The organism is Leisingera sp. S132 (assembly GCF_025144465.1).
Classification (GTDB): Bacteria; Pseudomonadota; Alphaproteobacteria; order Rhodobacterales; family Rhodobacteraceae; genus Leisingera.
In genome coordinates this window covers 1,722,111-1,946,805 of the sequence record NZ_CP083553.1, presented here as the reverse complement: position 1 = coordinate 1,946,805, position 224,695 = coordinate 1,722,111, and the positions used below count along the sequence as shown (strand labels likewise).

The window sequence follows — 224,695 nt, the reverse complement described above, 5'->3', positions numbered from 1 at the left end:
CACCATGACGCTGCGGGAATGGAAGGCTGCCGGGTTCTGGGAGCGGTTGGGCTACCGTCTTTACCGCAACCCGTTTGTGCTGGTGCCGCTGGGCTCGGCCTTCACCTATTTCATCCGCTACCGCTGGCCCAAGAACACGACGCGGTTCGGCGTTGCCGGGGTTGTCCTGCATAATCTGGTGATCGTTGCCTTGCTGGGCCTGCTGTACTGGGCAGCGGGGATGACCGGCATCTGGATCTGGCTGGCGTTCTCCTTCCTCGGCGGCATGATCGGGGTGTTCCTGGTTTATTTACAGCACAATTTCGAAGACACCTACTGGGACCGCCGCCCTGATCTGAACCCGCAGGTGGCGGCGCTGCAGGGATCGTCCTGTTTGGACTTCGGCTGGTTTTTCGACATGGCGGTGGCCAACATCACCCTGCATGACATCCACCATTACAACGCCCGCATTCCATCCTACAGGCTGCGTCAGTGCCACTATGCCCTGCCGCCGGAACTGGGACTGCGGCGGATCAAATTTCCGGAGGCGGTGCGGGCCCTGGCATTAAAGCTATGGGATGAGGAGAAAAAATGCCTGGTACCCTTTCCGGCCTAGGCGTTTCTTGTAAAGAATGACGGGCAAACAGCTTTTAGGGCTAAGGGGGAGGCTCACCGCAGAATGACCGAAATATCAGAACTCAAGGGGGTCGGGCCGGCACTGTCCCGCATCCTCAATGAAAACGGCGTGCAATCCGTCGAAGCCTTGGCCGGAATGGAAGAACCGCAGCTGCGCAGCATTCCCGGGATCGGCTCCAGCCGCGCCGGGCTGCTGCTGGATGCCGCACGTGCGCATAATGGTTCGGCTGAGGCGGCCAGCGAGGATTTGAGCGCCCGGCTTGCTGCTGCGGAAGCTGCGCTTCAGGCGGCGGAGGAGACAGCCGCCAAGGCACAGGCCAAGGCAAAGAAGGCCAAACGCCAAGCCGCTCAGTTAATGGAAGAATTTGCCGAGGCCAAGGTGAAGGCCAAGAAGAAGGCCAAGAAAGTCAAGGCCAAGGCCAAGAAAGCCATCGAGAAGGAAAAGGCCAAGGCCAAGGCTATTCTGGAAGGCAACGGCTCCGAGAAGAAAAAGAAGAAGCCGAAGAAATAGCTTCAACCCATTGCTTAAAAAGAAAACCGGCGCCAGTGGCGCCGGTCTCTGTTTGGGGGTGAGGTATTGGATCAGACCAGTTTACCCTCTGCTGTCAGGGTCAGCTTGCCGCCCAGATAGGGCGCCAGCACCTCAGGGAGCTTGACAGAGCCATCCGCCTGCTGGCCGTTCTCCAGCACCGCGATCAGGCAGCGCCCGACAGCCAGGCCGGAGCCGTTCAGCGTGTGCACGAACTGCGGCTTGCCGCCGTCGGCAGGCTTGAACCGCGCGTTCATCCGGCGGGCCTGGAAATCGCCGCAGACCGAGACCGAGGAAATCTCGCGGTAGGTTTTCTGACCGGGCACCCAGACCTCGATGTCGTGGGTCTTGCGGGCGCCGAACCCCATGTCGCCGGTGCAGAGCACGATGGTGCGGTAGGGCAGGCCCAGACGCTCCAGAATGTCCTCGGCGCAGCGGGTCATGCGCTCGTGCTCCTCGATGCTCTTGTCCGGATGGGTGACAGAGACCATCTCGACCTTTTCGAACTGGTGCTGGCGCAGCATGCCTGCCGTGTCCTTGCCCGCGCTGCCGGCCTCAGACCGGAAGCACTGGGTGTGCGCAACATAGCGGCGCGGCAGGTAGCCTTCCTCGACCGTCAGGCCGTTCACGATGTTGGTCAGCGTCACTTCCGCCGTCGGCACCAGCCACCAGCCGTTGGTGGTCTTGTAGCTGTCCTCGCCGAATTTGGGCAGCTGGCCGGTGCCATACATCATCTCTTCGCGCACCAGCACTGGGGTCCAGGTTTCCGTCAGGCCGTTCTCATCCACATGGGTGTTGATCATGAACTGGGCCAGGGCACGGTGGATGCGGGCAACCGCGCCGGACAGCACCACGAAACGGCTGCCCGAGAGTTTGGCCGCAACCTCGAAATCCATGCCGGGCTTCACGCCTTCGATCTCGAAATGCTCCTTGGCCTCGAAGTTCAACTCTATCGGCTCGCCCCAGCGGCGGATCTCGACGTTGTCGTCCTCATCCGCGCCATCCGGCACATCGTCAAATGCCAGGTTCGGGATGGTCATCAGCATATCGGTCAACTGCTGGTCCAGTTCCTTGGCCTCGGTATTCATCGCAGCCACTTCGGCCTTCTTTTCGGCCACCAGTGCGCGCAGGCGCTCAAACTCGGCCTCATCGCCGCGGCCCTTGGCAGCGCCGACTTCCTTGGAGGCCTTGTTCTGCTCGGCCTGCGCGGTCTCCGCGGCCAGGATCTTGGCCCGGCGCGCCTCATCCAGCGCCAGGATCTCGGATGACACGCCCGCATCCCCGCGCCGCGCCACAGCGGCGTCGAATGCGGCAGGATTTTCGCGGATAGCGCGGATGTCATGCATGAGAGTCTCTCCTAGCGTTGAATGGTGTTTGAATCAGTAGGCCCATCCTATGACGCAAGGGTGAACAAAGGGGAAGAGGGGCAGAGGGTCTATGTGCAGGCTGGGTTGCCGGGCGCAGCCCGCAGGGTGCGGGAAAAGAAAGGGCCGGGTGCTGGACCCGGCCTGAAGTTTCTTATTCCGCGGCCATCGGCAGCATGTGCACGTGATGCCGGGGCGGCTGCATCCGGATCTCTCCGGTCAGGAAGTCCGCATAGTCGAAGGTGAGTTCCGTGCCGGCCGGAATACTGGCCAGCGCACGGCCCCAAACCCCGTCGGAAAAATCGAGGTTCGGGTACATGGAGTGGTTCAGGAACCGCCCTTCGTCGCATTGCAGGATCATGTAGCCCGGGCGGCAGGGATCCGGGAAGCAGTAGCGTTCCAGAAACTCCTTCATATGGGGTTCGACATTGTCCAGTTTGCTCTCCGGGAAGGTGGTGTCGAGCATCCTGTCATAGCGCCAGACAATGTCGCCCTTGGTGATGTTGTCATGGCAAAAAACGCCCAGCCCTTCGATGGCGGAGGGGGCGAGATAGCAGCGCACCATCATCATGCGCCTGTTCCTTCTTTCAGGAATGGCCGGGCCGCCATCCGGACCGGAAAGAGGGGGCAAAGCCCCGCGCCTGGCGGCTTGCGCAAGGTAAAGCAAAGCGCCGAATCGCACTGTTTTGCAATCAGTTTCCGCACGCCTGCAGGTCGTGTTTGAACTTTCCTTGGCCTCTGGCTGCCAGGCAACTGGCTGCGGCCTCAAATCCGCCCCTCCGGGACGGCAGGGTTCCCTTGCAAACCCCCTGTCCAGCGCATAGGTTCCGCTGCAAATTTCCGGCATGAAAACCATGCCGCTTTGACAGAAGGAATATCCCATGGACGCTGGCGCAATCGGCCAATTTCTCCCGCTTATCCTGATCTTCGCGATCATGTACTTCCTGCTGATCCGCCCGCAGCAGAAGAAGATGAAACAGCATCAGGCGATGGTGGACGGCCTGCGCCGCGGTGACCAGGTGGTCACACAGGGCGGTGTGATCGGCAAGGTGGCCAAGGTCAAGGAAGACGGCGAGATCGAGGTCGAGATCGCGGATGGCGTCAAGGTGCGCGTGGTCAAGGCGACCATTGCCCAGGTTCTGAGCAAGACCGAGCCGGCAGCCTGAGCGCCCTTAACAACCATCTGAAAAGGCAGGGCAATGCTGCAAATTGATCTCTGGAAGAGGGTGCTGATCTGGCTGGTATGCGCAGCTGGTATCATGCTTGCCCTGCCAAACGGGTTTTATACCCGCGTCGAACAGGCCAACGACGCGGCCGCCGATATTATCGCCAAGGGTGAAACACCGGAACGGCTGGAAATTGCTGGCCAGTGGCCGTCTTTCCTGCCGTCGGGCCTGGTGAACCTCGGCCTTGACCTGCGCGGCGGCGCGCATCTGCTGGCCGAAGTTCAGGTCGAAGATGTCTATGAAGCGCGGATGGACGCGCTGTGGCCGGAGGTGCGCGATGCACTGCGGCCAGAGCGTGATACCGTCGGCACCTTCCGCCGTCAGCCGGGCCCTGCGGACCAGATTCGCCTGAAAATCTCCAAACCCGACGGTATGGCCCGCGCGCTGGAAGTGGTGCGCGGCCTGGCCAATCCGATTACTACGTTGACCGGAGTAGGCGCCAATGACATCGAAGTTTCGGCTGAGGGCGACATTCTGGTTGTTCAGCTCAGTGAGGCAGAAAAACTTGCCTCCGACGACCGGACCGTGCGTCAGTCGCTGGAGATCATCCGCCGCCGGATCGACGAGGTCGGAACACGCGAGCCGACCATCCAGCGCCAGGGCGCCGACCGCATCCTGATCCAGGTTCCGGGCATCGGTTCCGCTTCTGAACTGAAGGCGATTATCGGCACGACCGCACAACTGACCTTCAACCCGGTTGTGGGCCGCGGTAGTGACGCGGACGCAGTGCCGGGTATCGGCAACAAGGTTGTTCCTTCGCTGGACGAAGAGGGATTCTACTACACTATCGAGGCCGCCGCAGTTGTCACCGGCGAGGACCTTGTGGATGCGCAGCCGTCGTTTGATCAGAATGGCCGCCCTGCGGTGACCTTCCGCTTCAACACCTCCGGTGCGCGCCGGTTCGGCGACTACACCGCCGAGAACATCGGCTTTCCCTTCGCCATCGTGCTGGATGACGAGGTGGTCTCCGCTCCGGTGATCCAGTCGCACATTCCGGGCGGTTCCGGCATCATCACTGGCAACTTCACCGTTGAGGAAAGCACCAACCTGGCAATCCTGCTGCGTGCTGGCGCGCTGCCTGCAGGTCTGGACTTCCTGGAAGAGCGGACCATCGGCCCGGAACTGGGCCAGGACAGCATCGACGCGGGCAAGATCGCGACCATCGTGGCCTTTGTTGCGGTGCTGGTGTTCATGGGCCTCAGCTATGGCCTGTTCGGTCTCTTCGCCAACGTGGCGCTGATCCTGAACATCGCGCTGATCTTTGGCATGCTCAGCCTGATTGGCGGCACCCTGACGCTGCCGGGCATTGCAGGTATCGTTCTGACCGTCGGCATGGCGGTGGACGCCAACGTGCTGATCTTTGAACGCATCCGCGAGGAGCTGAAGGCGGGCCGCGGCCCGGCCAAGGCCATCGACGAAGGCTACTCCAAGGCGCTCAGCGCCATTCTCGACGCCAACATCACCACCTTCATCACCGCGGTGATCCTGTTCGCCATGGGCTCCGGCCCGGTGCGCGGCTTTGCGATCACCCTGGGCTTGGGCATTCTGACCTCGGTGTTCACCGCGATCTTTGTGACCCGCCTGATGATCGTCATGTGGTTTGAACGGCGCCGTCCGAAAACGATTGAGGTGTGATATGCGGCTGAGACTTGTTCCCGAGGAAACCTCCTTCGATTTCTTCAAACGCGCCAAGCTGTGGCTGGGCATTTCTGCTCTGATGATGGTGGTGGGCTTTGCCTCCTTCCTGCTGCAGGGGTTGAACTTCGGCATCGACTTCCGGGGCGGCACGACCATCCGGACCGAGGCGGTTGAGGCCGTGGATGTGGGCGCCTACCGTGATGCGCTGGCGACGCACGGGCTGGGTGATGTGTCGATCACAGAGGTGTTCGATCCGGCCTTCGAGGAGGATCAGCATGTTGCCATGATCCGTATCCAGGCGCAGGACGAAGGCGAGGCCATCTCCGGCGAGCTAATTGAAAACGTGGCACATTCTCTAGGCAATGCAACTGGAAGCGATCTAGTGGCAGTCTTTGAAGGCGATGTTGAGAGTGCCGGCATCCTTGCTGATGCTCTAAGTCCCATTGGAGGTAAAAATTCTTTGGATGCGGAGATGGTCTTTGAGTTCCCAGCAGGAAGTGCCTTTGACCTGCGGGAGAAAATCAAGAGTATCGCAACTCAAAACGCAGCAATTTCAAAAGTTGGCTTCGAATATTCGAACTTTAAAATCGTCTCGGTCGAATCCGTTGGCCCCAAGGTCTCGGGTGAGCTGATCCAGACTGCGGTGATTGCGGTTGTGCTCGCGATTGCGGCGGTGCTGGTCTACATCTGGCTGCGGTTTGAATGGCAGTTCGCGCTCGGCGCGGTGGCTGCGCTGGTGCATGACGTGGTGCTGACCATCGGGGTGTTCTCGGAGCTGCAGATCAAGTTTGACCTGGCCATCATTGCGGCGCTGCTGACCATCGTCGGCTATTCGTTGAACGATACCGTGGTTGTGTTCGACCGGGTGCGCGAGAACCTGCGCCGCTACAAGAAAAAGGATCTGGCCGAGGTTCTGAACATCTCGATCAACGAAACGCTTAGCCGGACCATGATGACCTCCGTCACCACGCTGCTGGCGCTGATCTCGCTTTATGTGCTGGGCGGCGACGTGATCCGCGGTTTCGTCTTTGCGATGATCTGGGGCGTTATTGTCGGGACCTACTCGTCGGTCTTCGTCGCTTCCACCATCCTCTTGAAGCTGGGGGTGAAGCGCGACTGGTCGAAACAGGCAAACACCACCGGCAACCAGTTCGGCAACATCGATGCCTGAGGCCTTTCAGGCAGCCCTGCAGACGCCGGGGCTGTTCTGGCTGCTGACAACCATTGGAGCCGCGGGTCTTGTCCGCGGCTTCACTGGTTTTGGCACCGCGATGATCTTTGTGCCCGTTGGCGCCCAGTTCCTGCCCTCGGCGGATGTGGTGTTCCTGATGGTGCTGATGGGGGTGTTTTCCACCATTACCCTGTTCCCGCAGGCCTGGAGCAAAGCGGACAGGGCGGAGGTTGGCGCCTTGTCGATGGCCGCTGCGGTCACCGTGCCTGCGGGTTTGTGGATCATGTCGAAGATGGATCCGCTGACCTTGCGGTGGGTTGCCGCCGGGGTGATCGGTATCACCTTGGCCGCGGTGGTCTCCGGCTGGCGCTGGCAGGGCAAGCTTGGCTGGCACGGGCGGTTCGCCATCGGTGGAGCAGCAGGCGTTGTTGGCGGCATGACAGGCCTTACCGGTCCGGTGATCATCGTTTTCTACCTCGCCAACGTGCGCGACGTGGCGCGGGTGCGGGCCAACACGATCGTGTTCCTGGCGGCGCTGGACGTGGTGATCGCGGCCAATCTGATCTTCGGCGGCATGGCCAGCCTCAAGGCAGTATTACTGGCCTGTCTTTTGGGCATCCCCTACATAATTACCACGCTCACCGGCAAGGCGCTGTTTGATCCCAAGCTCGAGAAGATCTACCGCTTTGCCTCCTATTTCGTGATTGCGCTGGCCGTGTTATCCAGCCTCCCGGTATTTGACTGAAAGGACCGCCCATGCGCCTGAACGAAGTGATCTATTCCGATGCGCAGCCCATAGACGGCTATGGCGAGGGGTTCTTCCGCATCGGCGGTCAGGTGCATCAGGGCGGCGTGCTGACGTCAGCTGCGGGCACGGCGGCCTGGGACGGCATGGCCGACGCCGCGCCGCTGCTGGCGCTGGCCGGAGAGGTGGACGTGCTGTTCATCGGCACCGGGCCTGAGATCGCCCATATTCCTGCGGAGTTGCGTATAGCGCTGGAGGACGCGGGGCTGGGCGTCGAGGCAATGAATTCACCTGCTGCCTGCCGCACTTACAATGTGTTGTTGTCCGAAGGACGCAGGATTGCTTTGGCCGCCTTGCCGGTCTGAAGATGAATTTCTGATGTATTTGACCTGCCGCAAAGCGGGCATCTGCTGAATGGTCTTTTCATGCGCCGGAGCAATGGGATAAGCGAACCTCATGACATTGACTGTGACGGATTTGGGCGTGGCCCGCGGCGGCATCCCGGTGCTGGAGGGCCTGAGCTTTGCGCTGGAGCCCGGCACGGCGCTGATCCTGCGCGGCCCCAATGGCATCGGTAAGACCACGCTCTTGCGCACCGTTGCAGGCCTGCAGCCGCCGCTGAAGGGCCGGGTTGAGGGCGCAGAGGACCAGATTGCCTACGCCGCGCATTCCGACGGGCTGAAGCCGACGCTGACAGTGGCAGAAAACCTGACCTTTTGGGCCAGCGTCTTTGGCCGGGGCGGTATTGAACAGGCGCTGGACGGGTTCGATCTGCAAAGCTTGCGCGACCGGCAGGCGGGCGCATTGTCCGCCGGCCAGAAACGCCGTCTTGGCCTTAGCCGGATGCTGGTGACAGGCCGCCCCATCTGGATCATGGATGAGCCGACAGTGAGCCTTGATGTGAACTCCGTTGCCATGTTCGCGGATGCCGTGCGGGCGCATCTGGGGCAGGGCGGCTCTGCCCTGATTGCCACCCATATTGATCTGGGGCTGGAGGCTGAGGTTCTGGATGCCGGCCCCTACAAGGCCAAGCCGCCGGAGATCGACGATTTTGACGGAGGCTTCCTGTGATTGCGCTTCTTCTGCGGGATCTGAAACTGGCTTTCCGCGCGGGCGGCGGATTTGGCCTCGGTCTTGCGTTCTTTCTGATCGTGACCGTGATGGTGCCGTTCTCCGTCGGCCCGCAGTCCGAACTGCTGGCCCGCATCGCCCCGGGCGTGCTGTGGCTGGGGGCGCTGCTTGCGTGCCTGCTGTCGCTTGACCGTCTGCTGGCGCTGGACTGGGAGGACGGCTCGCTCGACCTCCTGGCCACTGCGCCGCTGCCGCTGGAAAGCACCGTCACGATCAAGGCGCTGGCGCATTGGATCACCACCGGCCTGCCGCTGGTTCTTGCAGCACCTGTGCTGGGGGTGCTGCTGAACCTGCCGCTGCAGGGCTTTCTATGGCTGGTGATCTCCCTGCTGCTGGGCACGCCTGCGCTGTCCGTCATCGGCACCTTCGGCGCGGCCCTCACCGTAGGCCTGAAACGCGGCGGCCTCTTGATGTCGCTCTTGGTGATGCCGCTCTATGTGCCGACGCTGATCTTCGGCTCCGAGGTCGCCCGCCGTGGTGCCGAAGGCATGGCGGTGCAGACTCCGTTGTTGCTGCTGGCTGGCATCTCTGCCGCCTCCATCGCTTTGCTGCCCTTTGCCAGCGCCGCCGTCCTGCGCGTCAATTTGCGCTAGGAAAATTGCCGGACCCGTGAATTGAGAAACCCGAGAACAAGAGCTAAATAGCCACCATGTCGATCTGGGAATACGCCAACCCGAAGAAGTTTCTGGCCACCTCCGAAAAGGTGATGCCGGCCCTCTGGATCAGCTCTGCGGTGCTGATCACCGTTGGCCTTGTCTGGGGGTTCTTCTTTACGCCGGATGACTACCGGCAGGGCTCCACCGTCAAGATCATCTTCCTGCATGTGCCCTCGGCGCTGATGGCGATCAATGCGTGGTTCATGATGCTGGTCGCCTCGCTGGTCTGGGTGATCCGCCGCCATCATGTCAGCGCGCTGGCGGCCCGCGCCGCTGCACCAGTCGGCGTGATCATGACCGTGATTGCCCTGATTACCGGCGCGATCTGGGGCCAGCCGATGTGGGGCACCTGGTGGGCCTGGGATCCGCGGCTGACGTCCTTTCTGGTGCTGTTCCTGTTCTACCTTGGCTATATCGCCCTGTGGGAAGCAATCGACAACCCGGATACCGCGGCCGACCTCACGTCGATCCTCTGCCTGGTGGGATCGGTCTTTGCCGTCCTCAGCCGCTATGCAGTGAACTTCTGGAACCAGGGGCTGCATCAGGGGGCGTCGCTGTCACTGGATGAGAAGGAGAACGTGCACGATGCTTTCTCTTCGCCGCTCTACGTCTGCATGGCAGGGTTTGTGCTGTTGTTCCTTGCCTTGGTGCTTTACCGCACCGGAACTGAAATCCGCGCCCGCCGCATCAAGGCTTTGATGGCGCGCGAACGGCTGGAGGCCTGATGCCCGATCTAGGAAAATACGCCGATACGGTGCTGTCGGCCTATGGAGCCTCGCTGCTGCTGCTGGCGGCACTGGTGGTGCTGACGATCCTGCGCGGCCGCAAGGTGCGCCGGGAGATGGAAACCCTTGAAACCCGGATGAAGCGCAATGGCTAAGATTTCTCCGCTGATGGCGGTTCCTGGCGTCGTGTTTGCAGGATTTGTCGGTCTGGCGCTGGTGGGTATGTTCCGTGAGGATCCCAACAGCCTGCCGTCTGCCCGCGAAGGCCAGCCAGCGCCGCCGGTGGTTCTGGATGAATTTCCGGGCAAGGAGATGTTCAGCGATGCCACGCTGCGCGACGGCACGGTAAAGCTGGTGAATTACTGGGCCAGCTGGTGCGCCCCTTGCCGCGCCGAGCATCCGAACCTTGAAGCTCTGTCGCAGGAGGGCATCCCGATCTACGGAGTCAACTACAAGGATCAGCTCGCCAATGCCGAGTCATTCCTGAACGAGCTGGGCGACCCTTATTCCGCGATAGGCCGGGACGAGAAAGGCCGGATGGCTATCGACTGGGGTCTTTACGGCGTTCCCGAAACCTATGTGGTGGACGGCAACGGCAAGATTGTGCTGCGGTTTGCCGGGCCAATCACGCAGCGGGTGATTGACAGCACCTTGCGCCCGGCGATGGAAAAGGCCGCAGCTCAGTAATCGGTGGGCGAAGCCGCCGGCGGGGTAATCAGCGTGAAGCTGCTGAATTCCGGTTCATCGGCCGACAGTTCATAAACCCGTTCCAGGTGGTCCTGCTTGGACCGCCAGATCAGATACTCGCTGAAGGCCTCTGTGGTTTCCCACCGTTGAAACACGGCGATTTCGTTCCGGTCCGGCGCCAGCATGGCTTCTGCCTGCAGGCATCCGGCGTGTTTCCGGACCTCTTCCACCATCTGTTTAATAAGCTTTGCCAGCTCTTCGAACTTCCCGGGCCGGGGGTGCATTCCAATAACTACAGCTTCCGCCATCGAAGCCTCCGGATCTTGTGAGTGCCGGTAGTTTTCCAGCAACCCGGAAATTTCCGGTAAATTTGCGATGGCGTTCATTTGAAAATACTCAGGTCCAGTTCCAGACCGGTGCCCAGCCAGATTCCGTGGTCCCGGTGATCAGCCAGATCCTCTCCGGTTTCGGGATGGGCAAAGACAATCAGACCGTTCCGGTTCAGCGCGAGCCACGGAAGAAGCGCGGTGAACTGTTCCGGCGTTGCGGCGAGCTGGCAAGACCACATGGGGTGCGGGCCGACGTTCTTTTCGTGCACGCGGCCCATCCCGACGCCGAAATGTTCGGCAGCCTGCTGGCAAAGATTGCGGGCCTGTTCCGCTGTCGCGGAGTTGAAATAGATATGGGCGTGATAGCCGCTGATGCTGTCTGTGTATTTCATGGTTGCAGTCTCCCAATACAGAAAGCCGCAGGCAAGGCAGCAGATCCGAACAGGTCCTGTGCAGCCGCCTGTCAGGGGACGGTATAGGTGCGGAAATCCTGTTCTTTGCGCATGGTGGCGCTCCGCGCGTCCAGATCACCGCGATCGGCCCGCCAGTTCAGGTATTGCTCCAAATGTTCCGGTGACTCCCACAAATGAAAGACAGCAATCTCGAAACGGTCGTGGTTCACACCGACGTGCGCTTCCAGGCAGCCGGGGAAGGCCAGGGTGTCCGGAAGCATTTTCAGAACGGCCTCTGCATGATCATCGAAAGTATCAATGTCCGGGTAAACAATTGCAAAAGCAGCCTCTTTCATATGGGCGTCCAGCCTTTCAGCGAACCGCTCGGGTTCTTAACCTGTATTTTGAATAGACATTTGCACAGGTAAACTGAACGGTACAGCCGGTAAAAGGCTCCGGCGATTCACCTAATGGGTGTATACAGGATACACTTCTTTTTACGATATCTTGCTGGCTTGCCCGATGCAGGCCGCGGGCAATTTTTGACAGACAGAAGAAAAACATGCACCCCACGGGGTGCATGCTCAAAAGCTTGGAACTGGCAGGCCTTACGACTTGGCCAGGTTGCGCAGCACGTAGTGCAGCACGCCGCCGTGTTCGATGTATTCGATCTCCGGCGCGGTATCGATGCGGCACTTCAGGGTGATTTCCTTCACGGACCCGTCGGCAAAGGTGATCGAGCAGGGCACTTCCTGCAGCGGCTGGATGGTGTCCAGGCCGCTGATCGAGACGGTTTCATCGCCGGTCAGGCCCAGCGACTTGCGGGTGTCGCCAGCGGTGAATTCGAACGGGATCACGCCCATGCCAACCAGGTTGGAGCGGTGGATACGCTCAAACGACTCGGCGATCACTGCCTTGACGCCCAAGAGTGCGGTGCCTTTGGCCGCCCAGTCGCGCGAGGAGCCGGCGCCGTACTGTTCACCGCCGAACACCACCAGCGGGGTGCCATTGGCCTGATGTGCCATCGAAGCGTCGTAGATCGAGGTCTGCTCGCCGTCGGGGCCTTTAGTGTAGCCGCCCTCGACGCCGTCCAGCATCTCGTTCTTGATGCGGATGTTGGCGAAGGTGCCGCGCATCATGATCTCGTGGTTGCCGCGGCGTGAGCCGTAGGAGTTGAATTCACGCGGCTGCACCTGACGCTCCAGAAGGTACTGGCCAGCAGGCGTGGTGGTGGCAAAGGAGCCCGCGGGCGAGATGTGGTCGGTGGTGACCATGTCGCCCAGAACCGCCAGAACCTTGGCGTTCTCGATGTTCGAGATGGTGCCCGGCTCGGTGCCCATGCCCTGGAAGTAGGGCGGGTTCTGGATGTAGGTCGAGGTCGCGGGCCAGTCATAGGTTTCCGCGTCGGTGGTTTCAACCGCCTGCCACTTCTCGTCGCCTTTGAAGACGTCGGCGTATTTCGACTGGAAGGCTTCGCGGGTGACGGTCTGCTCGACCAGCTCCGCAACTTCCCGGGTCGAGGGCCAGATGTCCTTCAGGTAGACGTCGTTGCCGTCCTTGTCCTGTGCGATCACGTCGGACGCCAGGTCGATGTCCATAGTGCCGGCCAGCGCATAGGCGACAACCAGCGGCGGCGAGGCCAGGTAGTTGGCGCGCACATCGGGGCTGATGCGGCCTTCGAAGTTGCGGTTGCCCGACAGCACGGAGGTTGCCACCAGGTCGCCCTCGGCAATCGCCTCGGAAATCTCCTGCTGGATCGGGCCGGAGTTGCCGATGCAGGTGGTGCAGCCGTAGCCCACGAGGTTGAAGCCGACCTTGTCCAGATCCTCTTGCAGGCCCGCGGCCTCCAGATAGGCGGACACCACCTGCGAACCCGGTGCCAGCGAGGTTTTGACCCAGGGCTTGCGGTCGAGGCCCAGGGCAGCTGCCTTGCGCGCAACCAGGCCCGCGCCGATCATCACATAGGGGTTGGACGTGTTGGTGCAGGAGGTGATCGAGGCAATCACGACCTTGCCCGATTCCATAGTGTAGTCTTCGCCCTTGACGGCGACTTCCTTGCACATCGGACGCTTGAAGGTCTCTTCCATCTCCTGGCGGAAGGCAGCCTTGGCGTTGGTCAGCGGCACATAATCTTGCGGACGTTTCGGGCCGGAGATGGCCGGAACGATGCTGCTCATGTCCAGCGACAGGGTGTCGGTGTAGACCGGTGCGTAATCCGCGCCGCGCCAGAAACCGTTTTCCTTGGCGTAGGCTTCGACCAGTGCGATGCGGTCTTCGTCGCGGCCGGTGTTGCGCAGGTAGCGCAGGGTTTCGTCGTCGATCGGGAAGAAGCCGCAGGTGGCGCCGTATTCCGGGGCCATGTTGGCGATGGTCGCACGGTCTGCCAGCGGCAGGCGGTCCAGGCCGGTCCCGTAGAATTCGACGAACTTGCCGACCACGCCCTTGGCGCGCAGCATTTCCACCACCTTCAGAACCAGGTCGGTGCCGGTGGTGCCTTCGACCATTTCGCCGGTCAGCTCAAAGCCGATGACTTCGGGGATCAGCATGGAGATCGGCTGGCCCAGCATCGCGGCTTCGGCTTCGATGCCGCCAACGCCCCAGCCCAGCACCGCGGCGCCGTTGACCATGGTGGTGTGCGAGTCGGTGCCGACCAGCGTGTCCGGATAGGCGACTTCCTCGCCGTTCTGGTCCACGTCGGTCCAGACGGTCTGGGCCAGGTATTCCAGGTTCACCTGATGGCAGATGCCGGTGCCCGGCGGCACGACGCGGAAGTTGTTGAACGCATTCTGGCCCCACTTCAGGAACTGGTAACGCTCCATGTTGCGCTCGTATTCACGGTCCACGTTCATCTGGAACGCGCGCGGATTGCCGAACTCGTCAATCATCACCGAGTGGTCGATCACCAGGTCAACCGGAACCAGCGGGTTGATCTTGGCGGCAGAGCCTTTCAGGCCGACGATGCCGTCGCGCATGGCGGCCAAGTCGACAACGGCGGGAACGCCGGTGAAGTCCTGCATCAGCACGCGGGCAGGGCGGTAGGCGATCTCACGCGGGTTCTTGCCGCCGTTGGCGCCCCATTCGGCAAAGGCCTTGATGTCATCGGTGGAGACGGAGAAGCCGCCATCCTCGAACCGCAGCATGTTTTCCAGCACCACTTTCAGTGCGGCGGGCAGCTTGGAGAAGTCGCCAAAGCCGGCCTCGGTGGCGGCGGGAATGGAGTAATAGGAGATCGACTTGCCGTTGACGCTGAGCGTTTTGCGCGCCTTGGCATTGTCCTGTCCGACGGTGATAGGCATGGTTGGCCTCCCTCAAGAATTTGAAATCCGGGAATTCGCTGCCTGCTAAATGCATGAGGAAGATGAAGCATTCAATAGCCCAAACGCCGCAGGCGGCACTTTTGTATGCGATTGTACACATTTTTTGCGGAGCAATGCCTCAGGCTGCCCTCAAAAATGATTGATTGGCCAGTTTGCGGGCAAGCCTTTAGACCTGATGCCTGACACACAGAGAAGGCGATTCATGAAATTCCTGCTCCCGATCGCGGCCATGCTGGGCCTTGCCATGCCGGTTTACGGCCAATCCGCAGATGAGCCTGTTGTGGTTGAACTCTATACCTCGCAGGGCTGCTCGTCCTGTCCGCCCGCTGATGCGCTGCTTCATGAGCTTGCGGCGCGGCAGGATGTTCTGCCGCTGGCGCTGCACGTGGATTACTGGGACTACATCGGCTGGAAGGACAAGTTCGCCGACCCGTCCCACACGAAACGTCAAAAGGGGTATGCCCAGGCAGGCGGGCGGCGGATGATCTATACCCCGCAGATGATCATAATGGGGCAGGATGACGTGGTCGGCGCTGATACGCTGGCGGTTGATACGGCGATTGCCCGGCACCAGAGGGCGCCGCGCCCTGTATCGCTCAGTGTCAGCCGGTCTGGCGGGGATCTGGTGATCCGGCTGGAGCCGCGGGCGCAGATGGCGCCCGGTCCCTTTCTGGTGCAGCTGGTACGGTTTACGCCAGAGCGCAAGGTCAGCATCACCCGCGGCGAGCTGGCGGGCAAATCCTTCACTTACGCCAATGTGGTGGAGGACTGGCAGGTCGCCGCAAACTGGGACGGTGCCGGCAGTCTGGAGATCTCTGTTCCCGTCCCCGGCAGCAATCCCGCCGCGGTTCTGGTCCAGGCTGCGCCGTTCGGCAAAATCATCGCAGCGGCACGGGCCGACTGAAGACCTGCTTCAGTCTACCGGGCTATCTGACTGCCGGGCCGCCTTGCCGACCGGCACATAAGGTTTCCAGCGGCGGTGAATCCAGAACCACTGCCCGGTGTGTTCGCGGACAATCGCTTCCAGATCTGCGCTCAGAGCCTTGGTCATGGTCAACGGATCCGACGGCGGAACCTCGGCGTTCATGACGATCTCGAAATCCAGACCGTTTTCCTGCCGCACGGCGTAAACCGGAATCAGCGCAGCGCCGAATTTCAACGCCAGTTCTGCAGGCACGGTGGATGTGACGGCCGGCTTGCCGAAAAAATCCACCAGCTGGCCGCCCTGGGCATGCAGATCCGTGACAATAGCAGCGATGCCGCCTTTCTTCAGGTGGCGCACCAGTTCCACCATGCCGCGCTTGCCCTGTTCGAACATCGGCTCGCCGTTCTTTTTGATGGCGTCAACATAATGTTCGTTGAAATACGGGTTGGCCATCCGGCGGTACAGGGCGCCCATTTCGTGGCCGCGGGCCACAAGCGCGGCGCGGGCCGCATCGTAGTTGCCGAAATGGGCGGTCGCCAGAAGCACGGGCCGGCCGTCAGCCCGGGCGGTTTCCAGCGCTATCAGGCCGGGACCGGTGATCGGCGCGGACTTGGCCCGTTCGTGAAAGGGCTTGCCAGCGTAAATTTCCGCAATCATCCGGCCGGCGTTGTCGCTGACATCGCGGTACAGGTCAGCCGGGTCCAGGTCCGACAGTTCCGGGCTGACAAGGTTCAGGTTGTCGCGCACCCGCTTGTCAAACCGCGCCAGCCGGCCCATGGCAGTGACCAGGCGGCCCATCATAGGCACCCGCAAGCGATAGGGTATCAGTCCGGCGCCCAGCAGTAGGCCGCGCAGGAACAGGTTGCTGCCAAAGTATTTGACATGGCTCCAGGTGGAGAGCTCGGAAGGATCTGCGGGCATGGCGTCTGGATATCTGCGGCGCGGAACTGCGCCCGGAAGCTTGCATCATACGCAGCGGCGGCGGCGGGTACAAGCAGCTCGCAAAGGTGGTGCGGCTCGGCGGCGACTCGAATCCGGCTCCTGGTTCAACGCTTTGCGGCAATCACGCTTGCTGGATGTCAGCCGCTGCCTTGCTCTTCGTCTTCCTCCAGAGACTTGAGTTCAATTTCGCCGGTGGCAACCAGATCGCGCATGGCGCTGATAATCAGGCTGTAGGCTGCCTCGCCATCGCTGCGTTTGACCTTGCCGCGCTCGGCCACTTCCTCGCGGATGTTGTCGGCCATCCGGCTCGACATGTTCTTGAGCAGAAACTCGGAGGTGGCGACATCTTCCTCGTCGGTGGCAAAGGCGATGGCGGTCACCAGATCCGGCTGGGACAGAACCCGGATCAGCTTGGGCACGTCCAGCGGTTTCATCCGTTCGGAGACCAGCGCATACGTGAAGATTGCCTTGCGCACGGAAACGGCGAATTCCTCGTCCTCCTCGTCCAGTGCTGTCAGCACCTCATCGCGCTTGGCTGCGGCAGCCTCGGTCAGGACGGCGCCCAGGCGCTGGCCTGGTGTCTGGTCAAAGGCAAGATCAGGCCGCGCCTCCACCTGGGCAGCGAGAGACAGGCCGATGCGGTCCACCGTGTCCGGCGTCACATTGGCGGTCTGGCTGACAGCATAGGTGATGCGGCGCGCCACCGGCCCAGGCAGATGGATCAGCATCTGGGCCGCCTTTGCGGTATCCAGCTTGGATAACAGCACGGCGGCAACCTCTGTGCTTTCGGCCTGGGCCAGTTCAGCCAGATCCTCAGGCGGCAGCTGCTTCAGCCGCTCCCAGGGGTCGCCGAACTGGCGCACCCCGGCCTCGCGGCGCAGGCGGGTATGGGTGTGGCGGCTGATCTTGCCTTCCATCGCGCTGAGGGCGCCTGCCAGCCCGTTGGGAAAATGCAGGCCGACATTGTCGAGCAAATCAGCAAATTCACCTGCGACGGAATTCAGCGTATCCCGGTCGACAATCCGCATCCGGCCCATCTGCTGGGTCAGTTCCAGCTGCAGGTCGTCGGGCAGTTCCTCCAGCGGGATTTCAGCGCCTTCGTTCAGCAGCAGCCGGACGATGATGGCGGCCTTCGCCTTGCCGCTGAGGCCAGAGGCTGCTGCGGGATTGGCCAGCGCACCGCCGCCCATACCTCCGCCGAAGCCGCCTGCGTCCAAGCCGCCCAGAGGCGCCGGAGCGGCGAAATCGCCCATGTCCATACCGCCCATTCCGCCCATGTCGCCCCCGCCCAGATCCATCGGAAGCGCCAGCATATCGTCTTGAGGCATTCTCGCACCCTAGAAAAGATTCTTCTCAATCATTCAGGGGCAGGATAGGCCGCAAGCCGTAAAGAAAGGCTGAAGCCTAGTAGCTGTAGGAGGTGCCCGTCTCCAGCGCGCTGCGCAACGAGGCCTCGGCCCAGCTGCCGTCGCCGCCACGGGCGCGGATTTCCTTCCATTGAGCAAGCGCTGCGCCGTAATTTCCCTGTTCAACAAAGCCTTGGCCCATGTAGGAGCGCGCCAGGATGTTGTCAGGGTCTTGCGCCAGCGCCTGATCATAATAGGCCTGCGCCAGGTCCTGATTGCCCAGCTTGCGGTGGGTGAAGCCCCAATAGGTCAGCACCATGCTGTCGTTCTGGTCAGCCAATGCGCTCAGCACCGCCTGGGCGTCCTCCTGGCGTCCGGCATAGGCCAGTTCCCGGACCGCATCCAGCAGCCCTTCCTGATTCAGCGAGGATTTCCGCGGCCGCACGCAGCGTTTCTTTTCCTCGTCCCACACCCGCTTGCCTTTGCAAGTCTTGGTGGTCTCGGAGGGTTTCGGCGGGTTCCAGTCGTTGCCGCTGGCAGCAAGGGCAGCAACAGGCAGGATCAAGGCGGCGGCCAGGGCGAAAATGCGCATCTCAAGCACTCCAAATGCAATGTCTTGCTTATACTATCCTCTGAATCACGGCTTGGATCTGTATTTTTGTTCACAAAGGCGTTTGCCCCGGTGGCAGGATCACCCGTCAAGAGGCTGGGAAAAGGCCCGCGAGAGCCGTGTTTCCAGCAGACCGGATTTTTTGCGCAAGAATGAGCTGCGCCCGAAGGCCTCATCTGTTATTTTCACGTAATCAATCAGCAGGCGGCCGCGCATGCAGCAGGTCAGCAACGGCGAGATTATCTCCATATTGTATTTTCTGAAGAACATGTCCCGGGACTGCCGGCGGATACCATCAGGCCCGACATCCTCATGGTTTGCAGGATGGAAGATATCCATCTTCAGCATGTCCACGATGTCGTAAACCGCCAGTTTGGTGCAGGCTTCGGTAAAGTCTAGACCATGGCTTGTGCCTTGCCCCAAAATCAGGTTGCCGCCATGGAAATCTCCATGGCTGAAGACCTCTCTACAGAAAGATTCAGCAAGGGCCTGAATGTCCTGCCTCAGTTTTTCCAGATAGGCAGACACCCTTGCAGGACTCGCCTGTGTGGAACCGGCTTGGGCAAGGGTTTCAATTTCCTCCAGCATCCAGTTGAGGTGCACCTTTCGGCGTTGCGGCGGCTTGCAAGCGTGCAAATGGTTCAGCCACTCGCCGCAGCGGCGATAGACCTGACCGGCCTGAAGGTCATCGCAGCCTGAGTAAATTTTCGCTTTGGCGGTTTTGCCTTCGAGAAATCCGGTGACATGAAAGTGCCCGCGTTCAGAAAGATAGACCGGCTGGACGAGAGAAACCCGCGGTTCCTTCGCAAAGTGTGGGCCAAGCTCCTTGAGAACACGGAATTCCTTGATCAACCGCGTGGCATTTTCAGCAGTATCCAGTTTTAGGACCAACGGAGTGCCTGACGGCCGCACAAGAGTAAAAACCATGCGCTCATTGCCGAAATCCGCAGACCGGTACAGGCAGGAAATGAAGAATTCGTCATTTGTTCCGGTTGCTTCCGCGAATTCATCTACGCAGGAACGAACAAGATTTTCGTCAAAATCAGCAAAAGCAAGCATCGTCCAAGCAATGTCCAATATGCGCCTTGGGTCCTTGGTGCCTTACCACGAGTAGGAAAATTTGGGTTAAAAAAAACGCCCCGTCAGGCTGACGGGGCGCTGAAGATCCAATGCTGCGGGCGGGCTTACTCGCCGAAAACGCGCTTGAAGATCGTGTCGACATGTTTGGTGTGGTAGCCCATGTCGAATTTCTCGTTGATCGCCTCTTCGCCAAGGGCAGCAACCACATCGGCATCCGCCAGCAGCAGCTCGCGAAAATCGACGCGCTCTTCCCAAACTTTCAGGGCGTTGCGCTGCACCATGGAATAAGCGTCCTCGCGGCTGACGCCCGCTTGGGTCAGCGCCAGCAGCACCCGCTGCGACATCACCAAGCCCGGGAATTTGTTCATGTTGTCCAGCATGTTTTCCGGGAACACCAGCATCTTGTCGACAACACCGGCCAGGCGGTGCAGGGCGAAATCCAGGGTGATGGTCGCATCCGGGCCGATGCCGCGCTCGACGGAGGAGTGCGAGATGTCGCGCTCATGCCACAGCGCCACGTTCTCCATCGCGGGGATCACCGCCATGCGCACCAGGCGCGCAAGGCCGGTCAGGTTTTCGGTCAGAACCGGGTTTTTCTTGTGCGGCATCGCCGAGGAGCCCTTCTGGCCCATCGAGAAAAACTCCGCGCCTTCCAGCACCTCGGTGCGCTGCATGTGGCGGATTTCCACCGCAACGTTTTCGATCGAAGACGCGATGACGCCCAGGGTGGCAAAGAACATCGCGTGGCGGTCGCGCGGGATCACCTGGGTGGAGATCGGCTCGGGGCGCAGGCCCAGCTGTTCGCAGACGTGCTCTTCGACCGCCGGGTCGATGTTGGCGAAGGTGCCGACCGCGCCGGAGATCGCGCCGGTGGCGACTTCCCAGCGGGCCTTTTCCAGGCGGTTCTTGTTGCGGTCCATTTCCGCATAGAAACGGGCAAAGGTCAGGCCCATGGTGGTGGGTTCGGCGTGGATGCCGTGGGAGCGGCCGACGCGCACGGTGTTCTTGTGCTCCAGCGCGCGTTTCTTCAGCGCGGCCAGAACCTTGTCCATCCCATCGAGCAGGATGTCGGCGGCGCGCACCAGCTGCACGTTCAGGCAGGTGTCCAGCACGTCCGACGAGGTCATGCCCTGGTGCACGAAGCGCGCTTCCTCAGAGCCGACATGCTCCGCCAGATGGGTGAGGAAGGCGATCACGTCATGCTTGGTGACGGCCTCGATCTCGTCGATGCGGGCGACGTCGAATTCCACGTCCTTGGCTTTCCACACAGCGTCAGCGTTCTCGCGCGGGATCACGCCGAGGTTGGCCATGGCTTCGCAGGCATGCGCCTCGATCTCGTACCAGATCTTGAATTTGGTCTCGGGCGACCAGATTGCGACCATCTCGGGGCGGGAATAGCGGGGGATCATGGGCGAAGGCACCTTTATGTGATTGCGCAGCAGATGCCCGGCCTCTTAGATCAGCAGCGACAGGACAGCAAGGCTGGGAGAGGGCCATGAGGCAGTTTGCCCTGATGATTGCGTTATCATCTGCGGTTTCGCCGGTTTGGGCCGGCGAATGGCGGGTATTGAACGGTGAGGAAGTGCAGGCGGCGCTGGAAGGGCGCAAGCTGGTTTACGGCAGCGGCGCCTGGCAGGAGTTCCGCACCTCAGGCCGGACGCTTTATAACGCAGGCCATGACAGCTGGGGCTACTGGGGCGTGCGGGACGGCAAATACTGTTCCACCTGGCCGCCGTCGGATCTATGGGCCTGTTATGCGCTGGAAAGTGACGGCCTTTCGGTACGGTTTGTCGGCGAAGGCGGTGAGATCACCACCGGCCGGTACGCTGAAACCGCGGAGTGAGGCGGCGCGAAGACCCTTACGCTGAAAACCGGAGTGTTCACAGCAGACGCGAGCAACCGTCCAAGCCGGGTTAGCTGCCGCGTAAGTGCGCCAGGAGCTGCGCGTTGCGGCAGTAGGACGGTGCCTCAGCCAGCTTTGTTGTCTCCCGCTGCAAGTCACTGCAGCCATCCTGATTGCGGCAGGTGCTGCAGCGCAGGACCGCGCGCATGTACTTCTGGCCCTGACCTTGCGGATCGCCTGTAACCATTTCGCCATAATCGATGCCCAGACGGCTGGCCATGCCCTGCACCAGATCGCTGCTGCGCCCGAGTTTTGCAAAAAGTCCCATGTGTCTCCTCCTAAGCCCGGCCGCCGCCGGGGTGGACACAGCATGAACGGGACCGCGGTCCGGCACTTTGATGTGGCGCAAATTCCGCAGCAGTCAGGCTCTCCCGCCTGCGCTGCGGCCTTCTTGCGAAGACCTGCCGCAGTTGGGCCCGGCGCCGCGCATGGCGCGGCGCCGGGCCCAAGGCTGCTGATGGTGCAGGTCTCCTGGACCCTCCAGGCGCGGGAGCACTGCCGGAGGTCCGGTGTGTCAGATCGCGGGCTGCTGCGTGGCCTCCAGCCGGGTCACCACCTTGGCGCCGCTTTCCAGCGTCCGGTGGACCGGGCATTTGTCGGCGATTTCCAGCAGCCGCGCGCGCTGCTCGCCGCTCAGGGGGCCGCAAAGGCGCACCACCCGGGTGAACTGGTCGATCTTGGCAGGCCCCGAGGGCAGCGCGTCCTGGGCATGCACCTTATCGTGGCTGACATCGACGCTGATCCCCTCCAGCGGCCAGCCCTTGCGGCGCGCATACATCCTGAGCGTCATCGAGGTGCAGGCGCCCAGGCCCGCGGCGACGAAGCCATAAGGAGACATGCCTCGGTTGGTGCCGCCATAGGCCAGGGGCTCATCGGCGAAAGCATGGTGGTAGGGGCCGGATTGCACATCCTGCAGGAAACCCTCCGGGTCCGCCTCCGTCACCCGCAGGATGCCTTCAGGCGCACCGGGCGGCGGCGCGGGCGGGGTCATTCTGACATAGCGCCCGGCCCATGCGGCGATGACTTCTGCCGCGTATTCGGCATCCGCCGCGCGGGAAATCAGGTGGTCGGCGTCATCCAGGGTGACAAAGCTCTTTGGGTGTTTGGCGGCGGTGAAGATCGAGGCGGCATTGTCGATGCTTACGGTCTCATCCCGGGGCGCATGCAGCACCAGCAGCGCCGCCTTCAGCTCCGCAATCGCTGGTGCCAGCGCCTCGGCGTGGATATCGTCGACAAACTCCTTGCCGATGACAAAGGGCCGCCCGCCCAGGCAAACCTCGGCCCGGCCCTTGGCTTCGATCTCCGGCAGGGCGGCATCGAAGTGGTGCGAGACATGGCCCGGATCAAACGGCGCCCCGAGCGTAACCACCCCCTTGACCGACGGGATGCCCGCGCGCGCGCGCAGCACCGCAGCACCGCCGAGCGAATGGCCGATCAGCAGCGCCGGCGCCATGTTGCGCGCTGCCAGGTACTGCGCCGCCTTGATCAGGTCCGCCACATTGGAGCTGAAGGTGGTGTTTTCAAACTCGCCTTCCGAATGGCCCAGCCCGGTGAAATCGAACCGCAGGACCGCAATTCCCATTGCCGCCAGCCGCCCGGCAATCCGCCGCGCAGCGGGAATGTCCTTGGAGCAGGTGAAGCAATGGGCAAACAGTGCGGTGGCCAGCACCGGCCCCTCCGGCAGGTCGAGTCGGGCAGCAAGGGTGTTTCCGGCGTGGCCGGTGAAGGTGATCCGTTCCGTGGGCATGGGCGTGGCCTTTGTTGGGTGTTCCGCATAGATTGAGCGCTCATTTGGTCCGGAACAAGGCAGCGGGCCGGAACGTCACGGGAAGGTGAAGCGAGATGAGCAGCAGCGCCATTCAAGGCATCGGATGTTACAGCCCGCAAACCGCGCGGGACCGGGAGATGTGGCAGCGGCTGTCAGAATTTTGCGCCAGCGAGCCGCAGGCGTTTGGCCGCCATCCGGAAACCGGCCACGTGACCGGATCCGCCTTTGTGCTGTCACCGGACATGCAATGCGTGCTGCTGACCCATCACAAGAAGCTGGGGCGCTGGTTTCAGCTGGGCGGCCATTGCGACGGAATTGCCGATGTGCCGTTTGTGGCGCTGAAGGAAGCTTACGAGGAAAGCGGCCTCAACCGGATCAGGCCGCTGTCGGCGCAGATATTCGATGTCGATATCCACGAAATCCCGGCCAATGCCCGTGACTGCGCGCATCTGCACTATGACGTGCGCTACCTGTTTCGGGCTGAGGCAGGGGAGATCATCCCCAGCGATGAATCCCACGCCCTGGCCTGGGTTCCGCTGACACAGCTGGAGGAAGTCACCGACTCGCCCGGCGTTCTGGTGCTGCGCGGCAAGCTGGAACCGTTCCTGACGTCGCATTGCTAAACGGAGGCGCCTGACGGCGCCGCAGGCTGTCCCGGCCCCTCCTTGCGGGAGGGACCGGCTGTTCGGGATCAGGCCTCGCCCAGCAGCGCCTTGTCAAAGGGATAGCTGGTCAGGTTCTCATACCCGTTCTCAGTGATCAGCACCTGATCCTCCAGCTTGATCGAGAAGTCGCCGCCCTCAGGCGAAACCAGCGCCTCGACGCACAGCACCATGCCCGGCTCCAGCTCATAGTCGAAGGCGCCTTCGACCATCTGATCCGGATAGGCCACCAGCGGCCATTCATCACACAGGCCGACGCCGTGCATCATGCAGCCGTATTTCTGCTTCTGAAACTGAGCGTCCAGAGGGTGGCAGCCGCGTGACAATTCCTGAATGTTCACGCCCGGTTTCAGCATCTCCATGTTGTGGCGGATGTGCTCCAGCCCGTGCTGCATGGCATAGATCATGTCAGGCCGCGGCTTCTGATCGCCGATCCACCAGCTGCGGGAAATGTCGATGCAGATCCCGTAGGAGCCGACCAGATCAGTGTCAAAGCTGATCATTTCGTTGTTCTGGATGATGCGGGGGCCGCATTCCTGAAACCACGGGTTGGTGCGCGGACCTGAGGCCAAGAGCCGGGTTTCGATCCATTCGCCGCCGCGGCGGATGTTTTCCGCGTGCAGCACCGCCCAGACGTCATCCTCGGAGATATTGCCGCCTGGGATCTGCTCGCGGGCAAATTTCTCCATCGCTGCCACGGCTGTTTCGCAGGCGTGGTGGGCGCAGCGCATCGCCAGGATCTCATCCGGGCCTTTCACTGCGCGGCATTTCTCGGTCAGCTCCTCGCCGGGGAAAATCTCCAGACCCTGCGCCTCAAGTGCGCGCAGCCCGTGCAGCATGACCTTGTCCACCGCCAGCCGTTTGTTGCTGCCGCTGTGTTCCTCCAGCAGGATGCGCACCTCGTTGGAGAACTTGTCGGCGGCCACATCGATCTTGTCGCCGCGGTCGAAATAGAACAGGTCGGCGCCTGCGCGCTGTTCGCGCACCAGCGGGTTGAACTCGCTGAGGAACGGTGACTGCTTGTAATCCCACAGCACCATATAGCCGTCGGCGCAGATCAGCAGCGCACGGAACGGGTTGTGGGTGTTCCACAGCTGCATGTTTGTGCTGTCGGTGGCATAGCGGATGTTCAGCGGATCGAACACCAGGAGGCCGCCATAGCCGCGGTCGTTTATGAAGCGCGTCAGCCGTTCCCAGCGGAACTTGCGCAGCGCCTGCAGATCGGGCAGCTGCAGCCCGGCCTCGGCCCATTCACCAAAGGCCAGCTGCGTCGGGCCGATTTCGACCCGGTCGTTGTCGTTGGGGGTATTGTCGCCCAGTTTGGCGCCGCGGGTGGGATCAATCTTTCGGATGTCGCGGTAATGCTCGTTCATGCCGGGAGTCCTTGCTGCACAGTCCTGTACAGTCTGCAGCAAGGGTGCCGGCGGATTCGCTGCTGAAAGCGACGGATTTTACCGTCGTTTCTGACCTGCGGCAGCGATGCAGCGGCAGGGGAGCCATGCCCCCCCTGCCATGTGCCTGGCATTACGGCAGAAGCGGACGGGCGGCCTGAACCATGCCTGCGCTTTCGAGGTAAAGGAGCAGCGCGGTCAAAAACAGCAGATGGCTGATGAGCCGCAGCCGCCGCGGGCGCGTCAGCGTCAGCGTCATTGCGGCCAGCGCAGACGACTGCACCTGCCGGCTCCATTTCGCCCGCAGAACCGGGAGAAAGGCGGAGACGCGCAACCCGCTCCAAGACCTGCCGGAGGCCTGCGCGGTCATGCTCTCCGCCTTGCGGATTTCGGTCTCCTGAAAGGCGCGGTCGCAATGCGCGTCCAGAACCAGCGCGGTTTGATCCACCGGCGTAAAACAGTCTTTGCCGCGGGGCCTTGGCCGGACCTTCCCGACCGTTTCGGGCGGGCGGGCTGCGGCAGCCGCAGCGGCAGCAACAGGTTGGCTGCTGGAGCCTGCTTCGGGTTCAAACGCGCTCAGGAACTGTTCGCAGGTCAGCGCGATACCGGTGTCGAGCCATTCAACAAACGTTGCCTCAACCGTGTCCAGCAGGCGGCGCAGAATCTCAGCCAAAAGCAGTTCCGAGATTTCTTGATCGCAATAGCCGGGAAAGGCCGGGGCCAGCGACAGATCCAGCAGGGCCGAAGGCTGCATCACGCTGCCGGGCAGCTTGCTGGCGCGGCGCAGGGGAACCCGGCGCAGGCGCACGGAGACCAGGTAATGATCGCATTGCAATTGGGCGGTGTTTTCCGCACGTGCCGTGATCATCTCCGCCGGATGGCCAAAATCATCCAGCGTGTCCACAACTGCGGTAACCGCAGCCGAAAGAGTATTGCCGTCGCGGCATTCCAGCCCGAGCCGGCCTGTATATTGCACGTTCTCTGCCACTGTCCGGATCCTCCATTCTGGGTGCCGACAGAGAAACTCTAAAATTTGAAGTAGTTGAAAGTGGGGCACTGAGGGCTGAATTCAAGCAGAAGAGGCCGGGTCCGCGGGTTGAATTGAGGCGGCCTGCAAGGCTTTGAATTTAAACAAATTTGCGTAAATTTTTCAGAAGCAGTTGCCAGGAATGCGGCTCAACTGTGACGGTAGCCGGTCACATTGATGCCCCAAGGCCTACAATAGCGCCGGAATCGCGCGCACTGTTCGGTTGGCTCGCCTGCAACGCAAAACGCCCGCCAAACGGCGGGCGCGATTCCCAGTTTTCAGATTTGCGGCCAAACGCCTTCAGCCGTCGATCTGGCGGCCCATGATCGCCAGCGACTGCTGGTATACGGTGGCGGCGTTCCATTCCTTCAGAACGCGGTAATTCGGCTCGCCCTCCTGGTAGCCTTTGCCGGGTTTCCAGCCTTTCTGACGCAGATAATTGGCAGTGGAAGCCAGAGCGTCGCCCATGTTGTAGAAATCGACACGCCCGTTGCCGTCCCAGTCGACGCCGTACTCCAGCGCATTGCCGGGCAGGAACTGTGTATGGCCCAATTCGCCGTGCTTGGCGCCCAGGGTGCCGGGCGTGATGGCGCCCTGATCCACCAGCTTCAGCGCGCCCAAGGCGTGCGGCCGGAAGAAATCTGAACGGCGGCAATCATAGGTCAGCGTCACGATGGCAGAGACCACCTGGCTGTCGCCCATGTAATTGCCAAAGGCGGTTTCCATCCCATGGATCGCAATCAGGATACCCGCGGGCACGCCGTATTTGCGTTCCAGGGCTGTATAGAAATCCGGGTTGCGTGCTTTGCGCTTGCGGCCCTGCGCCACGATGGTGGCAGAGCCGCGGATCTGCATGAACTTCTCCAGTGAGTATTTGAAGCTCTTCTGGTTGCGGTCTGCGGAGATGGTGCGGCGGGCGTATTGCGCATTGGCCAGCGCCTGAAGACCTGCCTTGCGCACACCCGCGCGTTCCGCTTCGCGCTGAAATTCCTGTTTCCAGGCGTCAAACCCGGCAGACGTATTGCCGCAGGTCGCGGCGAGGGCAGGGGAAGCAAGCAGGGCGGAAATCAGGGCAGGGGCAATCAGCCGGCGCATGAAGAAAACTCTCGAAATGTGACTCGTGACTTGCAGCCTAACGCGCCGGCAGCCCTTGTCTAACGGGAAAAGCAGCCATTGCTTCCCATTTCTTCAGGCAAAGGCGCTGCCGGCAGCCAGTGCCAGCCCGTCAGCAACCGCCGTCATGGCATTTCCCGTTTCAAGCCGGGCATTTGGGCACAAGCTGCGCATTTCCGCCTGCACCGCTGCCAGCAGCGAAGAGCCGCCGACCAGAACAACCCGATCCACCTTGCCGGGCGCAATCCCGGCCTGCGCCAGTGTCTCTGCCGCGCAGGCACCGATGGCGGTGGTCTGTTCCGCCAGGGTCTGGGTCATGGCCTCGCCCGCCAGCGGCACCGACAGGCCGCGCTCCAGAAGTTTCAGGTCAATGAGGGCCTGGGCATCACTGCCATTGGCGCGGATCTTGCCGTGCTCCACCGCAAAGGCCAGCTCATGGCCCAGTTCGTCCTCCAGCACTGCGACCAGCCGCGCCAGCCTCTCCGGCTCCTCTGCATTGGCCGCCAGGTCCTTTGCTGCCCGGCGGCTTTCCGGCGCATAGAGGAAGGGGATCATCTGCCAGGTTGCCAGATCGTTGAACAGCCGGTTCGGCGCCGGCAGCGTGCCACCTCCAAATGCATTCCGGATCTGGCTGCCCCGGCCCAGCAATGGCATCACATGGTGGATGCTCAGCTGCCGGTCAAAATCGGTGCCGCCCAGCCGCACGCCATGCGAGGCGAGGATACAGGTGGCGCCATCCCCGTCCTGTTCAAACGCGGTAAAGTCCGAGGTGCCGCCGCCGATGTCGACGATCAGTCCCAGGCCGGGCGCCGGGGCGGCGGCGTGCAGCGCGGCCTCCGGTTCATACATGAACATCACATCCCGAAACCCGGCCTCCAGGTAGCAGGCGCGCAGGTCGGCCTCTGCCTGTGCGTTGCGCGCCTCGTCCTTGGAATGGAACCGCACCGGCCGCCCTGACAGCGCATGGGTGAACTCCATATGCGTCGCCGCCTCGGCCCGCCGCTTCATTTCTGCCAGGAACCGCGCAATGAGGGTGGCAAAACTGATCCGCTCACCGCCCAGCCGCCGCTCTTCCTGCAACAGCGGTGTGCCCAGCAGGCTCTTCAGCGCCCGCATGAACCGTCCTTCGTCGCCATTGATCAGCGCCCGGGTGGCACTGTGGCCGATCCGCATGGCGCGGCTGCCCTCCTCAAAGAACACCGCGGTGGGCAGGGTTTTCTCGCCCGGCTCCATCTCCACCAGCCAGGGGCGGCCCGCAACGGCAATCCCGGCCGCCGAGTTGGAGGTGCCAAAGTCGATGCCAAGGGTGTTCGGAATGGTCACGGCGCGCTCCTGTTCAAACGGGGGAGCGGACCGCACTACCGGGTCCGGCGGCACCATGCAAGCGCAAGCGCGCTGCTGCCTTTCAGGCGCAGAGTTTCAGAACATCCTTGCGCTTCATATAGGGCCGCGCCGGAGTGCCATAGAGACCGGCCGCAGTCTGCTCCTGCAGCGCAACCCGCGCCAGGGACGGGAACAGCATCAGCAGCTCGTTCAGCGCAGGCCGGTCCAGCGCATTCAGCGCCATCGGGCCGGGGTAGAAGGATTCCGTCGGCGCGCCTTCGGCAAAGATCACCTCGTGGCGGTCGAACATGATGTGGATATAGGTCACCTGCTCGCAGCGGCGGTCGACACGCGCGACCTGGCCGCCCATCGCCTCAGCTGCGTGTTTGGCGCGAACCAGATGCTCGCGGCCTTTGCCCAGGACGGCAAAGGCGTGCTGCGGAGACACCCGGATCGTGCGGCGGTTGCCAAAGGCGTTCTTGCGGATCACCACCGGGCGCAGTTCCGGATGCCGGGCCAGATCCAGCTGGGTCAGGCTGCGGCTGCCGGTCCAGCGCACCGGCTGGTATCCGTTGTCCGCAGTCAGCACCATATCGCCGGGTCGGATGTCCTCGACCGCGACCTCACCCCGGTCCGTTGCAATCAGGATGCCAGGGGTGAAGCAGGGAATGCCGATGGCGCGCATTTCCTGCAGGCTGTCGACCTGGTCCGGCGTAACGCCCCGCAGGGTCACGCTTTCGCCGTTGGGGAAGGTCAGGATGGCATCGCCGGTGCCGTCGCCGTTGGTGTCCGTGACCGTGACATCCCAGGCATTGACCGGGTTGCCTTCCGCATCGGTCAGGCTGGTGACATCGAATTGGTCGTAACCGGTAATGGTGCCGTCGCCATTGTCAGTCGGCGCCGCAAAATCATGAACCGTGTCATTGCCGCTGCCGTCTGCCAGCACAATGGTATCTGCATCACCATCGCTATCGCCCAGGTGCAGCTCGTCGTTGCCGGTGCCGCCGGTGATCGTATCCGCACCGTCGCCGCCAAATACGGTATCATTGCCTTCGCCGCCATCAATGACATCGGCTGAGGTGTCGGCATCCACCGGAACCTGATAGTCGGCATCCACACGGTCTGAGGCCAGATTGGTATTGTCGATGGATACGCTGTCGAGGCTGACAGAGACAATCGGCTGGCTGGTCAGCAGCGTGTTGTCAGCATTGTCCGTCATCTCCGGCGCCAGGTAGACCTCGCCGGTGGTGGTTTGAAACACCACTGCAGTGAAGCTGCCGGTGGTTCCGTCGGCAAAGGTCACGGTGGCATTGTAAACCTGATTGCTGTCCGCAAAATAGGTCACACCGTCAATGGTGAAGGCCTCTGGCGTGCCGCCGCTGTCGTTGTCGTTGACGCTGGTGTTGCCATCCGTGTCAGTGGTGACCATGGTCTGCAAGTTGTTGTGCAACTCAGACCCTTCACCGCCGTAAGTACCCAGCAGGCTGCCGGCGTTTTCGCTGATTCCGTTGGTTTCGTCCGGGTCGATATCGGCAAAACTGCCCAGGCTGATAACCGTGAAGGTGTTGCCAACGGTGCTTGAGCCGCCAGTGCCTGCGCTGCTCAGTCCCGGGTCTCCGCCGTAAATCAGATCATCGCCTGCACCGCCGTTGATGGTGTCGCTGCCGCCGCCGCCATAGATCGTATCGTCGTTTGTGCCCGTGGCATTGTCATTGTTGTCGACACGGTCATCCTCCGGGTCGCCGGTATAGCTGCCATCGATCAGGTCGCCGCCGGTGGTGCCTTCGACAATGTAATCCGAATTTGCCGCATCGCGGAAATCCAGGTCATGCACCAGAGGTGTGGCGCCGGACCCGTCCGCGGCGGTGTCGTTGTCGCTGTCGGCCAGGGTAAAGCTGCCGCTGCCGGTAACGTCGGCGTCGTTCACATCGTGACCGGTGACGTCATCCACGGCATCCATGATGCCGTCGCCATCGGAATCGCCTGAGGCATCGATCACCGATTGATCCACACCGTGCCCGGCTTCTTCGGCATCGGTCAGCCCGTCGTTGTCTGAATCGGTATCCAAGTAATCCGCGACGCCGTCGCCGTCGGTGTCTGCCGGCGTCAGCCCGCCGGTCTCATAGGCATCATCCAGACCGTCGCCGTCGCTGTCCGTCCCGGAAGGGGCAACGTAACTGCCGGTGGCCTGGGCCTCGACGTTGTCGGTGATGCCGTCATTGTCACTGTCCAGATCCAGGTGATCGGCAATGCCGTCGCCATCACTGTCCCGGGTTGTGACCGTGGTCTCGACGGTAAATGTCTCGGTGACGCTGGAGCCGAAGTTCGGGTTGGCGCCGGAATCGACCACGGTGACGCCATCCACCTTGATCGTATAGCTGGCTGTGTCGCTGCCGCTGATGCCGTCGCCGAAATTGTCAAAAACGGTAAAGGAGTATTCGCCGGTCTGCGGGATGGCGATGTTGGTGAACTCGACTGAGCTGTTGATGGTGGAGTCGCTGGCAATCAGCGTTCCGTCCGGCGCGCGCAGTTCCCAGCGGGTGTTGTCGCTGTCTGCCCATTCATCACCGTCAAAGGTGATGGTTATGGTGCTGGGGGTGCTCTCGCTGTAGCCTTCCTCAGTGTCCAGAATACCGTCACCGTCTGAGTCCAGGTCATCGCCGTCTGCGACGCCGTCGCCGTCCGTGTCCGGCTCCGGAATGGTGAAGCTCAGATCGCTGATGCCGGAGCCGCCGGTTGTCGACCCGTCCGGACCGGGCTCGAATATCAGCTCAAGCCCGGACACCAGGCCGCTAAGGGTCAGGTCGACGTCATTGGCCGTCGTGCCTGCGGAAATGATCGAGACGGACCCGTCGGGGTTGGTGACCACATTCTCGTCGTCGATACCGCTGAGGCCGGCAATGACATCTGAGGCCGGCAGCAGATCGCCGTTTTCGTCATAGGCGTAGATGGTCCACTGGTCATCATAGGTGGAGCCGCCGTCATCGTTGACATGGTTGAAGGTGAAGGACAGATCCTGCACCGGCTCGGAGAACTGATACTCAGCGGAAATCGGGTCAGCGGTGGCAAAGGCCCCGAATTCAGAGACGTTCTGGCCGTTCTGGCTGTCATCCCAGGCATTGCCGGTGAAGGTTGCGGTCACAGTCGTGCTGTTGCCGTTTTCGGAAATGACTGTGCTGCCGCTTTCCGCGGTGCCGTCGCCGGCGGTCAGCCAGATTGCATTGTCGAGAATAGCCAAAAGCCAACTCCACCCCTAAATTCTCAGGTTCCCCTTGCGGGCCCTCGAATGACTTCACCCTCATCAACTGACCAGCCCCAAACTGGCGGATTTTCTTAAAAGTTGATGTTTCGGCTGCTGTTTCTGAAGGGGATTTCAGGCCTAGCCGGGGCCGGAATGTGGCAACATTTGGGCGGGCAGCAAAAAAGGCGCCTGCTAGGGCGCCTTTTCTTCTGGTCTGAGCAGCAGCTTAGCAGCTGTAGTACATGCCGAATTCCACCGGGTGCGGGGTGTGCTCGTACTTGTGGACCTCTTCCATCTTCAGCTCGATGTAGCCGTCGATCTGGTCCTTGGTGAACACGTCGCCCTGCAGCAGGAAGTCGTGGTCGGCGGCCAGCGCGTCCATGGCTTCGCGCAAGCTGCCGCAGACGGTCGGGATGCCTTCCAGCTCTTCGGCCGGCAGATCGTACAGGTTCTTGTCCATGGCTTCGCCCGGATCGATCTTGTTCTTGATGCCGTCGAGGCCGGCCATCAGCAGCGCGGCAAAGCACAGGTAGGGGTTTGCCGCCGGATCGGGGAAGCGGGCCTCGACGCGCTTGGCTTTCGGGCTTTCGGTCCACGGAATACGCACGCAGCCGGAGCGGTTGCGGGCGGAGTAGGCGCGCAGAACCGGAGCTTCAAAGCCGGGGATCAGGCGCTTGTAGGAATTGGTGGACGGGTTGGTGAAGGCATTCAGGGTTTTGGAATGCTTCAGGATGCCGCCGATGAAATACAGCGCTTCCTGGGACAGGTCGGCGTATTTGTCGCCTGCAAACAGCGGCTTGCCGTCTTTCCAGATCGACATGTTGACGTGCATGCCGGAACCGTTGTCGCCATAGATCGGCTTCGGCATGAAGGTTGCCGACTTGCCATAGGCGTGCGCCACGTTGTGGATCACGTATTTGTACTTCTGCAGCTCGTCCGCCTGTTTGGTCAGGCTGTCGAAGATCAGGCCCAGCTCGTGCTGGCAGGACGCCACTTCGTGGTGGTGCTTGTCGACTTTCATGCCCAGGCGCTTCATGGTCGAGAGCATCTCGGAACGCAGGTCCTGCGCTTCGTCGGTCGGGTTGACCGGGAAGTAGCCGCCCTTCAGGCCCGGGCGGTGGCCCATGTTGCCCATTTCGAACTCGGCGTCGGTGTTCCAGGAGCCGTCGGTTGCGTCAACCTCATAAGACACCTTGTTGATGGTGTTGGAGTAGCGCACGTCGTCGAACAGGAAGAATTCCGCTTCCGGGCCCATGTAGGCCACATCGCCGATGCCGGAGGACTTGAGGTAGGCTTCGGCCTTCTGGGCGGTGCCGCGCGGGTCGCGCTCATAGGCTTCGCCGGTGTCGGGCTCAACGATGGAGCAGTGCAGGCACAGGGTCTTTTCCGCATAGAACGGGTCGATATAGGCAGAGGTGGTGTCCGCCATCAGTTTCATGTCGGAGTTTTCGATCGACTTCCAGCCGGCGATCGAGGAGCCGTCGAACATGAAGCCTTCTTCCAGGAAGTCTTCGTCGACCAGATCCACGTCCACGGTCACATGCTGCAGCTTGCCGCGCACGTCGGTGAAACGGATGTCGACATAGGCGACGTCTTCTTCTTTGAGTGTCTTGAGAACTGCGTCTGCGCTCATTCCCTCGGTCCTTCTGATGTAGATGTCAGGATATTCGTTGAATTCGTTTACAGCGCGTCCGGGCCGGTCTCGCCGGTGCGGATGCGGATGGCTTGCTCGACGGGCGAGACAAAGATCTTGCCGTCGCCGATCTTGTCGGTCTTGGCAGCATCGACAATGGCCTCGATCGCCTGGTCGACCTGATCGTCGTCCAGCACAACCTCGACCTTCACCTTGGGCAGGAAGTCGACCACATATTCGGCGCCGCGGTACAGCTCGGTGTGGCCCTTCTGACGGCCAAAGCCCTTGACCTCGATGACGGAAAGACCCTGGACGCCGACGTCCTGCAACGCTTCCTTCACCTCATCCAGTTTAAAAGGCTTGATGATGGCTTCGATCTTTTTCATCGGCTTTGGCTCCTCGCAAGCTTGTTGGGGGTGTCATTTCACTTCTAAATGAAGGCAGCAATGCAGGAGGCTGCGGCTGCGGCATTTGGGGGCAGGATTTGATCGCGGCTGCCTAAAAATTAAGCACTGCGTCCAAAAATTGCGCAGAATTGAATCGGGGAAGGGCAAAATATGACCGAACTGCTGACCGCAGCCCAGATGCGGGCGATTGAGCAGGCCGCCATCGCGTCCGGCGAGGTGACCGGGCTGGAGCTGATGGAGCGGGCCGGGCAGGGGGTGGTCGAGGCCATCTTTGAGGAATGGCCGGAGTATAATACTGCGCCCCAGAGTGTCGCGGTGTTATGCGGCCCGGGTAACAATGGTGGAGACGGATTTGTTGTGGCTCGGTTGCTTGCTGGCAAAGGTTGGACTGTGAAGGTCTTCTTGTACGGTGATCCAGATAAACTGCCAGCTGATGCGCGCACCAATTATGAGATTTGGCTGGCTGACAACCAGGTCGAGGAGCTCACCGAAAGAGCGTTTCGTAAGGAGCCTTATTGCTTGTATATTGATGCCCTGTTCGGGGCCGGGCTATCTCGCCCCTTAGAGGGTGAAGCCCTTAATGTTGCTTCCCAAATGTCGGGGCGCAATGGTGATGATTACAGTGATAGCGTTGTCGCCATAGATGCCCCGTCCGGCCTCTGCTTGGATAGCGGAACTGTTCTTGAGGAAGCGCCGCTCAGCCTAGGCCATCCGATCTTTGACCAACAGGGGCAGGAACCTCGAGGTCGTAAGCCGTTTCAAGACAGATTTGCAGCCCTGACAGTAACGTTCGACAGCCCAAAATTCGGTCATTTTGTAAATGAAGGCCCGTCTGTGTGCGGCCATGTTGTTGTAAAAGACATTGGGTTGGAACAATGGCGTGTATTGAAAGAAATTACACCCGGCACGCCTCCTCGGTCATTGCGACTGCCTTATTCAGTTCTTCTGGGGGAGTGTCCATTAGTCGAAGATCGTCGGAAGCCGTGGATATCTCGTTTTGATTCCGTCCGATGCAAAAAGGCATCCTCAAAAGGCCACAAATACACCCACGGCCACGCCCTCGTCCTTTCCGGCGGCCATGGTAAAACCGGCGCCGCCCGGCTCGCCGCCCGCGGTGCCCTGCGGATCGGGGCTGGTCTGGTCACCGTCGGGTCGCCGCGCTCAGCGATGTTCGAAAACGCCGCCAACCTCACTGCCATCATGCTGCAGCAGATCGACGGCGCGCATGGGGTCAGCGAGCTTTTGGAGGACGAACGCTTCAACGCGGTCTGCCTTGGTCCGGGCCTGGGCAGAGGCGCGGACACCCAGGCGGTGGTGATGGCGGTGCTGAAGGAAAACCGCGCCTCTGTTCTGGACGCCGATGCGCTCACAAGGTTCGAGCTGAAGCCGGAGGCGCTGTTTGAACTGCTGCACGAAAACTGCGTGCTCACCCCGCATGGCGGCGAGTTTGCCAGGCTGTTCCCGGACCTCGCGGAGAAACTGAACGCCCCCGCCACCACAGGCCCCGCCTATTCCAAAGTCGACGCCACCCGCGAAGCGGCCAAACGCGCGGGCTGCGTGGTATTGTTCAAGGGGCCGGACACGGTGATCGCCGCGCCGGACGGGCGCTGCTCGGTCAACTCCGCCCATTACGAGCGCTCCGCGCCGTGGCTGGCGACCGCCGGTTCTGGCGACGTGCTGGCAGGGTTCATCACAGGGCTGATGGCGCGCGGGTTCTCCCCGATGCAGGCGGCTGAAACCGCCGCCTATATCCACGTCGAATGCGCGCTGGAATTCGGGCCCGGCCTGATTGCCGAGGACCTGCCGGAGCAGATCCCCGCGGTGTTCCGCAAACTGGGACTTTAGGGCTCAGGCCGCCGGGCGCAGGTCCTGTTGCGGCGCGGCCGCGGCCGCCAGTTCCAGTCCGCCTGCATAGATCACATGCGGGCGGGAGAACTCCAGCACCGTCAGATCCATCATCTGCAGGCCCAGGTCGCGGATGAATTCGCCATCCACCAGTTCATAGGCAGGCACCACCGCCTGCGGCTGGCCGAACATCGCCTTGGCACGCCAGTCGCGCACCAGGATGCGCTGGTCCCAGGGCACGACGAGGTCACCGTCCGCGCGTGTGTCACCCAGCGATCCGGCAGTGATGCACACTGCCTGCAGCATCGCGCGGCGGGTGCGGACATCCTCTACCTGGGCCATGCCTTGTGTGCGGGTGATCAGGCTGTCGCCGGATTTGAGTTCTTCTGCCGCACGCTCTCCCTCGCGGGTCAGCACGATGGTGCCGCGCAAAAGGCTGATGTTCTGGCTGCCTTGAAACAGCCGCCGGGGCTGTGCCTGGACGCGCATCGCCAGTTGCGCGCGCAGGGCCGCATTTCCAAACGGTTTCATTTTATTGCTCGCTTTGTCTGCCTCAGACTTTTTTGCCAAACTACCGCACAAGCGGATTCCACGCCCAGCCTTTTTGCGCGAAAACCCGCCGATTGTTGCGATATTCCGCACCGATTGTTGCCGTTTTGCACATTGGCAATTTGGGCACGATTTCCCCTCGCATCCGCTGCCAAGCTTTGCTATTCAGCGCGTCACGCGGCCGGTTTCCTCCGGCGCGCAGTGCGGGTGTGGCGGAATTGGTAGACGCACCAGATTTAGGTTCTGGCGCCTTTGGCGTGGGGGTTCGAGTCCCTTCACCCGCACCATTCACGGATATCAGCCGGGTTCACCCCTGCAGCAACGGCGGCGGCTGATGGCCGGTCCGGCGGCCCGGTTCGATAAGTTTCCCGGCCCTGCCTCGGGTATGCTATACTAGACCCAGGCCGGCCTGCGGCCAGCGGCCGGCCCATGCGTTTACCAGTACATTGTTAATAAGGGGGATGGCCATGAAACGTCTTCTGCAAATCTCCACTGCTGCTGCAGGGCTGTGCGCCATTGCGGCCCCGGCGTCAGCCGAGCTGCGGTATGACAATAAATCCGGCGGCTATGTCGAAATCTACGGCCAGTTCAATCCGGCCATCATCTCCGTCGATGACGGCCAGCAGACCGAAACCAACCTGCTCGACAACGACCTGTCCCGCTCCCGGGTCGGGTTGCGCCTGATGCAGCCGATCGGAGCCGAATACATTCGGGTTCCGGTTCGAAACCGGGCTGGGCTTTCCGAATTCGACCGAAGTGAACCAGTTCGGCTCCGACTACAGCGGATGGACCCGCGCGGACCTGCGCCACGTGGACTTCTGGCTGGAAGGCAGCTGGGGCAGGTTCTCTGCCGGGCAGGGCAGCATGGTGGCGGATGGCGCCGCTGAAACCGACCTCTCCTATGTCGGCACTGCGCTCTATTCCTATACGGCTGATGCCAATGCCGGTTTCCTGTTCCGCGACACCGCGGGCGGGCTGAGCGGGCCTGCCGTTGCCTCTGCCTTCGATAACCTCGACGGCTCCCGCCGGGGCCGGGTCCGCTATGACACGCCGGATCTGAGCGGGTTTACTGCCGGTGTCGCCTGGGGGCAGAACATCCTGTCGTCCGGAGATGATGCAGATTATTATGACATCGGCCTGCGCTACGGGCAGGAATTCGGCTCCACCAATTTCGCGGCGTCTCTGGCTTATCAGGTGCGCGACGATGCCGGGGCGGAACGCTCGGATGTGATCGGCTCGGCCTCGGTGCTGCTGGACAGCGGCATCAGCTTTACCGTTGCGGGCGGCAGCCGGGACAACGATGCGGCCGGCTCCAGCGATCCCAGTTACTACTATGCCAAGATCGGCTATGAGACCGGCAACTGGCTGCCCTGGGGCAAAACCGGGCTTGGGGTGCATTATTACGACGGCGATGATTTCAACGTTACCGGTTCCAGCACCAAGGGCTGGGGCATTGGTGCGGTGCAGAAGGTCGACAGCATCAACACCGATATCTACCTGACCTACCAGGAATATGAGTATGAGGATGCCGCCGCGACCTACCAGGATCTGACAACCTGGGTGCTGGGCGCCCGCTGGCGTTTCTGACGAGCGGCAGATATCTGGACCATAATGAAACGCTCCGGTCAGCCGGAGCGTTTCTTTGTTGAGGCTGGACCGGCCAGGTTTCCGGATCCGCCCGCCCGGCTGATTCCTGCCACAGGGTTGCACGGGCGGCATAGCTGCTTTGCGTGAGGCGGGCGGTAAACGTAATCGTCTTCACATCTCCGGTCCCGTGGCGGCGCTACGGTGCAAGTGATTTTTTGCCACGGGCAGATTTTCACAATTGCCGCAGCGGTCATCTGACCCGGAATTCATGCCACGCGCCCGGAGGCTCCCTCGGCTCCTGCGCTGGCTTGTGCCGGACAGCGGCCGTAAGCGGCGGAACAGGAGACAGGACATGAAAACCAAGTTTGCAGCCCGCGCCGGCGCAGCCACTCTCGCAGCCGCTGTTGCGGCCCCGGCATTTGCAGGCCCCACCTACACCAACGACACCGGCGGCAGCTTCCGCTGGTACGGCCAGTTCAACCCTGCCTACCAGTCGTTTGACGACGGCGAGCAGGACTTCAACCGCCTGACCGACAACGCGGCGTCCAATTCGCGCATCGGCTTTGAGCTGGAGCAGGAATACGGCGAAAATACCCTGCGGTTCCGTTTTGAAACCGCCTTTGGCTTCCGCTCCTCGGACGCGGTCAGCCAGACCTCGACCGGCGATAACCTCAGCTGGGACCGCACCAACATCCGCCACGTCGACTTCCAGTTCGACACCGCGCGCTATGGCCGCTTCTCGGCGGGTCAGGGCTCGATGGCAACTGACGGCATCACCGGCGCTGATTTCTCCGGCACCGGCCTTGGCGCCTCCAACGCGGTTGCCGATTCCGCGGGCGGATATGCCTTCCGCACCACCGGCGGTGCGCTCAGCAGCGTGGATATCGGCGATGTCTTCAACGACTTCGACGGAAGCCGCCTGGGCCGCGTCCGCTACGATTCGCCGGAACTGGCAGGCTTCACCCTGTCCACCTCCTGGGGCACGGATATCCTGAAAGACGCCAACGACCGCGAAAGCTATGACGTTGCGGTCCGCTGGGCCAATGACGACGCGGCTGGCTTTGCCATCGACACCGGCATCGGCGCCTCCTGGACCGAAGAAACCGGCGAGCAGGATTACCGTGATATCTCCGGCTCCTTCGCGGTGCTGCACAAGGCCACCGGCCTGTCGCTGAACATCGCTGCGGGCGAGCGCGACATCGCGGGCACCTATGCCTATGCCAAGCTGGGCTATTCCGCAGACCTGATCGCGGCCGGCTCCACCTCCTTCTCGGTGGACTACTATGACGGCTCCGACATGGTCAGCAACGGCGACAGCGCCGAGTCCTGGGGTGTCGCCGCGGTTCAGAAGATCGACGCCTACAATGTCGAGACCTACCTGGCCTACCGTGACTATTCCTATGCCGATTCCAGTGCCACCACCTATCAGGACGCCAATGTCATCCTGGCCGGTGCCCGCTGGAAGTTCTGAACCGCAACTCCCTCGGTTTCAGATCAGGAAACACGCCCCTTCGCGGGCGTGTTTTTTCGTTATGAGGCTTCGGAAATCCGCGCGATTGCACAGGAAAGGGGCAATCCCCCTTGCGCCGCCGCGCCGGGGGAAATAGAAGACCGCAAATTGTCTGGGGGCACCTCGCACAGGGGCCCCGAATCTCTATGGGGAATAGGATGCAGGTCACCGAGACGCTGAACGAAGGTCTGAAACGCGGCTACGCCATCACCGTCACCGCCGCCGAGCTGGACGAGAAGGTCAACGAAAAGCTGGTCGAAGCGCAGCCGGAAATCGAAATGAAGGGTTTCCGCAAGGGCAAGGTGCCGATGGCGCTGCTGAAAAAGCAGTTCGGCCAGCGCCTGATGGGCGAAGCGATGCAGGAATCCATCGACGGCGCCATGAACAAGCATTTCGAGGACAGCGGCGACCGTCCGGCGCTGCAGCCCGAAGTCAAGATGACCAACGAAGACTGGAAAGAAGGCGACGACGTCAACGTCGAGATGTCCTACGAGGCACTGCCGAAAATCCCCGAAGTCGACTTCTCCGGCGTCGAGCTGGAAAAGCTGGTTGTGAAGGCTGAAGACGAAGCCGTCACCGAGGCGCTGACCAACCTGGCCGAAACCGCCAAGGAATTCGAAGCCCGCGAAGAGGGCGCAGCAGCCGAAGACGGCGACCAGGTCGTGATCGACTTCGTTGGCCGTATCGATGGCGAGGCCTTTGACGGCGGCGCAGGCGACGACTACCCGCTGACGCTCGGCTCCAACTCCTTCATCCCCGGCTTCGAAGAGCAGCTGGTCGGCACCAAAGCCGGTGAAGAAAAAGACGTGACCGTGTCCTTCCCCGAGGAATACGGCGCAGAGCACCTGGCCGGCAAAGAGGCCGTGTTCACCTGCACCGTCAAGGAAGTCAAAGCGCCCAAGGCGGCTGAGATCGACGACGAGCTGGCCAAGAAATTCGGCGCCGACGACCTGGACGCGCTGAAGGGCCAGATCTCTGAGCGCCTGGAAGCCGAATACGCCGGTGCCGCCCGCGCGGTGCTGAAGCGCGGCCTGCTGGACAAGCTGGACGCGCTGGTCTCCTTCGACCTGCCGCCGTCGCTGGTCGACGCCGAAGCCAAGCAGATCGCGCACCAGCTGTGGCACGAGGACAACCCGGACGTGCAGGGCCACGACCACGGTGAGATCGAAACCACCGAAGAGCACACCAAACTGGCTGAGCGCCGTGTCCGTCTGGGCCTGCTGCTGGCCGAGCTGGGCCAGAAAGCCGAGGTCGAAGTGACCGACGCCGAGATGACCCAGGCGATCATGGCGCAAGCCCGCCAGTACCCGGGCCAGGAACGCCAGTTCTTCGAGTTCATCCAGCAGAACGCGCAGATGCAGCAGCAGCTGCGCGCGCCGATCTTCGAGGACAAGGTTGTCGACCACATCGTCGGCCAGGCCAAAGTCACCGAGAAAGAGATCTCCAAGGACGAGCTGCAAAAGGCCGTTGAGGAGCTGGAAGAGGAATAATCCTCCGTCCGCATCGACTTACGGAAAGGCCGCCCCCTGGGTGGCCTTTTTCGTTGCGGCTCAGGTCAGAGAACAACCCGCTCCTGCAACCACAGCAGCGACGGATAGGCAGCGATCCAGATCCAGAAGAACCGGTTCAGCCCGAACAGGCAGGCATTGGCCAGATGGAACAGGGCTGCAATGCACAGCGCCAGAACCAGCGCTTCCTGATTGAACAGCGCCAGCGGAAACAGTGCCTCGAACAGCATCACCGCCCAGCCCATGGCCCACAGCAGGCCGGGCCTGTCCGCAAGCCTGCGCAGGTCTTCGCTGACCGGATAGGCAGAGAACCGGAACACATCCTGCAGGGCCCGGCCTGAGCGCCACTCCGGGTTCACGAGTTTGACCTGGCCGGAGATGAAGTAGCAGATCACCAATTGCCCGGCGAGATAGGCAAAGGCGTATTCCTTCCAATGCTCCTGCGGCAGCCATCGCGCGGCAGTCAGGCAGGACAGGATCAGCAGGCTCATCTTGTCGCTGCCGCCGTTATAGGGGCCTTGGAAACGCTGCAGATGAAGCAGGCTCAGCGCCAGCAACCCTGACAGAACCCAGGGCGTGGCTGCACCTGCCAGCAAAAACCCGCTGAGGATAAGCCGCGGCCCGTGAATGATTTGCTCGTTGCGGAACCCCGACAGGTGCTCAAGGCTTTGCAGAACAAAGGCAATACCCAAGAGGATTTCGGTTGCGCGCAGGGCGGGCTCCAAGCTCATGCTGCGGCCTTTCCTGGGAGCGGGCGCGGCTCTGACTTATAGGTAACGGCTTTCACCAGGCTGCCATCTTCATCCCGATCTATGAAAACAAGGCGGAACTGAAGATAGGGCCGCAATTCGTCTGCGGGGAGGGAGCGGGAAAGCTCCGCTGCGATCCGGTTCTGGATTTCCTGCAGGCTGTGCTCTGTTGGATTGAGGGTCAGGCGTTCGGCGCAGCTGACCAGAAACAGCCCCTCATTCCAGCGCGGGTTCCACAGCATCCGCCGTGCCATGGCGGCCAGAGACAAATGTTTGGGCCGGGGGCGGAATTCCTGCCAGGCAGAGGCGGTGCTCCCAGTGTCTTGCAGCAGGGCCCATTCCACCCTTGGGGAAGGATCCACCGTCTTGAAGAACCGCCAGGACGGCATCAGGGCTGGAAGAAGGAGTTTGATGAGGCTCAGCATGGCGCCAGTTAAGCCGCAGCTGATTACAATTCCCCTAAAATGCAGGCCGCAGGCAGGTCCTCCCGCCCGCCCTTGGCGCCGTCCTGCGGACGCCGCCGCGGCCCGTTGGGCTTGGCAGCGCCCCTGCGGGGCGCTGCAGATGGGGCAGGTTTCAACCGTCAGAAGGGGCAGGGCGCAGGCCGGTTTCCACCAGCATGCCGCGGCGCTTGGCCTCGTAATAATAGCCGCGCGAGTAATGCTTCACCGCCATGTCCTGGCTGCCATCAGCCAGCAGCCAGGCGCCGCGCAGGTATTTCACCGAGAATTGCAGGTTTGTATCTGCATCCAGCAGATCCTGAGGCTCGCCTCTGAAGCCCATCGACCGCGCCGTCGCGGGCAGGATCTGCAGCAGCCCGTAATAGGGGCGGTTCACCGCCTTGGGCCTGTGGGTGCTTTCGCGCACCGCCAGCCGGTGCACCAGGCTGCGCGGCACTTCGTAGTGGTCCGCCCAGTAATTGATCTTCCGGCGCAGTTCCGGGGTCTCATTCGGGTAGAGCGGCGGGGCGGCTCTGGCCACCGCGGGCGGGGAGGCCGTGCTGGCGCAGGCGGACAGCACCGCGGCAGCTATAAACAAGATCAAGGTGGTCCGGCGCGTCATGCGGCCTCCGAAAGCGGTTTCTCTCGCGGGCCAGATTAGCCGCCTGCCAGCGCGCTGCAATCCTGTCTGTGCCGGAGTCCGGACCGGGCGGCGGGGAACCGCCATACCCGCAGGGGGAAACCGCCTGTTCCAGAGCCTGTTCCGGCCTGCCGGAAGGTCGCTCAAACTTTAATCATTAGAGATTTGTTAAATATGGCGTCCCACTACATATTGGGGGTGCGCATTGAGGCAGAAACAACCCTCAGGGCAGTTTGCCCCTCACGCCTGTGGGGCAGCTGATCCCTTCGGGCAGAACAGGGACCGCGGCTGTTTCCCAAAATTTCGCGGTCCCGACAACATCCTGACAGGTCCGGAGCGCCGTGAAACGCGCAATCCGGACACGCAGATTATGCCGCTTGACGGCCGTGCCTGCGGGCGCTCAGACCTGTTTCTGCACGGTGTTCGCGGGCGTCTTGAACAGGTTTTTTTCCGGCGCAAGCAGACCCTCAGGCACCAGTTCCGACACCGCTTCGGTCCTGAAGTCAGGCCGGTCGAACCGGTGGCCGCGCAGCAGACGGAACAACAGCCGCCGGCGCAGCGCCAGCTCTTCACTTTCCAATGCGTCCTGCATGGCGCATCCCCCTTTCTCACTCCACACGGGCAGTATTGTCGCGGATTACGGCAAACAGATGGTTATTCGGGGGCAGGGATTTCCGTGCAATTTGGCGCGTCTTTTCAAACTGCGCACAGGCAAAGAAAAAGGCCGCCCATCAGGCGGCCTTTCCCGTGTCTCACTGTCCCGGTGGGGATCAGTTGGTTTCTTCGCCAGCGGCTTCGGCCGGTGCGTCGTCGTCGTCGGACGCAGCAGAGCCGATGTCGTCGAACAGCTCGGAGATTTCGTATTCCGCAGCGGCTTCCTCTTCGGCGGCCAGCTCCTGGATCGATTTGCCCGATGCCTGCAGCTCGGCTTCCTCGGGGGAGCGGGCCACGTTCAGCTTGATTTCGACTTCCACTTCCGGGTGCAGTTTCACGGCGACGGAATGCAGGCCCAGTTCCTTGATCGGTGCGATCAGGACGACCTGTTTCTTGTCAACCGAGAAGCCGTCTGCGGTTGCAGCTTCAGCTGCGTCGCGCGGGGTGACGGAGCCGTACAGCGCGCCCGCGTCCGATGCGGAGCGAATCACGATGAACTGCTGGCCGTCCAGCTTCTCTGCCAGAGCCTCGGCCTCTTTCTTGGTTTCCAGGTTGCGCGCTTCCAGCTGCGCTTTCTGGGCCTCGAAGGCGGCGATGTTGGACTCGGAGGCGGTTTTTGCCTTGCCCTGCGGCAGCAGGAAGTTGCGGGCGAACCCGGGCTTCACGTCAACGACGTCGCCCATCTGGCCCAGCTTTGCAACGCGCTCAAGAAGGATAACTTGCATCTGCTTATCTCCTTACTTCACGGCGTAGGGCAGCAGGGCGAGGAAGCGGGCGCGCTTGATAGCACGGGCCAGCTCACGCTGCTTCTTTGCCGAAACGGCGGTGATGCGCGAAGGCACGATCTTGCCGCGCTCAGAGATGTAGCGCTGCAGCAGACGGGTGTCTTTGTAGTCGATCTTCGGCGCGTTGTCGCCCGAGAACGGGCAAACCTTGCGGCGGCGGAAAAACGGTTTGGCTGCCATGATTTAGCGTCCTTTTCTCAAGCGTTGATCAGCGGCGCTCACGGCGTTCGCCGCGTTCGTCGCGCTTCTGCATCTGGACCGAGGGGCCCTCGGCGTGCTCGTCGACCTTGATGGTCAGGACGCGCATCACGTCATCATGCAGACGCATCAGGCGCTCCATTTCCTGAACGGCGGCCGACGGGGCGTCGGTCTTCAGGAAGGCATAGTGGCCCTTGCGGTTCTTGTTGATCTTGTAGGCCATCGTCTTGACGCCCCAGTACTCCTGCTCGACCAGCTTGCCGCCGTTGTCGGACAGAACAGCACCGAAATGTTCGATGAGGCCTTCAGCTTGCGAGTTGGACAGGTCCTGACGCGCAATCATGACATGCTCATAGAGTGGCATGCGAACTCCTGTTTGTGTCTAGGCGCATTTCATAGACCGGGCATGTGCTGCTTCCGCTGCCAGGTCACGAGAGGCTGCGCGGATCGAAGAAGTCGCGGAAGCAGGGCCTCCTATACAGGCTGGCGCCGAAAGAGCAAGGCAAAAGGGCGTCTTGCGCCGGTGTCCAAGGCCCGCCGCGGCAAAACCGCAAGCCCGCCCCATTGCTGCCCCAATGCAGGGCTTCACTGCTTAACGAAGCCTTAACGCGGTGAAACACGCGGCGCCAGCTTTCCGGCAGGGGAGCGTCAGCAGGGCAGATGAATACAGACCGCAGCAGAAGGGCAGTCAAATGGCCGTGACAGACCACACCCCGCCGCAGATTTCCGGGATGCCAGGCGCCCGCGCGCTTGGTGCGATTTCAGGTCCGGAGCCGCTGCGCCTGCGGTTTCAGGCAAACTGGAAGGTCCGGGTGATGATGTTCCGCCTGCTGGGGGCGGCGCTGATCCTCAGCTCTGCCGGTCTGTGGCTGGTGCAGGGGGCCGGGGCCGACCCGGAGATGAACCTGATCCGCTTCGGTGTCTCCATCGCCTTCCTGCTGGCGGGCGTGGTGCTGATGACCGCGCATGAGCCCGCGGCCCGGCCTGAGGCCTGCTTTGATCCCGTCCGCCGCGAGTTGCGGGTCCTGAAACATGATGCCCAGGGCGGCCCGCGCACTGTTCTGCGCCGCAGCTATGACTCGCTGGGTGCCGCGCGCCTGACCGGCAATGCCGTGCAGCTGTTTGAGGATGACGGCAGCCTGCTGATCGAACTGCCGCTGGACTCCGCGGCCACCCGCGGCCAGCTGCGCGACCAGCTCAGCGGCGCGGTGAAGATCCTCACCTGAGACCAGATCACGTTTGCGCGAGACTCCGCCCGGCTGCCTGCAGCCGGGTTTTGTGTTCGCGCGCTCACAGATAGTGTTGGTTTTTGCGGTCTTCCTTTCGAGGCCGAAACCATCACATCTGTTGATATGAAAATTCTTCAAACCGGAGCCTTTGAAATGAAAAAGACCCTGCTTGCCGCCGCCCTGGCCGCTGTTGCTGCAACCGGCGCTGCCGCCGCACCGGAAAAATACCTGCTGGACGCAAGCCACAGCCAGATCCTGTTCGATTACAACCACCTCGGTTATTCGACCACCTACGGCCTGTTCTCCGGCTTCGAAGGCGAGATCATGTTCGACCAGGAAGATCCGGCGGCCTCCTCGGTCTCCGTCTCAATGCCCCTCAGCAGCATGTTCACCGGCTGGCAGGCGCGTTTTGACCATTTCATGACCAAGGATTTCTTCGACGCAACCGAGGATGAAACCATCAGCTTCACCTCCACCGGCATCGAAGTCACCGGCGACAACACCGCCAGGATCACCGGCGACCTGACCCTGAACGGCGTGACCAAATCCGTGGTGCTGGACGCCAAGCTGAACCAGGCGGGCGAGCATCCGATGGCCAAGAAGCCCTGGGCAGGCTTTGACGCCTCCACCCAGATCCTGCGCACCGACTACAACCTGGGCCAGTTCGCGCCTTTCGTCAGCGATGAGGTCAACATCAAGATCTCCGTCGAGGCGATGAAAGCCGACGGCTGATTGAGCGGCCCAGTCTTTGAAATCTCCGCCGCCGGCTCCCTTGGGGCCGGCGGTTTTCCTTTGGGCGCCTCTCCGGACCTCTCCAAACCTCCCCAAACCGTGACCCAAGTTCACTGGCTTTTGCACCATGCGCCGCGCAGACTGAAGCTGGCCCCTCCGGCCGCTTCGGAAAGGAGGCACCATGTTCCGCTTCGGCTCTCTCACCACGGCCTGCGCGGCTTTGGCGCTTGCCGCCAATCTGGCCTTAACAACGCCCGCCGCAGCCCATGATTCCGGCAATGACGCCGCCCGTGCCATTGCCGGGCTGATCACGCTTGGCATCATCGTCAAGAGCCTGGACAACGACCGGGACCGCCACCGCGGCCGCGCCTATTACCATCAGCCCCGGCAATACCACGGCTATCACGGCGCCCGCCGGCACCACGCCACCCGCAACCGGCACCACTTCCGCCGCCACAGCGGCGACCGGCATCGCTCACGCCACGGCGGCTATTACTACCACCGGCATTGAAATCAGCGGGCAGTCCGGGCCGCGGAGGCCCGCAAAATACAGGCAAAGCGCCGCGCGTCAGCGCGGCGCCAGGCCCAAGGCTGCCAGGGGTGCCGGCCCTGCCGGCGCATCTGAAGGGCGCGGGAGCGCTGCCCTGCGCCGCCGGCTATTCCGTCCGCTTGGCGGCCAGCTCCACCATCACATCAACGGCAAACGCCAGCGAGCTTTCATCGGGCAGGCTCTTGCCAACCCCGAAATCCAGCCGGTTCAGGGTCAGCCCGCCGGTCATCTTCGCAGTTTCCCCGTCCAGCTCCAGTTCAAAGGGCAGGGTGGCCGGCACTGTCTCTCCCTTGATGGTCAGGGTGCCCGCGGCCTGATAGCCCTCTGCCAGCTTCTCGATCTCCGCGGTGAACAGCGCGGTGGGGAAATTGGCACTGTCAAAATAATCCGCCCCCATCGCCTGGCTTGCGACGGAGCCCAGCTCCAGCGAGGGGATCGCAATGGTCACCTCTACGTCGCCCGCCGGGCCGGGGGCGGCAGGCTCCTCGAAATTGATCACCGCGGTCCACTCGCCAAAACTGCCATTGATGACGCTGCCCATCTGGGTCACCGCAATGCCCAGCGTGCCGGACTGCACCGCCCAGCCGCCGCCCGCCCCGGGCGCTGCGGCAACCACCGGGGCAGCGGTGCCTTCTGCGCCGTAATCGCCGCTAGGGTCATGGCCGCCCAGAATGCCCAGCGCCGCACCGCCGCCCAGCACGCCGCCCCAGACAACCACTGCCGCCAGCAGCGGCGCCAGGCTGTGCGCCTGCGCGGGCGGCTTGGGCAGGGTGCCGCTGCCCGGCAGCATCCGCCGCAGGGTGGCGTCGCGGTCGATCACATGGTGCTTCAGCGCGCCGGCAATATGCAGCCCCAGCGCCGCTGCCAGCGTCCAGACCAGCAGCCAGTGCAAGCCCCCAAAAAATCCCGCCACCGCGTCGGACTTAGGCACAAACGGCAGGTTCTGCCCGAATGGCCACCAGATCGGCGCAAAGCCGTTGGTCGCGGCATGGTGGATCCAGCCCGAGAGCGGCACCGCCACCAGCGAGCCGTACAAAAGCCAATGCACCACCTCCGCCGCCAGCGCCTCTGCCTTGCGGTCCGGGTGCAAGAGGCCAGGCTTCGGCTGGCTCAGCGCCCACAGGATGCGCAGCAGCGCGGTAAAGAACACCGCAACGCCCACGGTCTTGTGCAGCGAAAACAGCAGCGTTGCCCGCTCAATCACCGTCTGGCTGCCGTCAAACCCGGGGCTTTGGATCTCATGCGCCAGTTCGTTGGCAAAATATCCCAGCGGAAAGGCCGAGAAGATCAGGAGGGCGGTCAGCCAGTGAAAACCTTTGGCGACAGATCCATAAGTCGAAAACGTATTGGAGCGGGACATAAAGCGCATTTCCTGGTCAGGGTCCGGTTGACCTTAACCTAACCGCGCGCACCCGGGATGCAACGCATGCGGCTGTCCGCCCGCGCACAGCTTTCGTGCGCAATATGCACCTTTGCTTGTACGTTAGGGAAAGGGCGGGTACATCAGGCAAAACGCTAAAACGGACGAGGTCATCAATGACGATCGCATTTGTGTTCCCCGGGCAGGGCGCCCAGACCATCGGCATGGGCAAGGCGCTGGCCGAGGCCTATCCGGCTGCCAAGGCCATCTTTGACGAGGTGGACGACGCCCTGGGCGAAAGCCTGAGCCAGCTGATCTGGGAGGGTGAGATCGAAACCCTGACCCTGACCCAGAACGCGCAGCCCGCGCTGATGGCCACCTCGATGGCCGCGATGCGCGCGCTGGAGGCCGAAGGCGTCACCATTGATAAGGCCGCCTTTGTGGCTGGCCACTCCTTGGGCGAATACTCCGCACTGGCCGCGGCCGGCGCGATTTCGGTTGCTGACACCGCCCGCCTGCTGCGCACCCGCGGCCTTGCGATGCAAAGCGCGGTGCCGGTAGGCGAGGGCGCCATGGCCGCGATCCTTGGCCTCGACCTCGACGCGGTGCGCGCAGTGGCCGAAGAAGCCGCGCAAGGCGAAGTCTGCCAGGCCGCCAACGACAACGATCCCACCCAGGTGGTGGTCTCCGGCGCCAAGGCCGCGGTGGAACGCGCCGCTGAAATCGCCAAGGAAAAGGGCGCCAAGCGCGCAGTGATGCTGCCGGTCTCCGCCCCCTTCCACTGCGCCCTGATGCAGCCCGCCGCCGACGCCATGGCCGAGGCGCTGGCAGGCGTCGATATCAAATCCCCGGCGGTGCCGCTGATCGCCAACGTCCGCGCCGATGCGGTCACCAGCCCGGACGAAATCCGCGCATTGCTGGTGGAGCAGGTGACCGGCTCCGTGCGCTGGCGCGAAAGCGTGCAGGCGATGGCCGCCAAAGGCGTCACCGAATTCTGGGAAATCGGCGCTGGCAAGGCGCTCTCGGGCATGATCCGCAAGATCGACCGCAGCCTGGCCTGCCGCCAGGTCGGCGCCCCGGACGATGCCAAGGCCGCCGCTGAAGCCTGAAACAGATTTGCCGGCGCCCGCTCCCCGGTGCGCGCCGGCTCCGCATATAAAGGACAAGAACATGTTTGATCTGACTGGCAAGACTGCCCTCATCACCGGCGCCTCCGGCGGCATCGGCGGCGACATCGCCCGCGCCCTGCACGCCGCCGGCGCCACCGTTGCCCTCTCCGGCACCCGTGAAGAGCCGCTGCAGGCGCTGGCCGCCGAACTGGGCGAGCGCGCCCATGTGCTGCCCTGCAACCTGTCTGACGCCGAAGCGGTCGAGGCGCTGCCGAAACAGGCAGCCGAGGCGATGGGCTCCGTCGACATCCTGGTCAACAACGCGGGCATCACCCGCGACAACCTCTTCATGCGCATGAAGGACGAAGAGTGGCAGAGCGTGCTGGACGTGAACCTCACCTCCACCATGCGCCTGTGCCGCGGCGTGCTGCGCGGCATGATGAAGGCTCGCTGGGGCCGCATCATCAACATCTCTTCCGTGGTGGGCGCCACCGGCAATCCCGGCCAGGGCAACTATGCCGCCTCCAAGGCCGGCATGGTCGGCATGTCCAAGTCGCTCGCCTATGAGGTCGCCAACCGCGGCATCACCGTCAATGCCGTTGCGCCGGGCTTCATCGCCACCGCGATGACCGACAAGCTTAACGACAACCAGAAAGACGCGATCCTCACCCAGATCCCGGCCGGCCGGATGGGGGATTCGAAAGAAATCGCCTCTGCCGTGCTGTATCTGGCCAGCCAGGAAGCTGGGTATGTCACCGGCACCACCCTGCATGTGAACGGCGGCATGGCGATGATCTGACCGCCGCTTTGTACCCGGATTTTGAAAACCCCGCAGCCTGCCTGCGGGGTTTTTTCGTCTCTGAAGCCCCGGACCAGAGCGCCGGCGCGGGCGAACCTCAGCCGCCAAATGGTTGAAATCCGGTGAAAAAGCAAAAAAGATACGGTGCAGGCCTTGCAACCTCTTGATTACAAGGCCATCTGCACGCTTCATAGCGGCCACAGGCAAACTGCGCCGCAGGTCCGTGACCGCGCGAAACCGTTTGCCTTGGCTGCGGTCTATGCTATAGGCGGCCCGTATCCGCCGGCATTTCCCTTGGGAAACGCCGCACTGTCCCCGTCCCGCGGGGATCACACCGCCCGCTCCGGGCAATAACCACGCCGCCCGGCTAGGGCAGGGCAGAACCGGGCAGAGCGCCCTGTAAAACGAGGAAGAGACATGAGCGACGTCGCAGATCGCGTAAAAAAGATCGTTGTTGAGCACCTGGGTGTTGAAGAAGACAAGGTCACCGAAAACGCCTCCTTCATCGACGATCTGGGCGCAGACAGCCTGGACACCGTGGAACTGGTGATGGCGTTTGAAGAAGAGTTCGGCATCGAGATCCCGGACGACGCAGCCGAAACCATCCAGACCTTCGGCGACGCGGTCAAGTTCATCTCCGAAGCGTCCTAAGCCACGCTTCCGGATGACCGGATTTCACGGCGCTCTCCTGCACGGAGGGCGCCGTTTTCTTTTGGGGGCTGCAGTTCCGAATCTGCTGCCGCGGCAATCTGGCGCCTTGCGCCGCTGCTCCGTGTTTGCGCTACCGGCCGGGCCGGATTTCCACGCCGCAATTGTTCGATAATTGGTCATGAAACGGCGTACCGCCAGGAAAATTCCATGCTACTCTGACCTCATGAGGCATTACATGAGGAGACTGGCACTATGATCATCTACCCCACAATGCAACTTCAGAACGGCCGCTGCGTGACGCTCGAGAAAGGGCGCCTGGATGAGCCGCAGGTCTGGCATGTGGACCCGGTCGAAACCGCCAAAGGGTTTGCCGCCGCGGGGGCGGAATGGATGCACCTTACCGACTTCAACGCGCTGGAGGGCGACAGCAGCAACGAAGAGCTGGTCCTGAAGATCATCCGCGGCGCCGGCATCCCGGTGCAGCTGGGCGGCGGTATGCGCTCACGCGAGCAGGTCGAGCACTGGATCGACAAGGGCGCCGGCCGTATCGTGATCGGCACACTGGCCGCCCGCGACCCGCATCTGGTGCGCGAACTGGCGGAACATCACCCGGACCAGATCGTGCTGGCGGTGGACATTTGGCAAGGCCAGGTGATGACGGACGGCTGGCGCAAATCGGGTGCCTTTACCCCCGAGGCCTATCTGGAGGCTTTCAAGGACACACCCTTTGCCGGCATCCTCATCACCGACATTGATTCCGATGTCGCCGACACGGAGGCGCAGATGGGGCTGATCTCGCACCTGGCCTCGCAGGTGAAGCTGCCGGTGATCGCCAGCGGCGTGGTGCAGAACGCCGATGACATCTCGCGGCTCAAGTACATCTCCAACATTGCCGGCGCTCAGGTCGGGCGGGCCCTGTTCCGCAAGATCCTCTCGGTCGAGGAGGCGCTGGCTGTTGCCCGTCCCGAGCCGGAACCCGTGGCCGAGTTCCAGTAACCGCCCCGCGGGGCCGAATGCGGCCCTTGCGCAATCCGCACGGACGAAACCCGATCAGCAAAGGGCGCCTGTTATCAGGCGCCTTTTCCTATTGGGCCGGTCTGCACCGCAGCGGGCGGCGGTCTGCTGGCAACCGGCTCAGGCCTGCAGGCCGGCCGGAGTGGAGGCTGCTGCAGCCTCTGTTTCAGCTGCCGGCGCGGCAGCGGCCTTTTTCGAAAGTTTGAGAAGCGCTTGCAGATCTTCCGCGGCCATCGGCTTGCTGAATTTCACGCCGATGTAATCGGCGTTCTGCCAGGTCACCAGGGCCGGGATGTCCTCAAGCCCGGGAAGCACGGCCAGGACCTCATCCTTGGAAGCAAGATCCGGGATGCCGGGCAGCTGCCAGACCCGGAGCTTGGCGCCCAGGCGGCTGATATCTACCAGCTTTGCACGCAGCGTCTGCCGGTTTCTCTTCAGGCTGCAGTTCAGCGAGCAGGGGTGCCGCCTGCGCCTGCGCCGGTGGCGCCGGGCAATCCGTTCTGCCAGAAACAGGCCGCCGCCGGCCAGCAGCAGCACTGACAAGGAACTGGCAATGGCGGTTTCCTGCGAAATGCCCCTGATCCGCCCGATGCCGGCAGGGGTGGCAGCCGTCTGTTTCTGATCCGGCGCGAAATTGCAGGGCAGCGGAATGATCCGGGCCGCAAATTCCTCCAGCAGCGCCGCGGTGCCAAGCCGCTCTGCGCTGATTTCAGCCTTGGCATTGCCGTGCCGGTTGTAAACCTGCAGCAGCCCTTTTTGCTGGGTGACCAGCCGTATGGCCAGCGGCTCGTACACCTCCATCCCGGACCGCCGCATCCGCACCCGCAGCGTCACCACCGGGTGATCCTCCAGCCAATGGCTAAGCTGCCTGGCTTTGGCCGGATCGTTGCCGGTCCTCAGATGCTCAAGGAAACCCCGCGCCTCATGCTGGAACATCACCAGATCGGACTGCAGCAGGCAGGCCGCCCGGGACGCCTCAGCCGGCTGAGCACCCGTCCAGACCCCAGCAGGCGCGGCAAGTGCTGCCAGGATCAAGGGCCAGTGTTTCATCAATGAGACGCGCCTTTCAGCTGGGGCCACAACGGCCCGTGGAAATATCCAGTGCAATCTACCATGGGCTGCATCAGCATTGATTAATGACGCCTATTGGTGGAGTTAATTCGCCATAAAAGCGAAAGCCGCGCATGCGGCGCGGCTTCGCGGGATGTGCAATGGTTGCGGGACGCTGAGAAGACTGCCAGGCAAAAGGGGCCTCAGTCAGAAGCTGCAGGCCAGTTCAATGGCCGGCAGCAGGGTCGCCAAACCACTGCCGGGATAGGGAAGGGGCAGCGGCTTACAGCCCCAGCCGAGCTTCTTCGCGAATGCCGCCGTCCTCCATCGGGAACTCTTCCAGCAGCCGGTGCAGCTGCATGAAGTTGAACTCGCTGACGAACTGCACGCCCACGTAGTCCGCCGTCTTCCAGCGCACCTGGGCTTCCATGATGTGGCCGCCAAAGCGCAGCGTCACCCGGCCGGAGGGGTCGCATTGGGTGTTCGGATGCACCTTCGCGCCGGCCCGGCTCAGGTCGACAAGATATCCCTGCACGGTCCGTTCACCCGCCTGCAGCACGCACGGTACCGCGCAGGGGTACCGTTTGGTGCGGCGGATCTTGCGGATGCCGATCCGGTCCAGGAAATACAGCACGCTGCCGCCCAGCACCAGAAACGAGACCCAGGCGATGCCGGCGTTGATGATCTGCTGGCGCTGGCGGGCATCACTGGCACTCACCGCAACCAGCTTGCTGCCGAACCCTTCTTCTTTGATCTGGTCGCACGGCAGCGCCTCCACCTGGGTGCCGTACTGCGACTGCAGCTCGAAGATCCCCATATGGCGCGCGCCTTCCAGCGCGGCCTGGCGGCCCTGGCTGGACAGGATCTGCAGCAGAACCGTGTTTTGCTGCATCAGCCGGAGCGTTCCGGCCTCGACCTGCTGAATCCCGACAGCCCGCATCCGCTGTTTGAGCGGGGCAGGCGGATTTGCGCCGATCCAGCTTTTCAGCTGCTGCGCGTAGTAGGGGCTCTGCCCGGTCTCAAGATAGCCCAGAAACCCGGCAGAGGCCCGGTTCAGGTCGGAAAGATCCTGATGCACAGGGCAGGCCGCGTCCGCCCGTCCGGGCAGCAGGGACAGGGTCAGCAAGACAGCAGCTGTCGGAAGCCATTTGCGCATGGCAGTGTATTCCTCACGTATTTCCGAAGGAGAGTCTGGCGCAAAGTTGCGAATTTGAGGTTAACGCGGAGGCATCTGATGCGGAAATGTGACTGCAGGCTGTCCCCGCCGCGGCATCATCGCCCCGGCAATGACACACAGCCTCATCCGGCACGCAAAAAAACGGGCTGGAGACATAATGGCCCAGAGCTCCAGCCCGTTACGGCAAACCACGAGGACGGGATGCCAAGTTTCGCGTTTTGATAAAGTCAACCTACGCATGAGTCGTTAATCAACCGTTCCCGTGACGCAAAAATAGCGTCACCGCCTGTTTTCCGTTGCGTCACACCGGCGGCCAGCCCGCTCTTGCACCCGGTTGCCATTCCAAGCTATTTGAACGGACGGATTGCCGAGGCATAGGAGAGCAAGGAATGCGCCGAGTAGTAGTCACCGGACTGGGCCTGGTCACCCCGCTGGCCAGCGGAGTCGAAGAAACCTGGTCCCGGTTGCTGGATGGACAGTCGGGTGCCGGCCCCATCACCCTGTTTGATGCCGAGGCAAGCGGCGTCACCACGACCTATGCCTGCGAGGTTCCGCGCGGCGATGGCTCCGAGGGCACCTTCAACCCCGATGACTGGGTCATCAAGAAAGAACAGAAGAAGATCGATGACTTCATCCTGTATGGCATCGCTGCCGCCGACATGGCCGTGCGCGACGCCGGCTGGACGCCCGAGGATGAGGAAAGCCGCCTGCGCACCGGCGTGATGATCGGCTCCGGCATCGGCGGCCTCAGCTCGATCGCCGACACCGCGGTGATGATCAAGGAGAAAGGCCCCCGCCGGGTGTCGCCGTTCTTCATCCCCGGCGCGCTGATCAACCTGATCTCCGGCCAGGTCTCGATCCGCTTCGGCTTCAAGGGCCCGAACCACTCTGTCGTGACCGCCTGCTCGACCGGCGCCCACGCCATTGGCGACGCGGCCCGTCTGATCAAATCCGGCGACGCCGATGTGATGATCGCAGGCGGTGCAGAGGCGGCGATCTGCGAGATTGGCATTGCCGGCTTCAACGCCTGCAAGGCGCTGTCCACCAAACGCGCTGACGACCCCACCAAGGCCTCGCGCCCCTATGATGCCGACCGCGACGGATTCGTGATGGGCGAGGGCGCCGGCATCGTGGTGCTGGAAGACTACGAGCACGCCAAGGCCCGCGGCGCCAAAATCTATGCCGAGGTTCTAGGCTACGGCCTGTCGGGCGACGCCTACCACATCACCGCCCCCTCCGAGGACGGCGAGGGCGGCGAACGCTCGATGAAGGCGGCCCTGGCCAACGCAGGGCTGGACGCCTCCGCCATCGACTACATCAACGCCCACGGCACCTCGACCATGGCGGACACCATCGAACTGGGCGCGGTCGAACGGCTGCTGGGCGATCACGCGGGCAATGTCACCATGTCCTCGACCAAATCCGCCACCGGCCACCTGCTGGGCGCTGCCGGCGCGATTGAGGCGATCTTCTCGATCCTGGCGATCCGCGACCAGGTGGCGCCGCCGACCATCAACCTCGACAACCCCGCGGTAGAAACCCCGGTCGACCTGGCCCCCAACGCCAAGCGTGAGCGCAAGATCAATGTGGCCCTGTCGAACTCCTTTGGCTTCGGCGGCACCAACGCATCGGTTCTGTTCGGGAAACCTGACTGATGTGGCGCAGCCTCGCCTCCAACATGCTGACGGTCCTGATCGCCGCCCTGTTCCTGCTGGGCGGCCTCATCCTGTGGGGCCAGTCGCAGTACAAGGCCGAGGGTCCGCTGGACACCGCGATCTGCCTGCGCGTGGATCGCGGCTCCAACATGGCCCGCGTCAGCCGCGACCTGGAATCGCAGGGCGCGGTCTCCTCCGGCACCATCTTCCGCCTTGGCGCCAAATACAGCGAGAAGACCGGCCAGCTGAAGGCCGGCAGCTTCCTGGTGGAGCCGGGCAGCTCGATGGAGCGGATCGTTGATGAGATCACCCATTCCGGCGCCTCCACCTGCGGCACCGAGATCGTCTACCGCATTGGCGTGACCCGCACCCAGGCCGAGGTGCGCGAACTGGACCCGGCAACCAGCAAGTTCGTGGAAAAGGCCGAGTTCGTCCTTGGCGAGGGGGAGGTGCCGTCTGAGTACACCGAGACCCGCCGGCAGGCCGACACCCGCTACCGCATCGCGCTGGCCGAGGGCGTGACCAGCTGGCAGGTGGTCGAAGCGCTGAAAGCGATGGACGTGCTGGACGGCGAACCGGGCGACCGCCCGGCAGAGGGCCTGCTGGCACCCGACAGCTATGAGGTCACACCAGGAACCCAGCGCGCCTCCGTGCTGGCCGAGATGCAGGAGCGCCAGCAGCTGCGCATCAACGCCGCCTGGGAAGGCCGCGCCAGCGATGCCGCTGTCTCCAGCCCTGAGGAAATGCTGATCCTTGCCTCGATCATCGAGAAGGAAACCGGCGTCGCCGAGGAACGCGGCATGGTGGCTTCGGTCTTCACCAACCGCCTGAACCGCGGCATGCGCCTGCAGACCGACCCGACGGTGATCTATGGCGTTACCAAGGGCGAGGGCGTCCTGGGCCGCGGCCTGCGCCAAAGCGAGCTGCGCAAGGCCACCCCCTGGAACACCTATGTGATCGAGGGCCTGCCGCCGACGCCGATCGCCAACCCCGGCCTTGCCAGCCTGGAGGCGGCGGTGAACCCGGAGACCACCAATTACGTGTTCTTCGTCGCCGACGGCACCGGCGGCCACGCCTTTGCCGAGACGCTGGACGAGCACAACGCCAACGTCGCCAAATGGCGCGAGATCGAGGCCGAGCAGCAGCAGAACAACTGACCGGACGCCGGAATTCGACGCGAATTCCGGCCCGGAAAACACGTGTTTTCCGAGCCGTTTCCCGCGCCGGGAAACGGTCTGCGGGGCAGGGCAGACACAGGGAAGGGCGCCGGTTGGCGCCCTTTTTTGCATCCGGGTACTTCCTCCGGGGTGTGTGCTGCGGTCAGGTGTAAATACAGATGTAGAAGTTCGATCCGCTCTGATAGCCGCCGCATTTGTCGTAGAACTCAATCGTCGCCTTCACGGTCTTGCCGGACAGCGCACTGAACTGCGATGTCAGATCCTGCGGCTGCATCGGTGTCACCACGCCGGAGCAGCCGTTGCTGTAATCATGCGTGTAAGTTGCAGTGTTGGTTTTGTCATTCTGGTCGGTCAGGGTCAGGTTGACCACATCGTCAACCGAGGTTTCGCCTTCGCCGCTCGGGCCGCCGGACATCACGATTGTCGCTCCCTCGGGAATGGAAACATAGTGCAGCGTGGCATCATAGAAGATCTTGCCGGCGTCGCCCGGAACAGGTGTCGACTCTTGTGCAGTGGCGATCTGGTAGCTTTTCCAACCCATCTGGTGTTCCTCGCAATTGATTGAGACAGTGATGCACAGCTTGGTGCAAGGCTGAACGTACAACTCATAATTGTGGATTCGGAAGGTGGATTCCGCGATAGTTTCACACCATTTGATTCACCTTATGCCTTGGAAGTCGAGGAATAATCCCCGTTCTACAGGTGCATAGGAGGTTGCGGGTTCTTTCCGTACTGAACCGGCGCCGCGTTGCCCCGATGCGAGCCCGCCGTGCGCGCGTCTTACGCAACCTCTTAAGACTGCAGTTTGAACCCGCAAAGGTTGTGTCATGGCGGGGCAAGCCGCCTGATGGCGCTTGAACGAAGCCTGGCAGCAGTCAGCTGGCCAAGCACCGGAAACCTGCGCAGGTTCCGGCTCGGAGAACACGTGTTTTCCGCTTCAGTGCGGAAAGTAACAGGGAAGCGCCAACAGGCGCCTTTCCCGTGTCTAGGCTGCCTTTTCTTGCTTCAGCTCCCGGATCTCTGCGCAGAGATGAGAAATCTTGTCCAGCCGCCGCGAAATCCGCTCCTGGAAGGAGCCCAGCTGGTCAATGATATCGGACAGTGTTGCGCCGTCCCGCGGCAGCCGGGCGCTTTCGATCTTGCACAACACCCGGGTGGAACTGAGGCCCAGGAACTGCCGCCGCATTGTTTCGCAAGCGCGGGTGATCCGCTCGGCTTCCCTGTCAACTTCCTTCAGCTCCATCCGGGCGCTCGCCACCTGCGCCTGGGTCAGCTGGCTGAGGATGTCCTGTTCGGCGCTCAGGTCAATTCCGCCCAGGCTCCGCCGCTCGCGCTGGAGCTGGCCGTCGCACTCGGTCAGGATGCGGGCCATGCCTTCCACAAACAGGCCCTGATTGACCAGGTCCTTTATCTTCGCGAAATTGCTGTCCTCGCCCATCACATGGGTGGAGAACCAGGTCGACATCTCACGCGACATCGACCCGTAGTTCTGCGACAGAACAGTCACCGGCCCGCCAGCAGGTTCAATCCGCGACGCAATCACGCGCAGGTTATGCGGAATGGTCCGCATGGCGGAAAAGTCGTCAATCAGCCCTTTGGTCTCGGTGACAAGCACCTCAGAGTTTTTCAGCTTCTGCCGCAGTCCGCGTATTGTCATATCCGGCGCTGACCCAAGGCCCGCGTCCCGGCTTTCCAATTCTTCGCTTAAGGCGTGCGCGGCAAATTCGCGGTAGGAGGCAAAGCCCATACCCGCCAGCCAGGCCAGCAGGTTGTCCCGGCTTTCCTCAGGACTCAGGCCATCGTCCTGCTCAGCCTTCAAGAGGTCGCAGTAGCCCTGCTTCACGGTGGCAAACAGGCTGCTGCTCGGTTTGATGCGGACGGAAAGATATCCGTCTTCGCAGGGCACAACCACAGCGAACACCCAGTAATACAATCCGTCCTTTGCCTTGTTCTTCACATAGGCGCCGATAAAATCCCCGTTCTGGATGATGTCCCAGAACAGCTGAAACACACCGCGCGGCATGTCCGGATGGCGGATGATCTTATGCGGCGCACCCAAAAGGGAATCCCAATCAAAGCCGGAGACCCGGCGGAAGATGTCATTGCCGGTTTTGATCACACCGCGGTCATCGGTGCGCGAGAAGAAGATCTCATCGAGCGCAAAGGGGGCTTCGCCATTTGCCGGACGCAGCTCAATCCGTCGGTCTGTAAAGGTCATTCCATGTATTCCTTTTCAGTCATCACGCGTCCTGAAGCAGGAAATAGCTGGTAAAGATTTAAATAGGGTTTAGCCTTTTACGGTGCCTTAACGGCAGCCTTCCAGCGTTTGCAGGCCATTGCCCGTTGCGTACCCACCGTACGCACCCCCTCCCGTAAACCTTGACTTTTACACTGAAATCGCGTAAAGGTTGTGGTGCAGCTGGAAGAAACATGGACGGCCCCGGACCCCTCCGCCGGCGGCCGTCCTGTCTTTCTCTCGTGCGGACAAAAAACGCATGAGGCAGAGCATCCCATGACACATCAGACCAATGGCCCGGAACCGGGCCACTCAGAACTGTGCCAGACGCCAGAGCAGGACGGCGGTGCCCTCCTGAAGCGGCAGGTGCATTACACCGCCGATCTCCTGCGGTCCCTGCAGGAGAGCATGCACCGCCTGCGCAACGCGGCGGAGGAGCTACGGGAGCAGCTTGAAACCACCGGCGGTGACGAAGTCACCGGCGCCAAGGCCCAGATCAGCCGTCTCGAAGGCCTGATCCGGGATTGCCAGAAAGTGGAGAAAGTCATTGCAGAACAAAGCACCGAATTCGCCCGCATGCTCAAATCCGAGCACGAACTCGATCCCGTCGCGGCGCGCGCAGCTGTCGAGCGCGGACTTTCTCGCCTGCGTGCCGCCCTCGATCCTGAGCTTGTTCTTGGATGAGCTGGACCGCAAGACCCTTTGCGCGCTGCCGCATCTGTTCGACATCTGGGCGCTGGAGCACCAGCGCCCTCCGGACGGGGATTGGCGCGCCTGGGTGATCCTGGGCGGCCGCGGTGCGGGCAAGACGCGGGCAGGGGCCGAATGGGTCCGCTCCCTGGCCGAAGGGGCCAGCCCCTATGATCCCGGCACTGCGCGGCGCATTGCGCTGGTGGCCGAAACCTATGACCAGGTGCGCGACGTGATGATCCACGGCGACAGCGGCATCCTGGCCTGCTCGCCGCCGGACCGGCGCCCCAAGTGGAAAGCCTCGGAGCGCAAGCTGATCTGGCCCAACGGCGCCGAGGCGCAGGCGTTTTCCGCCCACGACCCCGAGGCGCTGCGCGGCCCCCAGTTCGACGCCGCCTGGGCGGATGAGCTGGCCAAGTGGCGCAAAGGGCAGGAGAGCTGGGACATGCTGCAGTTTGCGCTGCGGCTGGGGCAGGACCCGCGCGTCTGCGTCACCACCACGCCGCGCAACGCGCCCGTGCTGAAACGGCTTCTGGCCTCGCCCAGCACCGTCACCACCCACGCCGCGACCGAGGCCAACCGCGCCAATCTCGCGCCCTCCTTCCTGACGGAGGTGCGGGCACGCTATGCGGGCACCCGGCTGGGCCGGCAGGAGCTCGACGGGGTGATGCTCTCGGATATCCAGGGCGCGCTCTGGACCACCGCAGCCCTGGTGGAGGCCCAAGTGGTCGAGGCACCGCCGTTGGACCGGGTGGTGGTCGCCGTCGACCCGGCCGTCAGCGCGGGCAAAGGCTCTGATGCCTGCGGCATCGTGGTGGCGGGCGCGGTCACCCACGGCCCGCCGCAGGACTGGCAGGCGTATGTGCTGGCGGATTGCACCGTGCACGGCGTAGGGCCGCTCGCCTGGGCACAGGCGGTGATCGCCGCCCGTGACCGGTACAGCGCCGAACGGGTGGTGGCAGAGGTCAACCAGGGCGGCGCATTGGTCGAAACCGTGCTGCGCCAGGCCGACCCGCTGGTGCCGTTCCGTGCCCTGCACGCCCGCAAGGGCAAATCCGCCCGCGCCGAGCCGGTGGCTGCGCTCTATGAGCAGGGCCGGGTGTTTCACCTGCCGGGGATGGGAGAGCTGGAGGACCAGATGTGCCAGATGACCCCGCAGGGCTACCGCGGCAGCGGCTCGCCCGACCGGGTGGATGCGCTGGTCTGGGCCTTGCATGAGCTGATCATCCTGCCCGCCGCCAACCTGCGCAGGCCGCAGGTCAGGGTGCTGTAAGCTACCGCCTGGCCGCACGCCGGGCAGCGCCCGTCCGCCCTCCGTCATGCCGGAGGCGTGCTTCCAGCACGATGGGGCGGGCGCTTCTCGCCCACCCGCGGACCGGCGCTGCCCTTCGTGAACTCCGCAAACCGCCCGCTGCGCAACGGGCGGTTTTCGTTTGAATACAACGCTATAACCCAAGGTGTTGCGCACCCACCGTACGCACCGCTTGCCAAATCTTCAGGCCTTTGGGGCACTAATAATCCTCAGCAAAGGCGCACCAGCCCCACCGGGCCAGCAGCGTCATGATGAACAACCTGAGGAGCGGACCATGGTCTTTGACCTGCTGCGGCGCAAAACGCCAGACCCCCAGAAATCAGGCCCCAATACTCCGGGCCTGGAACAGAAGGCCAGCCAGACCGCCCGCGTGGTCTCCTGGCATGGCGCCGGTCGCATCGCCTGGAGCCCGCGCGACACCGTATCCCTGACCCGCAGCGGCTTTGCCGGCAATCCGGTCGCCCACCGGGTGATCCGCCTCATTGCCGAGGCCGCCGCCGCCGTGCCGCTGGTGCTGCAGGACAACCGCCAGCGCTATGACACCCACCCCTGGCTGGCGCTGCTGGCCCGCCCTAACCCGGCGCAGACCCAGGCCGAGCTGCTGGAGGCGCTCTACGGCCACCTGTTGCTCTCCGGCAATGCCTATATCGAGATGGTCACGGCAGAGGACGCCACCCCCGCCGAACTGCATGTGCTGCGCTCCGACCGGATGAACGTGGTGCCGGGACCGGACGGCTGGCCCGCAGGCTTTGACTATGTGGCGGGCGGGCGCAAGCACCGCTTTGCCAACGAGCCGGGCAATTCCCCGGTCTGCCATATCAAAAGCTTCCACCCGCAGGACGACCACTACGGCCTCTCGGCCCTGCAATCGGCCGCGATGGCGATTGACGTTCACAACGCCGCCTCCCGCTGGTCCAAGGCGCTGCTGGACAACGCAGCCCGCCCCTCCGGCGCGCTGGTATGGACTGGCTCCGACGGCCAGGGGCAGATGTCCGACGAACAATTCCGCCACTTGAGCGAAGAAATTCAAACGAATTTCCAGGGCGCGCAGAACGCGGGCCGCCCGATGGTGCTGGAGGGCGGGCTTGACTGGAAGCCGATGGGCTTCTCCCCCTCCGACATGGAATTCCAGAAAACCAAGGACACCGCCGCCCGCGAGATTGCGCTCGCCTTCGGGGTGCCGCCGATGCTGATCGGCATCCCTGGCGATGCGACCTATGCCAACTACCAGGAGGCCAACCGCGCCTTCTACCGGCTGACCGTTCTGCCCTTGGTGTCCAAGGTCACCGCCGCGCTGTCCGGCTGGCTCACCGCCTGGACCGGCGACGCGCTGACGCTGAAGCCCGACCTCGACCAGCTGCCTGCCTTGGCGGCTGAGCGCGAGGCGCAGTGGCGGCGCATCACCTCCGCGGATTTCCTCACACCCGCGGAGAAGCGGCAGCTGCTGGGGTTGCCCACAGAAGCCCCAGCCGCGCCGCAGACGGAGGGCGGACAGGATGACTGAGCACCCGATGCACGCATTTGATTGTTCACCGGGATTGCGCCTGTCCGCCCATGAGCGGGTCGCCCAGATCCAGAACGACGCGGTGAACCGCCGCCTCGACCGGATCGAACAGATGATGGAGCGGCTGGAAAAACGCCTCTGGCTCACCGTCTACGGCGTCGCCGCAGTGATCCTGGCCCAGGCCTTCCAATCCTTCCTGACGGTTCAATTGCCGTAATTCCAACGACTTGCGAGGTTCAGATGATGCAGGGATCCCCCCAGCTGGAACATAAATTCGCACGCTTCGGCGAGGATCTCTCGCTGAAGGACGCAACTGAAATCAAGGGCTACGCCAGCCTGTTCGGCCAGACCGACCAGGGCGGCGACGTGGTGATGCGCGGCGCCTACGCCGCCTCGCTCAAGACGCTCCGCGATCAGGGCCGGACGGTCAAGATGCTGTGGCAGCACGACCCGCACCAGCCCATCGGCGTCTGGGACGAGGTGCGCGAGGACAAGCGCGGACTGTATGTGAAGGGCCGCATCCTCACCGCCACCCCCAAAGGCGCCGAAGCGGCGGCCTTGATCGAGGGTGGCGCCATCGACGGCCTGTCGATCGGCTACCGCACCCAGAAAGCCACCCGCGCGCCGGACGGCACCCGCCACCTGACCCAGGTGGAGCTGTGGGAGGTGTCGCTGGTCACCTTCCCGATGCTGCCCGCCGCCCGGGTGGCGGCAAAATCCTCCGCTGATGCGGAAGCGCAAGCGCTGCGCGCCCTGGCCGATGGCCTGCGCCAGATCACCCGTGACCTCAGAACAGGACACCCATCATGAGCAATCAAGACCTCCCGGCCCAAACCGGGGACGCAGCGCCCCTGGCGCATGAAGTGAAACAGGCCATTACCGGCTTTCTTCATGAATTCAAGGGGTTTCAGGACGACGTGCAATCAAGGCTGAAACAGGCAGAAGAGCGAGTGACCATGCTGGACCGTAAGACAATCTCTCAGAACCGCCCCCATCTGGCAGCCAGCCAGGACGCGGGCGCCCCGCATCAGAAGGCGTTCAACGCCTACCTGCGCAACGGCGACGACGACGGCCTGCGCGGCCTCGAACTGGAGGGCAAATCCATGTCCACCGCGGTGGGCAGCGACGGCGGCTATCTGGTCGACCCGCAGACCGCCGACACCGTCAAGGCGGTGCTGAACGCCTCCGCCTCGATCCGCGCCGTGGCCTCCGTGGTGCATGTGGAGGCCTCAAGCTATGACGTGCTGATCGACCACAGCGAAATGGGCGCCGGCTGGGCCAATGAAACCGGCCCGTCCACGGAAACCTCCACCGGCAGCATCGACCGCATCTCGATCCCGCTGCATGAACTCAGCGCGCTGCCCAAGGCGTCGCAGCGGCTGCTCGATGACAGCGCCTTTGATATCGAAGGCTGGCTGGCCGGCCGCATCGCCGACAAGTTTTCCCGCTCCGAGGCCGACGCCTTCATCAACGGCGACGGCAATGACAAGCCCACCGGCTTCCTCAACTACAACGTCGAGGAAAACGACAGCTGGACCTGGGGCAACATCGGCTACAAGGCCACCGGCGTCGATGGCGAGATCGGCAACGGCGACGCGATCATCGACCTGGTCTATGCGCTGGGGGCGGAATACCGCGCCAATGCCACTTTCATTCTGAACTCCAAGACCGCGGGAATGCTGCGGAAATTGAAGGACGCCGACGGCCGCTTCCTGTGGTCCGACGGTCTGGCCGCAGGCGAACCTGCGCGCCTGATGGGCTACCCGGTGCTGATCGCCGAGGACATGCCGGATCCGGCCGCCAACAGCTTTCCCATCGCCTTCGGCGACTTCCGCGCCGGCTACACCATTGCCGAACGCCCGGACCTGCGGGTGATGCGCGACCCCTTCAGCGCCAAGCCGCATGTTCTGTTCTACGCGACCAAGCGCGTCGGCGGCGACGTCAGCGACTTTGCCGCGATCAAGCTGATGAAATTCGGCCTGAGCTAACCGCTCAGCGCTGATGGCGGACCGGCAGCCCGGTCCGCCGGCTGGCACGCACCCCATATTTCCTTGCCGTCTAGCTGCTCCCCCTCCGTCCGAGCGGCAGGGAACGGTGCGTGCCGGCCGAACCTTTGAACGGACAGCAGATCAGGGCCGGCTCAGGGGGAGGCCCGCAGGAGTGAGATGATGATGCTGAGCGAAGTGACCCCCGTGCCCGAGGCCGCCCTGCCGCTGGCCCAGTTTAAGGCACACCTCCGCCTGGGCACCGGCTTTGGCGAGGACAGCCTGCAGGATGAGGTGCTGATCGGCTTCCTGCGCGCCGCCCTGGCCGCGGTGGAAGGAAGAACCGGCAAGGCACTGATAACCCGCGAATTTGAGATCGAAATCCGCCACTGGCGCGACCGTGCCCGGATGGTGTTTCCCATCGCCCCGGTGCAGATGGTGACAGAGGTGATGACCCGTGACGCCGCAGGCGCTGAGACGGTGCAGGACCCCGCCGCCTACCGCCTGGAGCGCGACAGCCAGCGCCCGGCGCTGTGTCCCGCGGGCAGCCTGCTGCCCCCGATACCAGCCGGCGGTCTGGCACGGATCACCCTGCAGGCCGGCATGGCCGCGGACTGGGGCGGCTTGCCCGCCGATCTGGGCCAGGCGGTGATGCTGCTGGCGGCGCATTACTACGAATACCGGGCCGACACCGGCCTCCATGGCGGCTGCATGCCCTTTGGCGTCACCAGCCTGATCGAACGCTACCGCACGCTGCGGCTGACATTGGGGGGCCTCGCATGAAACGCCCCCCGAACCTGACCCGCAAACTGGTGCTGGAAGACCCCCAGCGGACCCCCGACGGTGCCGGTGGCTATGCTGAGGCCTGGGTGGCGCTTGGCACCCACTGGGCAGAGGTGAAGCCGCTCAGCGGACGTCTGAACAGCGACAGCCTGTCTTTGCAGAAATACCGCATCACCCTGCGCGCCAGCCCGGATGGCTTTGCGTCCCATCCGCGCCCTGATCAGCGGTTCCGGGATGAAGACCGCCTCTATCGCATTGATGCGGTTGCGGAAAGCAGTTCCGGCGCCCGCTACCTCACCTGTTTCGCGGTTGCGGAGGTGAGCACATGACCTATGCCATCGCAGGCGGGCTGCAATTCGCTGTCTACACCCACCTGACCGGCGACGCGGGCCTCACCGCGCTGGTCGGCAATGCGATCTACGACGCGATCCCCGCAGGCCCCTTGCCGCAGACCTATGTGGCCTTGGGATCAGAGGAGGTGCTGGACCGTTCCGACAAGACCGCAGGCGGGGCCGAACACCGCTTCTTTGTCACCGTCACCACCGACATGGCCGGCTTTGCCACCGCCAAATCCGCCGCCGCCGCCGTCTGCGACGCGCTGGTCGGCGCCGCGGTGCCGCTGCCGCGCGGGCAATTGACCGGCCTCTGGTTCGACCGGGCCAAGGCAGAGCGGCTGAGCACCGGCGGCCGTCAGATCACCCTGCGCTTCCGCGCCCGTGTGGACGATATCTGAACCGCAGAAACTTCGTGAAACCAATTGAAATACATGGAGAACCCCCATGAAAGTTCAAAACGGCAAGGACCTCTTGGTCAAAGTGGACATGAACGGCGCAGGCCTTTTTGAGACCATCGCCGGCTTGCGCGCCACAAGGATCAGCTTCAACGCTGAAAGCGTCGATGTGACCAGCCTCGAAAGCCAGGGCGGCTGGCGCGAATTGCTGGCAGGCGCCGGTGTGCGCTCCGCCAGCATCTCCGGCTCCGGCATCTTTAGGGATGAGGCGACCGACGAACGCGCCCGGCAGCTGTTCTTTGACGGGCTCACGCCGGAGTTCCAGGTGATCATCCCCGACTTCGGCATCGTGCAGGGGCCGTTCCAGGTCACAGCACTTGAATACGCCGGCAGCCACAATGGCGAGGCGACCTATGAACTGTCGCTCGCCAGCGCCGGCCAGCTCAGCTTTGCGGCGGTTTGACCGATGGTGAACCCGCATGCAGGTGAGGCAGAATTGCTTGTGAATGGAAGCCATTACGCGCTGAAGCTGACGCTGGGCGCACTGGCGGGGCTTGAGGCCGCGCTGGAGGAAGGCACGCTGGTGGACCTGGTGCAGAGGTTCGAACAGGGCCGGTTTTCCGCCCGCGACGTGCTGGCGCTGCTGGCCGCAGGATTGCAGGGCGGCGGGTATGATCTCAGCCGCGAGGACCTAGCCGCGGCCGCCATTGGCGGCGGCCCGATGCAGGCGGCGCGGGTGGCAGCGGAACTGCTGGTACGCAGCTTTGCCGTGCCGGACAGCCCATGAGTGCGCTCGACTGGCCCGCGCTGATGCGCGCCGGGATGGCGGGGCTGAAACTGCTGCCGCGCGACTTCTGGCAGCTGACGCCTGCCGAGCTGCGGCTGATGCTGGGCGATCCGGTTTCGCCGCAGCCGCTGGGCCGCGACCGGCTTTCGGCCTTGATGGCGGCCTTCCCGGACACCGCCGGCGCGAAGAACAAGGAGACAACGGATGACTGACTCATCTTCGATGGCAGAACTGGAATTGCAGGGCGAGGCTTTGGGAGAAGCGCTGGACGGTGCCTCTGGAATGGCCGCGGCCTTTGCAGAAGTGCTGGGGCGGGTCAAGGAGGGGTTTTCCGAGACCGGCCGCGATGCCCAGATCCTGGACCGCAGCCTTTCCAAGGGTTTGCGCCGCGCCTTTGACGGGTTGGTGTTCGACGGCGACAGCCTGTCAGAGGCGATGGAGACGCTGAGGAACAGCATGATCCGCACCACCTATAACGCGGCGATGAAACCGGTCACCAATCATGTGGGCGGACTGATATCCGACGGGTTCGGCAGTCTGATCGGCAACCTGCTGCCCTTCGCCAATGGCGCCGCCTTCAGCCAGGGCAAGGTGATGCCCTTTGCCAAGGGCGGCATTGTTACCAGCCCCACAACCTTCCCGCTGCGCGGCGCGACCGGGCTGATGGGGGAAGCGGGGCCGGAGGCGATCCTGCCGCTCACCCGCGGGGCCGATGGCTCGCTGGGGGTGCGCAGCCAGGGCGGCGGGGCTGTGAATGTGGTGATGAATGTCTCCACCCCGGACGTGAAAGGCTTTGAACGCAGCCGCAGCCAGATCGCCGCGCAGCTGTCGCGGGCGCTGTCCCGTGGCGGACGCAACCGTTAAGGATGGAGGGTAACACGATGAATTTCCACGAAGTCCGCTTTCCCGCGTCGCTCAGCTTCGGCTCTGTCGGCGGGCCAGAGCGGCGCACCGATGTGGTGACGCTGGCCAACGGCTTTGAGGAGCGCAACACCCCCTGGGCGCACTCCCGCCGCCGCTATGACGCGGGCCTTGGCCTGCGCGCGCTGGAGGATATCGAGGTGCTGATCGCCTTTTTCGAGGCGCGCCAGGGGCAGCTGTACGGGTTCCGCTGGAAGGATTGGAGCGACTTCAAATCCGGCCGGCCCAGTGCGGAGGCAGCCTTTGACGATCAGGTGATTGCCACCGGCGACGGCAGCAGCGTGACGTTCCAGCTCACCAAGACTTACCGGTCGGGTGAATTCACCTATCAGCGCCCGATTGCCAAGCCGGTTGCGGGCACCGTGCGGGTCGGGATCGAGCAGGACGAGCTGCGCGAAGGCGTCGATTACCAGCTGGATACCGCCACCGGCCTCATCACCCTGGCGCACCCGCCGGAGGTCGGCCTCAGCATCAATGCAGGGTTTGAGTTCGACGTGCCGGTGCGGTTCGACACCGCCAGCATCCAGACCAGCGTGGCGTCGTTTCAGGCCGGGGAGGCACCTGCCGTTCCAGTGGTGGAGGTGCGGGTATGACAAGCCTTTCCAGTGCCTTGCACGACCATCTTCAATCCGGCATCACCACGGTGTGCCGCGCCTGGGCGCTGGCGCGGCGGGACGGCGCGGTGCTGGGATTTACCGATCATGACTGCGTGCTGTCCTTTGACGGCATCACCTTCCAGCCCGGCAGCGGGCTGACCGCGCGGGCGGTGAGCCAAGCCACCGGCCTGTCGGTCGACAACACCGAGGCCTTGGGGGTTCTGAGCGACGCTGCGGTGCGCGAGGAGGACATCGAGGCGGGCCGGTTTGATGGCGCGGAGGTGCGCTGCTGGCTGGTCAATTGGCAGGATGTCTCGATGCGGTGGCTGCAATTCCGCGGCTCCATCGGCGAGATCCGCCGCGCAGGCGGTGCCTTTGAGGCAGAGCTGCGCGGGCTGACCGAAGCGCTGAACCAGCCGCTGGGACGGATCTACCAGAAACCCTGCACCGCGGTGCTGGGCGACGGGGTTTGCAGGTTCGACCTGAACACACCGGGCTATACTGCTGAAATTGCAACTGAAACCGTGAGCCGCAGCGAGGAGTTCCGCTGGGGCGCTTTGCCGGGGTTTGAACCCAGCTGGTTTGAGGATGGCCGGCTGACGGTCCTGAGCGGCGCGGCAGAAGGGCTTTGGGCTGCCATCAAGGCGGACCGCAGCGATGCAGAGGGGCGCAGGATCACCCTGTGGGAGCCGGTGCGGGCTGTGGTGCAGCCGGGTGACATGGTCCGGCTGCAGGCCGGCTGCGACAAGCGCATGGAGACCTGCCGGCTGAAATTCAACAATCTTCTGAACTTCCAGGGGTTTCCCGACATTCCGGGCGAGGACTGGGTTATGGCGGTGCCGCGCCAGTCGGGCACCAATACCGGGGGCAGCCGGCGATGAACCGGGTGGTGGAGGCCGCACGCGGCTGGATCGGCACGCCCTATGTGCATCAGGCGTCCTGCAAGGGCGCGGGCTGTGATTGCCTGGGGCTGATCCGGGGGCTGTGGCGCGAGCTGCTGGGCGCCGAGCCGGAGCTGCCGCCCGCCTACACGATGGACTGGTCCGAACCTCAGGGCGCCGAGGCGCTGTGGCAGGCCGCGGCGCGGCATCTGGCGGCGAAACCGCTGGATGCGGCGGCCCCCGGCGATGTGATCCTGTTCCGGATGCGCGAGGGATCGGTGGCCAAGCATCTGGGGGTGCAGTCCAAGGTTTGTACCAAAGAAATGAGGGCTGCGTCTGCCTGGGCGGGCGCGAATGCGCCTGCCGGGGGGCAGGCAGGCGCAGCCCGGCGGTGCCGCCGGGCGGAACAGGTCTGCAGCGCCCCGTCCTTCATCCACGCCTATGCCGGCCACGGGGTTGTCGAAAGCCCGCTGAGCCCGCCCTGGCAGCGCCGCATCGTGGCGCGGTTTAACTTCCCTGGCACGTCCTGGCAAAGGAGCTGATCTGATGGCAACCATTCTTCTCTCTGCCGCCGGCGCGGCGGTTGGCGGCGCAATCGGCGGCTCGGTCGCGGGGCTGTCCTCAGCCATTATCGGCCGTGCGGTCGGCGCCACATTGGGCCGGCTGATCGACCAGCGCCTGATGGGCTCCGGCGCCGAGCCGGTGGAGACCGGCAAGACCGACCGCTTCCGCCTGACCCAGACCAGCACGGGCGCGCCGGTCTCACAGGTCTATGGCCGGATGCGGCTGGGCGGCCAGGTGATCTGGTCCTCGCGCTTTCTGGAGACCGTCACGGTCACCGGCGGCAGCGGCGGCGGCAAGGGCCGCCCGCGGCCGCCGCAGCCGCAGGTCACCAGCTACAGCTATTCGGTGTCGCTGGCGGTGGCGCTGTGCGAGGGCGAGATCGCCAGCATCTCCCGCGTTTGGGCCGATGGCGAGGAAGTGGCGCCCAAGGATCTGAACATGACCGTCTACCGCGGCACCGCGGACCAGCTGCCGGATCCGGTGATGGAGGCCGTTGAGGGCGCGGGGCAGGTGCCTGCCTACCGCGGCACGGCCTATGTGGTGATGGAGAACGTGCAGCTGGCGCGGTTCGGCAACCGGGTGCCGCAGTTTTCATTCGATGTGCTGCGCCCGGAGCAGCCCGCCAGCAGCACTTATGCGCAGGACCTTGGCCAGCTGGTGCAGGGGGTGGCGCTGATGCCGGGCACGGGCGAGTATTCGCTGGCTGCCGGCACGGTGATGTATTCCGGCGGGCCGGGCGATGTGAAGCCTGCCAACCAGCACACGCCCTCGGGGATGAGCGACCTCAAGACCTCGCTGACTGCCCTGAACGCGGAACTGCCCTCCTGCGGTGCGGCCTCCCTGATCGTGTCCTGGTTCGGCAATGACCTGCGCTGCGGCAGCTGTTCGGTGAAGCCGAAGGTGGAGCACAAGGATGCAGAGGGCAGCATTCCCTGGTCGGCGGGCGGGCTGAACCGGGCCTCGGCCGAGCAGGTGCTGCGGGAGAACGGAACACCGCTCTATGGCGGCACGCCGGCTGATGCCGCCGTGGTGCAGGCGATAGGGGAAATGCGGGCGCGGGGCCTTGGGGTGATGTTTTATCCGTTCCTGCTGATGGATCAGGCCGCAGGCAACACGCTGCCGGACCCCTGGACCGGCGAAGACGGCCAGCCGCACCTTCCCTGGCGCGGGCGGATCACCCTGTCGGTGGCACCCGGCCAGGCCGGGTCCCCTGATGGGACCGCGGCGGCGGATGCGGAAGTGGCGGCGTTCTTCGGCACGGCCACGGCGGCGCATTTCACCGTCGGCAGCGGCACCGTGACATATAGTGGCCCGGATGAATGGAGCCTCAGCCGCTTCATCCTGCACAATGCCGCCCTGTGCGCGGCGGCGGGCGGGGTTGAGGCGTTCTGCATCAGCTCCGAGATGCGCAGCCTGACCCAGATCCGCGGTGCCAACGGCTTTCCGGCGGTGCAGCGGCTGAAGGCGCTGGCGGCAGAAGTGCGCAGCCTGCTGGGGCCGGGCACCAAGATCGGCTATGCCGCCGACTGGTCGGAATACTGGGGCTATCAATCGCCGGAGGGCGACCGCTACTTTCACCTGGACCCGCTGTGGGCGGATGCCAATATCGACTTCATCGGCATCGACAATTACATGCCATTGTCCGACTGGCGCGAGGGCGACGGCCATCTGGACGCGCAGGCGGGCGTGCCGTCGATCTATGACCTCGATTACCTCAGCGGCAATGTGGAAGGCGGCGAAGGGTTTGACTGGTACTACCATTCCGCCCAGGCGCGGGACGCGCAGATCCGCACCCCGATCACCGATGGCGCCCATGATGAGCCCTGGATCTGGCGCTACAAGGATATCCGCAGCTGGTGGACGAATGAGCACCACGAGCGCATCGGCGGGGTGCGGCAGGCGGCGCCGACGGACTGGGTTCCGCAATCAAAGCCCATCTGGTTCACCGAACTGGGCTGCGCCGCGATCGACAAGGGCACCAACCAGCCCAACAAGTTCCTGGATCCGAAAAGCTCAGAATCGAAACTGCCTCGGTATTCCAACGGGTTGCGGGACGATCTGATGCAGATCCAGTACCTGCGCGCCTTTCTGGGCCATTGGGGCGAGGCCGCCAATAACCCGATGTCAGACGAATACGATGGCCGCATGCTGGATATGTCCAATGCCTTTGTCTGGGCCTGGGACGCGCGCCCGTTTCCGGCCTTCCCGAGCCGTATGGAGATCTGGAACGACGGCGAAAACTATCTGCGCGGCCATTGGCTGAACGGGCGTGCCGGGCAGCGCACGCTGGCCTCGGTGGTGGAGGAAATCTGCCATAGTGCAGGCCTTTATGACATTGATACCACGGGGCTTTACGGTGTGGTGCACGGGTTCGTGAACCCGGATGTGGCGGAGGCCCGCGCGGTTCTGCAGCCGCTGATGCTGCGGCACGGGTTTGACGCGGTGGAACGGGACGGGGTGCTGCGGTTCCGGATGCGCAAGGGCACCTTGGCGGCGGCATTGCAACTGGAGCATCTGGCCGACAGCGAAGAGACGGACGGCACGCTGGAGCTGTCCCGCGCCAGCGAAGCGGAGCTGGCGGGCCGGGTGCGGCTGCGGTTCACCGAATGGGGCGGCGACCATGCCGCGGGCTCGGTCGAGGCGGTCTTGCCCGACGAGGCGACGCATAGTGTCAGCCAGAACGAGCTGCCCCTGTCGCTGACCCGGGCCGAGGCGCGCCAGACCGTTGCCCGCTGGCTGGCAGAGGCGCGGATTTCCCGCGACACCGCGCGGTTCACGCTGCCGCCGTCGCTGTTGCATCTGGGGGCGGGCGATGTGGTGTCGCTGCCGGTGGAAGGCAAGGCGCAGCTTTACCGGATCGACCGGGTGGAGCAGGCAGAGGCACAGATGGTGGAAGCGGTGCGGATCGAACCCGGCACCTATGATCTGGCCACGGTGGCAGAGGAGCTGCCGGGGGTCAGCGCCTTTGCCGCGCCCGGCCCGGTGCTGCCGCTGTTCATGGACCTGCCGCTGATGCGGGGCGACGAGGTGCCGCACGCGCCGCATCTGGCACTGACGGCCGCAGCCTGGCCTGGCAGCGTTGCGGTTTATGGTTCTGAGGCGGACGAGAATTACGCGCTGGAACAGGTGGTTGCGGCGCGGCAGGTGGTGGGCGTCACGCAGACGCCGCTGTTTGCCGCAGGCCCCGGGCGCTGGGATCTGGGCGCGGATCTGCAGGTCAGGCTGATCTCCGGCAGCTTGGAAAGCCGCACGGCGGAGGCGGTTCTGAACGGCGCCAATGCGGCGGCCATCGGCGATGGCAGCTCTGGCAACTGGGAGCTGTTCCAGTTCCGCGAGGCAGAGCTGATTGCGCCGCAGACCTACCTGTTGCGCGGGCGTCTGCGGGGGCAGCAGGGCAGCGAGGCGCTGATGCCGGAGGTCTGGGCTGCGGGGTCTTATGTCGTGCTGCTGGATGGCAGCGCGGTCCAGATGAGCCTGTCGCCGGAGCAGCGCCGCCGCCAGCGCCACTACCGCATTGGCCCGGCGCGGCGGGAGCTGGAGGATCCGTCCTATCTGCATCTGCAAGAGGCGTTTGAGGGCATCGGCCTGCGCCCCTATGCGCCGGTGCACCTGCGGCTGAGCGGCGCGCTGGGGCAGGACATGTCAGCGGCCTGGATCCGCCGCACCCGGATCGAGGGCGACAGCTGGGAGCTGGACGAGGTGCCGCTGGGCGAGGAGATCGAATCCTACCGCATCCGGGTGATGCGCGGGGCTGCCGTGCTGCGGGAGGAGACCTCTGCCACGCCCTCCTGGGCCTATCCGGCAGGGGCGCAGGTGCTGGATGGTGTGCAGGCGGGCGATGTGCTGGAAGTGGCGCAGCGCTCCGCCCGGTTCGGAGCCGGGCCAGCGGCAGAGGCCGTGCTGGGATGATCCGCCCGGTGCTGCCCGGCGATGCGTCCGCGGCGGCGCGGGCCTTGCTGGCCGTGCCGGAGAGCGCCCGCCTGGACTTGTGCCGCCGCATCTTCGGCGGCGCGGCGGAGGCCGCGGTTTATACCCGCCTGTATGGCCGTGTGCATCCGCGCTGGGGCGACGGGAGCTTAAGTGCCGCCGCCCGGCGGTATGCGCTGGCCGAGGAACCGTTTCTGGATGATCCGGCATATCTGGACTGCACCCGGCTGGTTCTGCGGGAGCTGGCCTTTGTGCTGGAAACAGACGGGGCGGCACCCGCCGGGCAGGCTGGCGGGGTAAGGAGGGGCGCAGGCCCCCGCGCCTGGGCGCGGCCTGTCCTTGAGGCTGTCAGGCTGGCCTTACACTTGGGAAGGCGTCTTGAGGAAGCAGGATGCGCCCTCAAGCGCTTCTCAGCAAAACACCATTTCCATCATATGCTGCGCATTTTCCGGCTGGCTGGTTGCATGTTCCAGTGGCTGCCAAGCGGCAGCGCCGCGCGCCTGCGGCGCGCGGCGCGGGTCGGTTCGGGCAGAGCCCGAAGCGAAAAACCTCACCTCCGGCCGGCCCCAAGACGCCGGAAGTTCAGTTGAGCGCCCCAGGCCAGCTGCTGCTTGAGCCGCGCCCGGGCGGACTCATTCATTTCGAAAATATGCCACATCACGGGTTTGCGTTTGCGGCAAACCACCTTAGATGGGTAGTCTGAGCGGAGAAAGGACGTTGACCCATGGCAAAAACACAGCAAGCCGTTACTCCGGTGGATCCCGTATGGGACCGCATCACCCGCGAAGCTGAGGAGGCCATTGCCGCCCAGCCGCTGATGGGCGGGCTGATTCACGCCTGTATCCTGCACCACAAGACGCTGGAAAAGGCGCTGTCCTACCGGATTGCCGCCAAGCTCTGCTCGAACGAAATGTCGATGATGGTGCTGCGCGAGATCGTTGACGAGGCCTATGAGACCTGCCCGGAACTTCTGGAAGCCGCGCGCGCCGACCTGATGGCGATCAATGAGCGCGATCCGGCGAGCCACCGGCTGCTGCAGCCGATCCTCTACTTCAAGGGGTTCCAGGCGGTGCAGGCCTACCGGGTCAGCCATTACCTGTGGGACAAGGGGCAGAAGGATCTGGCCTATTTCTTCCAGATGCGCACCTCGGAGATTTTCGGGATCGACATCCACCCCGGCGCCCGCATCGGCAAGGGCATCATGATCGACCACGCCCATTCCATCGTGATCGGTGAGACCGCAGTGGTGGGCGACAATGTGTCGATGCTGCATTCGGTGACCCTGGGCGGCACCGGCAAGGAAGAGCAGGACCGCCATCCGAAGATCGGCGACGGTGTGCTGATCGGGGCCGGCGCTAAGGTTCTGGGCAACATCAAGGTCGGCCATTGCAGCCGCATTGCCGCCGGATCGGTGGTGCTGGCGGAAGTGCCGCCCTGCACGACGGTTGCGGGCGTGCCTGCCAGGATCGTCGGCGAAGCGGGGTGCGACCAGCCGTCGATCAACATGGACCAGGTGGTTCCGGCCGGGTCTCCCTCCGCGGAGTGAGGCATCTGGCTGCGGCCTGGGACTTTGAGTATTTCAGGAAAGATGAAAGGGGCGGTTTCCGCCCCTTTTTTCTGTTTGGATGTGCGGTGAATTTTGTTTCGAAGGAAAGGGTTGCGTGCGTCAGTTTACCTTCTGCGTTCAGGCTCAACGGCTTTCGGTTCCGCAATTTCCGGGTTCCGGCGGAGGCTGGTCTTATTCGCTGTCCGGTGCCGCCGGCTGGCTTGAACCCGGCGGCGGCGGGGCGCATATTCCTGACCAGCAGCTTCTTTTTCGCAGTTTCGATTTGGGGGACAGATCATGATTTACACAACCGAAGGCCGCGGCCGCCTGTTTGGCTCGATCCTGGAGACGGTGGGCAACACGCCGGCGGTCCGGCTGAACAATATCGCGCCGGAGCACGTCACCATGTATGTGAAGTTCGAGGCGTTCAACCCGGCGGGATCTGTGAAGGACCGGCTGGCGCTGAACATCATCGAGGCGGCGGAACGCGAAGGGCGGCTGAAACCTGGGCAGACCGTGGTGGAAGCGACCAGCGGCAACACCGGCATCGGGCTGGCCATGGTCTGCGCCGCCAAGGGCTATCCGCTGGTCATTACCATGCACGACGGGTTTTCGGTCGAGCGGCGGCGGCTGATGCGCATGCTGGGCGCCAAGGTTGTGCTGACCCGCAAGGAGGACAAGGCGGTTGGCATGGTGGTGAAGGCCAAGGAACTGGCGGAAGCCAACGGCTGGTTCCTGGCGCATCAGTTTGAGACCAAGGACAACGCCGATATCCACGCCAGCACCACCGCACAGGAGATCCTGGGCGACTTCGAAGGCGAACGGCTGGATCACGTGGTGCTGGGCTATGGCACCGGCGGCACGGTTTCCGGTCTGGGCCGGGTGCTGAAGGGCGCGCGGCCGGACCTGAAGATCACCCTCAGCGAGCCGGCGAATGCGGCGCTGGTGCAGTCCGGCGCGGCGCAGGCGCGCAACGCTGAGGGCGAGCCTGCCGCGACCCATCCGGCCTTCAACCCGCATCCCATTCAGGGCTGGACCCCGGATTTCATCCCGCTGGTTCTGCAGGAGGCGCTGGACAAGGGGTACTTTGACGCGCTGGAGCCGGTGAGCGGTGACGAGAGCATCAAGTGGTCCCGGCGGCTGGCAGCGGAGGAAGGCATTCTGGCGGGGATTTCCAGCGGCGGCAGCCTGGCGGCGGCGATGAAGGTCGCGGAAACCGCGCCGGAAGGATCGGTGCTGCTGGCAGTGCTGCCGGATACCGGCGAGCGCTACCTGTCGACGCCGCTGTTTGAGGATATTCCTGCGGATATGGATGAGGCCGAGCAGGCGCTGTCGGCCTCGACCCCCGGGTATCAGTACTGAGCGGCGCGCCGCCGCTGGCATGGCGCTGGCGGCGGCGGCGCGCAGGTGAGTATTTGAGGAAAGATGAAGGGGAGCGGATGCGCTCCCTTTTTGGGTTCGGGGCTTTGGGGGCCTGTAAAAAAGGGCATCTGACGGTGTTATCGCGTTGCAGAGCCATGCGCCCCTTGCCCTGGTGCCGGGGCTGATGCACACTTCCCTGTACAGGAGGGATGTCTGTTTCATTGCCTGGCCCGATTGCACGGGGCCGGCGCAGGGTCATGCTTTGGAAGGAGTGTGCCATGACATCCAAGACTGACGGTTCCCCATCACCGGACAAGCTCAAGCCGAGGCCGCGGAACGTGCTTGAGGTCAACACGCTGACTGCAGGTGACATCAGCGCGTCGCTGAAGGCCGGGTTTGCCGATTTTCTGGCACGCCCCGTGATGAGCGGCTTCTTTGGCCTGTTCTATGCGGTTTTCGGCATCCTGTTTGTCTGGTGCCTGGTCTGGCTGGGCAAGATCTGGATGATCATTCCCGCCGCCGTGGGGTTTCCGCTGGTGTCGCCCTTTGCCGCTGCCGGGCTTTATGAGATGTCGCGGCGGATGCAAGCCGGGGAGAGCTTCGGCTGGTCAGACATCCTCAGCGTGATGGTCCGCCAGCGCAACCGGGAGATGGGCTGGATGGCCTTTGTCACCCTGTTCGTTTTCTGGGTGTGGATGTACCAGGTCCGGCTTTGGCTGGCGATCATCCTGCAGAAGGCGTCGTTTTCGGATTTCGAAGGGTTCCTGCACGCGGTCTTTTTCACGCCGCAGGGCTGGGCCTTTTTGGCGGTTGGCACCTGTGCGGGGGCGTTTTTGTCGGCGGTTCTGTTCACGGTGACCGTTATCGCCATGCCGATGCTGCTGGACCGGGACACCAATTTCGTGACGGCCATGCTGACGTCGATCCGCGCGGTTGCGGAGAATGCGGTGGTCATGCTGGGCTGGGCAGCGGTCATCTCCGCCGCCATGCTGCTGTCGATGGTGCCGGCGTTTCTGGGCCTGATCGTCACGCTGCCGGTTCTGGGGCACACCACCTGGCATCTGTACCGGCGGGCCGTGCCGCCGGCGGAGGCGGGGGCTGCCGACGGTGCTGTTTGAGGATTGTCTGGCGGAGATGGATGGGGCGGAGCAGGCGCTGCCAGTATCTGCGCACGGGTAAAGGTGCTGAGCGGCGCACCGCCGCTGACGGGGGGGCTGGCGGTGGTGTTGCGCAGGTGAGTATTTGGGGAAAGATGAAGGGGGCGGGGGTGCTCCCTTATTCTTGTATTCGAGCTTTGACGGGGTCACTGTAGCTCTGCCCTGCAAAGCGTCCAACAAGCGGAAAATGGATAGATTGGAACAAGAAAGCGATAGAGATGCGATGACAAATCCACTTGAGACTCACAAACTGGCCTGTCTCATCGCTTCTGACGCATGGGATATTTATGAAGACCTCTACTCCTTTGTGAATGAACGAATGAGTATTGGTGACAGCGCCGACGAAGCCGTTGCGAAGATCAACGATGCGATTGAGTTCTTAAAAGGTAAGGTTGAAATCGAAATCTTCGTAAGCGATGAGCCATACGGAGATATGCGTCCAACTACGCGAACATGTTTTAAAACCTCTGAACTGATTTCCAGGAACGGTAACTGGGCTGGCCCGCCTTACTATTACGCTCACCTTGAATTGAGCGAAGAAAATGGCCGCTCTCTAAAAGCCCTATGCGATGAAGTGATTGCGTTCGAATAGGGAATTCGGGAGCCACGGCAGCTTCACAAGAAAAAAGCCCCGGTGCAGGACCGGGGCTTTTCACTGTGTCGCAATCGGGCCTCTCAGGCCAGCATCACCATCGGGTTTTCCAGGTTGTCGACGATGGCCTTCAAGAGGTCCGCGCCGAGGGCGCCGTCGATGACGCGGTGGTCGACCGACATGGTGACGCTCATCACGGTGGCGACCTTCAGTTCGCCGTCGGAACCCACAACCGGTTTCTTGACGCCGGAGCCGACCGCCAGGATGCCCGCGTGCGGCGGGTTCACGATGGCGTCGAAGTTGTCGATGCCGAACATGCCGAGGTTGGAGATCGCGAAGCTGCCGCCCTGGTATTCATGCGGGGCTAGCTTGCGCTCGCGGGCACGGGAGGCGAGGTCTTTCATCTCAGCCGAAAGCGCCGACAGGGATTTGGTGTCGCTGTCCTGCAGGACAGGGGTGAACAACCCGCCCTCGATGGCAACGGCAACCGCCACGTCGGAGGCTTTCATTTTCAGCACGCGGTCTCCGGCCCAGACCGCGTTGGCGTCCGGAACTGCCTGCAGCGCCAGCGCCACCGCCTTGATGATGAAGTCGTTGACCGAGAGCTTCACACCGCGGCCCTCGAGCTGCTTGTTCAGCTGGGCGCGGAACGCCAGCAGCGCATCGAGCTGGATGTCGCGGCGCAGGTAGAAATGCGGGATGGTCTGCTTGGCCTCGGTCAGGCGGGCGGCGATGGTCTTGCGCATGCCGTCCAGCTTGACCTCTTCGAAGTCGCGGCCTTCGTACATGCGGGCAACCATGTCGGCGGAGGGGCCGGCAGGGGCAGCAGCAGCAGGCGCGGCAGCGGCGGCCTCTGCCTTGGGTGCGGCGGCTGCAGCAGCCTGCGGCTTGGCGTCGATCACGTCGGCCTTGACGATGCGGCCCTTGGGGCCGGAGCCCTTGATGGCGCTCAGGTCCAGGCCCTTGTCCGCAGCGATGCGGCGTGCCAGCGGCGAGGCGAAGATGCGGCTGCCATCGGCACCCTGCGGCGCGGCGGGGGCAGCCTTGGCCTCTTCCTTGGGAGCGGCTGCAGGGGCTTCCGCTTTGGCCGCGGGGGCCTCGGACGCCGCAGGGGCGTCAGCCTTGGCCGGAGCTGCGTCCGCGCTGGAGCTGCCGGAGGACTGGATGTCGCCGGCGCTTTCGCCGTCTTCCAGCAGAACCGCGATGGGGGTGTTGACCTTCACGCCTTCGGAGCCTTCGGCGATCAGGATCTTGCCGACCACGCCTTCGTCCACGGCTTCAAACTCCATGGTGGCCTTGTCGGTTTCGATCTCGGCGATCAGGTCGCCGGAGGAGACGGTGTCGCCCTCCTTGACCAGCCATTTGGCAAGGGTGCCTTCCTCCATGGTGGGAGAAAGCGCGGGCATCAGGATTTCGGTGGGCATCTTGAGGCTCCTTACCGGTAGGTTACTTGCTTCACGGCTTCGACCACCTCATCCGTGGTGATCAGCGCGTGGCGTTCCAGGTTGGCGGCATAGGGCATCGGAACGTCCTTGCCGGTGCAGGTCACAACCGGCGCGTCCAGATAGTCGAAGGCCTGCTGCATCACTTCCGAGGCGATGTAGCTGCCGACGGAGCCCTGCGGCCAGCCTTCCTCGACCGTCACCAGGCGGTTGGTCTTCTTGACCGAGTCAATCACCGCGGGCAGGTCCATCGGACGCAAAGTGCGCAGGTCGATGACCTCGGCTGAGATGCCGTCCTCAGCCAGCTTGTCGGCGGCTTCCAGCGCGTATTTCATGCCGATGCCGAAGGAGACGATGGTGGCGTCCGAGCCTTCGCGCCAGATGCGGGCCTTGCCGAAGGGCACGGTGAAATCGTCCAGTTTCGGCACTTCAAAGCTTTGGCCGTAGAGGATTTCGTTCTCCAGGAAGATCACCGGGTTATTGTCGCGGATCGCGGTTTTCATCAGGCCCTTGGCGTCGGCGGCGGAGTAGGGCATCGCCACCTTGAGGCCCGGGATCTGCATGTACCAGGCGGCGTAGTCCTGGCTGTGCTGGGCACCGACGCGGGCGGCGGCGCCGTTGGGGCCGCGGAACACCATTGGGGCGCCCATCTGGCCGCCGGACATATAGAGCGTCTTGGCTGCCGAGTTGATGATGTGGTCAATCGCCTGCATGGCGAAGTTGAAGGTCATGAACTCGACAATCGGGCGCAGGCCGCCGAAGGCCGCGCCGGTGGCGATGCCGGCAAAGCCGTGTTCGGTGATCGGGGTGTCGATCACCCGCTTGGCGCCGAATTCGTCCAGGAGCCCCTGGGAGACCTTGTAGGCGCCCTGGTACTCGGCGACTTCCTCGCCCATCAGGAACACGTCCTCGTCGCGGCGCATTTCCTCGGCCATGGCGTCGCGCAGCGCTTCGCGCACGGTGGTCTGCACCATTTCGGTGCCTTCCGGATAATCGGGCTCCAGAACACGGCTTTCGACCGGCGCAGGCGCGGCGGCAGCAGCGGCGGGAGCTGCGGGCGCCTCAGCTGCCGGTGCCGGGGCTTCAGCAGCCGGGGCTTCAGCAGCCGGGGCAGGGGCGGCGGAGGCGTCGTAGCTTTCGCCGTCTTCCAGCAGCACTGCGATGGGCGTGTTCACTTTCACGCCCTCGGTGCCTTCACCGATCAGGATCTTTCCGACGGTGCCTTCGTCGACGGCTTCGAACTCCATCGTCGCCTTGTCGGTTTCGATCTCGGCCAGAATGTCGCCGGAGCTTACGGTATCGCCTTCCTTGACCAGCCATTTGGCCAGGGTGCCTTCCTCCATGGTCGGCGACAGGGCGGGCATCAGAATTTCAGTTGCCATGTCTTGTTCTTCCCTCTCAGGCGTAGATGTCGGTCCAGAGTTCGTCCAGGGCGGGCTCGGGGCTCTCCTTGGCGAATTCTGCGGATTTGCTGACGATCTCCTTGATCTCCTTGTCGATCGCCTTGAGGTCGTCTTCGCTGGCGTGGCCGCCTGTCAGCAGCATCTCGCGGACCTGCTCGATCGGGTCGCGCTCCTCGCGCATTTTCTGGACCTCTTCCCGGGTGCGGTACTTGGCCGGGTCCGACATCGAGTGGCCGCGGTAGCGGTAGGTCTTCACCTCGAGGATATAGGGGCCGTCGCCGCTGCGGCAGTGGGCCACGGCGCGCTCGCCGGCTTCCTTGACCGACAGCACGTTCATGCCGTCCACCGCTTCGCCCGGGATGCCGAACGCCTTGCCGCGTTCCCAGATCTCGGCGCTGGAGGTGGAGCGCTGCTGCGAGGTGCCCATGGCGTACTGGTTGTTCTCGATCACGAAGACCACCGGCAGTTTCCACAGGGCGGCCATGTTGAAGGTCTCGTAGACCTGGCCCTGGTTGGCCGCACCATCGCCGAAATAGGCGAAGGTCACGCGGCCGTTGCCCTTGTACTTGTCGGCGAACGCAAGGCCCGCGCCGATCGGCACCTGGGCGCCGACGATGCCGTGGCCGCCATAGAAATGCTTCTCCTTGGAGAACATATGCATGGAGCCGCCCTTGCCCTTGGAATAGCCGCCCTCGCGCCCGGTCAGTTCGGCCATGACGCCGTCCGGGTCCATGCCGCAGGCCAGCATGTGGCCGTGGTCGCGGTAAGAGGTGACGCGCTTGTCGCCTTCCTCGGCTGCGGCCTCAAGCCCCACGACAACCGCTTCCTGGCCGATGTAGAGGTGGCAGAAGCCGCCGATCAGGCCCATGCCGTAGAGCTGGCCCGACTTCTCCTCGAATCGGCGGATCAGCAGCATCTCGCGGTAGTGTTTGGTCAGTTCTTCGGCAGAAACGTTTGGTTTCTTTGCGCTTTTTCTAGCGGCCATGGTGGTCAGCTCCCCCTGAAGGCTAGATAGTTTAGTGTTAAACAAATTCATAGCGGGTTTTGGCCCGGCTGAATAGTGCTATTCTGCCGCGGGGTGAAGCCGGGGTAAAGATCCGCCGAAGGGCGCGTTTAATTGAAACATCGGGGGCGGGCGCTGGGGCAGGGCCGGCCCGGATCTTGCGGTTACCGTCAAGGCTGCGCGGCAAGCGCAAGAACCGGGTCGCCCTGGCTTGGCCTTCCGCCTTAGCTGAATGGCATGCACAAACAGAAAGGCATGACCATGGAACTGAAGGACAAGACAATCATCATCACCGGAGCCAGCAGCGGGATCGGCGCCGCCGCAGCGCTGCTGTTTGCCGCAGAAGGGGCAAATGTGGTGCTGGGCGCACGGCGGGAGGCGCGGCTGAAATCCATTGCCGGGCAGATTGAGCAAAGCAACGGCCGCGCGGCTTTTCTGGCCGGCGATGTCTGCGACGGATCTTATGCCGAGGCGCTGGTTGATTTGGCTGGGGAGCAGTTCGGCGGCCTGGATGGCGCGTTCAACAATGCGGGCATGATGGGGGATGTGGGTCCCGTTGCGGAGATGGACCCCGGCAACTGGCAAACCGTTCTTGAAACCAACCTCACCAGCGCGTTTCTGTCCGCCAGGGCCCAGATCCCCGCGCTGCAAAGACGGGGCGGAGGTGCCATTGTCTTTACCGGTACCTTTGTCGGCGTCAGCAATGGCGGCATGCCGGGCATGGCGGCCTATGCGGCGTCAAAGGCAGGATTGCTGGGGCTGACGCAGTCGCTGGCCTCGGATCATGCGGCTTTGGGGATCCGGGTGAATACGATCCTGCCAGGGGGTACCAGGACAGACATGGCTGGCGATGATCCGGCGGTGCATGAGCTGATCGCCGGTCTGCACCCGCTCAAGCGGATGGCAGAGCCGAAGGAGATTGCCCAGTCCGCGATGTTCCTGCTGTCGGACAGGGCAAGCTTTATGACCGGTGCGCCGGTGTCCGTGGATGGCGGTATTTCGGCCCGTCTGCTTTGACTGTCCTGCCGCGGGCTGCTGTGCGGCCGGCGGCAAGCACTACGGAACGGATCAGCGGATCACGATCTCGTCCGCGCGGACGAGACCGAGAACCGTACGTGCCTGTTCGTCGAGGAGGTCAAGGTCGAGGTAATCGTCGGACAGGCGCCGGGTCAGGTTTTCCATGTCCCCGATCCGTGCTTGGAGGCGGCTGAGATCCTGCTGAAGTTCTTCTGCTTCAGCCTGGATCTCAACCCGTCTGAACAACCCGAAGTCGCCCTGCACCGCCGCAAAGGTGAAATACGCGCTCAGCGCGAATGCGATGGCAAAAAAGGCAATGGCGCCGAGGGACGGCCGTGTGCTTCGGGTCACTTTGGAGGTGCCTGTATGTTACTGCTTATGTTGTATTTTGCGCCGTTTGCCGGCGTCTGAATTGACTATGCCACAGGCGAATCGTCTTGGGAATCCCAAAACTGTCCACAGGGGTGTTTTTTATCGGTGATACGCAATGCCCCGGCGCGGCGGCCGGGGCATGACATTGTGGCAGGCAGGGTTCTGGGCTTACTGATCCAGCGCCGCGACGCCGGGCAGGGTTTTGCCTTCCATCCATTCCAGGAAGGCGCCGCCGGCGGTGGAGATATAGCTGAAGTCGCCGGCCGCGCCGGAGGCGTTGAGCGCCGCCACGGTGTCGCCGCCGCCCGCAACCGAGATCAGCTGGCCGGAGCGGGTCATCGCGGCGGCCTTCAGCGCTGCGGCGTTGGTGGCGGCGTCAAACGGTTCCAGCTCAAACGCGCCAAGGGGGCCGTTCCAGATCAGGGTCTTGCTGTTGGCAAAGACCTCGATGATGCGAGCGACGCTTTCGGGGCCTGCGTCCAGGATCATGCCGTCTTCGGGGCACTGATCGGCGGGCAGCACCTCATGCGGAGCGTTGGATTCGAACTTTTTGGCGACCACGATGTCGGACGGCAGGATGATCTCGCAGCCCGCGGCCTCTGCCTTGGCGAGGATTTCGGCGGCGGTGTCCTTCATGATGCGTTCGGCCAGCGAGATGCCGACCGGCAGCCCCTTGGCGACCAGGAAAGTGTTGGCCATGCCGCCGCCGATCACCAGGTGGTCGACTTTCTCAATGAGGTTGCCCAGCAGTTCCAGCTTGGTGGAGACCTTGGCGCCGCCGACCACGGCGGTGACCGGGCGCTGCGGCTGGCCCAGAGCGCTTTCCAGCGCTTGCAGTTCGGCCTGCATCAGACGGCCGGCGCAGGCGGGCAGCAGGCGGGCCAGTGCCTCGGTCGAGGAGTGCGCGCGGTGGGCGGCGGAGAAGGCATCGTTGCAGTAGACCTCGCCCAGGCGCGCCATGCCGGCAGCCAGGTCGGGATCGTTCTTGGTTTCCGCCGCGTGGAAGCGGGTGTTTTCCAGCAGCAGAACTTCACCCGGCTGCAGCGCATCGGCTGCGGCCTCAGCCCCTGCGCCGACGCAATCGGCAGCAAACAGCACCCTGGTTTCAAAGGCGCGCTCCAGTGTTGGCACCAGCTGGTTCAGCGACAGGTTCTCGCGGCGCTCGCCGCCGGGGCGGCCGAAGTGGGCCAGCAGGATCGGCTTGCCGCCAGCGGCCAGAATGTCGCGCACGGTGGGGGCGATGCGGCGGATGCGGGTGGAGTCAGTCACCACGCCGTCGACGATCGGCACGTTGATATCCACGCGCACCAGCACGCGCTTGCCGTTCAGATCCATGTCGTCGAGTGTTTTCCAGCCCATCTCAAGAGACCCCTTATGGTGAAAATGCAGTCAAATCCGCGCGCTGTTTCGGGGGTTTTTGCGCATCAGTCAATGCTCCCTTGGCATTTCCGGGCTCTGGGCTTAGGTATCTGTGCAAATTTCGACGACAGGAGGGCCAGATGGCCGAGATTAAAGATCCCGAAAACACCGTCATCATCGAACTGAAAGACGGCAATGTTGTGATTGAGCTGCTGCCCGACGTGGCGCCGAAGCATTCCGAGCGGATGAAGGAACTGGCCCGCGCCGGCGAATATGACAACGTCTGCTTTCACCGCGTGATCGACGGCTTCATGGCGCAGACCGGCGACGTGGCCAACGGCGACATGGAAGACGGGTTCAACATCCGTATGGCGGGCACCGGCGGTTCCAGCCTGCCGAACCTGCCGGCCGAGTTCTCCAAGCTGCCGCATGACCGCGGCACCCTTGGTGCTGCGCGCTCCGCCAACCCGGACAGCGCCAACTCGCAGTTCTTCATCAACTTCAAGGACAACCACTTCCTGAACGGCCAGTACACCGTTTACGGCCGTGTCATTGAAGGCATGGAGCATGTGGACGCGATCACCAAAGGCGAGCCGCCGGCGAACCCGGACCGGATGATCTCGGTCAAGGTTGCTGCGGATGCGTAACGCGCTGGCCGCACTGGCCCTGCTGGCGGCAGGGCCTGCCTTTGCCACCGGCCTGGAGGTCCAGGTCGAGGGCGAAGCCAACGGCACCATCAAGATCGACCTCTTTGAGGACGTGGCGCCCAAGCATGTGGAGCAGATCACCGCGCTGGCCGCGGAAGGCAAATACGATGGCGTGGTGTTCCACCGCGTGATCGAGGGCTTCATGGCGCAGACCGGGGACGTTGAGTTCGGCCGCATCGGCGGCGACATGAGCTATGCCGGGCGCGGCGGCTCTGACCGTCCGGACCTGCCGGCCGAGTTTTCCGACCTGGCGTTTGACCGCGGCGTGGTCGGCATGGCGCGCTCGCAAAGCCCCAACAGCGCAAATTCGCAGTTTTTCATCATGTTCGATGCGGGCCACTTCCTGAACGGCCAGTACACGGTTGTCGGCAAGGTGACCGAGGGCATGGATGTGGTCGACGCGATCAAGCGCGGCGACGGGCCGAACGGTTCGGTGATCGGCCAGCCTGACGCGATGGCCAAGGTGACCGTGACCGAGTAACCGGGTCCGGTTTTCCGCCAGAATGAGGCCCGCGCCCGGCGTTCCGGGGGCGGGCCTTTGTTTTCGCGGCTGCTAACAGATTGTCACAAGCGCGTGCCACCCCCTGTTCCGCGCCGCCTTGCCGCCGTTTACTGGGGCAGGGAGGTTCTGCCTGTGTTCAGAGGTATTCTGTTGTGTCTGGCGCTGCTGCTGCCGTTGGGCGTGCAGGCGGAGCCGCAGGTCTGGCAGCGGGAGTGGCCGCAGACCGATTTCAGCCGCACCAGCGTGCCTGAGTGGGCGCAGATCCGCTCTGGCGGGGTGGCCAAGGATGCCATCCCGGCGTTGGATGCGCCGCAGTTCGTGGCGGCTGCCAGGGTGCGGCGTCTGAAGCCGCGCGAGCCGGTGATCACGCTGGAGATGGAGGGCGCCGCGCCGCGGGCCTATCCGCTGCGCTATCTGACCTGGCATGAGATCGTGAATGACGTGGTGGCCGGCGTGCCGGTGGCGGTGACCTATTGCCCGCTGTGCAACTCGGCAGTGACGTTTGACCGGCGCACCGCGGCGGGGGTTCTGCGTTTCGGCGTCAGCGGCAAGCTGCGCTATTCCGACATGGTGATGTATGACCGCGAGAGCCAGAGCTGGTGGCAGCAGGCAACCGGCACCGGCATCGTCGGGCGGATGACCGGCACCCGGTTGAAGACGCTGCCCAGCTGGGTCGAAAGCTGGCAGGAGTTTACCGCGCGCAATCCTGACGGGCTGGTGATGGCGGAGCCGGGGTGGAGCCGCGATTACGGGCGCAACCCCTACCGCGGCTATGACACGGCGAAATGGCCGTTCCTCTATGACGGCAGCCCGCCGCCGCATGGCTTGGCGCCGATGGCACGGGTGGTGCGGGTTGGCAGCCGGGCCTGGCCGCTGGAACGGCTGGCGCAGGAGGGAGAGATCCGCCAGGCCGGGCTGGTGCTGAGCTGGCGGGCAGGGCAGGCCTCTGCACTGGACACCGGGCGGCTGGCGCAGGGGCGCGATATCGGATCCGTCCGGGTGCGCGATGCGCAGGGGCGGAACATGGCCCACGACGTGATGTTCGCCTTTGCCTTCCACGCTTTCTGGCCGGACGGGCGCTGGATGCTGAAATAGCGAAAGGCGCACCGGGCAGGGCGCGCCTTTGCAAGTCTTCAGCGGAAAATTCCGTCAGAACAAAAAGTTGTTCGCGTCCTGCAACTGGGCCAGGGTTATGTCCTCCACCAGGATGCTGGTGGTCCCGAAATCAATCCGCACGTCATCGCCCACTGTGGTGAAGGTCAGATCGTCCAGCGATCCTGCCCCGCCGGTGATCTGGATGGTGTCAAAATCTGCGGTGAAATCTGTGACGGTGTCATTGCCGTCCGCCTCTGCAAAGACAAACACGTCGCGGTGCGCGCCGCCGGTCAGCCTGTCGTCGCCTGCGCTGCCTGTCAGCGTGTCGGCTCCGGAGCCGCCGGCAAGTGTGTCCGCACCTTCGCCGCCGGTCATGCTGTCGTTGTGGTTGCCTCCGCCCAGCAGGTCGTTGCCGGTGCCACCGTCCATGATGTCATTGCCGGAGCCGCCCCAGAGGGTGTCATTGCCGCTGCTGCCCCGCATCGTGTCGATACCGTCGCTGCCGACCAGATAGTCGTTGTTCTGGCCGCCATCCATCGAGTCGTCGCCAATGCCGCCCCACATGCGGTCATTGTGGCCGCCGCCCATGAGCGTGTCATTGCCGGCACCGCCCAGCAGGCGGTCGGCGCCGAAGTAGCCAGCCAGGAAGTCATCACCGGTGGCGCCGTCCATGCTGTCGCGGCCCCAACCGCCCCACAGCCGGTCGTTTTCGCCGCCGCCGTTCAGCGTGTCATCGCCTGCGCCGCCGATCAGGGTGTCATTTCCGTCGTCGCCGAGCAGGACGTCGTTGCCGTCTTCACCCTTGAGACTGTCTGCACCGTCGCCGCCGCGCAGGATATCGAAGCCCTCGCCGCCCAGGAGCCGGTCATTGTCACGGTCGCCCCAGAGTGTGTCGTTGCCGTCGCCGCCAAGCAGGATGTCCGCACCGGTTTTCCCGGACATGAAGTCGTTCCCGCTGCCGCCTATCAGCATGTCGTTTTCGCTGCCGCCATCCAAGCGGTCGTCACCGAAACCGCCTTCGAGCGTGTCGCTTCCGCTACCCCCCATAAGAGTATCGTCATTAAGGCCGCCCCTCAGAGTGTCAGCACCCTGTCCGCCGAGCAGCAGGTCATTCCCACGGTCGCCTTCGATCTGATCATTGCCCGTACCGCCCAGCAAAGTGTCATTGCCTTGATAGCCAAACACATAATCGTCGCCAGTTGCGCCATCGACCCTTGAACCGAGATAGTAAGACCCGACCCATAAAACATCGTGAATAGTGTTTGGGTTCTGGTCTCCCGTTGCGGACGCCGAGGATACCCAGGTATATGCTAGCAGGCGATCGGTGAATTGAATTTCCTCAACAGCAGAAAGAACGTCCACGCCATCCGCGCTGGTAATCTGAAACTCCCCAAGAAAGCCCGCTTTTTCAATCGTGGCATTTGCAATAACGTCATCAATCAGCGCGCGGTCCTGCCCGCGCCCGCCGTAAATGTCGTCATTCCCGAGGCCGCCAATTAAAGTGTCGTTTCCGTCGTAGCCGTTGAACTCGTCATCGCCGTCGCCGCCGTAGAGCAAGTCATCGCCGTCTTGGGAGGCCAGAGTGTCGTTTCCTTCTCCTCCCCAAAGTGTGTCGTTGCCGGTGCCGCCACCCAGGAAGTCATTCCCGGTCCCGCCTTCGAGACTGTCGTGATTTGCGCCACCGTAGAGCCTGTCGTTGCCTTCATCGCCAAACAGCCAGTCTTCCCCGTCTTCACCGCTGAGCGTATCGTCGCCTTCTCCGCCATACAGGTCGTCGTGTCCCAGTCTCCCATAAATCCAGTCATTGCCGGAACCGCCTAGGAGGTAGTCATTTCCGTTGCCGCCGGTGATGGTGTCATTGCCGCCGCGGCCATGAATAAAGTGACGGTCGCCGCTGTCACCACCCGTCAGAATGTTAGAAAGCGCGTCGCCTTCCGCCACTGAAAGCTGTGTCCAGGAAAACTGAAGCGTTTCAACGTTCGTCACATAATCCATCTGATCGAAGTTGTAGTCTGACTGAGGTGCAGTCTGGACCCAGAAGCCGCGGACGTCATGGAAGGTGAAATGGTAGCTGTTGACTGTATCGTCATAGACGATTGTATCGACGCCTGCGCCGCCGTTGATGGTGTCATCGCCGGTGCCGGACTGGATGGTGTCGTCGCCTCCGTAGGTCTCGATATACTCGCCGCCGTTCCAAGCTGAGGTATAGGTGTCATTCCCGGACAACTGCTGCTGCAGCAGGGTCTCCAGGTCCTGCGTGGCCAGATCCTCGTAGGTAAGGTCCAGGCCCGTCACAGACAGAACGGTTGTCCCGTCATAGCGCATCGTGAAGGCGGATATGGTGCTGCCTGCGGTGACCTCGCCTTGGGAAGTGTAATCGAAGGACCCCTCAAAGGTGATTTCGAAACCGTTGAAACCCACCACCAGCCGGGAGGCCGTGGCGTCAATCACGTCCACATCCGCGGGATCGAAAGCGGAGAGATCATAATCGGGCACGGAATTGGAGGCGTCCGTTACAACGACGTTTACCATAATGCGTCCTGTCTAGCGTCTTTAATCATGCAAGAGTTGTTTCCAGCAGGGGTAAATCCCCTAGGAAAAATGGTAAAGCCGGAACTGGGTGACGTGGCGTTCCCAGGTGCCGAAGCGTAACAAAAAACGCCGCAGGAATGCTCCTGCGGCGCCTGTGCGGTCCCTGTCAGACCCGGCGGTGCTGAGGTTTTGCCGTGACGGCGGCTCAGCTTTCGGTTTTGCGGGCCGCGGTGGCGGCCTGAACGGCAGCAGACGGTGCCGGTGCCGGCGCGGCAACGGGGGCTGCGGCGGCCGGGGCGGACTTGCGGCCGCCCGGGTTCAGCGGGTCGTCCTGACGCTGCACGGAGCCTTCGAAGTGGGCGCCGCTTTCGATTGCGATGGTCTTGTGGATGATGTCGCCCTCGACCCGTGCGGTGGAGGTCAGGCGCACCTTGAGGCCGCGCACACGGCCGACGATGCGGCCGTTGATCACCACGTCATCGGCGGTGATTTCGCCCTTGATGGTGGCGGTTTCGCCAACGGTCAGCAGATGCGCGCGGATGTCGCCTTCGACGGTGCCTTCGACCTGGATGTCGCCGGTGGTCTTGACGTTGCCGGTGATGTGCAGGTCCGAGCTCAGCAGCGATGCGGCGGGCTTGGCCTTGGGCATGCTGGAGGTGTAGTCGCTGGCGGCCGGCGCAGCTGCCGGTGCTGCCGCGGGTGCCGGGGTTGCTTCGGCCTGCTTCGGCCCGGGCTCGTTGATTTTGCTCTTAGAAAACATTTCTCGCAGCCTTGATGTAGATCATGGGGTTAACAGCTTGCCCGTTGACCCTGACCTCGTAGTGGAGGTGGGTCCCGGTGGACCGTCCGGTGTTACCCATATCAGCAATGTGATCCCCGCGCGAGACCCTTTGGCCCTTTGTCACGCGGATCCTGGAGTTATGGGCGTATCTGGTTTCGATGCCGAAAGCGTGGCGGATGGTGATCATCTTGCCGTAGCCGGATTGCCAGCCGGCATGGGTGACGACACCGTCGGCGGTGGCAAAGATATCGGTGCCGGTGCTGCCGGCGAAATCGGAGCCCTTGTGCAGGCGGCGGCCGCCTGTTTTCGGGTCGCGGCGGTAGCCGAAGCCGGAGGTCTGGCGCACGTGGCCGAGGTTCACCGGCGTTGCAAAGGGCGCCTGCTGCGCGGCCAGCCGGTAGAGGTTCAGCTGGTCCAGCTTGGCCAGGATCGCATTGGCGCGCAGCGCCTCGGGGCTGGGTTCCTCGCCGCGGGTGGACATTGCCAGCGGCTCAAGCGGGCCGCCCTGGCCGCTGTAGCCGCGGCGCACCTGTTCAAGGATGCGGTCGGGCGGCATGCCGGCGTTGCGGAACATCTTGTCGAGCGGGGTGACGGAGACCGCAACCGCCTCTTCCAGCTGGCGGAAGATCTGGCTGTTGCGCTCATTCATCAGCTGCAGTTCCAGCTCCAGCTCGTCGCGCTGTTCCAGCGCGCCGCGGGCGTCGGCCAGAACCTCGTCGCGTTCGGTCGCGGTGTCGGCCAGCACATCCGCCAGCAGGCCCATCTGCGCCTCGGCGCTGGCCATCATGGCATGGGGGCTGGCGCCGCCCTCGGCGTCTTGCTTGAGCTGCGCCAGTTCTTTGCGGGCGCCGTCGCGCTGGGTCATGGTGTCGCGCAGGGTCGACTGGATCACTTCGATGCCGGTTTCCAGCTCGCGGCGGCGGGTCTCGGAGGCCAGGAGTTCCGACTGCATGACCGAGATCTGCGCCAGCGCGGCGTTGAAGCGCTCCTGCGCGGCCAGCGCCTCTTCGGCGCGGGCGTCGCGCTCATCGGAAATGGCGTTGAGGCGGGCGCGGTAGGTCTGCTGGTCGCGTTTCGCGAGCTCGCGGAAATTGCCGGAGCCGATGCTGTCCATCAGCACGATGGCGGTGGCAACAATCGACCAGGCGACAAACAGGGTGACCCCGCCGACGGCAACCAGCTGGGTTTCGGAGCGCAGCCGGATGAACCTGGTGTCGGTGTCGGACTTGAGGAACACCCGCCGCTCCGGGAAGCGGCGTTCGAGAAAGCTGTGAATTCGGATCGCGAGCCGTGTGCGCAATGTGACTTCCCTGTCTGTCCCGTCGTCCGGTCCGGGGGGCGCCGCCGCGGGGCGGGTCCGGGACCTTGGCCGAAGTCAATAGACAGGGCTGGCCATTTGGGCAAGCCTGTTGACCCATCGGGGGCGGAAGGGGCCTGTCCGGGCAGGAGATAGGCGGAAATCTGCCGAAGGTTCAGCAGGATGGAGCGTGCCGGGGGGAAGAGCGCGGGCCGCAACGGGCCGGGCTGCGGCGTCAGAATGCCAGGTGCTGGGCAAGGAAGGCGGTTGGCAGCATATGCGGGGCTGGCCGCCTGGTTCGTGCAGGCTTCGCAAGAATGGGCCGGGCGGGGCGTCCGTAGGCTGTGGCGGCCTCTGCACCGGGCCGGAACACGTGCGGGAACAGCGCAGCAAGCCCGGCCCGGCCGGCAGGGCTGAGGGCGGCAAGCGCCATCGGGCCGGGAAAGAAGCTTTCGGCCGGGGTGTCTTCGGCAAAGATGATCTGGTGCTGCTCGAACATCAGGTGGATGTAGGTCACCTGCCGGATACCGTTGCAGACCCGCGCGCCCGGCATTCGTCTGGCCAGGTGTTTGGCTGCGATCAGGCCCTGGCCGCCGTGCCCGGCCAGGATGCGGTGCTGCGGCGACAGCAGCAGATCGCGGCTGGCCTCCAGAACCTCGCGCCTGAACAGCACCGGTCGCCAGTTCGGGTGCTGCAGAAGGTCAGCGTGATTGAGGCGCCGGGTGCCGATCCAGCACACCGGCTGGGGGCCGTTGTCGAGGGTGCAGACCAGATCGCCGGGGCGCAGCCTTTCGATGGGTTTGCTGCCCTGCGGCGTGCGGATGGCGGTGCCTGCGGTGAAGCAGACAACGCCGGTGTTCTCCGTGGTGAAGGAGGACCTGTCCGCGGACGCGCCGGAGAAGGTGAGGCTGTCGCCGGCGCCGAATTGGGTGTTGTTGCTGTAGTCGACCGTATTGCCGAAGGTGTCGGTAGTGTTCGACTGGTTCAGGATGCCGTCATCGGCCTGATCGGCGTAAAGCTCGGACAGGTGGTCATAGTGTCCCGAGAGGTCGATGAAATCATTGTTGCTGCTGTCGCCATCGTCCAGCGCGCCGGTGTTGCCGGTGTTGAAATCGCTGATGGTGTCATGGCCGGTGGAGACGGCAAAGACGTCGTTGCCCGCGCCGCCGGTCAGCGAGTCATTGCCCGCTCCGCCATCGAGCGTGTCATCGCCGCTGCCGCCGGTGAGGTCATCATCGCCGCCCAGGCCGTACATCACGTTCTGGTCGTGCGGGCCGGTCATGGTGTCATTGCCGCTTTCGGTGCCGATGGCGATGCCCAGGGTTTCCGTATAGGTGTTGGTGTCCGGATCCGTCACCTGAACCGTGATGGTGTCGCTGAACAGGGTGTCGGCGGCATGGTCGGCAGCCAGGGAAATGTCGCCGGTGTTCGGATCAATCACGAATTTGCCGCCGGCATCATCGGTCAGCGAAAAGGTATGGCCCGTGGGGTTGTCGGGGTCTGTGACCTCAGACACCGAGGCGATAATCGTGCCCGCGGCAATTGTCGGGGCAGTATCGGTGTGGGTTGCCGTGACTTCGGACTGGGTGAGGGCGCGGTCATAGATCTGCAGCGTGTCCATCTCGCCGCCATAATAGCGGTCGGCGTCGAAGTCGCTGCGGCTGCCGAGGATCACATCGCCGGTGGGGTTGATGGCATCGCCGCCCGCGGTGCTGTTGTTCTGCTCGACCCCGTCGAGGTAGACCGTAGAGCCGGTGGCATCCACCGTCAGCGTGTAGGTGTGCCACTGGCCGTCGCCGATGATGCTGCTGACGTCAAACTCCAGATCAGTGTTGCTGAGCGTGTCGTTCTCGTCCCGGATCACCGTGCGCATCACATTGGGGTCGGTGCCGTGGCTGTCCTCATTGATGAAGATGTTGATGCTGTTGGTGCTGCTGATGTCGCCGTGGCTGTAAAGGTACTGAAACAGCGAGCCGGTGTTATCATCGACCCTGAATTGGAAGGTGATGGTGAATTCATTGTTCATCTCAACGTCGGGAATGGCGACATAGTCATCCGTTTCGTCGAAGCTGAGTGCGTTGCCGTCCCTGCCGGCCACGGTGGTGGCGCCAAAGACGGTGCCATTGTTGCTGCCGGCGCTGTCGCCGGCATCGCCATCCAGATGGAACAGGTTGGTGAGGCCCGAGTGCATGACCGTGCGGTCCTCGGTGTCGAGCATGTCGTTGGGAATGAATTCGAGGTCCGTCGGGTTCATGCCGCCACCTGCAGTGATCTGTCAGCGCGCAGGCCGCCGCGCTGGTGGCGCAGCCAGGCGGCCCTTGCTGCGGCGGTGCGGGGATCCCGTCCCTGGTATGTATGCTTCTTGCGATCGGGCATGACTGATAAACCACTGTTTCAGTGGGACAGTGTCGCGGAAATCCTTGAAAAGACCGTTAAGCGGCCCGTGAGGCGGGCTGGGAGCCCCTTGGCACCGGTTCCGGCGGCACGCCAGGAGTGCCCGCGGCAGCGGTCAGTCCTGATGGTCTCCCTGCGCCTCGCTCCAGCCGCTTTCCCAGGCCTGATGGTCGGCGGTGTCGAACGCATGCGGATTGGCGGTGATCGGCTGGCCCGTCATGCCGGCCCGGAACCCCTCGTCGAAACGGGCGCCGCGCGGGTCCATGCCGCAGGGCTTATGCGCAGTGAGGCGCAAGTTGGTGGCAAATTCCGGGTAGCGGGCAAGATCTGTCTGGTCGAGGCCCTCGGGGTGCTGCTCCAGCGCCCGGCGGCCGCGGCGGGTCAACTGCCAGAGGCCTGGCCCCAGAGGTTCAAGGATGCAGGCCGTCTCCAGGTCCGCCAGATGGCCGGCAAGCCGGCTGCGCCGCTCGGCAGTCGGCAGGCCGGGGGCTTCGCTGGCCTGCTGGAACAGGGTATCCAGAGCGGTTTCACAGCTTTCCAGCGTGACCGGCCCGGAGCCCGCCTTGTGAATGATCAGGGCGGTAAGGCTGGCTGCGCTCAGCAGGGGAAAGTCGTTTTCGAACATGGGGCACCCGCGGGTTCCGGGACGTCCCAGTCTACGCGCCGGCGGGGCTTTGGTAAAGGCCGGGGCAGGCGGCCCGCCGGATCACCTGCCGGGCAGCGGTTTCACCTGATCGGCCAGAGGCCAGTAGAAATCCGGCGGCAGGCCTGCGTCGGCGCGTTTCTCCTCGTTGAAGGGCGGTTTCAGCGCACCGCGGAAGTATTTGCGCACCAGCGCGTGGAATTCCTCCTTGGGGTCCAGATTGTCCCGCCCGCACAGGAAGTTGAACCATTTGGAACCATAGGCGACGTGGCTGACCTCCTCCGCATAGATCACCTCCAGCGCCTCCACCGCCTGAGGGAGGTTTGCCTTGCGGAAGATGCCGATCATGCCGGGGGTCACGTCGAGGCCGCGGGCCTCCAGCACCATCGGCACCACGGCGAGGCGGCCCATCAGGTCGTCCGCGGTGTCTTCGGCGGCGCGCCACATGCCGGCATGCGCGGGCAGGGCGCCGTAGTGGCTGCCCAAGGCTTCAAGGCAGTCGCACATGAGATTGAAATGCTTGGATTCCTCATCCGCGGCCTTGACCCAGTCGTCGAAGAAGCCGAGCGGCATCGGCACATGCGAAAACCGCGCGATGATGTCCCAGTGCAGGTCGACGGCGTTCAGCTCGATATGGGCAACCGCGTGCAGCAGGGCGATGCGGCCCGCCTCCGATCCGGGCTTGCGCTTGGGGACATCGCGCGGGTTCAGGAGTTCGGGGCTGTCCGGGCGGGCCGGGTGCATCGGCGGATTTGCAGTGCCGGTCGGAATTTGCGGCGCGTCGCCCTGGCGCGACGCGAACCACGCGGCCGCATGGCGGCGGGACAGGGCGGTCTTGGCACGGCCGTCGGCGGTGGTCAGCACCTCGGCGGCGCGTTCGGCAAGCGAAAGGGGCTGATCGGTCATGCGGGTCTCCTGGTGCAGCGGGCAGCGGTGCCCGGTTCACCTGATTTAAGCGGCGGAGTCCAGTGCGGAAACGGGGGGCTCCCGCGCCTGCGGGTGATCAGCAGGCTGATGACCCTGGCAGGCTTGGGCATGGCAGCGCGCGTCCCGCGCGCTGCGCGCCGCCCCGCGGGGCGGCGCCGGGCCCAACAGCCGCGGTCCGTGCCCGTCAGGGCACGGGCAGGGCTGGCGGGAGTGCCACGCCTAAAGGGCGCGAACGGCTTCCAGCACTTCCTCCGCGTGGCCGTCCACCTTCACCTTGCGCCAGACGCGGGCGATGGTGCCGTCGGCACCGATCAGGAAGGTGGAGCGCTCGATGCCCCAATGCTTCTTGCCGTACATGCTTTTCTCTTTCCAGACGCCGTAGTCCTCGCAGACGGTGCTGTCCGCATCCGACAGAAGCGGCGTGGTCAGACCGTGTTTGGCGGTAAAATTCTCATGCTTCTTGAGGCTGTCCTTGGAAATCCCGAAAACGTGAGCGCCGGCATCGGCGAAGGACTGCAAAGCCTCTGAAAAGGCGATGGATTCTTTGGTGCAGCCGGGGGTATTATCGCGGGGATAGAAGAACAGCACCACGGGCGCGCCCTTGAGGCTGGACAAAGTGACCTCTCCGCCGCCGCCGCGGGGCAGGGTAAAGGAAGGGGCGGGATCTGAAACGTCGAGCATTGGCCTGTCTCCTGTCTTTTGCGCAACTCACTGCGCGGCGACCATAACCCATGAGCAGCGAAGGGAAAGCTGAGATCAAACCCGCCGGCGAGAATAACGGCGCCGCCGCAGAGGCGGTGCCGGTGTCCGGACCCGAACCGGATGCGGAGGCGGCTGTGCGGAATGTGCCGCGGCGGCGGCGCCGCTGGCGGCTGCTGCGCGGGCTGGTCTGGGTGCTGGCGCTGCTGAGTTTCCTGGGCGCTGGCGCGGTTTACTTCGGGGTCGGCACCCGGCTGGATGCGCCGGATTGGGTGCGCAGCCGGGTTGAGACGCGGATCGAGCGGCACCTGAACGGGCTGCAGGTCGAGTTTGGCGCCATCCATGTCGTGATGGACAAGGGCTGGCGGCCGCGGGTGAGCCTGCGGGATGTGGTGCTGCGGCACCCGGATGGCAGCGTCTTTGCCCAGCTGGCCGATGCCCAGGCAAGTCTGGCGATGCGGCCCCTGCTGCGGGGGCGTATCCAGCCCAAGCGGATCGCGCTGAGCGGGCTGTTTGCGGCGCTCAGGCGCAATGAGGACGGCAGCCTGGCGCTGAGCTTTGCCAGCGGTGCTGCCCCGTCGCGGCGGGCCGCCAGCCTGGTGGAGCTGATCGAGCAATGGGACAGCCAGCTGCAAAAGCCGGTGCTGGCCGCGCTGACCGAGGTTGAGACGAGCGAGCTGACGCTGTCCTATACCGACGACCGGCTGGGCCGCGGCTGGACGCTGGACGGCGGCCGGATCGGATTGCAGCGGGAGGGCGGGTCGGTCTCGCTGTCGGCGGCCTTCTCGGTCCTCAGCGGGCGCGGCGAGGTGGGCACGGTAGAGGCCAGCTATGCCTCGGAAATCGGCAGTCCCGAGGCCGAATTCGGGGTGCTGGTCTCCGAGATCGCCAGTGAGGATATCGCGTTGCAGAGCCCGGCGCTTGGCTGGCTGGGGGTGCTGCGGGCGCCGATCTCCGGGTCGTTGCGCGGCGGCGTGGCGGCGGATGGCGTGGTGCAGCCGGTGCAGGCCAGCCTGCGGATCGGCGAGGGGGTGATCCAGCCGGCGGCGCAGACCCGCCCGGTTCCGATCCAGGGCGCGCGCAGCTATTTCACCTATGATCCGGCGCGCCAGCTGCTGGCGTTCTCGGAACTGAGCATTGAAAGCGGCTGGGGCTCCGGGGTGATGCAGGGGCAGGCAAGCCTGGCCGGGGTGCAGAACGGCCAGCTGGCCGGGCTGGTCGGGCAGCTGCGGTTCTCCGACCTCAAGCTGAACCCGCGCCGGCTGTTTGAAACCCCGGTGGAATTCCCTGAGGTGGACGCGGATTTTGACCTGCGGCTCAAGCCGTTCCGGCTGCGCCTGGGTGAGATGCTGGTGCGTGACGGCGGCAGCCGCATTCATCTTGATGGAACTGTCGGCGCCGGCCCGGAGGGCTGGGATTATGACCTGAACGGCAGCGTCGATCAGGTGCGTGTGAAGCGGGTCAAGGAATTGTGGCCCTCGGTGCTGGCGCCCAAGCCGCGGGAATGGGTGGGCGAGAACCTGCACGCGGGGCTGGTGCGTGACGTGGGCTTTCATATGCGCGGGCGCGGCAGCGGCAAGCCTTTTGTCAGCCTGGATCTGGCGTTTGAGGACGCCGAGGTGGTGTTTCAGAAATTCATGCCGCCGGTGCGGGGCGGCTCGGGCCAGCTGAGCCTGTACGGCAACCGGTTTGTGGTCACGGCCTCTGGCGGCACGGTCACGGCGGATCAGGGCGGCGGCGTGGAGATTGCCGGCACGTCCTTTATCATTCCGGATGTCACCGCCAAGGACGGCACGCCGGGCATTGCCCGGATCAAGGCGCGCGGCTCTGCCACGGCGGCGCTGTCGCTGCTGAACCGGGAGCCGCTCAGGGTGATGGACAAGGCCAGCCTGCCGGTGGATCTGGCGGAGGGGCGGGTTGAGGCGGTGGGCACGCTGTCGCTGCCGCTGCAGAAGAAGATACCGGTGGAGCAGATCCTCTATCATTACCGGGGCACCGTGCGCGGTGTGCAGTCCGGCAAGCTGGTGCCGGGCCATGTTGCGGCTGCACCGCTGCTGCAGATCGAGGGCGATCAGGGGCAGGTGCGGATCAGCGGCAATGGCAGCCTGTCCGGCGTGCCGCTGAGCGCCAGCTGGCGGCAGAAGATCGGCAAGGGTGCCGCGCCGGACAGCCGGGTCGAAGGGATAATCGAACTGTCGCCGGCAGCTGTCGAGGCGTTCAGGATCGGCTTGCCGCGCGGGGCGGTCACCGGCAAGGCGCAGGGGCGCTATGCGGTGGAGCTGAAGCCGGGGGTGCCGCCGCAGCTGACGCTGGAATCGGATCTGCGGGGCGCGGAGCTGCGGATCCCGGAAATCAGCTGGCGCAAGGGGGAAGCTGCAGCCGGCAAACTGTCCTTGGCCGCCACCCTGGGTAAGAGCGCCACGGTGGACAGGCTGGTACTGGAGGCGCCGGGTCTCTCGGCCGCGGGCCGCGTCACGACGCACAGCAACGGCGGGCTGAATCAGGCGGTGTTCACGTCGGCGCGGGCGGGCAACTGGTTTCAGGGTGCGGTGACCTTTACCGGCCGGGGCGCGGCAGCGCCGGCGATTGACGTGACTGGAGGGCGGCTGGACCTCAACCGGTCGCCGTTCTCGGATACGGCGAACGGCGGCGGCAGCGGCAGCCGCGGAGGGGATGTTCCGGTGACACTGCGGCTGCAGAACCTGCAGGTGACCGACAGCATCGGGCTGCAGAATTTCCAGGGCCGGTTCTCCACCCGCGGCGGCATGAACGGGGAGTTCACCGCGCGCCTGAACGGGCAGACGCCGGTGGCGGGCACGGTGGTGCCGCAGAACGGCGGCACCGCCTCGCGCATCCGCGCGAACGATGCGGGCGGGGTGTTCCGCTCTGCCGGTGTGTTCGGGCATGGCCGCGGCGGCAGCTTCGACATGACGCTGGTGCCGGCCGCGGGAGCGCCCGGCGAATATGACGGCAGGGTCACGGTCCGAAATATCCGAGTGAAGAACGCGCCTTCGATGGCGGCGATCCTGAATGCGATCAGCCTGGTGGGCCTGTTGGACGAGATGACCGGGCAGGGCATCCTGTTCACCAGCATGGAGGGGCGGTTCCGGCTGGGGGCCTCGCATCTGATCCTGCACCAGAGCAGCGCGGTGGGCCCGTCGATGGGGCTGTCGGTGGATGGCAATTACGATCTGAACAGCAGCCGGCTGAACATGCGGGGGGTGATCTCGCCTGTTTACCTGCTGAACGCCATTGGCCGGGTGCTGTCGCCGCGGGACGGCGAAGGCCTTTTCGGCTTTACCTTTACCCTGCGGGGCACCGCGGATGACCCGGCGGTCACCGTGAACCCGCTGGCCGGGCTGGCACCGGGCTTCCTGCGCGAGATCTTCCGCGGCCCGGCACCGTCGGTACCGGGGGATAACCGGGCCTTCACAGCCGATGGAGAGGAGCTGGAGGACGGTCAGGAGCAGGTCCGCGAGCCGCGGGCAAGTGACAAGTAAACCTTGCGGCGGATGAAAATCGCCATAGATTTCCCACGCTGCACAGCCTATAGCGCGCGCCATGAAACTCAGCGATTTCGATTTTGACCTGCCCGACGACCTGATTGCCACCCGGCCTGCCAATCCGCGCAGCTCGGCCCGCCTCTTGGTGGCCGAGGGCGGCAGCCTGCACGACGGGCACGTGACGGACCTGATCCGCTGGCTGCAGCCCGGCGACCGGCTGGTGCTGAACGATACCAAGGTGATCCCGGCGCGCCTGAGCGGGCTGCGGCACCGCGACAGCACCCAAGGCGCCGTGGCGGCCAAAATTGAGGCGACCCTGCTGGAGCCGCGCGCCGACGGCACCTGGGCGGCGCTGCTGAAGCCCTTGAAGAAGATCAAGGCGGGCGAGGAGATCGTCTTTTCCGAAGAGCTGAGTGCCAGGCTGGAAGCCATCGAAGACGGCCAGGGGCATTTGCGCTTCAACCTGAGCGGCACCAGCTTCGACGCGGCGCTGGCGGAGGCCGGCGCGATGCCGCTGCCGCCCTATATCGCCGCCAAGCGTGCCGCGGATGAGCAGGACAAGACCGACTATCAGACCGTCTGGGCCAAGAACTCCGGCGCGGTGGCAGCACCGACAGCCTCGCTGCATTTCGACGCGCCGCTGCTGGAGGCGCTGAAGGCGCGCGGAGTTGAGATTTCCTATGTCACCCTGCATGTGGGGGCGGGCACCTTTCTGCCGGTGAAGGTGGAGGATGTGACCACCCACCGGATGCACGCGGAATGGGGCAAGGTGAGCGAAGAGGCCGCAGCAGAGATCGCCGCAACCAAGGCCGCAGGCGGGCGGGTGATCCCGGTCGGCACCACGGCGCTGCGGCTGATCGAAAGCGCGGCCAAGGACGGCCGGATCCACGCTTGGGAAGGCGACACTGACATCTTTATCTACCCGGGGTTCACGTTCCAGGTGGCGGATGCGCTGATGACCAATTTCCACTTGCCGAAATCAACCCTGCTGATGCTGGTCTCGGCGCTGATGGGGCAGGAGGAAATCCGCAAGATCTATGCCCATGCCGTTGAGAACCGCTACCGGTTCTTCTCTTACGGCGACGCGTCGCTTTTGATCCCGGCCAAGGCGAATACATCTCAGAAAAGCGGCGGAAAATCATAGATAAGCGCCGCAGCTATGGAACCCTGCAGGCGCGCAAAGGGTTCATCAAACTGAAATCTGAATCGGCGATACCGGCCCGGCGGGCTTGATCGGCCGGACATAACAAACAAAGGTGTTGGCAGCCCGTCCCCTGGTGGAGGGCTGCTTTGCTTTCAAAGGAGGCATGTAATGCTGCAGGTGCTGTCGAGCGCATGGGCGCTGTTGCTGGGGGTTTGCTTGCTGATGGTGGGCAACGGCCTGCAGGGCACCATGCTGGGTGTTCGCGGCGAGCTTGAGGGCTTTTCGACCTTCCAGATGTCGATCGTGATGGCGGCCTATTTCGTGGGCTTTCTGGGCGGCTCGCGGCTGGCGCCGGAGATGATCCGCCGGGTTGGCCATGTGCGGGTGTTTGCGGCGCTGGCCTCTTTCATCTCCGCGGTGATGATCCTCTATCCGCTGATGCCGAACACCATTGCCTGGGCACTGGGGCGGATGATCATCGGCTTCTGCTTCTCGGGCGTGTATGTGACCGCCGAAAGCTGGCTGAACAACGCCGCAGACAATACCAACCGGGGCAAGGCGCTGTCGCTCTATATGATCGTGCAGACCATCGGCATCATTGCCGCCCAGATGATGATCCAGATCGGCGACCCGGCCGGCTATGAGGCGTTCATCATCGCGTCGATCCTGGTTTCGGTCTCCTTCGGGCCGATCCTCCTGTCGATCTCGCCGACGCCGGCCTTTGACACCACCAAGCCGATGACCCTGCGCAAGCTGTTTGAAACCTCGCCTCTGGGCTGTGTCGGCATGTTCCTCCTCGGCGGCGTGTTTTCGGCCCAGTTCGGGATGAGCGCCGTTTACGGCTCTGCCGCCGGGCTGACGCTGTGGCAGCTGTCGGTCTTTGTCTCCACCTTCTATGTTGGCGCGATGCTGCTGCAGTATCCGCTGGGCTGGCTGTCGGACCGCATGGACCGCCGTTTCCTGATCCTGGGGGCCGCCCTTGCCGGCGGCAGCGGCGCGGTGATCGGGTTCCTGTTCGGGATGGAGTTCAAGATGCTGCTGGTGGCCGCCTTCTTCATCGGCGGGCTGTCGAACCCGCTTTATTCGCTGCTGATCGCCTATACCAACGACTACCTGGAGCATGACGACATGGCGGCGGCTTCCGGCGGGCTGATCTTCATCAACGGGCTGGGTGCCATTGCCGGGCCGCTGATCACCGGCTGGCTGATGGAGGATGCGGTGTTCGGGCCCGCGGGGTTCTTTACCTTCATCGGCGCGCTGATGTTTGCGATGGCCGCCTATGCCGCCTACCGCGCGACGCAGCGAGCGGCCGTGCCTGTCGATGAAACCGGCAGCTTTGCCGCGATGTCGCCGACAGCAACGCCGGTGGCTGTGGAGTTTGCTCAGGAATACGCCATCGAGAGCGAACTGGAGGAGCAGGAAACTGCCCAAGAAACAGTCTGATTGCGCTAACCAGCCGGAATTGTGAGGATTATTTCACACAATAGGGTTGTCTGACGCAATTTGTGACCCAAGGTTACTTGTAAAGGTAATGTAAAATGGCCTGAAGATAGGGTCAGGAGAAACTTGGAGTTACGACCGATGACTGGTCCCGAAGAGATACTTGCATTCTGGCTCGACAAAGTCGGGGAGAAGGGATGGTATCTGCAGGATGACGCGCTGGATCAGGAGATCCGCGACACGTTCCAAAGCACCTGGGAGGCGGCCTGCGAAGGCCGGTTTTCCTTCTGGCTCACCTACCCGAGCGGCACGCTGGCCTATATTGTCCTGATGGACCAGTTCCCGCGCAATATGTTCCGCGGTGAGGGCCGGGCCTTTGCTTCGGACCGGGCGGCTCTGTCGGCGGCCAAGATCGCCATCAACAAGAACTGGGATCTGAAAATCGACGAGCCGGCGCGGCAGTTCTTCTACCTGCCGCTGATGCATTCGGAAAACCTGTGCGACCAGGAACGCTGCATCCGTCTGATGATGGAGCGGATGCCGCAGACCGGCACCAGCAACCTGCTGCATGCCCGCGCCCACCGTGAAGTGATCCGCCAGTTCGGCCGCTTCCCCTACCGCAACGAGGCCCTGAGCCGCGCCAGCACCAGCCCGGAGCGGGCCTATGTGCAGGCCGGCGGCTATGGCGAGACCGTGCGGCAGATGCAAGCGGCCGGCTGACACCGGTCTTGCTGGAAAGTATTAGCGCCGTGCCCTGAGGAGGGGCGCGGCGTTTTCTTTGGCCGTCCCTTGCGTGCGGTGCGGCGCTGCGGCAGGAAGGTGCTCCCGCATTTCAGAAAATTCCTTGAAAGACAGAGCATGACTGAATCCTCCTTTCCCATGACCGGCAGCTGCCGCTGCGGTGCCACCGGTATAGAAGTGTCCGAACCGCCGGTTCTCACAGCCGCCTGCCACTGCCGTGGCTGTCAGAAGATGAGTTCCAGCGCCTTTTCCCTGACCGCGATGTTCCCGGCTGAAGCGTTTCGGGTGACGCAGGGCGCCCCTGTGGTTGGAGGTGCCAAGGGGGAGGAATTGAGCCATTTCTGCTGCCCGGAGTGCCAGACCTGGATGTTCACCCGCATCACCGGCGTTGAGGGGTTTGTGAACGTGCGTCCAACGATGTTCGAGGACTGCAGCTGGTTCATCCCGTTCGTTGAGACCTGGACAGCAGCCAAGCATCCGTTTGTGCAGGTCACCGCAGAACACAGCTTTGAGCATTTCCCCGCGATGGAGGAGTTCGGCGGGCTGCTGGCGGCCTATGCCGCAAAAGCCTGAGCCGGAGTCAGCTTTCGCCTGAACCGCAGGCGCTGCCGTTCTTCAGCAGCGGCGCAGCGCGGATGATCCGGCCGGCCAGTTCTGCGGCGCCTGCGCGGGCGGCTTCTGCAGCAGCCTGACGGGGCAGGGCGCGCATGTCTGCGAGGCTGGTTTGCACCTGGGCCAGGCGCGCCTCCAGCCGGGTGAGGCTTGCGGCAGTGGCGGTGCTGTCCTGCGCCGTGCTGCGCAGAGCGGCAGCTTCCGCTTGCAGCGCTTCGAGATCCGTGCGCAGCGGCAGCACGCGGTCTGCAATTGCGGCGGCATTGGCGGTGGCGCCCTCGGCTGCGGTCATCAGTTTCCATCCCAGGAACAGGCACAGCGCCAGCAGGATCAGAGTGGCGTTCAAGAGCGCCTTGGCGAGGTCAAAAAGAGTTTCTGTCATATGCATGCGGTCCAGGGTTGTGGATTGCAGAAAGCTTCCGTCCTATGCTGGCCCGGAGCTGCCCGCTCTGCCAAGCGGAAACCTGCCGGTAAACGCATGGCCGCTATGCCGCAGCAGTGGGTGATTGCAGTGCAGCGAAAACTAGTTTAACGGTAAACTAGTTTTTGGAACCTGTTCGAGGGCGAGGGAGCAACATGGCCGCACAATCGTATGACGTGATCGTAATCGGCGCCGGGCCGGGGGGCTATGTCGCCGCCATCCGTGCGGCGCAGCTGGGCCTTAAGACCTGTGTGGTCGAGCGGGAGCACCTGGGCGGCATCTGCCTGAACTGGGGCTGCATCCCGACCAAGGCGCTGCTGCGCTCGTCGGAAGTGTTCCACCTGATGGAGCGCGCCAAGGATTTCGGCCTGAAGGCGGACAACATCGGCTATGACCTCGATGCGGTGGTGAAACGCTCGCGCGGAGTGGCGAAACAGCTGTCTTCCGGCATCGGCCACCTGATGAAGAAGAACAAGATCGATGTGGTGACGGGCGAGGCGTCGATTCCGGCCAAGGGCAAGGTTTCGGTCAAGACCGGCAAGGGCACGCAGGATCTGACCGCCAAGAACATCGTGCTGGCCACCGGCGCCCGCGCCCGCGAGCTGCCGGGGCTGGAGGCGGACGGCGATCTGGTCTGGACCTACAAGCACGCGCTGCAGCCCGTCCGCATGCCGAAGAAGCTGCTGGTGATCGGTTCCGGCGCCATCGGCATCGAATTTGCCAGCTTCTACAACACGCTGGGCGCCGAAACCACGGTGGTTGAGGTGATGGACCGGGTGCTGCCGGTCGAGGACGCGGAAATCTCTGCCTTTGCCAAGAAGGCCTTTGTCAAACAGGGCATGAAGATCATGGAGAAAGCCATGGTCAAGCAGCTGGACCGCGGCAAGGGCAAGGTGACAGCCCATATCGAGACCGGCGGCAAGGTGGAGAAACAGGAGTTCGACACCGTGATTTCCGCCGTGGGGATCGTCGGCAACGTCGAGGGCCTGGGGCTGGAAGAGCTGGGCGTCAAGGTCGACCGCACCCATGTGATCACGGATGAGTTCTGCCGCACCGGCGTTGACGGGCTTTATGCCATCGGCGACATCGCCGGCGCGCCGTGGCTGGCGCACAAGGCGTCCCACGAGGGCGTTATGGTGGCCGAGCTGATCGCGGGCAAGCACGCGCATCCGGTGAAGCCCGAAAGCATTGCCGGCTGCACATACTGCCAGCCGCAGGTCGCCTCTGTCGGTTATACCGAAGCCAAGGCCAAGGAGCTGGGCTATGAGATCAAGGTCGGCCGCTTCCCCTTCATCGGCAACGGCAAGGCGATTGCGCTGGGGGAGGCCGAGGGCATGGTCAAGACCATCTTTGACGCCAAGACCGGCGAGCTGCTGGGCGCCCATATGGTCGGCGCCGAGGTGACCGAGATGATCCAGGGCTATGTGGTGGGCCGCCAGCTGGAGACCACCGAGGAAGACCTGATGAACACCGTCTTCCCGCACCCGACGCTGTCCGAGATGATGCATGAGAGCGTGCTGGATGCCTATGGGCGCGTGATCCATATGTAAGCTGTTATCGGCAGCCGAAATTCTGACGGGCGGCCCGCAACGGGCCGCCTTTTGTTTTGAGAAGACGCACTTCGGAGGTATGGCGTCCCTGTTCCGAACTGGCCCGTGCGCGCCACGCTGGTTCTCTGTGTGCTCTGGCCTCCCGGTCCGCTCCGGGGTAACCAGAGGCAAACCAAGAACAAAAGGCAGCGGACATGAGCACAACCGGGAAAACCCGCTGGGGCGCGATCCTGGCGGTCTGGGCCGCGGGTCTGGGTGCGGCGGCGCAATACGGTAAGGTCTCTGTGGTCTTCGGCCAGCTTGGCGCGCTCTATCCGGAGGCCGGCGCGGGCCTGAGTCTCAGCGTGTCGATGACTGGGGTGCTGGGCATCCTGCTGGGTGCGGTGGCCGGGCTGTTTGTTTCTGCCTTCGGCTACCGGCGCACGCTGGTCTGGGCGCTGTGGACCGGGGCTGCAATGTCGGCGCTGCAGGTGCTGCATCTGCCCTACGGGCTGTTCCTGGCAACCCGCGCCGCCGAAGGTCTGTCGCATCTGGGCATTGTGGTGGCGGGTCCGACTCTGATGGCGCTCTTGGCCAGCGACCGCCAGCGGGGCACGGCGCTGACGGTGTGGAGCACGTTTTTCGGGGTCGCCTTTGCGCTCTTGAATTGGCTGGGGCTGCCGCTGGCGGCCTCTTACGGGCTGCTGGCATTGTTTGCCGCCCATGCCGCGCTGATGGCGGCGCTGGCGGTGCTGCTGCAGTGGGCCATGCGCGATCTGCCGGTGCCGGAACGCCAGGTGATGCCGCAGCTGGCGATGCTGCCGTCGCTGCATCTGAACATCTACCGCTCACCGTACAAGCTGGCGCCTGCCGCGGGCTGGCTGTTCTATACCACCTGTTTCGTGGCGCTGCTGACAGTGCTGCCGCCGCATGTGCCAGCGGAGCAGAGGGCCTTTGTGATGGGGGCGTTTCCGCTGATCTCCATCGCCTCGTCAATGGTGATCGGGGTGGCGCTGCTGCGGGTGATTCCGGCGGTACAGCTCATTCAGCTGGGCTTTGGCCTTTGTGCGGCGGGCGGGATTTGGCTCTGGGCGATGCCGGGGGACTGGCTGGCGTGTTTTGCGCTGGCCGCGGCCTTTGGACTGGTCCAAAGCGGAAGCTTTGCCTGCGTTCCGCAGCTGAACACCACCGCGGCGGATCAGGCTGAGGCCAATGGCGCCATGTCGCAGGCGGGCAATGCCGGCAACGTTATCGGCACGCCGCTGCTGCTGGCGTCGCTGGGGGTGGCGGGCTACGGCGGCATGATGCTGGTGGTCTGCGGGCTGTTTCTGGCGGGCATTCTGGTGCACCAGCTGCTGGCCGCGCGGCGGAGGGGCTGGGCCTAGGCGCTGCTCCCGCCCGTCACCGGCCCCAAGGGACCCGTTCCCGTTGGGCCAAGCGCCGCGCATCTGCGCGGCGCGCCGGAATTCGTGCCGAATTCCGGACCGGAAAACGCGGGTTTTCCGGCTGCTGCCAGATGCTGTCAGCAAGTTTCAACCTGTTCGCGCAATGTTCTCTTTTTGGGCTTGGCGTTTTCCACCGCATTCCCTATCTGTAGGGCGGGCGTCCGCCAAGGGTTCGGCGGCGCGGGTACGGGGGCATTATGGCTGAGCTGAAATCCATCGAAGTGCGCGGCGCGCGCGAGCACAATCTGAAAAGCATCGACGTGGATATTCCGCGCGATGAGTTGGTGGTGATCACCGGTCTTTCTGGTTCAGGCAAGTCCTCTCTGGCGTTTGACACGATCTATGCCGAGGGGCAGCGCCGCTATGTGGAAAGCCTGTCGGCCTACGCGCGCCAGTTCCTCGACATGATGGAAAAGCCGGATGTGGACCATATCAGCGGCCTGTCGCCGGCGATCTCCATCGAGCAGAAGACAACCTCCAAGAACCCGCGTTCCACCGTTGGCACGGTGACGGAGATCTATGACTATCTGCGTCTGCTGTTTGCCCGCGCGGGCACGCCCTACAGCCCGGCCACCGGCAAGCCGATTGAGGCGCAGCAGGTGCAGGACATGGTCGACCGGATCATGGAGATGGAGGAGGGCACCCGCGGCTATCTGCTGGCGCCGATCGTCCGCGACCGCAAGGGGGAGTACAAGAAGGAATTCCTGGAGCTGCGCAAGCAGGGCTTCCAGCGGGTGAAGGTGGACGGGGAGTTTTATGAGCTGGACGAGCCGCCGGTGCTGGACAAGAAGTTCCGCCATGACATCGATGTGGTGGTCGACCGTCTGGTGGTGCGCGAGGGCATAGAGACCCGGCTGGCGGATTCTCTGCGCACCGCGCTGGATCTGGCCGATGGCATTGCCATTCTGGAGACCGCGCCCAAAGAGGGCGATCCGGAGCGGATCACCTTCAGCGAAAACTTTGCCTGCCCGGTCAGCGGCTTCACCATCCCGGAGATCGAGCCGCGGCTGTTTTCCTTCAACGCGCCCTTCGGGGCCTGTCCGGAATGCGACGGGTTGGGGGTTGAACTGTTCTTTGACGAGCGGCTGGTGGTGCCGGACCAGAGCCTGAAGGTTTATGACGGCGCGCTGGCGCCCTGGCGCAAGGGCAAGTCGCCCTATTTCCTGCAGACCATCGAGGCCATCGCGCGGCATTACCAGTTCGACAAGAATACCGTCTGGAAGGACCTGCCTGAGAAGGTGCAGAAGGTGTTCCTGTATGGGTCCGGCGAGGAGGAGATCCTGTTCCGCTATGACGAGGGCGGGCGGGTCTACCAGGTGGAGCGCACCTTCGAGGGCGTCATTCCGAACATGGAGCGGCGCTACCGCGAGACCGATTCAAACTGGATCCGCGAGGAGTTCGAACGCTACCAGAACAATCGCCATTGCCACCACTGCGAGGGCTACCGTCTGCGCGACGAGGCGCTGGCGGTCAAGATTGCCGGCGTGCATGTGGGGCAGGTGGTGCAGCTGTCGATCCGCGAGGCGCTGGCCTGGATCGAGGATGTGCCGAACCATCTGACCCAGCAGAAACAGGAGATTGCCCGCGCCATCGTCAAGGAGATCCGCGAGCGTCTTGGCTTCCTGAACAACGTGGGTCTTGAATACCTGACGCTGTCCCGGTCCTCCGGCACCCTGTCCGGCGGCGAAAGCCAGCGGATCCGTTTGGCGTCGCAGATCGGCTCTGGCCTGACGGGCGTTCTCTATGTGCTGGACGAGCCTTCCATCGGCTTGCACCAGCGCGACAATGACCGTCTGATCGGCACCCTGAAAAACCTGCGTGACCAGGGCAACACGGTGATCGTGGTGGAGCATGACGAGGACATGATCCGCCAGGCGGATTATGTGTTCGACATCGGCCCCGGCGCCGGGGTGCATGGCGGCGAAGTGGTGAGCCACGGCACGCCGCAGATGATTGCCTCTGACACCAATTCGATCACCGGTCAGTATCTGGCAGGCACGCGGGAGATCGCGGTGCCGGCCAAGCGGCGCAAGGGCAACAAGAAGAAGATCAAGGTGGTCAAGGCCACCGGCAACAACCTGAAAGAGGTGACGGCCGAATTCCCGCTGGGCAAGTTCGTCTGCGTGACCGGCGTGTCCGGCGGCGGCAAGTCGACGCTGACCATCGAGACGCTGTTCAAGACCGCCTCGATGCGCCTGAACGGCGCGCGGCAGACGCCTGCACCCTGCGAGAGCATCAAGGGGCTGGAGCATCTGGACAAGGTGATCGACATCGACCAGCGCCCGATTGGGCGGACGCCGCGTTCAAACCCTGCCACTTACACTGGCGCCTTTACCCCGATCCGCGACTGGTTTGCCGGCCTGCCGGAGGCCAAGACGCGGGGGTACAAGCCCGGGCGGTTCTCCTTCAACGTCAAGGGCGGACGCTGCGAGGCCTGTCAGGGCGATGGTGTCATCAAGATCGAGATGCACTTTTTGCCCGACGTCTATGTGACCTGCGAAACCTGCAAGGGCGCGCGTTACAACCGGGAGACGCTGGAGATCAAGTTCAAGGGCAAGAGCATTGCCGATGTGCTGGATATGACGGTGGAGGACGCGCAGGAGTTTTTCCAGGCGGTGCCCGCGATCCGCGACAAGATGGACGCGCTGATGCGGGTGGGTCTCGGCTACATCAAGGTGGGCCAGCAGGCGACCACCCTGTCCGGCGGCGAGGCGCAGCGGGTGAAACTGTCGAAAGAGCTGTCGAAACGCTCTACCGGGCGGACGCTGTATATTCTGGATGAGCCGACCACCGGCCTGCATTTCGAGGATGTGAAGAAGCTGCTGGAAGTGCTGCACGAACTGGTGGAGCAGGGCAATTCGGTGGTTGTGATCGAGCACAATCTGGATGTGGTGAAGACCGCCGATTGGATCATCGACATTGGTCCCGAGGGCGGCGATGGCGGCGGCGAGATTGTTGCCGCCGGCACTCCGGAAGCGGTGGCAGATGAACCGCGCAGCCACACCGGGCGGTATCTGAAGGACATTCTGGCAGCGCGGAAGGTAGCTGCTGAATAAGGGTAACGTTTGAGGCGGGAGGGGCGCTGCCCCTCTTGGCCTTTGGCCAATTCACCCCGGAGTATTTCTGCAAAGGTGAATGGGGGGCGGTGAGGCCCCCTTTTCTTACGCGGTTTGCGCGGCGGCGGGGCGGGTCAGCATAAGCGGCATCAGGAACAGGGCCAGGAAGGCGGTGTTCATCACCACGTTGAACCAGGCGCCCGCCGCGAGGGAGCCGAGGCTGTCGGGGATATACCAGGCCAGCAGCGCCGGGATCAGCAGGCGGCGGCCAAGGGCCGGATCGCTGCGGTAGACGTGGTCTGTCAGCAGGCAGATCAGAACACAAAACCCGCACATCAGCCCGCCGCTGATGGCTGTCATCAGCGACGCTGCGCCCGGGGTGAGCGCCTGGGCTCCGTCCACGGGCAGGAAGGCAAGGTCGATGAACAGACTGAGGACCGCGCCAAGCGGTGTGACGAGGGCCAGCACCATGGCAAGGCCGAAGGCGGCGCCGAGGATGGAGACGGTCTTGAGCATGCGGATCGCGGCAGAGTGAGTCATGGGAAGCTCCTGTTGTTTACTCAGGGCAGGGTGCAGCTGCGCAGGAACGCAAAACAATTACCTTGGAGGTAAGTGAAGTGCCGGTTTCCGTCGTCTATGCTGCAGAAAATGGAGGCAGGACATGGCAGAGGCATTTGGCGCAGTTCTGAAAAAATGGCGCGGGCTGCGGCGGTTGAGCCAGATGCAGCTGGCGCTGGAGGCCGGGGTCTCAGCCAGGCACCTGTCGTTTCTGGAGAGCGGCCGCGCCCGCCCCAGCCGGGGCATGGTTCTGCGTCTGAGCGGCGAGCTGCAATTGCCGGGCGGGGTGCAGAACCAGCTGCTGACCGCTGCCGGGCTGGCGCCTGCCTATGTGAGCCGGGATCTGGAGGATGCCGAGCTGGTGCCGCTCAGGCAGGCGGCGGAACAGATGATGGCGGCGCATGCGCCCTTTCCGGCGATGCTGATCGACCGGCACTGGACCCTGCTGGAGCTGAACCGCCCGATGGAAATGATGCTGAGCCGTGCTGGAATTGCCAGGGGCAGCAGCCTGATCGAGGCTCTGCTGGACAATGCGGCGCTGCGGGCGGCACTGGACAATCTGGAGGAAGTCGAGCGGCACAGCCTGGCACGGCTGCGCACGGAACTGGCGCATTTCGGCGCTGACCCTGTTCTGGAGCGGGCAGTGGCGCGGCTGCAGGAGAATGCTGCAGGGCATGCGGCGGCGCAGGAGGGGGTGCTGCCGGCAGTGATCCCGGCGCGGTACCGGATGGGCGCGCAGGTTCTGGCGTTCTTCTCAACCATCACCCAGTTCGGCGGCACCGGTGACCTTGCGATGTCGGAGCTGCGGATCGAGATGCTGTTTCCCGCTGATGAAGCCACGCGGGAGACGATGGAGGCCATGGCCCGGCTCTGACCAGCCTCCACGCGCGGTGTCAGTGAGGCAGATCGCCCGCCGCACCGATCAAACGCAGAACCTTCTGGGTTTCGCGGTTCACCTGATAGACATAGCCGCCGGCCTGCACATAGGTGCCGTAGGGGTCAGGCGCCCATTGCCCCGGTTCGCCGATCCAGATGTAGTCGTCGAGAATATGGTCGCCGCGGCGGTAGAACTTCTTGGCGGCAGAATCAGGCGTGCAGTGAGAGGCTTTCAGCGCCAGCCCCTGCGGGCATTCCAATGCGCTCCGCTCCGGGCCGCCATTGCCGGCAGCCAGCGGAATTGCCAGCGCACAGGCTGCGGCAAGAACGGATATTGGAGCAAGGCGGCGTAACATTTACAGCGGGTCCTCTTTGCGCTGACCCTCACATAAAGGGTCCGGCGGCAAAGCCAAGAGGGCTGAAAACAGGAGGCGGCGGGTTGCCGGTTGCGGGTCACGCGGCGGCAAGAACCCGCGGGCCGCGGACGGCGCTTTTGCCGCCCCGGCCGGTTTCAGCGCAAGGAGGCGCGGGCCGCTCGCGGATTTCCGCCTGTGTGCAGGGATCAAGGCCGGCTGAGGTTTGGAGCCGGACAGCAAAAAAGCCGGCCCCGTCAGAGGCCGGCCTTGCGCAGTGCCGGTTTGGGAGGTGGCCGCGCGTGGCGGCTGGGCATGTCAGCCCTCCCGGCTGCGCTTCTCGAACCGCGGCAGCATGGCAGAGAAGTCCATGCCCTTGCCGTCTTCCTCCTCGACGAACTTCTTGTAGAGCGCCATGGCCAGTTTCCCCATCGGGGTGTCGGCATCGGCGCTTTCCGCAGCCTGCTGGCTGAGGCCCAGGTCCTTGAGCATCAGTTCCGACGCGAAACCGGGGAGGTAGTTGTTGTCGGCGGGCGACTGCGGGCCGACGCCGGGGGCCGGGCAATAGGCGTTCATCGTCCAGCTGTAGCCGGAGGAGGTGGAGACCACGTCGAACATCTTCTGACGGTCCAGTCCCAGCTTGTCGGCCAGGGCAAACGCCTCGCAGGTGGCGATCATGGTGACGCCCAGGATCATGTTGTTGCAGATCTTGGCGGCCTGGCCGGCGCCGGCCTCGCCGCAATGCACGGCCTTTTGGCCCATGATATCAAACAGCGGTTCCGCTGCCGCAAATGCCTCTGACGAGCCGCCAGCCATGAAGGTGAGCGTGCCGCCCGCGGCGCCGCCAATACCGCCGGAGACTGGCGCGTCGACGGAGAGGAGGCCTGCGGCCTCGGCCTGTTCCGCGACTGCGCGGGCGGAGTCAACATCGACGGTGGAGCAGTCGATCAGCGCGGCGCCCTTGGCCATGGCCGGGATCACCTCTGCCGCGACAAGGCGCAGGATGGCGCCATTGGGCAGCATGGTAATGACGGCATCGGCGCCAACCGCGGCTTCGGGGCCGGAAGCGGCCATGGTCACGCCTTCGATGCTGACATCGGCCATGTCGAAGCCGGTGACCTCGTGGCCGGCCTTGGCCAGGTTGGCGGCCATCGGCCCGCCCATGTTGCCCAGCCCGATAAATCCGATCTTCATTGCACGTCCTCCTCAAATGTCAGCGCATCGGCGCCGAGCGGCGCCAGCAAGTCGTCAACCGCCTGTGCCGGCACGGCCCGGCCTGCATATTGCCATTGCGGATTGCGGTCCTTGTCAATGATCTGGGCCCGGATGCCTTCCAGGAAATCGCTCTGTTCCATGGCGCGGAAGGTATAGCGGTATTCAAGGTCCAGCGCGCGGCGGATGGCGGGGCCGTCGGCGCGCAGGCGGCGCAGCATCTCCAGCGTGCAAGCCATCGACAGCGGCGAGTTGCGTTTGAGAGATTTCAGTGCGGCAGCGGCAAACTCGCTATCTCCGGCCTCAAGACCAGCAAGAATGTCCTCCAGGCTGTCCTTGCCGAAGTGTCTGGCGGTGTGCTCGCGGACCGTGCGCAGCTTGCCCTCAGGCGCGGGCTTGGCGGCATCCTCGACCAGCTTGGCGCTGCCGGTCTCCTCCAGCGCGGCGACCAGCGCGGGCCAGCCGTCCTGCGGGATGAAGTAGTCTGCAAAGCCTGCGAGGATGGCATCATCCGCGCCCATCCGCGCGGCTGTCATGCCGAGGTATTCGCCCAGGTGATCCGGCGCCATTGCCAGCATCAGCGAGCCGCCCACATCCGGCACCAGGCCGATGCCGACTTCCGGCATGGCGATCCGGCTGCTTTCACCAACCACCCGGTGGGTGCCGTGGCAGCCGATGCCAACGCCGCCGCCCATGGTGAAGCCCTGCATGAAGCTGATCACCGGCTTCTTGTACTCGAAAATCCGGGCGTTCAGCCGGTATTCATCGCGCCAGAAGGTGCGGCCATAGGAATAGTCGCCCTTGGTGCCGGTGTCATAAAGCTCGGCAATGTCGCCGCCGGCACAAAAGGCCTTGTCGCCCTCGGCATCGATTACCACCAGTTTGACGGCGTCATCCCCGGCCCAGTCGCGCATGGCCGCGTCGATTGCCATGCACATCTCATAGCTCATCGCGTTCAGCGCCTTCGGGCGGGTGAAGGTGATGCGGCCGGCCTGGCCGGATTTGCGGATATGGATATCACTCATCGGGCGTGTTCCGTCAATTTGTGTTGCCGCGGGCAGTGTGCTGATTGCAGGTTACTCTGCAATCAGCTGGCGCGCGACGATCAGGCGCATGATCTCGTTGGTGCCTTCCAGGATCTGGTGCACCCGCAGGTCACGCACGATCTTCTCGACGCCGTAGTCGGCCAGATAGCCGTAGCCGCCGTGCAGCTGCAGGCAGCCGTTGGCCACGTCAAAGGCGGTGTCGGTAACCATCAGCTTGGCCATGGCACAGAACTTGGTGGCGTCATGGGCGCCGGTGTCCAGTTTCCACGCGGCCTGGCGCAGGAAGGTGCGGGCGGCCTGCAGGCGGGTTTCATATTCCGCCAGCCGGAACTGCAGCGCCTGGAACTGGTTAATGGATTTGCCGAAAGCCTTGCGCTCGGACATGTACTGAACGGTCTGATCCAGCGCCGCCTGAGCGCCGCCCAGAGCGCCGGCTGAGATGTTCAGACGGCCGCCGTCGAGGCCCGCCATTGCGTAGGAGAAGCCCTTGCCTTCCTCGCCGATCAGGTTGTCCGCGGGGATCGCGCAATCGTCGAACTGCACCTGCGAGGTCGGCTGCGCCTTCCAGCCCATCTTGTCCTCCAGCGCGCCGAAGGACAGGCCCTGTGCGCCGTCCTCGACCACAACGGTGGAGATGCCCTTGGGGCCATCCTCGCCGGTGCGGCACATCACGACATAGGCGTCGGAGTAGGAGCCGCCGGAGATGAACGCCTTGGTGCCGTTCAGCGTGTAGCCTTCGTTGCTGCGCTCAGCGCGGGTTTTCAGCGCCGCGGCGTCAGAACCGGATCCGGGTTCGGTCAGGCAGTAGGAGAACACTTTCTCCATCGTGCACAAGCTGGGCAGCCATTTCTGCTTGGTTTCCTCGGAGCCGAACTTGTCAATCATGCCGCCGCACATGTTGTGGATCGACAGGAAGGAGCCGACGGCGGGGTCGGCCATGGCCAGCGCTTCGAACACCAGCGTTGCATCCAGGCGCGAAAGGCCGGAGCCGCCGTATTCCTCAGAGACATACAGCCCGCCGAAACCCAGCTCTGCCAGCTGCGGCCACAGGGATTTGGGGATGGTGCCTGCCTTTTCCCACTCGCGGGAATGCGGCGCGATGTTGTCCTGGCCGAATGCGCGGGCCATGTCGAAAATGGCCTGCTGTTCCTCTGTCAGTGCAAAATCCATGCGCCGCTCCTCCCGCCGGTTAGATGAATTGAACAGTTGTTAATTTAATAGCGGCCGGGGGACGCTGAGGCAAGCTGCGCAATTGCAAAGCCGGCGTGCAGCAATGCCGCGGCTTGCCGCCCCGGGGTCAGGAGAAAATTAAGAAACTTCGGCGAAACTCTGTCTCAAACCGGTCATGTGCAGGTGAACCCTGCAATACGCATTCCAAAAGGAGCAGGCGACGTGTCAAATTCAGGGGCGCAGCATTTTCTGGCATCCAACCTCAGCGGGTCCGCAAAGGGGGGTGGAAAAACGCCGGACTTCCCGGCGGCTGTGGCCAGCAATGAACGGGCAAATTTCACGATGGCGATGCGCCACGGCATGCTGAAATCAAACGACGTTCCGGTTCGGGAACAAGTGGTGCGCCTGATGAAACTGTCACGCCGCAAGGCGGTGGAGCGCAGCTTCAAGGATGCGGTCTACCTGATGGAGCAGGCGCTGGAACTGGACCCCAAGAACCGCTCGATCCATACCGCGCTCGGTGAGATTTATGAGCTGATGGAGAAGCGCGACAAGGCGATTCTCTGCCATGTCGAGGCGCTGCGGCTGGAGCCGCAGAACCCGGAATGCCTGGCCTATATCGGCAGCTACCTGATGCGGATCGGGCAGGATGAGGAAGCCATCAACTATTTCCAGGACTGCCTGAAGTTCGCGCCGTCGAATGAAGTGGTCTTTGCCCGCATGATGCACCTGAAGCGGCGCAAATGCGATTGGTCCGAGTTCGGCAAGGCCCGCAAGAAGATCAGGAACTTCTCCAAGGTGATGAAGGCGATTGACCCGTTCTCCTTCCTGAGCGTGGTCGACGACCCGGAAATGCAGAAACAGTATTCTGTGCTGGCCGCGAACGCCAACAAGGTCTGCAAGGAAGAGACCGCCAGTTTCACTGCGCCGCTGGCAAAGAAGGACAAGATCCGGATCGGGTATTTCTCCTGCGACTTCCTGGATCACGCGACCATGTATCTGATCGGCCGGATGTTCGAACTGCATGACCGCGACCGGTTCGAGATCTACATCTACGACTATGGCGCCATGACCCAGCAGGAAGGCCGCCTGCGGGCAGAGAAATCCGCGGACGTCTACCGGCAGGTCGGCGGCGTTGCCACTGAGACCATTGTCGAACAGGCGCGGGCGGACGGGCTGGACATCGCCATCGACCTGAAGGGGCACACCAAGGGCAATCGGATCAACCTGTTCGACCACCGCATGGCGCCGGTTCAGATTTCCTATCTCGGCTATCCCGGCACATCCGGCGTGGACGCCATCGACTACATGGTTGCCGACCCGGTTGTGGTGCCGCCGAAATACCGCAAGCACTATACCGAGAAAGTCCTCTATATGCCGGACTGCTACCAGTCCAACGATGACAGCCGCACGGCATCGGAGAATGTGCCCACGCGGGCCGATGCCGGCCTGCCGGAAGATGCGCTGGTGTTCTGCTCCTTCAACAGCCCCTACAAGGTGTCGCCGGAGGAGTTCGACATCTGGATGAAACTGCTCAAGCTGGTGCCGGACAGCGTGCTGTGGTTCTACGCCGCCCACGACGATATCCGCGCCAACATCCGCGCCGAAGCGAAGCGCCGCGGCATCAGCCCGGAGCGGATCGTGTTTGCCGGTTTTGCCAAGCAGGAGGACCACCTCGCCCGCCTGCCGCTGGCCGATATCTTTCTGGACACGTTCTTTGTGAATGCGCATACCACGGCCAGTGACGCCTTGTGGGCGGGCGTTCCGGTGGTCACCAAGGTCGGCAAGCAGTTTGCCGCACGGGTCGCCGCCAGCCTGCTGCACTCTGTCGGAATGGATGAGCTGACCACGTCCACGCCGCAGCAGTATCAGGCGCTGGCGCTGAAGCTGGCCCGCGACCGGGATTATCTGGCGGATGTGAAGGCGCGGGTCAAACAGGGGATCGAGACCGGCCCGCTCTATGACACCGGGAAATTCACCCGCAACTTTGAAGCGCTGCTGGAAAAAACACTGGAGCGGTTCAATGCCGGGCTGAAGCCGGACCATATCAGCCTGAGCTGAGGCCTCTGACATAAGAGAAAGGGCGCGGTTTTTCCGCGCCCTTTTCTGTTGGGGTTTGCCAGTGAGGGCAGGCAGATCAGAGCAGCCGCACCTGGGTGCCGATCTGCACAAGCTCATACAGCTCTTCCACGTGCTGGTTATAGAGACCGATGCAGCCGGAGGAGCTTTGCCGCCCGATCTTGCGGGTGTCATGGGTGCCGTGGACCAGATAGGCCGGCCAGTCCAGATACATCGCGCGGGTGCCCAGCGGGTTGTTCGCAACGCCGCCTTCGATACGTTCCGGCAGCGTCGGGTCGCGTTCGCGCATCGAGGCGGTCGGGGTCCAGCTGGGGTTTTCCCGTTTGCGCACGACCGTGGTGTAGCCGCGTTTGGTCAGATCCTCGGTCATCGGAACCGAGGAGGGGAACAGCCGGTACGTCTGATTGTCCGGCCCCCAGTAATGCAGCGCGCGGGAGCTGATGTCGGCCAGCAGGCAGCCTGCGCCCAGGGTCTCGAAATGGTCCTGCCAGCTCTGCTGCATGAACGCCGAAGTGTTGCGCTGCACCGGAACTTCCTCGCGGATCGCGGATTCGTTCTGCGGAAAGGCGTCGGTCGACTGGGCGCGCAACAGGACCGGGGTGGCCAGGGTGGCGCCGAGGCCCATCAGGGTTGCGCGGCGGGTGATGCGGAATGTGGTCATGATGCCTCTACCGTGCTGCTCGAAATCTCCGCTGCAAGATAAGCATGCCAACGGGTTTTCCTAGGGGCGGCATAGCGGAAAATCAGCGTCTCACAAGCTTGTGTTTTCCCGGGCGGCGGAAGATTGCCGTCCGGGAAGCTGCAGGATCAGGCCGTCAGGCTGCGGGCCTGGGCAAAGGACAGGAGGCGCTTGCTGTCCTCGTCCCACAGGTGCAGCCGCGCATTGGCCAGGCTTTCCCGGATGGTCATGCGGTTGCCCTCGGCCAGTTCAGCATGGTCGCGCAGCACCTCTGGCAGGCGGTAGAACGGGATGCGGCTGTAAAGATGATGCACATGGTGGATGCCAATATTGGCGCTGAGCCACTGCAGCACCGGCGGCAGCACGTAATGCGAACTGCCGTGCAGCGCGGCGTCATGCAGCTGCCAGTCCTCTTCCTGCTCCCACTGGGTGGTCTCGAACTGGTGCTGCACATAGAACAGCCACAGGCCGGCGGTGGCGGCAATCAGGGTGGCAGGCACGAAGATCAGCACCAGCGGCATCAGTCCGCCAAAGTACCAGATCAGCCCCAGCGCGGCCAGAATCGAGGCATTGGTGCCCATCGCGCTGACCCAGTAGCGCGCCTGGCCGGTCAGGCCGTAGGGGATGCGGTTCTGCAGGAAGAACAGGTAGCCGGGACCAATGGCGAACAGGGTCACCGGGTGGCGGTACAGCCGGTAGACCAGGCGGTCCCAGCGGCTGGCAGCGCGGTATTCTGCGACGGTCATCGTGTGAATATCGCCCATCCCGCGTTTGTCGAGGTTCCCGTGGGTGCTGTGATGGATCGAGTGGGTGCGGCGCCAGACATCATAGGGGGTCAGCGTCAGCACCCCGATGATGCGGCCCACCCAGTCGCTGACATGGCGGTTGTTGAAGAAGGATCCGTGGCCGCAGTCGTGCTGGATGGTGAACAGGCGCAACAGGAAGGCGGCGATGCAAACCGACAGGGCCAGGGTCAGCCAGTAGCTGACCGACAGCGACCACCAGGCCAGCGCCCAGAGCACCAGAAAGGGCACCACGGTCACGGCCAGCTCAAAGCTGCTGCGCAGGGAATTGGGTTCGCGGTAGTGGGCCAGGATCTTGACCCAGTCGCGGGCGGTTCTTGCAGCCGCCTGCGGCTGGTCCGGTTCTTCAGTCTTGCTCATGCGCCTGCCGTTTGTCTGTCTGTTGCAGACCGGATAGACGAGTTACGCTGCGGAACAAGTAAAAACTGGCTGAAAAGCTTATTTTAACTGACTCCGTGCCGGCAAAACCGCCACGATTTACAGCAGTGCATTTGCATCGGAAAACAGGGAATGAAAAAGGCCCCGGAATGTCCGGGGCCTTTTCCTGTTAAAGCGCAGATGGTTAGTCCATGGCCTTGAAGTTGAACTCGCCGCCTTCCTTGATGCCCGAGGGCCAGCGGGAGGTCACGGTCTTGGTGCGGGTGTAGAACTTGAAGCTGTCCGGGCCGTGCTGGTTCAGGTCGCCGAACATCGACTTCTTCCAGCCGCCGAAGGTGTGATAGGCCAGCGGTACCGGGATCGGCACGTTGATGCCCACCATGCCGATGTTCACGCGGGAGGCGAAGTCACGCGCGGTGTCGCCGTCGCGGGTGAAGATCGCGGTGCCGTTGCCGTACTCGTGATCCATCGCCAGCTTCAACGCTTCCTCGTAAGTGCCTGCGCGCACAGTGGAAAGCACCGGTCCAAAGATCTCCTGCTTGTAGATGTCCATGTCGGTGGTGACATGGTCGAACAGGTGGGCGCCGACAAAGAAGCCGTCCTCGTAGCCCTGCAGTTTGAAGTCGCGGTTGTCGACCACCAGCTTGGCGCCCTGATCGACACCGGACTGGATCAGGCCCAGGATGCGTTCCTTGGCGGCCGCGGTCACAACCGGACCCAGATCGACGTCGTCGCCGGCGGTGTAGGGGCCGACTTTCAGCTTCTCGATGCGCGGGATCAGCTTCTCGATCAGCTTGTCGGCGGTTTCCTCGCCGACCGGAACCGCAACCGAGATTGCCATGCAGCGCTCGCCGGCCGCGCCGAAGCCTGCGCCGACCAGCGCGTCAGCGGCCTGGTCCAGATCGGCGTCGGGCATCACGATCATGTGGTTCTTGGCGCCGCCGAAGCACTGCGCACGCTTGCCGTTGGCGGTGGCGCGGGAATAGATGTACTGTGCAATCGGGGTGGAGCCGACGAAGGACACGCCCTGAATGATTTCGCTGTCCAGGATGGTGTCAACCGCCTCGCGGTCGCCGTTCACCACTTGGAACACGCCCTCGGGCAGGCCTGCCTCAACGAACAGCTCAGCCAGCATCAGCGGCACGGAGGGGTCGCGCTCGGACGGTTTCAGCACCACGGCGTTGCCGCAGGCCAAGGCCGGGCCGACGTGCCACAGCGGCATCATGGCGGGGAAGTTGAACGGCATGATGGAGCCGACAACACCCAGCGGCTGGCGCATGGAGTACATGTCGATGCCGGGGCCTGCGCTGTCGGTGAACTCACCCTTCAGCATCTGCGGCGCGCCGATGCAGTATTCGATCACTTCCAGGCCGCGCTGCAGGTCGCCCTTGGCGTCCGGGATGGTCTTGCCGTGCTCGCGCGACAGCGCCTCTGCCAGCTTGTCCATGTCGCGGTTCATCAGGCCAACCATCGCCATCATCACGCGGGCGCGCTTCTGCGGGTTGGTGGCGCCCCATGCGGGCTGCGCCGCGGCGGCCTTTTCGATTGCATCGGTGGTTTCCGCAGCGCTGGCCATCGGGCACTGATACTGCACTTCGCCGGTTGCGGGGTTGAAGACATCGTCAAAGCGGCCCGAGGTGCCGGAGACCAGTTTGCCGTTGATAAAGTGGCCGAGTTCTTTCATCGGATCCTCCTCTGTTCATCTTGACCTCATCGTAGGCTTGCAAAAAACATCGGAAAAGAGGAAACATTTCAAAGAGGCTTTGCAGGAACGCAAAAGGTTAACGCCAGGTTAGCAGCAGAACGGAGGACCCGGGGCCAATGGATCCGCAGTGGGATGATATGAAAGTGTTTTTGGCGGTGGCACGGGAGGCGAGCCTGTCCGGCGCCGGCCGTATCCTCAAGATGGATCCCGCCACCGTTGGACGCCGCATTGCCCGGTTCGAGGCGGCCCTGGAAACCCCGCTGTTCGTGAAATCGCCGCAAGGTTATGCCCTCAGCGCCGCCGGCGACCGGCTGCTGGTTCATGCGGAGGCCGCCGAACAGGCGATGCGGGCAGGGACGGAAGCCCTGAGCGGCCCCAGTGATACGATGTCCGGCCAGATCCGCATCGGCGCGCCGGATGGCAGCGCCAACTACATCCTGCCGCAGGTCTGCGTCCAAATCGCAGAGGAGAACCCGGATCTGGATATCCAGATCGTGGCCCTGCCGCGCGTCATCAATCTCAGCCGCCGGGAGGCCGACATGGCCGTCACCGTCAGCGCCCCGACAGCGGGTAAGCTGCTGGTGCAAAAGATCTGCGACTATAAGCTGCACCTGGTCGCGTCCCGCCATTACCTGAAGGACCATCCGCCGATCGAAAAGCTGGAGGACCTGAAGGGCCACAAGATGATCGGCTATATCCCCGACATGATCTTTGACAAGGAACTGGACTATCTGAACGACATCGGGATCGAACGGGTGGCGCTGGCGTCCAACTCTGTCTCGGTGCAGATCAAGATGGCGGCGCAAGGAACGGCGGTCTGCGTGGCGCATGATTTCAGCCTGCCGGCCCACCGGATGCTGCGCAAGATCCTGACCGACAAGGTGAGCCTGACGCGCAGTTTCCACCTGGTGCGCCATCAGGGCGACCAGCGCAGCGAGCGGCTGAACCGCTTTGCCCAAGCCTTGTCCAAGGGCATCCGCGACGAGGTGGCCCGGCTGGAAGCCTTGACTTAAAGCTGCGTTGCGGCACACTTAATTTACAGAGAAGTTATTTCCGGAGGTCTCCAGCGTGCTCGTTCAAGAGATTTTAAAGTCCAAGGCCGGCTCGGGTGTTGTTACGGTCAGCCTGTTTGCGAGTGTTTCCGAGGCAGCGAAAGTCATGTCAGACAACCGGTTTGGCACCGTCGTTGTTTCCGCCGACGGCGACTACCCGGATGGCATTCTGTCCGAGCGCGATATCGTTCGGGAACTGGCCAAATCCGGGTCTGGCTGCTTGGACGAGCCTGTCAGCAACTATATGACCAAGGAGCTGGTCACCTGCACCAGCCAGTCCAATGTCGGCGAAGTCCTGCAGCAGATGACCGACGGCCGGTTCCGCCACATGCCGGTGGTGGAAGATGACGGCAAGCTCATCGGGATCATCACCCTGGGCGATGCGGTCAAGGCGCAGCTGGCTCAGGTTGCGATGGAGAAGGACGCGCTGCAAGACATGATCATGGGCCACTGAGCCGCAGGCCGTCGCGCGGGGCACTTGGCCGCAGCCGCGGCCTCCGTATTTCTGCCCCCTTGCAATGACGGCCGCAAATATGTTTGCGTGCGCAGAAATTTCTGACAAGGCAGGAGGCCGCCCATGCGCGTTGGTCTGTATCCCGGCACCTTTGACCCGATTACCATCGGTCATATCGACATCATCCGCCGCGCTAGCGCGCTGGTGGACAAGCTGGTGATCGGCGTCGCCATCAACCGCGACAAGGGGCCGCTGTTCCCTCTGGAGGAGCGGGTGGCGATGATCGAAGCGGAATGCGCCAAGCTGAGCGACGAGACCGGCACCGAGATCGTGGCGCATCCGTTCGAGAACCTGCTGATCGACTGCGCCCGCGACGTCGGTGCTCAGATCATCGTGCGCGGGCTGCGGGCGGTTGCCGATTTCGAGTATGAGTTTCAGATGGTCGGCATGAACCGGGCGCTGGACAGCTCGATCGAGACCGTGTTCCTGATGGCCGAGGCACGGCACCAGGCGATTGCGTCGAAACTGGTCAAGGAAATCGCCCGGCTGGATGGCGATGTGTCTAAATTCGTCACGCCACTGGTCAACGAGAAGCTGATGGAACGGCTGGGCAAATCCGGTTGACCCTGCGCGGAGCGTTGGACCGAAGCAAAGCCGGGCTGTTGCCCGGCTTTGTGCCTTCTTCAGCCTGCTGCGCGCGCAGGGCGCCGACAGCTCCAAAGCAACCGCAGGGCAGGGCGGCTCAGCGCCAGAATGCGGCCCAGTCGATCAGCGCAAACAGCTTCTTGCCGAGAAAGATCATGTGCGTGTCGCCGAACAGAGCAATGTCAACGGCGGCGGCGGCGATCAGGAACAGCCCGAGGAAGATGGCAATCCGGTTGGTCATGATAGCTCCGCCGCAAATGAAAACGCCCGCCCAGATAACCTGAGCGGGCGTAAATTCTCAAGAGGCTAGGAGCGTTTAGCCCAGTTTGCCCATGGCAACGGCCACATCGGCCATGCGGACCGAGAAGCCCCATTCGTTGTCGTACCAGGCCAGCACGCGCACCATGCGGTCCTCGACCACGCGGGTCTGGTCCGGCGCAAAGATGGAGCTTTCCGGCGAGTGGTTGAAGTCAACAGAGACCAGCGGCGCCGGCTCATAGCCCAGCACGCCCTTCATCGGGCCTTCAGCGGCTTCCTTGACGGCGGCGTTGACCTGCTCAGCGGTCACGTCGCGGCCGGCGCGGAAGGTCAGGTCAACGGCGGAGACGTTCGGGGTCGGCACGCGGATGGCGGAGCCGTCCAGGCGGCCTTTCAGGTTCGGCAGCACTTCACCCAGGGCCTTGGCGGCGCCGGTCGAGGTCGGGATCATCGACATGGCAGCGGCGCGGGCGCGGTACAGGTCCTTGTGGCGGCGGTCCAGGGTCGGCTGGTCGCCGGTGTAGGCGTGGATCGTGGTCATGATGCCGTGCTCGATGCCGAACGCCTCGTCCAGCACCTTGGCCAGCGGCGCCAGGCAGTTGGTGGTGCAGGAGCCGTTGGAGATCATGGTGTCGGAGGCTTCCAGCTGATCGTCGTTGACGCCGAACACGATGGTCTTGTCGACGTTCTTGCCGGGGGCGGACAGCAGAACTTTCTTCGCACCGCGCTCCAGATGCGCCTTGGCCTTCTCACCGTCGTTGAACTTGCCGGTGCATTCCAGGACCACGTCGCAGCCCGACCAGTCCAGCTCGTTCATGTCGTAGGTGGAGAACATCTGCATGTCGCCGCGGCCCAGGTTCATGGTGCCGTCGCCGATGGTCACTTCACCCGGGAAACGGCCATGCACGCTGTCGTATTTGATCAGATGCGCCGCGGTCTCCAGCGGGCCGGTGGCGTTCACCTTGATCACTTCGATGTCGTCGCGGCCCGAGGCGGCGATGTGCGACAGGGTGCAGCGGCCGATGCGGCCAAAACCGTTGATCCCGACTTTGATGGTCATGAGTACGTCTCCAAGCGAGCAAAACCTTTGGCCGCCATATAGACCGGGGCGGATGTGGTCTAAAGGGGTAAAAGCGTCATTAAATGAAACTGTTAGCGCAAAATGCGCACGGTGGCGCTAACGGTTTCATCCGGTGGCGGTAACGGAATTTTGCCGTCCTCAGGCGGTGGCGCTAACGCTTGTGCTGCGGCGCGGAACCGGGCAGATTGCCCCCAAACGCGAACAGGATTTGAGGGAATTGGCATGAGCGGATTGCTGGCGCTGCTGGATGATGTGGCGGGGATTGCCAAGGTTGCGGCGGCTTCGGTGGACGATGTGGCTGCAGCGGCGGGCAAGGCCGGGGCCAAGACCGCAGGCGTGATCATCGACGATGCGGCAGTGACGCCGAAGTACCTGCAGGGCTTTGCGCCGGCGCGCGAACTGCCGATCATCTGGCGCATCACCCGGGGTTCGCTGTTCAACAAGCTGATCCTTTTGCTGCCGGTGGCGATGCTGCTGGCCAATTTTGCGCCTTGGGCCATCACGCCGCTCTTGATGCTGGGCGGGTCGTACCTGTGTTTCGAGGGCGCGGAGAAGGTCTTTCACGTGCTGTTCCCGCACGCGAGCCACGCCATCGACGAGGACATGAGCATCAAGGACCCCGGCCACCTGGAGGAACAGAAGATCAAGGGCGCGATCAAGACCGACTTCATCCTGTCGGCGGAGATCATGACCATCGCGCTGGCCGCGATTGAGGCGCCGAATGTTTGGATGCAGGCGGCAACGCTGGCGGTGGTGGCCATCGGCGTCACGCTGGCGGTCTACGGCTCTGTCGCGCTGATTGTGAAGATGGACGATGTGGGCCTCTACCTGGCGCAGAGCGCACCGACACCAGTGGGGCGCGGATTGGGGCGCGGGCTGGTCAAGTTCATGCCGGTGCTGATGAAGATCCTGTCGGTGGTCGGCACCGCGGCGATGCTGTGGGTCGGCGGCTCCATCATCATCCACGGGCTGGAAGTGCTGGGCTTTGGCTGGCTGGGCCATCTGATCCACGACTGGGCCTATGCTGTGGGCCACGCGGTGCCTGCTGCCTGGAAGGGCTTTACCGAGTGGACCGCCAAGGCGGCGATGGACGGAGTGTTTGGCGTCGCGCTGGGTCTGCTGCTGATCCCGCTGGCGACCAAGGTGATTGGGCCGGTGATTGCGGCTGTTTCGAGGCGATAAGATATTGAAATAATAATTCTTTCTTATTTTTACAGGCGGAAAGAAGATAGATGGACGAATTTTTAGACCCAAATGGGCAACGGCTTTGCCGGCTGCTTGTCGATCATTTGCTTTTTGACAACTTTGATCTCTACTCTCCGGAAACGTTGCGCGAAGGTGGCTTATACACAGGAACGCTCGTCGCAGGCACAAGGGATGCATGTCATGCGCTGCAAGAGGTTGGGATACTGGAAAGCAGAAAGCCCTACTACTATGCGCCCGCAATCAATGAAGAGGAATTTGAGTCCTGGCTGGACAGAAAAGCATTCAGTGAAGTTGAGAGAGACTGGTTATTGCGGGGAGCGTGCAATCTTTGGAAGTGGTTTAATTCCAAGGATGTAGCGTATGATTCATCCCCTCTTGATTTAAGTGCGGACTTTTACCGTGCGCTCCACGCAAATGGTTTCGTGCAGGGTCGTTGGAAGTCATCTTCCTGGACCGAAAAGGCACTTCCATGGCTGATTGAATCCTGTTTAGCAGACTACAAATCGGTTCCTGGAGAGGATCTGTCGGATGGCTCACCAGTATTGTCAGCCATGCCAGGGACGACTGTGCTGGCATATGCGCAGATGGCGAAAACAAATCCAAGACGTGCGTTTTCACTCATTTGTGCAAATTGGGATGGAGTCGAGTGGACGGATAAGAGGCGTTCTTTCATTCTTCCACGAGAAAGCTGGCTGATGGGAGCGGCCAAGTCTGTGGTTGAAACGCTCCGTACGTCTAAACTGCCAAATTGAGCACAGGTCGCATTGCGTACATGCCCTGTGACATTCGCAAAGAAGAAATCAAGGAAATGAAAAGGGGCGCTCGTTTGGAGCGCCCCTTTATTGAATCGGTACAAATCTGATTCAGCCCAGCAGCTCTTTCACCTTGGCCACGGTGCCGTCAGCGGTGATGCCGAAGCGCTCGAACAGCTCGCCTGCCGGGGCGGAGGCGCCGAAGCGGTCCATGCCGACGAATGCGGCTTTCTTCTCCTGGCCGCGCTCGCCCAAGAGCCAGCGGTCCCAGCCGCCGGCGCGCATGGCTGCCTCGATCCCCACACGCACGGGGCCTGCGGGCAGGACCTTGCGGCGGTACGCTTCGTCCTGGGCTGCGAACAGCTCCATGCAGGGCATGGAGACGACGCGGGTGCCAATGCCCTCAGCCTCCAGCTTGGCCTTGGCTTCCATGGCAACGGACACTTCCGAACCGGTGGCGATCAGGATCACCTGGCGCTTGTTCTCTGCCTCGGCCAAGACGTATGCGCCTTTTTCGACCATGTTGGTCAGCTTGTGCTCAGTCCGCACGGTCGGCAGGTTCTGACGGGTCAGGGTCATCACCGAGGGGGTTTCCTTGGAGGTGAGGGCAATTTCCCAGGCCTCGGCGGTTTCCACGGTGTCGGCGGGGCGGAACACATAGGTGTTCGGGGTCGCGCGGCAGATCGCCAGATGCTCCACCGGCTGGTGGGTCGGGCCGTCTTCGCCAACGCCGATCGAGTCGTGGGTCATCACGAACACCGACGGGATCTTCGACAGGGCGGCCAGGCGCATCGCCGGGCGGGCATAGTCGGTGAAGCAGAAGAAGGTGCCGCCATAGGGGCGCATTCCGCCGTGCAGGGCCATGCCGTTCATCGCTGCGGCCATGCCGTGCTCGCGGATGCCCCAGTAGACATAGCGGCCCTTGCGGTTGTCGGTGTCAAAGACGCCCAGATCGCCGGTCTTGGTGTTGTTGGAACCGGTGAGGTCGGCGGAGCCGCCCACGGTTTCCGGCATCAGCGGGTTGATCACGGCCAGCGCCATCTCGGAGGATTTGCGGGTGGCAACCTTGGGCTGCTCCTCGCTCACCTGCTTTTTCAGTGCCTTGATGGCGGCGGACAGTTTCTTGGGCGCGTCCAGTGCGTAGGCACGGTTGAAACGGTCCTGCTTTTGCTGCGACAGCTCGGCAAAGCGGGCTTCCCAGGCCGCACGCTCGGACTTGCCGCGGGCGCCGATTTCTTCCCACTGGGACTTGATCTCTGCCGGCACCTCAAACGCACCACCTGTCCAGCCATAGGCGTCCTTGGCCGCTTTCAGCTGATCGGGGTCGGTCAGCGCGCCGTGGCCCTTGGAGGTGTCCTGTGCGGCGTGGCCCAGGGCGATGTGGGTCTTGCAGGCGATCATCGAAGGTTTCTTCGATTTCTTCGCCGCCACGATGGCTTCGTCGATGGCAACCGGGTCGTGGCCGTCGATTTCCAGAACCTGCCAGCCCGACGCCTTGAAACGCTGCACCTGGTTGGTGCGGTCGGACAGATCAACGGTGCCGTCGATGGTGATGTTGTTGTTGTCCCAGAAGACGATCAGTTTGCCGAGGCTGTGGCGGCCTGCCAGGCCGATGGCCTCCTGGCTGATGCCTTCCATCAGGCAGCCGTCGCCGGCGATCACATAGGTGTGGTGATCGACGACCTTCTTGCCGTAATGGGCGCGCTGCATTTCCTCGGCCATGGCAAAGCCGACAGCGTTCGAGATGCCCTGGCCCAGCGGGCCGGTGGTGACTTCGACCGCGTCCAGCAGGAAGTTCTCCGGGTGGCCGGCGGTCAGCGCGCCGGACTGGCGGAAATTCTTGATCTGATCCAGAGTGACCTGTTTGTCGCCGGTCAGGTACAGCAGCGCGTAGATCAGCATCGAGCCGTGGCCCGCTGACAGGATGAACCGGTCGCGGTCCGGCCACTGCGGGTTGGAGGCGTCGAACTTCAGGTGCTTTTCAAACAGCACGGTGGCGACATCGGCCATGCCGATCGGCATGCCGGTATGGCCGGAATTGGCGGCGGCAACGGCGTCCAGTGCCAGCGCGCGAATGGCGGCGGCCTTGTTCCAATGGTCGGGATTGGCGGTGCGCAGGGCTGTCAGGTCCACGTGGATTGTCCTTTGGCGTTAACAGGCATTTGCTGCGCTCAATAACAGCGATCAGCCAAAGATCAAGCATGGTTGCGCCTATTGCGGCCAATCTGCGCGAACTAGGCGCGGCAAGTGGTTGAAACGCAAAGGGGGGTGATTTATTCCTGAAAGGGAAGAACTGGCCCGGGCCGGCCGCGCCCGCTCGATTCGGACGGGCAGCGGAACGATAATGGAACGGCAGGGTGCGGGTGAGGGACAGGCATGAACCAGATTGAAGAACTGCAAGGCCGCATTCAGGCCGCGCTGGAGCGCATCAGCGCAGGCTCTGCCGCGCTGCAGGAAGCGCGCGCTGCGGACAGGGTCAAGGCCGAAGAGGCAACAGCCGCGGCTGTTCAGGCCGCTGAGGCCGCCGCTGCCGGAACCGCCAACGCCGAGCTTGAGCAGGCATTGGACGAGGAGAGGACGGCCAACGCCCAGCTGGAAGAGCGGGTAAAGGTTCTCAACTCCCGGCTGAAGGATGCGGAGGGCGGAACATCTGCGGGATCCGCCAGTGATGAAGACGTGGCCGCGATGCAGGCTGAGCTTGAGCTCCTGAGAAACGAAGCCGGCGATCCGGCAGAGAAACAGGCGCTGCGGTCTGAGGTTGCCCGCCTGAAGGGTCAGCTGGAAGCGGCGGCAAATACCGCGGCCAGCGAGAAGGAAGCGCTGGAAGATCAACTGACAGAGGCCAAGGCCGCCAATGATGCGTTGAAGGCGCAGCTGGAGGCGGCCCCTGCGGCGGAGAACACACCTGCAGAGGCCGCTGACGCGCCGGACATGAACGCCGAATTGGAACGCCAGAACGAAGCCCTGGTGCGGCTCGATACCGAACTGCAGCAGCTGCGGCTGGCCAATGAGGAGCTGCGCGCCTCCAATGCCGCCCTGCGGGAGGCCAACGCGCAAAGCCTGGGCGATGCCGGGCTGATCAACACCGCGATGGAAGCTGAAATAGAGGGGCTGCGCGCCGCGCAGGCCAGTGATCAGGCTCAGGTCAATGCGGTTCTGGCCAAGCTTGAGCCGCTCCTGGTCAACGCCCGGAACCTGCCTGAAGGAGAGGAAGTCTGATGCCCGAAGTGACCATTCATATCGGCGGCCGCGGCTTTGAGGTCTCCTGCCAGGAGGGTGAAGAAAGCTATCTGCACGCTGCCGCCAAGATGCTGGATGACGAGGCGCAGGTGCTGTCGGACCAGATCGGTCGCATGCCCGAGGCGCGGATGCTCTTGATGGCCGGGCTGATGCTGGCCGACAAGACCGCCGCGGTCGAGGACCGGATCAAGGAAGTCGAGGCAGAGCTGGCCGAACGCATGCAGGAGCTGGAGGCACTGAAGGCCGCACCGGCACCCGAGCCTGAGCGGATCGAGGTAGCAGTGGTGCCGCCGCAAGTGAACGAGACCCTGGCCGAACTGGCCGCCCGCACCGAGGCGCTGGCGCAGCAGATAGAGGAACAGGCCGCAGGCTGAAGGTATTGCCTAAAGTTCTTGCAGCAAAAGAAAAAGGCGCCGAACAGGCGCCTTTTTTACCGCTACTGACTGAAATCAGGCGTTGGCTTCGCGGATCTTGTCGGCGGCTTCCTTGTTGAAGGCAATGCCGTTGTCGTCAAACAGGGTGTCCAGTTCCGAGGACAGCGCCATCTCGGTGATGATGTCACAGCCGCCGACGAACTCACCCTTGACGTACAGCTGCGGGATGGTCGGCCAGTCGGAATAGTCCTTGATGCCCGAACGGATCTCTTCGTCCGCCAGCACGTTCACGTCGGTGTAGTCGACGCCGATGTAGTTCAGCACCGCCGCCACACGCGAGGAGAAGCCGCACTGCGGCATTTCCTTGGTGCCTTTCATGTAGAGCACCACGTCATTGGCTTTGACGGTTTCTTCGATGCGGGTCTTTGCGTCGGTCATTAGTCTATTTCCTCTTGGCGTTGCAGCCGGTCGCGGTTTGTTTCGATATAGGGCAGAAGTTCAGTGAAAGTAAGCCCCGCCAGAACGGCAATTGCAGCAAGCGCTACCGGAAGGCTGAATGCTAACTCAAAAGCGTTCAAGGTATTTCCTTACAAGGTTCGTACCCATTCCAACCATTCTCTCCTGCTTTTCGAACTCTATTTCAGCCTCCAGTTCAGGGTGTTTTCCGTCCAATGGCACAAACGGCAACTTGGAAGGCCTAGGTTTGTCTTTCCGTTTTAAGAACACCAGCGCTGACAACACCGCTCCGAACCAAAGAAGCAGGCCTGCGCAAACAAACCAAAAGATTGGACTACCGCCCATGTACCCCACCATTGTGATGTTGGCGGGCTGATTGGGCGGTAAGGATGCTACGGATGGAAAGGTTGAACATGCTCCCGGTTACTTCAGTTTGTTCCTGGGAACAAAAAATCGCGCGTACTCCTGCGGGTCTTTCGGCACCTTCCAGGTCCGGGCGGATCCGCCGCCCATGCCGGATTGGTAATCGGAGCGCAGGGTGTGGTAGTCCGGGTCGTTGTCGTCCTCCTCCAGCGGGCGGCGGCGCTGGGATACGAGCGCCACTACGGCGGTCATGATCACAATGCCAATCACCAGGATGGAGGAGAACAGCGACATCCCGGGTTATTCCGGCGCCTTGGTGGTCAGCGCCAGCGCGTGCAACTCGCCGTCGGGGCCGTCCATCTTGCCTTTCAGCGCGGCATAGACGGCGCGCTGCTGCTGGACGCGGTTCTTGCCGCGGAAGCTTTCGTCGACGACCATCGCCGACATGTGCACACCGTCGGAGCCGCCGACCTGGATTTCGGCATCCGGGAAGGCATCTCGCAGCAATTCTTCGATTTCGTGGGCTTGCATGGGCATCCGGGGAAGTCCTTTGTCTTGTTTGCCAAAAATGTAGGTGTGCGGCCGGAGCTGTGCAAGCAGGATTAGGCGTGGTCCGGCGCAAAAGGCGCAATGCTTCCGACAAATTCCGGCACCGCTGCCAGGGCTGCCTGCACGTCCTCTTCCTCAAAGTCCCAGACGGAGGAGGGGGATTGCGGGCAGAGCGCCCGGGTCAGCTCAGCACAGCGGGTCTGAAGCTCCAGCGGCAGCGGCAGGCCGGCGGCCTCCTTCAGGACCAGCAGCGCCTCGTGGATCGGGCGGACGACCCGCAGGGCATGGGTCATATGGGGCAGCAGATCCGGGTCATCCTGCCAGGTTTCGCCCTCGAACAGGTCTTGCGTCACCCGCTGGCCGGCACCGGCGCAGGAATAGGCCACACAGCCGCCAAAGCCGCATTTGGCAAGACCGGAATGAATGGAGCAGCGGAAATCCGGGGCGAGGTTGGGGCAGGGCGTGTCTGCCGCCTTCAGCAGGCCGAAGTCCTCATGCGCCTCAAACGGATAGGCGACGCAACACAGGGCTGCGCAACGGCTGCAATCCTCTTTTAGCTCAGGCAGGGTCATCGGCCGGTTTCCGGTCAAAGGAAAGGGCGGGACAGCTGCGCCGTCCCGCCCGTCTCATGTCAGCGCTTTGCGCTTCGGATCAAGCCACGGCTGCGGCAAAGCTGGAGCGGAAGATGTCCTTCAGCTCTGCCAGCGGCGCCTCGGAGCCGCCGATCTTCACCATGTCGCCGCCGAACTTGCCGACGGTGGTGATGGCGACGCCGGCCTGGCCCGCGGCCAGCATCAGCGCCTCGGCCTGATCGAAGTTGCAGGCGATCAGGTATCGCGCCTGGTCCTCGCCGAACAGGGCCGGGGTGTCGCCCGCGTCGATCTGCACGCCGACGCCGGCCTCCTCGGCCATCTCAAACGCGGCCAGCGCCAGGCCGCCGTCGCCAAGGTCGGTGCAGGCCTTGATCAGCTCGCGGTTGGCGCGGATGAATTCACCGTTGCGCTTCTCTGCTTCCAGATCCACTGCCGGGGCGTCGCCGTCCTCGCGGTTGAAGACTTCGGCCAGCAATGCCGACTGGCCCAGATGGCCCACGGTTTCCCCCACCAGCAGCGCCACATGGCCGTCGCGCGCTTCGCCGATGATCGGCTCTTCACCCGCGGCAATCAGGCCCACGGCGCCGATGGTCGGGGTCGGCAGGATGCCCTTGCCATCGGTCTCATTGTACAGCGACACGTTGCCAGAGACGATCGGCATGTCCAGCGCAGCCACAGCCTCGCCGATGCCTTTGATGGCGCCGACGAACTGGCCCATGATTTCCGGCTTTTCGGGGTTGCCGAAGTTCAGGTTGTCGGTGGTTGCCAGCGGCTTGGCGCCCACGGCGGTCAGGTTGCGGTAGGCCTCTGCCACGGCCTGCTTGCCGCCCTCAAACGGGTTCGCCTTGACGTAGCGCGGGGTCACGTCGGAGGTGAAAGCCAGTTTCTTATCGGTGCCATGCACCCGGACAATGCCGGAGCCTGCGCCCGGACGGCGCTGGGTGTCGCCCATCACGGTGGTGTCATACTGCTCATAGACCCACTGCTTGCCCGCGTAGTTGGGCGAGGACAGCAGCGCCTTCAGCCCGTCGATTGGGTCAATGGTCGGCACATCCGCGTCGGTCAGCGCCTCGGCTGCCGGGGTTTCAACCCACGGGCGGTCGTATTCCGGCGCGGTGGAGGACAGTTTCGACAGCACCAGATCGGCTTTCACTTCGCCGTTGTGCATGATCAGGAAGCGGTCCTCGGCAATGGTTTCGCCAACGATGGCGAAGTCCAGATCCCACTTTTCGAACACCGCGCGCGCCTCGGCTTCCAGCTCCGGCTTCAGCACCATCAGCATCCGCTCCTGGGATTCCGACAGCATCATCTCGTAAGCGGTCATGTTCTCTTCGCGCTGCGGCACCTTTTCCAGGTCCAGGCGCACGCCCAGCTTGCCCTTGTCACCCATTTCCACGGCAGAGCAGGTGAGTCCCGCGGCCCCCATGTCCTGAATCGAGATCACCGCGCCGGTCTGCATCAGCTCCAGCGTGGCTTCCATCAGGCGCTTTTCGGTGAAGGGGTCGCCAACCTGAACGGTGGGGCGCTTTTCCTCGATGGTGTCGTCGAATTCTGCCGACGCCATGGTGGCGCCGCCAACGCCGTCGCGGCCGGTTTTGGCGCCCAGGTACACAACCGGCATGCCAACGCCCGATGCGGCGGAGTAGAAGATCGCGTCGGTGCGCGCCAGGCCCGCAGCAAATGCGTTCACCAGGCAGTTGCCGTTGTAGGCAGGGTGGAAGCGAACCTCGCCGCCTGCACACGGTACGCCGAAGCAGTTGCCGTAGCCGCCGATGCCCTCAACCACACCGTTGACCAGCTGGCGGGTCTTGTGGTGTGACGGTTCGCCGAAGGACAGCGAGTTCATCGAGGCGATGGGCCGCGCGCCCATGGTGAAGACGTCGCGCAGAATGCCGCCAACCCCGGTTGCCGCACCCTGGTAGGGCTCGATGTAAGAGGGGTGGTTGTGGCTTTCCATTTTGAAAACAACGGCATCGCCGTCGCCGATGTCCACGATGCCCGCGTTCTCGCCGGGGCCGCAGATGACCTGAGGGCCGTCGGTCGGCAGGGTGCGCAGCCATTTCTTGGAGGACTTGTAGGAGCAGTGCTCATTCCACATCGCCGAGAAGATGCCCAGCTCGGTGAAGGTCGGCTCCCGCCCGATGATTTCGAGGATCAGATCGTATTCATCAGGCTTCAGCCCGTGATTTGCGATCAGTTCAGGCGTGATGGCGGGTTCCTGCATCCGTAAACGTCCCCAATGGCTGCGATTGCGCGCCTTTTAGAGCAAGCTTTGCCATTGGGAAAGAGGGGTTGCGCAAACGGATGCGCGCAACGTGGCCGCAACCCAGAAAACCCGCCCGCCGGCCGCGGCTGGCGCCGCAGCCGATGCCCCGCGGGCGGGCGATCACGACGGCCGACGTCATTTTTTGCCAGCTTCGGCAGCCGCCTGTTCCGCCGCTGCCTGCTGCTGCGCGGCGCTGCCCGCGGCGGCGGCAACGGCGGCCTTTTCGGCTTCGTTCAGCTGGTCGCTCTCCTCCAGCCCCGGGATTGCCACCCGGACCTCGCGGCGGGCAAAGTCGATGCCGTTTTCGGCAAAGGCTGCCTTGATCCGGTTGTAGATCTCTTTGCGGATGGTGAACTGGGTGCCCGGCTTGGCCATGAACTTGCCGCGCATGATCATGCCGACATCGTCGAAGTCGAAAACCCCCTGGCTCTTGAACGGCTGCAGGAAATCGTCCTTGTACAGCTCGTCCGCCATCATCTCGGCGCCGATCTTCTTGAAGATCTTCTTGACCTTGTTGGGGTCGGTATCAAAAGGCACCGTGAAGCGCAGCTTCATGATCACCCAGTCGCGGCTGTAGTTGGTCAGCTTGGGGATTTCGCCATAAGGAATGGTGTTGATCGGCCCGCGGTGATGGCGCAGCTGCATGGAACGGATCGAGATCTTCTCCACCGTGCCGCGGGTGCCTTCGACCTCGACATATTCACCGACGCGGAAGGCATCATCGACCAGGAAGAAAATGCCGGACACCACGTCCGACACCAGTTTCTGCGCGCCAAAGCCGATGGCGAGGCCCAGAATGCCTGCACCGGCCAGAAGCGGCGTGATGTCGATGCCCAGCGCGCCGACCGCCAGCAGACCGAAAATCACCACGATGGCGATCTGCGCGGTGACCAGCAACAGCGGCAGCACCGTCGCCAGCCGCGATCCGCCCGCACCGCCGCCTTCGCCGCCCGCCTCGGCTTCTTCACCAGAGGTCTGCTCCCGGGCCAGCCGCCGGTTGATCCACAGCGACACGCCCTCATAGACCACATAGCCCACCGCGATGGTCATCAGGCAGCCGATGACATTGCCGGCAATGCCCTCCGCTCCGGTGGCAATGGCCATCAGGTCCACATCCCAGGCGTCGGAGATGATCATCAGCACGATGCCGGCGACCAGAACCCGGCCAATCCGGATATAGCTGCGTTTGGTGGAGATATACGCCGCCTCCGCCAGCTGGCCCTCGCCGGACATCGGCGGCACCAGATGTTTGACCAGCCCGCGGATAGCAGTGTCCAGCGCCGGTGCGGCCAGCAGCCAGAACATGGTGACGTAATGGGCGCCGTGGATCAGCTGTGCCACTTTGCCGAGGCCAACCAGGATGCCGACGGTGATCCAAGTCAGCGCCGCCACAGCCATTGCGAAATAGGGATAATACCGCGCCGCCACCTCATCATAGCGGGTGCGGTCGGGGTCGGTGCCGCGCATCATGTCGGTCAGCCCTTCGCGCGCGGTCCAGGCGATCCAGATGATGTAGACATAGACCAGAGTATCCAGCCAATAGGCCAGGCGGATCGATTCCGGCGGCACCCCATTGGCGGTATTGAAGCCAACGGAGAATATGGTCAGACCGGCCAGAAAAACCAGGCCAATGGTGTGCAGGTACAGGAAATCGGCCCAGCGGTCGCTGGCGTTGACCAGCCGCCGGTCCGGCCGTTCCGGAGCCATGATGAAACGGGACACGGCCGCCCCAACGCGCGGCATCCAGATCAGATAGGTGACCATCGGTGCCGCAAACTGCAGCATCTGCGCATCAAGCAGCGCCCGGCCCACCGTGCGGATCACGATATAGAACACCACCAGGCCGATCATCTCACGCAGGAACCGCCGGCCCAGAAAGCTCAGCGCGCCACCCAGCGTGTCCGCATCGCCGCTGACCACTTCAAGGTTGCGCCAGCGCGCGATCAGTTTGCGCACCGCGAACTCCGCGGCCAGGCCGATGGCCAGGGTCAGCCCAATCAGCCCCAGCATCTTCAGCACGCCGCCCAGGCCGCCGTGCTTTTGGACGAAGTTTCCGATTGCCCGCGACTGCCCCTCCGGCAGGACCGGAAGTTTGCGCACCGCATCCGTCACCGGCAGCGTGAAGGCGGTCCACAGCTGCACCGCCCGCCCGGTCAGTGTCGGCGGCGGGGCTTCACCCTGCTGCCGGGCTGCTACGGCGTCCAGCCTTTCAAGCAGCAGTGCCCGCACCTGATCGTCAGACATCCGGGCGACCATTTCGTGAATAGCGCCCTCTGTCAGCGGATCAGGCAGGGCAGGGGTTTCCCCGGCCTGAGCCAGTGCCGGCGCCTGCGGGACGGTTGCGAGAACAAGAATTGTAAAGAAAACGCTGAAAATACGGGCGACGTGCTGAAAAACCAACATCAACGGAACCTCCTGTGCCGGAAAACCGGGCCGGATACGGGTAACATCTGGCTTAGTTGACCCGATGAGTTGTATTCAGGTCAAAGAAAAAAGGGGTTTTGCTGCAGGATGTTAATCCGCGGCAGGCCGCTGCGGGGTGCCGTTAAGCCAAAAAAAAGGCCGAGCACTAAGCTCGGCCGAAGTCCAACAGGGAGGTATGAAGGGGGGCGAAGCCGCCGCCTTCATGAGGTTCATTTAGGGTGAATGGGCCTACCCTTCAAGGGGAGTTACGCCAAATCAGCGTCAATGCTGCTATGCGGTTTTTGCATGGCTGACGGGTGTATCTGCCGCCGGATGGCCCGGCTGCCGTAAAGCAGCCGTAAAACCATCACGCCACACCGGTCCGGGTGCTCAGAGTTTGCCCAGTTCCTTCATATGCTTGCGGTGTGCCATGATCTCGCTTTGAACGAAATCCCGGAAGGCGCCAACGCGCTGGGAATGGCGCAGTTCCTCCGGATAGGCGAGGTAGACCGGAACCTCGTTCTGGACCTCTTCAGGCAGAACTTCGACCAGCTGCGGGAATTCTTCGGTCACATAGTCAGGCAGAATACCGATGCCCAGATTGTGCAGAACGCCCTGCAGCACGCCAAAGTAATTATTTACCGTCAGCAGCGAACCGGGGTTCAAGGCCATCAGCTTCTTGCCGAGAACCGCAGCGGACCCCACTTGGGCCGAATGCTGGTTCTGGCAGATCAGCCGGTGATTGGAGATGTCCGCGGATGTTTCCAGGTTTCCATTCTTCTCAAGATAGGAAGGCGTCGCATACAGCCCCATCCGCACCGTCATCAGCCGCTTGCGCACCAGATCGGCCTGGCTCGGCTCCTTCATGCGGATTGCCACATCGGCCTCGCGCATGGGCAGGTCCAGAACCCGCTCCTCCAGCATCAGGTCGATCTTGAGGTTGGGGTACTGTTCATACAGTTTGGTCAGCCGCGGCGCCAGCCACAGGGTGCCAAAGCCCACGGTGGTGGTCACCCGCAGCTCGCCGAACACTTCCTCTTCGCTGTCCCGGATGCGGGCAGAGGCTGCTTCCAGCCGCGCGGACATGGATTGGGTGGCGTCAAACAGCAGCTCACCCTGCTCCGTAAGAATCAGTCCGCGCGCATGGCGGTGGAAAAGCGTCGCATTGAGGCTTTCTTCCAGCGCCCGGATCTGGCGGCTGACCGCGGATTGCGACAGATTCAGCTTGTCACCCGCATGGGTCAGGCTGCCCGCATCGGCCACCGCGTGAAATATTCTGAGCTTATCCCAATCCATATGTGTTACTTTCTGTCCGTTCGGGGCCGACTGTATGAAATCTTAGTTATGTATCAGTTTCCCCGGCGCAAGCGAGCAAAATCGAAAAAAATGCGGCTATTCAGGTCAGCAATTATGACCTATTCTTGCGGGCAGAAAGTGCAAGCTAATCCCGGTTGAGGAGGCCACGATGAGCACGCCGAAAATCACGCTGAACGACAAATACGACCTGACCAAATCGCCTGTGCTGCTGAACGGCACCCAGGCTCTGGTGCGGCTGATGCTGATGCAAAAGCACCGCGACAAGGCGGCGGGTCTCAATACCGCCGGGCTTGTCACCGGTTACCGCGGATCGCCCCTGGGGGCCGTGGACCTGCAGATGTCCCGCGCCGAAAAGCAGCTGAAGGAGGCGGATGTCACCTTTCAGTACGGTCTGAACGAGGATCTGGCCGTCACTGCGCTCTGGGGCGCGCAGCAGGCAGAGGTTCGCGGCGAGGGCAAATACGACGGCGTCTTCGGCCTGTGGTACGGCAAAGGCCCGGGCGTTGACCGCTCTGGCGATGCGATCCGCCACGCCAATATGGCCGGCTCCTCCAAATACGGCGGCGTGCTCCTGGCGATGGGTGACGACCACACCGGCGAAAGCTCCACCGTGCTGCACCAGTCGGAATGGTCGCTGCTGGACTGTTACCTGCCGATCGTCAGCCCGGCCGGCGTGCAGGAGATCCTGGATTACGGCATCTATGGCTATGCGCTCAGCCGCTTCTCCGGCCTCTGGACCGGCCTCAAGACCATGAAGGACACCATCGAGGTGACCTCGGTTGTTGACGCCCGCCCTGAGCGGATGCAGCTGGTCACCCCGGACTTTGACATGCCGGCAGATGGTTTGAACATCCGCCTGGACGACGACCGCTTCCGCCAGGAAAACCGCATTATCGATTACAAGCGCTTTGCGGCAGAGGCGTTCAGCCATGCCAACAAGATGGACAAGCGCATGTGGGGCAAACCCGGCGCCAAGATCGGCTTTGTCGCCGCGGGCAAGAACTGGCTCGACCTGGTGCACGCTCTGAAGCTTCTGAACATCGACGAGACCATGGCCGAGCGCCTTGGCATCACCACTTACAAGGTGGGGCAGACCTGGCCGATGGACATGAAGGGCTTCAACGACTGGGCCGAGGGCCTGGACCTGATTGTCGTGGTCGAGGAGAAGCGCAAGCTGATCGAGATCCAGATCAAGGAAGCGATCTTTGACAACCGCCGCGGCCGCCGGGTTTACGGCTGGTACAAGGGCGGCGCCGGCGGAATGCACCGCGAAGAGCTTTTCCCGACCAAATACGCCCTCGACCCGATCATGATCGCCGAGAAACTGGGCGGCATTCTGATTGAGGAAGGCCGCGAGACCGAGGCGATCAAGGCCGGTCTGGAGGCGCTGGCAGAGGCGCGCCGCGCCGACAACGCCGAGGAAATCGCCACCCGGCTTCCGTATTTCTGCTCCGGCTGCCCGCACAATTCTTCCACCCGCCTGCCGGAGGGGTCCCGCGCTTATGCCGGCATCGGCTGCCATTTCATGGTGCAGTGGATGGACCGCGAAACCACCGGCTTCACCCATATGGGCGGCGAGGGCGTGAACTGGGTCGGCGAAGCGCCGTTTTCCACCCGCAAGCATGTGTTCCAGAACCTGGGTGACGGCACCTACAACCACTCCGGCGTGCAGGCGTTCCGCGCGGCTTTGGCCGAGGGCACCAACATCACCTACAAGATCCTCTATAACGACGCGGTGGCGATGACCGGCGGCCAGCAGGCTGAGGGCGGGCTGACCGCGCAGCAGATCGCGCATGAGCTGAAGGCGATGGGCGTCAAGACCATGGCCGTGGTCTATGACGAAAAGGAAGATGTGGACGCGGCCTTGTTCCCGGCCGGCATGCGGATGCATGAACGCGCCGAGATGATGAAGATCCAGCGCGAGTTCGAACAGGTCGAGGGCGTCTCCGCCATCATCTACATCCAGACCTGCGCCGCCGAGAAACGCCGCCGCCGCAAGCGCGGCCAGTTCCCGGATCCGGACCAGCGGGTGTTCATCAACACCGACGTCTGCGAGGGCTGCGGCGATTGCGGCGTGCAATCCAACTGTGTCTCCATCGTGCCCAAGGACACCGAACTGGGGCGCAAGCGCGCCATTGATCAATCGTCCTGCAACAAGGATTTCTCCTGCCTCAATGGTTTCTGCCCGTCCTTCGTGACCGTCGAAGGCGCCAAGATCCGCAAGGAGGCAACCGCGGGCCTGGACCTGCCTGATCTGCCGCAGCCGGATCTGCCCGCGATTGACGGCACCCATAACGTTGTGATCACCGGCGTTGGCGGCACCGGCGTTGTGACCATCGGCGCGGTGCTGGCGCAGGCGGCACAGATCGACGGCAAGGGCGCAGGGCTGATGGAAATGGCCGGCCTCGCCCAGAAGGGCGGCGCGGTGCATATCCACTGCCGGATTGCGGAGAAGCCCGAGGATATCTCAGCCATCCGCGTTGCCACCGGCGAGGCGCACGCCCTGATCGGCGGCGACCTGGTGGTGAGCGCCGGTGCCAAGACCCTGGGCCTGACCACCACCGGCAAGACCGGCGCGGTTGTGAACAGCCATGAGATCATCACCGGCGAGTTTACCAAGAACACCGAGTTCAAGGTGCCGTCCGACCGTCTGGAACTGGCCCTGCAGGCGCGTCTGCGCGACCAGTTGGACCTGTTTGATGCCTCCGAGCTGGCCCGCGCCACCATGGGCGACTCGATCTTCTCGAACATGATGGTGTTCGGCGGCGCCTGGCAAAAAGGTTTGATCCCCGTCAGCATTGAGGCCATCGCACAGGCGATCGAGATGAATGGCGCCGCGGTGGAGCGCAACAAGCGCGCCTTCGACATCGGCCGCTGGGCGGTGCTGCACCCGGAAGAAGCCGCCAAGCTGATCGAGCCCAAGGCCGCGGACAAGCCCAAGACGCTGGACGAGAAAATCGCCTTCCGCGCCGATCATCTGGTGGCCTACCAGGGCAAGGGGCTGGCCAAGCGCTATGGCAAGCTCTTGGACGGCATCAATGATCCCGCGCTGAAAGAGGCGGTGGCAAAGGGCTATCACAAGCTGCTGGCCTACAAGGATGAGTACGAGGTCGCCCGCCTGCTGCTCGACAGCCGAGCCAAGGCGGAAGAGGCGTTTGAGGGCGATCTGAAGCTCTCCTACCACCTGGCGCCGCCGATGCTGGGCGGCACCGATCCCAACGGCCGCCCGAAGAAGCGCAAGTTCGGCGCAAGCATGGAACGCGGGTTCCGCCTGCTGGCCAAGCTGAAACGCTTGCGCGGCACGCCGCTGGACGTCTTCGGCTACACCGAAGAGCGCAAGATGGAGCGCGCGCTGATCAAGCAGTATGAGGCTGACATGAAGGAATGGCTGCCGAAGGCCGCGCCTGAAATCATGGAGCCGCTGGTGGCGCTGGCCGAACTGCCGCTGCAGATCCGCGGCTTTGGCCCGGTCAAGATGGCCAACGAGCAGAAGGCTGCCAAGCGCCGCGAGGAGCTGCTGGCCGCGCTGCGCCAGGGCGGCGTGCCGCTGCAACAGGCGGCAGAGTAACACTGCTGAGTAAGACTGGGCAAGGCGGGGGGGGCACTCCCGCCCGCCTTGATCCTTTCAAAGAAAGGCCCAAGACAGTTGGGCCCGGCGCCGCGCTGACGCGCGGCGCTTGCCGTTCCGCCTGCAAAATTTTCCTGAATGGTCGTTTCTGACGTATTCTTCAGCCATTTCAGCGCGCGGTTTGCCGCGCCGCCGCTAGGCTCGGTCCGAACAGCATGTTGCCGCTGCACAGGAAAGGAGCCGCCCGATGTCCCTCTCACAGGCCTTGCAGGCTGCCCGCACCCTGCACAACCAACTGCCCGCCTTGCGGGAGTTCGCGCCTTGGCCAAGCGATCTGGAGCCTGCCGAACTGGCCCCCGCGGCGATGCCCGCACAAGGCCAGGTGGCTGGGTTCACCCAGCCCGGCACGCCCGAGACCCAGCCGCTGGTCGACGCGCTGCGCAGCGCGGCTGATCAGGCGCATTGGATCCAGACCTATACCGAGGCCGAGGTCGGTGCGCATTTCCTGCAGAACTACGGCTATTTCGAACTGTTCGGACCCACCGGCCATTTCCGCAGCACCCAGCTGCGCGGCTATATCGCCTATTGGGGTGCCGGGCTGAAGTACGACTGGCACAGCCACGAGGCAGAGGAGCTGTATGTGGTGCTGGGCGGCGGGGCGCAGTTCCTGACCGAAGAGAGTGAGCGCTGGCTGGGCGCGGGCGAAACCCGCCTGCATGGCGGCTGGCAACCGCACGCGATGAACACAGGCGAACAGCCGATCCTGACCTATGTGCTGTGGCGCGGCGCCGGGCTGGAGGGGCTGCCGCTGATGGGCGGCAGACAAGCGATAACAGCCTAGGCTGCAAACAGCGCGAAGCGGCAAATTCCCGCAACCCGTCACATCGCTGTCACAGAGCTGTTGCATAGAGCGCTGCCGGCCTTATCTGGCCGGTATGACCAGACGGAGACCCGCCCAGATGCAGGCCCAGCGCCATATCGCCCGTGACATTTCCTATGCCCATTCGGCGTCCACCCGCGCTGGCCGCGCGGTGATCCGGCTGATGGAGAACTCCACCGGCCGGATGAACCTGATCCGCCGCGCTGCCGGCTATGAACAGGAGGTGGCGGCGGGCCGGGATTTCTGGGCCGTGATGGCGGAGCGCTACGGTTTGACGCTGGATATCGCGGGCGGGACGCTGGCGCATATCCCGCGGGACAAGCCGGTGATCCTGATTGCCAATCATCCTTACGGTATCCTCGACGGGCTGATGATGGGGCATATCCTGGCCGAGACCCGCGGCGATTTCCGCATCCTGGCCAACCATGTCTTCCGCAAGGCGGAGGACCTGAACAAGGTGATCCTGCCGGTGGATTTTGCCGAGACCCGCGAGGCGATGCAGACCAACCTGCAAACCCGCAAGGAGGCGCTCAGCTACTTGGGGCAGGGCGGCGCCATCGGCATTTTCCCGGGCGGCACCGTGTCCACCGCAGCGCGTCCCATGGGCCATCCGATGGATCCGGGCTGGCGCGGCTTCACCGCCCGGATGATTGCCAAATCCGATGCCGTGGTGGTGCCGCTGTTCTTTGACGGCCACACCTCGCGCCTGTTCCAGATCGCCAGCCACCTGCACGCGACCCTGCGCATGGGGCTTTTGATCCAGGAATTCCGCAAACGCGTTGATACCCCTGTCCGGGTGGTGATCGGTGAACCAATTGGCCGCGGCACTCTGGCGCCTTTGGCAGGTGATACAAAAGCCCTTATGGATTTCTTGCGCAAAGCGACGTATGAGCTTTCTCCAGAACCGCTCAAATCCTACGGTTACGGGTTTGAGTTCGAAGAGAAACACCGCGCGTGAGAAGGCGACATGGCTGTAGGCATCTTTGATTCAGGCCTGGGCGGGCTGACCGTCCTGGACGCGGCGCAAAAGCGCCTGCCGGATGTGGATTTCCTCTATTACGGCGACAACGCCCGCGCGCCTTATGGTGTGCGCGATGCGGAGGATGTCTATCAGCTGACCAAGGCGGCGGTTCATGACATGTGGGACAAGGGCTGCGATCTGGTGATCCTCGCCTGCAACACCGCCTCCGCCGCCGCGCTGCGCCGGATGCAGGAGGGCGGACTGCCCCAGGGCAAGCGGGTGCTGGGCGTCTTTGTGCCGCTGATCGAGGCGCTGACCGAGCGGCAGTGGGGCGACAACTCACCGCCGCGCGAGGTCGAGGTGAAGCACGTGGCGCTGTTCGCCACGCCGGCCACCGTCGCCAGCCGGGCTTTTCAGCGGGAACTGGCGTTCCGCGCCATCGGCGTCGACGTCGAGGCGCAGGCCTGCGGCGGTGTTGTCGATGCGATCGAGGACGGCGACATGATCCTGGCGGAGGCGCTGGTGCGCTCCCACGTCGATGCGTTGAAGCGCAAGATGCCGCATCCGCAGGCTGCGATCCTGGGCTGCACCCACTACCCGCTGATGGAGCAGACGTTTCAGGAAGCACTGGGCCCGGACGTCAAGGTCTTCAGCCAGGGCAGCCTGGTGGCCGACAGCCTGGCGGATTACCTGACCCGCCACCCCGGCATGCACGGCAATGGCGCGGGCGGGTTCTTTACCACCGGGAATCCGGGCCGCGTCAGCGACCGCGCGACCCAGTTCCTCCGACGACAAATCACCTTTCAGGCGGCCTGAGCGCAAACGTCCCGGAACCTTGTTCCAGGTCAAAGTGCGCGGGCGCGGTTTTCCCTATTTCTCTCCGCAGATGGCTGCGGAACCGGCATATCACATCGAAAGACGAGGTCTGACATGACCCATAAAGTGGCTATCCTTGGCGCTTCCGGCTATACCGGCGCCGAACTGGTGCGGCTGATTGCCCAGCACCCGAATATCGAGATCGCGGCGCTGTCCGCCGACCGCAAGGCCGGCATGACCATGGCCGAAGTGTTCCCGCACCTGCGCCATATGGAGCTGCCGGTGCTGTGCAAGATCGGCGAGATCGACTTTGCGGATATCGACCTCTGCTTCTGCGCGCTGCCGCACAAGACCAGCCAGGAAGTGATCGCAGGCCTGCCCAAGGACCTGAAGATTGTCGATCTGTCAGCTGATTTCCGGCTGCGCGACCCGGCGGAATACGAGAAATGGTACGGCAACCCCCATGCCGCGCTGGCGCAGCAGGAAGAGGCGGTCTATGGCCTGACCGAGTTTTACCGGGAGGATATCAAATCCGCGCGGCTGGTTGCCGGCACCGGCTGCAACGCCGCCACCGGCCAGTTCGCCCTGCGGCCGCTGATCGAAGCCGGCGTCATCGACCTGGACGAGATCATCCTGGACCTGAAATGCGCCGTCTCCGGCGCCGGCCGGTCGCTCAAGGAAAACCTGCTGCACGCGGAGCTGAGCGAGGGCTACAACGCCTATGCCATCGGCGGCACCCACCGGCACCTGGGCGAGTTTGACCAGGAATTCAGCAAACTCGCAGGCCGCCCGGTCAAGGTGCAGTTCACTCCGCATCTGCTGCCGGTGAACCGCGGCATCCTGGCAACCGTCTATGTGAAGGGCGATGCCAAGGCGATCCATGAGACCTTTGCCAAGGCTTACGCTGATGAACCTTTCATCGAGCTGCTGCCCTTTGGCGAGGCGCCGAGCACCCATCACGTGCGCGGCTCCAACTTCTGCCATATCGGCGTGGCGCAGGACCGGATCGACGGCCGTGCCATCGTCATTGCGGCGCTGGATAACCTGACAAAAGGAAGCAGCGGCCAGGCCTTGCAGAACGCCAACCTGATGTTAGGTGAGGAAGAGACCGAAGGCCTGATGATGGCGCCGCTGTTCCCCTGATCCGGGGGCGGCGCTGGATTGGGCCTGAAATGAGGACACCATGAAGAACCTGAAGAAACAGCGCCGTATCCAGGTGATCGCCATTGCCGCGGTGGCCCTGATCGTTGCCACCGCCTTGATTGGCTATGCCCTGCAGGACGGGATCAACTATTTCCGTTCGCCCAGCCAGGTGGCGGAGGAACCGCCAAAACCCTCCGAAGTGTTCCGCATCGGCGGGCTGGTGGCCGAAGGCTCGCTGCAGCGCGGCCAGGGCGAGACCGTGCGCTTTGCCGTCACCGACGGCGGCGCCACGGTGCAGGTCGCCTATACCGGCGTGCTGCCTGATCTGTTCGAGGAGAACCAGGGCATGGTGGGCACCGGCAGCTACGTCAATGGTGTCTTTGAAGCCACTGAAATCCTGGCGAAACATGACGAAACCTATATGCCCAAGGAAGTCATGGACGCGCTGAAGGAACAGGGGGTCTATCAGGAACCCGAAACCTGATCACCAACCTGATCTCCGGGTCCGGAACGGAACCCTCCCGCCCCAAAGACGCCTCCCTTCCGGGGGGCGTTTTGCGTTGGGCCGGGCGCCGCGCGATGCGCGGCGCGGCAGCGCCCTGCAGGGGTGTTGCGTACCCAGCGTACGGTGGTGTCAGGGGATCTTAGGCCCTGTGCGGCAGTATGACCCGGACCGGAACGTGGTGAGGTGACATGCTGACAGTGACTGAGATTGCGGAACAGATCGTGGCGCGCGAGGGCGGTTTTGTGAATGACCCCGCTGATCCGGGCGGCGCCACCAAATACGGGGTGACCATCGGCACGATGCGGCGGCTGGGTCTGGACCTGACAGGCGACGGGCGGGTCGGGATCGCGGATGTGCGGGCGCTCAGCCGGGCGCAGGCGGTGGAGATTTTCATCCGCCATTATTACGAGGCGCCCCGCATCGCCAGCCTTCCTCCCTGCCTGCAGGCGACGGTGTTCGACATGTATGTGAATGCAGGCAGCAATGCGGTGCGCATCCTGCAGCACTTGCTGCGCGATATGGGGTTTGACGTTGCCGTGGATGGGGTCATCGGCCCGCAGACCGCCTCGGCGGCAGAGCAGGCGGCCCTGGTCGACGCGGACGCCCTGCGCGACGCCTACGGGATTGCCCGCCGGAACTACTACTTCCGCCTCGCCGACCGCCGCGCGGCCAGCCGCAAATTCGCCCGCGCCCGCGATGGAACCAAGGGCGGCTGGATAAAACGGGCGGAGGAATTCATCTCTGCCCAGTATCACCTGAGCCGGCAGGCATTTCAGCGGAGGACTGCCGAATGGGGCTGATCACGGATGTTCTAGGGCTGATTTTTGGAAGCCATCGCAACGCATTGCGGGAAACTGTTGAAGTGTTCCGGGAAAACGCTGAGGCCGGTGCAGAACGGGCGCATGCAATGCAGGGCGCCGCGCTGGAGCAATTGGCGGCAGAGTTTCAATATGGCGGCAAAAGCCGGTTCGACCGGTTCATGGACGGTGTGAACCGGCTGCCGCGGCCCTTGCTGGCGCTTGGAACCCTTGCGCTGATGGGGGCAGCTCTGACCGATCCGGTCTGGTTTGCTGCAAGAATGCAAGGGCTGGCGCTGGTGCCGGAGCCCTTGTGGTGGCTCTTGGGAGTCATTGTCTCCTTCTACTTCGGTGCGCGCCACCAGATGAAAAGCCAGGAGTTCCAGCAGGGGCTGGCCGCCAGCATGGCACGGGCGCCGCAGGTGGCCCGCAACATCGCAGTGCTGGAAAGCTTGCGGGCAGACTCGCCTGCTGCCGCCGCTACCGGCACCGATGCAGCCGCCCGTCTGGACGCCACCGAAACGGAGGTTAACCCGGCCTTGCGGGCCTGGAAGACCCGCCGCGGCTGATCACAATTTGCCTTCTGCGGCGGCGTGGCGCGGGGTTTGCCATTGGCCCTGCCGGCAGACAGGCGTATAGGAAACCCATCCCTGAACTCCATGCATGGACACATCGGCACATGATCACAGAACTCGGACATTTCGCCCTAATTCTTGCCTTCATGATCGCCATTGTGCAGGCGGTTATCCCCTTGATCGGGGCCCATAAACGCTGGCCCGGCTGGATGGCCGTGGCGGAACCCGCAGCTCAGGCGCAGTTCCTGTTCACCGCGTTCTCATTCGGCGCGCTGATGTGGGCCTTCATCACCTCGGATTTCTCGCTGAAACTGGTGACACTGAACAGCCATTCGGCCAAGCCGATGCTGTATAAGATCTCTGGCACTTGGGGTAACCACGAAGGCTCGATGCTGCTGTGGGTACTGATTGTCAGCCTGTTCGGCGCCATGGCTTCTGTCTTTGGCGGCGGGCTGCCGCCGACACTCAAGGCGCGGGTGCTGTCGGTGCAGGCGGCCATTGGCGTCGCCTTCTTTGCCTTCATCCTGTTCACCTCCAACCCGTTCCTGCGCCTTTCGGTGCCGCCGTTTGACGGCCAGGACCTGAACCCGCTCTTGCAGGACCCGGGGCTGGCGTTCCATCCGCCGTTCCTCTACCTCGGCTATGTGGGGCTCAGCATGGCGTTTTCCTTTGCCGTCGCTGCCCTGATCGAAGGCCGAGTGGATGCCGCCTGGGGCCGCTGGGTGCGGCCCTGGACGCTGGCGGCCTGGGTGTTCCTAACCATCGGCATCGCGCTGGGGTCCTGGTGGGCCTATTACGAGCTGGGCTGGGGCGGTTTCTGGTTCTGGGACCCGGTGGAAAACGCCTCCTTCATGCCCTGGCTTCTGGCCGCCGCGCTGCTGCATTCCGCCATCGTTGTTGAGAAACGCGAGGCGCTGAAAAGCTGGACCATCCTGCTGGCGATCCTGGCCTTCGGCTTCTCGCTGATCGGCACTTTCATCGTGCGCTCCGGCATCATCACCAGCGTGCACGCATTCGCCAACGACCCGGAACGCGGGGTGTTCATCCTGTTCATTCTGGCCTTCTTCACCGGCGGCGCGCTGACGCTGTTTGCTGCCCGCGCCCAGGCGATGGAGGCCAAAGGGGTGTTTGGCATGGTCAGCCGCGAAACCGCGCTGGTTGCCAACAACATTCTGCTGGCGGTCAGCTGCTTTGTCGTGTTTTTCGGCACCGTCTGGCCGATCGTTGCGGAGATGGTCTTTGCCCGTAAGCTGAGCGTCGGCCCGCCGTTCTTCAATTCTGCCTTCACGCCGTTCATGGTGGTGCTGGGGCTGCTGCTGCCGGTGGGCGCTATGCTGCCGTGGAAACGCGGGCGGATTGGCCGGGTGGCCTGGCAGCTGCGCTATGTGTTCGTGCTGGCAGTGTCGCTGGGCGTCTTGGCCTGGGCAATGCAAACCGGCCGCTCCGCGCTGGGTCCGGTGGGGTTGTTCCTCGGCTCCTGGATGGTGTTTGGCGCGCTGGCGGATCTGTGGCTGCGCGGCGGCAAAGCGAACCGTCTGGGCCGCATGCTGCGTCTGCCGCGGGCGGACTGGGGCAAGGCGGTGGCCCATGGCGGCCTTGGCATCACTATCTTTGCCATCGCAGGCCTGACCGCCTGGGAGCAGGAGGACATCCGCGTTGCCCGGCTGGGAGAGCCGTTTGAAGTCGGCGCCTTCACGCTGGTGCTGACGGATGTGAGCCGCGAGCAGGGGCCGAACTATTTCACCACCAAGGGCCGCGTCGAGGTCACCCGCAATGGCCGCCCCGAAGCGGTGATGTTCCCCGAGAAGCGCGACTACCCGGTCGCCAAGATGCCGACCACCGAGGCGGCGATCGACTACCGGGTGACCCGTGACCTCTATGTGGTTCTGGGCGATCAGCAGGCGGACGGCAGCTGGACCATGCGGACCTACATCAAGCCCTTTGCCAACTGGATCTGGGCGGGCTGCATCCTGATGTCCCTTGGCGGGCTTCTCAGCCTCAGCGACCGGCGGTTCCGGGTCGCGGCGGGCGCGCGCAAGACAGCTTCGGCGGGAGTGCCAGCGGAATGAAACAGATGCGTTTTCTGATCCTTGCCCTGGCCGCGCTGATGGCGCTTGCCGTGTTCGTCCCGGCGCCGGTGCTGGCCGTGGAGCCGGATGAGGTGCTGGAGGACCCGGCGCTGGAGGCCCGCGCCCGCGGCTTGTCGGAGGGCCTGCGCTGCCTGGTCTGCCGGAATGAGAGCATTGATGAATCCAACGCCGACCTGGCCCGCGACCTGCGGGTCCTGCTGCGCGAGCGGCTGGTGGCCGGGGACAGCGACCGGGAGGCGATTGATTTCATCGTCGACCGCTATGGCGAATATGTGCTGCTGAAGCCGACGGCACATGGGGCCAACCTGCTGCTTTGGGCGGCCGGCCCCCTTATGCTGCTGGCAGCGCTGGTGATCGGGATATTCTATGTCCGCGGCCGCGCCCTGGCGCCCAAGGCGTCGGAGCAGCGTTTAAGTGCGGAAGAGCAGGAACGGCTCAGGAAAATCCTGGAGGATTGACGCCGGGTCTGTCTTTCCGGCCCGCGCGCTTTGCGCCACGATGCCTGCCAACCGGCTGCGCGTGCAGACTGATCGCGCGGCCCAAAGCTGATTTTAGGTAGGGCACTACGATGGAATACAAGGAAATCCTGTTTTCGCTGCAGGACGGGCTGGCGGTTATCACGCTGAACCGGGAGGCACGCAAAAACGCGCTGACCAGCCGGATGCGGTCCGAGATCACCCACGCGATGCGGCTGGCCGCGGGTGAGGCGCGGGCAGTGGTGCTGACGGGCGCAGGCGATGCCTTCTGCTCCGGCCAGGACCTGAGCGATGCCGGCAACAGCGGCAAGCTGGATCTGGAGCGCACCCTTCGGGATGAATACCTGCCGATGCTGCAGGCGATCTATGACTGCCCGGTGCCGGTGATCGCTGCGGTCAATGGGGCCGCAGCCGGGGCCGGTGCCAACCTGGCGCTGGCGGCGGATGTGGTGATTGCCTGCGAAAGCGCGTTTTTCATGCAGGCCTTTACCAGGATCGGCCTGATCCCCGATGCCGGCGGCACCTGGTTCCTGCCGCGCCAGGTTGGCCTGGCCAAGGCCACGGGAGCGGCGCTGTTTGCCGACCGCATCAGCGCGCAGCAAGCCAGCGACTGGGGCATGATCTGGGAAGCGGTGCCGGACGCGGAGTTCGATGCCCACTGGCGCGCGCGCGCGGCCTATCTGGCCGAAGGCCCGACCAAGGCGCTGGCAGCAACCAAGACAGCCCTGCGCGACAGTTACACCCGCACCCTGGCAGAGCAGCTTTCGGAAGAGGCGCATCTGCAGGGGCAATGCGGCAAGACCCGTGATTTCCTGGAAGGCGTGACCGCGTTCATGGAAAAGCGCCCCGCGAAATTCGAGGGGCGCTGAGAGGTTTGGAAAACAGCGGGTGCCGGAGGCTCCGGCATCCGTTACGCGCGTTCAAGAAGCCAAATATTGTGCGGAGAGATCAATCCGCCGGCTCCTTCGATCCGGGCGAAGACTGACCCGTTTGCCTTGAGCAAAGCATCGTCTTCACCGCCAGATTCAGCGGGGACGTCCTCAACCGTGATTTCCGGGGCCGGACCGCTGCCGTCATAATTGTAGACGAGCAAGTCTTCGAGCGAATTGTAGTCTGTCAGAACCACCGGTTCATCCCCGGGTTCGATCCAATCACCCAGAACCAGGGCATCTTCTCCCGCACCCAAGCTGACTGTATCACCGCTGCCGGCATATACATCATCATCCCCAAACCCGCCGATGACCACGTCTGCATCATCATCTGTATCTGCGCTCAGATCGAAGTCCAGTTGAATAGCCTCATCAGGATCGTCATTGGCGATCCAGTTGCGAAGGGCTTCGATTGTGGCAGTGGGATCTAACGCGCTGGTTGCAACAATGAGATCGTCGCCCAGACCCCCGATGAGTGTGTCATTGCCGGTGCCATCCAGGATCAGGTCGGCATCCGCGCCGCCGCGCAGGAAGTCATTGCCTTCGCCGCCCACCAGCAGGTCTTCGCCCTCCTGGCCGAACAGGCGGTCGTCGCCGCCGTGTCCGTCCACGATATCAATGCCGTCCCCGGCGAAAACCGTGTCGTTGCCCTCGGCCCCGGCAAGGTCGTCGTTTTCTTCTGAGCCGGTGATTTTCTCACCTGCAACGTCATCATCATCATCCAGCGCAAGGGCGATGCCGCCAATGGTCAGGCCGATACCCAGCAGAAGCAATAGTTCCATGTCTTCAATCCCGCCGCTGCCCGCTGGAGCGCACTCCGCAATTCCAGGAGAAATGCACCGCCAGCAGAAAGTAAACTTTTCTGTTCAGTAGTGGGTTGTGCAGAGACAGTCAAATTCTCTTAAATATTGAAACTCTTTAGGAAACAATCCTGGAAAACCTGGAGGATTGGCCATCCTTGGTAAATGCCGGAAAAAAGAAAACGCCCCGCAGCTTGCGAGGCGTTCCCCAGAGATTTTCCGCGCGGTCAGCGCTGTTCGATGTCGACATAGTCGCGCATGGTTTCGCCCAGGTACAGCTGGCGCGGGCGGCCGATCTTGTTCTGCGGATCGGCGATCATTTCCTTCCACTGCGAGATCCAGCCGACGGTGCGCGACAGCGCGAAGATCGGGGTGAACATCGAGGTCGGGAAGCCCATCGCCTCCAGGATGATGCCGGAGTAGAAATCGACGTTCGGGAACAGTTTCTTCTCAATGAAGTAGGGGTCGTTGAGCGCGGTCTGCTCCAGTTCCTTGGCAACCTGCAGCAGCGGGTTGTCATCAACACCCAAGAGCTCCAGAACCTCGTCCGCGGACTGTTTGAGCACGGTCGCGCGCGGGTCGGTGTTCTTGTAGACGCGGTGGCCAAAGCCCATCAGACGGAACGGATCGTTCTTGTCCTTGGCGCGTTCAATGAACTCAGGAATGCGGTCAACAGTGCCGATTTCCTTAAGCATCTCCAAGCAGGCCTGGTTGGCGCCGCCGTGGGCCGGCCCCCATAGGCAGGCAATGCCGGCTGCGATACAGGCAAAGGGGTTCGCACCGGAGGAGGACGCCAGGCGCACGGTGGAGGTGGAGGCGTTCTGCTCGTGATCCGCGTGCAGGGTCAAGATACGGTCCATCGCCCGGCTGAGGATCGGGTTCACATGGTATTCTTCGGCCGGAACCGAGAAGCACATGTGCAGGAAGTTGGCGGCGTAATCCAGATCGTTCTTGGGATACACAAACGGCTGGCCGATCGAGTACTTATAGGCCATCGCCGCGATGGTCGGCAGCTTGGCGATCAGGCGGACGGCGGCGACCTCGCGCTGCCAGGGGTCGGTCACGTCCAGCGAGTCGTGGTAGAAGGCCGACATTGCGCCGACAACGCCCACCAGGGTCGCCATCGGGTGCGCATCGCGGCGGAACCCGCGGAAGAAGTTGTGCATCTGCTCGTGCACCATGGTGTGACGGGTCACACGGGTCTCGAAATCCTCGAGCTGGGCTGCGGTCGGCAGTTCTCCGTAGAGCAGCAGGTAGCAGACTTCGAGGTAGTGCGACTTGGACGCCAGCTGGTCGATCGGGTAGCCGCGGTGCAGAAGTTCGCCCTTGTCACCGTCGATATAGGTGATGGTACTGTCGCAGCTGGCGGTAGAGGTGAAGCCCGGGTCGTAAGTGAACACACCTGCCTGCGCATAGAGCTTGCGGATGTCGACAACATCGGGCCCGGCCGTCGGCGAGAAAATGGGCAGCTCGTAATTTTCGCCATTCAGCGTGAGCGTGGCAGATTTCTGTGTCTCGGTCATAGATGTCCCTTCCTGTTGCAGGCACGAAAGCTGCCCCGTCCGGGCGTCTTCATGCGGGGCAGCGCCTGCGCGGTTTCGCGCAGGGGTTGTCGTATCAAAACAGGCTTTACCGGGTGTTAAGACCGCAGTCAGCCTGTCGCGTCCTTGAGCCGGGCGAGGGTTTCCTCGCGGCCCAGAATCAGCATCATGTCGAACACCGAAGGCGTTACCGCCCGGCCCGCCAGCACTGCCCGCAAGGGGCCGGCCAGTTTGCCGAACTTGGTATCATGTGCTTCTGCAAATGCGTTCAGAAGCGCCTCCAGATCGTCACGGACCCAGCTAGCATTTTGCAGCTGCGGCGTCAATTCACCCAGTATACCATCGGATACAGATGTCAGTGCTTTTTCTGCCTTCGCATCCCGGTCAAGAGGCCGTGAGGCAAGAACAAAATGTGCTTTTTCAAGCAGTTCCGGGAATGTCCGCGCCCGGTCCTTGAGGCAATACATCGCACGTTCAAGCCCTTGTGACTGCGCGTCAGTCAGGGCGGGTTCCCCGGCTGCCGCCAGATAAGCGCAAATTTCCTGCCGCAGTGCGGCATCATCGCTGACGGCAATGTGCTGGCCGCAGAGATTCTCCAGCTTCTTGGTGTCAAACCTTGCGGGGCTTTTGCCGATACCGCCGAGATTAAACCATTCTTTTGCCTGCGCGTCCGTAAAAAACTCGTCATCGCCGTGTGACCAGCCGAGACGGGCCAGGTAGTTGCGCATGCCAGCCGCCGGATAGCCCATCGCCTGATACTCCTGCGCACCGAGCGCGCCGTGGCGTTTGGACAGTTTCTTGCCATCCGCGCCGTGGATCAGCGGGATATGGGCCCAGACCGGCACGTCCCAGCCCATCGCCTCATAGATCATCATCTGGCGGGCGGCGTTGTTCAGGTGGTCGTCGCCGCGGATCACGTGGGTCACGCCCATATCGTGGTCGTCGACCACCACCGCCAGCATGTAAACAGGGGTGCCGTCCGAGCGCAGCAGGATCATGTCGTCGAGCTGGTCATTGCGGATGGTGACGTCGCCCTGGACCTCATCCTTGATGACTGTTGCGCCGTCCTGCGGCGCCTTGATGCGGATCACATACGGCTCGTCCGGGTGGCTCGCCTCCGCCGCGTCGCGCCAGGGCGAGCGGTAGAGGGTGGATTTGCCCTCAGCCTTGGCCTGGTCGCGGAAGGCGGCGATTTCTCCCTGGGTGGCAAAGCACTTGTAAGCCTTGCCTTCAGCCAGCAGCTGCATGGCAACCTCGGCGTGGCGGTCCGCGCGTTCAAACTGGCTGATCACCTCCCCGTCATGGTCAAGGCCCAGCCATTCCATGCCCTGCAGAATGGCGGCGGTGGCTTCCGGTGTGGAGCGTTCGCGGTCGGTATCCTCGATCCGCAGCAGGAACTTGCCGCCGCGGCCGCGGGCATAGAGCCAGTTGAACAGCGCAGTGCGGGCGCCGCCGATGTGCAGGTAGCCGGTGGGAGAGGGCGCGAAACGGGTGACAACCGGTTGGGTCATGTGCAGGATTTACCTTTTGGAAACCATGTGAGGCGTAGAGTTTCCGCCTGTCTACCGGGCCAGAAGGCGGGGGGCAAGCATGGGGCTTGGAACTGCGGTCAGCGACGTTCTGCAAGGCCAGCGCGGCAACCTGTTTCCCTGGGTGCCGGTGTTCCTGGGCGCGGGCATTGGCACCTACTTCAGCCTGAAAACTGAACCTGGCATGGCCGCGATTGCAGGCTTGGCAGCTGTTGCTTTGCTGCTTGGCGCCGGCGCGCTGATACGGCGGCCTATGGCCTTTCTGTGCTGGGTTCCCGCATTGCTGGCAGCAGGGATTTGCCTGGCCTTTGCACGCACCCACCTGGTCGCTGCCCCGGTTCTGGACTTCCGTTACTACGGTCCGGTTGAGGGGCGGGTGGTAGCGGTGGACCGCTCTCCCACGGATGCGCTGCGGCTGACGCTGGACCAGGTGCGGCTGGACCGGGTTGCGCCTGCAGCCACGCCTCAACGCGTCAGGATTTCGCTGAAAGGGCAGGCTGACCTTCCGGACCCCGGTTCACGGGTGATGACAACAGCGCATCTGCTGCCGCCGCAGGGGCCGGTCGAACCCGGCGGCTTCGACTTCCGCCGCCACGCCTGGTTCAAGCATCTGGGCGGGCTTGGCTACACGAGAGTCCCGGTGCTGCTGGCAGAGGCCCCCGGCGGTGATCAGCCGGTCGAACGTCTGCGCAGGTCGCTGGCGCAGTATCTGCAGCAGGCGCTGCCGGGCGAGGCGGGCGGGTTTGCCGCTGCGGTCACCGCCGGCGACCGCAGCGGCGTTGGGGAGGCAACGCTGACTGCGCTGCGGCAAAGCAACCTGGCGCATTTGCTGGCAATCTCCGGCCTGCACATGGGGCTGCTGACAGGATTTGTATTTGCCGCGCTTCGCACCCTGATGTGCCTGGTGCCGTGGATCGCGCTGCGCTGGCCGGTCAAGAAACTGGCAGCAGGTGCGGCGCTGGCGGCCGGAGCCGGGTATCTGCTGCTGTCCGGCGGCAATGTCGCGACCGAGCGCGCCTTTGTCATGGTCGCCGTGATGTTCGGCGCTGTGCTGTTGAACCGGCGCGCGATCACCTTGCGGGCTGTGGCCGTGGCGGCGCTGATCGTGCTGCTGCGGAGGCCGGAGAGCCTGCTGAGCCCCGGCTTCCAGATGAGCTTTGCCGCCACCGCGGCGCTGGTCGCAGTGTTTGCCGCGCTCCGCGACGGGGAGGTACCACTGGGGCCGCGCTGGTTGCGGACCGTTGCGGCGCTGGTGATCTCCTCGGCTGTGGCCGGGGCAGCCACGGCGCCCTTTGCAGCGGCGCATTTCAACACCATCCCCCATTACGGCCTGCTCGCGAACCTGCTGTCGGTGCCGGTAATGGGGACAGTGGTGATTCCGGCTGGTGTGATAGCCCTTGCACTGGCGCCGCTTGGGCTAGAGTGGATCGGGCTGGCTGTGATGCAATGGGGCATGGAGTGGATCCTTTGGGTCGCCCGGACCGTGTCCGGATTTGACGGGTCCGTTTCGCATGTGGCCGCACCGGGGCCGCGGGTTCTGCCTCTGCTCGCCGGAGGGTTCGTTTTTACAGTGGTCTGGCAGGGGCGGCTGCGGCTGGCAGGCCTGATAGCCTGTGCTGCCGCCTTCGGGCTGTGGTCGGTGGCAGAGCGCCCGCACATCCTGATTGCCGACTCTGGCGGTCTAATCGGCGTCATGGGTCCGGAGGGGCGTGCGCTGTCTCGTGCCAAAGCGCAGGGCTTCACCGCGGGGATCTGGCTGGAGAATGACGGCGATCCGGCGGTCCAGCCCGCCGCCGCCGCCCGCTGGACTGGCGGGCTGGACGGATTGGCGGTGTGGAACGGGAGCAGCTTCCGCTTGGTTCACGCGCCGGGCAAGCGCAAACTTTCTGCCGCAAGCAATTGTAACAGAGAGGATATTATCGTTTCCACAGTCGCAGGCGAGAGCGGCTGCCTGCTGCTGACGCCAGAGGTGATGCGGCAGACAGGCAGCATTGCCATGACGCGCGGAGGCGAGATGCTGACAGCGCGGGAAGCTGCAGGCGAGCGGCCCTGGACCGGCTGGCAGCCGGAGGGGCAGGAAATCCGCCGCCTGCGGCGGCTGCTGAACGGGGACGGCGGTCAGTAAGTGCGGATCAGACCGACCAGGCGGCCCTGCACCTGGACCATATCTTCGGGGTAGCGGCGGGTTTCATAGGCCGGGTTGGCGGCCTCCAGCGCGATCACGGAGCCTTCGCGGAAATATTTCTTCAGCGTTGCTTCCTGGCCTTCGACCAGCGCCACGACAATGTCGCCGTTATCGGCAGCTGACGACTCGCGGATCACCACGATGTCGCCGTCGTTGATACCGGCCTCGATCATCGAGTCGCCTTTGACCTCCAGCGCGTAATGCTGGCCGGTGGCGGCGATCATGCCGCCCGGCACCGCAACCTGATGCGAGACCTGGCTGATCGCCTCAATCGGAACGCCGGCAGCAATCCGGCCCATCACCGGCAGTTCGACCGCTGCGTTGCGCTGCGGATCAGAAGGCGCAGGAACCGGCGCCTTGACCCGTGCCTGGCCGCCCTCGATTACCTGAGGTGCGAAGCCTTGCGGCTCAGCCGTGCCGCCGAGGCTTTCGGGAAGCCGGATGATTTCTATGGCGCGGGCGCGGTGCGGCAGGCGGCGGATAAAGCCGCGTTCCTCCAGCGCTGTGATCAGCCGGTGAATGCCGGATTTCGATCTGAGGTCGAGTTCGGTCTTCATTTCGTCAAAACTGGGGGGCACGCCATCGCGCTGCAGGCGTTTGTGAATGAATTCCAGCAGTTGAAGTTGCTTCTTTGTGAGCATCGCCGCGCCCTCCGTGCCTCGTGTTTTCTTTTGTTCTACGCATGTTCACGTTTTGTGTCAACACGGCAGTATCGAAGCCGTGCGGCAGAGCGGCCGGAGGCCCGCACCTCAGGCATCAGTATTTGTGCAAAGAAGAACCAGGGTCAGAGGGGGATGTATTGCACCGTTTCGCCGACGGCCCGGGCACCGTCATTTGGCGCGCGCACCAGCAGGGCGTTGGCGTCTGCCAGAATTGTCAGCAGCGAGCTGTCCTGATTTTCAAAGGCCGTCAGCTGGCCGTATTCGACCTGCGCCCGCATGTAGTGCTCTCTCGGGCCATTTTGACCGAGCGGCTCTGCAAGGGTTGCTTCCTGCAGTTGCTGCGCTTCATCAGGCAGTCCCAGCATGGCGCGGATCATGGGAGCCAGGAACACATGGCCGCAGACCATGGCTGAGACCGGGTTGCCGGGCAGGCCGGCCATTGCAGCACGGCCCATGCGGCCGGCCATCAGCGGTTTGCCGGGGCGCATGGCAACCTTGTAGAAGCTGCGCTCCATCCCGAGGTCCTGCGCCACCTTGCCGACCAGATCGTGATCGCCGACAGAGGCACCGCCGATGGTCACCACCAGATCTGCACCCTCCGCCAGCTCAAACGCGGTGCGCAGGGCGCTTTCGGTGTCGCGGGCGATCGGCAGGATGCGGGCATGAGCGCCCAGATCCTCGAGCATCGCCTTGAGGCCAAAGGTGTTGGAGACGATGATCTGATCCGGGCCGGGCGTGCCGCCGGGCATCACCAGTTCATCGCCGGTAGAGATCAGCGCGACCTCCGGGCGGCGGGTGACGGGGACAGATGCGATGTTCATCGCGGCCAGCAGGGCGATGTCCGCAGGTGTCAGCAATTTCGGAGCGGTGACCGTCTGGCCATCGGTGAAATCACCGCCGCGGGGGCGGATATTGTGGTTGCTGCCGGGCTCATCCGTGATGGTGATGAGGTCGCCGCTGCGGGTCACATCCTCTTGAATAACAACGAAACTTGCGCCTTCCGGCACCGGTGCGCCGGTAAAGATCCGCACTGCCTGGCCGGCCCCGACGCGGCCAGCGAACGCGTGGCCTGCGGCGGCTTTGCCGATCACCTTGAACATGGCGTGCAGCTCGACCTCGGCGGCATTGACCGCATAGCCGTCCATGGCGGAGGCGGAGAATGGCGGCTGATCGCGGCGGGCCTGCAGATCGCGGGCAAGCACCCGGCCTGCGGCCTCGGCCAGCGGCACCTCTTCGGTTTCCAGCTGGGTGACAAGCGCCAGAAGATGCGTGCGGGCTTCGCTGACAGATATCATCTACGCCTCGTACCTGCCTGATTTTCCGCCATCTTTCAGCGTGACGCGGATGCCGCCGATCTGCATTGCCTTGTCCACGGCCTTGGCCATGTCATAGACGGTGAGCGCAGCAGTGGAGACCGCGGTGAGCGCTTCCATCTCGACCCCGGTCTGGCCGGTGGTCTTGACGGTCGCCTCGACCCGCACGCCGGGCAGGTCCGGGTCCAGCGTCAGCTCCACAGCGACCTTGGTCACCGGCAGCGGGTGGCAGAGCGGGATCAGATCCGGCGTCTTCTTGGCGCCCATGATGCCGGCAAGGCGGGCCACCGACAGCACATCGCCTTTTTTGGCGCGGCCTTCGGCAATAATATCAAAGGTGTCCTGCGCCATGGTGATGTGGCCTTCGGCAGTGGCGATGCGCGAGGTCACCGCCTTGTCCGAAACATCCACCATATGGGCGTCGCCTTTGGTGTCGAAATGTGTGAGGCTCATGGGGTCCTCCGTTACATCATGCCTGGCGTAAGCGGGTTGGCGAGCAGCGCACGGGTGGCGCCGGCGACGTCGTCCTGCCGCATCAGGCTCTCGCCGATGAGGAAGGTGCGGGCTCCGTAGCGCGCCATATCGCTGAGGTCCTCAGGCGTGAACAACCCGCTTTCGCAAACGATGGTGCGGTCAGCAGGCACCATGCGGGACAGCGTCCGGGTGGTGTCCAGCGTTGTCTCAAACGTCTTGAGATTGCGGTTGTTGATGCCCATCAGGGGTGATTTCAGATTGCAGGCGCGCTCCAGCTCTTTGGCGTCATGCACTTCCAGCAGCACATCCATGCCCCATTCAAAGGCGCTTTCCTCCAGCTCCTGCGCCTGCGCGTCGGAAACGGAGGCGAGGATGATCAGGATGCAGTCAGCGCCAAGCGCACGGGCCTCGGCCACCTGGTAGGTGTCATACATGAAGTCCTTGCGCAGAGCTGGCAGGGAGCAGGCGTCGCGGGCCTGGGTAAGGAACTCCTTGGCACCCTGGAAGCTGGGAGTGTCGGTCAGCACCGACAGGCAGGTGGCGCCGCCGTCCTCATAGGCCCTGGCCAGTTCCGCCGGTTCGAAATCGGGGCGGATCAACCCCTTGGACGGGCTGGCTTTCTTGATCTCCGCAATCAGGCCGTAGCCAGTACGGTTGGCTTGCATCAGGCTTTCGGCAAAGCCGCGCACCGGCGAGGCTTCGCGCGCCTCGGCCTCAACCGCCTCAATCGGTTTGGCGGCCTTGTCTGCGGCCACTTCCTCGAGCTTATATGCCTTGATCTTGTCGAGCACGTTTTCGGTCATACCGGCGTCTCCGTTCATGCGTTCCAGTCTATGGCAGTTTCACCGCGGCCGGCGAGCCAATTGTTCACTTTTGAGAAGGGCCGGGACCCGAAGAAACCGCGCCGCGCCGACAAAGGCGAAGGGTGGGCGGTTTTCAGGATCAGGTGATCGCCCGGTTTGATATGGTTTTCAAGCTTTTGCGCCGCATTGCCCCAGAGAATATAGACGGTAGGGGTTTCAGAGGTCAGTTCCAGCACTTGATGCACCAGATGATGCCAGCCAAGGTGCTTGTGCCCGTTGGCTTCGCCTGCCGGGACCGTCAGGGCGGTGTTCAGCAATAGCACGCCCTGACGCGCCCAAGGACGCAGGTCGGCAGTTGCTGGGGCCGCGCCAAGATCCTCCTGCAGCTCCTTGTAAATATTGGACAAGGAGCGGGGGAACGGGCGCACATGCGGCTCTGCCGAGAAGGCGAGTCCGTGGGCGTGACCAGGTGTCGGATACGGATCCTGACCAAGGATCACCACCCGGGTCTCCTCAGGCTGGGTCAGTTCCAGCGCAGCAAACCGCTGGTGCGCGGGCGGCAGGATGTCCCGCTCATCCGCCGCAATTGCGGAGGAAATCCCGGGCCAGACAGTGCGGAAAAAGGGCAGGCCGGACCAGCCGCCCAGCCCTGCAGGAAGATCGGTCATGCGGCTGAAGTAATCCGGGCCAGGGCTTCGACTTTGGCCTTGGCTGCACCGCTGTCAATCGACTCGGCGGCGCGCGCCACGCCTTCCTTGAGGTCTGACGCCTTGCCGGCCACCACCAGTGCAGCGGCGGCATTCAGCAGCACCGCGTCCCGGTAGGCCGAGGGCGTGCCCTGCAGCAAAACGCGGAAGGCCATGGCGTTTTCCGCAGGGGTGCCGCCGATGATCTTGTCAAAATCATGTACCGGCAGGCCTGCGTCCTCGGGATGCAGTTCAACGTCGCGGATCGTGCCGTCTTCCTCCAGTGCCGAGACCCAGCTGACACCGGTGATGGTCAGCTCATCGGTGCCGTCGGAGCCATGGACCAGCCAGGCACGTTCAGAGCCAAGCGCCTTGAGGGTTTCCGCCATCGGCCGGATCATCGCGCGGCTGAAGGCCCCGGTGAGCTGGCGCTTTACGCCGGCCGGATTGGTGAGCGGGCCGAGGATGTTGAAGATCGTGCGCGTGCCCAGCTCTGCCCGGGTTGGCATCACATGTGCCACCGCCGGGTGGTGCATCGGCGCCATCATGAACCCGATCCCGGCCTCATTGATAGCTTTTTCAACAACTTCCGGACCAACCATCACGTTGATGCCCATCTGGGACTGCATGTCTGCCGTGCCGGATTTGGAGCTGAGGTTGCGGTTGCCGTGCTTGGCAACCACAACGCCGGCGCCTGCAGCGACAAAGGCGGTGGCGGTGGAGATATTGAGGGTGTTCTTGCCGTCGCCGCCGGTGCCGACGATGTCCATCGCGCCCGCAGGCGCCTTCACCGGGTTGCATTTGGCGCGCATCACAGCGGCGGCGGCGGCATATTCATCGACGCTTTCGCCGCGGGTGCGCATTGCCATCAGCAGGCCGCCGATCTGGCTCGGCGTGGCCTCGCCCTCGAACAGCAGGGTGAAGGCTTTCTCGGCTTCTTCGCGGCTCAGCGAGCGCTCGGCAGCGGCGCCGATCAGCGGCTTTAGCTGATCGCTCATGCCGGCACCTGCATCACGTCGAGGAAGTTCTTCAAAAGCGCGTGGCCGTGTTCGGAGGCAATTGATTCCGGGTGGAACTGGACGCCGTGAATCGGCAGTTCCTTGTGCTGCAGACCCATGATGGTTCCGTCTTCCAGCTCAGCCGTGATTTCCAGGCAATCAGGCAGGCTTTCGCGCTCCACCACCAGAGAGTGATAGCGGGTTGCCTCAAAAGGCGTCGGCAAGCCTTTGAAAACGCCGGTATCCTTGTGGTGCATCATGCCCATCTTGCCGTGCACGATCTCGTGGCAGCGCACCACCTTGCCGCCGAAAGCCTGGCCAATGGCCTGATGGCCGAGGCAGACGCCAAGAAGCGGGGTTCTGGTCTCTGCCGCAGCCTCTGTCAGGGCGAGGCAGATGCCGGCCTGATCCGGGTCGCAGGGCCCCGGCGACAGCAGGATGCCTGCGGGCTTCATCGCCATGGCTTCCTGCACGTTAATGGCGTCGTTGCGGTGGACTTCCATTTCGGCGCCAAGCTCGCCGAGGTAGTGGACGAGGTTGTAGGTGAAGGAATCGTAGTTGTCGATCAGCAGCAGCATCTTGCGGGCTCTTTTAAGGGTGGCGGGCGGGGTGCGCGCCGCAGTATAGTGGTTGCAACATACTTGTTCAGGGATACGAGGCAGCGTCAAGGGCAGGAAGGGCGAATGCAGGAGCGAACCGGCACATGGTTTGCACTGGCTGGTCTGATCGGCGCAGCACGGCAGAAAGATTGAGAGGCAAAACAGGCATGCGTGGATTTCTGGGCGGCGTGAGTGCCGGGGCTTTGCTGGCGGCGGGCGGACTGGCGATGCTGTCATTGTCGGTTCCATTGCCGCAGACGGCAGTCAAACCGGACCCAGCACCGGAACCGGCCGGGCAGACCGCAGGCATCGCGCCTGAGCAGGCTGGAACTGAGGCAGCCGAGGCACCGCAACCGGTTGCGCAGGAGGCTGCCGAGGTGCCGCAGATGCCCAATGGCGGCGGGGAAGACGCAGCGGTTTCCGTCAGCAGCCAGCGCGATGCCGACCTTGCCGAGGTGCAGCCCGAGGCGCCCGGCGCCGATGCCGCGGGGGATGACCTGAGCGCCTTGGCGGGCGCCGACACGTCCCCTGCAGACCAGCCGGCTGTCGGTCTTGCCACCGCAATGCAGGGGGCGGACAAGCTTGGACCGGCGAAGGCTCCGGAGCCTGTGATCCCGGCCGCCGAACACCAGCCGCAGTCGGCCTTGCCCGCCGCGCCGCAAGCGCCAGGCAGCGAGAGTGTGATTGTCGCGGCAACGGAACCCGCAGCAGCGCCGCAAGAAGGCAGCGGAACTAACGAGCTTGCGTCCGGCGGGGCGCCTGCACAGGAGAACACCCCCTCGATAGCGGAAGCCCCTGTGTCCAGCTCTGTTCAGGTTCCGGATATCGGCAGTGCGCCAGCCGAAATTACCCTTCCGGTGATCGGGGCCGCGTCTGGAACTCCGGCAGCCGCCGGCAGCAGTGATACCGGCGAGGGAGGGGAGCATGTTGCAGATACGGAAACCGCCGAGCCTGCGCCCCTGACGCCCAGCATCGGAACGCTGGTTGTGCCGCTGACTGAGCGGGACAAGCACGAAGCCGCCTCTGCCGGTATTTCCGGCGCGCCTGTTGCCAATCCGTTTTCCGCCAATGCGGAACCGTTTCTCAATCCCGAAGACCGTCCCTTGATGTCAATCGTGCTGATTGATGATGCCGGTGCAATTGGCGCGGAGGCCCTGGCGGATTTCCCCTATCCCCTGAGCTTTGCGATCGATCCGGAGGATCCTGAGGCAGCCGCGAAGATGGCTGAGCGCCGGAAAGCCGGCTTTGAGGTTCTGATGCTGGCGGACCTGCCGCGTGAAGCCACGCCGCAAGACGCGGAAACCTCCTTTGAGGTCTGGCGCGGCAAGCTGCCGGAGGCGGTGGCAATCCTGGAAGGGGTCGAGACCGGCGTGCAGGGAAACCGGCCGCTGGCGGACCAGGTGGCAGCGGTTGCGGCTTCAGCAGGTTACGGCCTGGTGACCCAGGACAGCGGCCTCAATACCGTGCAGAAACTGGCATTGCGCGATGGCGTTCCGGCTGGGGTGGTGTTCCGCGATTTTGACGGTGCCGGACAGGATCCGCGGGCGATCCGGCGGTTTCTGGATCAGGCGGCGTTCCGGGCCGGGCAGGAGGGCGCGGTGATCATGCTGGGCCGGCTGCGGCCCGACACGATCTCGGCCCTGCTGCTGTGGGGTCTTCAGGACCGGGCGGAACGGGTGGCGCTGGCACCGGTCTCAGCCAGCCTGGACTCATTGCTGCCCGGGAAGTGATCCCAGGTAAAGAAAAACGGCGCGCCGGGAGCGCGCCGTTGCCTCCGGCGGGAGTATTTCAGGAAAGATGAAACTCAGAGCCTTGCGGCTCCGCGTCAGCTGTTTCCGTTTCCGGTGAAACGCGCGGCGTCCGCGGCAGCGCGGCGGATGGCGTTGGATTTGTGGACGGTCTCCATGTATTCGGCCTCCGGGTCGCTGTCATAAACAACGCCGCCGCCGGCCTGGATATAGAGGTTCTGATCCTTGACGATGGCGGTTCGCAACGCGATGCACATGTCCATGTCGCCGCCGGCTGAGAAATAGCCGACACCGCCGCCGTAGATGCCGCGTTTTTCCGGCTCCAGCTCGTCGATGATTTCCATCGCGCGCACCTTGGGGGCGCCGGAGACAGTGCCCGCGGGCATGCCGGCAAAGAATGCATCCAGCGCGTCCTTGTCCTCTGCCAGCTCGCCGACGACGTTGGAGACAATATGCATGACGTGGCTGTAGCGTTCGATGATGAATTTCTCGGTCGGGCGCACGGTGCCGATCCTGGCGACCCGGCCGGTGTCGTTGCGGCCAAGGTCCAGGAGCATCAGGTGCTCTGCCAGTTCCTTCTTGTCGGCCAGCAGATCGGCCTCCAGCGCCTTGTCCTCTTCCGGGGTGGCACCGCGGGGGCGGGTGCCGGCGATGGGGCGGATGGTAACCTCCTGCCCGAAAACACGGACGAGGATTTCAGGGGAGGCGCCGACCACCTGGAAGCCACCGAAGTTGAAATAGAACATGAAGGGCGACGGATTGGTGCGGCGCAGCGAGCGGTAAAGCGCAAAGGGTGGCTGGCGGAATTCCTGGGTCCAGCGCTGTGCCGGCACGACCTGGAAGATGTCGCCTGCGCGGATATATTCCTTGGCCTTCTCCACCGCGGCCATATAGCCGTCCTTGGTGAAGTTGGAGACCGGCGGCGAGACCTCATGGGCATCGCCCAGATCGCGGCTTTCGGCGGGCATGGCGCGTTCCAGATCGCGCACGGCGTCCATCACCCGTTCGGCAGCCTGAGCATAAGCCGCCTTGGCGGTTTGACCGTCGCTGGACCAGACGGGGGACACCACGGTCACCTCCCCCTTGACGCCGTCGAGCACCGCAATGACCGAGGGACGCAGCATCAGCGCGTCGGGCAGGCCGAGGGGATCGGGGTTCACGTCCGGCAGGTGTTCGACCAGGCGGATCATGTCATAGCCCAGGTAGCCGAACAGCCCGGCCGCGGCCTGGGGCAGGTCGTCGGGCAGGTCGATCTTGCTTTCGGCAATCAATGCCCGCAGGTTGTCCATCGGATTGCCGTCCTGCGGCGTGAAATCATCCGCATCAAACCGGGCGGAGCGATTCAAAGCTGACTGCTCCCCGTGGCAGCGCCAGACCAGATCCGGCTTCATGCCAATGATCGAGTAGCGCCCGCGCACTTCTCCGCCGGTGACGGACTCGAGCATGAAGGCGTCCTTCTGAGCGCCGGTCAGCTTGAGCATCAGCGACACCGGGGTATCGAGATCAGCGGCAAGGCGGGTATAGACGACCTGGTTTTCGCCGGCCTCATAGGCCTTGGAGAACGTGTCGAAATCGGGGGTCAGGGCCATGGGTCTGGTGCCTTGATTACTGGAAGTTCGCCTGCGCTGCGTTCAGCGCCTGCTGGTCTACACGTGGTTCCGAGCGGGTCTGGACGTCCTGCGCGTAGGCCTGGAACAGCTCCTGCGCCAGCGTCTGGTCCAGCTGCGCCTGCAGCGCCTGGGTGAGCAGGGTCATGTCGTCGCTGGCCTCAGGCGGCAGGATGGCGTCGAGACGCACAACCACTGCGGAGTCCGCGTCCTGCACCAGACGGAAACCGCCGGTTTCCATTCCGAACACATCCGCGACCAAGGTGGCCGGCACGGTGTCGATATAGGCGGTGCGGGTCAATCCGGTTTCGGTTTTCACTTCAGCGCCTTCGGCAAAGCTGCCTGCGGCTTCCGCCTGGGCCAGCAATTCCTCGCCCTGTTTCCGCAGGGTGCTGGCCCTGAGGTCGGCATTCCAGGCAGCCAGAACCTTGTCCTTGGCCTCCGCAAAGGGTTCCGGGCGTTCCGGCAGAACTTCATCCAGGCGGATGGCAAACAGGCTGCCATCTTCCAGGAACCCGACCTCCGGGAAGTCCTCGGCGGTGACGGCAGCGGCGGCGGTGCGGAAGCCCTCGTAGGCAGCGATATCTTCGCTGCTGTCCTCGGTCCAGTCGATCCGGGCCAGCTCCAGCCCGCTGTCGGTCGCCAGTTCTTCCAGCGTGGCGCCGCCGGCCAGCATGTCGTCGATCTCCTCAGCCTGGGTTTCCACCAGACGGCGGGCGCGGTCGGAGGCCAGCTCCTCGATCAGTTCGGGCTTGGCGTCCTCGAAAGTGGTGATCTGCGCCTCAAGACGGCCGTTCACACGGTAAAGCGCCGGGCCGAGGTCGGAGGGCAGGGGGCCTGCCACGGTCCCCACCTCTGCAGCAAAGATATCTGTGGCGGCCGCGCCAAGGTCGCCCATGGTGACGTCGCCCATGTCGATGTCCTGCAGCGTCAAACCGCGGCCTTCGACGAGGCTTTCAAAGGTTGCACCGCCGGTTTCCAGCTGCGCCTTGGCGCTGGCGGCGGAGTCCGCATCGCCAAAAACCAGCCGTTCAACCAGGCGGCGTTCCGGCACCTGGTACTGGTTGGAGCGGTCCTCGAACAGGCGCTGCAGCTGCGCGTCGTCCACTTCGATTTCATCCAGCAGCATGGATGGGCGCAGGGCGGCGTAGGTGATGACCTTGGTTTCCGGCAGCATAAACTGGTCCTGATTGGCCTCGTAGAAGGCCTGCAGATCAGCATCAGAGGGCGTCAGGGTGACCAGCGCGATGTCGGAGGCCATCAGCTGCACATAGGAGAAGCTGCGGCGGGCACCGATGTAGCTGGTCAGGGTTTCGGTCAGGGTTTCGGGCATCCTGGCACCGGACAGCACGGCGCGCTGAACGATGGTGCGGGCGGCTTCGCGGCGCAGGTCTTCCTCGAATTCCTTCTCCGTTAAGCCCGCATTGCGCAGGGCAAAGCTGTAGGCCTCGCGGTCGAATTGGCCATTCACCCCTTGAAAGGCGTCAATGGCGGCCAGTTCCTCGATCAGGTTCTCATCGCCGAGCGAAAGGCCAAGGTTCTTGGTCTCATGGTCCAGCGCCGCGAGAGAAATCAGGCGCCCCAGCACCACCCGGTCGAGGCCGAAGGCTGTCATCTGGGCCATCGGCATGGCCTGGCCGGTCTGTGCCTGCAGGGCACGCTGTTCACGCTGCAGCTCTCGGACATAGGTGCCGATGCTGACATCCTCGTCTCCGACCTGGGCGACGGAGTAGGAGGAGCTGGAGAAGTTCACCGCGCCAAAGCCGGCAAGGCCGACGATCAGCATCCCCATCAGGATCCAGACGAAGGTTTTGGATAGATGTTTCATGCCTGCGGCCATGATGCCCTCTTTATTGTTCTGCTGCTCCGGGTTGCGGGCAGCGGGAAATGCCGCTGACTGAATACGCGGCTGCCCGCAGAGGGGCAAGATGAATGCAGCGCAAACTGCTGGATGATCAAGGATTAAAGGCAGCCAGGCGTTCAAACAGCGTGTGAATGCCCGCGCGGTCCACATTGGCGAAAGCTATACGGAACTGCCGGGCGCCGTCCGGCTCGCCCGCGGGCATGAACATGGAGCCCGGCAGCATCAGGATTGAAGCGTCCTTTACCAGCTGGTGCGCGATCTGCTCCGACGGCAGTTCAAACGGGTGTTCGACATAGGCGAAATAAGCGCCGCAGCCGAGCAGTTTCCAGCCTTTTGCAGCCAGCACCGGGAAGCCTTCCTCAATCGCCAGGCGGCGGTCGAGGATTTCCTGGCGTTCGCCTGCCAGCCAATGATGCAGGTTTTCAATGCCCCACAGCGCGCCGGCCTGCCCCAGCTGAGAGGGACAGATGGAGACCGTGTCGAGGAATTTCTCCATCTCAAACAGGCGTTCCGTCGAGGCGGCAATTGCGCCAACCCTATGGCCTGTCAGCCGGTAAGCCTTGGAGAAGGAATAGAGATGGATCAGGGTGGTGTCCCAGTCCGGCATCTGGAACAGCCCGTGCGGTGCGCCGCCGCGGCTGTCAAAGTCTCGGTAGGTCTCGTCAACGATCAGCGCCAGCCCGCGGCTGCGGGCGAGGCTGAAGAAGGCCTGAACCAGACCGCTGGGGTACTCCACACCGCAGGGGTTGTTGGGCGTGACCAGAACGATGGCGCGGGTGCGGTCTGAAATCAGCGCTTCTGCTGCTGCCAGATCCGGCAGCATACCTTCGCCGGTATGAAGCGGCACAGCGTTGACGCCCGCCATGTCCAGCCACATTTTGTGATTGAAGTACCAAGGGACCGGGATGATTACTTCATCGCCTTCACCGCAAAGCGCGGCGATGGCGGCGGCAAAGGCCTGATTGCAGCCGGAGGTGATCCCAACCTGTTCCGGCAAGACCTCTGCCTGATAGTGACGGCACATCTGCTGTGCCAGCGCGCGGCGCAGAGGGTCGTTGCCGAGCACGGGGCCATAGAGATAAGCAGAGACGTCGTTGAGCGCTGCATCTGCCAGCGCCTGACGCAACCCTTCCGGCGGCGCTTCTGCCGGGGCGGCCTGGCTCACATTCAACAGCGGCCGGTCCGGCGGGAATTCCGCCCCGGCCACCCAGCGGCGCGATTCGACGATGGGCGACACAAAGGTGGCTTGGGTGCGGGGCAGGGGCATGGGCGGCTCCGGGCTGCGGTGGGTTCTGGCGCGGTCCGACTGCGCCGGGATATGTCTGGCACGGTGTTCGTCCGGTCTCAAGCCGCATGCGCCAAAGAAAAAGGCGCGCCGGAAAGCGCGCCTGTGAAACTTTGCCTACGGGCCGGATCAGTCCTTGCCGCGGTATGGTTCCACATATTGCAGCGCCATATCCCAAGGAAAGAAGATCCAGGTGTCTTGGCTGACCTCTGTGATGAAGGTGTCCACCATCGGACGGCCCTTGGGCTTGGCATAGACCGTGGCGAAATGCGCCTTGGGGTACATCTGGCGCACCAGCTCCAGGGTTTTGCCGCTGTCGACCAGATCGTCGATGATCAGCACGCCCTCGCCATCGCCCATCAGTCCCGCATCCGGCGCCTTCAGCACCTCGGCCTCGCCCTGGGCCTGGTGGTGGTAGGAGCGCACCGAGATGGTGTCGACGGTGCGGATGTCCAGCTCGCGGCTGACGATCATTGCAGGCGCCATGCCGCCGCGGGTGATTGCCACAACGGCGCGCCAGGCGCCATCGTCGGGGCCCTGCCCGTCGAGCCGCCAGGCCAGCGCGCGGCTGTCGCGGTGGATCTGGTCCCAGCTGATATGAAAGCCTTTTTCGTGCGGCAGACGATCTGTCATGTTATGTGCTCCCCGCGGTGTCGCGTCAGCTTGCCGGAGCCCGGACCGTTGCCCGGGCGTCCTTGCCTTCAATTACTTGGAAATGTCCGGTGCATCCACTGCTTTCATGCCGACGACATGATAGCCCGCGTCCACATGCAGGTTCTCTCCGGTGACGCCGGAGCTGAGGTCGGACAGCAGATAGAGCGCGGATTTGCCAACATCGTCGATGGTCACGTTGCGGCGCAGCGGCGAGTTGTACTCATTCCACTTCATGATGTAGCGGAAATCGCCGATGCCGGAGGCTGCCAGCGTCTTGATCGGGCCGGCTGAGATCGCGTTGACGCGGATGCCGTCCTTGCCCAGGTCCTCAGCCAGGTATTTCACCGAGGCCTCCAGCGCTGCCTTGGCAACACCCATCACGTTGTAATGCGGCATCACTTGCTCGGCGCCGTAATAGGTGAGGGTCAGCAGCGAGCCGCCGTCCGTCATCATCTTCTCGGCACGGTTGGCAACGGCCGTGAAGGAGAACACCGAGATGTCCATGGTCATCTGAAAGTTGCTGCGGCTGGTGTCGACATACCGGCCGCGCAGCTCATTCTTGTCGGAGAATCCGATGGCGTGGACCACGAAGTCCAGCTTGCCCCATTTGGCTTCCAGTTCGGCGAACAGCGCGTCGATGGAGGCTTCGTCCGACACATCGCAGGGCAGGACGATATTGCTGCCCAGCTGCTGGGCCAGCGGGTCGACCCGCTTCTTCAGCGCATCGCCCTGATAGGAAAAGGCAAGCTCAGCGCCGGCGTCCGCGCAGGCCTTGGCTATGCCCCACGCAATGGATTTGTCGTTGGCCAGGCCCATGATGAGGCCGCGCTTACCGGCCATCAGTTGACTAGACATGCAGGTTCTCCGCCTGTGATCTGATAATTTAGCGGTGTTTATAATGCCGCGCGGGGCGCTTCAAGGGTTCACGCCCTTGTAGGCGGAAAGGAAGCTCCCTAGGTTGCAATCAAATTCCCGTTTGAGGTGCCCATGTCCGACCGTACAGGTATTTTTGAAGGCGACGATCCCTTTGCCATCGCCAGGTCCTGGCTTGCAGAGGCAGAGCAGAGCGAACCCAATGATGCAAACGCCATTGCGCTGGCCACAGTGGACGAGACCGGGCTGCCCAACAGCCGCATGGTTCTGCTCAAGGAAATCGAGGACAGCGCCTTTGTGTTCTATACCAACTACGGCAGTGCCAAGGCGCAGGAACTGGATCATGCGGGCAAGGCGGCCTTTGTGATGCATTGGAAATCGCTGCGCCGCCAGATCCGTGTGCGCGGCACCATCACCCGCGAGGAGGGGCCGCAGGCGGACGAATACTACAAATCCCGTTCGCTCAAGAGCAGGCTGGGGGCCTGGGCTTCAAAGCAGTCGCAGCCGCTGGACAGCCGCGGCACGCTGATGGCGGAAGTGGCAAAGGTGACGGCGATGAAAGGTCCGAATCCTGAGCGCCCGCCGTTCTGGGGCGGCTACCGCCTGGTGCCGGTTGAGATCGAGTTTTGGGCCGATGGCGCCTTCCGGTTGCACGACCGTTTCCGCTGGCGCCGCGATGACGCATCTGCAGCATGGAAGATCAGCCGTCTTAATCCCTGACAGGAATCGTCAGTTAACCCTGGGTCAAGAGATCTTTCCTGACAATTTCAAGACTTTTTAGCTTGAATTCCAAGGTCAGTTTGGCGCATCAGGACACCATCAAAAAAACAAGAAACGCGGTAGGGAATATCCAGTGGCAGAAGATCTCAGCAGCTTGCAGCAAGTTCAGGGGCTGGTGAAGTGGTTTGACCCGGCGAAAGGTTATGGCTTTGTCGTTTCCGACTCCGGCGGACCGGACATTCTTCTGCATGTGAATGTGCTGCGCAATTTCGGGCAAAGCTCTGTCGCGGACGGCGCCCGCATCGAGATTGTGACACATCAGACCGGCCGCGGCGTTCAGGCCGTCGAAGTGATCTCGATCCAGCCGCCAGAGCGCGAAGACACCCCGGTGCTGAGCGATTTTGCCGAACTGGACATGGGCAGCCTGCAAAATGAGCCGCTGGAGCCTGCGCGCGTCAAATGGTTCGACAAGGGCAAGGGCTTTGGCTTTGCCAATGTGTTCGGCCGCGGCGAAGACGTGTTCCTGCATGTCGAGGTCCTGCGCCAGTCGGGTCTTGCGGATCTGCAGCCCGGCGAGGCGCTGGCGATGCGCGTAATCGACGGCAAGCGCGGCCGCATGGCGGTTGAGGTGCTGGCCTGGGAAGCCGCTTTGGCGGCAGGCCACCAGGACTGAGCGGATGCTGCGGCGCCTTCGGCACTGGGGGCTTGCTGCAGCCGTTTGTTCAAGCTTAGCTGCACCGGCTCTTGCCGGAGGAGACTGCCAATTGGGCCGGGCCGACCTGCGCGGCAGCTGGGGGCAGACCGGGTTTTCCGTTGAAATCGCTGACGATGAGCAGGAACGCGCCAAGGGGCTGATGTTCCGCGAGTCGATGCCGCGCGGGGCAGGGATGCTGTTTGTCTACGACCGGCCCCAGCCTGCGGCCTTCTGGATGAAGAACACCCTGATCCCGCTGGATATCATCTTCCTTGACGAAAACGGCCTCGTGACCTCGGTTCATGAGAACGCCATACCGGGCGATCTGAGCCCGATCCCGGGCGGTGATGAGGTGTTTGCAGTGCTGGAAATTAACGGTGGGCTGGCCCGCCGGTACGGTATCGCTGCGGGAACCCAGATGCGGCATCAAATTTTTTCCGCCAGCAGCGCAGTTTGGCCCTGTTAGGGGTTTTCAAATCACTTCGCCGGAGATAGGAAGGCGCACGGTCCGGGGCGTGGCGCAGTCTGGTAGCGCACCTGTTTTGGGTACAGGGGGTCGTGAGTTCGAATCTCGCCGCCCCGACCACTTCCTTCCATAAAAGTGCCGCGAATCTTAAGCAGGGATGCCGCCTGGAAGATTCGGATCCCGCTTCGGGAGATGGAAGGCTCCAAAATGCAACCATGGGTGTTAATACTTCCTTAATAGCTTGTTAACACTCCCTTAACCAAGTGCCGCTGACCCGCATCAGTTGGTTAACGGCATGGCGGGCACTGATGCTGCGGCGCCGTCATACCATCGGAAGATCACCACAAAGTTGTTTGAACGCACCGCCTGCGGCAAGCCAGCCAAGAGATGTGAATCGTTGCCGGCGGAACGGCGGCACAGGCTTCTCTGCGAGGCGGCAAGTTGTTTTCTTGGAATGAGAAATCCGGGTTGCGCTCAGACCTGAAAAAGTCACCGCCGGACCTGGCTGCCTGTGGATGAATCAATGGCCGTCGCAGGACCCTTGAAACCGCGTATAGCGTCAACAGCAAAGATCGTTGCCAAGGGGTAAATTTAACGTTGACCCATTGTGTATGAATACGCCAAATTGTGGACACCGGTTGCGATGGCACTAAATCTGGTGGGTTAAGGAGCCACAGCAACAACGCTGAAAAACAGCAGACAGTCCTGTGTAGAAAGGCCGGCGAGGGCCGCAAGTGCGTCAAATGCGGCGTGCGCTGGGTATCTGCGTGTTGCGTGGCCGGAATGGCTGGTGCGGGGGCACCGTGACACTTGACCGATGTGTGCTTGAGAAGGGGCAGAGCATGAAGATCGAACGGAAATTCACCAAACCCGGGCAGGATGCTTACGCCGATCTGGCTTTTGTCTCCGCTACCTCGGAGATTCGCAATCCGGACGGGACCATCGTTTTCCGGCTCGACAATATCGAAATCCCCGCGTCGTGGAGCCAGGTGGCCAGCGACGTCATCGCGCAGAAGTATTTCCGCAAGGCCGGGGTGCCGTCCCGCCTGAAGAAGGTCCGCGAAAAGGACGTGCCGGAATTCCTGTGGCGCTCTGTCCCTGACAAGGGCGCGGAGCTGGGCGGCGAGACGTCCTCCAAGCAGGTGTTCGACCGTCTGGCGGGCGCCTGGGCCTACTGGGGCTGGAAAGGCGGCTATTTCTCCTCTGAGACGGATGCACGCGCTTATTACGACGAGATGCGCTATATGCTGGCGACCCAGCGCTCGGCCCCGAACTCGCCCCAGTGGTTCAACACCGGCCTGCACTGGGCCTATGGCATCGACGGTCCGGCGCAGGGCCATCACTATGTCGACTACAAGACCGGCAAGCTGACCAAGTCGGACAGCGCCTATGAGCACCCCCAGCCGCATGCCTGCTTCATCCAGTCGGTCTCTGACGACCTGGTGAAGGATGGCGGCATCATGGACCTGTGGGTGCGCGAGGCGAGGCTGTTCAAATACGGTTCAGGCACCGGCACCAATTTCTCCCATCTGCGGGCCGAGGGCGAGCCGCTGTCCGGCGGCGGCAAATCCTCCGGCCTGATGGGCTTCCTCAAAATCGGCGACCGCGCTGCGGGCGCTATCAAATCAGGCGGCACAACCCGTCGGGCAGCAAAAATGGTGATCGTCGACGCCGATCACCCGGATATCGAAGACTTCATCCAGTGGAAGGTCATCGAGGAGCAGAAGGTCGCGTCGATTGTCGCGGGCTCCAAGATGCACGAGAAGATGCTGAACGGCATCTTCGAGGCGATCCGCAGCTGGGACGGGGCTGAGGCCGATGCCTATGACCCGACGGTCAACGGCGGGCTGAAGTCGGCCATCCGCGAGGCCAAGAAGGTGGCAATCCCGGAAACCTACATCAAGCGGGTTCTGGATTATGCCAAGCAGGGCCATACCTCGATCGAATTCCCGACCTATGACACCGACTGGGATTCCGAGGCTTACAGCTCTGTCTCCGGGCAAAACTCCAACAACTCGATCCGGGTGACCAACGCATTCCTGCACGCGGTTGAAAAGGACGCCGACTGGGAGCTGTTCAACCGCACCGACGGCAAGGTTGCCAAGGTGATCAGGGCCCGCGATCTGTGGGAGAAAGTGGGCCACGCGGCTTGGGCCTGTGCCGATCCCGGCATCCAGTTCCACGACACCGTGAACGAATGGCACACCTGCCCGGAAGACGGTGAGATCCGCGGCTCAAACCCTTGTTCGGAATACATGTTCCTGGACGACACCGCCTGCAACCTGGCATCGCTGAACCTGCTGAGCTTTCTGAAGGACGGCCAGTTCCAGGCAGATGATTACATGCATTGCTGCCGCCTGTGGACGCTGACGCTGGAAATTTCGGTGATGATGGCGCAGTTCCCGTCCAAAGAAATCGCGCAGCGCTCCTACGACTTCCGCACCCTTGGTTTGGGCTATGCCAATATCGGCGGGTTGCTGATGAACATGGGCTACAGTTACGACTCGGACGAGGGCAGGGCGCTTTGCGGTGCACTGACCGCCCTGATGACCGGCGTGGCCTATGCCACCTCTGCAGAAATGGCGGCAGAACTGGGCGCCTTCCCGGGATATGCAAAAAACGCAGACCACATGCTGCGCGTGATCCGCAACCACCGCAACGCTGCAAAGGGCAAAGCGGAAGGCTACGAAGCGCTGTCGGTCAAGCCCGTGCCGCTCGACATTGCCAATTGCCCGGACGCGCTGCTGACCGATCTGGCTGCCAGCGCTTGGGATGAGGCACTGGAGCTGGGTGAGAAACACGGCTACCGCAATGCCCAGACCACGGTTATTGCACCGACCGGCACCATTGGCCTGGTTATGGACTGCGACACCACAGGCATTGAGCCGGACTTTGCCCTGGTGAAGTTCAAGAAACTGGCCGGCGGCGGCTACTTCAAGATCATCAACCGTTCTGTGCCGTCGGCGCTGGAGGGGCTGGGCTACAGCTCCTCGCAGATCGAGGAAATCGTGTCCTACGCTGTCGGCCATGGCTCCATCGGCAACGCACCGGGCATCAACCACACCTCGCTGGCAGGCCACGGATTTGGCCCCAATGAGCTGGCCAAGGTGGATGCGGCGCTGGAATCGGCCTTTGACATCCGTTTTGTGTTCAACCAGTGGACCCTGGGCGAGGATTTCTGCACCGGCGTGCTGGGCATCCCGGCAACCAAGCTGAACGACCCGACCTTCGACCTGCTGCGCCACCTGGGCTTCACCAAAAAGGACATTGAGGCCGCCAATGACCATGTCTGCGGCACCATGACCCTGGAAGGCGCGCCGCATCTGCAGGAACAGCACTACGCGATCTTCGACTGCGCCAATCCGTGCGGCAAAAAAGGCAAGCGTTTCCTGAGTGTTGACAGCCATATTTGCATGATGGCCGCAGCGCAAAGCTTTATCTCCGGTGCGATTTCCAAGACCATCAACATGCCGAATTCGGCCACCATCGAGGACTGCCAGAAAGCCTATGAGCTGAGCTGGAGCCTGGGCATCAAAGCGAACGCGCTCTACCGCGACGGTTCCAAGCTGAGCCAGCCGCTGGCGGCCGCGCTGGTTGAAGATGATGACGATGCAGCCGAGGTGCTGGAGAGCGGCTCCAATCAGGAAAAGGCGGCGGTGCTGGCAGAGAAGATCGTTGAGAAAGTGGTCATCAAGGAAGTGCTGAAGTCGCACCGCACCAAGATGCCGCAGCGGCGCAAGGGCTATACCCAGAAGGCGGTTGTCGGCGGCCATAAGGTGTACCTGCGCACTGGCGAGTACGAGGACGGCAACCTCGGCGAGATCTTCATCGACATGCACAAGGAAGGCGCAGGCTTCCGGGCGATGATGAACAACTTCGCCATCGCGGTGTCGGTCGGCCTGCAGTACGGTGTGCCGCTTGAGGAGTTCGTTGACGCCTTCACCTTCACCAAGTTCGAGCCCGCGGGCATGGTCCAGGGCAACGACTCGATCAAGAACGCGACCTCGATCCTCGACTATGTGTTCCGCGAACTGGCGGTGTCGTATCTCGACCGCACCGATCTGGCGCATGTGAAGCCGGAAGGCGCGACCTTCGACGATCTGGGCCGGGGCGAGGAAGAAGGCGTGTCGAACCTGTCGGAGCTGAGCGAAACCGCGGCGACACGGTCGCTGGAAGTGCTGAAGCAGATTTCCTCGACCGGCTATCTGCGCAAGCGCCTGCCGCAGGAACTGGTGGTACTGCAGGGCGGCCAGCCTGACGCGGGTTTGCTGGGCACCGGAACCGATCCGGTGGCGGCGCTGCAAACCCTGGTACCCGAAACCACTGAGGCGCCAGCGCAAGCCGCCGGTGGCATGGACGCGCGCACCAAGGCAAAAATGCAGGGCTACGAGGGCGAAGCCTGTGGCGAATGCGGCAACTACACGCTTGTGCGCAACGGCACCTGCATGAAATGCAACACCTGCGGGGGAACCTCCGGCTGCAGCTGAGGACCTTCGCTTGCGGCGCCGGTCTTACCCCCGACGGCGCCGCATCCAACCAAACACTGCAGGCAGGCTAAGGGCTGCTTGTAACGACATCAGGAACGGGTGCGCCCGTTCTGAACACCGGGATGGCCCAGGTAAGAAAATACTCTCGGGCAGTCAATGAAGGAGCCTGACCGGTGACAACTGGCTTCCTCTGGATCAGAGGGAGCCATTTTCTTTTGGTTCAGTGTCCTGGGTCTGGTCAGTTTGCATATCTTATAATCAGAATTATGGTAAATTACGGGTAAGCCGCAGCACTCGAACGGTGAATTTCACCGAAATCATCGCCTTAACGGCCTGAGCAATCCTTCCTGAGCTACGCTGGCAACCAGTTCCCCGCTTTCCGTGAAGATTGATCCCCGATTGAACCCGCGGGCGCCTCCGGTGAACGGCGCATCCATCGCGTACAAATGCCAGTTCTGCAATTTCACCGGAGCATGGAACCACATCGTGTGGTCCAGACTGGCCGTCATCGCCTCGGGATTGTGAAACGTCAGGCCATGAGGACGCATTGAGGATCCCAACAGCCCAAAGTCGGACACATATGCCAGCAGTATGTGTTGCAGTTCCGGGCCTGCGCCGTAGGCTGCTTCCATTCGAACCCACATCTGATTGGCATCACTGGTTTTTTCCGGCGCCATCGGGTCGCGCGGCTCAACCTCCCGGATTTCAAACGGCCGCGGCCGCAGCAGTTCAGCCTGCTTCTCCGGAGCAAAGCGGCTGGCATTCCGCGTGAGGATCGCGTGGCGCGGTTCCAAGCTGTCAGGCTCCGGAACCGCCGGCATTTTATGCTGATGATCCCAACCGTCTTCCTGGGCATGAAAGGAAGCTGCCAAGTTCAGGATTTGCTTGCCGTTTTGCATCGCCACAACCCGCCGCGTGGTGAAACTGCGGCCATCACGAGCTCGGTCAACCTCGTAAATCACCGGCCGGGATGGATCGCCGGGACGGATGAAGTAGGCGTGAAGAGAATGACATAAGCGATTGGAAACAGTAGAATAAGCTGCCGCTAGAGCCTGTGCGATAACTTGCCCGCCGTAAATCCGCGTCGGGGTTTCTCCACCAGAGCCTGAGCCGCGGTAAAGATTGGTATCGAGGGTTTCAAGGTCCAGGAGAACTAGCAAGGCTTTGGCGGTATCAGTCATCGTTTTCGCTTTCCTTTTACCAGCCAGTTGCAACCCTTGCAGAGTTGACGGAAACGCACGTTAATCTGTGATGGCGCCATGCACCAGTGCCTTGAGTTCCGGGCGTGACGGATATGAGCTTGAGGGGGCCAGCTGAGTCAGAAACACCACTGACAGATCCAGTTTCCGGTCTACCCAGAAGAAAGTCGAGGCTATTCCACCCCAGCTGAAGTCACCGATGGAACCAGGACACCGCGCGCGTGCGGGGTTCAGCACGACTGCACCACCCAGCCCGAAGCCCATGCCTTCCATCGGCTGTTCTGCAAAACTGCTGGGACCCATTGATGCAATGTCACCAGAAAGGTGATTTTGCATCATGAAATCAACCATATGCGGACTGATAATGAAGCCGTCGGCGCAACGTCCCCGGTGCCGGAGCATCTCAGCAAACGCCATGTAGTCGTCAATTGTGCCAACAAGCCCGCCGCCGCCGGACTGCATGCTGGCCTGCTCAAAGGGTGAACGCCCGTAACAGTCAGTGAAACGGAGACTGTCACTGCCTGCATCCGCTGAATTGAGCGCCATAGCATCTCCGGCAAGCGGCGTATAGAGCGAGGCAAACCGGTTCCCTGCCCCGCCTGGCACCTGAAATCCGGTTTCGGCCATGCCCAGCGGCTCAAAAATTTCACTGCTCAGGAAGCCCCCAAGCGGTTTGCCGGACACGACCTCCACAACCCGGCCCAGCACATCTGTTGCCACTGAATACTCCCAGCGGCTTCCCGGCTTGAACGCCAGCGGCAGTTCTGCCAGGCGCGCAACCATAGAAGACAGCGGCCCATGATCCGGCTTGAACAGAATATCTTCTTTCGCCATCGCTTCCGGCAATACTCCTGGATTGAACGGATAACTCAGCCCGCTGGTATGCGTCAGCAGCTGATGCAGCGTTGGAACCGGGCATGGTTCTGTCTGATCCAGTGCGGATGCAGCCGGTAACAGTGCCCGCATGTTGCTGAACTCCGGGAGGAAATCGCTGACTGGCGCATCCAGATGAAACGCACCGCGTTCCAGCAGCATCATGACAGCCAGCGACGTCACCGGCTTGGTCATCGAATAGAGGCGCACCAGCGTATCACGGGTGTATGGCAGGTTCTCTTCGATGTTCCTCATCCCGGCAGCATGGAAGTAGATTTCCTCGCCGCCGCGGCGTATCAGCAAGGTGCTCCCCGGGTATTTCCGTTCATCGGCATAGCGTTGCTGCCAGGATTTTATCCTCTCCAGCCGTTTTGGGTTCATTGATGCCTCCTGCCCATGCCCGCTCCTCCCCGTTTGGGTCGTTCCGGGATAATGCGTTGCACGACCAGGCAGGTCGAGTGGAATTCGCGTTTATAAGGTGAACAGACCAACATTGCCCTGAACATAGACAATCGCTTCCCGTCTCCCGTCCGCCTCAACCAGAGCACGTTGCGCCAAGTTTTTTACGCCTCATTGCGTTTGTGGGTTCGCATTCGAAAAAAAATTGTCTTAGAAGTTCAAAGGGAAAGAGGGCAAGGACATACGAATGGCGAGTATTCTGGTATTGAACGGACCCAACCTGAACCTGCTTGGCACCCGCCAGCCGGAGATCTATGGCTCTGTGACATTGGCAATGGTTGAAGCCGCTTGTACGGATCATGCCGCAAAGCTGGGTTTGGAAGTTGCCTGCCTGCAATCGAACCACGAAGGCGCGCTCATTGACGCGGTTCATGATGCCAAGAGCCGCCATCAGGGGATCATCCTGAATGCCGGAGCCTACACGCACACTTCGATTGCTCTCATGGATGCGTTGATTTCCGTGGAAATTCCTGCAGTTGAAGTGCATCTCTCAAATATCTACGCACGCGAAGAGTTCCGCCACGCTTCCTACATTTCCAAAGCGGTACTCGGACAGGTCTGCGGGTTTGGTGCGCAGGGGTATTTGCTGGCTCTGGATGCATTGGCCGCGCATCTGAAGAGTGCCGGTGCCGCATGAAAGTCAGGAAATACCTGAGTTTTGTCTGCGGTGCGCAGAGCCTGGAGGAACTGTGGCATGGCCATGTGCAGCAGATGTCGGAGTATGGGTTTGACAGGCTGATCTACGGGCACACGCGCTACAAGACGGAGACGTCACTGGGGGATCCGGATGACTTTGTCATTTTGTCCAACCATGAGAACGCATACTTGGACGGGTTCCTGCGCAAGGGGCTCTACTTTCACGCGCCAATGCTTCGCTGGGCCCTCGAGAATGAAGGACCCGGAAGCTGGCGGATCGTGCAGGAAATGGCCGCAAAAGGCACCCTTGGACCCGAAGCTCTGAAAGTGCATGAATTCAACCAGGCCCTGGATATGAAGGCAGGCTATACGATCAGCTTTTATTCCTCCTCTCCTCGCTACAAGGGCGCAATTTCCTTGGCCGCCCGGCCAGGCTTGTCTCAGGATCAGGTAGACGCGCTGTGGCAGGATGAGGGCAGCGATATCGTCCTGATGAACAACGTTGCGCATTTGAAGATCCTCACCCTGCCCTACGAAGCTCCGCATCGGAGCCTGACCAAGCGGCAGCGGGAAGTGCTGCAATGGGTTGGCGACGGCAAGACAACTCAGGACATCGCACTTCTGATGGGGCTGACACCGGCGACGATTGAAAAGCATCTTCGCCTGGCACGGGAATCTCTTTCGGTGGAGACCACCGCGCAGGCGGTCCTGAAAGCCGCTCTCTACAACCAGATGTATGTAGTGGACGCCTGAAGCTCCGATGGGGCTTCCCCTGCCCGGCCTTAACTATCCGGACTATACCTTTGAAATCATGTAGCTTCCCACGTCCGTTCGCCGCCATTGAAAGGAAACCCGCGCGGTAAAGGCAGCGCAAAAGACGTTAATTAGCGTCAAAAAGTATGGTATTCTGTACTACCGCTAAAGGATAATTCGTTGCAAATTCCTCTTGTTCCGTGAGTGGTGGCTTTGGCCAAGGAACTTTGGGTATTGAACCTTGCGATTACAAGGCTCTCCTACCTGATCGGGGGCAGGCACGTATAGATCCGTGTTCTGCCCCGATATATGAGGGGTCCTGCCCATCCCCATCAGCGGGGCCCCTCGCACTTCCTCCCCAAAGATTTCCCGTCTTGGCACAGGTACTAGAGACACGCGTTGCTGCCGGCCGCCTCAGATTGGGCACAAAAAAACCGGCAGGATAACTCCTGCCGGTTTCGGAACCTGATATCTTGGGACCAGATCAGCCCTGAGCGGCCTTTGCAACTTCAGCTGCGAAGTCTTCTTTCTCGACTTCGATGCCTTCGCCGACTTCAACGCGGACAAAGCCGGTGATGGTGGCGCCTGCTTCCTTGGCAGCGGCTTCCACGGTCAGGTCAGGGTTCACCACAAACTGCTGGTTCAGCAGGGTCGACTCAGCCACGAATTTCTTCATGCGGCCTTCGATCATCTTCTCGATCACCTGCTCCGGCTTGCCGGATTCACGGGCGATGTCGATCTGAACCTGCTTTTCCTTCTCGACGATGGAAGCGTCCAGGTCAGCTTCAGACAGCGCCGCCGGGTTCACAGCCGCAATGTGCATTGCAACCTGCTTGCCGATGGCTTCGTCGCCGCCGTTCATGGCAACCAGAACGCCGATTTTGCCCATGCCCGCGGTGGCCGCGTTGTGGACGTAGGACACGACAGTCTCGCCTTCCAGAGCTTCCATGCGGCGCAGCGACATGTTCTCGCCGATGGTGGCGATCTTGTCGGTCAGGGTCTCGGCAACGGATTTGCCGCCCAGATCTGCAGCGGCCAGCGCTTCGATGTCAGAGGCACCCAGGGCTGCAGTGGCGATTTTGCCAACCATGTCCTGGAACTCGCCGTTCTTTGCAACGAAGTCGGTTTCGGAGTTCACCTCAACGGCAACGCCCTTGCTGCCTTCGACGACAACAGCCACCAGGCCTTCTGCGGCAGTGCGGCCGGATTTCTTGGCGGCTTTCGCCAGGCCTTTGGTGCGCAGCCAGTCAACAGCGGCTTCCATGTTGCCGTCGTTTTCGACCAGTGCTTTTTTCGCGTCCATCATGCCTGCGCCGGTGGATTCGCGCAGTTCTTTCACCATTGCTGCAGTGATTGCCATCTTAGGCTCTCCTCAATTCAAAAACAGATTTGGGGCAGGTGATACCCTGCCCCGCATGTCAGTTCCGTGACAGGACGGATCAGGCGTCAGCCGCTTCTTCAGCCACGGCTTCTTCTGCCGGTGCTTCTTCCAGCGCGCCCAGGTCAACACCTGCTGCGCCCAGCTGAGCGGACATGCCGTCCAGAGCCGCGCGGGCAACCAGATCGCAGTACAGCGAGATGGCGCGCGATGCGTCGTCGTTGCCCGGGATGATGTAGTCAACGCCATCGGGGGAGCAGTTGGTGTCGACAACAGCCACAACCGGGATGCCCAGTTTCTTGGCTTCGGCGATGGCCAGTGCTTCTTTTTTCACGTCGATGACGAACAGCAGGTCCGGGACGCCGCCCATTTCGCGGATGCCGCCCAGGGAGGCCTGCAGCTTCTCCTGGTCGCGTTCCATGCCCAGACGCTCTTTCTTGGTCAGGCCTTCGGCGCCGGAGGACATCTTCTCGTCGATTTCCTTCAGGCGGTTGATCGACTGGGAAACGGTTTTCCAGTTGGTCAGGGTGCCGCCCAGCCAGCGGTGGTTCATGAAGTACTGAGCGGACTTCTCGGCTGCTTCGGCGATCGGGCCTGCTGCCTGGCGCTTGGTGCCGACGAACAGGATGCGGCCGCCTTTGGCAACGGTGTCACGGACAACCTGCAGAGCCTGGTCCAGCATCGGAACAGTCTGGGTCAGGTCCATGATGTGGATGCCGTTGCGCGCGCCGTAGATGAAGGGCGACATGCGCGGGTTCCAGCGCTGAGTCTGGTGGCCGAAGTGAACGCCAGCTTCCAGCAGCTGACGCATGGTGAACTCGGGAAGAGCCATGCTATTCTTTCCTTTCCGGTTTCTATCCTCGGCGGGGGTTCAGAGCAGATGCTCCAACCGGGGGTCCGTCAGGGATGTCTCCCCTGATCAGGCCAAACCCCGCCTGCGGGTTCGTAGGCGCGCCTATAGATCAGAATTTGCCGGCTGACAAGGCCCGTCCCACAGAAATCGGCGCCCTTCTCCGCATTTCAGGTCGTCAAGGCCTCTTGATGGCCGCTGCGCACCAGCGCCTCAGCCCGGGCAGCCAGCGCCTTGCGGTCCGGGAACTCCGCTACCCTCAGAGGCGGGTGGTAGATCAGTTCCACCCCGCCTTGGCGCCGGGCTGCCAGGATCTTGAGAAGATGCGGGCCAAAGTCCATGTCTCCCCACCAGCCGTAAAAGCGGGCGGACGCTCCCTGGGGCGCGTGGTACACTACGGAAACCGGCTGAACAAACAGTCCGTTGCGGAGCTGATCGGTGAAAAACGCGGCGAAGAGTGTTGTTTTGAAACGCAGAACCCGCAAGCCGTCCGTCGACGTGCCCTCCGGGAAAAACAGCAGCTTATGCCCTGCTTGCAACCGCTGCTCGAACAGCTCTGCCTGCTCCCGGGCCTTCTTGGGGTTTCTCTCGATGAACACAGTGCCGGTGGCCCGCGCCAGCCAGCCGATGCCCGGCCATCCGGCGACCTCGGCCTTGGACACGAAGTAAATCCGCTTTCGCGCGTTGAGGGCGAAAATATCCAGCCAGGAAGAGTGGTTGGCAACAACCGGCCCGCGCTGCCGCATCAGCGTGCCGCGGGTCCGGTAACGGATCCCCAGGATACGAAAGGCATTACGGCAGACGAACTGGGTGATAAATGGTGTGACCGGCCGCTGGTGCCCGAACAGAGGCCGCTCGGCCAGCCGCACGGTCAGCAAAACCAGCAGCCCGCCAAACACCAGAAGCGCCAGCGGCAGGCCGCGCAGCAGCACCAGCACCCAGCCCAGCGGGCTGATCCGGACCGGATCGGGCCTGTCCCCGCTTTGCCAGCTTATACTCATCTGCGTCCCTTTCCGCCGGAATAAATCTTGCGCTGACGCTCGTTCATCCGTGCTGTGTCCAGGATCAGGCAGACGTCGGTGGTGTTGAACGCATGGTCAACATAAGCGCCCTCGCCAACAAATCCGCCAAGCCGCAGGTAGGCCTTGATCAGCGCGGGCGTGTCCACCATCGCGCGCTTCCGGTCCAGATCATCAACGGCAACCAAGTCCATGGACTGAAACGCTTTTGACCTGACGCGCAGTTCCGGCGGCGCCAGGTGGTTGTGATGCAGCATGGCCAGCGGATTGGCCAGATGCTTGGGATCTGTGCCATGGAAGCTGGCCACGCCGAACAGGACCTCAATCCCGTGTTTCTCAACATAGTCCGCCAGCCCGGACCAGAGGTGAAACATCGCCATGCCGCCGCGGTATTCGGGGTGCAGGCAGGACCGCCCCAGTTCCAGCAGCCTGCGGCCTGAGGCCTTCAGCGTGCTCAGATCGTATTCATCTTCGGAATAGAACTGCCCCGCCTGCGCAGCCTGGTCATCCCGCAGCAATCTGTAAACCCCGGCCACCGTGCCTGTGGCCTCATCCACCGCCAGCATGTGGTCGAAGAAGGGATCGAACCTGTCCCGTTCCAGCCCGGCCTGATGATCAACCATTGCGCCACCGCCGCCGAGTTCACGTACGAACACGTCATAGCGCAGGGCCTGCGCGGCGCGCAGCTCATCCTCGGTTTCGGCTATTTTCACTGAAAACTCCGGGGGGGCGACTGCCATTTGCTCACCTTCGCATCGTTGAGGGTTGAGCGCTCCATTCCAATCAGGCAAAGAGCGCTCAGCAATTGGGAAGAATTTGAGGGATTACGTTAACCCTTCATAAACCGTTATGGATCAAAGACGGGGATAAGGGAGACACGCGCTCCGTCAATCACAAGCTTGCCCTGATCGGGAAAGTTCACCGTGATCTTGCCGCCCGCGTTCGACTGCACCTGGCCTACGCCCCACTCAGGGTGGTCCGGGTGCCGGACGAACATGCCGGGGGCTAAAATAGCGTTGAGGTCATTCATAGGGGGATGGCCCAGTTCGGAGGAAGTAATAGTTATGGGTGTAGATAACGCCAATTTGGCCGCATTGGTAGGGTCGCGGATCTGTCATGATCTGATCAGCCCGGTCGGCGCAATCAACAACGGTCTGGAACTGCTGGGCATGGCCGGCAGCATGTCGGGACCGGAACTGGAGCTGATTTCCGACAGCGTCGCCAATGCCAATGCGCGCATCCGTTTCTTTCGCATCGCCTTTGGCTCGGCCGGCGATCAGCAGACACCGCGGGCAGAGGTGGTTTCTGTGCTGGAAGATGTCGGCAAGGGCGGACGCATTCAATACCAATGGTCGCCGCTGGAGGGCTGCACCCGCAGTGAGGCACGGCTGGCGTTCTTGTCGGCGCTGTGCCTGGAAAGCGCCTTGCCCTATGGCGGCACGGTCAAGATCTTCTGCGCCGATGGCAAGTGGACCGTGGTGGGCGAAGGCCGCAAGGTCACAGTTGATGATGAACTGTGGGCCCGGGTCAGCGGCGGCAGCTCAAACGCTGAGATTACACCCGCTTTGGTTCAATTCGCATTGCTGCCGGAGGCCGCCAAGGAAGCAGGCCGGACCGTGCGGCTGGAATTGAATTTGGAAAACATCACGATGCAGTTCTGAGAACTGCATTCTGCGCAAAGAAACGCCGGGCGGACAGCCCGGCGTTTTGCATTTTTAACGGTCAGGCGCGGGTGGTTCCGTTGCCGCGCACCAGGTATTTGAAGCTGGTGAGCTGGGTGGCGCCGACCGGCCCGCGGGCATGCATCTTGCCGGTGGCAATCCCGATCTCGGCCCCCATCCCGAATTCGCCGCCATCAGCAAACTGGGTTGAGGCATTGTGCATCAGGATGGCGCTGTCGAGTTCAGCAAAGAATGTCTGAACCGCTTTCTCGTCCTCGGTGATGATGCAATCGGTATGCTGTGAGTGATGCGTGCGGATGTGCTGAATCGCTTCATCTATGCCCGCTACCTGCTTGGCAGCAATGATGGAATCCAAATACTCCTTACCCCAGTCTTCAGCCGTTGCGGCGGTCATGCCGTCCGGTCCGGGCAGTCCTGCCTCGGCGCGGATTTCAACGCCGGCAGAGGCCAGGGCTTCCAGAACCATCTTGCCCAGCGTCGGCGCAATGTCCTGGTGGATCAGCAGGCATTCCGCGGCACCGCAGATCCCAGTTCGGCGGGTCTTGGCGTTCAGCACCACATCCAGCGCCTTCTGCGGATCGGCAGCCTTGTCCAGGTAGATATGAACGATGCCCTCAAGATGCGCAAAGACAGGCACCCGAGCCTCGCGCTGGACAAGCCCGACCAGCCCTTTGCCGCCACGCGGAACAATGACATCGACATAGTCTGTCATGGTCAGCAGTTCCTGAACCGCGGCGCGGTCGCGGGTCGGAACCAGCTGCACCGCGCCCTCCGGCAAGCCTGCCGATTTCAGGCCTTCTGCCAGGCAGGCATGGATCGCGAGTGAGGAATGGAAGCTTTCGGAGCCGCCGCGCAGGATCACCGCATTACCCGATTTCAGGCAGAGCGCGCCAGCGTCTGCCGTTACATTGGGCCTGCTTTCATAGATCACGCCAATCACACCCAGAGGGGTGCGGACGCGCTGGATCTTCAGGCCTGTGGGCTGCTCCCACTCTTCCATCACCTCGCCAACCGGATCGCGCTGCTCTGCAACCGCGCGCAGGCCGTCAACGATGCCTTGGATGCGGGGTTCGTCCAGCATCAGACGGTCCATCATCGCGTCCGACAGGCCCTTGTTTCGGCCAAACTCTAAATCCTTGGCGTTTGCCGCGATGATCTCCGCCCGGCGGCTCCAAACCGCCTCGGCAGCGCCGATCAAGGCTGCATGTTTGCGTTCCGCACTGGCCGTTGCCAGGATTTGCGCCGCTTGCTTTGCACGTTTGCCAAGCTCCGCCATCACGGCGGGGATATTTTCATTGTCTTTCATATGTCTCGTGCCCTTGCCGGTCCCTGTCTGGCGCTGCATGCCATCCCGGCTGGAATAAACTATCAGGTGGTGCGTTCAAAGCGCCATATCATCGCGGTGGATCAGCGCGGCGCGGCCGGGATAGCCCAGCGTTGCCTCGATCTCCTGCGATTGGCGCCCCTGGATGGCACGGGCCTCGTCAGCCGTATAGCGCGAAAGCCCCTGCCCCAGTTTGCGCCCGTCTGGGCCGAGGATGGCCAGCGGATCGCCGCGGCCAAAGTCACCCTCCACATGACGGACGCCTGCGGGCAGCAGGCTTTTGCCGGACATGAGCGCACGGGCGGCGCCCTCATCAATTGTCAGCACACCGCGGGTCTTCATCGCCGCGATCCAGCGTTTACGCGCAGCCTGCGGATCGCCCTGCCCGGTAAACCAGGTGCATGGCGCGCCTTCCTCTAGCGTTTTCAAAGGGTTCAAGGGCGAACCTTCAGTGATCGCCATCGCACAGCCTGCGGCGGTTGCCATCTTGGCCGCCAGCAGTTTGGTGATCATCCCGCCCTTGGACAGGCCGGAAACCCCATCACCGGCCATTGCCTCGATCTCGGGCGTGATCTCATCAATCCGGTCATAGCGTTTGGCGTCCGGATCCAATGCCGGATTGGCACTGTAGAACCCATCAACATCAGACAGCAGGATCAGCGCATCGGCCCCAACGGTCACCGCGACCTGTGCCGCCAGACGGTCGTTGTCGCCATAGCGGATCTCATCGGTGGCGATGGTGTCATTTTCGTTAACAATGGGCACGGCCCCCATACCCAGAAGCGTCTCAAGGGTCGCACGGGAATTGAGGTAGCGGCGGCGGTTTTCACTGTCTTCCAGCGTCACCAGCACCTGCGCCGTGGTGATCCGGTGCGGGGCCAGCGCCTCCTCATAGGCGCGGGCCAGCCGGATTTGGCCAACCGCAGCGGCAGCCTGGGATTGCTCCAGAGGCAGGTCGGCGCGCGGCAGACCCAGCACACCACGCCCCAGCGCGATAGACCCGGAGGACACCAGCACCACGTCTGTGCCGCGGGACTTCAGCCAGGCGACGTCATTGGCCAGCGAATGCAGCCAGCCGGCGCGCAGCTCGCCGGTTTCCCGGTCCACCAGCAGGGCTGAGCCGATCTTGACGACAATGCGCTTTGCCGACGTCAGGGCTGCCAAGTTTCTTCCTCCTCGGCAGGCTTCATCCGAAGGCGGTCATCGTCGATCTCGTTGCGCAGGGCACGCAGTACTTCATTCACGCCCTGACGGCTGACGCCGGACATCAGATGCACCGGACCGCCGACAGCCGCCTCCAGGGCCTTGCGTTTCTCGTCCAGCTCTTCGGGGTCGATGGCATCGACCTTGTTGAGCGCGGTAATCCGGGTCTTGGTAGCCAGAACGCCGCCATAGGCCTCCAGCTCGCCGATGATGGTCTCGTAATCCTCAACCACGGTTTCGGAGGTGCCGTCGATCAGGTGCAGCAGCACTGCGCAACGCTCCACATGGCCCAGAAAACGGTCGCCGATCCCTTTGCCCTCATGTGCGCCTTCAATGAGGCCAGGGATGTCCGCAACCACAAACTCGGTGTTGTCGATGCCGACAACACCCAGGTTGGGGTGCAGCGTGGTAAAGGGATAATCCGCGATCTTGGGGCGGGCGTTGGAGGTGGCCGACAGAAAGGTCGATTTACCTGCATTCGGCAGGCCCAGAAGGCCCGCATCCGCGATCAGCTTGAGCCGCAGCCAAATGGTGCGTTCGACACCCTCCTGCCCCGGGTTGGCCCGGCGCGGTGCCTGGTTGGTCGCGGATTTGAAATGCAGGTTTCCGAAACCGCCATTTCCGCCCTTGGCCAGCAGAACACGTTCGCCAGGCACAGTCAGGTCGGCCAGAACGGTTTCCTGGTCCTCGTCGAGGATCTCTGTCCCCACGGGGACACGCAGAATAATATCGTCGCCGTCCTTACCGGTGCGCTGGCGGCCCATCCCGGACTGGCCGTTCTTGGCAAAGAAATGCTGCTGGTAGCGGAAGTCGATCAGGGTGTTCAGCCCCTCTGTAACCTCAGCCCAGACTGAGCCGCCCTTGCCGCCGTCGCCCCCGTCCGGCCCGCCGTATTCGATGTATTTCTCGCGGCGGAAGCTGACGCAGCCGTTCCCGCCGGCGCCCGAGCGGATATAGACCTTTGCCAGATCGAGGAATTTCATGACAGCTCCTTAATACGGCAGGTCCCTGCCCGTCCGCGCAGTATAAGTGTCCCGCCAAGGCCCGGAGCCGAGGCGGGACTGTTTCGATTGCCTTACCGCAAAGCGCGCGCCGCGCCAATCACAGTTTTCGGCTGTAAGTCCAGGTTGGGACAGTTGCGTCGCGGGCCACCGAATAGCTTTCGGCGTCGCCCAGGTAATCAAACCCGCAATGGATCAGCACCCGGGCCGAAGCGGGATTATCCTGGAAAACACAGGCGAACATCGCATCGTTGTTCTGCGGGTTGGCATCTACCAGCGCCTTGAGCGCTGCAGAAGCAAGCCCGGTGTTCCAGAACGGCGGCGCAGTCCAATAGGAAACCTCCGACTGATTTCGGTCCATCCGCTTGAGCCCGATGACACCCTTCAGTTCGGAATCGCCTTCAACGGTGCCGTCGATCACCCAAACATCTTCGTCCCGCTCATCAGCCATGGCACGGGCCACAAACGCTTCAGCCGCGCCCGGTGGCAGCGGATGGGGTACCGAGCGGGTCATGCGGGCCACCCGCTGGTCGCTGACGTAGTGCTCAATCAGGCCGGCATCTGACTTTCGCAGAGGCCGCAGCACAAAACGTTCGGTTTCGATGATTTGCTGGCACACAATCTGTTCCAGGTTCATGGGTCTGCTCCTCCTCAGCCCGCAGTCTTTCGGCTGCCTGCTTGAGATGTGTCCGCGCGGCTGCGGCGGCAATAGTTACAACGTTCAAATTGTGGAAAAATTCCCGTTTGCCGGGCGTGAACACATTTCATGCGCGTTCGATGGCCAGGCTTTCCAGAAAAACTCATCACATTCTCACAGTCCAAAACGGCAAAGGGGACCGGCCTTATAGCCGATCCCCCTAAAGATTTCTTTACCCTTCGGGTCGGCTTACTCAGCGGCCTCCGCCACTGGGAGAACCGATACAAAGGTGCGGCCTTTCAGGCCCTTGCGGAAGCTCACAGCACCGTCAGCAGTTGCAAAGAGAGTGTGGTCCTTGCCCATGCCAACGCCTTCGCCGGCCCAGAACTTGGTGCCGCGCTGACGAACGATGATGTTGCCTGCGATGGCTGCCTGGCCACCGTAGAGTTTCACGCCAAGGCGGCGACCAGCAGAGTCGCGGCCGTTACGGGAGGAACCGCCAGCTTTTTTATGTGCCATTCTCTCTCTCCTTAGCCTTTGGCCAGTTCTTTGGCCTGCTCAACCCACTCGGGCTTCACTTTGATCGCCTCGATACCAGCAATGTCGTCTTCGGACAAGGCTGCGATCTGGGCGAAAGTGGTCAGGCCGGCTTCTGCCAGTTTCTTGGCAGCTGCGGGACCGACGCCGGTCAGGGCGGTCAGGTCGTCCGAACCTGCAGCAGCTTCAGCGGCCGGAGCAGCCTTGGCTTTGGCAGCAGCTTTCGGAGCGGCTTTGGTTGCGCCCGAAGCCAGGATCTCGGTGATCCGGACCAGGGTCAGCTTCTGACGGTGGCCTTTGGTGCGCTTGGAGGAGTGCTTCCGGCGGCGCTTGACGAAGTGGATCAGCTTTTCGCCTTTGATCTGCTCGATCACTTCAGCTTTGACGGCAGCGCCGTCAACCAGCGGAGCACCGACAACCGGAGCGTCGCCGCCCAGCATCAGAACTTCGTCGAATTGGATGGTGTCGCCGGCATCTGCAGCAAGTTTCTCAACGCGGAGCACGTCGCCCGCCTGAACCTTGTACTGCTTGCCGCCAGTCTTGAGGACCGCAAACATGTGCGTCTTTCCTTTTCTAACCGCGTCCTACGGCCCCCTTACGGGCGTTTCGGCAGATGCCGCCTCGAACAGCGCGCCCTTGAATGGGCGTATGACAAATAAACCCCGGCGCACGGATTCCGGGCCGGGATGCGGGCTTATGGTTCGGAATTCCTGGTGTGTCAACCGTTTTCCACAGGCTTTTCAGACGCCCTGCGGAAATCAGATATCCTGGCCCGGTGTCAGCTCCGCCATACGGTGGGCAAGCTCCTCGAACCGGTTGGCAGTGATCTCGTACTGGACCGCGTTCAGCAGTTCATAAACCCGCTGCATTGGCTCCTCTTCCAGTGCCTCGACATAGGCCTGCACTTCAGCATCCGAGAACTCCTGATAGGTATAAGCAGAAGCTGCAAGGCTGGAGGCCTGCAGGCTGAGGCGCAGCTCGCCCTCTTGCTCCTTCATCAGCGCCCGCAACTCATCGGCGTCGAGTTCCAGGTCAATCACACCTGCAGCAGCAGCAGCCATCAGAAAGCGGAACTGGATCTGCTGCAGCGCCTTTACACCAGTGCCGGCAGCGTCAATTGCGCTCCCCATACGCTGGTACATCGCAACCCGCTTGCTGCCGGCCTTGACCAGATCCGAAATGATGCGGTTGCCTGCCAGCTGCTTCACCTCGTCATCCTCAATCAGATGTGACGAATTCTCCGCGCGCACCAATCGTTTCCCAAGGTCACTGGCATAAAAGGCCGCAGCATGGTCCAGCGCCGCATCGTCCAGGGTGTTTTCGAGGATGTCCAGCGCCAGGCCGCGCATCTTTTCGGTATCAAAGACATCTTCGGACATTTCGGTCCACTGGCTGCCAAAGGCACCGGCATCGACACCCAGCATATCCGGTGCAGTGGACGCGGACAGCGCTATGCTGTCGAGCGCCACGTCAAACCCGGTGACTTCCAGAAACGCCTCGACCCGTGCCCGGTCGGCGGCAGCTGCAGGCAGGACGGCGGCCCAACAGGCGAGCCAAAACATGACAAGGGAGCGTGTCAGGAATGCGGGCGGTAAATGGAACATCTGCATAGTGCAAATCTAGGCAAAAACCTTTGGCTGGCAACGGAAATCCGGCTTTTTTTGGGAAAGGCGCAAATCCCCCCTTGCGCCGGTCCGGAATCAACCTTAAACGCTGCCCCACCAGACCCCCGCGGAGAGGTGCCGGAGTGGTCGAACGGGGCGGTCTCGAAAACCGTTGTGGGTGCAAGCCCACCCAGGGTTCGAATCCCTGTCTCTCCGCCACTTTCCCTTACAGACCGCTTCCCAAAACTGAATGCTTCAGCCCCCGCCGGGTCGGCACGCTGGCCTCCAGCCATGCACAGCAGGCTTTAGCACACTTCAGAAGACGCACCCAACACTTTGAATTTGCCATAAAAAAAGGCCAGGCATTGCTGCCCGGCCTTTGTGTTGATTTGCTGGTCGCGGATCAGGCGCGGCGGCGGCGTCCGCCGGCACGGCCGCCACGGCCGCGGCCCTCTTCGCCTTCGGCTGCCGGGGGCTTGTTGAACTTGATCCACTCGCCGCCATGCGGGTCGTTGTTGGTCAGGAAGTTGGCAGCGCGGATGGCTTCCATTTCCTTGCCGGCGCGCGGCTTGGTTGAGCCCAGGCCAAACATGGTGACAAACGCCTCGTCGTCCATGGCCTCCGGCAGGATGATACCGGCGGCTTCAACTGCAGCCTTCTTCTCGGCGATTGCCTTTTGGGTCACCGGCAGCGCCACCGGGTTCATGATCGCAGAAGTCATGCCCGCGCCCATTGCCATCGGCAGGAAGGCGTTGTTGATGCCGTGACGGTTCGGCAGACCGAAGGAGATGTTGGACGCACCGCAAGTGGTATTCACGCCCAGCTCTTCGCGCAGACGGCGGACCAGGGCAAACACCTGCAGGCCAGCGGTTGCCATGGCGCCAACCGGCATCACCAGCGGGTCAACCACGATGTCATGCGCCGGGATGCCGAAATCGGCAGCACGCTCAACGATTTTTTTGGCGACGGCAAAGCGCACGTCGGGGTCTTCCGAAATGCCGGTGTCGTCGTTGGAGATCGCCACAACCGGGACATTGTACTTCTTGACCAGCGGCAGGATCTGTTCCAGGCGCTCTTCTTCGCCGGTGACCGAGTTCAGCAGCGGACGGCCTTCACAGACTTCCAGGCCGGCTTCCAGCGCGCCAGGGACCGAGGAGTCGATGCAGAGCGGCACGTCAACCAGGCCCTGAACCAGCTCGACGATCTTCTTCATCAGCGGCGGCTCGGTCTCGTTCGGGTTCGGGTTGGAGTTGTACACCACGCCCGCGTTGATATCGAGCACGGTTGCACCGGCCAGAACCTGAGCCACGGCGTCCTTTTCAACGGTGGAGAAATCGCCGGCTTCCAGTTCGGCCGCCAGTTTCTTGCGGCCGGTCGGGTTGATGCGCTCACCGATGACGCAGAACGGCTCGTCAAAGCCCAGGACCGCGGTTTTTGTTTTTGATTCTACGACTGTACGGGTCATTGTGGATCCTTAGGAGTTAACCGGCTTGGCGGAGTCGCCGCCGTTGTTGATGGCCCAGGTGGCATTGGTCTTGATGCCGCCCAGCGGGAAGAAGTGAACCTTCTCGATTGCAAAGTCAGAATTGGCTGCCTTATGGGCTGCCAGACCTGCCAGAACCTCGCCCGGCTCATGCGGCAGCAGCAGCTTGGACACGTCCTTGGCGCGCTTCTGCAGAACTTTCAGCGACGGGCCGACGCCGCAAGCGATAGCGAACTTGATCATGGTCTGCAGCTTGGCCGGGCCTGCGATGCCAATGTGAACCGGCAGGTTCATGCCGCGCTCATTCAGCTCATTCACCCAGTCGATCACGGGCTGAGCCTCAAAGCAGAATTGGGTCGCCAGCGCCATCCGGGCGTCGGTGCGCTTGGAGAATTCCTGTTTCCAGTCCAGCGCCGCATAGGTATTGGCGCGGCCGCCCTTGGGGTCGATGTCCAGGTTCGGCTCGGGGTGCCCCGCAACGTGCAGGTTGGTAAAGCCCGCCTGGTCGAACAGGCCGGTTTCCAGCAATTGCATCGAGCTGTCGAACTCGCCATGCGGCTTGGCAACGCCCCCGGCCAGGATCAGGCCCTGCTTGACGCCCGCTTCGCCCTGGTAGCGGTTGATCCAGTCGCCGAGCGTCGCCTTGTCCTTGATGATCCGCGCCGGGAAGTGCGGCATAACATCATAGCCTTCGCCAGCGATACGCTTGGCGGTCTCGACCATGTCCTCGATCGGGGTGCCTTCGATGTGCGCGATGTAGACGCGGGTTCCGGCGGGCAGCAGGTCGCGGAAATCTTCGACCTTGGCAGCGGTGCGCGGCATCACCTCGATGGAATAGCCTTTCAGGAAAGCTTCCATTTCGGGGGTGGCGGTTTGGCCTGCGCCAGTGTCGCGTTTCTTAAAGTTCAGCAAAGCCATCACGGCCTCCCAAAGTGGTAGGGGTCACGCCCATCCGTCATTCGCAATCAGTGCCTTCAGGCGGTCCTGATCATACTCAGTTTCCAGGCGCTTTGCTTCGGCTTCAGCAATGTCAGCCGCCTCGCCTTCCGCGGAGAAAGGTGCGGCCTTTCGCCATTCAGCCAGATAGGCGTCCGCGTCCTTAGCGTTCACCTTCATGGCTGCGCGGTCAATTGCCTGCTCGAACCGTTCCTCGAGCTGACGCTTGGCGCCGCGGCGGCCTTTGCCAACGATGACCTGCGCGGGGATATCGCGCCAGTATACAATCGTAACGTCGGGCATGCCTTGCTTTCCTCCTAGCCTGGATAGACCACGTTCTAGTGCGGTGACGCGCCGCAGGTTGGTCGATTTTCGACAACACGATGGGATTGAGCGACGTTTTGCTGCCGCGACACTAGCTTTGCGCACCTGTGAATGCCACAGCAGCGAACCGCCAAAATATTCATGTGAATTATGAGTTTTCCGGGAAGCAGCGGAAATTGCTTCACTTCTGCCCTTGCGGCGCTTGCGCCTGTGCACCCGCGCACCTATTGTCGTCCTTAACACGATAATCGGAGGGCGTGAATCATGGCGCCCAGGCGCTCGAAAGGTGCGGGCGCGTTTCCCAAAGCGGTTGAGACCCCTGCACCGGCCCGTCCCGATCCTGATGCGCTTTATGCGGCACTGGATCTGGGTACAAATAGCTGCCGCATGCTGATTGCCCAGCCCAAGGGCAGCGGCATTCATGTGGTCGACAGTTTCTCCAAGTCGGTGCAGCTCGGCGCCGGACTGGAGCGGACCGGACGGCTGTCGCGGTCCTCGATGGCGCGCACCATTCAGGCGCTGCGGATCTGCCAGCAGAAACTCAAGCGAAACAAGGTCAAGCGGATGCGGCTGGTGGCAACGGAGGCCTGCCGCCGCGCCAAAAACGCCCGGGACTTCATCCGGCAGGTGAAACGGGAAACCGGGCTTACGCTTGAAATCATCCAGCCAGAGGAGGAAGCGCGGCTCGCGGTTATTTCCTGTGCGCCGCTGGTCTCCACCAAGACGGAGCAGCTGCTGGTTGTTGATATCGGCGGCGGCTCCACCGAACTGGTCTGGATCGACGTTTCCTCGGTGCCGCGGCGCGACCGCCCGGCGGCCATCATGCGGTTGCACAACGGGTTTCACCCGACAGAAAGCCCGTTCCCTGCCGCCAAGGTGGTGGACTGGATCTCAGTGCCGCTGGGAGTCGCCACATTGCGCGACCAGTTCAACGATGTGGAGGACGACGCCGCGCGCTTTGCCCTGATGAGCTGGTTCTTCGAGGAGAACCTTGCTGATTTCGCCCCCTACAAGGACGAGCAAGCACGCGCAGGGTTTCAGATTGTCGGCACCTCCGGTACCGTCACAACCGTGGCGGCCTCGCATCTAGGCCTCAAACGCTATGACCGTACCAAAGTGGACGGGCTGCGGATGACCAGCGATCAGATTGACAAAGTGATCCGGGGTTATCTAGAACTCGGCCCTCAGGGCCGCCGCCGTGACCCCCGCATCGGCGAGGACCGGCAGGCGCTGATCATGTCCGGTTCCGCCATCCTGCAGGCGCTGCTGCGTTGCTGGCCCACTGACCGCCTATCGGTCGCGGACCGCGGCCTGCGCGAAGGCCTGCTTTATGCGCAGATGAGCGCGGATGGTGTTCTGGAAGACGGCCCCTATTAAGCGGGGCCGGTAGAATTGGATTTTTCCGGGCCGGGGGTGTCGAAACTCCGGGCATCCGGCGCAAATGGTGGCAGTCATGGCAAAGACACCGACAGGAAAGAACACTTCGGGACGCGGGCAGCGCGATCTGAAGGTGAATGTAAAAACGGCGCGCGGGCGCAAGCTCAGCTCGACCCGCTGGCTGCAGCGGCAGCTGAACGACCCTTATGTCAAACGCGCCCAGGCCGAAGGCTACCGCGGCCGGGCCGCCTATAAGATCATGGAGCTGGACGACAAGTTCCGCTTCCTGGTGAATGGTGCGCGGGTTGTCGATCTGGGCTGCGCGCCGGGCGGCTGGGCGCAGGTGGCAGTAAAGCGGATCAATTCCCTGGGCGAAAAACAGGGAAAGGCCGTTGGCCGCATCATCGGTGTCGACTTGCAAGAGGTCGAACCGCTGGCAGGCGCGGAATTCCACCAGCTCGACTTCATGGACGACGGCGCTGACGAACAGGTGAAGGAATGGCTTGGCGGCAAAGCGGATGTGGTGATGTCGGATATGGCAGCGGCCAGTTCCGGCCACAAGCAGACCGACCATTTGCGGATCATATCACTGTGCGAAACTGCGGCCTACTTCGCCTTTGACGTGCTGGAAGAAGGCGGCACCTTTGTCGCCAAGGTTCTGGCCGGCGGTGCAGAGGGGGAGCTGCAGAAGCTGCTGAAGCAGAAGTTCACCAAGGTGATGAATATCAAGCCGCCCTCCTCGCGGTCGGACAGCTCTGAAAAGTTCGTGGTGGCCACGGGGTTCCGCGGCTGAACCGCGTCAAACCTGACGGTTGCGGGGCATGGTCAGCGACCGGGCGGCCATTGTGCGAAGCATGATGGCCTCTTCACCTTCTTCGTCGGTCAGCCGTGACACCCGCAGGTCATGCCCCGCGGTGCTGCCCATTCCGCGTTGACGCATCAGTTCAAACAGCCGCATGCGGCGCAGTTTGTTTTGCAGTTTTGTCATGGTGGCCCCTTCTGGATCCGCTGCTTTCCTGCAGTCTTAGAGGCGGATTAGGATCAGACCGGGGCGCAATTGTGGCACGCCTGCCTTATTGTTGAATAAATGGAAACAGTTGCAGAAGCGCCGCAGGGTTTATGTCCGCCCCATTTTGTTCGCCATATCGATCAGCGCACCATTGAATTCCGCACCCAGGATCAAGATGGCGGAATTGAGATACAAAAAGATCATCGCCGCCATCGCGCCGGCGAGGCCTGCGTAAGTGGCAGAGTACTGCGCAAAAGAGCTCACATAAATCGCAAACCCGCTGCCGCAGATCAGCCACAGCAGCAGCGTCAGGATGGCACCTGGCAGAATGCGCCGGAACCGATGCACCCGCCCTGGCAGCAGAACATGAAACGCCAGCACCGCACCCGTTGGCAGCGCCAGCGCCAGAAGCCCCCGCAACCCCTGCTCCCAGCCTTGCGGCACAGTGGCAAAAGGCAGCAGCTTGGTGATATGGCGCACATACAGCGGCATGATCACTTCAAACACCGTGACTGCCAGAATGCCCGCGCCGCCAAGAATGACCAGCGCGATGCACAGCGCACGGGACCGCCAGAACGGCCGGGTGTCGGTGTCGTGATAGGCCTGGACCATAGCGGTTCTCACCGCATCGACGCCGTTTGACGCAAAATAAAGCGCAAAAAGGCCGCCCAGTGTCACCAGCTGTGTGTTGGACGTGCGCAGTACCGCCTTGAGCTCTGTCAGGATCGGCCGTGCCACTGCATCCGGCCAAACACTGAACACCTGCTCCGTCATCGCCTCAACCTCGACCTCTTGCGAAAGGAGACCGGCAACAGTGCCTGCGAGCGCCACGGTGAACAGCACAAAGGGAAACAGCGCCAGCATCATCGACATGGCGATATGACTGCTCATCACCCAGCCGTTTTTTCTGTTGAAACGGCCGGCGGCGGATAACAATGCGGCTGGCCACATGAGGACTGGCGGAAGGATCGGCATAGCCGCAACGTCCCACAACTGCAGGGAAATTGCCAGCGTCAATTCATGAGCCGGACTGCGATGCGTTTTCCCGGGTATGGCGGGATGCCCGGATCGGTATTAGTCTGACAATCAGGCGGATTTTGGAGCCCTCTATGTTCTGGATCGTTCTAAGCACCGCAGCCCTGGCTGCAACCTGGACGGCGGCCGGAGTGGCGGCACTCAGCGCGGCACGCACTGCGCGCACGCCGCAAGGCGCGATCGGCTGGGTCGTATTCCTTCTGTCTGCACCGGTGCTGGCCCTGCCCGCCTACATGATTTTTGGCCATCACCGTTTCAAAGGATACTGGACGACGCGCCGGGCCGCAGAGCAGGCCGTGATCGCCAAGCGCAACTTTACCAATGCCCGGACACAAGACGCATCTGCATTGGCTGTCAATACGGCCCCTTTCGAAGTGATCGCAGGCCTGAATGTCTGCCGGGGCAACGGAATGGAACTGCTTCTTAACGGTGCCGAAACCTTTAACGCCATCTACGAAGCAATTGATAATGCGCAGGATTATATCCTGGTTCAGTATTACATCCTGCACGCCGACGGGGTTGGGCTGCAACTGCAGACCCGGCTGATTGCCGCTGCAGAGCGCGGTGTGACCATCTGGTTCATGACCGACAGCATCGGCAGCCGCAAGCTGCCGCGCGACTATAAACACGCGTTGGAGGCTGCAGGCATCAACATGATTGACCCGGCGGTTCAGCGCGGTCCTTGGCACCGGTTGCGGATCAACTTCCGCAATCACCGGAAAACCGTGATCGCGGATGGACGGATTGGCTTCACCGGCGGCCTCAATGCCGGAGATGAATACATTGGGCTCGATCCGAAGTTTGGTACTTGGCGGGATACGCATGTCCGGCTGACCGGGCCCGTGGTCCAGCAGCTTCAGCTGTCCTTTGCAGAGGATTGGCTCTGGCGAACACAGGAACCTATCCTGGACCTTCTCAACTGGAAGCCCGAAGTGTCACCGCAGGACCTGCCGGGGCTGATCGCCTCGACCGGGCCAGGTGACACAACCGGCAATGGCTCCATGCTCTATTTCTCCGCCATCACTGCGGCACAGTCCAGGATTTGGCTCGCGTCTCCCTACTTCGTTCCTGATCAGGATGTTTTTGCAGCCTTGAAACACGCCGGCCTGCGGGGTGTCGATGTCCGGGTGCTTTTGCCGGAAACCATTGACCACCACCTGCCATGGCTTGCCAGCTTTGCATTTTTTGATGAATTGCGTGAAGCCGGGGTTCGTATCCTGCGCTACCAGGGCGGGTTCATGCACCAGAAGTGCTTTGTGGCTGACAATACAATTGGCGGCATCGGGACAGCAAATCTCGACAACCGGTCCTTCAGGCTGAACTTCGAAACCATGGCGCTGTTCTTTGATCCGCGCCCCGCGTCTGAAATAGCAAACATGCTGGCAGAAGACTTCCGGAGTGCGCGCGAACTGACCGAAAGTCTGAGCCAGCAGAAACTCTGGATCCGCCTGCTGGCACCGGCAGCGCGCCTGCTCGCCCCTGTGCTTTAGCCGCCCCCTTCAGAACGTTGTCCATTAAAGGAAAACAGCCGCCCCATGGCGCTGACAAGGAACGCTGTGCTGATCCCGAACCCAAACAGGCCCGTGACCGCAGCCAAAGCCGCAAATATCCGTAGCGCAGGGCCCAGCACCACATCGCCGTAGCCAAGGGTGGTGTAGGTCACCAGCGAAAAATACACCGAGGTGTTCCAGTCTTCGATCGCGCCGACCAACACAAAGGCCGAAGACCAGATCCAAACCTGGGCGGTATGGCTTCCAAGAATGATAAAAATGGCAACCAGCAGCATCAGGCCCAACTGCCAGGGCCGGTAGGGTTTGGAAAACCGTTTGGACATCCTGTTCAGAACCGAAGCGCACCAGACCAGCACCGTGATTTCAAGGATCAGGCAGGCGCTGAGGTAGATTGATCCCCACAGAAGCTGGTTCCACAGCGTCACGCCTTACCTCCCGTACTGAATTCGATTTGCCACCCCTTGGCTGCACCATAGAAATCATGCGGGCAAGACGCAATTGAAGCATTCCCGCCAACGCATTGACCAGACGGAACTGTCTCTCCGCTGGACATCCAGGACGCGAGGGTATTGAGTGGCCGGGCAGCATGTGATGGCCCAAGGCGCAGAGACAGACGCATATGGTTCTGACAATCCGCAACGTGACCAAGCGCTTTCCGGGCCAAACAGCTGAAACAGCTGTGCTTCGCGGGATATCACTGGATCTGCAGGGTGGCCGCAGCCTGGCCCTGACCGGAGAAAGCGGCTCCGGCAAAAGCACTTTGCTTCATCTGGCTGGGGCGCTCGATCAATTTGACCGCGGCGAAATCGAGATTGACGGAACGCGCCTCTCCGGGTTGAGTGACAGCCAGCGGGCGGCATTGCGCAGGCAGGATGTTTCTCTTGTTTTTCAGCAATTTAACCTAATCCCCTCACTTAACATTAGCAAGAACATTGCGTTACATGCCCGTCTTGGCGGCAGATGGGATGAGGGCTGGGAAAAGCGCCTGACTGACCGCCTGGGCCTGTCCGGTCTGCTGCACCGTTACCCCGAGCAGCTTTCTGGCGGGCAGCAGCAGCGGGTGGCAATCGCCCGCGCACTGGCCGTTCGGCCCAAGCTGCTGCTGGCGGATGAGCCGACCGGCAACCTCGATGAAACCGCTAGCGCTGCCGTGATGGAACTGATGCTGGAACTTGTCCAGGAAAGCGGCACAGCGCTTTTTCTGGTAACCCATTCCGAAGCAATTGCAGGGATGCTCGACCAGCGCCTGCATCTGCGGCACGGCACGGCGGCATGACAGGCGCCGCGCTTCTGGCAATTCTGTCGCATTGGCGGCGACACCCGCTGCAGCTGGCAACCCTGATTGCCGGGCTGGCGCTTGCGGCCGGTTTGTGGTCGGCGGTCCAGGCAATCAACGCAGAAGCACGGGCGAGTTATGCCCGCGCGTCGGAACAGCTTGGCACAGCAGGGCTTGCCCGGCTTGTACCGGAAACCGGATCCATCCCCATTGCCCGCTACGCCGAGTTGCGTCGTTCTGGATGGAGGCTTGCTCCGGTGCTGGAGGGTGTTGTCAGATTCGACCGGCACAGCTTTGATATCATGGGCGTTGACCTGCTGCAGCATCCGCAGGCGCCCGCGCTTGCCGAAGCCGCAGAAGCAGGGGGCGCAACAGCATTAGAGGCCCTGCGCCCTCCAGGTCGGATCTTTGCCCACCCGGAGACGGCCGCGCTTTTGTCAGAAGCGCAGAAAACCCATCCGGTAACCCGCCTAGCGGCATTGCCGCGGGGCATAGCCATGGCTGATCTCAGCCTAGCCAGTCAATTGCTCCGCCAGCCATACAGTCTGAGTTATCTGTTGGTTCTGCCCGAACAAACTCCTGGACTGGCCCCGCTTGCCGGGCTTGCACCCGAGCTTAAACATATCCCTGCCCGCGCCGCGGCCTCTGACACAGCGCGTCTGACGGAAAGTTTCCATCTGAACCTTACGGCCTTTGGCCTGTTGTCCTTTGCCGTCGGACTCTTCATCGTTCAGGGAACCATCGCGCTAAGCCTGGAACAGCGGCGCGGGATGATCCGGACCTTGCGCAGTCTAGGGGTGCCTATGCACCTGCTGTCCGGCCTGTTTGCCGCCGAGCTGGCCGCCATTGCCCTTCTTGCGGGCATTGCCGGGCTTGCGGGCGGTTACCTGGTGGCGGCTGCGTTGCTGCCTGATGTCAATGCGACCTTGGCCGGGCTGTATGGCGCGTCAGTGGACGGCAGCCTGTCGCTGCGGCCCGGCTGGGTCATTTCCGGGCTGGCAATGACCCTGGGCGGCGCTTTTCTGGCCAGTACGCAATCGCTCTTTGCACTTTGGCGCTTGCCCATTTTGGCTGCCCCGGCGACCCGTGCCCGCGGCCAGCAAGCCAGCCAATCACATGTGACCAGCGCGTTCTGCGGCGCCGCTGCCATCACTGCAGGTTTGACTGTTATTTATTTCTTTCAAGGGCTTGTTGCAGGTTTTGCATTCCTCGGAGCCGTAATGCTGGGCGCAGCTCTTTTTTTGCCACTGCTAATTTCAACAGGCCTATCGCTAGGAGCACGAATGGCAAAGGGCGCAATGGCTGAGTGGCTTTGGGCCGACACCCGCGCGCAGCTTCCGGGCATGTCTTTGGCACTGATGGCTTTGCTGCTGGCCCTGGCTGCAAACATTGGCGTTGGCACCATGGTGTCCAGCTTCCGCCTGACCTTTACGGGCTGGCTGGATCAGCGGCTGTTCGCGGAGGTTTATGTCACCGCCACAAGCGATGAACAGGGCGCGGAACTGGCGCATTGGCTGGAGGCGCAGGGCATCACGGTCCTGTCCCGCCGCTATCACGACACCAGGTTCAAAGGCGCTCCGCTGCGGGTTTACGGATTTGAAGACGACGAAGCCTACCGGACAAACTGGCCCCTGCTGGACGCCTTGCCGGATGTCTGGGACCAAACGGCAAGCGGTGAAGCGCTGCTGATCAATGAGCAGCTTGCGCGCCGGCACATGCTGGCACCGGGCAGCATTCTGGAATTGGGACCTGGATGGCGTCTGCCCGTTGCCGGGGTCTACTCTGACTATGGAAATCCGAATGGCCAAGCCATGGTTTCGCTGCGAGCGCTTCTACAGCATGTCCCAAGTCTTCCCAACAGGAACTTCGGCTTGCGCGCTGATCCTCAAGAAATTTCCGGCTTGATCAAGTCAATCAGGCAAGAGTTTGACTTTCCACGGGAAAACATCACAGACCAAGCCACAGTCAAGACGCGTTCGCTGGCGGTTTTTGACAGAACCTTTGTCATCACTGCCGCCTTGAACTTGCTGACTCTGGGTGTTGCTGGCTTTGCGCTGCTAACCAGCCTGCTGACACTGTGGAGCCAGCGCCTGCCGCAGCTGGCGCCGGTCTGGGCGATGGGCGTGACCCGCCGCCAACTGGCCGCGGCAGAGGTTCTGCGCAGCCTTATGCTGGCGGCCGGGACAGCGGTTCTCGCGCTGCCGCTGGGTCTTGTTCTGGCATGGGTGCTGCTTTCGGTGATCAACGTGGCTGCCTTTGGCTGGAAGCTGCCGATGTATCTGTTTCCACTGGACTGGCTGCGGTTGTTCATGCTGGCACTCCTTGCTGCGGTGATTGCTGCTGCTCTGCCAGCCTGGCGGCTGAGCCGGATTGACCCGGCTGATCTGCTCAAGGTGTTTGCCAATGAACGCTAGGATGTTTCTATTTGCTGCAGGCGCCATCTGGGCAACCGCTGGGCACCCGCAAGGTTATGCCGGTCTTGGAACAGATGCGGAAGGATTTGCCATACCAAAACCCGATGCCCGGCTGACCTTCCCTTCCGACCACGGTCCTCACCCTGATTTCCGTATTGAGTGGTGGTACTTGACTGCCAATCTTGAAGGTTCCGACGGTGCAGATTATGGCATCCAGTGGACACTGTTCCGCTCCGCCCTGGCGCCTGGAGAAGCAGCCGGCTGGCACAGTCCGCAAATCTGGATGGCGCATGCCGCCGTCACCACAAAAGACACGCACCTGTTTGAGGAACGGATCGCTCGCGGGGGCGTGGGACAAGCGGGTGTTCAGCCTGATCCCTTTACCGCATGGATCGACGACTGGCACATGCGCTCTACCGATGAGACACTTGAAAAGATTTCACTTTCGGCAACCGCGCTGGAATTCTCCTACGACCTGGAGCTGACTGCAGACGGCCCGCTGGTTCTGCAAGGTCATGCGGGTTACTCGGTCAAGTCTGCCTCTGGCCAGGCAAGCCATTATTATTCCCAGCCGCACTATCAGATCTCTGGAACTTTATCTTTGCCGGACGGGCCAGTGGATGTCACCGGCAGTGGATGGCTGGACCGGGAATGGTCAAGTCAGCCGCTGGCAGAGGATCAAAGCGGCTGGGACTGGTTCTCGCTCAGCTTCGACAACGGCGAGAAGCTGATGGGGTTTGTCCTGCGTGGTGCACGCGACGATTTCACCTCGGGCACCTGGATATCCGCTGACGGCACCGCCGAGCCGCTGGCACCAGGCGCCTTTCAAGCGCAGCCGCTTGATATCAGCGATGTTCAAGGCCGCAAGATTCCCACGCACTGGCATGCATCTGTGCCAGACAAGGGTGTTTCCGTCGAAGTAACCGCACTGAACCCGCAAAGCTGGATGGGCACCTCGTTCTCTTACTGGGAAGGCCCGGTCAAGGTCACAGGCAGCCACAGCGGCAAAGGCTACCTTGAGATGACCGGCTACGAATAAGGGCGCCCGCAGGCGCCCTTGTTCAGCTTAGCGGACCACAAAGACCGAACAGTCCGAGTGGCGGATCACCCGGGCCGCGTTGGGCCCCAGCAGGTAATCCTTCAGGTCCGGCTTATGCGCGCCGATCACAATCAGCCCGCTGCCTGCGGTTTGCGCAACTTTCAGGATCTCCTGATAGGCCGTCCCGGTCGCCACCAGATGGCGGACCTTGGCATTGCGCTCCTTGCCCAGAACGCTTTCGCACAGGCCGGTCAGCCGTTGAGTGGTGTCTTTGACTGCCTTCTCGTGGTGGTGCTCCTCAAAAAAGCCCGAGACCCAGCTCTCACCAAAGTCAGGCAGCACGTTGACAACATCCAGCTGCGCGCCATCCAGACCGGCCAGCCGTGCGGCCTGTACCAGAACCTTTTCGTCCAGATCCCGGTCGTTCAGTTCAAGGGCGCAAAGAACGGGCTTGCTCATGCTGTTACTCCTTCCTCTTCACGCGCGCGGCCGCGCTGCAACAGGGCAACCAGCGCCACCAGCAGAAGCGCTGGCAGGAACATCAACTCCTTTGGCAACTGGCTGGTAGGGGCCTGGATCGCAATGATCTGCACGGGCGCGTCGGCGTAGAAATCAAAGCTTTCCAGGTTGGGGGCTGCAGGCGTGCCGAACATCGGCTCTTCCAGCTTGACCGCACCGTCTTCCTCCAGAAGCAGCAGGCCGTAGGCGTCCACCGCGGCCTGACCGTCCGAGCCATCGGCCGTCATGATCATCGTTGTGCTCTTGATCTCAGAAGTGTCGAAATCGGGACCTTCAACAGTGATCCGAAGCTCAGCTCCAGGTTCTGCCTCACCCAGGGCCTGCGCCAGCTGGGCCGGCGGAACCTGGGTAAAGGGCGGCATCACCCGGTCCATGAAGAAATCCGGCCGGAACAGCGCAAAGGCTGCAAAGATCAGCAGGATGCTCTCATAGATCCGGTTTCGGCTGACGAAGTAACCCATTGTGCCCGCGGTAAAGACAAGGATCGCAATGGTGGCTGATATGGCCACGAGTATCCCCTGTATCCAGTTCACATCGATCAGCAGCAGATCGGTGTTGAAGATGAACACAAACGGCAGCGCCACGGTCCGCAAGCTGTAGAAGAAGGCGGTGAAGCCGGTGCGGATTGCATCCCCGCCCGACACAGCCGCCGCCGCAAAACTGGCAAGCCCCACAGGTGGTGTCACGTCAGCCATGATCCCGAAGTAGAACACAAACAGGTGCACGGCGATCAGTGGCACGATGAGCCCGGACTGGGCGCCCAGTTCCACCACCACACCGGCCATCAGCGAGCTGACGACGATGTAGTTGGCGGTGGTCGGCAGGCCCATGCCCAGCACCAGCGACAGCAAGCCCACCATCACCAGCATCAGGATCAGGTTGCCGCCCGAGACGAACTCGACCAGGTCAGCCATCACCTGCCCCACGCCAGTCAGCGTCACTGTGCCCACGATCACGCCTGCGGTGGCCGTGGCCAGCGCAATCCCGATCATGTTGCGGGCGCCGTCGATCAGGCCGTTCCACAGGTCATGCACGCCTTCGACGAAGGCGTTTACCATGTTGCTCTGGCCGCGGAAGATCGCCTTAAGCGGTTTCTGGGTCAGCAGGATCACAAACAGCAGCGCGGTTGCCCAGAACGCCGACAGCCCCGGTGACTTCTGTTCAATCATCAGGAAGTAGACCAGCACGATGATCGGCAGCAGGTAATGCAGCCCCGCCTTGTAAATTTCGGCGACAACAGGCAGTTCGACTTCCTTGGCCTTCGGATCATCCGGCACCAGGTCGTCGACGCCCGAGGCCAGCCACAGCAGCGCAATGTAAGCCGCGACGACAAGTGCCGAGAGGGTCAAACCAGAGGCACCGGGCATCGCTGCGATGATCCATTTCACCGGATACTGAACGCCATAACAGAGCGCGGCGAAGCCCGCGAAGAACAAGGCCATGCCGCCGATTGTGCGCCCCATGGAGACCACGCGGTTGCCCAGCGTCGGCATGTTCCGTTTCACGGCCTCAAGGTGCACGATATAGACCAGCGCGATGTAGGAAATCGCGGCCGGCAGGAAGGCATGGGTGATCACCTCGACATAGGAGATGCCGACATATTCCACCATCAGGAAGGCCGCAGCCCCCATAACTGGCGGCATGATCTGTCCATTCACAGAGGACGCGACCTCAACCGACCCCGCCTGCTCAGAGGTAAAGCCCACCCGCTTCATCAGCGGGATGGTGAAAGTGCCGGTGGTGACCACATTGGCGATGGAGGAGCCGGAAATCAGACCGGTTGCGGCAGAGCCGACAACAGCCGCCTTGGCCGGGCCGCCGCGCAGGTGGCCAAGGGCGCCGAACGCCATCTTGATAAAGTAATTGCCAGCGCCTGCCTTATCCAGCAGCGCGCCGAATAGCACGAACAGGAAGACAAATTTGGTTGAAACACCCAGGGCAATGCCAAACACGCCCTCAGAAGTTATCCACATATGGCTCATCGCCTTTTTCAGGCTAGCGCCTTTCCAGCGGATAACCTCGGGCACCCATTCAGAGGAGCCGAAGAAGACATAAGCCAGGAAGATCGTCGCGATGATCGCCATCGCCGGGCCAAGCGCGCGGCGGGCGGCTTCGAACAGCAGGATCAGGCCTGCGAGTGCGAACCATTTGTCCATGTCATCGGCAAGCCCGCCGGAGTCGACGATCTTCTGATAGAAGATGTAGCCATACATCGCGATTGCAGTACCAGCCAGCGCGAAGATCCAATCCTGCACAGGGATGTAATTCCGCGGGCTCGACTTGAACGCGGGATAGGCTGCATAGGCCAGGAAAATGGCAAAGGCCAAATGGATTTGGCGCGAGTTGTTCACCACGCTGCCAGGCAGCAGCAGGTTGGCCACCGGCGAGGCCAGGATGACTTGGAACACGGACCAGATGACGGCGACGATCGCCAGAAACAGCCCCACGCTTCCAACCGGATTGCGGGCGCCGGCGTCTGAGGACGCGACAAGTTCCTGAAGCTCTTCTTCGCTGAGCGGCCGATTTCCCTGAGCATCGGATGTCATGGATAATCTCCCCTGCGGCCGCCGTTTCCCGGGGCCGGTATAGTCAAGCCCGGGCCTTTGGCCTCAGGCGAAAACGGGGCGCCTGATGCGCCCCGTTCCTGCTGTCTGGCGGATTACTCGATCCAGCCTTTTTCTTTGTAGTATTTGGCAGCGCCCGGATGCAGCGGCGCAGACAGGCCGTCCGCAATCATCTCTTCCGGTTTCAGGTTGGCAAAGGCCGGGTGCAGCTTCTGGAAGGCTTCGAAGTTTTCGAAGACCGAGCTGACCACTGCGTACACAGCATCCTCAGAAACGTCAGCGGAGGTCACGAAGGTTGCGCCTACACCAAAGGTGCTGGTGTCGTTGTCGGACCCGCGGTACATGCCGCCCGGGATGGTTGCGGTGCGGTAGAAGGAATTGTCGGCAACCAGTTTCTCAACCGCTTCGCCGTCAACGGTCACCAGAACCGAGTCACAGGCAGTGGTGGCTTCCTGGATGGAGCCGGACGGGTGGCCAACGGTGTAGATCATCGCGTCGATCTGGTTGTCGCAGAGCGCCGCGGACTGCTCCGCCGCCTTCAGTTCGGTCGCCAGGGCAAAATCTTCCATGCCCCAGCCCTTGGCTTCCATCAGCACTTCCATGGTGCCGCGCTGGCCGGAGCCCGGGTTGCCGATGTTGACGCGCTTACCTTTGAGGTCATCAAACGTGGAGATACCTGCGTCAGAACGGGCCACAACGGTGAAGGGTTCCGGGTGGACTGAGAACACGGCGCGCAGACCTTCGAAGGCACCGGCTTCCTCAAACTTGGAAGAGCCGTTGTAGGCGTGGTACTGCCAGTCAGACTGGGCAACACCGAACTGCAATTCGCCTTCACGGATGGTGTTGATGTTGTAGACCGAACCGCCGGTGGATTCGACGGCGCATTTGAAGCCGTGCTCCTTGCGGCCCTTGTTCACCAGACGGCAAATGGCGCCGCCGGTCGGGTAATACACGCCGGTCACGCCGCCGGTGCCGATGGTGATATATTCCTGAGCAAATGCTGCAGGCGCCGAAAAGGACGCCGCCACCAATGCACCGATAGCCAGCTTGGTGTGTTTCATGATCAAGTCTCTCCCACTTGTCTTATGAATTGCAGCTTGTCCGTGTCCGCCTGGATTACATGCCTGCAGTTGTTCTGCAGAGGTCAGTTCCGGCCCGTCAGGCAAGCTGTGTGCGGATTATTTTGCACGCGCAGAAGGGTTTCATTGCCACCTCCCCAAGTCAAGACTGCTATTTATTGACGCACCCTCTTTGGGACCTTTTTTCCCGTTATTGACGCCAGTTAGATATTTTTCCCCGCAAACGCTCCGCCCTTCCGCGGGGTTTCAGCGCAAAGTTTTTTCTTGCAGGTGAAGATGAGTTGCGCGCGATTCTCATCTGTCTCATTTCGGTACCGGCGGCCTAAACTCCGCTGCACGCTGATCTTCGGCGTTTTTTCGCATGCTGATAATCAACAGGTGACAAACCGCCGCAACATGGCTATCAAACAGCCCATAAAAAAATTTGAGCCACGGTTTAAGAAACGCCGGGGCCGTTACCAGCAATTGACAGGGAGCTTGCAGCAATGCTGCTGAGCCAAGTAATTTTCAGCAATCCGTCCCTGACGGACTTTTGGGCTTTGGAGCGGTGTGTATCGGCTCAGGCCCGCCGGCTTCCACGGGAAATCAGCGCGCCGTTGACATGCGACGTGGAGCCCGAATTCCGGTGCACGCCCCGCAAGTGGGAATTGATCCTGGCCGAAGCGCATGAACGCGGATTGAGAGCGCGTCAGGCGGCCTGAGCCACCAGTTCCTCAAGCTTAGTGACCTGCTCCAGTATGAAACAGTTCCCCGGCAACGCAACGGCTGCCGGGGAAGCATAGTTTTATTCAGCCGCGCTGATCTGCGGCTGGCCTTTGATACGCTCGCGCATGCCTTGCATCATCGCATAGAGCACCGGCACGACAATGACGCCGACAACGGTTGCTGCAAGCATCCCGCCAAAGACAGCAATGCCGATGGCCTTCTGGCTGGCTGCCCCTGCACCTGACGCGATCAGCAGCGGCACCACCCCCAGCAGGAAGGACAATGCCGTCATCATCACTGCCCGGAAGCGCTGCTTGGCCGCTTCCCGCGCGGCTTCGCGGATGCTGAGGCCCGCCGCCCGCTGCTCCATCGCAAACTCCACAATCAGAATGGCGTTCTTGGATGCCAAGCCTATCAGCATGATCATTCCGATCTGCGTATAGAGGTTGATGTCGTTGCCCGCCAGCGCAACCGCTGCCACGGCCCCGAACAGGGCGACAATCACCGACAGCAGAATCGCGACAGGCATTGTCCAGCTTTCGTATTGACCGACCAGGAACAGGTAGCCGAACAGCACCGCCATCGCCAGGATCACGGTGACCATGCCAGCCGAATCCAGCTGTTGCTGTGCGGTGCCGGTCCACTCAAATGCATACCCTGGCGGTAGTGCCGTTGCGGCCTCCTCCTGCATCACCCGGATCGCGTCGCCTGTGGAGAGTCCAGGCCCCGGAACAGCGGTGACAGTCGCCGAACGGAAGATATTATGCCGCTTGAGCAGCACCGGCCCCAGAACATTCTCGACGTCGATCAGGGTCGACAACGGCACCATTTCGCCAGACTGCGCCCGCACGTAAAGGCCGCCGATGTCCTCGATCTTGTCTCGGTAAGAGCCCTCTGCCTGCAGCATCACTTTGTAAACACGGCCGAACAGATTGAAGTCGTTGACATAATACGATCCCAGATACGCCTGCATGGTCTGGAACACTTCTGCAATCGGCACATTCAGCGTCTTGGCCTTCTCCCGGTCCAGGTCGACAAACACCTGCGGAACATTTGCCCGGAAGGTGGTGTAGGACTGGGCAATCTCAGGCCGCTGGTTAGCGGAATAAACCAGCGAGCCGACAGACTGCGCCAGATCCTGCGGTGTACCGCCAGCGGTTTGCTGCACTGCCATCTCAACACCGGCCGACATGCCAAGCCCGGAGATAGGCGGCGGGTTGAAGGCGACGATGCTGGCAGCGGCCTCGCCATTGGCAATGCCATAGATCTGTCCAAGGATTGCGTTCGGCTGCAGTGCCGCGTCCTGCCGCTCATCCCACGGGGCCAGGTTTGCAATAATCATCGCACCGTTTGCGCTGGCGCCGTTCAGCAAGCTGAAACCGTTGACCAGAACGGTTCCCTGCACACCCGGGATCTGGCGGATCTGCTCGTCTATCCTGCGCGTCACTGCCTCTGTCCGCCCCAGAGCTGCCGCGTCCGGAAGCTGGACATCAACAAACAGATAGCCATTGTCCTCCGACGGCAGGAACCCCTTGGATGTGGAGTTGAAAACCGCACCGGTTCCAAAGGCCACCGCAGCGATGATCGCAAGACCAATCACCGGCAGCCGCAAAAGCCGGGTCACAATGCTAAGGTAGCCGCTGCGAACCCCGCCAATCATGTTTTCGAACATCGCCAGCAGCCCTCTGGGCGGGCCGGAGCGGGCTTTGAGCACAATGGCGCAGAGCGCCGGTGACAGCGTCAGAGCGTTGACCGAAGAGATCACCACCGCAACAGAGATGGTCACTGCGAACTGAGAATACAGCTTGCCTGTAATGCCCGGCATGAAGGTAACCGGCACAAACACCGCCAGCAGCACCAGCGTGGTAGCAATGACCGGCCCGGTGATCTGCCCCATCGCCTTGCGGGTTGCCTCCGGCGGTGACAGCCCCTCCTCGGCGATTATGCGCTCGACGTTTTCCACAACCACAATAGCGTCATCGACCACGATGCCGATCGCCAGAACCAGTGCAAAGAGCGAAATTGTATTGAGCGACATGCCAAGCACCAGCAGGAACGCAAAGGTGCCGATCAGCGAGACTGGAATCGCCACGGCCGGGATGATGGTCGCGCGGAAGGATCCCAGGAAGATGAACACCACCGAGATTACCAGAGCGAAGGTCATCATCAGGGTGGAGATCACATCATTCAGCGACTGCTCGACAAAATCAGTGGTGTTGAATGGAACAGAATAGGAGACGTCGTCTGGGAAGACCTGAGCCAGGCGCTCCATCTCCGCCAGTACGTTCTCAGACACCGATAGCGCATTGGCCCCCGGAGCCTGATAAACCGCCAGAATGGTCGCTGGAACGCCATCATAGTAGCCGGAGGAACTGTAATTGGAGGCGCCCAGTTCCACTTTGGCAATGTCGCGCAGGCGCACTGTGCTGCCGCCGTCGCCGGTGCGGATCACGATTTCCTCAAATTCGCTGACCTCGGTCAGGCGGCCCTTGGACTTGATCGTGTATTGAAACACCTGATCACCCGGAACCGGCGGTGCGCCCACCTGCCCTGCTGACACCTCGATGTTTTGTTCACGGACGGCATTGATCACATCGCCTGGTGAGATGCCCAAGCCAGCCATCTTGTTGGGGTCCAGCCAGACCCGCATGGCGTATTCAAAGTTTGTCAGAATATCCGCCTTGCCGACTCCATTGACGCGCGCCAGAGCGTCCTTGATGTTAATCGCTGCATAGTTCGACAAGAACACACTGTCGTAAGATCCATTGGGGGAAGTGAGCGCCGCCACAAGCAGCATGTTGGAAGAGCTTTTCTGGGTCACAACGCCGTTTGCCGTAACTTCTGCCGGCAGGGCCGCCACCGCCTGTGCGACCCGGTTCTGAACGTTGACCGAGGCGATATCAGGATCGGTGCCCACCTCAAATGTTACCGCCAGCGAGTAGCTGCCGTTATCCGCGGAGGTAGACGACATATACAGCATCCCGTCCACACCGTTGACCTGGGCCTCAATCGGCGCTGCGACGCTCTTCTCAACGGTTTCGGCATTGGCCCCCGGGTAGCTGGCTGTGACATTTACAACCGGTGGCGTGATTTCAGGGAACTGCGCGACTGGCAGCGCGAAATAGCCGATCACCCCCATAACCGTCAGAACCAGGGAGATGACGATCGCGAATTTCGGCCTTGAAATAAATGTGGAGGAGAACATCGGTTACTCTCCTGCCTGTGCTGCCATGACCGGATCCACCTCGACACCGGGACGGATTTTCTGAAGGCCTTCGACCACAACGGCTTCGCCTTTGGTCAGCCCGTCCAGAACGATGATCCCGGTTCCCTGAACATCACCGGTGACGATATAGCGCTGCTGAACCTGGTTCTGATCATTGACCACCAGAACAAACGGCCCCTGCTGGTCCCGCTGGATAGCCGCCTGGCTGATAACGATCCGGTCAACGGCCTCTTGCGACTGGAGGCCGACAGTCAGAAATGCTCCGTCCAGGATCAGCCGGTCATCGTTTTTGAACTCAGCCCGCACTGTGACGGCGCCTGTCGCCGGGTCCACCCTGTTGCCAGCAAAGGCAATCCGTCCCTTCTCCTCCAGCTCTGCCCCATTGGGGAGCACCACGAACACCTCTGGAGCGGTTTCGGTATTGCCGCGGTCTATACCCTCTGTTTGGAGTTCCTGCAGGATTTCGACAAATTGTTTTTCGTTGAGCGAGAAGGACACATAGACGGGGGCTTCACGCACGATATTCACCAGCGCTGATCCGCTGGGGCTGACAACATCGCCGATACTGACCTTTACGCGCCCGACGCGGCCGGAAAACGGCGCATGGACCTCGGTATAGCTCAGATCCAGTTCCGCTTGCTGGATCGCGGCGGCAGCGGCGCGCACTTGTGCCTCGGCCACAAGTTCACTTGCGCGGGCGGTGTCACGGTCGGCTTCCGGAACCGATCCGCGCTCGAACAATTCCTGCTTCCGGGCCAGTTCCAATGATGCCAATTCCAGGTTGGCTTCAGCCTGCGCCAGTTCGGCCCGCCGGCTTTCCAGCACAGCCTCATAAGCGCTGCGCTCGATGCGGAACAGAATGTCGCCTTTCTCAACTTCGGCACCATCCCGGACCAGCACGTCCTCCAGATATCCGCTCACCCGGGCCATGATGTCGGCCTTGTCAATCGCCTCACCCCGGCCAATGAACGTCGCCGTATCCTTTATCGGTTTGATCACCGCCTCGGAAACCGACACTTTGGGAGCGGCACCCTGCTGCTGCGCCCATCCTGCGCCGGCAGATGCCAGGCTAACAGCTGCAACCACTGCCAGCCCAGTCCGGCCAGTCAGGCCCCTTTTCCAGAAACACGTCATTCTTGAGCCCCTCAATTAAACAAAATTTTGAACAGCCACCAAACCCGACTGCCGCTCTGTATCCAAATCGTTACCCCATTGAATACTTTCTACGCACACGTCTGCAAGCAGCACACGCATCTTGAAGTTCATTCCGTCGATGCCGGACGGTCTAAACCCGGCGCGTCCATAGGAACTGCCGCCCTTTGCCAGGCGTTTCATATTCGGCGGGCACCTCCCGCCGCACTTGGCGGAGTTTGATTACGGCGTCGAGGCAATTACCTTGACCCGGCAAGGGTGCCAGTCCTGAGAGCAAGGAGCATGACATGCGTTGGAGAGGGCGGCGTCAAAGCCGGAACATAGAAGACAGGCGAGGCCGCCGGATGCCCGGCAAAGGCGCCGGGATCGGCGGGGCCGGCCTTCTGCTCATCGTTGTCGCAGGGGCCTTTTTCGGTGTGGATCTGACACCTTTGCTACAGGGTCCGGCACCGCAGACCAGCGCCCCCGCTGCAGTCTCCGCAGCCGATCAGGAGGCTGCAGAGTTTGTCAGCGTCGCCCTCGCCGATACCGAAGTTGTCTGGGCCTCCATTTTCGAGCAGCAGCTTGGCCGGCGGTACAGCCCGGCTGTGCTTGTTCTGTACAAGGGGGTGACACAGTCACCTTGCGGCGGCGCAAACGGCGCAACCGGCCCTTTTTATTGCCCGCTGGATGAAAAGGTCTATCTCGACACTTCCTTTTTCACCACTCTCAGCCAGCGGCTGGGCGCGCGGGGTGATTTCGCCGCCGCTTATGTCGTTGCCCATGAAGTGGCCCATCACGTCCAGAACGAACTGGGCATACTAGGCGAGACCCAGCGCGTCAGGGCCCGCGTGAGCGAAGTCGAGTCTAATGCAATTTCTGTCCGGACAGAGCTGCAGGCGGACTGTTTCTCCGGGATCTGGGCGCGCTACGCGCAGGACGCGCTGGGCACGCTGGACCCCGGAGACGTCGAAGAGGCGATGAATGCCGCCAAGCAGATCGGTGATGACACATTGCAAAGGAATGCCGGCCGCGTGCCCCAGCCGCATACCTTTTCCCATGGCACCAGCGCACAGCGGCAAGAATGGTTTGCCCGCGGTTTCCAAACAGGTGAAATAAAGGCCTGCGACACTTTCTCCGCCAGCGCCTTGTGACACTTTGAGTGTTCAGGCCATTGAAATCCTTTGTTGCTGATGCTTGTGTAGCAGCATTGACGCACCGCACTGGACACACGTGACTGAATAATTTCAGCCGCTTTCACGGTGCCACGGCAAACCAGGGGAAGCAGCAGAATGAAAGTTGACGGGACACATTACCGCTCCCTGTGGTGGGACCACGAACGGGACGCGCTGCAGATCATCGACCAGCGCTGGCTGCCGCAAGCGTTCCGCATCCAGCAGGTGGATACGCTGCAGGACTATGCCGATGCCATTGTTGAGATGCGGGTCCGCGGTGCGCCACTGATCGGGGCGACGGCTGCCTATGGCATGGCGCTCGCAATGCGGCTGGACCCGTCCGATGCTGCCATGGATCAGGCTTGGAGCTTTCTCAACGCAACCCGTCCCACTGCAATCAACCTGCGCTGGGCACTGAACCGCTGCCGTGCACATCTGCGGCCGCTGGATATGGCAGAGCGGGCCGAAGCCGCGCTGGCTCTGGCACATGCGATTTCGGATGAGGACGTCGAAATCAACCGCAGCATAGGTTCGCATGGGCTGGAACTGATCCGGCAAATTGCGGCCAGCAAAACCGCGGGTGAACCGGTCCGGCTGCTGACCCACTGCAACGCAGGCTGGCTGGCGACCGTCGACTGGGGCACTGCCACCAGCCCGATGTATCAGGCGCATGAGACCGGCATTCCGATCCATGTCTGGGTGGATGAAACCCGCCCCCGCAACCAGGGCGCGCTCACCGCCTGGGAGCTCGGCAGCCACGGGATCAGCCACAGCTACATCACAGACAACGCAGGCGGCCACCTGATGCAGCACGGGCAGGTTGACCTCGTCATCACCGGCACCGACCGCACCACCCGACGCGGCGATGTCTGCAACAAGATCGGCACCTACCTGAAAGCATTGGCCGCCCATGACAACGGGGTGCCGTTCTACGTCGCCCTGCCCTCGCCGACAATCGACTGGACGGTCTCCGACGGCGTTGCTGAAATCCCGATCGAAGAGCGCCGCGAACGAGAGATCACCCATGTTCAGGGCAAAACGGAAGGCGGAACAATCGGCACTGTACAGGTGACTCCGGACGGAACCCCTGGCGGCAACCCGGCTTTTGACGTGACGCCGAACAGGCTGGTGACCGGGCTGATAACTGAGCGCGGCATTTGCGAAGCATCCGAGGAGGGTCTGGCAGGCCTGTTCCCCGAAATGGCCGCCGCCAGGAGCGCGTGATGCCAAGGGCCGGCCAATGAAACCACCGTACCGGGACGGCACCGAACTCCGGCAGGCGATGATTGATGCCTGCCTGGAAATGAACGAAGCCGGCGTCAACCAAGGCACCTCCGGCAATATTTCAGTTCGCGCGGGAGATCACATGCTGATCACCCCGTCGGGAATTCCTTATGGGAAACTGGCGCCTGAGGATCTTGTTCTGATGCCGCTGGACGGCAGCCCCGCACCGGAAGGTCAGCTGAAACCCTCGACCGAATGGCCCTTTCACCTCGCAATCCTGCAGGCCAAACCCGGCGTGCATGCCGTGATCCATTCCCATCCCGTCTTTTGCAGCGCGCTGGCTATGAACCGTCAGGCAATCCCCGCCTGCCACTACATGGTTGCAGCCTTTGGCGGCCGCGACGTTCCAGTGGCGGAATACGCTCTGTTCGGAAGCCGAACACTTTCAAACAAAATCGTGCACGCTTTGCAGCACCGCAGTGCGTGCCTGATGGCCAACCATGGCGCAGTGACCACCGGGGACAGCCTTCCGCGCGCCCTGTGGCGTATGGTGGAATTAGAAACACTGGCAAAGGGATACGTGACAAGCCTAACCATCGGCACGCCCCACATCCTGAGTGAGGACGAGATTGCCGACGTTGTGACAGCTTTCTCGGACTACGGCCTGAAAGACAGCCGCTGATCTTGCAAAAAACGCAAACTGGAGCCGGTATGGAACATCCCCTGATCTTCGACGGGCATAACGACCTGCTGCTGCAGATCCAGTCCGGCAATGTCGCAGCTGACGAAAATGGTTTCATGGGCTCCGGCGGCCATCACATCGACTTGTCCAAAGCCCGGAAAGGCGGCTTTGCAGGCGGCCTGTTTGCGATCTTTGTTCCGGACGAAGCCGACGCAAGCTTCATGGAAGAAATGATGGCCGAAAGCTATGACCTGCCCTTGCCGCCGGCCCTGGATTGGCCGCGGTCAGCTCAAATCGCGCTGGCTCAGGCTGCAATCTTGAAACGTCTTGAGCGCCAAGGCGCTCTCAGGATCTGCCGCACTGCTGCAGACATCCGAAAGTCGATGCAAAGCGGAACCATAGCAGCTGTCATGCATTTGGAAGGCGCCGAAGCAATCGACCCGGATTTCCATACGCTCGAGGTTCTGCATTCCGCAGGCCTTCGATCGCTCGGCCTGGTTTGGAGCCGCCCCACAATTTACGGCCACGGCGTGCCGTTCCGCTTTCCCTCCGGCCCGGACACCGGCCCCGGCTTGACCGCAGAAGGCGTACGGCTGGTTAAGAAATGCAATGACCTTAATATCATGATCGACCTTTCTCATCTGAACGAAGCGGGGTTCTGGGACGTGGCGGGCCACAGCAGCAAACCTTTGGTCGCAACCCATTCCAATGCCCATGCCCTGTGCCCGCACAGCCGCAACCTGACGGACCGGCAACTGCATGCGATCCGCGACAGCGACGGCATGGTCGGGGTGAACTTCGCCGTTGCTTTCCTGCGCCAAGACGGGCGCATGGACGCGGACACGCCAATTGCAAAAATGATTGAACACCTCGACTACCTTATCAGTACGCTTGGCGAGGACAGGGTTGGACTGGGATCGGATTTTGACGGAGCAACCGTCCCCGCCGCAATCAGGGATGTTTCAGGGCTGCCGATGCTGCGCGAAGAAATGAAGGCGCACGGTTTCGGCGATAGATTAATGGCAAAGCTCTGCCATGGAAACTGGCTTCGGGTGCTGGAAAAGAGTTGGTCATAGCAGTGCCCTGCATGCCTCCAGCCGCGCCGATCAGCGGAACGGAGCACGGCTGGCGCCAACCGGAAGGAGCCGCTGCCATAGAGGCTCAGGTGGTGAAGAAAACAAAGGCCTGCAGCAAGAACACACTGCAGGCCTTTGTTTTTATTGGTACCCAAGGCCGGACTCGAACCGGCACGCTGTCACCAGCGGGGGATTTTGAATCCCCTGCGTCTACCATTCCGCCACTTGGGCCACGCCCTGTTCCTAGCTAAGCAATCGGCTAAGGTCCAGAGGCAAAACGGCAGGCAGCCGCTGAAAATCCACCGGTCCGGAAAATCGGCCTCTGCCCAGCTTGACGGAACGCCGCGCGCGTGCCACCTCCCTAGGAAAACGCCGTTAAGGACGCAGGACCCAGCATGCTGAAACCATTATATGACCGGACAATGGCCTTGGCGGATCATCCCAAGGCGCTGTGGTGCCTGGCGGCGGTCGCTTTTGTTGAAAGCTCGGTTTTTCCGATCCCGCCGGATGTTCTTATGATCCCGATGATCCTCGCCCGTCCCTCGCGGGCCTGGCTGATCGCACTGGTGGCGCTGATTGCGTCCGTGGCCGGGGGCGTTCTGGGATACGCCATTGGCGCCTTCTTTTATGAAGGCATCGGCCAGCCGGTTCTGGAGGCCATGGGCAAGGGTGATGCCATCGCGGAGTTCAACACCCGTTTCAACGATTTCGGTTTCTGGGCTGTTCTGGGCGCAGGCATTACACCATTCCCCTACAAGGTGATTACCATCATGTCGGGCTGGACCGGGATGCCGCTTGGAACTTTCATTGCCACCTCTATCCTCGCACGGGCATTGCGTTTTTTCATCGTAGCGGGCCTTCTGTGGCAGTTCGGCGCCCCGGTCCGTGATTTCATTGAACGCCGCCTGGGGCTGGTTTTCACCGCTTTCATGGTGATTTTGTTCGGCGGCTTCCTGATGGTGAGGTTCATCTGAAAATGCACAGGCTTCTGATCATTCTGGCAGCTGGTGGCTCAGCTGCGCTGCTTCTTGGCGCCCTTGGCTTTCAGTACATAGGCGAAATGGCCCCCTGCAAGCTGTGCTACTGGCAACGCTACCCGCACGCGGCAGCCGCCGGCATCGGCCTTCTTGCGCTGATTATCCCCGGCGCCGCACTGCCCTATTTGGGTGCACTTGCCGCGCTGACAACGGCTGGGGTCGGCGCTTATCACACCGGGGTTGAGCGCGGCTGGTGGGAAGGCCCCAGCACTTGCACATCCGGACCCATCGGCGGCCTGTCTCCTGATCAGTTGATGGAGCAGATCATGGCCGCGCCGCTGGTGCGCTGTGATGAGGTTCCCTGGGAGATGCTGTCGCTCTCCATGGCCAGCTGGAACGCCATCGCGTCCTTTGGGCTGGCTCTGCTGTGGATTTCAGCGGCAAACCACATCCGCAAGCAGAATTAACTTTTTAGCAAGCTGCAATGCGGCCGCCAAAGTGCTGGCCGCATTGAAAAACCTTGCTGGGATCAGGTATCTTTCTTGGTCGCCAGCAGCAGGTTGGTTTCGCTGCTCACGACCCCTTCGAACGTCCGTATTTTGGCGAGTGCAGCATCGAGCGTTTCCAGCGTTTCGGTGCCGAGTTCGATAATCAGATCCCAGCGCCCGTTGGTGGTATGAATAGCCCGCACTTCCGGCAGTCCCTGAAGTTGCCGGGTGATCCGGCTGGTGCCGCGGCCCTCAATTCCAATCATCATCAGCCCGCGCACCGGATCCCGCAGAACATCCTCCTTCAGCACTACGGTAAACCCCAGGATATCCCCCCGCGCCTGCAGACGTTCAATCCTTGCCCGAACGGTGGTCCGCGACAGGTTCAGCTCCAGCGCCAGATCCGAAAGCGACGCCCGTGCATTGTGCCGCAGGGCTGACACCAGCCGCTCATCCGTATTGTCCATACCTTACCCCGTTTTGATCAATTACCCCTCATCATGGGCAAAATGATTGCTGGATTCCATCACGTTTCGGAAGTTTCTAGTATTAAACCTGAGATTTTGGGAGATCAAAACAGTGACTTCGCAACACTGCATCCTGATTGGCGCCCCGGTAGACAGCGGCAAACGCCGGGCGGGCTGCCTGATGGGCCCCGACGCCTACCGCACCGCGGGCATCACCGAAGCCCTGCAAAGCCTGGGCCACACCGTAGAAGACCTCGGAAACCAGATCCCGGACGACCACGTCGAAGATACCAACGAAGGCGTCATTTTTGCCCGCAACGAGACCATTGGCTGGACCTCCCGCCTGGCCAAGGCTGCCGAGAACGCGCTGGAACGTGGCATGCCGGTATTTCTTGGCGGCGACCACTCACTGTCGCTTGGGTCTGTGGCCGGTGCCGCCAATCATGCCGCAAAGGCGGGCCGTCCGCTGTTTGTCCTGTGGCTTGATGCGCACACGGATTTTCACACACCGCAGACGACCGACAGCGGAAACTTGCATGGCACACCGGTAGGATATTTTACTGGCCGCAAAGGCTTTGACGGCTTTCCTGAGGTGGTCAATCCAGTGCCGCAAGAAAACGTCTGCATGATCGGCTTGCGTTCTGTCGATACGCAGGAACGGCTGGCGCTGGAAGGCAGCAGCATTCTCACCCACGACATGCGCCACATTGACGAAAACGGCATTGCCGGGCCGCTGAACCGTTTCCTGGAGCGGGTTGCGCAGGCCAATGGCATGCTGCATGTCTCACTGGACGTCGATTTTCTGGACCCCTCGGTTGCCCCAGCGGTCGGCACCACTGTTCCCGGCGGCGCCACAGTACGGGAGGCGCATCTGGTCTGCGAGATCCTGCATGATTCCGGACTGATGACCTCGCTGGACCTGGTTGAACTTAACCCCTTCCTAGATGAGCGCGGTCGCACCGCGCATCTGATGGTGGACCTCTGCGCCTCTGCGCTTGGCCGCCGCGTCTTTGACCGCCCGACACGGAGCTATCAGTGAGCAGCCTTCAAGCCCCCTCAGCAGTGGTGATGATCCGGCCCCACCACTTCTGCTCGAACCCGGAAACAAAGGGTGATAACGCCTTTCAAACGCTGGCAAACACCTCGGCTGAAGCAACCTCAGCCCAGGCACTGGCTGAGTTTGACGGTGCCGTGGAAACTCTGCGTGGCGCTGGTGTCACGGTGCATGTGTTCGACGACACCACCACCGAAACACCGGACAGCGTGTTCCCGAACAATTGGTTTTCCACCCATGCCGGCGGTCATGTTGCGGTGTACCCAATGTATGCCGAAAACCGCCGCAAAGAACGCCGCTGGGATGTTATTGAGCTTCTTAAGCGTGACTATCGGGTGCAGGACGTGATCGACTATTCCGGCCTTGAACAGGACGGCCTGTCGCTGGAAGGTACCGGCGCCATGGTCCTCGACCATATCGGGCGCATTGCCTACACGGTGAAATCCAACCGCGCCGATCCGGTGCTGCTGGAACGCTTCTGCACCCATTTCAATTTTGAACCCATGGTGTTCGAAGCCAAAGATGATGCAGGCCGCGACGTTTACCACACCAATGTCCTGATGGGAATCGGCACCGAATACGCGCTGATCTGCCTGGACATGATCGTTGATCCCGCCCGCCGAGCGGAAGTTGCGGCGAGGCTGGAGGAAACCGGCCGCCAAGTCATTGACCTGACACCGGAACAGATCGCCAGTTTCGCCGGCAACGCGCTGGAACTGACAGGCCGCAGACGCCTCCTGGCGCTCTCCGCAAAGGCACTGCAGGCGCTGCGACCGGATCAGACCGCCATCATTGAGCAGAGCGCTGAGCTGCTCCCCTTGACCATTCCAACCATCGAAACCGCAGGCGGGTCGGTGCGTTGCATGCTGGCAGGCATCCACCTCAGCCCCCGTGAAAGGAAAACCGCATGACACAGCCCTCAGAGAAGGCCCTGGTGCCTTTTGTCAGCGTCGACAACATGATGCGCCTCATTCATCACGTCGGCATCGAACAGATGCTGCGGGATCTGGCGGACTATGTCGAAGAGGACTTCAAACGCTGGGAGCTGTTCGACAAGACCCCGCGCGTTGCCAGCCACTCAGACGTCGGCGTGATTGAACTGATGCCGACTTCCGATGGCGAGGCCTATGGCTTCAAATACGTAAACGGGCATCCCAAAAACACCTCCGAGGGGCTGCAGACCGTCACCGCCTTCGGACTGCTGGCGGATGTATACACTGGCTACCCGGTGCTGCTGACCGAGATGACCATGCTGACAGCGCTGCGCACTGCCGCAACATCTGCCATGGCCGCCAAGTATCTGGCACCCAAGGGCGCAACCACCATGGCAATGATCGGCAACGGCGCCCAGTCCGAATTCCAGACCCTGGCTATGAAAGCGATCATCGGCCTGAAGTCCGTGCGGCTTTTTGACAAGGACGCGGCGGCAACCGAAAAGTGCGCCCGCAATCTGCAAGGGCTCGGGATCGAGGTTGTCAGCTGCAAGACACCGGAAGAAGCCATTGAAGGCGCTCAGATTCTCACCACCTGCACCGCCGACAAACAGTATGCGACCATCCTGACCGACAACATGGTCGGCAGCGGTGTGCATATCAATGCCATCGGCGGCGACTGCCCGGGCAAGACCGAACTGGCTGCGGGTATTCTCAGCCGCTCAGACGTCTTCGTCGAATACCCGCCTCAAACCCGGATTGAGGGCGAAATCCAGCAGATGCCGGAAGATTTTGCCGTGACGGAGCTGTGGGAAGTGATTTCCGGCAAGAAACAGGGACGCACCGGCGACCGCCAGATTACGCTGTTCGACAGCGTCGGCTTTGCGATCGAGGATTTCTCGGCATTGCGCTACATCCGTGACCGCATCAAGGGCACAGACTATTTCATTGACCTGGATATGCTGGCAGATCCGGATGATCCGCGCGACCTGTTCGGCATGCTGCAGCGCGCAAAGGCGTAATCCCGGTCCGGCGTTTGCTACCTGGGCGGCAAACGCAGTGCTGATGACAAAAAATGCATTCGTTGGGGAACCAATCTGCGCCTCGCGCGTCTTGCTCAGGTAAGCAGCCTGCCGCTGCTATTGGACACGTCCCCAAATTGTCCGACAACTCGCCCCCGCCCTTTGCAGGCGGGGGCTTTTTCTTGGCCTGGAATCTTTGGCATCCAATGGCCGCGGAACCTTTTGCCTGCACAACCGTTGTCCCTTCACAAGGCGCTGATCGATGCGCTGCAACGGGAACCAGATGCAAAGGAAAGAAAGTATGACAGAGACAGCCGCAACAAAGCAGTTTGCCAACGCCGACTCCGCATCTGAAGAGCCCGCGGGCGAGCGGCTGGCTGACCGGGCCAAAGAGCAGGCCCAAGAGGCCGTTGAGCAGGCACAGGAACAGCTGCAGGCCGGCCTCAGCTATGGCAAGAGCGAGATCGACCGGCTGACTAGCCAGTCTCAGGACTTCATCAGGAAGAACCCAGGCCTGGCCGTTGCCGGTGCGCTGGGGGCTGGAGTGCTGCTTGGTCTGGCGCTGCGCAGACGGTACTGATCAGCTAGCCATCCCCACTTGAATCAGAAAGCTGCGCAGGACGCGCAGCTTTTTCTTTTCAGTTTCCTATGCCCGGCAGGATTCGGCCTTTTCCAGCCCGGAAAAACTCTCAGCAGGGAACCTTAGCCCTCCGGCCTGCGTTTATCCTGCAGAAGCAATTTCCTAAGGGAGAAGATCATGGAATATGGACTTATCGGCCTGCTCGTGCTGGCGGCAGACATCTATGCGATCATCAAAATTGTCTCCTCCAGCGCCTCTACCGCTGCAAAGATTCTCTGGGTTCTGCTGATCCTGCTGCTGCCGGTCGTGGGCTTCATCATCTGGCTGATTGCCGGTCCCAAATCCTCTGCCGCCCATATCTGATCGCCGCAAGGGCTCCAGCCGTCGGCCCGGCTATAACACGGTCAAGCCGCGGCGCCCCCTTGCGCAGTCAAATCCTGCAGAACGCGCTGCACTTCGGCGCACGGACACCCGAGAGGCTTTGAAAATGACGGACACTTCCGAATTGGAACAAAAGGCGCGCAGTCAGGCTGCTGGTTTGGGCCGCCAAACCAAGGCCGCGGTGGCAGGAAAACTCCGTGAAGCAGCGGACGCCGCCCAGTCCCAGGCCGCACAGGAGGTAGAGGCCGCGGCAAGTGCGGCAGATGCCGCCGCCGGTGCCTTTGCACCCGGAACAGTGCAGGCCCAGGCCGCAAACATGGTTGCCGGTCATTTGGAGGACGCCGCCCACCGCGTCCGGACGCTTGACGTTGAGCAAACTGTTGAGGATGTCAGCGCCTTTGCCCGCCGCAACCCGCTCCTGTTCTTGAGCGCGGCTGCTTTGGCTGGTTTTGCAGCAACCAGGTTTCTGAAGGCACACGACCGCGAACCTGAAACGTCCGGCGGCGCTTTCCGCAATAACACTTCGGAACATGAGGGGACCGGTCATGGCGTATCGTAATTTGCGCGAGTCGCCTCAATTGGTCTCTGAGGTGCTCCGCCACTTTGCAGCCTTGCTGCGCAGCGAAGCTGAACTGGCCAAGGGTGAGCTGAAGGAGAAGGCTGCCAGCGCCGGAACCGGCCTGGCCTGTCTGGCAGCCGCAGCAATACTTGCTCTGGCCGGTTTGCATGTGCTCGCGGCCGCACTGGTTGCCTGGA

The 224,695-nt window shown here is 62.6% G+C and carries 216 protein-coding genes and 4 tRNA genes (2 of these 220 only partly in view); 111 read left to right on the top strand and 109 right to left on the bottom strand.

The window, feature by feature from the left end; all coding sequences use genetic code 11:
* Together K3725_RS09520 and K3725_RS09515 are read left to right on the top strand one after the other, a co-directional pair.
* Positions 1–595, top strand: the 3' portion of a protein-coding gene (locus tag K3725_RS09520; protein WP_260018520.1) for a fatty acid desaturase. It extends 359 nt beyond the left edge of the window; 595 of the gene's 954 nt are visible here — the last part of the coding sequence; its start codon lies beyond the left edge, outside the window; the stop codon is at positions 593–595.
* 63 nt (positions 596–658) lie between these two features.
* The gene (locus K3725_RS09515; RefSeq protein WP_260018519.1) at positions 659–1,126 is read left to right on the top strand and encodes a helix-hairpin-helix domain-containing protein; all 468 of its coding nucleotides are present in this window, start codon (positions 659–661) and stop codon (positions 1,124–1,126) included.
* 71 nt (positions 1,127–1,197) lie between these two features.
* Here the strand turns inward: K3725_RS09515 and serS are convergent, their stop codons facing one another.
* Both serS and K3725_RS09505 read right to left on the bottom strand, forming a co-directional pair.
* Complete coding sequence (gene serS / locus K3725_RS09510) at positions 1,198–2,490, bottom strand: serine--tRNA ligase (RefSeq protein WP_260018518.1); 1,293 nt, start codon at positions 2,488–2,490, stop codon at positions 1,198–1,200.
* 172 nt (positions 2,491–2,662) lie between these two features.
* Positions 2,663–3,079, bottom strand: a complete 417-nt coding sequence (locus K3725_RS09505) for an SET domain-containing protein (RefSeq protein WP_260018517.1) — start codon at positions 3,077–3,079, stop codon at positions 2,663–2,665.
* Positions 3,080–3,389: 310 nt separating this feature from the next.
* Here K3725_RS09505 and yajC point away from each other — a divergent pair, with 310 nt between their 5' ends.
* From yajC to K3725_RS09455, 10 genes are all read left to right on the top strand, one after another.
* Positions 3,390–3,674: a preprotein translocase subunit YajC gene (gene yajC / locus K3725_RS09500; RefSeq protein WP_019295449.1), complete on the top strand. Its 285-nt coding sequence runs from the start codon at positions 3,390–3,392 to the stop codon at positions 3,672–3,674.
* Between the two features lie 33 nt (positions 3,675–3,707).
* The gene (gene secD / locus K3725_RS09495; protein ID WP_260018516.1) at positions 3,708–5,369 is read left to right on the top strand and encodes a protein translocase subunit SecD; all 1,662 of its coding nucleotides are present in this window, start codon (positions 3,708–3,710) and stop codon (positions 5,367–5,369) included.
* A gap of 1 nt (position 5,370) precedes the next feature.
* A complete protein-coding gene (secF, locus tag K3725_RS09490) occupies positions 5,371–6,543 on the top strand; it encodes a protein translocase subunit SecF (protein WP_260018515.1) in 1,173 nt (390 codons plus the stop codon).
* The gene (locus tag K3725_RS09485; RefSeq protein ID WP_260018514.1) at positions 6,536–7,288 is read left to right on the top strand and encodes a TSUP family transporter; all 753 of its coding nucleotides are present in this window, start codon (positions 6,536–6,538) and stop codon (positions 7,286–7,288) included. Before secF ends, K3725_RS09485 begins: the two co-directional genes overlap by 8 nt.
* Before the next feature lie 11 nt (positions 7,289–7,299).
* Complete coding sequence (locus tag K3725_RS09480) at positions 7,300–7,653, top strand: Mth938-like domain-containing protein (protein ID WP_260018513.1); 354 nt, start codon at positions 7,300–7,302, stop codon at positions 7,651–7,653.
* 91 nt (positions 7,654–7,744) lie between these two features.
* A complete protein-coding gene (ccmA, locus tag K3725_RS09475; protein ID WP_260018512.1) occupies positions 7,745–8,359 on the top strand; it encodes a heme ABC exporter ATP-binding protein CcmA in 615 nt (204 codons plus the stop codon).
* Positions 8,356–9,012: a heme exporter protein CcmB gene (gene ccmB / locus K3725_RS09470; protein WP_260018511.1), complete on the top strand. Its 657-nt coding sequence runs from the start codon at positions 8,356–8,358 to the stop codon at positions 9,010–9,012. Before ccmA ends, ccmB begins: the two co-directional genes overlap by 4 nt.
* 56 nt (positions 9,013–9,068) lie before the next feature.
* The gene (locus K3725_RS09465) at positions 9,069–9,800 is read left to right on the top strand and encodes a heme ABC transporter permease (protein WP_039182598.1); all 732 of its coding nucleotides are present in this window, start codon (positions 9,069–9,071) and stop codon (positions 9,798–9,800) included.
* Positions 9,800–9,955, top strand: a complete 156-nt coding sequence (gene ccmD / locus K3725_RS09460) for a heme exporter protein CcmD (protein ID WP_260018510.1) — start codon at positions 9,800–9,802, stop codon at positions 9,953–9,955. Before K3725_RS09465 ends, ccmD begins: the two co-directional genes overlap by 1 nt.
* Positions 9,948–10,487: a DsbE family thiol:disulfide interchange protein gene (locus K3725_RS09455; RefSeq protein WP_260018509.1), complete on the top strand. Its 540-nt coding sequence runs from the start codon at positions 9,948–9,950 to the stop codon at positions 10,485–10,487. Before ccmD ends, K3725_RS09455 begins: the two co-directional genes overlap by 8 nt.
* On the opposite strand, the gene K3725_RS09450 is transcribed toward K3725_RS09455, so the two are convergent.
* The 4 genes from K3725_RS09450 to acnA all read right to left on the bottom strand — a co-directional run bounded on the left by K3725_RS09450 (position 10,481) and on the right by acnA (position 14,504).
* Positions 10,481–10,795 (bottom strand): putative quinol monooxygenase, encoded by a 315-nt coding sequence (locus tag K3725_RS09450; RefSeq protein ID WP_260018508.1) that lies wholly within the window; start codon positions 10,793–10,795, stop codon positions 10,481–10,483. The two genes, K3725_RS09455 and K3725_RS09450, sit on opposite strands and share 7 nt — an antisense overlap.
* A gap of 74 nt (positions 10,796–10,869) precedes the next feature.
* Positions 10,870–11,208, bottom strand: coding sequence for a DOPA 4,5-dioxygenase family protein (locus K3725_RS09445; RefSeq protein ID WP_260018507.1), 339 nt, complete (start codon positions 11,206–11,208; stop codon positions 10,870–10,872).
* A 71-nt stretch (positions 11,209–11,279) separates the two neighbouring features.
* Positions 11,280–11,564, bottom strand: a complete 285-nt coding sequence (locus tag K3725_RS09440; protein WP_260018506.1) for an antibiotic biosynthesis monooxygenase — start codon at positions 11,562–11,564, stop codon at positions 11,280–11,282.
* 252 nt (positions 11,565–11,816) lie between these two features.
* The gene (acnA, locus tag K3725_RS09435) at positions 11,817–14,504 is read right to left on the bottom strand and encodes an aconitate hydratase AcnA (protein ID WP_260018505.1); all 2,688 of its coding nucleotides are present in this window, start codon (positions 14,502–14,504) and stop codon (positions 11,817–11,819) included.
* Positions 14,505–14,727: 223 nt separating this feature from the next.
* Between acnA and K3725_RS09430 the strand changes: the two genes are divergently transcribed.
* The gene (locus K3725_RS09430) at positions 14,728–15,429 is read left to right on the top strand and encodes a thioredoxin family protein (protein ID WP_260018504.1); all 702 of its coding nucleotides are present in this window, start codon (positions 14,728–14,730) and stop codon (positions 15,427–15,429) included.
* Between the two features lie 9 nt (positions 15,430–15,438).
* Here the strand turns inward: K3725_RS09430 and K3725_RS09425 are convergent, their stop codons facing one another.
* From K3725_RS09425 to purB, 5 genes are all read right to left on the bottom strand, one after another.
* Positions 15,439–16,371: a lysophospholipid acyltransferase family protein gene (locus K3725_RS09425; protein ID WP_260018503.1), complete on the bottom strand. Its 933-nt coding sequence runs from the start codon at positions 16,369–16,371 to the stop codon at positions 15,439–15,441.
* A gap of 158 nt (positions 16,372–16,529) precedes the next feature.
* A complete protein-coding gene (locus K3725_RS09420; RefSeq protein ID WP_260018502.1) occupies positions 16,530–17,720 on the bottom strand; it encodes a flagellar motor switch protein FliG in 1,191 nt (396 codons plus the stop codon).
* A 76-nt stretch (positions 17,721–17,796) separates the two neighbouring features.
* Positions 17,797–18,330, bottom strand: coding sequence for a tetratricopeptide repeat protein (locus K3725_RS09415; RefSeq protein WP_260018501.1), 534 nt, complete (start codon positions 18,328–18,330; stop codon positions 17,797–17,799).
* Positions 18,331–18,429: 99 nt separating this feature from the next.
* Positions 18,430–19,407: an aminoglycoside phosphotransferase family protein gene (locus K3725_RS09410; protein WP_260018500.1), complete on the bottom strand. Its 978-nt coding sequence runs from the start codon at positions 19,405–19,407 to the stop codon at positions 18,430–18,432.
* A 125-nt stretch (positions 19,408–19,532) separates the two neighbouring features.
* On the bottom strand, positions 19,533–20,837 hold the full coding sequence (gene purB / locus K3725_RS09405; protein WP_260018499.1) for an adenylosuccinate lyase: 1,305 nt from the start codon (positions 20,835–20,837) through the stop codon (positions 19,533–19,535).
* Between the two features lie 86 nt (positions 20,838–20,923).
* On the opposite strand from purB, the gene K3725_RS09400 reads away from it, so the two are divergent.
* The gene (locus tag K3725_RS09400) at positions 20,924–21,271 is read left to right on the top strand and encodes a hypothetical protein (protein ID WP_260018498.1); all 348 of its coding nucleotides are present in this window, start codon (positions 20,924–20,926) and stop codon (positions 21,269–21,271) included.
* A gap of 70 nt (positions 21,272–21,341) precedes the next feature.
* On the opposite strand, the gene K3725_RS09395 is transcribed toward K3725_RS09400, so the two are convergent.
* Together K3725_RS09395 and K3725_RS09390 are read right to left on the bottom strand one after the other, a co-directional pair.
* Positions 21,342–21,599, bottom strand: a complete 258-nt coding sequence (locus tag K3725_RS09395; RefSeq protein ID WP_260018497.1) for a DUF6455 family protein — start codon at positions 21,597–21,599, stop codon at positions 21,342–21,344.
* 246 nt (positions 21,600–21,845) lie between these two features.
* Positions 21,846–23,078, bottom strand: a complete 1,233-nt coding sequence (locus K3725_RS09390) for a bifunctional alpha/beta hydrolase/OsmC family protein (RefSeq protein ID WP_260018496.1) — start codon at positions 23,076–23,078, stop codon at positions 21,846–21,848.
* Between the two features lie 95 nt (positions 23,079–23,173).
* On the opposite strand from K3725_RS09390, the gene K3725_RS09385 reads away from it, so the two are divergent.
* The gene (locus K3725_RS09385; protein WP_260018495.1) at positions 23,174–23,722 is read left to right on the top strand and encodes an NUDIX hydrolase; all 549 of its coding nucleotides are present in this window, start codon (positions 23,174–23,176) and stop codon (positions 23,720–23,722) included.
* Positions 23,723–23,790: 68 nt separating this feature from the next.
* Here K3725_RS09385 and dddP read toward each other — a convergent pair whose 3' ends face one another.
* The 7 genes from dddP to K3725_RS09350 all read right to left on the bottom strand — a co-directional run bounded on the left by dddP (position 23,791) and on the right by K3725_RS09350 (position 33,875).
* Positions 23,791–25,134 (bottom strand): dimethylsulfonioproprionate lyase DddP, encoded by a 1,344-nt coding sequence (dddP, locus tag K3725_RS09380; protein WP_260018494.1) that lies wholly within the window; start codon positions 25,132–25,134, stop codon positions 23,791–23,793.
* Between the two features lie 151 nt (positions 25,135–25,285).
* The gene (locus K3725_RS09375) at positions 25,286–26,140 is read right to left on the bottom strand and encodes a hypothetical protein (RefSeq protein ID WP_260018493.1); all 855 of its coding nucleotides are present in this window, start codon (positions 26,138–26,140) and stop codon (positions 25,286–25,288) included.
* A gap of 339 nt (positions 26,141–26,479) precedes the next feature.
* The gene (locus K3725_RS09370) at positions 26,480–27,274 is read right to left on the bottom strand and encodes a lytic transglycosylase domain-containing protein (RefSeq protein ID WP_260018492.1); all 795 of its coding nucleotides are present in this window, start codon (positions 27,272–27,274) and stop codon (positions 26,480–26,482) included.
* A gap of 93 nt (positions 27,275–27,367) precedes the next feature.
* Entirely contained in the window at positions 27,368–28,615 is a 1,248-nt protein-coding gene (locus K3725_RS09365) for an Hsp70 family protein (protein WP_260018491.1), read from the bottom strand.
* Positions 28,616–28,697: 82 nt separating this feature from the next.
* On the bottom strand, positions 28,698–31,853 hold the full coding sequence (locus K3725_RS09360) for a Hint domain-containing protein (RefSeq protein WP_260018490.1): 3,156 nt from the start codon (positions 31,851–31,853) through the stop codon (positions 28,698–28,700).
* A gap of 229 nt (positions 31,854–32,082) precedes the next feature.
* The gene (gene glnA, locus K3725_RS09355) at positions 32,083–33,489 is read right to left on the bottom strand and encodes a type I glutamate--ammonia ligase (protein WP_260018489.1); all 1,407 of its coding nucleotides are present in this window, start codon (positions 33,487–33,489) and stop codon (positions 32,083–32,085) included.
* Positions 33,490–33,536: 47 nt separating this feature from the next.
* The gene (locus K3725_RS09350) at positions 33,537–33,875 is read right to left on the bottom strand and encodes a P-II family nitrogen regulator (RefSeq protein WP_008554830.1); all 339 of its coding nucleotides are present in this window, start codon (positions 33,873–33,875) and stop codon (positions 33,537–33,539) included.
* 171 nt (positions 33,876–34,046) lie between these two features.
* Here K3725_RS09350 and K3725_RS09345 point away from each other — a divergent pair, with 171 nt between their 5' ends.
* Positions 34,047–35,741: an NAD(P)H-hydrate dehydratase gene (locus K3725_RS09345; RefSeq protein ID WP_260018488.1), complete on the top strand. Its 1,695-nt coding sequence runs from the start codon at positions 34,047–34,049 to the stop codon at positions 35,739–35,741.
* Between the two features lie 3 nt (positions 35,742–35,744).
* Here the strand turns inward: K3725_RS09345 and K3725_RS09340 are convergent, their stop codons facing one another.
* Positions 35,745–36,272, bottom strand: a complete 528-nt coding sequence (locus K3725_RS09340; protein WP_260018487.1) for a Hint domain-containing protein — start codon at positions 36,270–36,272, stop codon at positions 35,745–35,747.
* Between the two features lie 221 nt (positions 36,273–36,493).
* On the opposite strand from K3725_RS09340, the gene K3725_RS09335 reads away from it, so the two are divergent.
* The 4 genes from K3725_RS09335 to tig all read left to right on the top strand — a co-directional run bounded on the left by K3725_RS09335 (position 36,494) and on the right by tig (position 40,877).
* Positions 36,494–36,577: transfer RNA gene (locus K3725_RS09335), tRNA-Leu, on the top strand.
* Between the two features lie 469 nt (positions 36,578–37,046).
* Positions 37,047–37,877: a porin gene (locus K3725_RS09330; protein WP_260018486.1), complete on the top strand. Its 831-nt coding sequence runs from the start codon at positions 37,047–37,049 to the stop codon at positions 37,875–37,877.
* A 352-nt stretch (positions 37,878–38,229) separates the two neighbouring features.
* Positions 38,230–39,348, top strand: a complete 1,119-nt coding sequence (locus tag K3725_RS09325; protein ID WP_260018485.1) for a porin — start codon at positions 38,230–38,232, stop codon at positions 39,346–39,348.
* Between the two features lie 197 nt (positions 39,349–39,545).
* A complete protein-coding gene (gene tig / locus K3725_RS09320) occupies positions 39,546–40,877 on the top strand; it encodes a trigger factor (RefSeq protein ID WP_260018484.1) in 1,332 nt (443 codons plus the stop codon).
* Positions 40,878–40,942: 65 nt separating this feature from the next.
* On the opposite strand, the gene K3725_RS09315 is transcribed toward tig, so the two are convergent.
* The 7 genes from K3725_RS09315 to rpsF all read right to left on the bottom strand — a co-directional run bounded on the left by K3725_RS09315 (position 40,943) and on the right by rpsF (position 44,725).
* A complete protein-coding gene (locus K3725_RS09315) occupies positions 40,943–41,626 on the bottom strand; it encodes an HTTM domain-containing protein (RefSeq protein ID WP_260018483.1) in 684 nt (227 codons plus the stop codon).
* Positions 41,623–42,069 (bottom strand): hypothetical protein, encoded by a 447-nt coding sequence (locus K3725_RS09310; protein ID WP_260018482.1) that lies wholly within the window; start codon positions 42,067–42,069, stop codon positions 41,623–41,625. Before K3725_RS09310 ends, K3725_RS09315 begins: the two co-directional genes overlap by 4 nt.
* Before the next feature lie 151 nt (positions 42,070–42,220).
* On the bottom strand, positions 42,221–42,706 hold the full coding sequence (locus K3725_RS09305; RefSeq protein ID WP_260018481.1) for a lytic transglycosylase domain-containing protein: 486 nt from the start codon (positions 42,704–42,706) through the stop codon (positions 42,221–42,223).
* Between the two features lie 418 nt (positions 42,707–43,124).
* The gene (locus K3725_RS09300; RefSeq protein ID WP_260018480.1) at positions 43,125–43,316 is read right to left on the bottom strand and encodes a hypothetical protein; all 192 of its coding nucleotides are present in this window, start codon (positions 43,314–43,316) and stop codon (positions 43,125–43,127) included.
* Positions 43,317–43,494: 178 nt separating this feature from the next.
* A complete protein-coding gene (rplI, locus tag K3725_RS09295; protein WP_260018479.1) occupies positions 43,495–44,103 on the bottom strand; it encodes a 50S ribosomal protein L9 in 609 nt (202 codons plus the stop codon).
* A 12-nt stretch (positions 44,104–44,115) separates the two neighbouring features.
* Positions 44,116–44,343, bottom strand: a complete 228-nt coding sequence (gene rpsR / locus K3725_RS09290) for a 30S ribosomal protein S18 (protein WP_005982441.1) — start codon at positions 44,341–44,343, stop codon at positions 44,116–44,118.
* Between the two features lie 28 nt (positions 44,344–44,371).
* Positions 44,372–44,725 carry a 30S ribosomal protein S6 gene (gene rpsF / locus K3725_RS09285; RefSeq protein ID WP_260018478.1) on the bottom strand — a complete coding sequence of 118 codons (354 nt, stop codon included), beginning with the start codon at positions 44,723–44,725 and terminating at the stop codon, positions 44,372–44,374.
* Between the two features lie 328 nt (positions 44,726–45,053).
* Here rpsF and K3725_RS09280 point away from each other — a divergent pair, with 328 nt between their 5' ends.
* The 3 genes from K3725_RS09280 to K3725_RS09270 all read left to right on the top strand — a co-directional run bounded on the left by K3725_RS09280 (position 45,054) and on the right by K3725_RS09270 (position 46,833).
* Entirely contained in the window at positions 45,054–45,587 is a 534-nt protein-coding gene (locus tag K3725_RS09280) for a hypothetical protein (RefSeq protein ID WP_260018477.1), read from the top strand.
* A 156-nt stretch (positions 45,588–45,743) separates the two neighbouring features.
* The gene (locus tag K3725_RS09275; RefSeq protein WP_260018476.1) at positions 45,744–46,322 is read left to right on the top strand and encodes a YceI family protein; all 579 of its coding nucleotides are present in this window, start codon (positions 45,744–45,746) and stop codon (positions 46,320–46,322) included.
* Between the two features lie 181 nt (positions 46,323–46,503).
* Positions 46,504–46,833, top strand: coding sequence for a hypothetical protein (locus tag K3725_RS09270; protein ID WP_260018475.1), 330 nt, complete (start codon positions 46,504–46,506; stop codon positions 46,831–46,833).
* A gap of 145 nt (positions 46,834–46,978) precedes the next feature.
* Here the strand turns inward: K3725_RS09270 and K3725_RS09265 are convergent, their stop codons facing one another.
* Positions 46,979–48,232, bottom strand: a complete 1,254-nt coding sequence (locus K3725_RS09265) for a cytochrome b/b6 domain-containing protein (RefSeq protein WP_260018474.1) — start codon at positions 48,230–48,232, stop codon at positions 46,979–46,981.
* A 176-nt stretch (positions 48,233–48,408) separates the two neighbouring features.
* Between K3725_RS09265 and fabD the strand changes: the two genes are divergently transcribed.
* From fabD to K3725_RS09245, 4 genes are all read left to right on the top strand, one after another.
* The gene (gene fabD, locus K3725_RS09260) at positions 48,409–49,341 is read left to right on the top strand and encodes an ACP S-malonyltransferase (RefSeq protein ID WP_260018473.1); all 933 of its coding nucleotides are present in this window, start codon (positions 48,409–48,411) and stop codon (positions 49,339–49,341) included.
* A 61-nt stretch (positions 49,342–49,402) separates the two neighbouring features.
* The gene (fabG, locus tag K3725_RS09255) at positions 49,403–50,140 is read left to right on the top strand and encodes a 3-oxoacyl-ACP reductase FabG (protein ID WP_039182681.1); all 738 of its coding nucleotides are present in this window, start codon (positions 49,403–49,405) and stop codon (positions 50,138–50,140) included.
* A 417-nt stretch (positions 50,141–50,557) separates the two neighbouring features.
* On the top strand, positions 50,558–50,791 hold the full coding sequence (locus K3725_RS09250) for an acyl carrier protein (RefSeq protein ID WP_005982462.1): 234 nt from the start codon (positions 50,558–50,560) through the stop codon (positions 50,789–50,791).
* A 252-nt stretch (positions 50,792–51,043) separates the two neighbouring features.
* Positions 51,044–51,787 carry a 1-(5-phosphoribosyl)-5-[(5-phosphoribosylamino)methylideneamino] imidazole-4-carboxamide isomerase gene (locus tag K3725_RS09245; protein ID WP_260018472.1) on the top strand — a complete coding sequence of 248 codons (744 nt, stop codon included), beginning with the start codon at positions 51,044–51,046 and terminating at the stop codon, positions 51,785–51,787.
* A gap of 138 nt (positions 51,788–51,925) precedes the next feature.
* Here the strand turns inward: K3725_RS09245 and K3725_RS09240 are convergent, their stop codons facing one another.
* Together K3725_RS09240 and K3725_RS09235 are read right to left on the bottom strand one after the other, a co-directional pair.
* Positions 51,926–52,855 (bottom strand): PilZ domain-containing protein, encoded by a 930-nt coding sequence (locus K3725_RS09240; RefSeq protein WP_260018471.1) that lies wholly within the window; start codon positions 52,853–52,855, stop codon positions 51,926–51,928.
* Between the two features lie 283 nt (positions 52,856–53,138).
* Positions 53,139–54,011, bottom strand: a complete 873-nt coding sequence (locus K3725_RS09235; RefSeq protein ID WP_260018470.1) for a PilZ domain-containing protein — start codon at positions 54,009–54,011, stop codon at positions 53,139–53,141.
* Positions 54,012–54,421: 410 nt separating this feature from the next.
* Here K3725_RS09235 and fabF point away from each other — a divergent pair, with 410 nt between their 5' ends.
* Together fabF and mltG are read left to right on the top strand one after the other, a co-directional pair.
* Positions 54,422–55,687: a beta-ketoacyl-ACP synthase II gene (fabF, locus tag K3725_RS09230; protein ID WP_260018469.1), complete on the top strand. Its 1,266-nt coding sequence runs from the start codon at positions 54,422–54,424 to the stop codon at positions 55,685–55,687.
* On the top strand, positions 55,687–56,844 hold the full coding sequence (mltG, locus tag K3725_RS09225; protein ID WP_260018468.1) for an endolytic transglycosylase MltG: 1,158 nt from the start codon (positions 55,687–55,689) through the stop codon (positions 56,842–56,844). Before fabF ends, mltG begins: the two co-directional genes overlap by 1 nt.
* A gap of 163 nt (positions 56,845–57,007) precedes the next feature.
* Here mltG and K3725_RS09220 read toward each other — a convergent pair whose 3' ends face one another.
* Both K3725_RS09220 and K3725_RS09215 read right to left on the bottom strand, forming a co-directional pair.
* Positions 57,008–57,406, bottom strand: coding sequence for a hypothetical protein (locus tag K3725_RS09220; RefSeq protein WP_260018467.1), 399 nt, complete (start codon positions 57,404–57,406; stop codon positions 57,008–57,010).
* A gap of 444 nt (positions 57,407–57,850) precedes the next feature.
* Positions 57,851–59,083: a PAS domain-containing protein gene (locus tag K3725_RS09215; protein WP_260018466.1), complete on the bottom strand. Its 1,233-nt coding sequence runs from the start codon at positions 59,081–59,083 to the stop codon at positions 57,851–57,853.
* Positions 59,084–59,377: 294 nt separating this feature from the next.
* Here K3725_RS09215 and K3725_RS09210 point away from each other — a divergent pair, with 294 nt between their 5' ends.
* The 21 genes from K3725_RS09210 (at position 59,378) to K3725_RS09110 (ending at position 78,438) form a co-directional block, all read left to right on the top strand.
* The gene (locus K3725_RS09210; protein ID WP_260018465.1) at positions 59,378–59,785 is read left to right on the top strand and encodes a hypothetical protein; all 408 of its coding nucleotides are present in this window, start codon (positions 59,378–59,380) and stop codon (positions 59,783–59,785) included.
* Positions 59,778–61,064 (top strand): terminase large subunit domain-containing protein, encoded by a 1,287-nt coding sequence (locus K3725_RS09205; RefSeq protein WP_311202226.1) that lies wholly within the window; start codon positions 59,778–59,780, stop codon positions 61,062–61,064. The genes K3725_RS09210 and K3725_RS09205 overlap by 8 nt, the downstream gene beginning before the upstream one ends.
* Positions 61,065–61,377: 313 nt before the next feature.
* Complete coding sequence (locus K3725_RS09200; RefSeq protein ID WP_260018463.1) at positions 61,378–62,607, top strand: phage portal protein; 1,230 nt, start codon at positions 61,378–61,380, stop codon at positions 62,605–62,607.
* Positions 62,600–62,824 carry a hypothetical protein gene (locus K3725_RS09195; RefSeq protein WP_039182700.1) on the top strand — a complete coding sequence of 75 codons (225 nt, stop codon included), beginning with the start codon at positions 62,600–62,602 and terminating at the stop codon, positions 62,822–62,824. Before K3725_RS09200 ends, K3725_RS09195 begins: the two co-directional genes overlap by 8 nt.
* Before the next feature lie 26 nt (positions 62,825–62,850).
* Positions 62,851–63,417: an HK97 family phage prohead protease gene (locus K3725_RS09190; RefSeq protein ID WP_409201594.1), complete on the top strand. Its 567-nt coding sequence runs from the start codon at positions 62,851–62,853 to the stop codon at positions 63,415–63,417.
* Positions 63,414–64,595: a phage major capsid protein gene (locus tag K3725_RS09185; protein WP_260018461.1), complete on the top strand. Its 1,182-nt coding sequence runs from the start codon at positions 63,414–63,416 to the stop codon at positions 64,593–64,595. The genes K3725_RS09190 and K3725_RS09185 overlap by 4 nt, the downstream gene beginning before the upstream one ends.
* 180 nt (positions 64,596–64,775) lie before the next feature.
* A complete protein-coding gene (locus K3725_RS09180) occupies positions 64,776–65,375 on the top strand; it encodes a head-tail connector protein (protein WP_260018460.1) in 600 nt (199 codons plus the stop codon).
* Positions 65,372–65,704: a head-tail adaptor protein gene (locus tag K3725_RS09175; RefSeq protein ID WP_260018459.1), complete on the top strand. Its 333-nt coding sequence runs from the start codon at positions 65,372–65,374 to the stop codon at positions 65,702–65,704. Before K3725_RS09180 ends, K3725_RS09175 begins: the two co-directional genes overlap by 4 nt.
* On the top strand, positions 65,701–66,108 hold the full coding sequence (locus tag K3725_RS09170) for a DUF3168 domain-containing protein (RefSeq protein WP_260018458.1): 408 nt from the start codon (positions 65,701–65,703) through the stop codon (positions 66,106–66,108). The genes K3725_RS09175 and K3725_RS09170 overlap by 4 nt, the downstream gene beginning before the upstream one ends.
* 46 nt (positions 66,109–66,154) lie before the next feature.
* The gene (locus tag K3725_RS09165) at positions 66,155–66,568 is read left to right on the top strand and encodes a phage major tail protein, TP901-1 family (RefSeq protein ID WP_260018457.1); all 414 of its coding nucleotides are present in this window, start codon (positions 66,155–66,157) and stop codon (positions 66,566–66,568) included.
* A 3-nt stretch (positions 66,569–66,571) separates the two neighbouring features.
* Positions 66,572–66,892 (top strand): gene transfer agent family protein, encoded by a 321-nt coding sequence (locus K3725_RS09160; RefSeq protein WP_260018456.1) that lies wholly within the window; start codon positions 66,572–66,574, stop codon positions 66,890–66,892.
* Positions 66,889–67,104, top strand: coding sequence for a rcc01693 family protein (locus K3725_RS09155; RefSeq protein WP_260018455.1), 216 nt, complete (start codon positions 66,889–66,891; stop codon positions 67,102–67,104). Before K3725_RS09160 ends, K3725_RS09155 begins: the two co-directional genes overlap by 4 nt.
* Positions 67,097–67,756, top strand: a complete 660-nt coding sequence (locus tag K3725_RS09150; RefSeq protein WP_260018454.1) for a phage tail tape measure protein — start codon at positions 67,097–67,099, stop codon at positions 67,754–67,756. Before K3725_RS09155 ends, K3725_RS09150 begins: the two co-directional genes overlap by 8 nt.
* Positions 67,757–67,773: 17 nt before the next feature.
* Positions 67,774–68,406, top strand: coding sequence for a DUF2460 domain-containing protein (locus K3725_RS09145; protein WP_260018453.1), 633 nt, complete (start codon positions 67,774–67,776; stop codon positions 68,404–68,406).
* Positions 68,403–69,290: a DUF2163 domain-containing protein gene (locus tag K3725_RS09140; RefSeq protein WP_260018452.1), complete on the top strand. Its 888-nt coding sequence runs from the start codon at positions 68,403–68,405 to the stop codon at positions 69,288–69,290. The genes K3725_RS09145 and K3725_RS09140 overlap by 4 nt, the downstream gene beginning before the upstream one ends.
* Positions 69,287–69,832, top strand: coding sequence for a peptidase (locus tag K3725_RS09135; RefSeq protein ID WP_260018451.1), 546 nt, complete (start codon positions 69,287–69,289; stop codon positions 69,830–69,832). Before K3725_RS09140 ends, K3725_RS09135 begins: the two co-directional genes overlap by 4 nt.
* A 4-nt stretch (positions 69,833–69,836) precedes the next feature.
* The gene (locus K3725_RS09130; protein WP_260018450.1) at positions 69,837–73,763 is read left to right on the top strand and encodes a glycoside hydrolase/phage tail family protein; all 3,927 of its coding nucleotides are present in this window, start codon (positions 69,837–69,839) and stop codon (positions 73,761–73,763) included.
* 742 nt (positions 73,764–74,505) lie between these two features.
* Positions 74,506–75,327: a serine O-acetyltransferase gene (cysE, locus tag K3725_RS09125; RefSeq protein ID WP_260018449.1), complete on the top strand. Its 822-nt coding sequence runs from the start codon at positions 74,506–74,508 to the stop codon at positions 75,325–75,327.
* A 297-nt stretch (positions 75,328–75,624) separates the two neighbouring features.
* Entirely contained in the window at positions 75,625–76,689 is a 1,065-nt protein-coding gene (gene cysK, locus K3725_RS09120) for a cysteine synthase A (RefSeq protein WP_260018448.1), read from the top strand.
* Positions 76,690–76,967: 278 nt separating this feature from the next.
* Entirely contained in the window at positions 76,968–77,807 is an 840-nt protein-coding gene (locus K3725_RS09115; RefSeq protein ID WP_260018447.1) for a DUF2189 domain-containing protein, read from the top strand.
* A gap of 262 nt (positions 77,808–78,069) precedes the next feature.
* Complete coding sequence (locus tag K3725_RS09110; protein WP_260018446.1) at positions 78,070–78,438, top strand: hypothetical protein; 369 nt, start codon at positions 78,070–78,072, stop codon at positions 78,436–78,438.
* Positions 78,439–78,521: 83 nt separating this feature from the next.
* Here the strand turns inward: K3725_RS09110 and K3725_RS09105 are convergent, their stop codons facing one another.
* The 3 genes from K3725_RS09105 to pdhA are packed head-to-tail and all read right to left on the bottom strand — an operon-like array spanning position 78,522 to position 82,268.
* A complete protein-coding gene (locus K3725_RS09105; RefSeq protein WP_260018445.1) occupies positions 78,522–79,862 on the bottom strand; it encodes a pyruvate dehydrogenase complex dihydrolipoamide acetyltransferase in 1,341 nt (446 codons plus the stop codon).
* Between the two features lie 11 nt (positions 79,863–79,873).
* A complete protein-coding gene (locus K3725_RS09100; RefSeq protein ID WP_260018444.1) occupies positions 79,874–81,262 on the bottom strand; it encodes a pyruvate dehydrogenase complex E1 component subunit beta in 1,389 nt (462 codons plus the stop codon).
* Between the two features lie 16 nt (positions 81,263–81,278).
* Positions 81,279–82,268, bottom strand: a complete 990-nt coding sequence (gene pdhA / locus K3725_RS09095) for a pyruvate dehydrogenase (acetyl-transferring) E1 component subunit alpha (protein ID WP_260018443.1) — start codon at positions 82,266–82,268, stop codon at positions 81,279–81,281.
* A gap of 279 nt (positions 82,269–82,547) precedes the next feature.
* Here pdhA and K3725_RS09090 point away from each other — a divergent pair, with 279 nt between their 5' ends.
* The gene (locus K3725_RS09090) at positions 82,548–83,303 is read left to right on the top strand and encodes an SDR family oxidoreductase (RefSeq protein WP_260018592.1); all 756 of its coding nucleotides are present in this window, start codon (positions 82,548–82,550) and stop codon (positions 83,301–83,303) included.
* 51 nt (positions 83,304–83,354) lie between these two features.
* On the opposite strand, the gene K3725_RS09085 is transcribed toward K3725_RS09090, so the two are convergent.
* Together K3725_RS09085 and K3725_RS09080 are read right to left on the bottom strand one after the other, a co-directional pair.
* Positions 83,355–83,654, bottom strand: a complete 300-nt coding sequence (locus tag K3725_RS09085; RefSeq protein ID WP_260018442.1) for a septum formation initiator family protein — start codon at positions 83,652–83,654, stop codon at positions 83,355–83,357.
* A gap of 189 nt (positions 83,655–83,843) precedes the next feature.
* Complete coding sequence (locus K3725_RS09080) at positions 83,844–85,034, bottom strand: phosphoglycerate kinase (protein WP_260018441.1); 1,191 nt, start codon at positions 85,032–85,034, stop codon at positions 83,844–83,846.
* Positions 85,035–85,174: 140 nt separating this feature from the next.
* Here K3725_RS09080 and K3725_RS09075 point away from each other — a divergent pair, with 140 nt between their 5' ends.
* The 3 genes from K3725_RS09075 (at position 85,175) to K3725_RS09065 (ending at position 87,338) form a co-directional block, all read left to right on the top strand.
* Positions 85,175–85,681, top strand: coding sequence for a peptidylprolyl isomerase (locus K3725_RS09075; protein WP_260018440.1), 507 nt, complete (start codon positions 85,175–85,177; stop codon positions 85,679–85,681).
* Positions 85,674–86,222: a peptidylprolyl isomerase gene (locus K3725_RS09070; protein ID WP_260018439.1), complete on the top strand. Its 549-nt coding sequence runs from the start codon at positions 85,674–85,676 to the stop codon at positions 86,220–86,222. Before K3725_RS09075 ends, K3725_RS09070 begins: the two co-directional genes overlap by 8 nt.
* 147 nt (positions 86,223–86,369) lie before the next feature.
* Positions 86,370–87,338 (top strand): DUF3179 domain-containing protein, encoded by a 969-nt coding sequence (locus tag K3725_RS09065; protein ID WP_260018591.1) that lies wholly within the window; start codon positions 86,370–86,372, stop codon positions 87,336–87,338.
* A 54-nt stretch (positions 87,339–87,392) separates the two neighbouring features.
* Here the strand turns inward: K3725_RS09065 and K3725_RS22580 are convergent, their stop codons facing one another.
* The 7 genes from K3725_RS22580 to K3725_RS09010 all read right to left on the bottom strand — a co-directional run bounded on the left by K3725_RS22580 (position 87,393) and on the right by K3725_RS09010 (position 96,593).
* A complete protein-coding gene (locus K3725_RS22580) occupies positions 87,393–89,870 on the bottom strand; it encodes a calcium-binding protein (protein WP_311202225.1) in 2,478 nt (825 codons plus the stop codon).
* A 205-nt stretch (positions 89,871–90,075) separates the two neighbouring features.
* A complete protein-coding gene (locus K3725_RS09045) occupies positions 90,076–90,630 on the bottom strand; it encodes a polymer-forming cytoskeletal protein (RefSeq protein WP_260018438.1) in 555 nt (184 codons plus the stop codon).
* Complete coding sequence (locus K3725_RS09040) at positions 90,620–91,951, bottom strand: M23 family metallopeptidase (RefSeq protein WP_260018437.1); 1,332 nt, start codon at positions 91,949–91,951, stop codon at positions 90,620–90,622. Before K3725_RS09040 ends, K3725_RS09045 begins: the two co-directional genes overlap by 11 nt.
* A gap of 232 nt (positions 91,952–92,183) precedes the next feature.
* A complete protein-coding gene (locus K3725_RS22575; RefSeq protein ID WP_311202224.1) occupies positions 92,184–94,202 on the bottom strand; it encodes a Hint domain-containing protein in 2,019 nt (672 codons plus the stop codon).
* A 255-nt stretch (positions 94,203–94,457) separates the two neighbouring features.
* The gene (locus K3725_RS09020; protein WP_260018436.1) at positions 94,458–94,967 is read right to left on the bottom strand and encodes a hypothetical protein; all 510 of its coding nucleotides are present in this window, start codon (positions 94,965–94,967) and stop codon (positions 94,458–94,460) included.
* 81 nt (positions 94,968–95,048) lie between these two features.
* Complete coding sequence (locus K3725_RS09015; protein ID WP_260018435.1) at positions 95,049–95,891, bottom strand: ferritin-like domain-containing protein; 843 nt, start codon at positions 95,889–95,891, stop codon at positions 95,049–95,051.
* Positions 95,892–96,131: 240 nt separating this feature from the next.
* A complete protein-coding gene (locus tag K3725_RS09010; protein WP_260018434.1) occupies positions 96,132–96,593 on the bottom strand; it encodes a peroxiredoxin in 462 nt (153 codons plus the stop codon).
* A 50-nt stretch (positions 96,594–96,643) separates the two neighbouring features.
* On the opposite strand from K3725_RS09010, the gene K3725_RS09005 reads away from it, so the two are divergent.
* The 5 genes from K3725_RS09005 (at position 96,644) to K3725_RS08985 (ending at position 104,012) form a co-directional block, all read left to right on the top strand.
* Positions 96,644–100,111 (top strand): DUF3971 domain-containing protein, encoded by a 3,468-nt coding sequence (locus K3725_RS09005; RefSeq protein WP_260018433.1) that lies wholly within the window; start codon positions 96,644–96,646, stop codon positions 100,109–100,111.
* A 61-nt stretch (positions 100,112–100,172) separates the two neighbouring features.
* On the top strand, positions 100,173–101,258 hold the full coding sequence (gene queA / locus K3725_RS09000) for a tRNA preQ1(34) S-adenosylmethionine ribosyltransferase-isomerase QueA (RefSeq protein ID WP_260018432.1): 1,086 nt from the start codon (positions 100,173–100,175) through the stop codon (positions 101,256–101,258).
* Positions 101,259–101,426: 168 nt separating this feature from the next.
* Positions 101,427–102,701, top strand: a complete 1,275-nt coding sequence (locus K3725_RS08995; RefSeq protein WP_260018431.1) for an MFS transporter — start codon at positions 101,427–101,429, stop codon at positions 102,699–102,701.
* A 138-nt stretch (positions 102,702–102,839) separates the two neighbouring features.
* A complete protein-coding gene (locus K3725_RS08990) occupies positions 102,840–103,418 on the top strand; it encodes a DUF924 family protein (protein WP_260018430.1) in 579 nt (192 codons plus the stop codon).
* A gap of 159 nt (positions 103,419–103,577) precedes the next feature.
* Positions 103,578–104,012 (top strand): GFA family protein, encoded by a 435-nt coding sequence (locus K3725_RS08985; protein ID WP_260018429.1) that lies wholly within the window; start codon positions 103,578–103,580, stop codon positions 104,010–104,012.
* Between the two features lie 7 nt (positions 104,013–104,019).
* Here K3725_RS08985 and K3725_RS08980 read toward each other — a convergent pair whose 3' ends face one another.
* A complete protein-coding gene (locus K3725_RS08980; RefSeq protein ID WP_260018428.1) occupies positions 104,020–104,433 on the bottom strand; it encodes a hypothetical protein in 414 nt (137 codons plus the stop codon).
* 194 nt (positions 104,434–104,627) lie between these two features.
* Here K3725_RS08980 and lpdA point away from each other — a divergent pair, with 194 nt between their 5' ends.
* The 3 genes from lpdA to uvrA all read left to right on the top strand — a co-directional run bounded on the left by lpdA (position 104,628) and on the right by uvrA (position 110,502).
* The gene (lpdA, locus tag K3725_RS08975) at positions 104,628–106,022 is read left to right on the top strand and encodes a dihydrolipoyl dehydrogenase (RefSeq protein ID WP_260018427.1); all 1,395 of its coding nucleotides are present in this window, start codon (positions 104,628–104,630) and stop codon (positions 106,020–106,022) included.
* A gap of 194 nt (positions 106,023–106,216) precedes the next feature.
* Complete coding sequence (locus tag K3725_RS08970) at positions 106,217–107,386, top strand: MFS transporter (protein WP_260018426.1); 1,170 nt, start codon at positions 106,217–106,219, stop codon at positions 107,384–107,386.
* Positions 107,387–107,643: 257 nt separating this feature from the next.
* On the top strand, positions 107,644–110,502 hold the full coding sequence (gene uvrA, locus K3725_RS08965; RefSeq protein WP_260018425.1) for an excinuclease ABC subunit UvrA: 2,859 nt from the start codon (positions 107,644–107,646) through the stop codon (positions 110,500–110,502).
* 105 nt (positions 110,503–110,607) lie between these two features.
* Here the strand turns inward: uvrA and K3725_RS08960 are convergent, their stop codons facing one another.
* Positions 110,608–111,042, bottom strand: a complete 435-nt coding sequence (locus K3725_RS08960; protein ID WP_260018424.1) for an excinuclease ABC subunit A — start codon at positions 111,040–111,042, stop codon at positions 110,608–110,610.
* Positions 111,043–111,163: 121 nt separating this feature from the next.
* On the opposite strand from K3725_RS08960, the gene K3725_RS08955 reads away from it, so the two are divergent.
* A complete protein-coding gene (locus K3725_RS08955; protein WP_260018423.1) occupies positions 111,164–111,934 on the top strand; it encodes a helix-turn-helix domain-containing protein in 771 nt (256 codons plus the stop codon).
* A gap of 19 nt (positions 111,935–111,953) precedes the next feature.
* Here K3725_RS08955 and K3725_RS08950 read toward each other — a convergent pair whose 3' ends face one another.
* The 4 genes from K3725_RS08950 to K3725_RS08935 form a co-directional block, all read right to left on the bottom strand.
* Positions 111,954–112,292 carry a hypothetical protein gene (locus K3725_RS08950; RefSeq protein WP_260018422.1) on the bottom strand — a complete coding sequence of 113 codons (339 nt, stop codon included), beginning with the start codon at positions 112,290–112,292 and terminating at the stop codon, positions 111,954–111,956.
* Between the two features lie 315 nt (positions 112,293–112,607).
* Entirely contained in the window at positions 112,608–113,483 is an 876-nt protein-coding gene (gene mmsB, locus K3725_RS08945; RefSeq protein ID WP_260018421.1) for a 3-hydroxyisobutyrate dehydrogenase, read from the bottom strand.
* Positions 113,480–114,526, bottom strand: coding sequence for an enoyl-CoA hydratase/isomerase family protein (locus tag K3725_RS08940; RefSeq protein WP_260018420.1), 1,047 nt, complete (start codon positions 114,524–114,526; stop codon positions 113,480–113,482). The genes mmsB and K3725_RS08940 overlap by 4 nt, the downstream gene beginning before the upstream one ends.
* Positions 114,527–114,577: 51 nt before the next feature.
* Positions 114,578–115,717: an acyl-CoA dehydrogenase family protein gene (locus tag K3725_RS08935; protein ID WP_260018419.1), complete on the bottom strand. Its 1,140-nt coding sequence runs from the start codon at positions 115,715–115,717 to the stop codon at positions 114,578–114,580.
* Positions 115,718–116,059: 342 nt separating this feature from the next.
* Between K3725_RS08935 and K3725_RS08930 the strand changes: the two genes are divergently transcribed.
* Positions 116,060–117,778: a UDP-N-acetylglucosamine-peptide N-acetylglucosaminyltransferase gene (locus K3725_RS08930; RefSeq protein WP_260018418.1), complete on the top strand. Its 1,719-nt coding sequence runs from the start codon at positions 116,060–116,062 to the stop codon at positions 117,776–117,778.
* 76 nt (positions 117,779–117,854) lie between these two features.
* Here K3725_RS08930 and K3725_RS08925 read toward each other — a convergent pair whose 3' ends face one another.
* The 3 genes from K3725_RS08925 to K3725_RS08915 form a co-directional block, all read right to left on the bottom strand.
* A complete protein-coding gene (locus K3725_RS08925) occupies positions 117,855–118,457 on the bottom strand; it encodes a L,D-transpeptidase (protein ID WP_260018417.1) in 603 nt (200 codons plus the stop codon).
* A 146-nt stretch (positions 118,458–118,603) separates the two neighbouring features.
* Positions 118,604–119,638 carry a fatty acid desaturase gene (locus K3725_RS08920; protein ID WP_260018416.1) on the bottom strand — a complete coding sequence of 345 codons (1,035 nt, stop codon included), beginning with the start codon at positions 119,636–119,638 and terminating at the stop codon, positions 118,604–118,606.
* A 202-nt stretch (positions 119,639–119,840) separates the two neighbouring features.
* Positions 119,841–121,340, bottom strand: a complete 1,500-nt coding sequence (locus K3725_RS08915; RefSeq protein ID WP_260018415.1) for a CoA-acylating methylmalonate-semialdehyde dehydrogenase — start codon at positions 121,338–121,340, stop codon at positions 119,841–119,843.
* 137 nt (positions 121,341–121,477) lie between these two features.
* Here K3725_RS08915 and K3725_RS08910 point away from each other — a divergent pair, with 137 nt between their 5' ends.
* From K3725_RS08910 to coaD, 3 genes are all read left to right on the top strand, one after another.
* A complete protein-coding gene (locus K3725_RS08910; RefSeq protein WP_260018414.1) occupies positions 121,478–122,374 on the top strand; it encodes a LysR family transcriptional regulator in 897 nt (298 codons plus the stop codon).
* A gap of 55 nt (positions 122,375–122,429) precedes the next feature.
* Positions 122,430–122,867: a CBS domain-containing protein gene (locus K3725_RS08905; RefSeq protein WP_039182819.1), complete on the top strand. Its 438-nt coding sequence runs from the start codon at positions 122,430–122,432 to the stop codon at positions 122,865–122,867.
* A 123-nt stretch (positions 122,868–122,990) separates the two neighbouring features.
* On the top strand, positions 122,991–123,491 hold the full coding sequence (coaD, locus tag K3725_RS08900) for a pantetheine-phosphate adenylyltransferase (RefSeq protein ID WP_260018413.1): 501 nt from the start codon (positions 122,991–122,993) through the stop codon (positions 123,489–123,491).
* Between the two features lie 118 nt (positions 123,492–123,609).
* Here coaD and K3725_RS08895 read toward each other — a convergent pair whose 3' ends face one another.
* A complete protein-coding gene (locus K3725_RS08895; protein ID WP_260018412.1) occupies positions 123,610–123,753 on the bottom strand; it encodes a hypothetical protein in 144 nt (47 codons plus the stop codon).
* Between the two features lie 75 nt (positions 123,754–123,828).
* Complete coding sequence (gene gap, locus K3725_RS08890) at positions 123,829–124,830, bottom strand: type I glyceraldehyde-3-phosphate dehydrogenase (protein ID WP_260018411.1); 1,002 nt, start codon at positions 124,828–124,830, stop codon at positions 123,829–123,831.
* 243 nt (positions 124,831–125,073) lie between these two features.
* Here gap and K3725_RS08885 point away from each other — a divergent pair, with 243 nt between their 5' ends.
* Entirely contained in the window at positions 125,074–126,033 is a 960-nt protein-coding gene (locus K3725_RS08885; protein ID WP_260018410.1) for a DUF808 domain-containing protein, read from the top strand.
* A 50-nt stretch (positions 126,034–126,083) separates the two neighbouring features.
* Positions 126,084–126,809, top strand: coding sequence for a hypothetical protein (locus tag K3725_RS08880; protein WP_260018409.1), 726 nt, complete (start codon positions 126,084–126,086; stop codon positions 126,807–126,809).
* A gap of 111 nt (positions 126,810–126,920) precedes the next feature.
* Here K3725_RS08880 and tkt read toward each other — a convergent pair whose 3' ends face one another.
* Complete coding sequence (gene tkt, locus K3725_RS08875; protein WP_260018408.1) at positions 126,921–128,942, bottom strand: transketolase; 2,022 nt, start codon at positions 128,940–128,942, stop codon at positions 126,921–126,923.
* Positions 128,943–129,185: 243 nt separating this feature from the next.
* Between tkt and K3725_RS08870 the strand changes: the two genes are divergently transcribed.
* Together K3725_RS08870 and K3725_RS08865 are read left to right on the top strand one after the other, a co-directional pair.
* On the top strand, positions 129,186–130,028 hold the full coding sequence (locus tag K3725_RS08870) for a colicin transporter (RefSeq protein WP_260018407.1): 843 nt from the start codon (positions 129,186–129,188) through the stop codon (positions 130,026–130,028).
* A complete protein-coding gene (locus tag K3725_RS08865) occupies positions 130,028–130,423 on the top strand; it encodes a cell division protein ZapA (RefSeq protein WP_260018406.1) in 396 nt (131 codons plus the stop codon). The genes K3725_RS08870 and K3725_RS08865 overlap by 1 nt, the downstream gene beginning before the upstream one ends.
* Positions 130,424–130,498: 75 nt before the next feature.
* Here the strand turns inward: K3725_RS08865 and grxD are convergent, their stop codons facing one another.
* The 8 genes from grxD to K3725_RS08825 all read right to left on the bottom strand — a co-directional run bounded on the left by grxD (position 130,499) and on the right by K3725_RS08825 (position 138,349).
* Complete coding sequence (gene grxD / locus K3725_RS08860) at positions 130,499–130,861, bottom strand: Grx4 family monothiol glutaredoxin (RefSeq protein ID WP_260018405.1); 363 nt, start codon at positions 130,859–130,861, stop codon at positions 130,499–130,501.
* Positions 130,861–131,001, bottom strand: a complete 141-nt coding sequence (locus K3725_RS08855) for a hypothetical protein (protein WP_260018404.1) — start codon at positions 130,999–131,001, stop codon at positions 130,861–130,863. The genes grxD and K3725_RS08855 overlap by 1 nt, the downstream gene beginning before the upstream one ends.
* A 301-nt stretch (positions 131,002–131,302) precedes the next feature.
* Entirely contained in the window at positions 131,303–131,536 is a 234-nt protein-coding gene (locus tag K3725_RS08850) for a hypothetical protein (protein ID WP_260018403.1), read from the bottom strand.
* A gap of 6 nt (positions 131,537–131,542) precedes the next feature.
* Entirely contained in the window at positions 131,543–131,779 is a 237-nt protein-coding gene (locus K3725_RS08845) for a BolA family protein (RefSeq protein WP_039182851.1), read from the bottom strand.
* Between the two features lie 65 nt (positions 131,780–131,844).
* Positions 131,845–132,363, bottom strand: coding sequence for a hypothetical protein (locus tag K3725_RS08840; RefSeq protein WP_260018402.1), 519 nt, complete (start codon positions 132,361–132,363; stop codon positions 131,845–131,847).
* Positions 132,364–132,442: 79 nt separating this feature from the next.
* Positions 132,443–134,608 carry a phosphoribosylformylglycinamidine synthase subunit PurL gene (gene purL, locus K3725_RS08835; RefSeq protein ID WP_260018401.1) on the bottom strand — a complete coding sequence of 722 codons (2,166 nt, stop codon included), beginning with the start codon at positions 134,606–134,608 and terminating at the stop codon, positions 132,443–132,445.
* A 177-nt stretch (positions 134,609–134,785) separates the two neighbouring features.
* The gene (locus K3725_RS08830; protein WP_260018400.1) at positions 134,786–137,053 is read right to left on the bottom strand and encodes a mechanosensitive ion channel family protein; all 2,268 of its coding nucleotides are present in this window, start codon (positions 137,051–137,053) and stop codon (positions 134,786–134,788) included.
* Between the two features lie 390 nt (positions 137,054–137,443).
* On the bottom strand, positions 137,444–138,349 hold the full coding sequence (locus K3725_RS08825; RefSeq protein ID WP_039182863.1) for a LysR family transcriptional regulator: 906 nt from the start codon (positions 138,347–138,349) through the stop codon (positions 137,444–137,446).
* A 169-nt stretch (positions 138,350–138,518) separates the two neighbouring features.
* On the opposite strand from K3725_RS08825, the gene K3725_RS08820 reads away from it, so the two are divergent.
* The 11 genes from K3725_RS08820 to K3725_RS08770 all read left to right on the top strand — a co-directional run bounded on the left by K3725_RS08820 (position 138,519) and on the right by K3725_RS08770 (position 151,050).
* Positions 138,519–141,938, top strand: coding sequence for an indolepyruvate ferredoxin oxidoreductase family protein (locus tag K3725_RS08820; protein ID WP_260018399.1), 3,420 nt, complete (start codon positions 138,519–138,521; stop codon positions 141,936–141,938).
* Between the two features lie 247 nt (positions 141,939–142,185).
* The gene (locus K3725_RS08815) at positions 142,186–142,779 is read left to right on the top strand and encodes a dimethylsulfonioproprionate lyase family protein (protein ID WP_260018398.1); all 594 of its coding nucleotides are present in this window, start codon (positions 142,186–142,188) and stop codon (positions 142,777–142,779) included.
* A gap of 118 nt (positions 142,780–142,897) precedes the next feature.
* A complete protein-coding gene (locus tag K3725_RS08810) occupies positions 142,898–143,776 on the top strand; it encodes a lysophospholipid acyltransferase family protein (protein WP_260018588.1) in 879 nt (292 codons plus the stop codon).
* A 9-nt stretch (positions 143,777–143,785) separates the two neighbouring features.
* Positions 143,786–144,595, top strand: a complete 810-nt coding sequence (locus K3725_RS08805) for a glutamate racemase (RefSeq protein WP_260018397.1) — start codon at positions 143,786–143,788, stop codon at positions 144,593–144,595.
* 114 nt (positions 144,596–144,709) lie between these two features.
* Positions 144,710–145,738: an N-acetyl-gamma-glutamyl-phosphate reductase gene (gene argC, locus K3725_RS08800; RefSeq protein WP_260018396.1), complete on the top strand. Its 1,029-nt coding sequence runs from the start codon at positions 144,710–144,712 to the stop codon at positions 145,736–145,738.
* 40 nt (positions 145,739–145,778) lie between these two features.
* A complete protein-coding gene (ccmE, locus tag K3725_RS08795) occupies positions 145,779–146,222 on the top strand; it encodes a cytochrome c maturation protein CcmE (protein ID WP_260018395.1) in 444 nt (147 codons plus the stop codon).
* A 209-nt stretch (positions 146,223–146,431) separates the two neighbouring features.
* On the top strand, positions 146,432–147,043 hold the full coding sequence (locus tag K3725_RS08790; RefSeq protein ID WP_260018394.1) for a holin-associated N-acetylmuramidase: 612 nt from the start codon (positions 146,432–146,434) through the stop codon (positions 147,041–147,043).
* Positions 147,034–147,609, top strand: a complete 576-nt coding sequence (locus K3725_RS08785) for a holin family protein (protein WP_260018393.1) — start codon at positions 147,034–147,036, stop codon at positions 147,607–147,609. The genes K3725_RS08790 and K3725_RS08785 overlap by 10 nt, the downstream gene beginning before the upstream one ends.
* A 110-nt stretch (positions 147,610–147,719) precedes the next feature.
* Positions 147,720–149,684: a heme lyase CcmF/NrfE family subunit gene (locus K3725_RS08780; protein ID WP_260018392.1), complete on the top strand. Its 1,965-nt coding sequence runs from the start codon at positions 147,720–147,722 to the stop codon at positions 149,682–149,684.
* 5 nt (positions 149,685–149,689) lie between these two features.
* Positions 149,690–150,163: a cytochrome c-type biogenesis protein gene (locus K3725_RS08775; protein WP_260018587.1), complete on the top strand. Its 474-nt coding sequence runs from the start codon at positions 149,690–149,692 to the stop codon at positions 150,161–150,163.
* 110 nt (positions 150,164–150,273) lie between these two features.
* Complete coding sequence (locus K3725_RS08770) at positions 150,274–151,050, top strand: enoyl-CoA hydratase-related protein (protein WP_260018391.1); 777 nt, start codon at positions 150,274–150,276, stop codon at positions 151,048–151,050.
* 41 nt (positions 151,051–151,091) lie between these two features.
* Here the strand turns inward: K3725_RS08770 and K3725_RS08765 are convergent, their stop codons facing one another.
* From K3725_RS08765 to gltX, 3 genes are all read right to left on the bottom strand, one after another.
* Entirely contained in the window at positions 151,092–151,892 is an 801-nt protein-coding gene (locus K3725_RS08765) for a calcium-binding protein (protein ID WP_260018390.1), read from the bottom strand.
* Between the two features lie 245 nt (positions 151,893–152,137).
* Positions 152,138–153,433 carry a citrate synthase gene (locus K3725_RS08760; RefSeq protein WP_260018389.1) on the bottom strand — a complete coding sequence of 432 codons (1,296 nt, stop codon included), beginning with the start codon at positions 153,431–153,433 and terminating at the stop codon, positions 152,138–152,140.
* A 128-nt stretch (positions 153,434–153,561) separates the two neighbouring features.
* Positions 153,562–154,962: a glutamate--tRNA ligase gene (gene gltX / locus K3725_RS08755; RefSeq protein ID WP_260018388.1), complete on the bottom strand. Its 1,401-nt coding sequence runs from the start codon at positions 154,960–154,962 to the stop codon at positions 153,562–153,564.
* A gap of 79 nt (positions 154,963–155,041) precedes the next feature.
* On the opposite strand from gltX, the gene K3725_RS08750 reads away from it, so the two are divergent.
* The gene (locus K3725_RS08750) at positions 155,042–157,105 is read left to right on the top strand and encodes a ComEC/Rec2 family competence protein (RefSeq protein ID WP_260018387.1); all 2,064 of its coding nucleotides are present in this window, start codon (positions 155,042–155,044) and stop codon (positions 157,103–157,105) included.
* Here the strand turns inward: K3725_RS08750 and lexA are convergent.
* The 7 genes from lexA to K3725_RS08715 form a co-directional block, all read right to left on the bottom strand.
* On the bottom strand, positions 157,099–157,806 hold the full coding sequence (lexA, locus tag K3725_RS08745; protein WP_260018386.1) for a transcriptional repressor LexA: 708 nt from the start codon (positions 157,804–157,806) through the stop codon (positions 157,099–157,101). The two genes, K3725_RS08750 and lexA, sit on opposite strands and share 7 nt — an antisense overlap.
* 143 nt (positions 157,807–157,949) lie before the next feature.
* Positions 157,950–159,122, bottom strand: coding sequence for a gephyrin-like molybdotransferase Glp (glp, locus tag K3725_RS08740; protein WP_260018385.1), 1,173 nt, complete (start codon positions 159,120–159,122; stop codon positions 157,950–157,952).
* A complete protein-coding gene (moaC, locus tag K3725_RS08735; protein WP_260018384.1) occupies positions 159,123–159,593 on the bottom strand; it encodes a cyclic pyranopterin monophosphate synthase MoaC in 471 nt (156 codons plus the stop codon).
* 11 nt (positions 159,594–159,604) lie between these two features.
* On the bottom strand, positions 159,605–160,417 hold the full coding sequence (gene trpC / locus K3725_RS08730) for an indole-3-glycerol phosphate synthase TrpC (protein ID WP_260018383.1): 813 nt from the start codon (positions 160,415–160,417) through the stop codon (positions 159,605–159,607).
* Between the two features lie 14 nt (positions 160,418–160,431).
* Positions 160,432–161,085, bottom strand: a complete 654-nt coding sequence (locus K3725_RS08725; RefSeq protein ID WP_260018382.1) for a uracil-DNA glycosylase — start codon at positions 161,083–161,085, stop codon at positions 160,432–160,434.
* On the bottom strand, positions 161,082–162,101 hold the full coding sequence (gene trpD / locus K3725_RS08720; RefSeq protein WP_260018381.1) for an anthranilate phosphoribosyltransferase: 1,020 nt from the start codon (positions 162,099–162,101) through the stop codon (positions 161,082–161,084). Before trpD ends, K3725_RS08725 begins: the two co-directional genes overlap by 4 nt.
* Positions 162,098–162,679 carry an aminodeoxychorismate/anthranilate synthase component II gene (locus K3725_RS08715; protein ID WP_260018380.1) on the bottom strand — a complete coding sequence of 194 codons (582 nt, stop codon included), beginning with the start codon at positions 162,677–162,679 and terminating at the stop codon, positions 162,098–162,100. Before K3725_RS08715 ends, trpD begins: the two co-directional genes overlap by 4 nt.
* Before the next feature lie 188 nt (positions 162,680–162,867).
* Between K3725_RS08715 and K3725_RS08710 the strand changes: the two genes are divergently transcribed.
* A complete protein-coding gene (locus K3725_RS08710) occupies positions 162,868–164,430 on the top strand; it encodes a polysaccharide deacteylase family 2 protein (RefSeq protein ID WP_260018379.1) in 1,563 nt (520 codons plus the stop codon).
* A 95-nt stretch (positions 164,431–164,525) separates the two neighbouring features.
* On the opposite strand, the gene trpE is transcribed toward K3725_RS08710, so the two are convergent.
* The 5 genes from trpE to fabI form a co-directional block, all read right to left on the bottom strand.
* Positions 164,526–166,037 carry an anthranilate synthase component I gene (gene trpE / locus K3725_RS08705; RefSeq protein ID WP_260018378.1) on the bottom strand — a complete coding sequence of 504 codons (1,512 nt, stop codon included), beginning with the start codon at positions 166,035–166,037 and terminating at the stop codon, positions 164,526–164,528.
* A 16-nt stretch (positions 166,038–166,053) separates the two neighbouring features.
* Entirely contained in the window at positions 166,054–167,895 is a 1,842-nt protein-coding gene (locus K3725_RS08700) for a peptidylprolyl isomerase (protein ID WP_260018377.1), read from the bottom strand.
* Between the two features lie 115 nt (positions 167,896–168,010).
* On the bottom strand, positions 168,011–169,186 hold the full coding sequence (locus K3725_RS08695; RefSeq protein ID WP_260018376.1) for an aminotransferase: 1,176 nt from the start codon (positions 169,184–169,186) through the stop codon (positions 168,011–168,013).
* Positions 169,187–169,333: 147 nt separating this feature from the next.
* Positions 169,334–169,837, bottom strand: a complete 504-nt coding sequence (gene gpt / locus K3725_RS08690; protein WP_260018375.1) for a xanthine phosphoribosyltransferase — start codon at positions 169,835–169,837, stop codon at positions 169,334–169,336.
* Positions 169,838–169,909: 72 nt separating this feature from the next.
* On the bottom strand, positions 169,910–170,713 hold the full coding sequence (gene fabI / locus K3725_RS08685; RefSeq protein ID WP_260018374.1) for an enoyl-ACP reductase FabI: 804 nt from the start codon (positions 170,711–170,713) through the stop codon (positions 169,910–169,912).
* 132 nt (positions 170,714–170,845) lie between these two features.
* On the opposite strand from fabI, the gene pdxH reads away from it, so the two are divergent.
* From pdxH to K3725_RS08660, 5 genes are all read left to right on the top strand, one after another.
* Complete coding sequence (gene pdxH, locus K3725_RS08680) at positions 170,846–171,451, top strand: pyridoxamine 5'-phosphate oxidase (protein ID WP_260018373.1); 606 nt, start codon at positions 170,846–170,848, stop codon at positions 171,449–171,451.
* 133 nt (positions 171,452–171,584) lie between these two features.
* A complete protein-coding gene (locus tag K3725_RS08675) occupies positions 171,585–172,124 on the top strand; it encodes a cold-shock protein (RefSeq protein WP_260018372.1) in 540 nt (179 codons plus the stop codon).
* A gap of 4 nt (positions 172,125–172,128) precedes the next feature.
* Positions 172,129–172,611 carry a DUF192 domain-containing protein gene (locus tag K3725_RS08670; protein ID WP_260018371.1) on the top strand — a complete coding sequence of 161 codons (483 nt, stop codon included), beginning with the start codon at positions 172,129–172,131 and terminating at the stop codon, positions 172,609–172,611.
* 43 nt (positions 172,612–172,654) lie between these two features.
* Positions 172,655–172,731: transfer RNA gene (locus tag K3725_RS08665), tRNA-Pro, on the top strand.
* Between the two features lie 722 nt (positions 172,732–173,453).
* On the top strand, positions 173,454–177,098 hold the full coding sequence (locus K3725_RS08660; protein ID WP_260018370.1) for a vitamin B12-dependent ribonucleotide reductase: 3,645 nt from the start codon (positions 173,454–173,456) through the stop codon (positions 177,096–177,098).
* Between the two features lie 317 nt (positions 177,099–177,415).
* Here K3725_RS08660 and K3725_RS08655 read toward each other — a convergent pair whose 3' ends face one another.
* Positions 177,416–178,279 carry an acyl-CoA thioesterase II gene (locus tag K3725_RS08655; protein WP_260018369.1) on the bottom strand — a complete coding sequence of 288 codons (864 nt, stop codon included), beginning with the start codon at positions 178,277–178,279 and terminating at the stop codon, positions 177,416–177,418.
* 60 nt (positions 178,280–178,339) lie between these two features.
* Positions 178,340–179,551: a serine hydrolase gene (locus K3725_RS08650; RefSeq protein ID WP_260018368.1), complete on the bottom strand. Its 1,212-nt coding sequence runs from the start codon at positions 179,549–179,551 to the stop codon at positions 178,340–178,342.
* A gap of 265 nt (positions 179,552–179,816) precedes the next feature.
* Between K3725_RS08650 and aroQ the strand changes: the two genes are divergently transcribed.
* Both aroQ and K3725_RS08640 read left to right on the top strand, forming a co-directional pair.
* On the top strand, positions 179,817–180,266 hold the full coding sequence (gene aroQ / locus K3725_RS08645) for a type II 3-dehydroquinate dehydratase (protein ID WP_260018367.1): 450 nt from the start codon (positions 179,817–179,819) through the stop codon (positions 180,264–180,266).
* Positions 180,263–181,018: a LuxR family transcriptional regulator gene (locus tag K3725_RS08640; RefSeq protein ID WP_260018366.1), complete on the top strand. Its 756-nt coding sequence runs from the start codon at positions 180,263–180,265 to the stop codon at positions 181,016–181,018. The genes aroQ and K3725_RS08640 overlap by 4 nt, the downstream gene beginning before the upstream one ends.
* Before the next feature lie 484 nt (positions 181,019–181,502).
* Here the strand turns inward: K3725_RS08640 and tsf are convergent, their stop codons facing one another.
* The 5 genes from tsf to K3725_RS08615 form a co-directional block, all read right to left on the bottom strand.
* Positions 181,503–182,378, bottom strand: coding sequence for a translation elongation factor Ts (gene tsf / locus K3725_RS08635; RefSeq protein WP_260018365.1), 876 nt, complete (start codon positions 182,376–182,378; stop codon positions 181,503–181,505).
* A gap of 79 nt (positions 182,379–182,457) precedes the next feature.
* The gene (rpsB, locus tag K3725_RS08630) at positions 182,458–183,228 is read right to left on the bottom strand and encodes a 30S ribosomal protein S2 (protein ID WP_260018364.1); all 771 of its coding nucleotides are present in this window, start codon (positions 183,226–183,228) and stop codon (positions 182,458–182,460) included.
* Positions 183,229–183,416: 188 nt separating this feature from the next.
* Entirely contained in the window at positions 183,417–184,247 is an 831-nt protein-coding gene (locus K3725_RS08625) for a 1-acyl-sn-glycerol-3-phosphate acyltransferase (RefSeq protein ID WP_260018363.1), read from the bottom strand.
* A complete protein-coding gene (locus tag K3725_RS08620; protein ID WP_260018362.1) occupies positions 184,244–185,005 on the bottom strand; it encodes a GNAT family N-acetyltransferase in 762 nt (253 codons plus the stop codon). Before K3725_RS08620 ends, K3725_RS08625 begins: the two co-directional genes overlap by 4 nt.
* Positions 185,006–185,112: 107 nt before the next feature.
* On the bottom strand, positions 185,113–185,295 hold the full coding sequence (locus K3725_RS08615) for a DUF3553 domain-containing protein (RefSeq protein WP_039145992.1): 183 nt from the start codon (positions 185,293–185,295) through the stop codon (positions 185,113–185,115).
* A gap of 34 nt (positions 185,296–185,329) precedes the next feature.
* Here K3725_RS08615 and K3725_RS08610 point away from each other — a divergent pair, with 34 nt between their 5' ends.
* A complete protein-coding gene (locus K3725_RS08610; RefSeq protein ID WP_260018361.1) occupies positions 185,330–185,926 on the top strand; it encodes a histidine phosphotransferase family protein in 597 nt (198 codons plus the stop codon).
* Between the two features lie 61 nt (positions 185,927–185,987).
* Here K3725_RS08610 and K3725_RS08605 read toward each other — a convergent pair whose 3' ends face one another.
* The 7 genes from K3725_RS08605 to K3725_RS08575 form a co-directional block, all read right to left on the bottom strand.
* On the bottom strand, positions 185,988–187,253 hold the full coding sequence (locus K3725_RS08605) for a glutamate-5-semialdehyde dehydrogenase (RefSeq protein WP_260018360.1): 1,266 nt from the start codon (positions 187,251–187,253) through the stop codon (positions 185,988–185,990).
* 75 nt (positions 187,254–187,328) lie between these two features.
* On the bottom strand, positions 187,329–188,435 hold the full coding sequence (proB, locus tag K3725_RS08600; RefSeq protein ID WP_065267187.1) for a glutamate 5-kinase: 1,107 nt from the start codon (positions 188,433–188,435) through the stop codon (positions 187,329–187,331).
* Positions 188,423–189,457, bottom strand: coding sequence for a GTPase ObgE (gene obgE, locus K3725_RS08595; protein WP_260018359.1), 1,035 nt, complete (start codon positions 189,455–189,457; stop codon positions 188,423–188,425). Before obgE ends, proB begins: the two co-directional genes overlap by 13 nt.
* A gap of 118 nt (positions 189,458–189,575) precedes the next feature.
* Entirely contained in the window at positions 189,576–190,112 is a 537-nt protein-coding gene (locus K3725_RS08590) for a GNAT family N-acetyltransferase (RefSeq protein ID WP_260018358.1), read from the bottom strand.
* A gap of 249 nt (positions 190,113–190,361) precedes the next feature.
* Complete coding sequence (gene rpmA / locus K3725_RS08585) at positions 190,362–190,631, bottom strand: 50S ribosomal protein L27 (protein ID WP_019297807.1); 270 nt, start codon at positions 190,629–190,631, stop codon at positions 190,362–190,364.
* 11 nt (positions 190,632–190,642) lie between these two features.
* Complete coding sequence (gene rplU, locus K3725_RS08580) at positions 190,643–191,206, bottom strand: 50S ribosomal protein L21 (protein WP_039145986.1); 564 nt, start codon at positions 191,204–191,206, stop codon at positions 190,643–190,645.
* Between the two features lie 201 nt (positions 191,207–191,407).
* Positions 191,408–192,211 carry a DUF2059 domain-containing protein gene (locus K3725_RS08575; RefSeq protein WP_260018357.1) on the bottom strand — a complete coding sequence of 268 codons (804 nt, stop codon included), beginning with the start codon at positions 192,209–192,211 and terminating at the stop codon, positions 191,408–191,410.
* 171 nt (positions 192,212–192,382) lie between these two features.
* Here K3725_RS08575 and K3725_RS08570 point away from each other — a divergent pair.
* Positions 192,383–192,472: transfer RNA gene (locus K3725_RS08570), tRNA-Ser, on the top strand.
* 184 nt (positions 192,473–192,656) lie between these two features.
* Here K3725_RS08570 and K3725_RS08565 read toward each other — a convergent pair.
* From K3725_RS08565 to K3725_RS08555, 3 genes are read right to left on the bottom strand one after another with little or no spacing between them, the layout of a single operon-like run.
* Entirely contained in the window at positions 192,657–193,718 is a 1,062-nt protein-coding gene (locus K3725_RS08565) for a methyltetrahydrofolate cobalamin methyltransferase (protein ID WP_039182976.1), read from the bottom strand.
* A gap of 9 nt (positions 193,719–193,727) precedes the next feature.
* Entirely contained in the window at positions 193,728–194,654 is a 927-nt protein-coding gene (locus K3725_RS08560; protein WP_260018356.1) for a methylenetetrahydrofolate reductase, read from the bottom strand.
* A gap of 24 nt (positions 194,655–194,678) precedes the next feature.
* Complete coding sequence (locus K3725_RS08555; RefSeq protein WP_065267194.1) at positions 194,679–194,975, bottom strand: virulence factor; 297 nt, start codon at positions 194,973–194,975, stop codon at positions 194,679–194,681.
* Between the two features lie 285 nt (positions 194,976–195,260).
* Between K3725_RS08555 and K3725_RS08550 the strand changes: the two genes are divergently transcribed.
* A complete protein-coding gene (locus K3725_RS08550; protein WP_039182982.1) occupies positions 195,261–196,373 on the top strand; it encodes a Ppx/GppA phosphatase family protein in 1,113 nt (370 codons plus the stop codon).
* A 76-nt stretch (positions 196,374–196,449) separates the two neighbouring features.
* Positions 196,450–197,166 carry an RlmE family RNA methyltransferase gene (locus K3725_RS08545; RefSeq protein WP_065267361.1) on the top strand — a complete coding sequence of 239 codons (717 nt, stop codon included), beginning with the start codon at positions 196,450–196,452 and terminating at the stop codon, positions 197,164–197,166.
* A 6-nt stretch (positions 197,167–197,172) separates the two neighbouring features.
* Here K3725_RS08545 and K3725_RS08540 read toward each other — a convergent pair whose 3' ends face one another.
* Together K3725_RS08540 and K3725_RS08535 are read right to left on the bottom strand one after the other, a co-directional pair.
* On the bottom strand, positions 197,173–197,361 hold the full coding sequence (locus K3725_RS08540; RefSeq protein ID WP_260018355.1) for a hypothetical protein: 189 nt from the start codon (positions 197,359–197,361) through the stop codon (positions 197,173–197,175).
* Positions 197,362–197,490: 129 nt separating this feature from the next.
* Complete coding sequence (locus K3725_RS08535) at positions 197,491–198,357, bottom strand: YihY/virulence factor BrkB family protein (protein ID WP_260018354.1); 867 nt, start codon at positions 198,355–198,357, stop codon at positions 197,491–197,493.
* 134 nt (positions 198,358–198,491) lie between these two features.
* On the opposite strand from K3725_RS08535, the gene cls reads away from it, so the two are divergent.
* Positions 198,492–199,907: a cardiolipin synthase gene (cls, locus tag K3725_RS08530; protein WP_260018353.1), complete on the top strand. Its 1,416-nt coding sequence runs from the start codon at positions 198,492–198,494 to the stop codon at positions 199,905–199,907.
* Here cls and K3725_RS08525 read toward each other — a convergent pair.
* Complete coding sequence (locus tag K3725_RS08525; RefSeq protein ID WP_260018352.1) at positions 199,904–200,353, bottom strand: potassium channel family protein; 450 nt, start codon at positions 200,351–200,353, stop codon at positions 199,904–199,906. The genes cls and K3725_RS08525 overlap by 4 nt on opposite strands.
* Positions 200,354–200,547: 194 nt before the next feature.
* Here K3725_RS08525 and K3725_RS08520 point away from each other — a divergent pair, with 194 nt between their 5' ends.
* The 3 genes from K3725_RS08520 to K3725_RS08510 are packed head-to-tail and all read left to right on the top strand — an operon-like array spanning position 200,548 to position 204,657.
* Entirely contained in the window at positions 200,548–201,204 is a 657-nt protein-coding gene (locus tag K3725_RS08520; protein WP_260018351.1) for an ABC transporter ATP-binding protein, read from the top strand.
* The gene (locus K3725_RS08515) at positions 201,201–203,618 is read left to right on the top strand and encodes an ABC transporter permease (RefSeq protein ID WP_260018350.1); all 2,418 of its coding nucleotides are present in this window, start codon (positions 201,201–201,203) and stop codon (positions 203,616–203,618) included. Before K3725_RS08520 ends, K3725_RS08515 begins: the two co-directional genes overlap by 4 nt.
* Positions 203,608–204,657: a lipocalin-like domain-containing protein gene (locus K3725_RS08510; protein WP_260018586.1), complete on the top strand. Its 1,050-nt coding sequence runs from the start codon at positions 203,608–203,610 to the stop codon at positions 204,655–204,657. Before K3725_RS08515 ends, K3725_RS08510 begins: the two co-directional genes overlap by 11 nt.
* A 27-nt stretch (positions 204,658–204,684) precedes the next feature.
* On the opposite strand, the gene K3725_RS08505 is transcribed toward K3725_RS08510, so the two are convergent.
* The 6 genes from K3725_RS08505 to K3725_RS08480 all read right to left on the bottom strand — a co-directional run bounded on the left by K3725_RS08505 (position 204,685) and on the right by K3725_RS08480 (position 214,085).
* The gene (locus K3725_RS08505; protein WP_260018349.1) at positions 204,685–205,116 is read right to left on the bottom strand and encodes a universal stress protein; all 432 of its coding nucleotides are present in this window, start codon (positions 205,114–205,116) and stop codon (positions 204,685–204,687) included.
* Positions 205,113–207,722: a TRAP transporter permease gene (locus tag K3725_RS08500; RefSeq protein ID WP_260018348.1), complete on the bottom strand. Its 2,610-nt coding sequence runs from the start codon at positions 207,720–207,722 to the stop codon at positions 205,113–205,115. Before K3725_RS08500 ends, K3725_RS08505 begins: the two co-directional genes overlap by 4 nt.
* 113 nt (positions 207,723–207,835) lie before the next feature.
* Positions 207,836–208,801 (bottom strand): TAXI family TRAP transporter solute-binding subunit, encoded by a 966-nt coding sequence (locus tag K3725_RS08495; RefSeq protein WP_260018347.1) that lies wholly within the window; start codon positions 208,799–208,801, stop codon positions 207,836–207,838.
* An 802-nt stretch (positions 208,802–209,603) separates the two neighbouring features.
* Complete coding sequence (locus K3725_RS08490) at positions 209,604–212,729, bottom strand: efflux RND transporter permease subunit (RefSeq protein WP_260018346.1); 3,126 nt, start codon at positions 212,727–212,729, stop codon at positions 209,604–209,606.
* 3 nt (positions 212,730–212,732) lie between these two features.
* Positions 212,733–213,836, bottom strand: coding sequence for an efflux RND transporter periplasmic adaptor subunit (locus K3725_RS08485; protein ID WP_260018345.1), 1,104 nt, complete (start codon positions 213,834–213,836; stop codon positions 212,733–212,735).
* Positions 213,837–213,899: 63 nt separating this feature from the next.
* Entirely contained in the window at positions 213,900–214,085 is a 186-nt protein-coding gene (locus K3725_RS08480; RefSeq protein WP_260018344.1) for a hypothetical protein, read from the bottom strand.
* A gap of 104 nt (positions 214,086–214,189) precedes the next feature.
* Here K3725_RS08480 and K3725_RS08475 point away from each other — a divergent pair, with 104 nt between their 5' ends.
* The 4 genes from K3725_RS08475 to K3725_RS08460 all read left to right on the top strand — a co-directional run bounded on the left by K3725_RS08475 (position 214,190) and on the right by K3725_RS08460 (position 218,038).
* Positions 214,190–215,035, top strand: a complete 846-nt coding sequence (locus tag K3725_RS08475; protein WP_260018343.1) for a neutral zinc metallopeptidase — start codon at positions 214,190–214,192, stop codon at positions 215,033–215,035.
* 138 nt (positions 215,036–215,173) lie between these two features.
* Positions 215,174–216,280 carry an S-methyl-5-thioribose-1-phosphate isomerase gene (gene mtnA / locus K3725_RS08470; protein ID WP_260018342.1) on the top strand — a complete coding sequence of 369 codons (1,107 nt, stop codon included), beginning with the start codon at positions 215,174–215,176 and terminating at the stop codon, positions 216,278–216,280.
* Between the two features lie 16 nt (positions 216,281–216,296).
* A complete protein-coding gene (locus tag K3725_RS08465; protein ID WP_260018341.1) occupies positions 216,297–216,962 on the top strand; it encodes a class II aldolase/adducin family protein in 666 nt (221 codons plus the stop codon).
* A 29-nt stretch (positions 216,963–216,991) separates the two neighbouring features.
* On the top strand, positions 216,992–218,038 hold the full coding sequence (locus tag K3725_RS08460; RefSeq protein WP_260018340.1) for a dipeptidase: 1,047 nt from the start codon (positions 216,992–216,994) through the stop codon (positions 218,036–218,038).
* A 145-nt stretch (positions 218,039–218,183) separates the two neighbouring features.
* Here the strand turns inward: K3725_RS08460 and K3725_RS08455 are convergent.
* Positions 218,184–218,269, bottom strand: a tRNA-Leu gene (locus K3725_RS08455).
* A gap of 164 nt (positions 218,270–218,433) precedes the next feature.
* On the opposite strand from K3725_RS08455, the gene K3725_RS08450 reads away from it, so the two are divergent.
* Both K3725_RS08450 and K3725_RS08445 read left to right on the top strand, forming a co-directional pair.
* The gene (locus K3725_RS08450; RefSeq protein WP_260018339.1) at positions 218,434–219,012 is read left to right on the top strand and encodes a YqaA family protein; all 579 of its coding nucleotides are present in this window, start codon (positions 218,434–218,436) and stop codon (positions 219,010–219,012) included.
* A gap of 2 nt (positions 219,013–219,014) precedes the next feature.
* Positions 219,015–219,482, top strand: coding sequence for a disulfide bond formation protein B (locus K3725_RS08445; RefSeq protein ID WP_260018338.1), 468 nt, complete (start codon positions 219,015–219,017; stop codon positions 219,480–219,482).
* A 62-nt stretch (positions 219,483–219,544) separates the two neighbouring features.
* Here the strand turns inward: K3725_RS08445 and K3725_RS08440 are convergent, their stop codons facing one another.
* Positions 219,545–219,970, bottom strand: a complete 426-nt coding sequence (locus tag K3725_RS08440; RefSeq protein ID WP_260018337.1) for an Lrp/AsnC family transcriptional regulator — start codon at positions 219,968–219,970, stop codon at positions 219,545–219,547.
* A gap of 112 nt (positions 219,971–220,082) precedes the next feature.
* On the opposite strand from K3725_RS08440, the gene rocF reads away from it, so the two are divergent.
* From rocF to K3725_RS08415, 5 genes are all read left to right on the top strand, one after another.
* Positions 220,083–221,009: an arginase gene (gene rocF / locus K3725_RS08435; RefSeq protein ID WP_260018336.1), complete on the top strand. Its 927-nt coding sequence runs from the start codon at positions 220,083–220,085 to the stop codon at positions 221,007–221,009.
* Positions 221,006–221,935, top strand: a complete 930-nt coding sequence (gene ctlX / locus K3725_RS08430; RefSeq protein ID WP_260018335.1) for a citrulline utilization hydrolase CtlX — start codon at positions 221,006–221,008, stop codon at positions 221,933–221,935. The genes rocF and ctlX overlap by 4 nt, the downstream gene beginning before the upstream one ends.
* The gene (locus K3725_RS08425) at positions 221,932–222,978 is read left to right on the top strand and encodes an ornithine cyclodeaminase (RefSeq protein WP_260018334.1); all 1,047 of its coding nucleotides are present in this window, start codon (positions 221,932–221,934) and stop codon (positions 222,976–222,978) included. Before ctlX ends, K3725_RS08425 begins: the two co-directional genes overlap by 4 nt.
* Positions 222,979–223,279: 301 nt before the next feature.
* The gene (locus tag K3725_RS08420) at positions 223,280–223,558 is read left to right on the top strand and encodes a hypothetical protein (RefSeq protein WP_260018333.1); all 279 of its coding nucleotides are present in this window, start codon (positions 223,280–223,282) and stop codon (positions 223,556–223,558) included.
* A 177-nt stretch (positions 223,559–223,735) separates the two neighbouring features.
* Complete coding sequence (locus tag K3725_RS08415) at positions 223,736–223,921, top strand: PLDc N-terminal domain-containing protein (protein ID WP_260018332.1); 186 nt, start codon at positions 223,736–223,738, stop codon at positions 223,919–223,921.
* A 67-nt stretch (positions 223,922–223,988) separates the two neighbouring features.
* On the opposite strand, the gene K3725_RS08410 is transcribed toward K3725_RS08415, so the two are convergent.
* Positions 223,989–224,486, bottom strand: a complete 498-nt coding sequence (locus tag K3725_RS08410; RefSeq protein ID WP_260018331.1) for a hypothetical protein — start codon at positions 224,484–224,486, stop codon at positions 223,989–223,991.
* Here K3725_RS08410 and K3725_RS08405 point away from each other — a divergent pair.
* On the top strand, positions 224,485–224,695 hold the 5' portion of the coding sequence (locus K3725_RS08405; RefSeq protein ID WP_260018330.1) for a phage holin family protein. 191 nt of this gene lie beyond the right edge of the window; the window shows 211 of its 402 coding nt (coding positions 1–211); it begins with the start codon at positions 224,485–224,487; the stop codon falls past the right edge of the window. The two genes, K3725_RS08410 and K3725_RS08405, sit on opposite strands and share 2 nt — an antisense overlap.

What these genes read in the sequence shown, in the direction of transcription:
- yajC (WP_019295449.1), top strand. Translation starts at nt 3,390, where the DNA reads ATGGACGCTGGCGCAATCGGCCAATTTCTCCCGCTTATCCTGATCTTC.
- K3725_RS09070 (WP_260018439.1), top strand. Translation starts at nt 85,674, where the DNA reads ATGCGTAACGCGCTGGCCGCACTGGCCCTGCTGGCGGCAGGGCCTGCC.
- K3725_RS08810 (WP_260018588.1), top strand. Translation starts at nt 142,898, where the DNA reads ATGCAGGCCCAGCGCCATATCGCCCGTGACATTTCCTATGCCCATTCG.
- K3725_RS09450 (WP_260018508.1), bottom strand. Translation starts at nt 10,795, where the DNA reads ATGGCGGAAGCTGTAGTTATTGGAATGCACCCCCGGCCCGGGAAGTTC.
- glnA (WP_260018489.1), bottom strand. Translation starts at nt 33,489, where the DNA reads ATGAGCGCAGACGCAGTTCTCAAGACACTCAAAGAAGAAGACGTCGCC.
- pdhA (WP_260018443.1), bottom strand. Translation starts at nt 82,268, where the DNA reads ATGGCCGCTAGAAAAAGCGCAAAGAAACCAAACGTTTCTGCCGAAGAA.
- K3725_RS09010 (WP_260018434.1), bottom strand. Translation starts at nt 96,593, where the DNA reads ATGCTCGACGTTTCAGATCCCGCCCCTTCCTTTACCCTGCCCCGCGGC.
- K3725_RS08775 (WP_260018587.1), top strand. Translation starts at nt 149,690, where the DNA reads ATGCGTTTTCTGATCCTTGCCCTGGCCGCGCTGATGGCGCTTGCCGTG.
- K3725_RS09515 (WP_260018519.1), top strand. Translation starts at nt 659, where the DNA reads ATGACCGAAATATCAGAACTCAAGGGGGTCGGGCCGGCACTGTCCCGC.
- fabD (WP_260018473.1), top strand. Translation starts at nt 48,409, where the DNA reads ATGACGATCGCATTTGTGTTCCCCGGGCAGGGCGCCCAGACCATCGGC.
- K3725_RS09455 (WP_260018509.1), top strand. Translation starts at nt 9,948, where the DNA reads ATGGCTAAGATTTCTCCGCTGATGGCGGTTCCTGGCGTCGTGTTTGCA.
- K3725_RS08930 (WP_260018418.1), top strand. Translation starts at nt 116,060, where the DNA reads ATGGCGATGCGCCACGGCATGCTGAAATCAAACGACGTTCCGGTTCGG.
- grxD (WP_260018405.1), bottom strand. Translation starts at nt 130,861, where the DNA reads ATGACCGACGCAAAGACCCGCATCGAAGAAACCGTCAAAGCCAATGAC.
- tsf (WP_260018365.1), bottom strand. Translation starts at nt 182,378, where the DNA reads ATGGCAATCACTGCAGCAATGGTGAAAGAACTGCGCGAATCCACCGGC.
- K3725_RS09135 (WP_260018451.1), top strand. Translation starts at nt 69,287, where the DNA reads ATGAACCGGGTGGTGGAGGCCGCACGCGGCTGGATCGGCACGCCCTAT.
- K3725_RS08415 (WP_260018332.1), top strand. Translation starts at nt 223,736, where the DNA reads ATGGAATATGGACTTATCGGCCTGCTCGTGCTGGCGGCAGACATCTAT.
- K3725_RS08985 (WP_260018429.1), top strand. Translation starts at nt 103,578, where the DNA reads ATGACCGGCAGCTGCCGCTGCGGTGCCACCGGTATAGAAGTGTCCGAA.
- ccmA (WP_260018512.1), top strand. Translation starts at nt 7,745, where the DNA reads ATGACATTGACTGTGACGGATTTGGGCGTGGCCCGCGGCGGCATCCCG.
- K3725_RS08605 (WP_260018360.1), bottom strand. Translation starts at nt 187,253, where the DNA reads ATGAAAGACAATGAAAATATCCCCGCCGTGATGGCGGAGCTTGGCAAA.
- rpmA (WP_019297807.1), bottom strand. Translation starts at nt 190,631, where the DNA reads ATGGCACATAAAAAAGCTGGCGGTTCCTCCCGTAACGGCCGCGACTCT.
- K3725_RS08480 (WP_260018344.1), bottom strand. Translation starts at nt 214,085, where the DNA reads ATGAAACGCCTGGCAAAGGGCGGCAGTTCCTATGGACGCGCCGGGTTT.
- K3725_RS08790 (WP_260018394.1), top strand. Translation starts at nt 146,432, where the DNA reads ATGCTGACAGTGACTGAGATTGCGGAACAGATCGTGGCGCGCGAGGGC.
- K3725_RS08950 (WP_260018422.1), bottom strand. Translation starts at nt 112,292, where the DNA reads ATGTTACGCCGCCTTGCTCCAATATCCGTTCTTGCCGCAGCCTGTGCG.
- K3725_RS08575 (WP_260018357.1), bottom strand. Translation starts at nt 192,211, where the DNA reads ATGTTTTGGCTCGCCTGTTGGGCCGCCGTCCTGCCTGCAGCTGCCGCC.
- coaD (WP_260018413.1), top strand. Translation starts at nt 122,991, where the DNA reads ATGCGCGTTGGTCTGTATCCCGGCACCTTTGACCCGATTACCATCGGT.
- K3725_RS08935 (WP_260018419.1), bottom strand. Translation starts at nt 115,717, where the DNA reads ATGGATTTTGCACTGACAGAGGAACAGCAGGCCATTTTCGACATGGCC.
- K3725_RS08490 (WP_260018346.1), bottom strand. Translation starts at nt 212,729, where the DNA reads ATGTTCTCCTCCACATTTATTTCAAGGCCGAAATTCGCGATCGTCATC.
- lexA (WP_260018386.1), bottom strand. Translation starts at nt 157,806, where the DNA reads ATGCTCACAAAGAAGCAACTTCAACTGCTGGAATTCATTCACAAACGC.
- cysK (WP_260018448.1), top strand. Translation starts at nt 75,625, where the DNA reads ATGATTTACACAACCGAAGGCCGCGGCCGCCTGTTTGGCTCGATCCTG.
- K3725_RS09015 (WP_260018435.1), bottom strand. Translation starts at nt 95,891, where the DNA reads ATGACCGATCAGCCCCTTTCGCTTGCCGAACGCGCCGCCGAGGTGCTG.
- K3725_RS09370 (WP_260018492.1), bottom strand. Translation starts at nt 27,274, where the DNA reads ATGCGCCGGCTGATTGCCCCTGCCCTGATTTCCGCCCTGCTTGCTTCC.
- K3725_RS08760 (WP_260018389.1), bottom strand. Translation starts at nt 153,433, where the DNA reads ATGACCGAGACACAGAAATCTGCCACGCTCACGCTGAATGGCGAAAAT.
- K3725_RS09090 (WP_260018592.1), top strand. Translation starts at nt 82,548, where the DNA reads ATGGAACTGAAGGACAAGACAATCATCATCACCGGAGCCAGCAGCGGG.
- K3725_RS08505 (WP_260018349.1), bottom strand. Translation starts at nt 205,116, where the DNA reads ATGAGCAAGCCCGTTCTTTGCGCCCTTGAACTGAACGACCGGGATCTG.
- cysE (WP_260018449.1), top strand. Translation starts at nt 74,506, where the DNA reads ATGGCAAAAACACAGCAAGCCGTTACTCCGGTGGATCCCGTATGGGAC.
- K3725_RS08765 (WP_260018390.1), bottom strand. Translation starts at nt 151,892, where the DNA reads ATGGAACTATTGCTTCTGCTGGGTATCGGCCTGACCATTGGCGGCATC.
- K3725_RS08870 (WP_260018407.1), top strand. Translation starts at nt 129,186, where the DNA reads ATGAACCAGATTGAAGAACTGCAAGGCCGCATTCAGGCCGCGCTGGAG.
- secD (WP_260018516.1), top strand. Translation starts at nt 3,708, where the DNA reads ATGCTGCAAATTGATCTCTGGAAGAGGGTGCTGATCTGGCTGGTATGC.
- K3725_RS09325 (WP_260018485.1), top strand. Translation starts at nt 38,230, where the DNA reads ATGAAAACCAAGTTTGCAGCCCGCGCCGGCGCAGCCACTCTCGCAGCC.
- K3725_RS09130 (WP_260018450.1), top strand. Translation starts at nt 69,837, where the DNA reads ATGGCAACCATTCTTCTCTCTGCCGCCGGCGCGGCGGTTGGCGGCGCA.
- K3725_RS09160 (WP_260018456.1), top strand. Translation starts at nt 66,572, where the DNA reads ATGGTGAACCCGCATGCAGGTGAGGCAGAATTGCTTGTGAATGGAAGC.
- K3725_RS08445 (WP_260018338.1), top strand. Translation starts at nt 219,015, where the DNA reads ATGCACAGGCTTCTGATCATTCTGGCAGCTGGTGGCTCAGCTGCGCTG.
- K3725_RS09235 (WP_260018470.1), bottom strand. Translation starts at nt 54,011, where the DNA reads ATGCGCAAATGGCTTCCGACAGCTGCTGTCTTGCTGACCCTGTCCCTG.
- K3725_RS09425 (WP_260018503.1), bottom strand. Translation starts at nt 16,371, where the DNA reads ATGCCCGCAGATCCTTCCGAGCTCTCCACCTGGAGCCATGTCAAATAC.
- K3725_RS08970 (WP_260018426.1), top strand. Translation starts at nt 106,217, where the DNA reads ATGAGCACAACCGGGAAAACCCGCTGGGGCGCGATCCTGGCGGTCTGG.
- K3725_RS09415 (WP_260018501.1), bottom strand. Translation starts at nt 18,330, where the DNA reads ATGCGCATTTTCGCCCTGGCCGCCGCCTTGATCCTGCCTGTTGCTGCC.
- K3725_RS08710 (WP_260018379.1), top strand. Translation starts at nt 162,868, where the DNA reads ATGCGTGGATTTCTGGGCGGCGTGAGTGCCGGGGCTTTGCTGGCGGCG.
- K3725_RS08660 (WP_260018370.1), top strand. Translation starts at nt 173,454, where the DNA reads ATGAAGATCGAACGGAAATTCACCAAACCCGGGCAGGATGCTTACGCC.
- K3725_RS08450 (WP_260018339.1), top strand. Translation starts at nt 218,434, where the DNA reads ATGCTGAAACCATTATATGACCGGACAATGGCCTTGGCGGATCATCCC.
- K3725_RS08815 (WP_260018398.1), top strand. Translation starts at nt 142,186, where the DNA reads ATGTCCCTCTCACAGGCCTTGCAGGCTGCCCGCACCCTGCACAACCAA.
- K3725_RS09480 (WP_260018513.1), top strand. Translation starts at nt 7,300, where the DNA reads ATGCGCCTGAACGAAGTGATCTATTCCGATGCGCAGCCCATAGACGGC.
- rpsF (WP_260018478.1), bottom strand. Translation starts at nt 44,725, where the DNA reads ATGCCACTCTATGAGCATGTCATGATTGCGCGTCAGGACCTGTCCAAC.
- K3725_RS08845 (WP_039182851.1), bottom strand. Translation starts at nt 131,779, where the DNA reads ATGCCCATGCAAGCCCACGAAATCGAAGAATTGCTGCGAGATGCCTTC.
- K3725_RS08520 (WP_260018351.1), top strand. Translation starts at nt 200,548, where the DNA reads ATGGTTCTGACAATCCGCAACGTGACCAAGCGCTTTCCGGGCCAAACA.
- glp (WP_260018385.1), bottom strand. Translation starts at nt 159,122, where the DNA reads ATGATATCTGTCAGCGAAGCCCGCACGCATCTTCTGGCGCTTGTCACC.
- argC (WP_260018396.1), top strand. Translation starts at nt 144,710, where the DNA reads ATGACCCATAAAGTGGCTATCCTTGGCGCTTCCGGCTATACCGGCGCC.
- K3725_RS08780 (WP_260018392.1), top strand. Translation starts at nt 147,720, where the DNA reads ATGATCACAGAACTCGGACATTTCGCCCTAATTCTTGCCTTCATGATC.
- K3725_RS08545 (WP_065267361.1), top strand. Translation starts at nt 196,450, where the DNA reads ATGGCAAAGACACCGACAGGAAAGAACACTTCGGGACGCGGGCAGCGC.
- K3725_RS08910 (WP_260018414.1), top strand. Translation starts at nt 121,478, where the DNA reads ATGGATCCGCAGTGGGATGATATGAAAGTGTTTTTGGCGGTGGCACGG.
- K3725_RS08410 (WP_260018331.1), bottom strand. Translation starts at nt 224,486, where the DNA reads ATGACCGGTCCCCTCATGTTCCGAAGTGTTATTGCGGAAAGCGCCGCC.
- lpdA (WP_260018427.1), top strand. Translation starts at nt 104,628, where the DNA reads ATGGCCGCACAATCGTATGACGTGATCGTAATCGGCGCCGGGCCGGGG.
- K3725_RS08725 (WP_260018382.1), bottom strand. Translation starts at nt 161,085, where the DNA reads ATGACCGATCTTCCTGCAGGGCTGGGCGGCTGGTCCGGCCTGCCCTTT.
- gap (WP_260018411.1), bottom strand. Translation starts at nt 124,830, where the DNA reads ATGACCATCAAAGTCGGGATCAACGGTTTTGGCCGCATCGGCCGCTGC.
- K3725_RS08785 (WP_260018393.1), top strand. Translation starts at nt 147,034, where the DNA reads ATGGGGCTGATCACGGATGTTCTAGGGCTGATTTTTGGAAGCCATCGC.
- K3725_RS09410 (WP_260018500.1), bottom strand. Translation starts at nt 19,407, where the DNA reads ATGCTTGCTTTTGCTGATTTTGACGAAAATCTTGTTCGTTCCTGCGTA.
- K3725_RS09245 (WP_260018472.1), top strand. Translation starts at nt 51,044, where the DNA reads ATGATCATCTACCCCACAATGCAACTTCAGAACGGCCGCTGCGTGACG.
- purL (WP_260018401.1), bottom strand. Translation starts at nt 134,608, where the DNA reads ATGCAGGAACCCGCCATCACGCCTGAACTGATCGCAAATCACGGGCTG.
- K3725_RS08650 (WP_260018368.1), bottom strand. Translation starts at nt 179,551, where the DNA reads ATGAACCCAAAACGGCTGGAGAGGATAAAATCCTGGCAGCAACGCTAT.
- K3725_RS08820 (WP_260018399.1), top strand. Translation starts at nt 138,519, where the DNA reads ATGAGCACGCCGAAAATCACGCTGAACGACAAATACGACCTGACCAAA.
- K3725_RS08535 (WP_260018354.1), bottom strand. Translation starts at nt 198,357, where the DNA reads ATGCCGATCCTTCCGCCAGTCCTCATGTGGCCAGCCGCATTGTTATCC.
- fabF (WP_260018469.1), top strand. Translation starts at nt 54,422, where the DNA reads ATGCGCCGAGTAGTAGTCACCGGACTGGGCCTGGTCACCCCGCTGGCC.
- purB (WP_260018499.1), bottom strand. Translation starts at nt 20,837, where the DNA reads ATGATCCCCCGCTATTCCCGCCCCGAGATGGTCGCAATCTGGTCGCCC.
- K3725_RS08495 (WP_260018347.1), bottom strand. Translation starts at nt 208,801, where the DNA reads ATGAAACACACCAAGCTGGCTATCGGTGCATTGGTGGCGGCGTCCTTT.
- rpsR (WP_005982441.1), bottom strand. Translation starts at nt 44,343, where the DNA reads ATGGCAGCCAAACCGTTTTTCCGCCGCCGCAAGGTTTGCCCGTTCTCG.
- obgE (WP_260018359.1), bottom strand. Translation starts at nt 189,457, where the DNA reads ATGAAATTCCTCGATCTGGCAAAGGTCTATATCCGCTCGGGCGCCGGC.
- K3725_RS09175 (WP_260018459.1), top strand. Translation starts at nt 65,372, where the DNA reads ATGAAACGCCCCCCGAACCTGACCCGCAAACTGGTGCTGGAAGACCCC.
- K3725_RS08840 (WP_260018402.1), bottom strand. Translation starts at nt 132,363, where the DNA reads ATGACCCTGCCTGAGCTAAAAGAGGATTGCAGCCGTTGCGCAGCCCTG.
- K3725_RS08625 (WP_260018363.1), bottom strand. Translation starts at nt 184,247, where the DNA reads ATGAGTATAAGCTGGCAAAGCGGGGACAGGCCCGATCCGGTCCGGATC.
- K3725_RS08825 (WP_039182863.1), bottom strand. Translation starts at nt 138,349, where the DNA reads ATGGATTGGGATAAGCTCAGAATATTTCACGCGGTGGCCGATGCGGGC.
- K3725_RS08460 (WP_260018340.1), top strand. Translation starts at nt 216,992, where the DNA reads ATGGAACATCCCCTGATCTTCGACGGGCATAACGACCTGCTGCTGCAG.
- secF (WP_260018515.1), top strand. Translation starts at nt 5,371, where the DNA reads ATGCGGCTGAGACTTGTTCCCGAGGAAACCTCCTTCGATTTCTTCAAA.
- trpD (WP_260018381.1), bottom strand. Translation starts at nt 162,101, where the DNA reads ATGAGCGATCAGCTAAAGCCGCTGATCGGCGCCGCTGCCGAGCGCTCG.
- K3725_RS09275 (WP_260018476.1), top strand. Translation starts at nt 45,744, where the DNA reads ATGAAAAAGACCCTGCTTGCCGCCGCCCTGGCCGCTGTTGCTGCAACC.
- K3725_RS08955 (WP_260018423.1), top strand. Translation starts at nt 111,164, where the DNA reads ATGGCAGAGGCATTTGGCGCAGTTCTGAAAAAATGGCGCGGGCTGCGG.
- K3725_RS08990 (WP_260018430.1), top strand. Translation starts at nt 102,840, where the DNA reads ATGACTGGTCCCGAAGAGATACTTGCATTCTGGCTCGACAAAGTCGGG.
- K3725_RS09465 (WP_039182598.1), top strand. Translation starts at nt 9,069, where the DNA reads ATGTCGATCTGGGAATACGCCAACCCGAAGAAGTTTCTGGCCACCTCC.
- K3725_RS09195 (WP_039182700.1), top strand. Translation starts at nt 62,600, where the DNA reads ATGACTGAGCACCCGATGCACGCATTTGATTGTTCACCGGGATTGCGC.
- K3725_RS08960 (WP_260018424.1), bottom strand. Translation starts at nt 111,042, where the DNA reads ATGACTCACTCTGCCGCGATCCGCATGCTCAAGACCGTCTCCATCCTC.
- K3725_RS09265 (WP_260018474.1), bottom strand. Translation starts at nt 48,232, where the DNA reads ATGTCCCGCTCCAATACGTTTTCGACTTATGGATCTGTCGCCAAAGGT.
- K3725_RS08920 (WP_260018416.1), bottom strand. Translation starts at nt 119,638, where the DNA reads ATGAGCAAGACTGAAGAACCGGACCAGCCGCAGGCGGCTGCAAGAACC.
- K3725_RS09385 (WP_260018495.1), top strand. Translation starts at nt 23,174, where the DNA reads ATGAGCAGCAGCGCCATTCAAGGCATCGGATGTTACAGCCCGCAAACC.
- K3725_RS09045 (WP_260018438.1), bottom strand. Translation starts at nt 90,630, where the DNA reads ATGTTTTCTAAGAGCAAAATCAACGAGCCCGGGCCGAAGCAGGCCGAA.
- K3725_RS09180 (WP_260018460.1), top strand. Translation starts at nt 64,776, where the DNA reads ATGATGCTGAGCGAAGTGACCCCCGTGCCCGAGGCCGCCCTGCCGCTG.
- K3725_RS08670 (WP_260018371.1), top strand. Translation starts at nt 172,129, where the DNA reads ATGCTGCGGCGCCTTCGGCACTGGGGGCTTGCTGCAGCCGTTTGTTCA.
- K3725_RS09395 (WP_260018497.1), bottom strand. Translation starts at nt 21,599, where the DNA reads ATGGGACTTTTTGCAAAACTCGGGCGCAGCAGCGATCTGGTGCAGGGC.
- K3725_RS08560 (WP_260018356.1), bottom strand. Translation starts at nt 194,654, where the DNA reads ATGGCTTTGCTGAACTTTAAGAAACGCGACACTGGCGCAGGCCAAACC.
- fabI (WP_260018374.1), bottom strand. Translation starts at nt 170,713, where the DNA reads ATGTCTAGTCAACTGATGGCCGGTAAGCGCGGCCTCATCATGGGCCTG.
- K3725_RS08940 (WP_260018420.1), bottom strand. Translation starts at nt 114,526, where the DNA reads ATGAGTGATATCCATATCCGCAAATCCGGCCAGGCCGGCCGCATCACC.
- K3725_RS09005 (WP_260018433.1), top strand. Translation starts at nt 96,644, where the DNA reads ATGAGCAGCGAAGGGAAAGCTGAGATCAAACCCGCCGGCGAGAATAAC.
- uvrA (WP_260018425.1), top strand. Translation starts at nt 107,644, where the DNA reads ATGGCTGAGCTGAAATCCATCGAAGTGCGCGGCGCGCGCGAGCACAAT.
- queA (WP_260018432.1), top strand. Translation starts at nt 100,173, where the DNA reads ATGAAACTCAGCGATTTCGATTTTGACCTGCCCGACGACCTGATTGCC.
- rplU (WP_039145986.1), bottom strand. Translation starts at nt 191,206, where the DNA reads ATGTTTGCGGTCCTCAAGACTGGCGGCAAGCAGTACAAGGTTCAGGCG.
- K3725_RS09485 (WP_260018514.1), top strand. Translation starts at nt 6,536, where the DNA reads ATGCCTGAGGCCTTTCAGGCAGCCCTGCAGACGCCGGGGCTGTTCTGG.
- K3725_RS08615 (WP_039145992.1), bottom strand. Translation starts at nt 185,295, where the DNA reads ATGAATGACCTCAACGCTATTTTAGCCCCCGGCATGTTCGTCCGGCAC.
- K3725_RS08830 (WP_260018400.1), bottom strand. Translation starts at nt 137,053, where the DNA reads ATGTTGGTTTTTCAGCACGTCGCCCGTATTTTCAGCGTTTTCTTTACA.
- K3725_RS08865 (WP_260018406.1), top strand. Translation starts at nt 130,028, where the DNA reads ATGCCCGAAGTGACCATTCATATCGGCGGCCGCGGCTTTGAGGTCTCC.
- K3725_RS09170 (WP_260018458.1), top strand. Translation starts at nt 65,701, where the DNA reads ATGACCTATGCCATCGCAGGCGGGCTGCAATTCGCTGTCTACACCCAC.
- acnA (WP_260018505.1), bottom strand. Translation starts at nt 14,504, where the DNA reads ATGCCTATCACCGTCGGACAGGACAATGCCAAGGCGCGCAAAACGCTC.
- K3725_RS09400 (WP_260018498.1), top strand. Translation starts at nt 20,924, where the DNA reads ATGAGGCAGTTTGCCCTGATGATTGCGTTATCATCTGCGGTTTCGCCG.
- K3725_RS08515 (WP_260018350.1), top strand. Translation starts at nt 201,201, where the DNA reads ATGACAGGCGCCGCGCTTCTGGCAATTCTGTCGCATTGGCGGCGACAC.
- K3725_RS08915 (WP_260018415.1), bottom strand. Translation starts at nt 121,340, where the DNA reads ATGAAAGAACTCGGCCACTTTATCAACGGCAAACTGGTCTCCGGCACC.
- K3725_RS08700 (WP_260018377.1), bottom strand. Translation starts at nt 167,895, where the DNA reads ATGGCCGCAGGCATGAAACATCTATCCAAAACCTTCGTCTGGATCCTG.
- K3725_RS09420 (WP_260018502.1), bottom strand. Translation starts at nt 17,720, where the DNA reads ATGCCTCAAGACGATATGCTGGCGCTTCCGATGGATCTGGGCGGGGGC.
- K3725_RS08425 (WP_260018334.1), top strand. Translation starts at nt 221,932, where the DNA reads ATGACACAGCCCTCAGAGAAGGCCCTGGTGCCTTTTGTCAGCGTCGAC.
- rplI (WP_260018479.1), bottom strand. Translation starts at nt 44,103, where the DNA reads ATGCAAGTTATCCTTCTTGAGCGCGTTGCAAAGCTGGGCCAGATGGGC.
- K3725_RS09280 (WP_260018477.1), top strand. Translation starts at nt 45,054, where the DNA reads ATGGCCGTGACAGACCACACCCCGCCGCAGATTTCCGGGATGCCAGGC.
- K3725_RS22575 (WP_311202224.1), bottom strand. Translation starts at nt 94,202, where the DNA reads ATGAACCCGACGGACCTCGAATTCATTCCCAACGACATGCTCGACACC.
- K3725_RS09165 (WP_260018457.1), top strand. Translation starts at nt 66,155, where the DNA reads ATGAAAGTTCAAAACGGCAAGGACCTCTTGGTCAAAGTGGACATGAAC.
- cls (WP_260018353.1), top strand. Translation starts at nt 198,492, where the DNA reads ATGTTCTGGATCGTTCTAAGCACCGCAGCCCTGGCTGCAACCTGGACG.
- aroQ (WP_260018367.1), top strand. Translation starts at nt 179,817, where the DNA reads ATGGCGAGTATTCTGGTATTGAACGGACCCAACCTGAACCTGCTTGGC.
- K3725_RS09105 (WP_260018445.1), bottom strand. Translation starts at nt 79,862, where the DNA reads ATGCCCACCGAAATCCTGATGCCCGCGCTTTCTCCCACCATGGAGGAA.
- K3725_RS09150 (WP_260018454.1), top strand. Translation starts at nt 67,097, where the DNA reads ATGACTGACTCATCTTCGATGGCAGAACTGGAATTGCAGGGCGAGGCT.
- K3725_RS08995 (WP_260018431.1), top strand. Translation starts at nt 101,427, where the DNA reads ATGCTGCAGGTGCTGTCGAGCGCATGGGCGCTGTTGCTGGGGGTTTGC.
- K3725_RS09185 (WP_260018461.1), top strand. Translation starts at nt 63,414, where the DNA reads ATGAGCAATCAAGACCTCCCGGCCCAAACCGGGGACGCAGCGCCCCTG.
- K3725_RS08610 (WP_260018361.1), top strand. Translation starts at nt 185,330, where the DNA reads ATGGGTGTAGATAACGCCAATTTGGCCGCATTGGTAGGGTCGCGGATC.
- gpt (WP_260018375.1), bottom strand. Translation starts at nt 169,837, where the DNA reads ATGACAGATCGTCTGCCGCACGAAAAAGGCTTTCATATCAGCTGGGAC.
- K3725_RS09215 (WP_260018466.1), bottom strand. Translation starts at nt 59,083, where the DNA reads ATGACCTTTACAGACCGACGGATTGAGCTGCGTCCGGCAAATGGCGAA.
- K3725_RS09430 (WP_260018504.1), top strand. Translation starts at nt 14,728, where the DNA reads ATGAAATTCCTGCTCCCGATCGCGGCCATGCTGGGCCTTGCCATGCCG.
- K3725_RS09075 (WP_260018440.1), top strand. Translation starts at nt 85,175, where the DNA reads ATGGCCGAGATTAAAGATCCCGAAAACACCGTCATCATCGAACTGAAA.
- K3725_RS08880 (WP_260018409.1), top strand. Translation starts at nt 126,084, where the DNA reads ATGGACGAATTTTTAGACCCAAATGGGCAACGGCTTTGCCGGCTGCTT.
- K3725_RS09145 (WP_260018453.1), top strand. Translation starts at nt 67,774, where the DNA reads ATGAATTTCCACGAAGTCCGCTTTCCCGCGTCGCTCAGCTTCGGCTCT.
- K3725_RS09110 (WP_260018446.1), top strand. Translation starts at nt 78,070, where the DNA reads ATGACAAATCCACTTGAGACTCACAAACTGGCCTGTCTCATCGCTTCT.
- K3725_RS09315 (WP_260018483.1), bottom strand. Translation starts at nt 41,626, where the DNA reads ATGAGCTTGGAGCCCGCCCTGCGCGCAACCGAAATCCTCTTGGGTATT.
- ccmE (WP_260018395.1), top strand. Translation starts at nt 145,779, where the DNA reads ATGAAGAACCTGAAGAAACAGCGCCGTATCCAGGTGATCGCCATTGCC.
- K3725_RS09440 (WP_260018506.1), bottom strand. Translation starts at nt 11,564, where the DNA reads ATGAAAGAGGCTGCTTTTGCAATTGTTTACCCGGACATTGATACTTTC.
- K3725_RS08550 (WP_039182982.1), top strand. Translation starts at nt 195,261, where the DNA reads ATGGCGCCCAGGCGCTCGAAAGGTGCGGGCGCGTTTCCCAAAGCGGTT.
- K3725_RS08715 (WP_260018380.1), bottom strand. Translation starts at nt 162,679, where the DNA reads ATGCTGCTGCTGATCGACAACTACGATTCCTTCACCTACAACCTCGTC.
- K3725_RS09220 (WP_260018467.1), bottom strand. Translation starts at nt 57,406, where the DNA reads ATGGGTTGGAAAAGCTACCAGATCGCCACTGCACAAGAGTCGACACCT.
- K3725_RS08805 (WP_260018397.1), top strand. Translation starts at nt 143,786, where the DNA reads ATGGCTGTAGGCATCTTTGATTCAGGCCTGGGCGGGCTGACCGTCCTG.
- K3725_RS09080 (WP_260018441.1), bottom strand. Translation starts at nt 85,034, where the DNA reads ATGGGCTGGAAAACACTCGACGACATGGATCTGAACGGCAAGCGCGTG.
- ccmD (WP_260018510.1), top strand. Translation starts at nt 9,800, where the DNA reads ATGCCCGATCTAGGAAAATACGCCGATACGGTGCTGTCGGCCTATGGA.
- K3725_RS08510 (WP_260018586.1), top strand. Translation starts at nt 203,608, where the DNA reads ATGAACGCTAGGATGTTTCTATTTGCTGCAGGCGCCATCTGGGCAACC.
- K3725_RS09100 (WP_260018444.1), bottom strand. Translation starts at nt 81,262, where the DNA reads ATGGCAACTGAAATTCTGATGCCCGCCCTGTCGCCGACCATGGAGGAA.
- K3725_RS08640 (WP_260018366.1), top strand. Translation starts at nt 180,263, where the DNA reads ATGAAAGTCAGGAAATACCTGAGTTTTGTCTGCGGTGCGCAGAGCCTG.
- K3725_RS22580 (WP_311202225.1), bottom strand. Translation starts at nt 89,870, where the DNA reads ATGGTAAACGTCGTTGTAACGGACGCCTCCAATTCCGTGCCCGATTAT.
- K3725_RS08770 (WP_260018391.1), top strand. Translation starts at nt 150,274, where the DNA reads ATGGAATACAAGGAAATCCTGTTTTCGCTGCAGGACGGGCTGGCGGTT.
- K3725_RS08655 (WP_260018369.1), bottom strand. Translation starts at nt 178,279, where the DNA reads ATGACTGATACCGCCAAAGCCTTGCTAGTTCTCCTGGACCTTGAAACC.
- K3725_RS09445 (WP_260018507.1), bottom strand. Translation starts at nt 11,208, where the DNA reads ATGAAATACACAGACAGCATCAGCGGCTATCACGCCCATATCTATTTC.
- K3725_RS08465 (WP_260018341.1), top strand. Translation starts at nt 216,297, where the DNA reads ATGAAACCACCGTACCGGGACGGCACCGAACTCCGGCAGGCGATGATT.
- K3725_RS09020 (WP_260018436.1), bottom strand. Translation starts at nt 94,967, where the DNA reads ATGTTCGAAAACGACTTTCCCCTGCTGAGCGCAGCCAGCCTTACCGCC.
- K3725_RS08540 (WP_260018355.1), bottom strand. Translation starts at nt 197,361, where the DNA reads ATGACAAAACTGCAAAACAAACTGCGCCGCATGCGGCTGTTTGAACTG.
- K3725_RS09190 (WP_409201594.1), top strand. Translation starts at nt 62,851, where the DNA reads ATGCAGGGATCCCCCCAGCTGGAACATAAATTCGCACGCTTCGGCGAG.
- mtnA (WP_260018342.1), top strand. Translation starts at nt 215,174, where the DNA reads ATGAAAGTTGACGGGACACATTACCGCTCCCTGTGGTGGGACCACGAA.
- tig (WP_260018484.1), top strand. Translation starts at nt 39,546, where the DNA reads ATGCAGGTCACCGAGACGCTGAACGAAGGTCTGAAACGCGGCTACGCC.
- K3725_RS09200 (WP_260018463.1), top strand. Translation starts at nt 61,378, where the DNA reads ATGGTCTTTGACCTGCTGCGGCGCAAAACGCCAGACCCCCAGAAATCA.
- K3725_RS08750 (WP_260018387.1), top strand. Translation starts at nt 155,042, where the DNA reads ATGGGGCTTGGAACTGCGGTCAGCGACGTTCTGCAAGGCCAGCGCGGC.
- K3725_RS09240 (WP_260018471.1), bottom strand. Translation starts at nt 52,855, where the DNA reads ATGAAACACTGGCCCTTGATCCTGGCAGCACTTGCCGCGCCTGCTGGG.
- pdxH (WP_260018373.1), top strand. Translation starts at nt 170,846, where the DNA reads ATGTCCGACCGTACAGGTATTTTTGAAGGCGACGATCCCTTTGCCATC.
- gltX (WP_260018388.1), bottom strand. Translation starts at nt 154,962, where the DNA reads ATGACCCAACCGGTTGTCACCCGTTTCGCGCCCTCTCCCACCGGCTAC.
- K3725_RS09140 (WP_260018452.1), top strand. Translation starts at nt 68,403, where the DNA reads ATGACAAGCCTTTCCAGTGCCTTGCACGACCATCTTCAATCCGGCATC.
- K3725_RS08440 (WP_260018337.1), bottom strand. Translation starts at nt 219,970, where the DNA reads ATGGACAATACGGATGAGCGGCTGGTGTCAGCCCTGCGGCACAATGCA.
- K3725_RS08590 (WP_260018358.1), bottom strand. Translation starts at nt 190,112, where the DNA reads ATGAACCTGGAACAGATTGTGTGCCAGCAAATCATCGAAACCGAACGT.
- K3725_RS09350 (WP_008554830.1), bottom strand. Translation starts at nt 33,875, where the DNA reads ATGAAAAAGATCGAAGCCATCATCAAGCCTTTTAAACTGGATGAGGTG.
- trpE (WP_260018378.1), bottom strand. Translation starts at nt 166,037, where the DNA reads ATGGCCCTGACCCCCGATTTCGACACGTTCTCCAAGGCCTATGAGGCC.
- K3725_RS08980 (WP_260018428.1), bottom strand. Translation starts at nt 104,433, where the DNA reads ATGACAGAAACTCTTTTTGACCTCGCCAAGGCGCTCTTGAACGCCACT.
- mltG (WP_260018468.1), top strand. Translation starts at nt 55,687, where the DNA reads ATGTGGCGCAGCCTCGCCTCCAACATGCTGACGGTCCTGATCGCCGCC.
- K3725_RS08885 (WP_260018410.1), top strand. Translation starts at nt 125,074, where the DNA reads ATGAGCGGATTGCTGGCGCTGCTGGATGATGTGGCGGGGATTGCCAAG.
- K3725_RS09305 (WP_260018481.1), bottom strand. Translation starts at nt 42,706, where the DNA reads ATGACGCGCCGGACCACCTTGATCTTGTTTATAGCTGCCGCGGTGCTG.
- K3725_RS09250 (WP_005982462.1), top strand. Translation starts at nt 50,558, where the DNA reads ATGAGCGACGTCGCAGATCGCGTAAAAAAGATCGTTGTTGAGCACCTG.
- serS (WP_260018518.1), bottom strand. Translation starts at nt 2,490, where the DNA reads ATGCATGACATCCGCGCTATCCGCGAAAATCCTGCCGCATTCGACGCC.
- mmsB (WP_260018421.1), bottom strand. Translation starts at nt 113,483, where the DNA reads ATGAAGATCGGATTTATCGGGCTGGGCAACATGGGCGGGCCGATGGCC.
- K3725_RS08500 (WP_260018348.1), bottom strand. Translation starts at nt 207,722, where the DNA reads ATGACATCCGATGCTCAGGGAAATCGGCCGCTCAGCGAAGAAGAGCTT.
- K3725_RS08895 (WP_260018412.1), bottom strand. Translation starts at nt 123,753, where the DNA reads ATGACCAACCGGATTGCCATCTTCCTCGGGCTGTTCCTGATCGCCGCC.
- K3725_RS08420 (WP_260018333.1), top strand. Translation starts at nt 223,280, where the DNA reads ATGACAGAGACAGCCGCAACAAAGCAGTTTGCCAACGCCGACTCCGCA.
- moaC (WP_260018384.1), bottom strand. Translation starts at nt 159,593, where the DNA reads ATGAGCCTCACACATTTCGACACCAAAGGCGACGCCCATATGGTGGAT.
- K3725_RS08695 (WP_260018376.1), bottom strand. Translation starts at nt 169,186, where the DNA reads ATGCCCCTGCCCCGCACCCAAGCCACCTTTGTGTCGCCCATCGTCGAA.
- fabG (WP_039182681.1), top strand. Translation starts at nt 49,403, where the DNA reads ATGTTTGATCTGACTGGCAAGACTGCCCTCATCACCGGCGCCTCCGGC.
- K3725_RS09310 (WP_260018482.1), bottom strand. Translation starts at nt 42,069, where the DNA reads ATGCTGAGCCTCATCAAACTCCTTCTTCCAGCCCTGATGCCGTCCTGG.
- K3725_RS09345 (WP_260018488.1), top strand. Translation starts at nt 34,047, where the DNA reads ATGACCGAACTGCTGACCGCAGCCCAGATGCGGGCGATTGAGCAGGCC.
- K3725_RS09300 (WP_260018480.1), bottom strand. Translation starts at nt 43,316, where the DNA reads ATGCAGGACGCATTGGAAAGTGAAGAGCTGGCGCTGCGCCGGCGGCTG.
- K3725_RS09210 (WP_260018465.1), top strand. Translation starts at nt 59,378, where the DNA reads ATGACACATCAGACCAATGGCCCGGAACCGGGCCACTCAGAACTGTGC.
- K3725_RS09270 (WP_260018475.1), top strand. Translation starts at nt 46,504, where the DNA reads ATGTTCCGCTTCGGCTCTCTCACCACGGCCTGCGCGGCTTTGGCGCTT.
- K3725_RS08565 (WP_039182976.1), bottom strand. Translation starts at nt 193,718, where the DNA reads ATGACCCGTACAGTCGTAGAATCAAAAACAAAAACCGCGGTCCTGGGC.
- rpsB (WP_260018364.1), bottom strand. Translation starts at nt 183,228, where the DNA reads ATGGCTCTTCCCGAGTTCACCATGCGTCAGCTGCTGGAAGCTGGCGTT.
- dddP (WP_260018494.1), bottom strand. Translation starts at nt 25,134, where the DNA reads ATGAACGAGCATTACCGCGACATCCGAAAGATTGATCCCACCCGCGGC.
- K3725_RS08475 (WP_260018343.1), top strand. Translation starts at nt 214,190, where the DNA reads ATGCGTTGGAGAGGGCGGCGTCAAAGCCGGAACATAGAAGACAGGCGA.
- K3725_RS08555 (WP_065267194.1), bottom strand. Translation starts at nt 194,975, where the DNA reads ATGCCCGACGTTACGATTGTATACTGGCGCGATATCCCCGCGCAGGTC.
- K3725_RS08925 (WP_260018417.1), bottom strand. Translation starts at nt 118,457, where the DNA reads ATGACCACATTCCGCATCACCCGCCGCGCAACCCTGATGGGCCTCGGC.
- K3725_RS09115 (WP_260018447.1), top strand. Translation starts at nt 76,968, where the DNA reads ATGACATCCAAGACTGACGGTTCCCCATCACCGGACAAGCTCAAGCCG.
- K3725_RS09505 (WP_260018517.1), bottom strand. Translation starts at nt 3,079, where the DNA reads ATGATGATGGTGCGCTGCTATCTCGCCCCCTCCGCCATCGAAGGGCTG.
- K3725_RS09390 (WP_260018496.1), bottom strand. Translation starts at nt 23,078, where the DNA reads ATGCCCACGGAACGGATCACCTTCACCGGCCACGCCGGAAACACCCTT.
- trpC (WP_260018383.1), bottom strand. Translation starts at nt 160,417, where the DNA reads ATGACCGAAAACGTGCTCGACAAGATCAAGGCATATAAGCTCGAGGAA.
- K3725_RS08850 (WP_260018403.1), bottom strand. Translation starts at nt 131,536, where the DNA reads ATGTCGCTGTTCTCCTCCATCCTGGTGATTGGCATTGTGATCATGACC.
- K3725_RS09155 (WP_260018455.1), top strand. Translation starts at nt 66,889, where the DNA reads ATGAGTGCGCTCGACTGGCCCGCGCTGATGCGCGCCGGGATGGCGGGG.
- K3725_RS08620 (WP_260018362.1), bottom strand. Translation starts at nt 185,005, where the DNA reads ATGGCAGTCGCCCCCCCGGAGTTTTCAGTGAAAATAGCCGAAACCGAG.
- K3725_RS09340 (WP_260018487.1), bottom strand. Translation starts at nt 36,272, where the DNA reads ATGAAACCGTTTGGAAATGCGGCCCTGCGCGCGCAACTGGCGATGCGC.